Source organism: Diaphorobacter ruginosibacter (genome assembly GCF_014395975.1).
GTDB lineage: Bacteria > Pseudomonadota > Gammaproteobacteria > Burkholderiales > Burkholderiaceae_C > Diaphorobacter_A > Diaphorobacter_A ruginosibacter.
This window is the reverse complement of the sequence record NZ_CP060714.1, coordinates 1,478,582-1,705,081: the sequence shown is the minus strand read 5'-3', so window position 1 is coordinate 1,705,081 and position 226,500 is coordinate 1,478,582. Positions and strand designations below refer to the sequence as shown.

201 protein-coding genes, 1 tRNA gene and 2 pseudogenes (2 of these 204 only partly in view) are annotated in these 226,500 nt (G+C 64.5%); 112 read left to right on the top strand and 92 right to left on the bottom strand.

Translation table 11 applies throughout. From position 1 onward, the window contains the following. A protein-coding gene (locus H9K76_RS07760; RefSeq protein WP_187599301.1) for a lipid-transfer protein crosses the window boundary here: on the top strand, positions 1-1,108 show its 3' portion. Its footprint begins 77 nt before the window's first position; the window shows 1,108 of its 1,185 coding nt (coding positions 78-1,185); the start codon falls outside the window, past its left edge; the stop codon is at positions 1,106-1,108. A gap of 9 nt (positions 1,109-1,117) precedes the next feature. Beyond that, the gene (locus H9K76_RS07755; protein WP_187599300.1) at positions 1,118-2,674 is read left to right on the top strand and encodes an AMP-binding protein; all 1,557 of its coding nucleotides are present in this window, start codon (positions 1,118-1,120) and stop codon (positions 2,672-2,674) included. Positions 2,675-2,913: 239 nt separating this feature from the next. Here the strand turns inward: H9K76_RS07755 and H9K76_RS07750 are convergent, their stop codons facing one another. Then, on the bottom strand, positions 2,914-3,873 hold the full coding sequence (locus H9K76_RS07750; RefSeq protein WP_187599298.1) for a bifunctional helix-turn-helix transcriptional regulator/GNAT family N-acetyltransferase: 960 nt from the start codon (positions 3,871-3,873) through the stop codon (positions 2,914-2,916). 239 nt (positions 3,874-4,112) lie between these two features. Here H9K76_RS07750 and H9K76_RS07745 point away from each other — a divergent pair, with 239 nt between their 5' ends. Beyond that, entirely contained in the window at positions 4,113-5,084 is a 972-nt protein-coding gene (locus tag H9K76_RS07745) for a Bug family tripartite tricarboxylate transporter substrate binding protein (RefSeq protein WP_187599297.1), read from the top strand. Positions 5,085-5,099: 15 nt separating this feature from the next. Further along, positions 5,100-5,861 (top strand): HpcH/HpaI aldolase family protein, encoded by a 762-nt coding sequence (locus tag H9K76_RS07740; protein ID WP_187599295.1) that lies wholly within the window; start codon positions 5,100-5,102, stop codon positions 5,859-5,861. A 37-nt stretch (positions 5,862-5,898) separates the two neighbouring features. Here H9K76_RS07740 and H9K76_RS07735 read toward each other — a convergent pair whose 3' ends face one another. Continuing rightward, positions 5,899-6,810 (bottom strand): LysR family transcriptional regulator, encoded by a 912-nt coding sequence (locus H9K76_RS07735; protein WP_187599294.1) that lies wholly within the window; start codon positions 6,808-6,810, stop codon positions 5,899-5,901. 131 nt (positions 6,811-6,941) lie between these two features. Here H9K76_RS07735 and H9K76_RS07730 point away from each other — a divergent pair, with 131 nt between their 5' ends. Next, positions 6,942-8,528 carry an MFS transporter gene (locus H9K76_RS07730; RefSeq protein WP_187599292.1) on the top strand — a complete coding sequence of 529 codons (1,587 nt, stop codon included), beginning with the start codon at positions 6,942-6,944 and terminating at the stop codon, positions 8,526-8,528. Positions 8,529-8,567: 39 nt separating this feature from the next. Here H9K76_RS07730 and pntB read toward each other — a convergent pair whose 3' ends face one another. From pntB to H9K76_RS07705, 5 genes are all read right to left on the bottom strand, one after another. After that, on the bottom strand, positions 8,568-9,983 hold the full coding sequence (gene pntB, locus H9K76_RS07725; protein WP_187600516.1) for a Re/Si-specific NAD(P)(+) transhydrogenase subunit beta: 1,416 nt from the start codon (positions 9,981-9,983) through the stop codon (positions 8,568-8,570). A gap of 35 nt (positions 9,984-10,018) precedes the next feature. Next, complete coding sequence (locus H9K76_RS07720) at positions 10,019-11,629, bottom strand: Re/Si-specific NAD(P)(+) transhydrogenase subunit alpha (protein ID WP_187599290.1); 1,611 nt, start codon at positions 11,627-11,629, stop codon at positions 10,019-10,021. A 507-nt stretch (positions 11,630-12,136) separates the two neighbouring features. Then, positions 12,137-12,982: a PhzF family phenazine biosynthesis protein gene (locus H9K76_RS07715; protein WP_187599288.1), complete on the bottom strand. Its 846-nt coding sequence runs from the start codon at positions 12,980-12,982 to the stop codon at positions 12,137-12,139. Between the two features lie 59 nt (positions 12,983-13,041). Beyond that, positions 13,042-13,671, bottom strand: coding sequence for a LysE family translocator (locus H9K76_RS07710; RefSeq protein ID WP_187599286.1), 630 nt, complete (start codon positions 13,669-13,671; stop codon positions 13,042-13,044). A gap of 36 nt (positions 13,672-13,707) precedes the next feature. Then, the gene (locus H9K76_RS07705; RefSeq protein ID WP_187599285.1) at positions 13,708-14,112 is read right to left on the bottom strand and encodes a VOC family protein; all 405 of its coding nucleotides are present in this window, start codon (positions 14,110-14,112) and stop codon (positions 13,708-13,710) included. A gap of 141 nt (positions 14,113-14,253) precedes the next feature. On the opposite strand from H9K76_RS07705, the gene H9K76_RS07700 reads away from it, so the two are divergent. Further along, a complete protein-coding gene (locus H9K76_RS07700; protein ID WP_187600515.1) occupies positions 14,254-15,591 on the top strand; it encodes an aminotransferase-like domain-containing protein in 1,338 nt (445 codons plus the stop codon). Between the two features lie 105 nt (positions 15,592-15,696). Here the strand turns inward: H9K76_RS07700 and H9K76_RS07695 are convergent, their stop codons facing one another. Then, positions 15,697-16,149, bottom strand: coding sequence for a nuclear transport factor 2 family protein (locus tag H9K76_RS07695; protein WP_187599283.1), 453 nt, complete (start codon positions 16,147-16,149; stop codon positions 15,697-15,699). A gap of 351 nt (positions 16,150-16,500) precedes the next feature. Between H9K76_RS07695 and H9K76_RS07690 the strand changes: the two genes are divergently transcribed. Continuing rightward, positions 16,501-16,998, top strand: coding sequence for a 2-thiouracil desulfurase family protein (locus H9K76_RS07690; RefSeq protein WP_187599281.1), 498 nt, complete (start codon positions 16,501-16,503; stop codon positions 16,996-16,998). An 824-nt stretch (positions 16,999-17,822) separates the two neighbouring features. On the opposite strand, the gene H9K76_RS07685 is transcribed toward H9K76_RS07690, so the two are convergent. The 9 genes from H9K76_RS07685 to thrS all read right to left on the bottom strand — a co-directional run bounded on the left by H9K76_RS07685 (position 17,823) and on the right by thrS (position 26,043). Next, a tRNA-Pro gene (locus H9K76_RS07685) sits at positions 17,823-17,899 on the bottom strand. Positions 17,900-17,926: 27 nt separating this feature from the next. After that, positions 17,927-18,415, bottom strand: a complete 489-nt coding sequence (locus tag H9K76_RS07680; protein WP_187599279.1) for a MerR family transcriptional regulator — start codon at positions 18,413-18,415, stop codon at positions 17,927-17,929. 146 nt (positions 18,416-18,561) lie between these two features. Continuing rightward, positions 18,562-18,888, bottom strand: coding sequence for an integration host factor subunit alpha (locus tag H9K76_RS07675; protein ID WP_187599277.1), 327 nt, complete (start codon positions 18,886-18,888; stop codon positions 18,562-18,564). A gap of 23 nt (positions 18,889-18,911) precedes the next feature. Next, complete coding sequence (gene pheT, locus H9K76_RS07670; protein WP_187599276.1) at positions 18,912-21,344, bottom strand: phenylalanine--tRNA ligase subunit beta; 2,433 nt, start codon at positions 21,342-21,344, stop codon at positions 18,912-18,914. Positions 21,345-21,429: 85 nt separating this feature from the next. Further along, on the bottom strand, positions 21,430-22,482 hold the full coding sequence (pheS, locus tag H9K76_RS07665) for a phenylalanine--tRNA ligase subunit alpha (RefSeq protein ID WP_187599274.1): 1,053 nt from the start codon (positions 22,480-22,482) through the stop codon (positions 21,430-21,432). 206 nt (positions 22,483-22,688) lie between these two features. After that, the gene (gene rplT, locus H9K76_RS07660; protein WP_166066674.1) at positions 22,689-23,048 is read right to left on the bottom strand and encodes a 50S ribosomal protein L20; all 360 of its coding nucleotides are present in this window, start codon (positions 23,046-23,048) and stop codon (positions 22,689-22,691) included. Between the two features lie 26 nt (positions 23,049-23,074). Beyond that, positions 23,075-23,278, bottom strand: a complete 204-nt coding sequence (rpmI, locus tag H9K76_RS07655) for a 50S ribosomal protein L35 (RefSeq protein WP_187599272.1) — start codon at positions 23,276-23,278, stop codon at positions 23,075-23,077. A gap of 167 nt (positions 23,279-23,445) precedes the next feature. Beyond that, positions 23,446-24,051: a translation initiation factor IF-3 gene (gene infC / locus H9K76_RS07650; protein WP_187600514.1), complete on the bottom strand. Its 606-nt coding sequence runs from the start codon at positions 24,049-24,051 to the stop codon at positions 23,446-23,448. A 72-nt stretch (positions 24,052-24,123) separates the two neighbouring features. Next, positions 24,124-26,043 (bottom strand): threonine--tRNA ligase, encoded by a 1,920-nt coding sequence (thrS, locus tag H9K76_RS07645; RefSeq protein WP_187599270.1) that lies wholly within the window; start codon positions 26,041-26,043, stop codon positions 24,124-24,126. Between the two features lie 501 nt (positions 26,044-26,544). Between thrS and H9K76_RS07640 the strand changes: the two genes are divergently transcribed. Beyond that, positions 26,545-26,925, top strand: a complete 381-nt coding sequence (locus H9K76_RS07640; RefSeq protein ID WP_187599268.1) for a YXWGXW repeat-containing protein — start codon at positions 26,545-26,547, stop codon at positions 26,923-26,925. A 21-nt stretch (positions 26,926-26,946) separates the two neighbouring features. On the opposite strand, the gene H9K76_RS07635 is transcribed toward H9K76_RS07640, so the two are convergent. The 3 genes from H9K76_RS07635 to aceA all read right to left on the bottom strand — a co-directional run bounded on the left by H9K76_RS07635 (position 26,947) and on the right by aceA (position 31,388). After that, entirely contained in the window at positions 26,947-28,236 is a 1,290-nt protein-coding gene (locus tag H9K76_RS07635; protein ID WP_246475377.1) for a cytochrome-c peroxidase, read from the bottom strand. Between the two features lie 50 nt (positions 28,237-28,286). Next, positions 28,287-29,750: a metallophosphoesterase family protein gene (locus tag H9K76_RS07630; RefSeq protein WP_187599264.1), complete on the bottom strand. Its 1,464-nt coding sequence runs from the start codon at positions 29,748-29,750 to the stop codon at positions 28,287-28,289. 309 nt (positions 29,751-30,059) lie between these two features. Then, complete coding sequence (gene aceA / locus H9K76_RS07625) at positions 30,060-31,388, bottom strand: isocitrate lyase (RefSeq protein WP_187599263.1); 1,329 nt, start codon at positions 31,386-31,388, stop codon at positions 30,060-30,062. Between the two features lie 398 nt (positions 31,389-31,786). Here aceA and H9K76_RS07620 point away from each other — a divergent pair, with 398 nt between their 5' ends. Further along, complete coding sequence (locus H9K76_RS07620; protein ID WP_187599261.1) at positions 31,787-32,755, top strand: DMT family transporter; 969 nt, start codon at positions 31,787-31,789, stop codon at positions 32,753-32,755. Between the two features lie 23 nt (positions 32,756-32,778). Here H9K76_RS07620 and rraA read toward each other — a convergent pair whose 3' ends face one another. Beyond that, the gene (gene rraA, locus H9K76_RS07615; protein ID WP_187599259.1) at positions 32,779-33,291 is read right to left on the bottom strand and encodes a ribonuclease E activity regulator RraA; all 513 of its coding nucleotides are present in this window, start codon (positions 33,289-33,291) and stop codon (positions 32,779-32,781) included. Between the two features lie 725 nt (positions 33,292-34,016). On the opposite strand from rraA, the gene H9K76_RS07610 reads away from it, so the two are divergent. From H9K76_RS07610 to hemP, 6 genes and pseudogenes are all read left to right on the top strand, one after another. Continuing rightward, complete coding sequence (locus tag H9K76_RS07610) at positions 34,017-34,313, top strand: SWIB/MDM2 domain-containing protein (RefSeq protein WP_187599257.1); 297 nt, start codon at positions 34,017-34,019, stop codon at positions 34,311-34,313. A gap of 206 nt (positions 34,314-34,519) precedes the next feature. Then, a complete protein-coding gene (locus tag H9K76_RS07605; RefSeq protein WP_187599255.1) occupies positions 34,520-34,792 on the top strand; it encodes a (2Fe-2S)-binding protein in 273 nt (90 codons plus the stop codon). 110 nt (positions 34,793-34,902) lie between these two features. Further along, a pseudogene (locus tag H9K76_RS07600) lies at positions 34,903-35,648 on the top strand (energy transducer TonB). A gap of 20 nt (positions 35,649-35,668) precedes the next feature. Next, positions 35,669-36,385, top strand: coding sequence for a MotA/TolQ/ExbB proton channel family protein (locus tag H9K76_RS07595; RefSeq protein ID WP_187599254.1), 717 nt, complete (start codon positions 35,669-35,671; stop codon positions 36,383-36,385). A gap of 6 nt (positions 36,386-36,391) precedes the next feature. Then, positions 36,392-36,802 carry an ExbD/TolR family protein gene (locus tag H9K76_RS07590; RefSeq protein WP_187599252.1) on the top strand — a complete coding sequence of 137 codons (411 nt, stop codon included), beginning with the start codon at positions 36,392-36,394 and terminating at the stop codon, positions 36,800-36,802. Positions 36,803-37,247: 445 nt separating this feature from the next. Further along, positions 37,248-37,493, top strand: coding sequence for a hemin uptake protein HemP (hemP, locus tag H9K76_RS07585; protein WP_187599250.1), 246 nt, complete (start codon positions 37,248-37,250; stop codon positions 37,491-37,493). 320 nt (positions 37,494-37,813) lie between these two features. Here hemP and H9K76_RS07580 read toward each other — a convergent pair whose 3' ends face one another. Then, a complete protein-coding gene (locus tag H9K76_RS07580; RefSeq protein WP_187599248.1) occupies positions 37,814-38,221 on the bottom strand; it encodes a GlcG/HbpS family heme-binding protein in 408 nt (135 codons plus the stop codon). 229 nt (positions 38,222-38,450) lie between these two features. Here H9K76_RS07580 and H9K76_RS07575 point away from each other — a divergent pair, with 229 nt between their 5' ends. Continuing rightward, complete coding sequence (locus H9K76_RS07575; RefSeq protein ID WP_187599246.1) at positions 38,451-39,143, top strand: Bax inhibitor-1/YccA family protein; 693 nt, start codon at positions 38,451-38,453, stop codon at positions 39,141-39,143. A 270-nt stretch (positions 39,144-39,413) separates the two neighbouring features. On the opposite strand, the gene rlmD is transcribed toward H9K76_RS07575, so the two are convergent. Then, positions 39,414-40,892, bottom strand: a complete 1,479-nt coding sequence (rlmD, locus tag H9K76_RS07570; protein WP_187599244.1) for a 23S rRNA (uracil(1939)-C(5))-methyltransferase RlmD — start codon at positions 40,890-40,892, stop codon at positions 39,414-39,416. Positions 40,893-41,010: 118 nt separating this feature from the next. On the opposite strand from rlmD, the gene H9K76_RS07565 reads away from it, so the two are divergent. The 6 genes from H9K76_RS07565 to H9K76_RS07540 all read left to right on the top strand — a co-directional run bounded on the left by H9K76_RS07565 (position 41,011) and on the right by H9K76_RS07540 (position 49,342). Then, a complete protein-coding gene (locus H9K76_RS07565) occupies positions 41,011-42,828 on the top strand; it encodes a glutamine--tRNA ligase/YqeY domain fusion protein (RefSeq protein ID WP_187599242.1) in 1,818 nt (605 codons plus the stop codon). A gap of 294 nt (positions 42,829-43,122) precedes the next feature. Next, entirely contained in the window at positions 43,123-45,081 is a 1,959-nt protein-coding gene (locus tag H9K76_RS07560; protein WP_187599240.1) for a DUF3300 domain-containing protein, read from the top strand. A gap of 142 nt (positions 45,082-45,223) precedes the next feature. Further along, on the top strand, positions 45,224-46,153 hold the full coding sequence (locus tag H9K76_RS07555) for a M23 family metallopeptidase (RefSeq protein WP_187599238.1): 930 nt from the start codon (positions 45,224-45,226) through the stop codon (positions 46,151-46,153). A gap of 128 nt (positions 46,154-46,281) precedes the next feature. After that, positions 46,282-47,187, top strand: a complete 906-nt coding sequence (locus tag H9K76_RS07550; protein ID WP_187599236.1) for a DUF4377 domain-containing protein — start codon at positions 46,282-46,284, stop codon at positions 47,185-47,187. A gap of 214 nt (positions 47,188-47,401) precedes the next feature. Continuing rightward, positions 47,402-47,878 (top strand): thermonuclease family protein, encoded by a 477-nt coding sequence (locus H9K76_RS07545; protein WP_187599235.1) that lies wholly within the window; start codon positions 47,402-47,404, stop codon positions 47,876-47,878. A 267-nt stretch (positions 47,879-48,145) separates the two neighbouring features. Next, on the top strand, positions 48,146-49,342 hold the full coding sequence (locus tag H9K76_RS07540) for an MFS transporter (protein WP_246475375.1): 1,197 nt from the start codon (positions 48,146-48,148) through the stop codon (positions 49,340-49,342). Positions 49,343-49,402: 60 nt separating this feature from the next. Here H9K76_RS07540 and H9K76_RS07535 read toward each other — a convergent pair whose 3' ends face one another. Then, entirely contained in the window at positions 49,403-50,350 is a 948-nt protein-coding gene (locus H9K76_RS07535) for a DHH family phosphoesterase (RefSeq protein WP_187599231.1), read from the bottom strand. Positions 50,351-50,444: 94 nt separating this feature from the next. Between H9K76_RS07535 and H9K76_RS07530 the strand changes: the two genes are divergently transcribed. Together H9K76_RS07530 and H9K76_RS07525 are read left to right on the top strand one after the other, a co-directional pair. Then, positions 50,445-51,254 (top strand): pseudouridine synthase, encoded by an 810-nt coding sequence (locus H9K76_RS07530; protein WP_187599229.1) that lies wholly within the window; start codon positions 50,445-50,447, stop codon positions 51,252-51,254. Positions 51,255-51,400: 146 nt separating this feature from the next. Continuing rightward, a complete protein-coding gene (locus tag H9K76_RS07525; protein WP_187599227.1) occupies positions 51,401-51,658 on the top strand; it encodes a hypothetical protein in 258 nt (85 codons plus the stop codon). A gap of 48 nt (positions 51,659-51,706) precedes the next feature. Here H9K76_RS07525 and H9K76_RS07520 read toward each other — a convergent pair whose 3' ends face one another. Then, positions 51,707-52,948, bottom strand: coding sequence for a low temperature requirement protein A (locus H9K76_RS07520; protein WP_187599225.1), 1,242 nt, complete (start codon positions 52,946-52,948; stop codon positions 51,707-51,709). 66 nt (positions 52,949-53,014) lie between these two features. After that, complete coding sequence (gene ylqF / locus H9K76_RS07515) at positions 53,015-53,980, bottom strand: ribosome biogenesis GTPase YlqF (protein WP_187599224.1); 966 nt, start codon at positions 53,978-53,980, stop codon at positions 53,015-53,017. Positions 53,981-54,088: 108 nt separating this feature from the next. Here ylqF and H9K76_RS07510 point away from each other — a divergent pair, with 108 nt between their 5' ends. From H9K76_RS07510 to H9K76_RS07500, 3 genes are read left to right on the top strand one after another with little or no spacing between them, the layout of a single operon-like run. Next, positions 54,089-54,397: a DUF308 domain-containing protein gene (locus tag H9K76_RS07510; protein WP_343066320.1), complete on the top strand. Its 309-nt coding sequence runs from the start codon at positions 54,089-54,091 to the stop codon at positions 54,395-54,397. Next, complete coding sequence (locus tag H9K76_RS07505; RefSeq protein WP_343066319.1) at positions 54,394-54,714, top strand: oxidoreductase-like domain-containing protein; 321 nt, start codon at positions 54,394-54,396, stop codon at positions 54,712-54,714. Before H9K76_RS07510 ends, H9K76_RS07505 begins: the two co-directional genes overlap by 4 nt. Before the next feature lie 50 nt (positions 54,715-54,764). Continuing rightward, on the top strand, positions 54,765-56,477 hold the full coding sequence (locus H9K76_RS07500; protein ID WP_187599222.1) for a thiamine pyrophosphate-binding protein: 1,713 nt from the start codon (positions 54,765-54,767) through the stop codon (positions 56,475-56,477). Positions 56,478-56,509: 32 nt separating this feature from the next. On the opposite strand, the gene H9K76_RS07495 is transcribed toward H9K76_RS07500, so the two are convergent. Beyond that, complete coding sequence (locus H9K76_RS07495) at positions 56,510-56,941, bottom strand: VOC family protein (protein WP_246475373.1); 432 nt, start codon at positions 56,939-56,941, stop codon at positions 56,510-56,512. A gap of 239 nt (positions 56,942-57,180) precedes the next feature. On the opposite strand from H9K76_RS07495, the gene H9K76_RS07490 reads away from it, so the two are divergent. Continuing rightward, on the top strand, positions 57,181-58,221 hold the full coding sequence (locus tag H9K76_RS07490) for a patatin-like phospholipase family protein (RefSeq protein WP_187600511.1): 1,041 nt from the start codon (positions 57,181-57,183) through the stop codon (positions 58,219-58,221). Between the two features lie 39 nt (positions 58,222-58,260). Here H9K76_RS07490 and H9K76_RS07485 read toward each other — a convergent pair whose 3' ends face one another. The 3 genes from H9K76_RS07485 to H9K76_RS07475 form a co-directional block, all read right to left on the bottom strand. After that, positions 58,261-60,528, bottom strand: a complete 2,268-nt coding sequence (locus H9K76_RS07485; protein WP_246475372.1) for an FUSC family protein — start codon at positions 60,526-60,528, stop codon at positions 58,261-58,263. Further along, the gene (gshA, locus tag H9K76_RS07480; protein WP_187599220.1) at positions 60,525-62,060 is read right to left on the bottom strand and encodes a glutamate--cysteine ligase; all 1,536 of its coding nucleotides are present in this window, start codon (positions 62,058-62,060) and stop codon (positions 60,525-60,527) included. The genes H9K76_RS07485 and gshA overlap by 4 nt, the downstream gene beginning before the upstream one ends. Positions 62,061-62,319: 259 nt before the next feature. Beyond that, positions 62,320-63,240 (bottom strand): SDR family oxidoreductase, encoded by a 921-nt coding sequence (locus H9K76_RS07475; RefSeq protein WP_187599218.1) that lies wholly within the window; start codon positions 63,238-63,240, stop codon positions 62,320-62,322. Positions 63,241-63,950: 710 nt separating this feature from the next. Between H9K76_RS07475 and H9K76_RS07470 the strand changes: the two genes are divergently transcribed. The 9 genes from H9K76_RS07470 to tolA all read left to right on the top strand — a co-directional run bounded on the left by H9K76_RS07470 (position 63,951) and on the right by tolA (position 70,879). Further along, positions 63,951-64,250 carry a 2Fe-2S iron-sulfur cluster-binding protein gene (locus H9K76_RS07470; RefSeq protein ID WP_187599216.1) on the top strand — a complete coding sequence of 100 codons (300 nt, stop codon included), beginning with the start codon at positions 63,951-63,953 and terminating at the stop codon, positions 64,248-64,250. A 323-nt stretch (positions 64,251-64,573) separates the two neighbouring features. Further along, positions 64,574-65,695, top strand: a complete 1,122-nt coding sequence (gene ribBA, locus H9K76_RS07465; protein ID WP_187599215.1) for a bifunctional 3,4-dihydroxy-2-butanone-4-phosphate synthase/GTP cyclohydrolase II — start codon at positions 64,574-64,576, stop codon at positions 65,693-65,695. Between the two features lie 5 nt (positions 65,696-65,700). Continuing rightward, positions 65,701-66,216 (top strand): 6,7-dimethyl-8-ribityllumazine synthase, encoded by a 516-nt coding sequence (ribH, locus tag H9K76_RS07460; RefSeq protein WP_187599213.1) that lies wholly within the window; start codon positions 65,701-65,703, stop codon positions 66,214-66,216. Next, positions 66,213-66,770 carry a transcription antitermination factor NusB gene (gene nusB / locus H9K76_RS07455; protein ID WP_187599211.1) on the top strand — a complete coding sequence of 186 codons (558 nt, stop codon included), beginning with the start codon at positions 66,213-66,215 and terminating at the stop codon, positions 66,768-66,770. The genes ribH and nusB overlap by 4 nt, the downstream gene beginning before the upstream one ends. Positions 66,771-66,996: 226 nt before the next feature. After that, complete coding sequence (locus H9K76_RS07450; protein WP_187599209.1) at positions 66,997-68,181, top strand: pyridoxal phosphate-dependent aminotransferase; 1,185 nt, start codon at positions 66,997-66,999, stop codon at positions 68,179-68,181. A gap of 45 nt (positions 68,182-68,226) precedes the next feature. Further along, positions 68,227-68,649 carry a tol-pal system-associated acyl-CoA thioesterase gene (ybgC, locus tag H9K76_RS07445; protein ID WP_187599207.1) on the top strand — a complete coding sequence of 141 codons (423 nt, stop codon included), beginning with the start codon at positions 68,227-68,229 and terminating at the stop codon, positions 68,647-68,649. Beyond that, positions 68,643-69,344: a protein TolQ gene (gene tolQ / locus H9K76_RS07440; RefSeq protein WP_187600509.1), complete on the top strand. Its 702-nt coding sequence runs from the start codon at positions 68,643-68,645 to the stop codon at positions 69,342-69,344. Before ybgC ends, tolQ begins: the two co-directional genes overlap by 7 nt. A gap of 18 nt (positions 69,345-69,362) precedes the next feature. Further along, positions 69,363-69,791 (top strand): ExbD/TolR family protein, encoded by a 429-nt coding sequence (locus tag H9K76_RS07435; RefSeq protein ID WP_187599205.1) that lies wholly within the window; start codon positions 69,363-69,365, stop codon positions 69,789-69,791. 32 nt (positions 69,792-69,823) lie between these two features. Further along, positions 69,824-70,879 carry a cell envelope integrity protein TolA gene (gene tolA, locus H9K76_RS07430; RefSeq protein ID WP_187599203.1) on the top strand — a complete coding sequence of 352 codons (1,056 nt, stop codon included), beginning with the start codon at positions 69,824-69,826 and terminating at the stop codon, positions 70,877-70,879. A 255-nt stretch (positions 70,880-71,134) separates the two neighbouring features. On the opposite strand, the gene H9K76_RS07425 is transcribed toward tolA, so the two are convergent. Beyond that, complete coding sequence (locus H9K76_RS07425; protein ID WP_187599201.1) at positions 71,135-72,469, bottom strand: MFS transporter; 1,335 nt, start codon at positions 72,467-72,469, stop codon at positions 71,135-71,137. Positions 72,470-72,809: 340 nt separating this feature from the next. Here H9K76_RS07425 and cyoA point away from each other — a divergent pair, with 340 nt between their 5' ends. The 7 genes from cyoA to H9K76_RS07390 all read left to right on the top strand — a co-directional run bounded on the left by cyoA (position 72,810) and on the right by H9K76_RS07390 (position 79,760). Beyond that, entirely contained in the window at positions 72,810-73,856 is a 1,047-nt protein-coding gene (gene cyoA / locus H9K76_RS07420; protein ID WP_187599199.1) for a ubiquinol oxidase subunit II, read from the top strand. Between the two features lie 97 nt (positions 73,857-73,953). Further along, complete coding sequence (cyoB, locus tag H9K76_RS07415; protein ID WP_425489697.1) at positions 73,954-75,897, top strand: cytochrome o ubiquinol oxidase subunit I; 1,944 nt, start codon at positions 73,954-73,956, stop codon at positions 75,895-75,897. A 16-nt stretch (positions 75,898-75,913) separates the two neighbouring features. Next, on the top strand, positions 75,914-76,549 hold the full coding sequence (gene cyoC, locus H9K76_RS07410) for a cytochrome o ubiquinol oxidase subunit III (protein ID WP_187599197.1): 636 nt from the start codon (positions 75,914-75,916) through the stop codon (positions 76,547-76,549). After that, complete coding sequence (gene cyoD, locus H9K76_RS07405) at positions 76,549-76,977, top strand: cytochrome o ubiquinol oxidase subunit IV (RefSeq protein ID WP_187599195.1); 429 nt, start codon at positions 76,549-76,551, stop codon at positions 76,975-76,977. Before cyoC ends, cyoD begins: the two co-directional genes overlap by 1 nt. After that, positions 76,974-77,810: an SURF1 family protein gene (locus H9K76_RS07400; protein ID WP_246475370.1), complete on the top strand. Its 837-nt coding sequence runs from the start codon at positions 76,974-76,976 to the stop codon at positions 77,808-77,810. Before cyoD ends, H9K76_RS07400 begins: the two co-directional genes overlap by 4 nt. A 20-nt stretch (positions 77,811-77,830) precedes the next feature. Next, complete coding sequence (locus tag H9K76_RS07395) at positions 77,831-79,189, top strand: ATP-binding protein (protein ID WP_187599194.1); 1,359 nt, start codon at positions 77,831-77,833, stop codon at positions 79,187-79,189. Continuing rightward, positions 79,176-79,760 (top strand): response regulator transcription factor, encoded by a 585-nt coding sequence (locus H9K76_RS07390; protein ID WP_187599192.1) that lies wholly within the window; start codon positions 79,176-79,178, stop codon positions 79,758-79,760. The genes H9K76_RS07395 and H9K76_RS07390 overlap by 14 nt, the downstream gene beginning before the upstream one ends. Positions 79,761-79,773: 13 nt before the next feature. On the opposite strand, the gene H9K76_RS07385 is transcribed toward H9K76_RS07390, so the two are convergent. Next, positions 79,774-80,244 (bottom strand): CYTH domain-containing protein, encoded by a 471-nt coding sequence (locus H9K76_RS07385; RefSeq protein ID WP_187599190.1) that lies wholly within the window; start codon positions 80,242-80,244, stop codon positions 79,774-79,776. A gap of 77 nt (positions 80,245-80,321) precedes the next feature. Further along, on the bottom strand, positions 80,322-81,077 hold the full coding sequence (locus H9K76_RS07380) for a sulfite exporter TauE/SafE family protein (RefSeq protein WP_246475369.1): 756 nt from the start codon (positions 81,075-81,077) through the stop codon (positions 80,322-80,324). 151 nt (positions 81,078-81,228) lie between these two features. Between H9K76_RS07380 and trhP the strand changes: the two genes are divergently transcribed. Then, a complete protein-coding gene (trhP, locus tag H9K76_RS07375; RefSeq protein WP_187599188.1) occupies positions 81,229-82,602 on the top strand; it encodes a prephenate-dependent tRNA uridine(34) hydroxylase TrhP in 1,374 nt (457 codons plus the stop codon). Between the two features lie 70 nt (positions 82,603-82,672). Then, complete coding sequence (locus tag H9K76_RS07370) at positions 82,673-83,614, top strand: plasmid replication/partition related protein (RefSeq protein WP_246475368.1); 942 nt, start codon at positions 82,673-82,675, stop codon at positions 83,612-83,614. A gap of 37 nt (positions 83,615-83,651) precedes the next feature. Here the strand turns inward: H9K76_RS07370 and H9K76_RS07365 are convergent, their stop codons facing one another. The 3 genes from H9K76_RS07365 to H9K76_RS07355 all read right to left on the bottom strand — a co-directional run bounded on the left by H9K76_RS07365 (position 83,652) and on the right by H9K76_RS07355 (position 87,629). Then, positions 83,652-84,797 (bottom strand): CaiB/BaiF CoA transferase family protein, encoded by a 1,146-nt coding sequence (locus H9K76_RS07365; RefSeq protein WP_187599186.1) that lies wholly within the window; start codon positions 84,795-84,797, stop codon positions 83,652-83,654. 59 nt (positions 84,798-84,856) lie between these two features. Then, the gene (locus tag H9K76_RS07360) at positions 84,857-85,855 is read right to left on the bottom strand and encodes a Bug family tripartite tricarboxylate transporter substrate binding protein (RefSeq protein ID WP_187599184.1); all 999 of its coding nucleotides are present in this window, start codon (positions 85,853-85,855) and stop codon (positions 84,857-84,859) included. Positions 85,856-85,931: 76 nt separating this feature from the next. Beyond that, positions 85,932-87,629 carry an acyl-CoA dehydrogenase family protein gene (locus tag H9K76_RS07355; protein WP_187600504.1) on the bottom strand — a complete coding sequence of 566 codons (1,698 nt, stop codon included), beginning with the start codon at positions 87,627-87,629 and terminating at the stop codon, positions 85,932-85,934. Positions 87,630-87,793: 164 nt separating this feature from the next. On the opposite strand from H9K76_RS07355, the gene H9K76_RS07350 reads away from it, so the two are divergent. Both H9K76_RS07350 and H9K76_RS07345 read left to right on the top strand, forming a co-directional pair. Further along, a complete protein-coding gene (locus tag H9K76_RS07350) occupies positions 87,794-88,726 on the top strand; it encodes a LysR family transcriptional regulator (RefSeq protein ID WP_187599183.1) in 933 nt (310 codons plus the stop codon). Between the two features lie 382 nt (positions 88,727-89,108). Next, entirely contained in the window at positions 89,109-89,402 is a 294-nt protein-coding gene (locus H9K76_RS07345) for a hypothetical protein (RefSeq protein WP_187599181.1), read from the top strand. A 174-nt stretch (positions 89,403-89,576) separates the two neighbouring features. Here H9K76_RS07345 and acnB read toward each other — a convergent pair whose 3' ends face one another. The 5 genes from acnB to H9K76_RS07320 form a co-directional block, all read right to left on the bottom strand. Further along, positions 89,577-92,162, bottom strand: a complete 2,586-nt coding sequence (gene acnB / locus H9K76_RS07340; protein WP_187599179.1) for a bifunctional aconitate hydratase 2/2-methylisocitrate dehydratase — start codon at positions 92,160-92,162, stop codon at positions 89,577-89,579. 146 nt (positions 92,163-92,308) lie between these two features. Then, positions 92,309-92,926 (bottom strand): hypothetical protein, encoded by a 618-nt coding sequence (locus H9K76_RS07335; RefSeq protein WP_187599178.1) that lies wholly within the window; start codon positions 92,924-92,926, stop codon positions 92,309-92,311. Positions 92,927-92,986: 60 nt separating this feature from the next. Continuing rightward, positions 92,987-94,003, bottom strand: a complete 1,017-nt coding sequence (locus tag H9K76_RS07330; protein WP_187599176.1) for an HpcH/HpaI aldolase/citrate lyase family protein — start codon at positions 94,001-94,003, stop codon at positions 92,987-92,989. Continuing rightward, complete coding sequence (locus H9K76_RS07325; RefSeq protein ID WP_187599174.1) at positions 94,000-94,248, bottom strand: hypothetical protein; 249 nt, start codon at positions 94,246-94,248, stop codon at positions 94,000-94,002. Before H9K76_RS07325 ends, H9K76_RS07330 begins: the two co-directional genes overlap by 4 nt. A gap of 20 nt (positions 94,249-94,268) precedes the next feature. Beyond that, a complete protein-coding gene (locus tag H9K76_RS07320) occupies positions 94,269-95,255 on the bottom strand; it encodes a malate dehydrogenase (protein WP_187599173.1) in 987 nt (328 codons plus the stop codon). A 238-nt stretch (positions 95,256-95,493) separates the two neighbouring features. Between H9K76_RS07320 and H9K76_RS07315 the strand changes: the two genes are divergently transcribed. From H9K76_RS07315 to H9K76_RS07265, 11 genes are all read left to right on the top strand, one after another. Further along, positions 95,494-96,285 carry a GntR family transcriptional regulator gene (locus H9K76_RS07315; protein ID WP_187599171.1) on the top strand — a complete coding sequence of 264 codons (792 nt, stop codon included), beginning with the start codon at positions 95,494-95,496 and terminating at the stop codon, positions 96,283-96,285. 133 nt (positions 96,286-96,418) lie between these two features. Continuing rightward, positions 96,419-96,841: a succinate dehydrogenase, cytochrome b556 subunit gene (sdhC, locus tag H9K76_RS07310; RefSeq protein ID WP_187599169.1), complete on the top strand. Its 423-nt coding sequence runs from the start codon at positions 96,419-96,421 to the stop codon at positions 96,839-96,841. A gap of 50 nt (positions 96,842-96,891) precedes the next feature. Continuing rightward, the gene (gene sdhD, locus H9K76_RS07305; protein WP_187599167.1) at positions 96,892-97,257 is read left to right on the top strand and encodes a succinate dehydrogenase, hydrophobic membrane anchor protein; all 366 of its coding nucleotides are present in this window, start codon (positions 96,892-96,894) and stop codon (positions 97,255-97,257) included. A gap of 33 nt (positions 97,258-97,290) precedes the next feature. Then, positions 97,291-99,096, top strand: a complete 1,806-nt coding sequence (sdhA, locus tag H9K76_RS07300; protein WP_187599165.1) for a succinate dehydrogenase flavoprotein subunit — start codon at positions 97,291-97,293, stop codon at positions 99,094-99,096. 30 nt (positions 99,097-99,126) lie between these two features. Further along, a complete protein-coding gene (locus H9K76_RS07295; RefSeq protein ID WP_187599163.1) occupies positions 99,127-99,831 on the top strand; it encodes a succinate dehydrogenase iron-sulfur subunit in 705 nt (234 codons plus the stop codon). 5 nt (positions 99,832-99,836) lie between these two features. Further along, a complete protein-coding gene (locus tag H9K76_RS07290) occupies positions 99,837-100,112 on the top strand; it encodes a succinate dehydrogenase assembly factor 2 (protein WP_187599161.1) in 276 nt (91 codons plus the stop codon). Between the two features lie 53 nt (positions 100,113-100,165). Then, the gene (locus H9K76_RS07285; protein WP_187599159.1) at positions 100,166-101,467 is read left to right on the top strand and encodes a citrate synthase; all 1,302 of its coding nucleotides are present in this window, start codon (positions 100,166-100,168) and stop codon (positions 101,465-101,467) included. A 286-nt stretch (positions 101,468-101,753) separates the two neighbouring features. Continuing rightward, entirely contained in the window at positions 101,754-102,446 is a 693-nt protein-coding gene (locus H9K76_RS07280; RefSeq protein WP_187600503.1) for a response regulator transcription factor, read from the top strand. Between the two features lie 26 nt (positions 102,447-102,472). After that, complete coding sequence (locus tag H9K76_RS07275; protein WP_246475366.1) at positions 102,473-103,942, top strand: sensor histidine kinase; 1,470 nt, start codon at positions 102,473-102,475, stop codon at positions 103,940-103,942. Between the two features lie 87 nt (positions 103,943-104,029). Then, complete coding sequence (locus H9K76_RS07270; RefSeq protein ID WP_187599156.1) at positions 104,030-104,518, top strand: tripartite tricarboxylate transporter TctB family protein; 489 nt, start codon at positions 104,030-104,032, stop codon at positions 104,516-104,518. Positions 104,519-104,550: 32 nt separating this feature from the next. Continuing rightward, complete coding sequence (locus H9K76_RS07265; RefSeq protein WP_187599154.1) at positions 104,551-106,062, top strand: tripartite tricarboxylate transporter permease; 1,512 nt, start codon at positions 104,551-104,553, stop codon at positions 106,060-106,062. Between the two features lie 93 nt (positions 106,063-106,155). On the opposite strand, the gene H9K76_RS07260 is transcribed toward H9K76_RS07265, so the two are convergent. Beyond that, entirely contained in the window at positions 106,156-107,169 is a 1,014-nt protein-coding gene (locus H9K76_RS07260; protein WP_187599153.1) for a GlxA family transcriptional regulator, read from the bottom strand. Between the two features lie 225 nt (positions 107,170-107,394). Here H9K76_RS07260 and H9K76_RS07255 point away from each other — a divergent pair, with 225 nt between their 5' ends. Both H9K76_RS07255 and fghA read left to right on the top strand, forming a co-directional pair. Then, positions 107,395-108,510 (top strand): S-(hydroxymethyl)glutathione dehydrogenase/class III alcohol dehydrogenase, encoded by a 1,116-nt coding sequence (locus tag H9K76_RS07255; RefSeq protein ID WP_187599151.1) that lies wholly within the window; start codon positions 107,395-107,397, stop codon positions 108,508-108,510. Between the two features lie 7 nt (positions 108,511-108,517). Continuing rightward, positions 108,518-109,384 carry an S-formylglutathione hydrolase gene (gene fghA, locus H9K76_RS07250; RefSeq protein WP_281394168.1) on the top strand — a complete coding sequence of 289 codons (867 nt, stop codon included), beginning with the start codon at positions 108,518-108,520 and terminating at the stop codon, positions 109,382-109,384. Positions 109,385-109,411: 27 nt separating this feature from the next. Here fghA and H9K76_RS07245 read toward each other — a convergent pair whose 3' ends face one another. Next, positions 109,412-110,563 (bottom strand): PA0069 family radical SAM protein, encoded by a 1,152-nt coding sequence (locus tag H9K76_RS07245; RefSeq protein WP_187599149.1) that lies wholly within the window; start codon positions 110,561-110,563, stop codon positions 109,412-109,414. A 265-nt stretch (positions 110,564-110,828) separates the two neighbouring features. Here H9K76_RS07245 and rnk point away from each other — a divergent pair, with 265 nt between their 5' ends. Beyond that, the gene (gene rnk / locus H9K76_RS07240) at positions 110,829-111,245 is read left to right on the top strand and encodes a nucleoside diphosphate kinase regulator (RefSeq protein WP_187599147.1); all 417 of its coding nucleotides are present in this window, start codon (positions 110,829-110,831) and stop codon (positions 111,243-111,245) included. A 126-nt stretch (positions 111,246-111,371) separates the two neighbouring features. Here rnk and H9K76_RS07235 read toward each other — a convergent pair whose 3' ends face one another. The 6 genes from H9K76_RS07235 to cydD form a co-directional block, all read right to left on the bottom strand. Further along, the gene (locus H9K76_RS07235) at positions 111,372-112,541 is read right to left on the bottom strand and encodes an acyltransferase family protein (protein WP_187599146.1); all 1,170 of its coding nucleotides are present in this window, start codon (positions 112,539-112,541) and stop codon (positions 111,372-111,374) included. 226 nt (positions 112,542-112,767) lie between these two features. After that, complete coding sequence (gene cydX, locus H9K76_RS07230) at positions 112,768-112,899, bottom strand: cytochrome bd-I oxidase subunit CydX (RefSeq protein WP_187599144.1); 132 nt, start codon at positions 112,897-112,899, stop codon at positions 112,768-112,770. Positions 112,900-112,914: 15 nt separating this feature from the next. Further along, a complete protein-coding gene (gene cydB, locus H9K76_RS07225; protein ID WP_187599142.1) occupies positions 112,915-114,069 on the bottom strand; it encodes a cytochrome d ubiquinol oxidase subunit II in 1,155 nt (384 codons plus the stop codon). 25 nt (positions 114,070-114,094) lie between these two features. Continuing rightward, positions 114,095-115,681 (bottom strand): cytochrome ubiquinol oxidase subunit I, encoded by a 1,587-nt coding sequence (locus H9K76_RS07220; RefSeq protein ID WP_187599140.1) that lies wholly within the window; start codon positions 115,679-115,681, stop codon positions 114,095-114,097. Between the two features lie 28 nt (positions 115,682-115,709). Beyond that, entirely contained in the window at positions 115,710-117,473 is a 1,764-nt protein-coding gene (locus H9K76_RS07215) for an amino acid ABC transporter ATP-binding/permease protein (RefSeq protein WP_281394167.1), read from the bottom strand. After that, entirely contained in the window at positions 117,470-119,254 is a 1,785-nt protein-coding gene (gene cydD, locus H9K76_RS07210; RefSeq protein WP_187599138.1) for a thiol reductant ABC exporter subunit CydD, read from the bottom strand. The genes H9K76_RS07215 and cydD overlap by 4 nt, the downstream gene beginning before the upstream one ends. Before the next feature lie 394 nt (positions 119,255-119,648). Between cydD and H9K76_RS07205 the strand changes: the two genes are divergently transcribed. Both H9K76_RS07205 and H9K76_RS07200 read left to right on the top strand, forming a co-directional pair. Next, on the top strand, positions 119,649-120,173 hold the full coding sequence (locus tag H9K76_RS07205; RefSeq protein WP_187599136.1) for a GNAT family N-acetyltransferase: 525 nt from the start codon (positions 119,649-119,651) through the stop codon (positions 120,171-120,173). Positions 120,174-120,242: 69 nt separating this feature from the next. Continuing rightward, complete coding sequence (locus tag H9K76_RS07200; RefSeq protein WP_187599135.1) at positions 120,243-120,743, top strand: pyridoxine/pyridoxamine 5'-phosphate oxidase; 501 nt, start codon at positions 120,243-120,245, stop codon at positions 120,741-120,743. Positions 120,744-120,764: 21 nt separating this feature from the next. Here the strand turns inward: H9K76_RS07200 and H9K76_RS07195 are convergent, their stop codons facing one another. Further along, a complete protein-coding gene (locus H9K76_RS07195; RefSeq protein WP_187599133.1) occupies positions 120,765-121,568 on the bottom strand; it encodes an aminoglycoside adenylyltransferase family protein in 804 nt (267 codons plus the stop codon). Between the two features lie 84 nt (positions 121,569-121,652). On the opposite strand from H9K76_RS07195, the gene H9K76_RS07190 reads away from it, so the two are divergent. After that, positions 121,653-122,165, top strand: coding sequence for a YdeI/OmpD-associated family protein (locus tag H9K76_RS07190; RefSeq protein WP_187599131.1), 513 nt, complete (start codon positions 121,653-121,655; stop codon positions 122,163-122,165). A gap of 60 nt (positions 122,166-122,225) precedes the next feature. Here the strand turns inward: H9K76_RS07190 and H9K76_RS07185 are convergent, their stop codons facing one another. After that, complete coding sequence (locus tag H9K76_RS07185; protein ID WP_187599129.1) at positions 122,226-122,819, bottom strand: HD domain-containing protein; 594 nt, start codon at positions 122,817-122,819, stop codon at positions 122,226-122,228. Between the two features lie 148 nt (positions 122,820-122,967). On the opposite strand from H9K76_RS07185, the gene H9K76_RS07180 reads away from it, so the two are divergent. Beyond that, positions 122,968-125,340: a DNA polymerase II gene (locus tag H9K76_RS07180; protein WP_246475365.1), complete on the top strand. Its 2,373-nt coding sequence runs from the start codon at positions 122,968-122,970 to the stop codon at positions 125,338-125,340. A gap of 65 nt (positions 125,341-125,405) precedes the next feature. On the opposite strand, the gene H9K76_RS07175 is transcribed toward H9K76_RS07180, so the two are convergent. Together H9K76_RS07175 and H9K76_RS07170 are read right to left on the bottom strand one after the other, a co-directional pair. Beyond that, entirely contained in the window at positions 125,406-126,632 is a 1,227-nt protein-coding gene (locus H9K76_RS07175; protein WP_187599126.1) for a PQQ-dependent sugar dehydrogenase, read from the bottom strand. A gap of 121 nt (positions 126,633-126,753) precedes the next feature. Then, positions 126,754-127,677: a LysR family transcriptional regulator gene (locus H9K76_RS07170; RefSeq protein WP_223196281.1), complete on the bottom strand. Its 924-nt coding sequence runs from the start codon at positions 127,675-127,677 to the stop codon at positions 126,754-126,756. Between the two features lie 81 nt (positions 127,678-127,758). On the opposite strand from H9K76_RS07170, the gene H9K76_RS07165 reads away from it, so the two are divergent. Then, complete coding sequence (locus tag H9K76_RS07165; protein ID WP_246475364.1) at positions 127,759-129,021, top strand: serine hydrolase domain-containing protein; 1,263 nt, start codon at positions 127,759-127,761, stop codon at positions 129,019-129,021. A gap of 51 nt (positions 129,022-129,072) precedes the next feature. On the opposite strand, the gene H9K76_RS07160 is transcribed toward H9K76_RS07165, so the two are convergent. Further along, positions 129,073-129,306 (bottom strand): hypothetical protein, encoded by a 234-nt coding sequence (locus H9K76_RS07160; RefSeq protein ID WP_187599124.1) that lies wholly within the window; start codon positions 129,304-129,306, stop codon positions 129,073-129,075. A 159-nt stretch (positions 129,307-129,465) separates the two neighbouring features. Between H9K76_RS07160 and H9K76_RS07155 the strand changes: the two genes are divergently transcribed. Further along, positions 129,466-130,881, top strand: coding sequence for an aminotransferase-like domain-containing protein (locus tag H9K76_RS07155; protein ID WP_187599122.1), 1,416 nt, complete (start codon positions 129,466-129,468; stop codon positions 130,879-130,881). 105 nt (positions 130,882-130,986) lie between these two features. On the opposite strand, the gene H9K76_RS07150 is transcribed toward H9K76_RS07155, so the two are convergent. Next, entirely contained in the window at positions 130,987-131,889 is a 903-nt protein-coding gene (locus H9K76_RS07150) for a LysR substrate-binding domain-containing protein (protein WP_187599120.1), read from the bottom strand. A gap of 143 nt (positions 131,890-132,032) precedes the next feature. Between H9K76_RS07150 and H9K76_RS07145 the strand changes: the two genes are divergently transcribed. Continuing rightward, entirely contained in the window at positions 132,033-133,277 is a 1,245-nt protein-coding gene (locus H9K76_RS07145; RefSeq protein WP_187599118.1) for an MFS transporter, read from the top strand. Between the two features lie 289 nt (positions 133,278-133,566). Here H9K76_RS07145 and H9K76_RS07140 read toward each other — a convergent pair whose 3' ends face one another. From H9K76_RS07140 to H9K76_RS07110, 7 genes are all read right to left on the bottom strand, one after another. Further along, positions 133,567-134,523, bottom strand: coding sequence for an NAD(P)H-dependent flavin oxidoreductase (locus H9K76_RS07140; protein ID WP_187599116.1), 957 nt, complete (start codon positions 134,521-134,523; stop codon positions 133,567-133,569). Between the two features lie 105 nt (positions 134,524-134,628). Continuing rightward, positions 134,629-136,419 (bottom strand): acyl-CoA dehydrogenase, encoded by a 1,791-nt coding sequence (locus tag H9K76_RS07135; RefSeq protein WP_187599114.1) that lies wholly within the window; start codon positions 136,417-136,419, stop codon positions 134,629-134,631. 85 nt (positions 136,420-136,504) lie between these two features. Next, positions 136,505-137,437 carry an electron transfer flavoprotein subunit alpha/FixB family protein gene (locus tag H9K76_RS07130; protein WP_187599113.1) on the bottom strand — a complete coding sequence of 311 codons (933 nt, stop codon included), beginning with the start codon at positions 137,435-137,437 and terminating at the stop codon, positions 136,505-136,507. 14 nt (positions 137,438-137,451) lie between these two features. Further along, a complete protein-coding gene (locus H9K76_RS07125; protein ID WP_187599111.1) occupies positions 137,452-138,201 on the bottom strand; it encodes an electron transfer flavoprotein subunit beta/FixA family protein in 750 nt (249 codons plus the stop codon). A 263-nt stretch (positions 138,202-138,464) separates the two neighbouring features. Continuing rightward, on the bottom strand, positions 138,465-139,781 hold the full coding sequence (locus tag H9K76_RS07120) for a mechanosensitive ion channel family protein (protein WP_187599109.1): 1,317 nt from the start codon (positions 139,779-139,781) through the stop codon (positions 138,465-138,467). A gap of 34 nt (positions 139,782-139,815) precedes the next feature. Next, on the bottom strand, positions 139,816-140,619 hold the full coding sequence (locus H9K76_RS07115) for an enoyl-CoA hydratase (RefSeq protein ID WP_187599108.1): 804 nt from the start codon (positions 140,617-140,619) through the stop codon (positions 139,816-139,818). A 51-nt stretch (positions 140,620-140,670) separates the two neighbouring features. Beyond that, the gene (locus tag H9K76_RS07110) at positions 140,671-141,630 is read right to left on the bottom strand and encodes a histone deacetylase family protein (protein WP_187599106.1); all 960 of its coding nucleotides are present in this window, start codon (positions 141,628-141,630) and stop codon (positions 140,671-140,673) included. Between the two features lie 38 nt (positions 141,631-141,668). Between H9K76_RS07110 and H9K76_RS07105 the strand changes: the two genes are divergently transcribed. Genes H9K76_RS07105 through mltB form a run of 4 tightly spaced genes read left to right on the top strand, consistent with a single transcriptional unit; the run spans position 141,669 to position 146,886 of the window. Further along, positions 141,669-142,589, top strand: coding sequence for an AAA family ATPase (locus H9K76_RS07105; RefSeq protein ID WP_187599104.1), 921 nt, complete (start codon positions 141,669-141,671; stop codon positions 142,587-142,589). Positions 142,590-142,619: 30 nt separating this feature from the next. Beyond that, entirely contained in the window at positions 142,620-143,633 is a 1,014-nt protein-coding gene (locus tag H9K76_RS07100; protein ID WP_187599102.1) for a DUF58 domain-containing protein, read from the top strand. Next, positions 143,627-145,735: a transglutaminase TgpA family protein gene (locus tag H9K76_RS07095; RefSeq protein ID WP_187599100.1), complete on the top strand. Its 2,109-nt coding sequence runs from the start codon at positions 143,627-143,629 to the stop codon at positions 145,733-145,735. Before H9K76_RS07100 ends, H9K76_RS07095 begins: the two co-directional genes overlap by 7 nt. 20 nt (positions 145,736-145,755) lie before the next feature. Next, positions 145,756-146,886, top strand: coding sequence for a lytic murein transglycosylase B (mltB, locus tag H9K76_RS07090; RefSeq protein ID WP_246475363.1), 1,131 nt, complete (start codon positions 145,756-145,758; stop codon positions 146,884-146,886). A 42-nt stretch (positions 146,887-146,928) separates the two neighbouring features. On the opposite strand, the gene H9K76_RS07085 is transcribed toward mltB, so the two are convergent. Together H9K76_RS07085 and H9K76_RS07080 are read right to left on the bottom strand one after the other, a co-directional pair. Beyond that, a complete protein-coding gene (locus H9K76_RS07085) occupies positions 146,929-148,209 on the bottom strand; it encodes a branched-chain amino acid ABC transporter substrate-binding protein (RefSeq protein WP_187599098.1) in 1,281 nt (426 codons plus the stop codon). Positions 148,210-148,219: 10 nt separating this feature from the next. Next, positions 148,220-149,137 (bottom strand): DUF2242 domain-containing protein, encoded by a 918-nt coding sequence (locus tag H9K76_RS07080; protein ID WP_246475362.1) that lies wholly within the window; start codon positions 149,135-149,137, stop codon positions 148,220-148,222. 152 nt (positions 149,138-149,289) lie between these two features. On the opposite strand from H9K76_RS07080, the gene H9K76_RS07075 reads away from it, so the two are divergent. Then, positions 149,290-149,670 carry an Hsp20/alpha crystallin family protein gene (locus H9K76_RS07075; protein WP_187599094.1) on the top strand — a complete coding sequence of 127 codons (381 nt, stop codon included), beginning with the start codon at positions 149,290-149,292 and terminating at the stop codon, positions 149,668-149,670. A gap of 123 nt (positions 149,671-149,793) precedes the next feature. On the opposite strand, the gene argE is transcribed toward H9K76_RS07075, so the two are convergent. Next, positions 149,794-150,951: an acetylornithine deacetylase gene (gene argE / locus H9K76_RS07070; protein ID WP_187599092.1), complete on the bottom strand. Its 1,158-nt coding sequence runs from the start codon at positions 150,949-150,951 to the stop codon at positions 149,794-149,796. Between the two features lie 75 nt (positions 150,952-151,026). After that, positions 151,027-152,066, bottom strand: a pseudogene (gene tsaD, locus H9K76_RS07065) (tRNA (adenosine(37)-N6)-threonylcarbamoyltransferase complex transferase subunit TsaD). Positions 152,067-152,348: 282 nt separating this feature from the next. Here tsaD and H9K76_RS07060 point away from each other — a divergent pair. Continuing rightward, the gene (locus H9K76_RS07060; RefSeq protein WP_187599090.1) at positions 152,349-152,795 is read left to right on the top strand and encodes a CBS domain-containing protein; all 447 of its coding nucleotides are present in this window, start codon (positions 152,349-152,351) and stop codon (positions 152,793-152,795) included. Positions 152,796-152,877: 82 nt separating this feature from the next. On the opposite strand, the gene H9K76_RS07055 is transcribed toward H9K76_RS07060, so the two are convergent. Then, the gene (locus H9K76_RS07055) at positions 152,878-153,534 is read right to left on the bottom strand and encodes a DUF937 domain-containing protein (RefSeq protein WP_187599088.1); all 657 of its coding nucleotides are present in this window, start codon (positions 153,532-153,534) and stop codon (positions 152,878-152,880) included. 161 nt (positions 153,535-153,695) lie between these two features. After that, positions 153,696-153,962 carry a metal/formaldehyde-sensitive transcriptional repressor gene (locus H9K76_RS07050; protein WP_187599086.1) on the bottom strand — a complete coding sequence of 89 codons (267 nt, stop codon included), beginning with the start codon at positions 153,960-153,962 and terminating at the stop codon, positions 153,696-153,698. Between the two features lie 68 nt (positions 153,963-154,030). On the opposite strand from H9K76_RS07050, the gene dmeF reads away from it, so the two are divergent. Next, the gene (dmeF, locus tag H9K76_RS07045; protein ID WP_187599084.1) at positions 154,031-154,987 is read left to right on the top strand and encodes a CDF family Co(II)/Ni(II) efflux transporter DmeF; all 957 of its coding nucleotides are present in this window, start codon (positions 154,031-154,033) and stop codon (positions 154,985-154,987) included. Between the two features lie 30 nt (positions 154,988-155,017). On the opposite strand, the gene H9K76_RS07040 is transcribed toward dmeF, so the two are convergent. Together H9K76_RS07040 and H9K76_RS07035 are read right to left on the bottom strand one after the other, a co-directional pair. Next, a complete protein-coding gene (locus H9K76_RS07040; RefSeq protein ID WP_246475360.1) occupies positions 155,018-155,740 on the bottom strand; it encodes a response regulator in 723 nt (240 codons plus the stop codon). Next, positions 155,737-157,281: an ATP-binding protein gene (locus H9K76_RS07035; protein ID WP_246475359.1), complete on the bottom strand. Its 1,545-nt coding sequence runs from the start codon at positions 157,279-157,281 to the stop codon at positions 155,737-155,739. The genes H9K76_RS07040 and H9K76_RS07035 overlap by 4 nt, the downstream gene beginning before the upstream one ends. A 342-nt stretch (positions 157,282-157,623) precedes the next feature. Between H9K76_RS07035 and H9K76_RS07030 the strand changes: the two genes are divergently transcribed. From H9K76_RS07030 to H9K76_RS07015, 4 genes are all read left to right on the top strand, one after another. Beyond that, the gene (locus tag H9K76_RS07030; protein ID WP_246475357.1) at positions 157,624-158,838 is read left to right on the top strand and encodes an efflux RND transporter periplasmic adaptor subunit; all 1,215 of its coding nucleotides are present in this window, start codon (positions 157,624-157,626) and stop codon (positions 158,836-158,838) included. An 18-nt stretch (positions 158,839-158,856) separates the two neighbouring features. After that, complete coding sequence (locus H9K76_RS07025) at positions 158,857-162,060, top strand: efflux RND transporter permease subunit (protein WP_187599082.1); 3,204 nt, start codon at positions 158,857-158,859, stop codon at positions 162,058-162,060. Continuing rightward, positions 162,057-163,691, top strand: a complete 1,635-nt coding sequence (locus H9K76_RS07020) for an efflux transporter outer membrane subunit (RefSeq protein ID WP_425489683.1) — start codon at positions 162,057-162,059, stop codon at positions 163,689-163,691. Before H9K76_RS07025 ends, H9K76_RS07020 begins: the two co-directional genes overlap by 4 nt. Positions 163,692-163,883: 192 nt before the next feature. Beyond that, on the top strand, positions 163,884-164,954 hold the full coding sequence (locus H9K76_RS07015; RefSeq protein ID WP_187599080.1) for a pirin family protein: 1,071 nt from the start codon (positions 163,884-163,886) through the stop codon (positions 164,952-164,954). Between the two features lie 139 nt (positions 164,955-165,093). Here H9K76_RS07015 and H9K76_RS07010 read toward each other — a convergent pair whose 3' ends face one another. Then, complete coding sequence (locus tag H9K76_RS07010; protein ID WP_187599078.1) at positions 165,094-166,011, bottom strand: LysR family transcriptional regulator; 918 nt, start codon at positions 166,009-166,011, stop codon at positions 165,094-165,096. Between the two features lie 50 nt (positions 166,012-166,061). Here H9K76_RS07010 and H9K76_RS07005 point away from each other — a divergent pair, with 50 nt between their 5' ends. After that, positions 166,062-166,997: a DMT family transporter gene (locus H9K76_RS07005; RefSeq protein ID WP_187599076.1), complete on the top strand. Its 936-nt coding sequence runs from the start codon at positions 166,062-166,064 to the stop codon at positions 166,995-166,997. A 20-nt stretch (positions 166,998-167,017) separates the two neighbouring features. On the opposite strand, the gene H9K76_RS07000 is transcribed toward H9K76_RS07005, so the two are convergent. Then, positions 167,018-167,794, bottom strand: a complete 777-nt coding sequence (locus tag H9K76_RS07000; protein ID WP_246475356.1) for an AraC family transcriptional regulator — start codon at positions 167,792-167,794, stop codon at positions 167,018-167,020. A 118-nt stretch (positions 167,795-167,912) separates the two neighbouring features. Between H9K76_RS07000 and H9K76_RS06995 the strand changes: the two genes are divergently transcribed. Then, on the top strand, positions 167,913-169,172 hold the full coding sequence (locus H9K76_RS06995) for an MFS transporter (RefSeq protein WP_223196280.1): 1,260 nt from the start codon (positions 167,913-167,915) through the stop codon (positions 169,170-169,172). Between the two features lie 38 nt (positions 169,173-169,210). On the opposite strand, the gene H9K76_RS06990 is transcribed toward H9K76_RS06995, so the two are convergent. Beyond that, positions 169,211-169,915 carry an SDR family oxidoreductase gene (locus tag H9K76_RS06990; RefSeq protein ID WP_187599074.1) on the bottom strand — a complete coding sequence of 235 codons (705 nt, stop codon included), beginning with the start codon at positions 169,913-169,915 and terminating at the stop codon, positions 169,211-169,213. A 196-nt stretch (positions 169,916-170,111) separates the two neighbouring features. Between H9K76_RS06990 and ybiB the strand changes: the two genes are divergently transcribed. Together ybiB and cobA are read left to right on the top strand one after the other, a co-directional pair. Beyond that, positions 170,112-171,053 (top strand): DNA-binding protein YbiB, encoded by a 942-nt coding sequence (gene ybiB / locus H9K76_RS06985; protein WP_187599072.1) that lies wholly within the window; start codon positions 170,112-170,114, stop codon positions 171,051-171,053. Continuing rightward, a complete protein-coding gene (gene cobA, locus H9K76_RS06980) occupies positions 171,035-171,853 on the top strand; it encodes a uroporphyrinogen-III C-methyltransferase (protein ID WP_187599071.1) in 819 nt (272 codons plus the stop codon). The genes ybiB and cobA overlap by 19 nt, the downstream gene beginning before the upstream one ends. Positions 171,854-171,930: 77 nt before the next feature. Here cobA and H9K76_RS06975 read toward each other — a convergent pair whose 3' ends face one another. The 3 genes from H9K76_RS06975 to H9K76_RS06965 all read right to left on the bottom strand — a co-directional run bounded on the left by H9K76_RS06975 (position 171,931) and on the right by H9K76_RS06965 (position 176,570). Next, a complete protein-coding gene (locus tag H9K76_RS06975; RefSeq protein ID WP_187599070.1) occupies positions 171,931-174,141 on the bottom strand; it encodes an autotransporter outer membrane beta-barrel domain-containing protein in 2,211 nt (736 codons plus the stop codon). 148 nt (positions 174,142-174,289) lie between these two features. After that, positions 174,290-175,966 (bottom strand): alpha/beta hydrolase, encoded by a 1,677-nt coding sequence (locus H9K76_RS06970; protein WP_246475354.1) that lies wholly within the window; start codon positions 175,964-175,966, stop codon positions 174,290-174,292. A 124-nt stretch (positions 175,967-176,090) separates the two neighbouring features. Next, entirely contained in the window at positions 176,091-176,570 is a 480-nt protein-coding gene (locus H9K76_RS06965; protein WP_187599068.1) for an acyl-CoA thioesterase, read from the bottom strand. A 101-nt stretch (positions 176,571-176,671) separates the two neighbouring features. Here H9K76_RS06965 and H9K76_RS06960 point away from each other — a divergent pair, with 101 nt between their 5' ends. From H9K76_RS06960 to H9K76_RS06940, 5 genes are all read left to right on the top strand, one after another. Next, positions 176,672-177,799 (top strand): sterol desaturase family protein, encoded by a 1,128-nt coding sequence (locus H9K76_RS06960; RefSeq protein WP_187599066.1) that lies wholly within the window; start codon positions 176,672-176,674, stop codon positions 177,797-177,799. A 127-nt stretch (positions 177,800-177,926) separates the two neighbouring features. Further along, a complete protein-coding gene (locus H9K76_RS06955; RefSeq protein ID WP_246475353.1) occupies positions 177,927-179,156 on the top strand; it encodes a BaiN/RdsA family NAD(P)/FAD-dependent oxidoreductase in 1,230 nt (409 codons plus the stop codon). A 59-nt stretch (positions 179,157-179,215) separates the two neighbouring features. Then, the gene (locus tag H9K76_RS06950; RefSeq protein WP_187599063.1) at positions 179,216-180,508 is read left to right on the top strand and encodes an MFS transporter; all 1,293 of its coding nucleotides are present in this window, start codon (positions 179,216-179,218) and stop codon (positions 180,506-180,508) included. A 191-nt stretch (positions 180,509-180,699) separates the two neighbouring features. Continuing rightward, entirely contained in the window at positions 180,700-180,912 is a 213-nt protein-coding gene (gene rpsU / locus H9K76_RS06945; RefSeq protein ID WP_007833691.1) for a 30S ribosomal protein S21, read from the top strand. A gap of 177 nt (positions 180,913-181,089) precedes the next feature. After that, the gene (locus tag H9K76_RS06940; RefSeq protein WP_187599061.1) at positions 181,090-181,536 is read left to right on the top strand and encodes a GatB/YqeY domain-containing protein; all 447 of its coding nucleotides are present in this window, start codon (positions 181,090-181,092) and stop codon (positions 181,534-181,536) included. A gap of 45 nt (positions 181,537-181,581) precedes the next feature. Here H9K76_RS06940 and H9K76_RS06935 read toward each other — a convergent pair whose 3' ends face one another. Then, on the bottom strand, positions 181,582-182,073 hold the full coding sequence (locus H9K76_RS06935; RefSeq protein ID WP_246475352.1) for an Lrp/AsnC family transcriptional regulator: 492 nt from the start codon (positions 182,071-182,073) through the stop codon (positions 181,582-181,584). Positions 182,074-182,167: 94 nt separating this feature from the next. On the opposite strand from H9K76_RS06935, the gene H9K76_RS06930 reads away from it, so the two are divergent. Beyond that, positions 182,168-183,076, top strand: coding sequence for an EamA family transporter (locus H9K76_RS06930; RefSeq protein WP_187599059.1), 909 nt, complete (start codon positions 182,168-182,170; stop codon positions 183,074-183,076). A gap of 35 nt (positions 183,077-183,111) precedes the next feature. On the opposite strand, the gene H9K76_RS06925 is transcribed toward H9K76_RS06930, so the two are convergent. Then, complete coding sequence (locus H9K76_RS06925) at positions 183,112-184,023, bottom strand: LysR substrate-binding domain-containing protein (protein ID WP_187599058.1); 912 nt, start codon at positions 184,021-184,023, stop codon at positions 183,112-183,114. A 111-nt stretch (positions 184,024-184,134) separates the two neighbouring features. On the opposite strand from H9K76_RS06925, the gene H9K76_RS06920 reads away from it, so the two are divergent. Next, positions 184,135-185,238 (top strand): tartrate dehydrogenase, encoded by a 1,104-nt coding sequence (locus H9K76_RS06920; protein WP_187599056.1) that lies wholly within the window; start codon positions 184,135-184,137, stop codon positions 185,236-185,238. Positions 185,239-185,269: 31 nt separating this feature from the next. Here the strand turns inward: H9K76_RS06920 and H9K76_RS06915 are convergent, their stop codons facing one another. Then, positions 185,270-186,460: an MFS transporter gene (locus H9K76_RS06915; RefSeq protein ID WP_187599055.1), complete on the bottom strand. Its 1,191-nt coding sequence runs from the start codon at positions 186,458-186,460 to the stop codon at positions 185,270-185,272. 212 nt (positions 186,461-186,672) lie between these two features. Between H9K76_RS06915 and H9K76_RS06910 the strand changes: the two genes are divergently transcribed. Continuing rightward, entirely contained in the window at positions 186,673-187,572 is a 900-nt protein-coding gene (locus H9K76_RS06910) for an AraC family transcriptional regulator (protein ID WP_246475351.1), read from the top strand. Here H9K76_RS06910 and H9K76_RS06905 read toward each other — a convergent pair. Further along, positions 187,569-188,483 (bottom strand): LysR family transcriptional regulator, encoded by a 915-nt coding sequence (locus H9K76_RS06905; protein WP_187599054.1) that lies wholly within the window; start codon positions 188,481-188,483, stop codon positions 187,569-187,571. The genes H9K76_RS06910 and H9K76_RS06905 overlap by 4 nt on opposite strands. A 129-nt stretch (positions 188,484-188,612) precedes the next feature. Here H9K76_RS06905 and H9K76_RS06900 point away from each other — a divergent pair, with 129 nt between their 5' ends. Both H9K76_RS06900 and H9K76_RS06895 read left to right on the top strand, forming a co-directional pair. Further along, positions 188,613-189,998, top strand: a complete 1,386-nt coding sequence (locus tag H9K76_RS06900) for a nucleobase:cation symporter-2 family protein (RefSeq protein WP_187599052.1) — start codon at positions 188,613-188,615, stop codon at positions 189,996-189,998. Between the two features lie 19 nt (positions 189,999-190,017). Further along, positions 190,018-190,518, top strand: a complete 501-nt coding sequence (locus H9K76_RS06895) for a nucleoside deaminase (protein ID WP_187599051.1) — start codon at positions 190,018-190,020, stop codon at positions 190,516-190,518. Between the two features lie 19 nt (positions 190,519-190,537). Here H9K76_RS06895 and H9K76_RS06890 read toward each other — a convergent pair whose 3' ends face one another. Next, positions 190,538-191,830 (bottom strand): FCSD flavin-binding domain-containing protein, encoded by a 1,293-nt coding sequence (locus H9K76_RS06890; protein ID WP_187599049.1) that lies wholly within the window; start codon positions 191,828-191,830, stop codon positions 190,538-190,540. 23 nt (positions 191,831-191,853) lie between these two features. Then, the gene (locus H9K76_RS06885) at positions 191,854-192,198 is read right to left on the bottom strand and encodes a c-type cytochrome (protein WP_187599047.1); all 345 of its coding nucleotides are present in this window, start codon (positions 192,196-192,198) and stop codon (positions 191,854-191,856) included. A 598-nt stretch (positions 192,199-192,796) separates the two neighbouring features. Here H9K76_RS06885 and H9K76_RS06880 point away from each other — a divergent pair. The 3 genes from H9K76_RS06880 (at position 192,797) to H9K76_RS06870 (ending at position 194,572) form a co-directional block, all read left to right on the top strand. Continuing rightward, on the top strand, positions 192,797-193,048 hold the full coding sequence (locus tag H9K76_RS06880) for a hypothetical protein (RefSeq protein ID WP_187599045.1): 252 nt from the start codon (positions 192,797-192,799) through the stop codon (positions 193,046-193,048). A 179-nt stretch (positions 193,049-193,227) separates the two neighbouring features. Then, the gene (locus H9K76_RS06875) at positions 193,228-194,049 is read left to right on the top strand and encodes a helix-turn-helix domain-containing protein (protein ID WP_187599043.1); all 822 of its coding nucleotides are present in this window, start codon (positions 193,228-193,230) and stop codon (positions 194,047-194,049) included. Positions 194,050-194,158: 109 nt separating this feature from the next. Beyond that, positions 194,159-194,572, top strand: a complete 414-nt coding sequence (locus H9K76_RS06870) for a hypothetical protein (protein ID WP_187599041.1) — start codon at positions 194,159-194,161, stop codon at positions 194,570-194,572. A 50-nt stretch (positions 194,573-194,622) separates the two neighbouring features. On the opposite strand, the gene pmbA is transcribed toward H9K76_RS06870, so the two are convergent. Continuing rightward, the gene (gene pmbA, locus H9K76_RS06865) at positions 194,623-196,032 is read right to left on the bottom strand and encodes a metalloprotease PmbA (protein ID WP_187599039.1); all 1,410 of its coding nucleotides are present in this window, start codon (positions 196,030-196,032) and stop codon (positions 194,623-194,625) included. Positions 196,033-196,125: 93 nt separating this feature from the next. Between pmbA and yjgA the strand changes: the two genes are divergently transcribed. After that, positions 196,126-196,782, top strand: a complete 657-nt coding sequence (yjgA, locus tag H9K76_RS06860; RefSeq protein WP_187599038.1) for a ribosome biogenesis factor YjgA — start codon at positions 196,126-196,128, stop codon at positions 196,780-196,782. Positions 196,783-196,786: 4 nt separating this feature from the next. Then, complete coding sequence (gene mog / locus H9K76_RS06855) at positions 196,787-197,422, top strand: molybdopterin adenylyltransferase (protein ID WP_187599036.1); 636 nt, start codon at positions 196,787-196,789, stop codon at positions 197,420-197,422. Between the two features lie 107 nt (positions 197,423-197,529). Here the strand turns inward: mog and H9K76_RS06850 are convergent, their stop codons facing one another. The 3 genes from H9K76_RS06850 to H9K76_RS06840 form a co-directional block, all read right to left on the bottom strand. Then, positions 197,530-200,739 carry a choice-of-anchor U domain-containing protein gene (locus H9K76_RS06850; RefSeq protein WP_187599034.1) on the bottom strand — a complete coding sequence of 1,070 codons (3,210 nt, stop codon included), beginning with the start codon at positions 200,737-200,739 and terminating at the stop codon, positions 197,530-197,532. 152 nt (positions 200,740-200,891) lie between these two features. Next, a complete protein-coding gene (locus tag H9K76_RS06845) occupies positions 200,892-201,560 on the bottom strand; it encodes a nitroreductase (protein WP_187599032.1) in 669 nt (222 codons plus the stop codon). A gap of 226 nt (positions 201,561-201,786) precedes the next feature. Beyond that, the gene (locus tag H9K76_RS06840) at positions 201,787-202,995 is read right to left on the bottom strand and encodes a methanobactin export MATE transporter MbnM (protein WP_187599030.1); all 1,209 of its coding nucleotides are present in this window, start codon (positions 202,993-202,995) and stop codon (positions 201,787-201,789) included. A 75-nt stretch (positions 202,996-203,070) separates the two neighbouring features. Here H9K76_RS06840 and H9K76_RS06835 point away from each other — a divergent pair, with 75 nt between their 5' ends. After that, the gene (locus H9K76_RS06835; protein WP_187599028.1) at positions 203,071-204,021 is read left to right on the top strand and encodes an NHL repeat-containing protein; all 951 of its coding nucleotides are present in this window, start codon (positions 203,071-203,073) and stop codon (positions 204,019-204,021) included. 94 nt (positions 204,022-204,115) lie between these two features. On the opposite strand, the gene cysE is transcribed toward H9K76_RS06835, so the two are convergent. Together cysE and H9K76_RS06825 are read right to left on the bottom strand one after the other, a co-directional pair. Beyond that, on the bottom strand, positions 204,116-204,961 hold the full coding sequence (gene cysE / locus H9K76_RS06830; RefSeq protein WP_187599026.1) for a serine O-acetyltransferase: 846 nt from the start codon (positions 204,959-204,961) through the stop codon (positions 204,116-204,118). Between the two features lie 38 nt (positions 204,962-204,999). Continuing rightward, positions 205,000-205,782, bottom strand: coding sequence for an RNA methyltransferase (locus H9K76_RS06825; RefSeq protein ID WP_187599024.1), 783 nt, complete (start codon positions 205,780-205,782; stop codon positions 205,000-205,002). A 332-nt stretch (positions 205,783-206,114) separates the two neighbouring features. Here H9K76_RS06825 and H9K76_RS06820 point away from each other — a divergent pair, with 332 nt between their 5' ends. Both H9K76_RS06820 and H9K76_RS06815 read left to right on the top strand, forming a co-directional pair. Next, positions 206,115-207,050, top strand: a complete 936-nt coding sequence (locus H9K76_RS06820) for an inositol monophosphatase family protein (RefSeq protein WP_281394165.1) — start codon at positions 206,115-206,117, stop codon at positions 207,048-207,050. A gap of 335 nt (positions 207,051-207,385) precedes the next feature. Continuing rightward, a complete protein-coding gene (locus H9K76_RS06815; RefSeq protein ID WP_187599022.1) occupies positions 207,386-208,288 on the top strand; it encodes an alpha/beta hydrolase in 903 nt (300 codons plus the stop codon). Positions 208,289-208,294: 6 nt separating this feature from the next. Here the strand turns inward: H9K76_RS06815 and H9K76_RS06810 are convergent, their stop codons facing one another. Then, positions 208,295-209,491, bottom strand: a complete 1,197-nt coding sequence (locus tag H9K76_RS06810) for a GAF domain-containing protein (RefSeq protein WP_187599020.1) — start codon at positions 209,489-209,491, stop codon at positions 208,295-208,297. 234 nt (positions 209,492-209,725) lie between these two features. Between H9K76_RS06810 and H9K76_RS06805 the strand changes: the two genes are divergently transcribed. The 10 genes from H9K76_RS06805 to H9K76_RS06760 all read left to right on the top strand — a co-directional run bounded on the left by H9K76_RS06805 (position 209,726) and on the right by H9K76_RS06760 (position 222,622). Next, a complete protein-coding gene (locus H9K76_RS06805; RefSeq protein WP_187599018.1) occupies positions 209,726-210,199 on the top strand; it encodes a (2Fe-2S)-binding protein in 474 nt (157 codons plus the stop codon). A gap of 28 nt (positions 210,200-210,227) precedes the next feature. Continuing rightward, positions 210,228-212,600 carry a xanthine dehydrogenase family protein molybdopterin-binding subunit gene (locus tag H9K76_RS06800; protein ID WP_187599016.1) on the top strand — a complete coding sequence of 791 codons (2,373 nt, stop codon included), beginning with the start codon at positions 210,228-210,230 and terminating at the stop codon, positions 212,598-212,600. Positions 212,601-212,611: 11 nt separating this feature from the next. Then, on the top strand, positions 212,612-213,406 hold the full coding sequence (locus H9K76_RS06795) for an FAD binding domain-containing protein (RefSeq protein WP_187599014.1): 795 nt from the start codon (positions 212,612-212,614) through the stop codon (positions 213,404-213,406). Between the two features lie 26 nt (positions 213,407-213,432). Further along, entirely contained in the window at positions 213,433-214,368 is a 936-nt protein-coding gene (locus H9K76_RS06790; protein WP_187599012.1) for an AAA family ATPase, read from the top strand. Next, on the top strand, positions 214,365-215,678 hold the full coding sequence (locus H9K76_RS06785; RefSeq protein ID WP_187599010.1) for a vWA domain-containing protein: 1,314 nt from the start codon (positions 214,365-214,367) through the stop codon (positions 215,676-215,678). The genes H9K76_RS06790 and H9K76_RS06785 overlap by 4 nt, the downstream gene beginning before the upstream one ends. 42 nt (positions 215,679-215,720) lie before the next feature. Beyond that, a complete protein-coding gene (locus H9K76_RS06780) occupies positions 215,721-216,275 on the top strand; it encodes an SRPBCC family protein (protein WP_187599008.1) in 555 nt (184 codons plus the stop codon). Positions 216,276-216,311: 36 nt separating this feature from the next. Next, positions 216,312-217,409, top strand: a complete 1,098-nt coding sequence (locus H9K76_RS06775; RefSeq protein ID WP_187599006.1) for an XdhC family protein — start codon at positions 216,312-216,314, stop codon at positions 217,407-217,409. Between the two features lie 188 nt (positions 217,410-217,597). Then, positions 217,598-219,451 (top strand): gamma-glutamyltransferase family protein, encoded by a 1,854-nt coding sequence (locus H9K76_RS06770; RefSeq protein ID WP_187599004.1) that lies wholly within the window; start codon positions 217,598-217,600, stop codon positions 219,449-219,451. Between the two features lie 397 nt (positions 219,452-219,848). Further along, on the top strand, positions 219,849-220,916 hold the full coding sequence (locus tag H9K76_RS06765; protein WP_187599002.1) for an Ldh family oxidoreductase: 1,068 nt from the start codon (positions 219,849-219,851) through the stop codon (positions 220,914-220,916). 98 nt (positions 220,917-221,014) lie between these two features. Next, positions 221,015-222,622, top strand: coding sequence for a phospholipase D family protein (locus H9K76_RS06760; RefSeq protein ID WP_187599000.1), 1,608 nt, complete (start codon positions 221,015-221,017; stop codon positions 222,620-222,622). A 24-nt stretch (positions 222,623-222,646) separates the two neighbouring features. On the opposite strand, the gene H9K76_RS06755 is transcribed toward H9K76_RS06760, so the two are convergent. From H9K76_RS06755 to H9K76_RS06745, 3 genes are all read right to left on the bottom strand, one after another. After that, the gene (locus tag H9K76_RS06755; RefSeq protein ID WP_187598998.1) at positions 222,647-223,879 is read right to left on the bottom strand and encodes a multidrug effflux MFS transporter; all 1,233 of its coding nucleotides are present in this window, start codon (positions 223,877-223,879) and stop codon (positions 222,647-222,649) included. Beyond that, positions 223,876-224,331, bottom strand: coding sequence for a MarR family transcriptional regulator (locus H9K76_RS06750; protein ID WP_187598997.1), 456 nt, complete (start codon positions 224,329-224,331; stop codon positions 223,876-223,878). The genes H9K76_RS06755 and H9K76_RS06750 overlap by 4 nt, the downstream gene beginning before the upstream one ends. A gap of 692 nt (positions 224,332-225,023) precedes the next feature. Further along, a protein-coding gene (locus H9K76_RS06745; RefSeq protein WP_246475350.1) for an acyl-CoA synthetase crosses the window boundary here: on the bottom strand, positions 225,024-226,500 show its 3' portion. The gene runs 173 nt beyond the window's last position; the window shows 1,477 of its 1,650 coding nt (coding positions 174-1,650); its start codon lies off the right edge, out of view — the gene reads right to left on this strand; it ends in the stop codon at positions 225,024-225,026.

Here is a 226,500-nt window from a genome sequence, read left to right as displayed (position 1 = left end):
GGCGGCCAAGGCCGTGCGCGATGCCCTGGCAGACGCGGGCCTGGACTACGGCCAGGTACAGGAGGCGTTCGCCGGGCATGTCTACGGCGACTCCACCAGCGGGCAGGCGGCCCTCTACGAAGTGGGCATGACGGGCATTCCCATCGTCAACGTGAACAACAACTGCTCCACCGGATCGACGGCGCTCTACCTGGCGCGCAGGGCGATCCTGTCGGGCGCGGCGGATTGCGTATTGGCCGTCGGCTTCGAGCAAATGGCGCCCGGAGCGCTGGGGTCCCACTGGAACGACCGCGCCTCCCCGCTCGCCAAGTTCGACGATGCCACCACCCGGCTTGCGGGCGATAGCGCGTTGCCGATGGCCATCCGGTACTTCGCCAGTGCCGGCGCCGAGCACATGCAACGCTACGGGACGCCGCTCGATACCTTTGCCAAAGTCCGTGCGAAGGCCAGCCGCCATGCGGCGCGCAACCCGCTGGCGCTTTTCCGCAGGGAAGTCAGCGCCCAGGAGGTGCTCGACAGTCCGGCCATCGCAGACGGCGTCATGACCCGCCTGATGGCCTGCCCTCCGACCTGCGGGGCGGCAGCCGCGGTGCTGGTGAGCGAGGCGTTCGCCAGGCGCCATGGCATCGATACGCGCGTGCGCATCCTCTCGCAGGCGCTGACCACCGATCGCCCCGCAACGTTCGAATCGGGCTCCATGCTGGAGGTCGTCGGTTTCTCGATGTCGCGCGAGGCGGCCCGCAAGGTCTACGAAGACGCGGGCATCGGGCCGCGCGACATCGATGTCTGCGAGCTGCACGACTGCTTTGCACAGAACGAGGTGATCAGCTACGAGGCGCTCGGCTTCTGCGAGGAAGGCGAAGTGCAGCGATTCGTGGACGACGGCGAGAACACCTATGGCGGCATGGTCGTGACCAACCCTTCCGGCGGGCTCCTGTCCAAGGGGCACCCTCTCGGGGCCACGGGGCTGGCGCAGTGCTTCGAGCTGACTCAGCAATTGCGGGGCAATGCGGAGGACCGGCAGGTGGAAGGAGCGCGCCTGGCGCTGCAGCACAACGCCGGCATCGGTGGCGCCATCGTGGTGACACTCTATGGCCGTCATGACTGAGGTGCGACGATGACTCACGCGCACTCCCTCGATCGCGGGCTGCTCATCGACAGGAACGCTGCCTGCCTGGTGCAAGGCGGGCAGCAGTGGACCTACGAGGACGTGGCACGCCACAGCTACCGGCTCGCGCGAAAGCTCCAGCAGGCCGGATATGAGCCCGGAACCAAGGCATCCATCCTCAGCCGCAACAGCGCCGCCGCATTCATGTGCGTCTTTGGCATAGCGCGAGCGGGGCTGACCTGGGTGCCCGCCAATCCCAAGCTCAACGAGGAGGACAACGCCTACCTCCTGGATTTCATGGATTGCGAGCTGCTGATCTTCCACAGCGATCTCGCGGACATGGTTCGATCGCTGCAAAGGCAGTTGCCCAAGCTGACATTGTGGATCTGCCTGGATCGGTCGTTGCCGGGCTTCGTCTCGCTGGAGGATTGGCTTGGCGATGTCGGTGCGGATCCCGTCGATGCATACCATGACCCGGACGCCGTTGCGATCATCGCGCCGACGGGTGGCACGACGGGTCGCTCCAAGGGCGTGCAGCTCACACAGCGCAATGTGAACGCCTTCATGGCGTCCCATCTGATGAGCCTGCACTATCCGCACTCCGAGCGCCCCGTGAACCTGGCCGCAGCACCACTCACGCACGCGGCAGGCTTCGCGGCGCTCCCGACCGTGGCGCGGGGCGGCAAGGTCGTGGTGCTGGAATCGCCCGACCCGGCGTCGCTGCTGGACGCCATTGAAGCGCACCGCGTCACGGAGCTGTTCCTGCCGCCGACCGTCATCTACCGGCTGCTCGCCACGCCCGGAGTGGAGACGCGGGACTATGCAAGCCTGCGGTATTTCATCTATGCGGCAGCGCCCATGGCAGTGGAGAAGCTCAAGCAGGCCATCCAGGTTTTCGGCCCGTGCATGACACAGGTTTTCGGCCAGGCCGAGGCCCCCATGATGTGTACCTACCTCGCACCCGACGAGCATTTGCAGGATGGCGCGATGGCGCCCGACGACGTGCTCTCGAGCTGCGGTCATCCAACCCCTCTCGTGCAGATCCGCATCCTGGACGAAGACAACCAGCGTCTGCCGACGGGCGCACGCGGTGAGATCTGCGTGCGGGGCGACCTCGTGACGCCGGGCTACTACAAGCAGCCCGACGCAACGGCCAAGACCATCGTGGACGGATGGCTCCATACCGGCGACGTAGGCTTCATCGACGAACAGGGACGGGTACATATCTGCGACCGCAAGAAGGACATGGTCATCTCGGGTGGATTCAACATCTATCCGCAGGAGATCGAGCAGGTGCTCTGGTCCCACCCCAGTGTCGAGGATTGCGCGGTCATCGGTGTTCCGGATGACGACTGGGGCGAGGCGGTGAAGGCGGTCGTGGAGCTCAAGCCACAGGCACAGGCCACCGCGGAGGAGCTCATGGCCCTGTGCAAGACGCGCCTCGGCTCCCTCAAGACCCCCAAGTCCGTTGACTTCATCGAGCAGTTGCCTCGAAGCCCCAATGGCAAGGTGCTCAAGCGGGATCTCAGGGACACCTACTGGGTCGGACGCGCCAGGGCCATCTAGCTGCGAATGCCCGCGCCCCTGCAACCAGCACTGTGCCGATGGGTAATTGTGTGGCAGTGTGATGCGACCGGCGCGGCGTGTTCCCCCTGAACGGGGGGGCTTGACCCACCTTGGCAGTTTGGAGTGCAGCGCGTGCTCAACAGAACGCCAGGGTACCGGTCACGGCCGCACAATCGCCATGAAAGCGCCATGAAAGCGCGGCATGGACCGCTGAAACCCCTCGCCCACCACCCCCTCGCTCATGCAGGCCTGCAGACGCGGACAAACTGCTGCTCGGCGACGGAGCCGCCCCACTGCTCGCCCTGCACTTCATGCACCAGCTCGAAGCCGAAGGACTCATAGAGCTTCCGCGCCGCATGCAGGCCCTTGAATGTCCAGAGATGCACTTCCTTGAACCCGCGGATATCGCAAAACGCCATGGCCTCTGCCATCAGGTGCCTGCCCACTCCGCTGCCGCGACAGCCATCGTCCAGGATGAACCAGCGCAGGTGAGCCTTGTTGTCCCCCAGGTCCTGCCCATCAATGGCAAGCGAGCCAACGATGCGGCCGTTGAGCATGGCCAGCCACGCCCTGTTGCAGGCCTCATCCAGCCGCCCGGCAAACTCCGCGACGCCGGTTGCCACCTGGCTTTCAAAGAATTGCCCGAAGCCCCAATGCTCCGAGTAGAACGCCGCGTGCATTTCGGCAATGCGGCCCACCATGCCCGGCCGATACCCCACGCTCACGGTGACAGGGCTGGGCGGCCGCTGCTCCACGGCATTCAAGCGATGGGCCTTGAGCGCGCCGGCATAGGCAGAGAGCCCTTGCGCCACGGCCTGCTGCTGCGAGCGGTTCAAGTGCTCGAACGCACTCTTCACCTGCGATTGACCAAAGGCGTGAATGTGCTCGACCGTCTTGCGCCCCTGCTCGGTCAGCCGCAACCGCTTGACGCGCGCATCGCTGCCGTCGGACTCTTCGTCGAGCTCCCCCGCCGCGATCAGCTTCGCCAGCATCCGGCTGACACTCGATTTCTCCAGACCGAGGAGCTGCACCAGCCGCGCGGAGGTCATGTCCTCGTGCGCATCGATCTCCAGCAAGGCATGGACAGCGGATGCAGAGTAGCTGGTGGCGGCAAGCGTGGGCTGCATGAAGCCAAGCTCCCGGACCAGCACGCGGGAGGCTGCGCGAATCGAATCGACTTCAGAAGTGGCTGCGCTCATGTGCGTCTCCATGCCATGGCTAAAGTTGCATAATACAACTATATTGTTGTTCAATACAACAAATTTTCCAACAAGTACCTCCATACACCGGCCTGCCAACGCACGACAACGCTCACACCTTCCACTCACTTCGGTTTCCGGCGATGCACCCATCACATCAAATTCCGGAAAACGGAATGAAAAATTCCAATTTATTGCGTATAGTTCTCCAAAATTACTATTGAACATTGGAGACACAGATGCGTATTGCAATCAGGCTGGCCTTCCCCGCCCTGGCCGGGCTGCTGGCCCTTTCGGCCCAGGCCCAGAGCACCTACCCGAACCGGCCGATCACCCTCGTCGTGCCTTTCGCAGCGGGAGGCGCCTTCGATGTCGTCGCACGCCTGACCGCCAAGGAGGTCGGCAAGGAGCTGAACCAGTCGGTGGTCGTGGACAACAAGCCGGGCGCCGGCGGTGTGCTCGGCGGCAAGCTGGTCGGCCTGGCCAAGCCCGATGGCTACACGATTCTGCTGTCGGGCGTGGGCCCCATCTCCATCGCCCCGGCGGTATACAGGAAGATGGACTACAGCCCCTCGAAGGTGCTGGCGCCCGTCATCCAGCTGACATCCTCGCCCTTCGTGCTGGCCACTTCCACGCAATTCAAGGGCAACAGCGTCCAGGATTTCGTGGGCTACCTGAAGGCATCGCCCAACGCCTACAACTACGCATCCACCGGCAACGGGACCTTGGTGCATCTGGCCGGGGAGTACTTCAAGACCCGCACGGGCACCGAATTTGTCCACGTGCCCTTCACGGGCGGAGCGCCGGCCACCACATCGATGCTCGCGGGAGAAACGCTGTTTTCGATCACCAATATTCCGAATGTCCGCAGCCAGATCGAGGCAGGCAAGCTCAAGGGCCTCGCCACCACGGGCCTCAAGCGCTCGGCGGCGTTTCCTCAATTGCCGACCGTGAGCGAAGCGGGCATCGCGCAGTTCGACCTCACCGGCTGGATCGGCATCTTCGTTCCGGCCGGCACGCCTGCCCCTGTCATTGCCAGGCTGCAGGCGGCCTACGACAAGGCCATGCGCAATCCGGAGCTCAAGGAACGCCTGAATCAGCAGGGCGACGAGGTGGCCACGGGCTCGACCAGCGAGTTCGCGGAATTCCTCTCGAAGAACGAGCGCCAGTGGCGCGACATTGCCGCAACCGCCAAGATCACGTTGGATTGAGGAGTACGCAACGCCATGGTCTGCAAAATCAATGAACTGCGCACGCGCATGCATGCCGAAGAGCGGCTGACGGGGCTGTGGTGCTCCATGACCTCCGCGACGGCCGTCGAAGCCCTCTCCACGCTGGCCTATGACTGGTTCCTGCTCGACATGGAGCACGCACCGAACGAGCTGCCGGACATCGTCTCGCAACTGCGCGTGCTGGACAGCAGCGCCGTCGCACCCATGGTTCGCCCACCCGCCAATGATCGCGTGCTGATCAAGCGCATGCTGGACGCCGGGGTGAAGAACTTTCTGTTCCCCTACGTGCAAAGCGTGGAAGAAGCCCGCGAGATCGTGAGCGCCACGCGCTACCCGCCTGCCGGCGTGCGCGGCGTGTCCGTCGCCGGGCGTGCCGCCTGGTATGGCGCACGCGCGGGCTATCTGCAGGCCGCCGGAGACGAGATCGCCATCGGCATCCAGATCGAAACCTGCCAGGCCTTCGAGGCCATCGCCGGCATCGCGGCACTGCCCGAAGTGGACATGATCTTCTTTGGACCTGCAGACCTCTCGGCGGACATGGACCTGCTCGGGCAAACCGACCATCCCGATGTGCGAGCGCGAATCCAGGCAGGCATCGCGCAGGTGCGCTCGCACGGCAAGATGGCAGGCGTGCTCGCGCCGAGCATCGATGCGGCAAGGTTCTATGAAAGCGCCGGCGCCCGCTTCATCGGGATCGGCAGTGATCTCGGATGCATGCGCACCCATGCCCAGAAACTGCTGGACGCCATGGCCTGACACAGGGCCTGCCCTCCCGGACATGCGGGGTAGGCAGTCAGGAGGGCTCCAGCAGGGAAGGAATTCTCGCCACCAGCGCATCGATGGCCACCCGGACCTTGCAGCGCAACTGCCGGGCCTGGGGCCAGATCGCGTTGATCTCCAGTGAGCGGGCACGGTAGTGCGGCAGGATGTGCACCAGCTCGCCGCGTTGCACATAGCGGTTGAGCAGCCAGCATGGCACCCATGCGATGCCATAACCCGCGACCGCGGCGGCGGCGATGGCCTGGATGTCGTCCATGCTGATCTGCGAGTGCACGCGCACGGCCTCGCGTCCGCCGCCAGAGGCGGCATTCCAGGGCGCAGGCGTACCTGCCCGGGAATAGCCGATGACGCTGTGTCCCGCAAGGGCGTCCAGGCTTTCGGGCGTCCCGCGCTGCGCGAGATAGGAAGGCGCGGCACCGATGCTGATGTGCTGCGTCCCCAGATAGCGCGCTGCGAGCACGCCGCTGTCCTGCAAATTGCCAATGCGGATGGCGAGGTCGAAACCCTCTTCGATCAGATCCACGGGGCGGTCGCTGAAGGACAGATCGACACGCAGTTGCGGATACAGGCGCGTGAGGTCCATGAGGATCGGCGCCACGCATAGCTGCCCGAAGCCTTCGGGCACGCTCACCCGCAACCGGCCGCTCGGCTCCATGCGGCCGCTGTCCAGGTCGACTTCCGCGGCGTCCAGCTCCTTGAGCGCCCGCACGCAGCGCTCGTAGTACATCTGTCCCTCCGCCGTCAGTGTCTGGCTGCGGGTACTGCGCTGCAGAAGCCGCACTCCCAGGCGCGCCTCCAGCCGCGCCACCGCCTTGCCCACGGCGGAACGCGTCAGTCCCAGCCGCTCGGCCGCGGGAGCGAAACCACCCATTTCCACCACTTGCACAAAGGTGGAAACGCCTTGCAGGGAATCTTGTGCGCTCATACCAATTGGTTCCACAAATTCATCTTCAATGGGATTTTATGGCATCAATTGGAGAATTAATCTCCCATAAACTGATCCGGAGCGTCGATCGATGTGTGGTCGCGCACCAGTTTCATTTCCGGAGCCACCCCATGTCGACGAACCACGTTGAACTCTCCCCGACGCCTCTCCCTGCGGAACGTCCCGACGCCAGGAACAACGTCATCGCACTGCTGGCCGTATGCCTGGCTGCGCTGATGTTCAGCCTGGAGATTTCAAGCGTGCCGGTGATCCTGCCGACCCTGGAGTCCGTGCTGCATAGCGATTTCAAGGACATTCAATGGATCATGAATGCCTACACCATCGCCTGCGTTGCCGTACTGATGGCCACGGGAACGCTCGCGGATCGCTTTGGACGCAAGCGAGTGTTCCTGATCAGCATCGCCCTCTTTGGCGTGGCATCGCTGCTGTGCGGACTGGCCTGGAACACGCCCCTGCTGATCGCCAGCCGTTTCTTCCAGGGGGCGAGCGGCGGTGCCATGCTCATCTGCCTGGTGGCCGTGCTGTCCCATCAATTTCCGTCCGGCGCAGAGCGCAGCCGCGCGTTCAGCACCTGGGGCATCATCCTGGGCATCGGGCTGGGGTTCGGCCCCCTGATCGGCGGGCTGATCGTCGCGCTGGTCGACTGGCGCTGGGTATTCTGGGTGCATGTGTTCATTGCCGTGCTCACGCTGGGCCTTGCAATCGCCGGTGTCAGGGAGTCGCGAGATCCGCACGCGCGCAAGCTCGATCTGGCGGGGATGCTCACGCTGTCTCTCGCCGTGCTCGGACTCGCCTTCTTCGTGACCCAGGGTGCCGACACCGGCTTTGCCAGCCTGCCCGCGCTGAGCGCGATCGTGGTCGCGGGCGTGAGCTTTGCCGTGTTCCTCTGGGTGGAGCTGCACGTCGCGCATCCCATGTTCGACTTCTCCGTTTTCCGCGTGCGCCAGTTCTCCGGTGCGCTGCTGGGTTCGGCGGGCATGAACTTCAGCTTCTGGTCCTTCATCATCTACCTGCCGATCTACTTCCAGAACGCCCTGGGGCAGGACGTGGCGACGGCGGGCATTTCGCTGCTGGCCTACACCCTTCCCACCCTGGTATTTCCGCCCGTAGGCGAGCGCATCGCCATGCGCTTCGGGCCGCGTATCGCCATACCGCTGGGGCTGTTCGTCATCGGGCTCGGATTCGTGCTGATGTTCATCGCCACCAGCCATGCACACACCCACTGGCTGGCCCTTCTGCCCGGATGCATGATCGCCGGCGCGGGGCTGGGCATGACCAACACGCCGGTCACCAATACCACGACGGGTGCCGTCTCGAGTGCCCGCGCGGGCATGGCCTCGGGCATCGACATGAGCGCGCGCATGATCACGCTGTCACTGAACATCGCCCTGATGGGGTATCTGCTGGTGCTTGGCGTGCAGCAGCACCTGAAGACCGCGCTGCCCGGCTCCCTCGACGCTGCGGCTCTGCGCGAGATGGCCGGCAGCGTGGCCTCGGGGAATCTGCATGCGGCCCCCGCGGGCATGGCTGGGGCGCTGCCGCCCGAGGCACTCGCACAGATCGCCCGCGAGGCACTCACGCACAGCTTTGGCTGGGTGATGCTCTATGCCGCCATCAGCGTGTGGGTGATGGCGGCGATCAGCCTCGCGATCTTCTCGAACGCCAACTCGAACGCGCGGGCGCCGGCTCGGCAGTGAGGAACGGACATGCTCACCGCCGCGCCGCGGGGCACAGGACTATGCGCTCCTCAGCCCCGCGAGCACTTCGTCGAGCATCTTCTTGGCATCGCCGAACAGCATGCGGTTGTTCTCCTTGTAGAACAGCGGGTTGTCCACCCCCGCGTAGCCCGATGCCATCGAGCGCTTCATCACGATCGAATGCTTGGCCTTCCAGACCTCCAGCACCGGCATGCCCGCAATCGGGCTGTCCGGATCGTCCAGCGCGCTCGGGTTCACGATGTCGTTGGCGCCGATCACCATCGCCACGTCCGCGTCGGGGAAGTCCTCGTTGATCTCGTCCATCTCCATCACGATGTCGTAGGGCACCTTGGCCTCGGCCAGCAGCACGTTCATGTGGCCCGGCATGCGGCCGGCCACCGGGTGGATGGCGAAGCGCACGTCCACGCCCTTCTCGCGCAGCGTCTTGGTGATCTCGTACACCGTGTGCTGCGCCTGCGCCACCGCCATGCCGTAGCCCGGCACGATGATCACGCTCTTGGCCTCGCGCAGCATCTCCGCCGTCTCGGCCGCGCTCACCGGCGCCACCTCGCCTTGCGGCTCCGCTGCCGCGCCGCCTGCCGCCTTCTTGGGCGCACCCGAGCCGAAGCCGCCCGCGATCACGCTGATGAAGTTGCGGTTCATGGCCTGGCACATGATGTACGAGAGGATCGCACCCGAGGAGCCCACCAGCGCGCCGGTCACGATGAGCAGGTCGTTGTTCAGCATGAAGCCCGTGGCAGCCGCCGCCCAGCCCGAGTAGCTGTTGAGCATGGACACCACCACCGGCATGTCCGCCCCACCGATCGCCATCACCATGTGCACGCCGAACAGCAGCGCGATCGCCGTCATCACGACCAGCGCCGTCATGCCGGCTCCCGCCTCATGGGCGTTCAGGAACTGCCTGCCGAACCAGATCACCACCAGCAGCGCGATGAGGTTGAGCCAGTGGCGCGCGGGCAGCAGCAGCGGCTTGCCACCGATCCTGCCGTTGAGCTTGCCGAAGGCGATCAGCGAGCCACTGAACGTGACGGCGCCGATCAGGATGCCGATGTAGATCTCCACCTCATGGATGATCTTCTCGGCCCCCGTGAACTGCACGGAGGTATCGACATAGCTTGCAAAGCCCACGAGGCAGGCCGCCAGGCCCACCAGGCTGTGCATGAGCGCGACCAGCTCGGGCATCTGCGTCATCTTGACGACCCGGGCCGCATACAGGCCGATGCCGCCGCCGATGACCAGCGCAATGACGATCCAGGCGATGCCCGATGGGCTCACGCGCGGGCCGAACACGGTGGCCAGCACGGCCAGCGCCATGCCGATCATGCCGAACAGGTTGCCGCGGCGCGAGGTTTCCGGGTTGGACAGGCCACCCAGGCTCAGGATGAAGAGAATGGCCGCGCCCAGGTAGGCCACGGTAGCGAGGGATTGAGACAACATGTTGATCGTTTCCTTCTTGTTCTAGTTCTTCTTCACTTGCGGAACATGGCCAGCATGCGGCGCGTGACGGCAAAACCGCCGAACATGTTGACGGCCGTGAGCACCAGCGCGGCAAAGGCCAGCCACATGATGAGTCCGTCGGGTCTCCCGTTCGTGCCCGCCTCGGGCGGAGCGATCTGCACCAGCGCGCCGATGGCGATGATGCTGGAGATGGCATTGGTCACGCTCATCAGCGGCGTGTGCAGCGCGGGCGTCACGTTCCACACCACCATGTAGCCGATGAAGCAGGCCAGCACGAACACCGTGAAGTGGCCGAGGAACGCCGCGGGCGCATAGGCACCGATGAGCCAGAACAGCACGGCCGCGATGGCGAAGACGATGGTCAGGGCCTTGGCCGACATGGGCGCACCCGTGCCATGGCCGTGGCCGCTCTTCTTTTGCTCCACGGGCGCCGCGGCCGCCTTGGGGGCGGGTGCCGGGGCAGCCTTGAGCGGTGGCGCGGGCCAGGTGATCTCCCCGTCCTTGATGACGGTGAGGCCACGGATCGCGTCGTCCTCCATGTTGACCACGGCCACGCCGTCCTTGGCCTTGCACAGCTCCTCCGTCAGGCGCAGCAGGTTGGTTGCGTACAGCGTGGACGACTGCTTGGCCAGGCGCGAGGCCAGGTCCGTGTAGCCGATGATGGTCACGCCATGGCGCACCACGGCCTCGCCTGGCACCGTGAGCTCGCAGTTGCCGCCCTGCTCCGCCGCCATGTCCACGATCACGCTGCCGGGCTTCATGCTCTGCACCATCTCGGCCGTGATGAGTTTGGGTGCCGGCTTGCCGGGGATCAACGCGGTCGTGATGATGATGTCCGCATCCTTGGCCTGCTCCGCGTACATCTTGCGCTGCGCGGCCTGGAAGCCCTCGCTCATGACCTTGGCGTAGCCGCCGCCGCCCGAGCCGTCTTCCTCGTAGTCCACCTTCACGAACTCGCCGCCCAGCGACTTGACCTGATCGGCCACTTCCGCGCGCGTGTCGTTGGCGCGCACGATGGCACCCAGATTGGCCGCCGTGCCAATGGCTGCGAGGCCCGCCACGCCGGCGCCTGCGATGAACACCTTGGCCGGCGGCACCTTGCCAGCGGCCGTGATCTGACCATTGAAATAGCGGCCGAACGCGTTGGCCGCCTCGATGACCGCACGATAGCCGGAGACGCCGGCGGTGGAGGTCAGCGCGTCCATCTTCTGCGCACGGCTCAAGGTACGCGGCAGGCAGTCGATGGCCAGCACCGTGGCCTTCCTCGCCGCCAGTTGCTGCATCAGTTCAGGATTCTGCGCGGGCCAGATGAAATCGATCAGCGTGCCGCCTTCGCGCATCAGCCCCACTTCCTCGGCACTCGGCGGGCGCACCTTGAAGACAATGTCCGATGCCGCCCAGAGCGCCGCAGCCCCCTCGATGATCTCCGCCCCCGCTGCGCGATAGGCATCGTCGCTGAAGTTGGCCGCCTCGCCCGCTCCCGCCTCGACCGCCACCGTGAAGCCCAGCTTGATGAGCTTCTCCACGACATCCGGCACCGTGGCCACGCGCTTTTCCAGCGGGAATACCTCGCGCGGCACGCCTATGCGCTGGGGTGGGGGACTGGAAGTGACTTCCTGCATGCAATGTCTCCTGAAGTTGAGTAATCGTTTTATGACCGTCATGGCGCGGACGTCCGCCCATCAGCGTCCGCTCCGCGTTCCCTGTTCACAGAACCTTGGCAATACCCGTTGCACCCGTGCCGCCGCCTGCCCCCATCCGTCACGCATGTGCGCCCGATGTCGAGGCGCAAGCTTGCGATGAGCACATGGCCGGTCTGTTGCCGGCCTTGCATGCCATGAGGGGTGGCCCGACAGGTTCACAATGCCCTGCCGGGGCTTGAGTGTAACGACAGTGAAGGATGCGGTTCGACATCGAGCCGGTTGCCTGCCCTCGCGGCCGATGGAATCACGCGATGCAGGACGACGCGAACTGGCTGTCCGTCACGGCCAGACCCGATAAAGCGGGATGCGCCCTTTCTACTGCGTTTGTGCTGTCACACGACGTCCAGGAAGCCACCAGACGCAGTGTCCTTTGCAGGCTCGCAACAGTCGATGAAACAGGTCAACGGGCTACTGCCGGTCTCGTTGTCAAAGGCCATGCAGTTCACCTTTGACATGTGTACGCGTTTCTCCGCCAACCCAGACCTGATCGGCCTCGTCGCGGGTCAGGTAAATGCGGCCTTTTCTGCCCAGGCAGGTGCCTTGAGCGGCAATATAGTTGTCGCGGGCTATCCCGGTCTTAAACAGCCATTGCGCAAACGAGGCATTGAGGCTTCCGGTAACGGGGTCTTCGACGATGGCTCCCCGATGGTCTGAGAAAAAGGCCCGAACTTCGAAACCAGGCTCGTCGTCGTTGGTGTGTGGGCCGATCACGCCGACATCAACGCGGGTGTGCCATCGCCTGGCAGGGGCGATTGACAGCACCTTCTCCGCTGAAACCAATCGGATCCCCAACCATCCAGGACCATTGTCGATCCAAGCAGCATCCAGAATGTCACTGGCCGCAATTCCAAGCAACTGCCGCGCTTCGTCCAATTCGACGGCGGTGGGCGGACCAGAGCGAATCAACGGTGGCGCTGCGAAAGCAAGCCGCCCTCGATCACGCCGGATCTGCACCAGCCCTGCACCGCACTCCTGGACGATCGCCGCTTTGTGTTCGAGGCGGTTATGGATGGATAACCAGACGTGACAGCTTCCGAGGGTGGGGTGGCCTGCAAAAGGCATCTCCCTGTCCAAGGTGAATATTCTGAGCCGGTAGTCCGCCTCCGGGTGTCTGGGCGCAAACAGAAATGCCGTTTCTGAAAGGTTGAGCCATCGCGTCAGCCGTTGCATGTCCTGTGTGTCCAGAGCATCGGCACCGATGACGACAGCCAGTGGATTGCCCGAAAGCGCGCCAGCGCCGAAGACATCGACCATGTGAATTGCGAGGGCCATGGGTTTGATTCCGTATCTGGATTCATTGGAGGGCGAGCCGTACTGAGAGGGCTGGATCTTCAACCGCGTAAAGCCAGCAGCTTCAGCCCCGCGACCGCAAACACCACCGAGAGCACGCCTTCGATCCATCGTCTTAACTTCGCATAGAAGGCAATCGTCGAGGCGGTCGAGAAGACAATGGCGTAGCCGCCGAACACCAGAATTCCGAGGAGCACACAGCCACCCACGATCACCGCTACTCCTTCGGCAGGAGCGTCGTGGCGGACTCCCAGTGAAATGATCGCAACCCAGGACAGGATGGCTTTGGGGTTGCTGATGTGCATGAGAACGCCCCTCTGATAGAGCGACCGATAGCGCGGCACCTCGCCTGCCGTACCCACGCCATCTGTGTTGGGGTTCTGTTTCATTGCGGATTGGCTTGCGCGAAAGGCCAGCCATAGCAGATAAAGACCTCCAGCAATTTTGAGGGCCACAAGCGCCTGTGCATAGGCAGTCAGCACGGCAGAAATACCTGTCGCCGCCAGGATCGCCCAGAAGAGCGAGCCAGTAACCACACCAGCTGCCAGCGCGAGTGCGGGACGGCGTCCATCACGCATGGCCGTTCCCATGATGGCCATGTTGCTCGGCCCGGGGCTGGCGGTGGCGATGAGATAGGTGCCGTAGATGAGTGCGAACTGGCCTGCGATCATGATGGCGTGCTCCAGAAGTACGTGGCGCCTGCTGCTCTATGACTGCAGGTCCGCGCGATGGACGATGTGAACCTTGTTGCCGTCTGGATCACGCAGGTAGGCGCCGTAGTAGCCGTTGCCGTAGTGGGGGCGGAACCCGGGAGCACCGTCATCACAGCCACCGTGCGCCAGGCCATCCGCATAAGCCGTATTCACTGCCTCTATCGACGGCGCAAGAAAGGCCACCATGCTGCCGTTGCCAGCGGTTGCTGGTTCGCCGTTGAAAGGGCTGTAGACATAAAAGCGCGGCAAGCTGGCCTGCGCACCGACCCAGCACAGGGCCGCCGGGCCTCCATCGGGCGATACGATTCTGCGCGTCAATCCAAGCGGGGTGAGCACCGCATCGTAGAAGTGACCCGCTCGCCCAAGATGGCGCGCCCCGACAGTAATGTGGCTAAACATTCCGCTATCCATACCTTCCCGGCATCGCAGCCAGGCGCTTCTCACAAGGGAAACCTGCTTTCCAGAAGCATCAGCATGAACATTACACTATTGAATTATTCAAATAGTGTCACGTTACACTTAATTTTTGAGGCCACGAGCGTGCTCATTCAATCTCCCTGGATTCCCCATCTGGCAGAAACGGGCGCGAACGTCGCCGAACGACTGTCGTTAGCCTTGGCCGGTGACATCATCGAAGGCCGGCTGGCGGGAGGCGATCGTCTGCCCGCGCACCGGGATCTTGCCAAGACATTGCAGATCGGTCTGGGCACGGTGACCAAGGCCTATGCCACCCTGGAGCGCAGAGGCCTGACGCGTAGTGTCAAAGGGAGGGGAACCTTCGTTGCGATTCACGAGGCTCATAGCCATCGGCAGATCGATCTTTCAACCAATGCACCTCCGGCTTCACTCGGAGCGCGGCTTCTGGCACGAACGTTGACAGGGATCGCTCGCAAGATCGATGAGGATCACTTCAATCTGTACGCTCCCCCCGGTGGGCATTTTGAACACCGTCGTGTGCTCGCCCGTTGGCTCTATGCGCTTGGCCTGGATGTAGACCCGTCATGCCTGATTCTGACCAGCGGTGCACGCCAGGCACTGGCGTTGGCCTTTGATCTTGTATGCGGTCGGCAAGGATTGATTCTCACTGAACGGATAACCTATCCCGGCGCTATCGCCCTGGCTCGGCGCAAGGGGTACCGGATGCAAGGCGTCGAGATGGATTCCGAAGGGATGGTGCCGCAGGCGCTCGCCGAGGCACTTGCAGGCATCAAGGCACGGGAGAAAAAAGCGGTTTACCTCACCCCAACGCTGCACAATCCGACAACTGCCACGATGGGAGTTGCTCGACGGCAATCCATTGCCGAGATTTGCCGTCGGGCGGGCGCCTGGATCATCGAGGACGGGGTGTACGCGGCGGCGTCTCCAGAGTTGCCCCAGTTGGCAACACTGGCGCCCGACATCGCCCTGCACGTGAATGGACTTTCCAAATCGCTCGGTCCGGGGCTGCAGATTGGCATGCTGACACTGCCCCACAGCCTAGGCGATACCGCGCAAGACCTTCTGCGTGAACTGCCAATGGCTCCGTCCGCCTTGTCCTGCGCCGTGGTGGATGAATGGCTGGTCACCGGCGTGATTGCTTCGATCCAGCAAGATCTGCGCCATGAGGCCCAGCGACGATCCAGACTGGCAGCCTCGCTCCTGAGTACTCGCGGTCTTATCTGGCACCCTGATGCCTATAACGCCTGGCTACCCATGAAACGCGATGCCGCCGATCGCATCGCGTCCGCAGCAATGGAAATGGGGGTGAAGCTGACCTCACCGCACAGCACCATGGTACGACCCCGTGATAGTGCGAGCGGCCTGCGAATCTGCCTGGGCGGCGCCAGCTGGGAGGACCTGAATAGATCTTTGGCCATTCTGGCTACATTGCTCAAGTGACGGGCTTAACGCCATACCCAGTACAGGCTCTCTGCTCCCGCGAAGATGGCCGTAGCCCAATGCCTGCAGGGATATGGCGTTTTCTCGAAATTGCGCCTACTTCCCCTACTGCCTTGGCGTTTCTGTATGCACTGCAGCCTGCCATTTACCGTCGCGTCTGATCCATGTGGTTGTATCGAAGCAGGCCATCTTCTGTTTTTGCCCATTCATTTCAAAAGCTTGGACAACCTCATAGGTCGCCACGGCTACGTCTGGCAATGGGAAAAATACCTTCTCGTTAGAGAATGTGAATGAGGTTAGCTTAGCGGGACCTTCCTGGGCCATTTTTACGTATTCGGCTGGGCTGAAATGGTGAATCCCCAGCGAGAACACGTTTGCCGCGTGTTCAGCGAGCAGCCTGCCAGCCTTCTCAGGTTCTAGATCCACCATTGACTGCCAGAACTCTTCCTCCAACCTCATGATTTCAGCTGCATTGGACATAGTGACTCCTTCTTTGGGGCGATGAAAATTAATGCCGGTCTTCCCAATGTAGGCTTTCACGCCAGAAAGAGTCGTCATCCCAATCCGCGCACTGGCGTGAGGGGGAGCCGACAATGGGAATCGCCCTGAATTGCCCCGGGTTTGACTTAAGCCCCAGCGGACTGTGTCAGTTCAATCAATGGCTGCTTTAAGCGCTAGGGCTGGCAGGTCTAAGGTCTTCGCGCCCTTCTCTCTCACGACCTGCCAGGATTCGATTCGCGCGCCAGTTCTCGGCATGAAAAGCCCGCTGGGCTAGAGCGTGCTTGCATATCACAAGCCCTTCACGGACAGGTTCGCCACTGCTGGGGATTCCTGAAATTGATCCACGAAATCCTTGCTCAACAACGCTAAACTGCAACTGTTTGATATGCACATTTCAAGTCAATTGCGATGGAATTGATTCTTGTCAGCTCCTGCCTACTCGGCAGCCCCGTTCGTTACAACGGCTCCCACAAACTTGTAGACAACGCGATTCTTTCTCGCTGGTTGCGCGAAGGCCGTGTTGTTGCTGTTTGTCCAGAAGTAGCTGGCGGGATGCCCATACCACGCCCAGCCGCAGAAATTGTCGGAGGAGGAGGCACCGCCGTTTTGGCAGGACGGGCCCGCGTAGTTGACTCCGAAGGGAACGATGTGTCTCAAGCTTTCTCGGATGGGGCGAATACCGCTCTTCGTCAAGTCCGTAGCAATGCCATTCGACTTGCGGTACTCAAGGAAGATAGCCCATCTTGTGGCTCCAGTTTCATTTACGACGGCCGGTTCAACGGAAACCGTATTCGCGAGCAAGGTGTCACGGCTGCATTACTTGAGCGCGAAGGGGTTCGAGTTTTCAGTGAGGCTCAATTTAATGAGGCCGAAGTTTACCTACGCAGCCTTGAGACCGATGGTTGATTGATCGCAGCGTTCAGGGCAATGGTGGCTGAGATTCGACCAGCAGTCTAAGCCCCGCACCACACCATGCCTGGGAGCAAGCCCGACGCTTGCACGACCGGCTCCCCTGGCAGCGCCGCGTCGGCCTCCGCCAGTATTCAGCGCTTGCCTGCAACGCTGGCTGGCGCCGGGCATTCACTCCAGGAAGCGTCATACAGGACGTTGAATGCTCGGTTGAGTTATTCACTCGCCCATGCGAACTGCCCCAGTGCAAGCGCACCACGCCGCTTCTTCGTCAGATACACCCTCCTGTGCCTCGCGGATCCGCTTTTCTCGAGCGCACACACTCGGCGCAAGTTCTATCGAGAAGATCCGCCAAGCCTGATTCTTCTCGTTGAACTTCGCGATCGCGGTGCGCGCCTCGGCCATGCACAAAGGAGTCATTCAAGGCACTCTGGGGGATGGTTCGTACCAAACTCGGACTGGAGGCTCGGGGCATCACCTTCCATGAAATACGCGCTAAGACGGCACCTGAGGCAACTGTAGCTGGGTATCGTCCTACTACAGACAGGATGGGACGCTTGTCGCAGGGCACACACGATGCCTAGACCGACCGACCACATACGTGCCCTCATACACCCCAAGCGGTGGTAGTGGAGGCCCTGTAAACGTGCGGGGCTACTACCGCAAGGATGGAACATACGTCAGTCCACACTCGCGAAGCCGCCCGAGTTCTCGCCGCCGATAAAGCTAGTCCTGGTGCCCTACCAACTCAATGTGTTGGGCACAAATCAGGAAAAAGAAAAAGGACTTAGCCCCTTGCGAAGCTAAGTCCTTGATATAAATGGTCGGCGTGGCGGGATTCGAACTCGCGACCCCTTGCACCCCATGCAAGTGCGCTACCAGGCTGCGCTACACGCCGACAAGACTTGAATTATATAGCGTTTTTTCACACCCAAGACAAAAGTGACCGAATTTCTTGAAGTTCTTTTCGCACGGCCGCAATGGTGAGCGTCGGGGCGGCAGCAAGCACCGCGACTGAGGTCGCTGCCGGCGAATTCTCATTCGTTGTCTGCGAGGTGTGCGCATCCTCATGGAGCGCATCGGCATCGATGTGCTCGGCCATCTCGGCGTCCATATCGCCACTCACGGCAAGCTGCTCTGCGCCGGCCTTGCCGAAATGTGCAAGTTCCTGGAGCCGGTTGCGCGCACCGCTAATGGTGAAGCCTTGGTCATAGAGCAGGTCGCGGATGCGGCGCACCATCAGCACTTCATGGTGCTGGTAGTAGCGACGATTGCCGCGGCGCTTCATGGGGCGCAGTTGCGTGAACTCCTGTTCCCAGTAGCGCAGGACGTGCGGCTTGACCCCGCACAGCTCTGCCACCTCGCCGATGGTGAAGTAACGCTTGGCCGGTATGGGGGGCAGCACGGTGCTCATGAATAATTTATATCAGCGGAGGAAAAGCTATCAAGCGTACTCCAGTGAAAACATCCCTATTGTGATTGGGGAGGCATTCTCACTGAACCGCTCGGGCATTTTCCTCGTTCATTGATGCAATCGGTCGGTCTCGTCTCGGTCGATCATCATTCCTTGGCATCGCCCTGGATCTGTTCCTTCAGCTTCGAGCTGGCATGGAACGTCACCACGCGGCGTGCTTCGATCGGAATGGACTCGCCGGTACGCGGGTTGCGGCCCGGGCGAGGCGCTTTTGTACGGATCTGGAAATTGCCAAAGCTCGACAACTTGACGTCGTCACCGTTGACGAGGCTCGTGACGATCAGATCGAAAAAGGCATCGATCATGTCCTTGGACTCGCGCTTGTTCAGGCCGATCTGCTCGAACAGCATGTCGGCCAGCTGCGCCTTGGTCAGCGCCGGGGACTCGAGACTTTCAACAGTGAACTCACCCATCCCGGTATCGTCATTGAGCATCATCATCGCAACCTTGCTCCCGTTGTACCTGCCAGGGTCTGGATGATGGCCTGCACGGCCGACTCGATGTCGGCATCGGCCAGCGCAGCATGGTCCGAACCCAGTGTGAGGCGGATGGCCAGGCTCTTCTCGCCCTCGGCCAACCCGCCCGCGGAACCTGCCTTCGGACGGAACACATCGAACAATACGGCGGAACGCAGCAGGCCCTTGGGGGCACCTGCCTGGATGGCATTCATCACGGCGGCATGGGCCACATTCTCCGCGACCACCACGGCGATGTCACGCTCCACGGCCTGCTGCTTGGACACAGACTGGAAAACGGGGACGTCGCGTACAAGAACGGCGTCAAGATCCAGCTCGAACACGATGGGCGCGTGGGCCAGGTCCCAGCCCTGACGCCACTTGGGGTGCAGTTCGCCGACGAAGCCGATTTCACGGCCATCCAGCAAGACGCGGGTGCATCGGCCCGGGTGCATCGCGGGGTGCTCTGCCGTCTCGAAAACAACCTTCATCGGTGCGAGCAGCGCTTCCACATCGCCCTTCACGTCGAAGAAATCGACCTTGGCATCGCTTGCGCCCCATTGCAGCTGATTTGCCGGACCATAGGCCAGGCCCGCCACACGCATCGGCTGACGGAAGCCCTTGACCGTGGTGTCACTCTCCTCGATGGTTTCGTCGCGCAGGAACACGCGGCCAAGTTCGAACACGCGCACGCGGCTGGCCTTGCGGTCCACGTTGAACTTGAGGACCTGCAAGAGCGAGCCGATGAGCGACGAGCGCATCACGCTCAGATGGCTGGCAATGGGATTCAGCAACTTGATCGGATGGGCGTTGCCGGCCAGCTCGTTCTCCCACTTTTCCTCAACAAAGCTGAAGTTGATGGTTTCCTGATAACCCTGGCCCGCCAGCAGATGGCGCACATCGTATTGGCCTCGGCGGTTTTCGGCACGCAGCTTGGGGCTGATCGGCGCGAGCGGCTTGGTGGTCGGCAGGTTCTCATAGCCGATCATGCGGGCGACCTCTTCGATCAGGTCTTCCTCGATATTGATGTCGAAGCGGAACGACGGCGCCGTGACGGTGAGCACGCCATCGCCCTGCTCGGTCGGCAGTCCGAGTCCGACCAGCGCGTCATGGCATTGTTGCTGCGTGAGCGGCATGCCGATGACCTTGGCCGCACGTGCCACGCGCAGCGAGACCTGCTTGGGTGCAGGCATGTTGGGCTGCTGGTCATCCATGGCACCGCAGATCGTCTCGGGCGTTCCGCAGATTTCCTGCACCAACTGCGTGATGCGCTCGATGTGCTCGACGGTGTGCTCGGGGTCGACACCGCGTTCGAAGCGGTGACCCGCATCGGTCGAGAAATTGAAGTGGCGCGAGCGCCCTGCCACAGCCTTGGGCCACCAGAAGGCGGCCTCGATGTAGATGTTCTTCGTGTCGTCGGACACCGCCGTGGCGTCACCACCCATGATGCCGGCGAGCGATTCGATTTCCTTGTCGTCGGCGATCACGCCAACCTTCAGGAAGTCGTCGATGGTGATGGTGTTGCCGTTCAGCAGCTTGAGCTGTTCGCCCACCTTGCCCCAGCGCACATTCAGGCCACCGTGGATCTTGTCGAGATCGAAGATGTGCGAGGGACGGCCCAGCTCGAACATCACGTAGTTCGAGATGTCGACCAGCGGGGACACGCTGCGCTGACCGCAACGCGCGAGACGGTCAACCATCCACTGCGGCGTTTGCGCCCTGGTGTTCACGTTGCGCACAATGCGGCCCGAGAAGCGGCCGCACAGGTCGCTCGCCTCGATCTTCACAGGCAGCTTGTCCTGCGTGCCGACTGTGGCAGCGGGGAAGTTCAACACCTTGAGTGGTGCACCTGTCAGCGCAGACACCTCGCGCGCAATGCCATAGACCGACAGGTTGTGCGCCAGGTTGGGCGTGAGCTTGAGCGTGAACAGCGTGTCGTCGAGATTCAGGTACTCGCGGATGTTCTGGCCGAGCGGCGCATCGAGCGGCAGCTCGAGCAGGCCGCCGTGGTCATCGGCGATCTTGAGTTCCTTGGCCGAGCACAGCATGCCGTAGCTTTCAACGCCGCGCAGCTTGCCCACCTTGATCTTGAAGGGCTTGCCATCTTCGCCCGGCGGCAGTTCTGCGCCGACCGTCGCGCAGGGCACCTTGATGCCGACGCGTGCATTCGGAGCACCGCAGACGATGTTCAGCAGTTCGGCCCCGCCCACGTCCACCTTGCACACGCGCAGGCGATCAGCATCGGGATGTTGCACCGCTTCCTTGATCTCACCGACGACGATGCCGGTGAATGGAGGCGCCACCGGCTCCAGTTCCTCGACCTCGAGACCGGCCATGGTCAGCGTATCGGCGAGCTGCTGGGTGGTGAGCTGGGGGTTGCAGAACTCGCGCAACCAGGATTCTGGGAATTGCATTTTGGGAAACTCTCTGGCGTTGTCGACCCGTGCTTGTGGTTGTTGCTCTGAACGGGTCTTCTCGGTTGATGGGCTATACGGACGCTTACTGGAACTGCGACAGGAAACGGATGTCGCCGTCGAAGAACAGGCGCAGGTCGTTCACGCCGTAGCGCAGCATCGTCAGGCGGTCAGGCCCCATGCCGAAAGCGAAGCCGATGTACTTTTCGGGATCAAGGCCCATGTTGCGCACCACGTTCGGGTGCACCTGGCCCGCGCCGGACACCTCAAGCCAGCGGCCGGCCAGCGGGCCGTGCTGGAACTGGATGTCGATCTCCGCGCTGGGCTCGGTGAACGGGAAGAAGCTCGGGCGGAACCGCAGCACCAGGTCATCCTGCTCGAAGAAAGTCTTGCAGAAATCGGTGAACACGACCTTCAGGTCCTTGAAGCTCACGTTCTCGCCGATCCACAGGCCTTCGCACTGGTGAAACATGGGCGAGTGCGTGGCGTCGCTGTCCACGCGGTAGGTGCGGCCCGGCGCGATCACGCGGATCTCGGGCATGGTCTGACCGGCATCGATCAGGTTGCGGTACTTCTTGACGTGCTGCACGGCATGGCGCACCTGCATGGGGCTCGTGTGCGTGCGCAGCAGGTTGGGGGCATGGGCCGTGCCGCCTTCGACGTAGAAGGTGTCGTGCATGGAGCGCGCGGGATGGTCTTCCGGCGTGTTGAGCGCGGTAAAGTTGAACCAGTCGGATTCGATTTCTGGGCCTTCGGCCACCTCGAAGCCCATGGAGCCGAAAATACCTTCGATGCGCTCCATGGTGATCGAGACCGGATGCAAACCACCCGTGCCGCGGCGGCGGCCCGGCAGTGTCACATCGAGTACTTCAGCCTTCAGGTGGGCCTCAAGCTCTGCATCTGCCAGGGCCTGGCGGCGCGCGGTGAGTGCCGCCTCGATCGCCTGCTTGGCAAGGTTGATGGCCGCGCCGCGCGATTTCTTCTCTTCGACGGAAAGCTGGGCCATGCCCTTCATGAGCTCGGTCACCTTGCCCGACTTGCCCAGAAACTGCGCCTTGGCGTTTTCCAGATCGTTCGGGGTGTTTGCCTGCGCGAACAACTGCTGCGCGCTTTCGACCAGAGAATCCAACTCGTTCATATCGACTTCTTTTCAATCACCTAGTGTTCTGATCCTTGCACACTCGACAGGATGCCGGATGGAGTGCGCAAGGGTCAGGACGCTACCCGGTGCTCTGCAATTCGATTTTCAAAATGAACAAGGGCTAGTGCCTTTACAAGCCCTAGCCCTTGCTGTTTGTGCGCAGACGGGATGTGCCTTGCAGCACCTCCTGTCTATCGCGGAACTTAAGCAGCCAGCTTGGCCTTGACTTGTTCCACGATGCTGCCAAAGGCAGCCTTGTCGTGCACCGCGATATCGGCCAGCATCTTGCGGTCGATCTCGATGGATGCCTTCTTCAGGCCGTTGGCGAATTGGCTGTATGTCAGACCCAGTTCGCGTGCAGCGGCGTTGATACGGGCGATCCACAGTTGGCGGAACACGCGCTTCTTGGTACGGCGGTCACGGTAGGCATATTGCCCAGCCTTCATCACCGCCTGCTTGGCGACGCGGAAGACGTTACCGCGACGACCGCGGAAGCCCTTGGAGAGGGCCAGAACTTTTTTATGGCGGGCGCGAGCCGTTACACCACGTTTGACGCGAGGCATGTGTTTTCTCCTTGTTCGTCAGTGAATTACAGGCCCATGGAGGGCAACATTTGCGCGATCGAGCCCATGTTGGTCTCGTGCACGGCAGTTGCACCACGCAGATGGCGCTTGTTCTTGGTGGTCTTCTTGGTCAGGATGTGACGCTTGAAGGCTTGACCGCGCTTGACGGTGCCACCTGGACGAACGCGAAAACGCTTCTTCGCGCTGCTCTTGGTTTTCATTTTGGGCATGTGAATGCTCCTGTTAGTTGTGCTCGTGAGGCGTTTGCGCACCATTGCGCAACCTTGTAGGCCCCGAGACACTTCTTGAACGGTCGGGTGTGAGCCCTTCCGCGCGACGGTACTCGCGCACCGCCTTTGAGGCAGGACACCGGTCGCCCGATGCCCAACCGCAAATTTTAAGCTGTTTGTCCGGCTGCCGGGGTGCCTTCGGCACCCTTGCCCACCGGTTTCTTGCGGGCCGGAGCGATCATCATGATCATCTGGCGGCCTTCCAGCTTGGGAAACTGCTCGACCTGGATGATGTCTGCCAGCTCGTCACGCAGACGATTCAGCAACGCCAGACCCAGATCCTGGTGGGTGATTTCACGACCACGGAATCGCAGCGTGACCTTCACCTTGTCGCCATCCGCCAGGAAGCGGCGGATGTTGCGCACCTTGATGTTGTAGTCGCCATCGTCGGTACCGGGGCGGAATTTGACTTCCTTGATCTCGATGACCGTCTGCTTGGCCTTGGCCTCAGCAGCCTTCTTCTGTTCCTGGTACTTGAACTTGCCGTAGTCCATCAGGCGGCAGACCGGCGGGTTGGCCGTGGCTGCAATCTCAACCAGGTCAACATCCAGGTCGCCGGCCATGGCCAACGCTTGCTGAATCGGCACGATGCCGATGGGCTCATTGTCAGGACCAGAAAGACGCACTTCTGGCGCTGTGATTTCACGGTTCAGGCGGTGCTTGCGCTCCTCGCGCTGACGACGATCACGAAATTCGGTAGCGATGGTTCTCACCTTCAAATAAAACGCCACAACAACGTGGCACATACGCACATGGTGCGCGCCAAAGCATTTTCAAGAGAAAGATCAAGCCTTGGAAGCGATGTCCTGCGCGATCAGGTCGACAAACGCATCGACCGACATCACACCGAGGTCTTTGTTACCCCGGGCGCGAACCGCCACAGCTCCCGCCGCCTTCTCCTTGTCGCCCGCGACGAGGATATAAGGCAGCTTCTGCATGGCGTGCTCGCGTATTTTATACGTAATCTTCTCGTTGCGCAGATCCGTCACCACCCTAAGGTCTTGATTCGGCAATGCTTTTTGAAGCTTTGCAGCAATTTCGCGACAATAATCGGCCTGAGAGTCCGTGATATTGAGCACAGCGACCTGTACCGGAGCCAGCCAGACGGGCAGCGCGCCGGCGTGCTGCTCGATCAGGATACCGATGAAACGCTCCAGGCTGCCCACGATCGCGCGGTGCAGCATGATCGGGCGGTGGCGCTCGCCATCCTCACCCACGAACTCGGCGTCCAGGCGCTCGGGCAGGTTCGGATCGACCTGGATGGTGCCGCACTGCCACTCGCGGCCAAGCGCATCCTTGAGGGTGTACTCGATCTTCGGGCCGTAGAACGCGCCCTCGCCCGGCAGATACTCGAACTCGCAGCCTGATGCGCGCAGGCCGTCGGCCAGCGCGGCTTCAGCCTTGTCCCAGCTCTCCTCGGTACCGATGCGCTTTTCAGGGCGGGTGGAGAGGCGGTACAGGATCTCGGTGAAGCCGAAATCCTTGTAGACCTTCTGCAGCAGCGAGGTGAAGGCTGTCACTTCGGCCTGGATCTGGTCGGGCATGCAGAAGATGTGGCCATCGTCCTGCGTGAAGCCGCGCACCCGCATGATGCCGTGGAGGCTGCCGGTAGGCTCGTTGCGGTGGCAATTGCCGAATTCGCCGAAGCGCAGCGGCAGGTCGCGATAGCTCTTGATGCCCTGCTTGAAGATCAGGATGTGGCCCGGGCAGTTCATCGGCTTGAGCGCGTACTCGCGCTTTTCCGACTCGGTCGTGAACATGTTCTCGCGGTACTTGTCCCAGTGGCCGGTCTTCTCCCACAGCGACTTGTCCAGCAGCTGCGGCGCCTTGACCTCCTGGTAGCCGTTGTCGCGATAGACGCGGCGCATGTACTGCTCCACCTCCTGCCACACGGTCCAGCCCTTGGGGTGCCAGAACACGGTGCCGGGTGCATGCTCGTCGATATGGAACAGGTCGAGTTCGCGGCCGAGCTTGCGGTGGTCGCGCTTCTCGGCTTCTTCCAGCATGTGCAGATAGCCGCTCAGCTCATCCTTGGTCGCCCAGGCCGTGCCATAGATGCGCTGCAGCATCTCGTTGCGATGGTCGCCACGCCAGTAGGCGCCCGCCACCTTCATGAGCTTGAAGTGCTTGAGCTTGCCGGTGCTGGGCACGTGGGGGCCGCGGCACAGGTCCTCGAAGCTGCCTTCACGGTACAGGCTCACATCCTCGTTGGTCGGGATGCTGGCAATGATCTCCGCCTTGTAGTTCTCGCCCAGGCTCTTGAAATACGCCACTGCCTCATCGCGCGGCAGCACGCGGCGCGTGACCTGCTCGTCCTTGTTGGCCAGCTCCGTCATCTTCTTCTCGATGGCGGCCAGATCTTCGGGCGTGAAGGGGCGCTTGTAGCTGAAGTCGTAGTAGAAGCCGTTTTCGATCACCGGGCCGATGGTGACCTGCGCGTCCGGAAACAGTTCCTTGACCGCATAAGCCAGCAAGTGCGCGGTGGAGTGGCGGATCAGGTCCAGACCCTCTGCATCCTTGGCCGTGATGATGGCGAGTGCTGCGTCGTGATCGATAGAGAAGCTGGTATCGACCGCCTTGCCATCCACCTTGCCGCCGAGCGCTGCCTTGGCAAGCCCCGAGCCAATCGACTGAGCCACTTCGGCCACCGTCACCGGGCCGGGATACTGGCGCTGCGAACCATCAGGAAGAGTGATTTGAACCATGTCTTTCAATCTCGCGTCGTGGGACGCGTCCGTAGAAAACAAAATGCGCGGACTGGCCGCGCAAACTGGGGGGAATCAGGGATTTTCGAATGTGGCCGCACCCCGAGGGTGCGCGAACCAGCACCTCAGGCGAGCGGGACAACTCCCGTGCAGCGTTGCGTTCGCGGTGTCATAACCTGAAGAGCCTTTCGTCCCTGTATGTCCGATGTTTTTCGCCATTGACCTGCATGCGACAGGCATGCGTTCCACCGACACTTGCCGGTGCCAGCACGCGCTGGCGGCGAGTCTTCCGGCATTTTAACTCGGACGGCAGGATTTGCACGGATTGCATCCGATCTGCCTCTTGAAACCACAAGAAACCACATTGCCGTTTACATCCGGAGGCTTGTGAACCGCAGGTAAAGCTTTGCTAGCAAAGGCAATGGCTGACAACCACCCACCTTCCTTCGCCGTTGAATGGTCACAGACCCGCTCTTTCATGCGGGCTCAGAGGATTCGACCATGCGCCTCATCACCATGCGCCCCAGCTTCCGCCCCTGGCTTGCAGGAGCCGCCCTGTCCGCCCTCGCACTGACAGGCTGCGTGGTCGCGCCCGTGGGCCAGCCCTACTACAGCGACCCTTACAGCAACGTGCCGGATACGCAGGCCTACGCACCCGTATACGCCCCTATCGCGCCACCCGCCCCCTACGTCGAGACCGTCCCGGTGGCACCGTATCCGGGCGCCCTCTGGATCGGCGGCTACTGGAACTGGACCGGGCATCGCCATGCCTGGGTTCCAGGCCGCTACGAGCGCCCACGCCCGGGCTACCACTGGGAGCCCCGGCGCTGGGACCGCGGCCCGCGCGGCTGGCAGCAGCATGGTGGCGGCTGGCGGCGCTGACGCCATCACAACCTTCGCAACCTACCTGCGCCCGTCGGGCGGCATGAGCGCCACATAGCGTTCATCCGTCAACGACCGCAAGAATGCGACGAGATCATCTGTTTCCACGTCCGAGAGCGCCACCGGCATGCCCGGTTTGCGATTGAGCGGCGGCGAATTGACGTTCACATTCTCGTGATAGCTTGGCGCAACATCGTCGAACGCCCCGCTCTTTCCGAACCAGCGCACGGGATCCGTTCCGCGCGTGTTGTAGAACTCGACCACCTCGCGCAGGCTGCCGATGGAGCCGTTGTGCATGAAGCTCTGGCGGATGGCCGTATTGCGCAGCGAGGGCGTGCGTACATAGCCACACCACTGCTCGGGCTCGGGCCATTTCAGTCGCCTTGCGGTAGCGCACAGGCCTTCATCGAAGTGGCGCGGATTGCGATTGGCCGCCAGCAACCTGTTTCGCGGTGCCGCCAGGGCCTCGTAGCCGAAGTCGGTGAACAGCGAACGCTCCGGACGCGCTGCCGTCTCGTTGACCGTATGGCATGAAGCGCAATTGCCCTTGTCCGGATTCCTGAAGATCGCGAGCCCCCGCAGTTCCGCATCGGAGAGGCGAACCTTGCCGCGCAGAAAGCCGTCGAATCGCGAGGAAAACGGCGCCAGCTCATCCGACTGCAGATAGGCTTGCAGCGCATTTCCCAGCGCGGCCAGCAGTACCTCGGGATCGCGCCCCACACGGCTGCCGAACTGCGGTTCGAGCATGCGCACGACACCGCCCTGCTTCAGATGACGCAGCAGGCTGGCCGGCGTACCGTTGTTCATCTCATCGGGATGCAACAACGGCGCACGCACCTGTTCCGCCAGCGTATCGGCACTGGCATCCGCCATCAGCCCGCCGAAGAAAGATGGCTGCAGCGCGTCGTCATCCTCGTAGAAGTAGCGCCTGGGGACATAGCGCACATACAGCAGCGATGGAGCCGCACGCAGGCCGAAATGCCCGGCCCTGCTTCCCCTCGCGGTGCCGGGGCTGGCCTCCCTGCCCCGCAGGCCGCGCCTCAGATCCGGACCGAAGGCGCGCGCCGGATCATGGCAACTGGCGCAGGATGTGCCGCCTGGCTGCGACAGGCGCTCGTCATGGAACAGCTGGCGCCCCAGCTCCACCAGCGCAGGATCAGGCGCAAAGCGAGCGGCGGCGGGGTCGTACCGGCCAGCCAGTTGCGGAGTGGCGGCGATCAACTTGACGACACGCATCTGTGCGCCGGGCGCAATGAAGACCTGTGCCGCAGGAACCGTGTCTGCAAGCGCGCCACCACCCATTGCGCCCATGAAGGCGCCCAATCCCAGAAGAAGGGCACCCGCAGGTGAGCAAACCCAACTCATGGCGTCAGAAAGCCTTCCTTGTCGCACTGCAGCGCATAGCCTTCCTGCAGGCAGGTCGCGAGTACCTTGCCGTCCGCCGTATAGGCCTTGAAGCTCCAGCCGGTGGCAGGTGCGGCGCGGCGCTCCATCAGCAGAAAGCCGAAGCTCGCATGGTGGGAAATATGGTCGATGACCGTGCCCGGAGCCGGAACGCTCTCGGGAGACAGCGGATCGGGCAGCGCCACGTCGAGGTTGTCGCCGGCCGTGCCGCTCACGATGGTGGCGGTCTGCCCCGTCTTGAAACTGATGGCCTGGAAATCGTGCACATGGCCATGCAGCGCGAGATTCACACCGGGCGGGTAGTAGGCCTGCGCATACAGCCCCGTCATGATCGACTGCATGAACGGATTCGCCTGCGCAGGCTTGGCGCCCGCGATCGGCGCGAACGCCAGGATCGGATGATGGTTGATGAAGATGTTGTCCTTCATCCCCGAGCGCGCCGCGAGGTCGGCCACCTGCCGGAACTGCTTCTGGTAGAGCGCCAGTTGCGAGTCCTCGGGCTTGAGCGCCGTCTTGCCGTTCTTGGCCGAATCGAACACGATCACCTGCGAACCGCCACCCAGCTTGACCGCGTACGGGTCGCTGTAGTTCGCGGTCGCATCGTTCGTGGCCAGATCGCAGGATCGAGCCGCACTGAATGGCTGGGGATCGAGGAAACGGAACCAGCCCTGCCCCGCACGTGCGCACTCCTCATGGTTGCCGCGCACCATGACCCAGGGCGCGGCAGCCAGCAGCGTGGCGGCCGGCTTGAACAGGTCGGCCTGCCATGTGTCCCAGCCGTAACCCCACGGGCTGTCCTTGCAGCCGGCCACATCGGACGGGCAGGCGTTCTCGCGATAGTGGTAGTCGCCCACATGCATCACCAGATCGGGCTTGAGCGCCGCCGCAGTACTGGCCACCTTCTCGAATGGCCAGGCGGTCGAATCCGTGCACGCCTGCCATGCGTTGTCGGCCTTCTTCAGGCGGCAGCCGCTGTCGCCCAGCACGATGATGCGCTTGGCTTCCGCCTTCGGCAGCGGCAACGCCAGGTCGGCCACGGAAACCGACTTCGCGCCTGCGGGCAAGGTCTGCTCGCACACCGAGACCGGAAACACCGAGGGCTTGGAGTCTTTGGGATCACTCGCCGTCTGGCGCTGCGCGGGACTGCCGGGCGCCGTGCGCAGCGCCATGCGGCTTGGAGTGCCATCGACGGTAATCAACGGGCAGGCTGCTTGCGCACCGGCCGATGCCTCAGGCACGTAGCTGGTGATGACGCGCGCAATGGCTTCGTTCTTGGTTCCGATCGTGACATAGGCCGACTGGATATGGGCAGATTGGGTGGCGGCATCGCCATCCGAGCCACCGCAGCCGTGGAGTGTTGCCATGGCAGCCATCGACAAAAGTCCGAGACCGCTCAGTTGGATCTTGCGTTGTGTGTTCATTTTTCTTCCGTGGAGCGCCGGGATTCCGGGCGTCGGGCAGCATAGAAATGCTGCGTGACACGGGCATGAACATGGGGTTTTCTTTTGGTCTTTTGCGTTGAGTTCCGACTGTTGGGCGATGGGGGTTTTGCTTTGTTGTTTGAGGGTGGAGGCCGGGAGTGCCCTCCGCCCCAAAAAGCAAAACCACAACGAAAAAACCCACGGCACGCGCCGTGGGCTTCTCTCCTCGAGTTCCTTTTTGAAACCGGCCGGATGGGCAGCCCCGCTCACCCCGGGAACCACCCCGCGGAACCGCCACCCGGTATGGGATCAGTGGAACTGCTCTTCTTCGGTCGAACCGGTCAGCGCCTTCACGCTGGAAGAGCCGCCCTGGATCACCGTGGTCACGTCGTCGAAGTAACCCGCGCCCACTTCCTGCTGGTGCGACACGAAGGTGTAGCCTTGTTCGCGTGCGGCGAATTCCGGTTCCTGCACCATTTCAACGTAGTGCTTCATGCCTTCGCCGCGAGCATAGGCGTGGGCGAACTTGAAGGTGTTGTACCAGTTGCTGTGGATGCCGGCCAGCGTGATGAACTGGAACTTGTAGCCCAGCGCGGACAGCTCGTCCTGGAACTTGGCGATGGTCGCGTCGTCCAGGTTCTTCTTCCAGTTGAAGGAAGGCGAGCAGTTGTACGACAGCAGCTTGCCCGGGCATGCGGCGTGCACGGCCTGTGCGAATTCGCGGGCAAAGCCCAGGTCGGGCGTGCCGGTTTCGCACCACACCAGGTCGGCGTAGGGAGCGTAGGCAACGCCGCGGCTGATGGCTTGCTCCAGGCCGTTGCGAACACGGTAGAAACCTTCCTGTGTACGCTCGCCGGTCAGGAACGGCTTGTCGTTCGCATCGTGGTCGCTGGTGATCAGGTTGGCGGCTTCTGCGTCGGTGCGGGCCAGGACGATGGTGGACACGCCCATCACGTCGGCTGCAAAGCGCGCGGCTGTCAGTTTCTCGCAGGCTTCCTGCGTGGGCACCAGCACCTTACCGCCCATGTGGCCGCACTTCTTCACGGCAGCCAGCTGGTCTTCGAAATGCACGCCGGCAGCGCCTGCGGAGATCATGTTCTTCATCAGTTCGAACGCGTTCAGCACGCCGCCGAAGCCGGCTTCCGCGTCAGCCACGATGGGCAGGAAGTAGTCGATGAATTCCTTGTCGCCGGGATTGATGCCACGGCCCCACTGGATTTCGTCGGCACGCTTGAAGGTGTTGTTGATGCGGCGAACCATGGTCGGCACCGAGTCATACGCATACAGCGACTGGTCGGGGTACATGGTTTCCGACGTGTTGCCATCGGCGGCGACCTGCCAGCCCGACAGGTAGACGGCTTCCAGGCCTGCCTTGGCCTGCTGCATGGCCTGGCCAGCGGAGATTGCACCGAATGCATTCACATAGCCCTTCTTCGCGCCGCCATTGATCTTGTCCCACAGCACTTCCGCGCCACGCTGAGCCAGCGTGTTCTCGGGCTGCAGGCTGCCACGCAGACGCACCACGTCAGCTGCAGAGTAGTTGCGCTTCACACCCTTCCAGCGAGGGTTCTGGGCCCAGTCTTTTTCCAGGGCGGCAATTTGCTGTTCGCGGCTGAGTTGGTTGGTCAGTTTGGACATGTGATTCTCCAGATTCAAGAGGAAAAGTTGGCTGAAACCCTAGGCATTGCATCGTGTGTCTTTTGCTCTGCCGTTGGAGACAACTTTAAGTCTTGTATAAGAGTTGGAATCAATCTTATGTCTTATATAAGACATATTTTTAATCATTTAAAATCAACAACTTACCAACTTCATTCCACAATGAAAAATTACATTTCTTGTATTGAGAAAAAATGCGGCGCCGCAGCAATTCATAATTCCATGATGTGAATTATTGATTTCACACTGCAAAAAACCAGACGAAATGAAGACACCATTGCAGGCCAGCGGACACCCTTCCGCTCCGCGCTTTCAGGCATGATGCGCGGCACGCGTCCGCAGGATCGCCCTCTTCCCCTCCCCCGACCGCTTTTCCCTCCATGATTTCCCGCCCCATCGCCTATGCGTGCCTGGCCTTGAGCATGACGCTCGTGGGCAGCTATGTGGCGCTGTCCAAGCCCCTGGCCGCCACCTTTCCCGTCTTCCTGCTGGCATGGCTGCGCTTCGGCATCGGCGTGGTGGCGATGCCGCACTGGCTGAGGAAAGGCCCCGAGGAGCCGCCGATGACGCGCCAGACACGGGCACTGCTGTTCCTGCAGTCCTTCTTTGGCAATTTTCTGTTCACCATCTGCATGATCTCGGGCGTGAGCCTCACCAGCGCCACCTCGGCCGGTGTGATCATGGCCTCCATTCCGGCCTGTGTCGCTGTGATGAGCTGGGTGTTCCTGCGCGAGCACATCGCGACGCGAACCTGGGTGGCCGTGGTGTGCGCGGTGCTAGGAATAGCACTTTTCTCGATCGCCAAGGTGCAGCACCCGGAGCTCGATGGCGCAGCCGCCGGCTCCTCGGGAGCCCGCGGTGCCGGTCACCTGGAATGGATCGGCTACGCGCTGCTGGTGGCGGCCTCCCTCTGCGAGGCCGCGTATTCGGTGATCGGCAAGAAGCTGACGGGCGCGCTGGGTCCCAAGCGCATCACATCACTCATCAACCTGTGGGGCTTCGCGCTGGCGACGCCATTCGGCCTCCACTACGCTACCCGTTTCGACTTTGCCGCCGTGCCGGGCACCATCTGGCTGCTGCTCCTGTTCTATGCCCTGGCCGCGTGCATGTGGTCCGTATGGCTGTGGATGACGGGGCTGAAAGTGGTTCCAGCAGCCCAGGGTGGCGTCTTCACCGTCTTGCTGCCCGTCAGCGCTGCGCTGTTCGGCGTGCTGGTGCTAGGAGAAAGCTTCACGGGCATGCAGCTTGTGGCCTTTGGCATCGCATTGGCCAGCGTGGTCCTGGCCACCCTGCCCTCGCGCGGCGCCCCCGCTCAACCCAAACGCATCCCGGGCGAGGGTAGCCATTGATGGCTCATCGGCACACGCCGCTCTTACTCTTGTAGGCGGGACGCGCCCACCACCATGCCATCGGCGTCCGCATACAGCCAATCGCCGGGGCGCACCCAGATGCCGGAGATCAGCACGGCGACCTCGCTCTGACCCTCTCCGCGTTTTTCGGTGGGCAATGGAATCAGGGCCAGGGCACGAATGCCCATGGGTGTTTCCCGCAACTCGGCAACATCGCGTACGGCTCCGAACACGACGATGCCGGCCCAACCGTTGCGCGCTGCCGTGGCCGCGACGTTGCCGCCGACCAGCGCGCGGCGCACCGACCCGCCGCCGTCCACCACCAGCACCCTGCCCTGGCCGGGTGTCTCGACCGCAGCCTTCACGGCCGAGTTGTCCTCAAAGCATTTCACCGTGGCCACCGGGCCGGAGAATGCCTCCCGGGCACCGTAACTCTGGAAAATCGGAGGCAACACACGGAACGAGCCCGTTTCATCGCCCTTGTGCTCGTCGCACAGGTCGCAGGTGCTGAACGAAGAGTTGTTGCTGGAAGTCATGTCGCCTTGCCTTTCTTACTTTCTGATCTTGAACAGGGGATGCAACCCGGGGTTGGATGAAGGCTCCGCGAACTACCGCCGCATAGACGCCCTGCGTATCACTTTGCCACGAATTACGTACGGAATCTGCTCTCCTGCTCCTGGCAGAACACATGTCCATACTTGGCAACCACCTGCTTCCTCCCCTCGACTTCGCCCTGGCAGCCCTCGAAAACGAGCTTTGTTGCGCCTTTGCGCCGAAGACGCTTGTAACAAAATGCGAAACCCTCTCAGGGGCAAGACCCCCTCGGCGGTTTCATTTTGCAAAACACTGCTGTCATGAAATTGACTTCCAACTGAAACCCACTCCCCGCGCCTTACCCCCTATCTTTCGTTGATGCGGTACGCGCTTACCTGGGCACATCGCCAGAATCGCCAGCAAATCAGTGTCTTGCGCTGACTATTGCCAGTAAAACATTCACATCACAGCTCTCCGTTGCGAGCCCGGCACAGTGACAGCCGTACCCGATGCCTCGTTACGATGCAGTGCAGCATTGAAGCCCTGCCCGTGAATTCATTGGTTCCATAAGAATTTGACTATCAGAACCTGCGGAAACAAATCAAGGCAAAAAATCGTTTCCTCGCCTTGGAATCAGGTTTTTTTCCCATTAGCATCAATGCAGCCAGTGACGCAGCAGGTGCTCGCTGGCGTCGTCTTTCACTACTCCGAACAAGGGAAATCCAATATGGCAACTGCATCCAAGTCCACCGACAAGGCAGCTCCCGCTAAGAAGCGCACACCCAACGCGGCATTCATGAAGCCCCTGACCCCCAGCCCTGCTCTCGCAGCCGTGGTGGGTGCCGCACCGCTGCCACGTACCGAGATCATCAGCAAGCTGTGGGCCTACATCAAGCAGCACAACCTGCAGGACGCCGCCAACAAGCGCATGATCAATGCGGACGCCAAGCTCAAGGAAGTGTTCGGCAAGCCCCAAGTCTCCATGTTCGAGATGGCCGGCCTGATCGGCAAGCACGTCAAGTAAGCAACCTCTCTCGATGCACCCGGCCCTCCCGGCTGGCACGCACCGGAAAGAAACCGACCGACTCCTGCTCAGTCGGTTTTTTTTCGTCCCAAACGGGCCATCGCAATAGCCCTGCACGATGAAAGCGATAAAGATTGCAAATGCGATGAATTCGCATTTATAATTCGCTTCAGTTCTTCAACCAGCCAGCCAGGCCTCTTTGCATCATGATCGTTTGTGTTTGCCGTCGAGTATCAGACCGCGAAATCGCACGCCATGCGCACGCGGGCATGAGCTTCGACGAAATTCAGTTCGAGCTGGGAGTCGCCACCCAATGCGGCCGCTGCGAGCAGTGCGCACGCGACGTGGTGTCCCAATGCTGTGCGAGCGGCCCCGTTGCTGCGCTTCACAACGAATCTGCGCCGAAGACGATCCAGCTTGCCAACTCCATCACCGAGAGCAAAGCATGGAATTCATCACTTCATTCGCAGGCAGCTTGATTCTTGTCGTAGGCTCGGTTTGGTGGGTTCTGCGCAAATAATCAATTTTCGAATTTCTGGCTGCTGAAGGCGCTTGAAGTTTCAACCAAGCGCCATCGGCGGCCTTTCCTATGTCCCAGATCGATCAAAAAGACCCCCCGGCTCGCGTCGGTCGCAATGCGGTGGTCGCGGGTTCCGTGGTGGTGCTGCATATCGCCGGCCTCTGGGCAGTGCAGGCCGGCATGGCCAACCACACCACACCACCGGAAGTCATCATCCCCGCGCAGTTGATGAGCGAGTTCATCTCGCCACCGGCTCCGGCCCCTGCTCCGCGTCCCACGCCTCCCGCCCCCCGACACCCAAGCCTCCACCGCCCAAACCGGCACCGGCGCCGCCTCCAAAGCCGAAGCCCGTGCAGCCCAAGCCGACCCCGGCACCCATGCCGCTTGCGATCAACGATCCGGCACCCGCGCCCAATGCGCCCGTTGGTGCACTGGAGCCGACGCCGCCCGCGCCACCTGCACCGCCCGCTCCAGTACCTGCACCCCCAAGCCCGGCGCCCGCGCCGCCAGCACCTCCGGCTGCGCCACACATCGAGCTGCCCTCCAGCAATGCTGCCTACCTGAACAACCCCAAGCCTGCCTTCCCGTCGGCCAGCCGGCGCCTGGGTGAGCAAGGCAAGGTGACACTGCGTGTCCTCATCAACGTGCAGGGCCTGCCCGAGCGCGTGGAAATCGCCAAGTCCAGCGGCTTCGATCGTCTCGATCAGGCCGCGCTAGACACCGTCAAACGCTGGAAATTCGTGCCAGGCAAGCGCAATGGCGTTGTCGAAGCCATGGAATATCTGGTGCCCGTCAATTTCGTTCTCCAACAATAAATTTCTTCGCAGGAGTTTTCATGAATTCCCAATTTGGCATCGCCAACGTCTGGATACAAGGTGACTTCGTCACCCGCGCCGTCGCCGTCCTTCTGCTCGCCATGTCGCTCGCATCCTGGATCGTCATCATCATCAAGGCCCTCGACATCCTGCGCCTGAAAAAGAACGCCCGCACGGCGCGCGACTTCTGGCACAGCGAGGACTTCGCCGCCGGCATGACCAAGCTGGGCAGCGACCCCAGCAATCCCTTCCGCATCCTGGCCCTTGAGGGCCGCGAAGCCACCGCCCACCACCGCAATACGCAGGCCCACCTGCACGACTCCCTCGACGTAAGCGACTGGGTCACGCGCTGCCTGCGCAATTGCATCGACGAGTTCACCGCCCGCCTGCAATCGGGCCTTGCCATCCTCGCATCCGTCGGCTCGACCGCGCCGTTCATCGGCCTGTTCGGCACGGTCTGGGGTATCTACCACGCGCTGGTGGCCATCGGCACCTCGGGCCAGTCCACCATCGACAAGGTGGCCGGCCCTATCGGCGAGGCGCTGATCATGACTGCGCTGGGCCTGGCTGTCGCCATCCCTGCCGTCCTCGGCTACAACGCGCTGGTGCGCGGCAACAAGTCGATCCTCAACGGCCTGAACAGCTTCGCGCACGACCTGCATGCCTATTTCGTGACCGGCGCCCGCGTGGCGACGCACAGCGAATCCGGCAAGGTCCTGCCCATCAAGAAGGGTTGATCCACCATGGCATTCGGTACCCAGGACGAATCCGATGAGGTGATGAACGAAATCAACATGACGCCACTGGTGGACGTCATGCTGGTGCTGCTCATCATCTTCATCATCACCGTTCCGGTGATCAAGCACGCCGTGCCCGTGGACCTGCCTCGCGCCTCGAACACGGAAGAGGTGATCAAGCCGGAAACCATCCGGCTGTCAGTCACCGAGGACGGCAAGTACCACTGGAACGAACTCGATATCGGCGACGACGAGCTCGAGCCGCGACTCGCTGCGGAGGCCAAGAAGGATCCACAGCCCGACCTGCACATCCGCGGCGACAAGAACGTGCGCTACGAACGCGTGGCGCAGGCCATGGCAGCCGCACAGCGCGCGGGGGTCAAGAAGATTGGTTTTGTCACGGATCCGACCAAATAGCCTCGACGATCCAGCCCTCCCATAGAGATACCCGGCCTTCAAGCCGGGTTTTCTTTTTGCTCTTCGTGGAATACCGTGGTTGGATGGTGTCGCATGACGAATAGGCGCGGTGCTCGCGGTGAGAGTCTTCGTTTTGGGGTGCTGATATGGCCCCTCATACTTTGTTGCAAAGGCTTGCCGTATGCTTGTACTGTCTGCGCCTTTGCGTCGCGTCTCTTGGGCCATCTCAGCATTGGGGCGAACGGTTCATGCGGGGCGCGCGCTGCACGGGCAGTGGTTCTGAAAACCTCATTGCCATCTTCGGCAATTCGTGACGAACCTTTCTTTCTATGCGCGACGTTTCCGCTGCACATAAAAAAATCTCACATTTTTCTTGCGATTTTGCTTGACGAACAAATGAGAACGGTTATCATTCACACATCAACAACGCACGGAGAACACACCGATGTCCGCAACAATGACTGCTCCAGCCGGCAACGCCCTGTTCGGCGCAACCAATGCCTCCTTTGGTTCGCAGCGTTCGACGCGTGGTGTCGGCAAGCCGGGTGACGCGTTCGACACCGCGGCCGAGATCAATTCGCTCGACAGCCGCAGCCTGCTGCAGGGCCACAAGGTGGTCACCATCGCGCACAACGGCGTGCTGTACCGGCTGCAGGCCACCAAGCTGGGCAAGCTGATCCTGACCAAGTGATCGGCGCTGCCAGCCACCAGAATTTTCGAAGTTTCATCGTGGGGCGACTCCAGGACCTAACTCCGGTCCGAAGGTCGTATTTGCCAGCCACCGAGTCCGCTCCATTAGCCAGGCTTTTTTTTCATCCGAAAACACTGCCCCACGATGCCGGATCAGTCCCCTGATCCTCAACCAGCCCCAATCAACCCCTGTTGCACTCCCAACAAAAAACCGGCGCAGCCCCAAGGACTGCGCCGGTTTTTTATGGGCTGCCAGCATGGCAGGCGGGATCTCGCCCGCTCGCCTTCAACAGCTCAAATCAAATGCTCGAGGGCGTGGGATCACAGACCCAGTGCAGCGATGCCTGCCTTGGCGATCTGTGCGTCCTCGGTGGACTTCACGCCGCTCACGCCGACCGCGCCAAGGCACTGGCCATCCTTCATGATCGGCACGCCGCCTTCGAGCAGGCCGTCGATTTCAGGCGCGCTCAGGAACGAAGTGCGGCCACCGTTGATCATCTCTTCGTACAGTCGGCTTTCACGGCAGCCCAGCGCGGCCGTGCGGGCCTTCGAGTGGCTGATGTGCGAGGAGATGGGAGCCGTGCCGTCCAGGCGCTGCAGCCACAGCAGGTGGCCGCCGTTGTCCACGATGGCGATAGCCACGTTCCAGCTGTTCTTCACGGCTTCGGCTTCTGCAGCGGCTGCGATCTTCTTGATGTCGGAGAGTTCGAGAACGGAGGTTGTCTTCATGATTCGAATGGGTTGGTGAACGAATGTGCAGCCACGCGGGTGCTTATGTTCAGGGTGATGTGGATCCCGCGAGCATACAGGGCTTGCGAGGTTCAGGATACCCGGGTAGGAGCAAAAGATTCCAACCCAAAAAGTACGGGATCGCACGTGGGTATTGCAAACCTTCGTGGTAAGCCCCACCTAGAATTTAGTTTCCTGCGTCGTGCAGGGTCACAGGAGAAAATCACACATGAATCCAGAAGTCACCAACTGGGGTTCCACTACCCAGGTGCTGTCGCAGGAGCAACGCAACAAGGTGTTGCGCAATACCTATTGGCTGCTTGCACTGAGCCTGGTACCCACGGTGCTGGGTGCCTGGATCGGGGTGGCCACTGGCATCACCCAATCGCTGCGTGGCGGCATCGGCATGATCGTGTTCCTCGCGGGCGCGTTCGGCTTCATGTTCGCCATCGAGAAGACCAAGAACTCCGCCGCCGGCGTGCCGGTCCTGCTGGGGTTCACGTTCTTCATGGGCCTGATGCTCTCGCGCCTGATCGCCATGGTGCTGGGCTTCAAGAACGGCTCCGAGCTGATCATGACCGCCTTCGCCGGCACCGCAGGCGTGTTCTTCGTGATGGCGTCGCTCGCCACGGTGATCAAGCGCGACCTGTCGGGCATGGGCAAGTTCCTCTTCGTGGGCGTGCTGGTGCTGTTCATCGGCTCGATCATCAACGTGTTCGTCGGTTCGTCCGCGGGCATGATGGCGATCTCGGTGGCGGCGATCGGCATCTTCAGCGCCTACATGCTGTATGACCTCAAGCAGATCATCGACGGCGGCGAGACCAACTACATCAGCGCCACTCTTGCGCTGTACCTGGACATCTTCAACGTGTTCCAGAGCCTGCTGGCGCTGCTGGGCATCTTCGGCGGCGAAAGAGATTGATTAAGAGCATCCCCCTGAGGCGCTTTGCGCCTTCCCCCTTCTCTCTGCGCGACTGCGTCGCTCCGGGAAGGGGGACGCAGCCAGTGCGGCGGGGCGGCCCTTGCACGGCTGCCCTCGCATAGGGCGCGCCGGTTTTTGAGGGCGCTCGATGTTTTGTCCCCCTGAGGCGCTTCGCGCGGTGGCTCTGGCATGGGCCCTGCCCCTTGCAGCGAGCTCATGAAAAACGGCCTCCGTGGAGGCCGTTTTCTTTTGTCCATCAGACACACGCCATCAGGCCAGCTCGAATACCGCCATGCTTTCCACATGCGCCGTGTGCGGGAACATGTTGACCACGCCGGCCGCCACGCAGCGGTAGCCCGCCTGGTGCACGAGAAGGCCCGCATCGCGCGCCAGCGTGGCGGGATTGCAGCTCACGTAGACGATGCGCCGGGGCGGCTGCCAGTTCTTGCCCGACTCGGGCAGCACGGGGGCATCTTCCGCTCCGATGCGTGCCTGGTGGATGTCCGCCAGCGCCTTGGCCAGGGCAAACGCGCCTTCGCGCGGCGGATCGACCAGCCACTTGTCGGCATTGCCGTCGGCGAACAGCATCTCCGGGGTCATCTCGAACAGGTTGCGGGCGACAAAGCTTGTCGGGGCCAGTTCGCTTCCCTGCGCGCGTGCGGACTGGTTCTTCACCAGATTCTCGCGCGAGCGGGCGACCAGCGCCTCGCTGCCTTCGATGCCAAGCACCTCCCGCGCCTGCGTGGCGATCGGCAGCGTGAAGTTGCCAAGGCCGCAGAACCAGTCGATCACGCGCTCAGTTTTCTGCGCGTCCAGAAGGCGCAGCGCGCGTGTGACGAGCACGCGATTGATGTGCGGATTCACCTGGGTGAAATCGGTGGGCTTGAACGGCATGTCGATGCCGAAATCGGGCAGCGCGTAGGCCAACTGCTTGCCGCCTTCGTCCAGCAGGTGCACGGTGTCGGGGCCCTTGGGCTGCAGCCACCACTGAACGTCGTATTGCGCGGCAAAGTCGCGCAGGCGGGTCTTGTCGGCGTCCGACAGGGGCTGCAGGTGACGCAGCACCAGCGCCGTCACTTCGTCGCCGCAGGCCAGCTCGATCTGCGGGCTGGTATCGCGCGAATCCATCGAGCCGATGAGCGCGCGCAGGGGCATCAGCATCGCATCGACATGCGGCGGCAGGATCTTGCAGGTTTCCATGTCGGCGATGTAGCGGCTCTTGCGCTCGTGAAAGCCGACCAGCACCTTGTCCTTTTTCGGCACGTAGCGCACCGACAGGCGCGCGCGGAAGCGGTAGCCCCAGGCCGGGCCTTCGATCGGGCGGTAGATGGTTTCGGCCTTGACCTTGCCGAGATGCCAGAGGTTGTCCTCCAGCACACGCTGCTTGATCGCCACCTGCGCAGCGACGTGCAGATGCTGCATCTTGCAGCCGCCGCAGGCACCCGAGTGCAGGCCGAAATGGGGGCAGCCGGGGCGCACGCGCTGCGAAGACTCGTGGTGGATCTCCGTGAGGCTTGCAGCCTCCCAGTTGTTCTTCTTGCGGTGCACGTTGGCGGTGACGATCTCGCCGGGGAGCGCGCCATCGATGAACACGACCTTGCCGTCGGGCTTGCGCGCGACGCCCTGCGCATCCATATCCATGGACGTGACTTCCAGCCAGCCGGGCGGCAGATCGGTGCGGCCGGCGGGCAACGACGCGGTCTGCGCGTCGATTTCGCTGATTTCTTGGTTTGTGGTGGGGGCACTCATAACCCTCCATTGTCTCAGAGCGGAAAAACCGTCTGCCGCGACACCCCATATTGATGGCAAGATCACGGGCTTGGCAGATGCAGACCACGGGATTACCCCAAGCCTTAAAATCGGCAACATGAGCACCCCTCACACCAACAAAGACAACACCGCCGCAGCCGAAGTCGTCAAGCCGACCAACTTCCTGCGCAACATCATCGAGTCCGACCTGGACAAGGGCACGTACGCCCAGCGCCACTGGGGCGGCAACCCTGGCGATGCAACGCACCACCAGCAGGGTATCGTGGACCCTGCAAAGATCCGCACCCGCTTTCCGCCCGAGCCGAACGGCTACCTGCACGTAGGCCATGCCAAGTCCATCTGCCTGAACTTCGGCCTCGCGAGGGACTTCGACGGCGTGTGCCACCTGCGCTTTGACGACACCAACCCGGAGAAGGAAGACCAGGAGTACGTCGACAGCATCATCGATGCGGTGAAGTGGCTGGGCTTCGACTGGAAGGACCCGGACGGCCACGAGAACCTGTACTTCGCGAGCAACTACTTCGACTTCATGTACCGCGCCGCGGTGTACCTGATCGAGCAAGGCGTGGCCTATGTGGACGAGCAGTCCGCCGAAGACATGAAAGCCAACCGCGGCGACTTTGGCCGCCCGGGCGTGAACAGCCCCTTCCGCGACCGCAGCGTGGCGGAGAACCTCGCGCGCTTTGCCGAGATGAAGGACGGCAAGCTCCCCGACGGTGCCGCCGTGCTGCGTGCCAAGATCGACATGGCGTCGCCCAACATCAACCTGCGCGATCCGGCGATCTATCGCGTGCGCCATGCCGAACACCACAATACCGGCAACACGTGGTGCATCTACCCGATGTACACCTTTGCGCACCCGATCGAGGATGCGCTTGAGCACATCACGCACTCGATCTGCACGCTTGAATTCGAGGACCAGCGTCCGTTCTACGACTGGCTGCTCGATCACCTGCGCGAAGGCGGCCTGATCGCCGCGCCGCAGCCGCGCCAGTACGAGTTCTCGCGCCTGCACCTCACGTACGTCATCACCAGCAAGCGCAAGCTCAAGCACCTGGTGGACAGCGGCCTGCTCGCCGGCTGGGACGACCCCCGCATGCCCACCATCGTGGGCCTGCGCCGCCGCGGCTACACGCCGGAGTCGATCCGCAACTTCTGCGAGCGCATCGGCGTGACCAAGGACTATGCGTGGATCGACTACTCCACGCTCGAAGGGTGCCTGCGCGAAGACCTGGAGAACAAGGCGCACCGTGCGATGGTGGTGCTCGACCCGCTCAAGCTGGAACTCACCAACTGGGCCGAAGTGTTCGGCTCGGCCGACCACGTGGAGCCCTGCAGCCTGCCCGCCCTGCCCCACGCAGCCGACGGCGAGGCGGTTCCAGAGCGCCATTTCACGATCGGCCGCGAGGTCTGGATCGAGCGCGAGGATTTCGCAGAAGTGCCGCCCAAGGGCTACAAACGCCTGTTCCCCGGCAACAAGGTGCGCCTGAAGGGCGGCTACGTGATCGAGTGCACCGGGGCCGAGAAGGATGCCGAGGGCAACATCACCAAGGTGCTCGCCACCGTCGTGCCCGATACCAAGAGCGGCACGCCCGGAGCGGACAGCGTCAAGGTGAAGGCAGCCATCACCTGGGTGGGTGTGCAGGATGGCATCGAGGCCGAGGTGCGCCTCTATGACCGCCTGTTCACCGATCCGCAGCCCGATGCGGGCGGCAAGGACTATCTGGCGCTGATGAACCCGGACAGCCTCAAGACCGTGACCGCCTATGTGGAGCCCTCGCTCAAGGCCGCCCGGCCGGACGACAAGTTCCAGTTCGAGCGCTTCGGCTACTTCGTGGCCGACCGCAAGGACCACAGCGCCGACAAGCCCGTGTTCAACCGCGCCACGGGGCTGAAGGACAGCTGGGGCAAGTAAGCCCGCCGCTGCCGCAGGACCTGACAGCGCAGCAAGCAGATCGATCCCGGGATCGATCTGCTTTTTTTGCGCCCGCAGCATTGGAAGTGCGCACCCTGCATGCGGCTTTACACGGGCGATACCCCTGCAACATCTGTTCTCACTCCCCGCATCCTTGAAACCATAAACAGCGGTCAGACAGGTCGTTCCCTGCAGGCGGGCGTCAACGGGCCCATGCGTGCGGCGTTGAAGAGTCATGGCAGTCCCAAAGCGGCGGTGCGATCCGCCGCTCCTGTCCCTGACAAGGAATGCATCATGAAGGTGACCGATATCCCGGCAGCGGCATCCGCAAGGCAGGACCGGCATGGAGACCGGCGCCACGGCTTCGCCCTGGGTGCCGCCGCGATCACGGTGGCCGCGCTGCTCGCGGCCTGCAATGACGAGGCCGGCAAGACCCCGCAGACCTCGGGCTCATCTCCCGCAGCCTCCACTCCTGCTACAGCAGCCACGGCAGAGGTTGCCGCGCCGATGCCGGCGGCCTACACCGCGCCGTCTGCCGATGTTCTCTACAAGATGGTCGCGCCCATCGCGCTGTACCCCGACAGGCTCGTGGCGCAGATACTGGCCGGGGCCACCCACCCCGACCAGGTTGCATCCGCGGAGGTGTGGCTGGCTCAGAACCCGGGCCTCAAGAACGATGCCCTGGCCCAGGCGGCCCATGCCCAGCCCTGGGACCCGTCGATCAAATCGCTCACGCTGTTTCCGAACGTGCTCGAACAGATGGCCTCCAACATCCCCTGGACCACGGCATTGGGAAAGGCGTACTACAACGCCCCGGCGGACGTCCTGAACGCCATCCAGGAGATGCGCATTCGGGCCAACAAGGCCGGATCGCTCAAGAACTCCAGGCAGATCAAGGTGACGGTGGCCGAGAATGCTCCCGAGAACGCCTCCTGGGCCGAAAGTGGCAGTTCCGCCGAGAGCGCGCCGATGGCCATGGTGGCCGGCCCCGTCATTCCCGCGCCGCAGGAGTACATCCAGATCTCCGAGCCCGATCCCGGCGTCGTCTATGTGCCGCGATATGACCCAGCCGTGGTCTACGGCACCCCGATGCCGGTCTATGACGGCTACCAATATGCCGCCGCACCCGTGGCTGCGGGGCTCCTCGGCTTTGGCTCCGCCGTGATCATCCAGCAAACCATCGAGCGCCGCCCCTGGGGCTGGAATGCCTGGGACATGCGCTGGGGCCGCCGGCGCGAGCACAGGCATGACAGGGACGCTGCGCCTGCGCCCCGCCCCTTGCCGACCATTGTCTACAACGACCGGCCCTACATGCCACGGCCACCCGGCGCCGATGGCGAACACGGCAACCATCCGCGTCCCCCAAGGCCTGAACGTCCCCCGCTTCCCCAACGACCCGACGCCGAGCAATGGCGACAGCAGCAGGCCGCACTGATCGCCCAGCAGCAGGTGGCCCAGGAACAGCACCAGCGCGCGATCCGCGACCAGGTGCGCGATCAGGCGCGCCAGCAGCAGGATCAGGATCGTGCGCAAGCCGAGCGCCAGCGCCTGCGCGAGCAGCAGGAGCAGCAACAGCGACAATGGCAGGCGCAGCAGCAGGAACGAGTGCAGCGCGACCAGGACATGCAGCACCGGCGAGAAGCTCAAGCCCAGGAACAGGCGCAGCAGCAGGCCGCCTTCGCCAATCAGCAGCGCATGCGCGAGGAGCAGATGCGCCAACAGCAGGATCTGCAACATCGGGAACAACAGGCCCGCCAGCAGGCACAGCAACAGGCAGCACAGGAGCAGCAACAGCGCCAGATGCAGGAGCATGCGCGCCAACAACAGGCGGCCTTTGTGAATCAGCAGCGCATGCAGGAGCAGCAGATGCGCCAGCAGCAGGATCTGCAACGCCAGGAACAGCAGGCCCGCCAGCAGGCACAGCAGCAGGCGGCGCAGGAACAGCAGCAACGACAGATGCAGGAACTGGCGCGCCAGCAGCAGGCCCGAGCCCAGGCCGACCAGCAGCGCATGCTGCAGGAGCAGCAGCGCGCGCAGCAGCAGGCCTTTCAACAACAGCAACAGCAGCAGGCCATGCTTCAGCAGCGCGCCGCCGAAATGCAGCGTCAGCAGCAGGAGCGCCAGCAGCAGCAAATGCAACAACAGCAGCAGCGCATGCAGCAAGCGCAGGCGCAGGCACGAGCGGCTGCCGGGCAAGGCGCCATGCCGCACGGCAATGATCGGCGCGATCGCGGCGAGCGGCGCGAGAACTGATCTCCTTCGGCCCCTGCCGATCCGCGGCGGCCCACGTCCCGTCTGACGTGATGTGACGCGATCGATGCGAACACGTCCTCATGTTCCAATGTGAACGTTTGACCATCGACGCGATCCAACCGCCTCCGAACCACATACCTTCATGACTGCAGACCATCTCATCACGTCCCGCCAACGACGCAACATGCTGCAGGCGCTCTCCGGCGCCGCATTGACGACGCTGGCGTTTCCCGGCGCCTGGGCCGCGCAGCGCAACTCATCCACCGCCTCTTCCGTGCACACGCAGGAAGCTGGAGCCCACCATGACATGGCCGCATGGCCGCGCGACAGCCGCGTTCCGGGAGGCGTTGCGCGCCTCTCGCTCGGGCCGTCGCCGCAACGCCCCCGGGTGATGACGGGCGACTCTGAAGTGCTGGTGCTGGGAGATGTGATCGAATGGACCGCCGTGGTCGGCATTCCGCTGGCCGCACCGCTGGGCGAGCACCAGGTGAGCGTGCAGACGGACAAGGGCACGCGCGCCCTCGAATACCAGGTGCGCGACAAGAAGTACACCGAGCAGCGCCTCAAGGTGTCTCCCAAGACTGTCGATCTTTCACCCGAGGACAACGCCCGGTACGAACGTGAACGCGATCATCTGCAGAATGTGATGACCACCTTCTCGCCGCACACGCCCGACATGAACGCCCTGCTGATGCGCGTGCCCGTTGCGGGGCGCCGCTCGAGCTCGTTCGGTCTGCGCAGGGTCTTCAACGGCCAGCCCCGCAATCCGCACAGCGGCATGGACATCGCGTCACCCACGGGTACCCCGGTGGCCGCACCCATGCCCGGCCGCGTGATCGATGTGGGAGACTATTTCTTCAACGGCGGCACCGTCTGGCTCGACCACGGCGGCGGCCTGCTCACCATGTACTGCCACCTGAGCAAGGTCGACTGCAGGGTGGGTGACGAGCTCAAGACCGGCGCACACTTCTGCAAGGTGGGCGCCACAGGCCGGGTGACGGGCCCTCACCTTCACTGGGGGGTCATGCTCAACCGCACCATGGTGGACCCGGCCTTGTTCATTGCCGCCTGAAATTGACGAATTTTGACAAATCCAACCCCGTATGCGGGAGCTGGTGCCCCAAAAAGACGCCTTCTCCGACATGCAGCCCGCGAAATTGCCGTTAAGGTATTCGCCATCGTTTTTGAACAGGACCCTTCATGAAAACATCCGCCCGCCTGCCCGCACGCTCCATGCCACGCCTTCTGCAACTGGCATCCATTGCAGCCGCGGCTGCCGTGTTGACGGCATGTGCCGCGCCTGACGCGTCCAAAACTCAACAACCTGCCCCCGTGAGCACACCTTCGACCCAGGCCCCCGTTCCTCCCGTGACCGCACAACCTGCCGCGCCCCAGGCCAGCGCCGCCCAGTTGCTCCCGCAGTATCTGTGGTCCGTCGTGAAGGTGACAGGCCCGGACAATCAGATGCTCAATGGCTGGCTCATCGCCGACAAGGAATCCCCGGTACTGCAGTTCCGCAACGGCCAGGTCGGCGTGCAGAACCTGTGCAACCTGGTGAGCGCAGGCTATACGACCAACCTCGACAAGATCGAGATGACCCGCCCTGTCTCCACCATGCGCGCCTGCGTGGACGAGGCCAAGATGGTGCAGGAACGCAAGGTCACGCTGCAGTTGCCGCTGGCGCAGCGCTTCGAGGTATTTCCAGCTGCCAACGGCGAGCCGATCCGCATGCTGCTGACCTTCTCGGACGGCGTCCGCTGGGAGCTCATGGGCTCGCCCACGCCGGAAACCCGCTATGGCTCGGCAGGCGAGCGCATGTTCCTGGAAGTGGCACCCGAGAAGGTGGCATGCAACCATCCCCTGATGCGTGACGCCAAGTGCCTCAAGGTACGCGACATCGCTTTCGACTCCAAGGGCATCAAGCGCGTGACCGGCGAATGGCGCATCATGCAGGGCTCGATCGAGGGCTATAACTTCGAGCCCGGTATTCGCAACGTGCTGCGCGTCAACCGCTACTCGATGGCCAAGAACGGCGTCCTGCCGGCCGACGCGCCATCGCATGCCTATGTGCTCGACATGATCGTCGAGTCGGAGCGCGTTCGCTGATCTCCCACGATCTCCGCAACCGAGGCAAGGCCGGGCATCGCCCCGGCCTTTTTTCTGTGTTTTCATGGAATACCGGGGTGGGTGGAGTCGCGACGCTTGCGGTGAGAGTTTTCGTTTGGAGGTGCAGGCGCATCGGAGCATTTCTTGCTGCACGGCAATCTTGCAGCGGCCCATGTGCATAGAGTGAGCGCACTCCACCTCATCGAAGCACCGCATGCCCCTCATCGCCGCCGCCCTTGTCTGCCTGATTTTCCACGTGAGCGACGGCGACAGCGTACTGGCCCGCTGCGAAGGCCCGGAGGCTTCACGGATTGTCCGGATACGTGTGGCCCACATCGATGCGCCCGAACTGCATCAGACGTATGGGCCTGAGTCGAAAGCCCGGCTGGCGCGGCTGTGCCTGCACCGCCGCGCGCAAATCACGCCTGCCGCGCTCGACATGTACGGGCGCATGGTGGCTTCGCTGCAGTGCGATGGAACGGATGCCTCCGCAGATCAACTGCGCTCGGGCCTCGCATGGCTGAGCACCCGTGATGCCCACGCCAGGCAAGCGCTGCAGCCCTTGCAGTCGATGGCACAGCGCACCCACGCGGGCCTGTGGGTGCAGCAGCGCCCGATGGCTCCCTGGGACTATCGCAAGCGCTACGGAACCCCCTACGAGATCCATCGACCGGCAGCGCACCGCTACTGAACCAATGACCCTGGCTGCACTGATTGCACTGGCCCGGCGCTCTGCACAATGGCGCCTGCAGATGTAGCATTCCACTGCTCGCATCGGGTTGTGTGCGGGCCTGGCGGGCCGGTTTCACCAGCGCCGCGCAGGCCTCGGCGCACTCAAAACAACACATAACTATCCAGTCACCGAATTTTCCAAGTGCCTCCACCCGCTTCACCGTCTTCCGCCACAGGCCCCAGCGAACGATCCAACGTATACCGGCACAAGGGTTTCATCGCCTTCATGGCGTCACGCCTGCTCGCAGTCTTTGCCACGCAGGTGCAGGCCGTGGTCGTCGCCTGGCAGGTCTATGACCTCACCCGCTCACCCATGGCGCTGGCCTATGTGGGACTGGCCCAGTTCCTGCCGATGCTGGTGCTGCTCCTGCCGGCGGGCGACCTGATCGACCGGTTCGCACGCAAGCCGATCCTGGCCGTCAGCTGGGCGCTGGGGGCCTTTTGCAGCGCACTGCTGTGGTGGCTCTCCGGCCATGGCGCAGCCGGTGTTGGTGGCATCTACGCCGTGCTGGTGCTGTTCGGCTGCACCCGCGCGTTCTCGGGCCCGGCCCTCCAGAGCCTGCTGCCGCAGATCGTGCCCCGCGAACAGCTGGCACAGGCCATCGCGGCCAACAGCATGATCATGCGGGCCGCCTCGATCGGCGGCCCTTTCCTCGGCGGGGTCCTGTATGCAATGGGTGGCGGCGAGCTCACCTACGCGGTCTGCTTCGCCTGCCTGCTGCTGGGCACGGTTCTGCTGGTCTGGCAGGTGCCTGTCCAGCAGGCCGGAGCACCCAGCCCCACCAACGGCACCATGCTGGAGCGCTTTGGCGCGGGCATCCGCTTCATCCGCACCCGTCCGATCATCCTGGGCACCATCTCGCTCGACCTGTTCGCCGTTCTTCTGGGGGGCGTGGTCGCGCTGCTGCCGATCTATGCGCATGAAGTGCTGCACGTGGGGCCGCAGGGGCTGGGGGCGTTGCGCAGCGCCATGGCCATCGGGGAGGTCAGCGCGGGCCTGTACCTGAGCGTGCGCCCCTTCAACCAACGCGTGGGTCGGACCATGTTCATCGCCGTGGCCGTCTTCGGCCTGGCCAACCTGGTGTTCTCGCTCTCGAGCATCTTCGCCGTGTCCTTCACCGCCCTGATGATTGCGGGAGCCGCGGACATGGTGAGCGTCTACATCCGCGGCGCGCTGGTGCAGTTCTCCACGCCGGACCATATGCGTGGCCGCGTGAACGCGGTGAACATGCTGTTCATCGGTTCATCCAACGAACTTGGCGAGTTCCGCGCCGGCACCAGTGCCGCGTGGCTGGGCGCCGTGCCCGCTGCCGTGCTGGGCGGCGCCTGCACCCTCGTGGTCGTGGGCCTGTGGTCGAGGATCTTCCCGACGCTGCGCAACGTGGGCAAGTTCGATGAGGCGGCGCGCCCCGAGGATCTGTAGCAGCGCCTCGCGGTACGGGAACGCTCCGCGGGCTCCCGCACAGAAACGACAATCACGCTCTCAGGCCTTGAACGTTCCGCCCAGCAGCTCCGGCAAACGGGAGGCGGCCATGCGAAATCCACATGCCTGCGCATGCCCTCCGCCGCCCATGCTCACGGCCAGCGGAGAGCAGTCATAGCCTCGCTGTGAACGCAGCCCCGCCTTGATCTGTCCTTCGGACCCCACCTGCCACATCAGTGCAAAGGTTCCGCTCTCGCGCGAGAGCAGGTCACCGACCAGGCTGTGGAAGGCACCCGGGGCATTCACCATCACGCCCTGCTCGCCGTTGAAGCAGAGGGGCCGTGCGTCGCGGGCGATATCGGCGGCCAGGTTGCGGAATTTCTCGTCCATCGCGTCGCCGCGCGCAATGAAGGCCGCCAACTGCTCGGGCGTGAAGCTGGCGATCTCCTGCCAACGGGCAAGCTCGAAGGGTTCCATGTCGAGCGCCGACACGAACCCGCGTGTCTGCGGATACTGCCAGCGCCAGAGGTCGCGGTCTTCCACAAAGCGGATCAGGTCGGGCACGGGTGCGTCACCGTGGAAGAATTCCCACGCCAGCCGCGCTCCCGACTTGTTCATGTCGAAATGCACCACGCCGCAGCGGCAGCGATAGTCCCCCAGCTCGCGTTGCGCGCTGATGTGATGATCGAGCAGCACCAGCCTGGCGGCGCGCTCGTCGATCTGGGAAAGGATGTCGGCAGCGAACGAGAAGTCGAGAATGTAGACTGCGCGGCCCTCGAGCGGCGGCAGATCCTGCAGCGATTTCACCTGGCCGTGCGTCAGGCCCACGCACTCCACGTTGCCCCCGTAGAACTGCCAAGCGGCCCAGGCGGCCGAGAAACCGTCGGCACAGCGGCCGTGGTACAGGACGAGCGGTGAAGGATCGTCCCGCTCGGCCTTTACCAGCAGGGACAGCGGAAGGATGGACAGGGAGGCTTGCGACGCAGCACGGGTTGTCGTTGTGTTCATGCGTGCCATTGTCTTTCATTCACAGGCTATGCTCTCCCATTGGACTCAGTGTCCCACTCTATGTGGCACTTCGTGTCGCGCCCCCTGTTCGCCCATGCACTCCCAGCCCCTCGATTCCGCTCCGCCCTTCGGCCACTACCATCCCCCGCTCACGCTGCTCTGGCGGGACGAGCACATGGTGGCCGTCCACAAGCCCGCCGGCTGGCTCGTGCACAGAACCGGGCTGGACGCGGGCGAAACGCGCTTCGTGATGCAGGCGCTGCGCGACCAGCTGGGCCAGCATGTGTATCCGGTGCATCGGCTCGACAAGGGAACCTGCGGCGTGCTGGTGATGGGCCTGCATTCCATTGCGGCCCGCGCGCTGGCACAGTCCTTCCAGCAACATGATGCGCACAAGGAATACCTGGCCCTCGTACGGGGTTGGGCCCCGTGGGAGTGCGAGGTGGACCATGCGCTGCGCCCCGACGATGCCCCGCCCGATGCGCCGGTGCAGGATGCGCGCACGCACCTGCGCTGCGTGGCACGGCTGGAGATCGCCGGCTCGCTCGATCCCCGGTTCGCAACCACCCGCACCTCGCTGGTGCATGCGACGCCGCACACCGGGCGACGCCATCAGATCAGGCGCCACCTCAAGCATGTGGCCCATCCGATCCTGGGCGACGCCACGCATGGCAAGGGGCCGCTCAATCGGTGGTGGGCCGAGCGACTCGGGCTGCAGCGCCTCTGGCTGCACGCCTGGAGACTGTCGATCCCGCACCCGATCAGCGGCGAGCGGCTCGACCTGCGCAGCGGGCTGGCCCTGCAGGGAAGCGAGCCGTCGGCGGGTCTCCATGCGGACCTTCGCGACTGGCACGAGCGCGTGCTGTCCATGCCGTGGGAGTTCGCAGCGCCGGCGCATACGTAACGTTCGCGTTTTGCGGCGTGGTCTGACACGCGAGGGACACGCTCCGCGTTTCCAATGGTTCTCGGGGCAGATCCATGCCCGTTGGCAAATTCCGCGCCCCGGCTCATCCGGTGCCTGATCTTGGCCCCACCACCAGGAGACACACCATGTCCACCGCCTATGCAACCATCCACGGCCTCGTCACCTACCGTGAAGGGGAAGGCGTTCCCATGACCATCCCCGAGGGGCCGGTCGAGCTCAGCTTCTCGCCCGACAGCGTCACCCTCAGCTGGATGGATGACGCAAGGACGGCCGGCCTCACCGCCATTCCGCGCGATGAATACGATCGCTACGTGAAGGAAGGAAAGATCGTCATTCTCTCCAGGTCCGGCAACAGCAACAGCAACAGCGACTCCAGAAAATAGGCAAGGAGCCGAGCAAGGCGCCCATTGCAGCCCGAGCCCAGCGCATCCTCATCCGTGGTGAACCGTTCCGGAGCGCGGATGCCTGCGCACCCGCAGCTCCCAGAAGCTCACCATGAGCAGCACGATGGTGGTCAGCCACCCCATTACCAGCAGGTTGGCCACAAAGCCCACGGGAATCAGTGCCAGCAGCGCGACCGCACCCACGATGTGCGACATCGGCACGCAGCCATAGACCACCTGCTTGTAGACGGCGCTGCCCAGCAGGTACACGGCCGGGCCACCCACCAGGGTCACGACCTGCGCCGTGGTGAGCATGCTGTAGGGGTGTGCCATCACGAGGTCGTTGCCCACGGCACTGCCGATGATGCCGGCTACCAGAATCACATGGATGTAGTGGAAGTACGCGCCGATGCGCCCCGGATCATCCGAGGAGCTGATCACCGAGCTTGCATCCTTGCTCGACGTGCCGAAGTACAGCCACCACATCGCCAGCGTGCCGATGAAAGTGGCGGCCAGCGCCAGCAGCACGCCATTGTCCCAATGCGCTTCCTCGGAGAGTGCTGCACCCGTGGCCACCAGCGTCTCACCCAGCGCGACGATCACGAAGAGCTGGCAGCGCTCGGCGAGATGGCCGCCTTCGATGGTCCACTCGCTTGTCGATGAGTGCCCCATCCCGGGGAAGGCAAAGCCGATCATCGGTGAGAAATACTCGCAGCCAATGGCCAGCAGCCACAGCACGATGCGCAGCTCATGCGACTGCACCATGCCGCCCGCGATCCAGAGCACGCCGGAAATACACAGCCAGACCAGCATGCGCCGGTAGTTCGGCGCCATGGGATGGCCCGGCCCCAGTATCCATACGACGTAGGCCGTGCGTCCCACCTGCATCGCCGCGTAGCTGGCCGCAAAGACCAGTGCTCGCGCCCCGAATCCCTCCGGCACCGCGCAGGCCATCAGCAGTGCAAGCAACCCCGAGGCAAACAGCACGCTGCGAATATGCGGCGTTTCGGGATCGAACCAGTTGGTGAACCAGCAGCTGTACTGCCAGCCCAGCCATACGCCGAACCACAGGATCAGGGTCTCGATCAGCCCGGTGAAGGTAAGGTGATGCAGCAGCAGATGGCTGAGCTGCGTGACGGCGAAAACATAGACCAGATCGAAGAACAGCTCTTCGTAGGTCACGCGGGCATGGTGTCCATCGCGCCGGCGCAGCAGACGGTCGGCCAGGGGAATGCGCCCCTTCGCGGTGGAGGACGAATCTGCGCTTCTGCTACTGTTGTTGTGTTGCATGGTATGACAGTCGGACCAGATCGGAGCCGCCATCCTGACACAAAAATCCGCGCAACGCCTGGGTGCTTACTCCTGCTCGCGGCGGCGCGCGCGGCTCGCATCCTTGCGGACCTTGCGCTTGTCCCACTCGGCCTTCTTGAGCGCGCGGGCCTCTTCCTTCACTGCAGCTTCGGCCAGCCAGCCCTCGAATTCGGCGGGCGTTTCGAGCGAGATCCGGCCCAGCACACCGCCGCGCAGGTCGGTCAGCACGATCTCCGCGGCCTTCTGCATGTTGAGCTTGCCCCCGGACATCACCGCCCCGCGCTTGCGGGCAATCCTCTCGAGCAGTTCGTCGTCGTGCATCGCCGCGATATCGTCCACCGAAAGGCCGAGCTTGTAGCGCGCATCGAGCTGCGCCGCGTACTGCCCCTTGAGGTATTCGAGCAGGTCGAGCGCGACGACTTCCTCGTCGTAGGCATTGCGGCCCACGGCGCCCGTCGCGGCCAGCCGATCGCCGCTCTGGTCAACGATGATGCGCGGCCACAGCATGCCGGGCGTGTCCCACAGGTAGAAATCGTCGGCCAGCACGATGCGCTGCTCCTGCTTGGTGACGCCGGCCTCGTCACCGGTCTTCGCCTGGCGCTTGGCGGACAGCGTGTTGATCAACGTGGACTTGCCCACGTTCGGAATACCGCAGATCAGCACGCGCATCGGACGCGAGAGCCCCTGCCGCGTGGGTGCAAGCTTGCGGCACCCGTCGATCAGCTTGCGTGCGGGAGCCGCGTCCGACGCGTCGAGCGCGATGGCATGGGTCTCCAGCTTGGCGTTGTACCAGTCGAGCCACAACGGGGTACGGCCGGGGTCGGCCAGGTCCTGCTTGTTGAGCACCTTGAGCGTGGGCTTGTGGCCGGTCAGCTCGGCAAGCAGCGGATTGGCGCTCGAGCCCGGAAGGCGCGCGTCCAGCAACTCGATGACGACATCGATGTCCTTGATGCGCTCCTCGATCGCCTTGCGCGTCAGGTGCATATGACCGGGAAACCACTGAATGGCCATGGAACTGTACTTTCACGAATAGAGAGAAATCCGGGAGACAAGGATAATCAGGCTTTGCCTTTCATGCCTATCCTGCCTGTTGCCGCGCGCCGCAGGCACGCCCCGATCATGTCAGCCTCCAGAACACCGTCGCGCAAACTCGACAACGATGTGCTTTTCAAAGGCATCATCTGCGCACTCATTGGCGCCATCATTCTTCTGGCGCCCTATGTTTCCCGCTCGCCCGACGTGCAGGAGCTGATGCGCCAAGCCTATATTGTCGGCTGGTTTGCACTCGCGCTGGGAATCGCCTTCCTCGTGCAATACGCCGTGCGCCTCAAAAAACGCCGCGAGCTCGATGCCGAGACCGCGAGCTATCTCGAGCAGAACGCCGAGCGCAACACCTCGAAGAACAAGCCCTCGCGCCGCAACAAGTGACCCTGCAAGACCCACCCGCATTCCTCGCGAACGCCTCGCTCCCGCAACTGGCCGCGATCCGCATCTCTGGCGAGCTGGCTCAGGCGCGACAGCTCTTCGCGGCCCTGGAACGCCATGCGCAGGCCCTCGGCGTCACGCTGCGGCGCACGCCGCCCGAGCCCGACACCTGCTGCGGGCGCGGCTGCAACGGCTGCGTGTGGGAAGGCTTCTACGCCGCCACCGAATTCTGGCGACAGGATGCCATCGAGGCCTGCGAGCACGCGGCTACGGCACCGTCATCGGGCATCATCTGCCCGACGCCCTCCGCTCGTGCATAGCGATAGCGGCGATTTCCCTTTCCATCCACAAGCAACCCGAGAACAAGGCCATGGAGACAAACAGCACTATCCGCAGTCCACAACCCGGAGCCCGCACCGGCGGGCAGGTACTCGTCGATCAACTCGTGCTGCACGGCGTGAAGCAGCTGTTCTGCGTCCCCGGTGAAAGCTATCTGGCCGCGCTCGACGCGCTGCACGACGCGCATGTCGACGTCACCATCAGCCGCCAGGAAGGCGGAGCAGCGATGATGGCCGAGGCCCAGGGCAAGCTCACCGGCCAGCCCGGCATCTGCTTCGTGACCCGCGGGCCGGGTGCGACCAATGCATCCGCCGGCATCCACATCGCGCACCAGGACTCGACCCCGCTGATCGTCTTCGTCGGCCAGGTCGCGCGCGGCATGATGGAGCGCGAGGCATTCCAGGAGCTCGACTACGGCGCGGTCTTCGGCACCATGACCAAGTGGACCGTGCAGATCGATGATGCGGCGCGCATTCCGGAACTCGTCTCGCGTGCGTTCCACGTCGCCACCTCGGGCCGTCCCGGGCCGGTGGTCATCGCACTGCCCGAGGACATGCTGACGGACGTGGTCACCGTGCCCGATGCGCGCCCTTACGCCGTCACGGAGACCGCCCCTGGCGCCGAGGCGCTGGCCGAGCTGAAGGCGCGGCTCGAGAAGGCCGAGCGCCCCGTGGTCATCGTCGGCGGCACGCGCTGGAACCAGCAGGCGGTCGACCATCTCGTGGCCTTTGCGGAGAACTGGCAGTTGCCCGTGTACTGCTCATTCCGCCGCCAGATGCTGTTCCCCGCCAACCACGCGAGCTACGGCGGCGACCTGGGACTGGGCGTCAACCCCAAGCTGCTCGCCCGCATCCGCGCAAGCGACCTGGTCATCGTGCTGGGCGGACGTCTCTCCGAGATCGCCTCGCAGAGCTACGAATTGTTCGACATTCCCACCCCGCGGCAGGATATGGTGCACATCCATGCCGATGCCAACGAACTGGGCCGCCTCTACCACGCCGCCCAGGCCATCAACGCCACGCCGCAGCCCATGGCTGCCGCGCTGGCCGCCATGGGTAAGCCTGCGTCTGCACCGACGTGGGCCTCGCAAACGGCCGATGCCCATGCCGAGTACCTGGCATGGAGCGACCCCGCCAGCATCAGGATTCCCGGCGAACTGCAGATGGGCGAAATCATGGGCCACCTGCGCGAGGTGCTGCCCGCCGACACCATCTTCTGCAACGGCGCTGGCAACTTCGCCACCTGGGTGCACCGCTTCTGGCCGTTCACCGCCTATGCCAGCCAGCTCGCCCCCACCAGCGGCTCCATGGGCTACGGCCCGCCGGCCGGTGTGGGTGCCAAGCGCCTGTGGCCCGAGCGGGAAGTCGTCATCTTCGCGGGCGACGGCGACTTCCTCATGCATGGCCAGGAATTTGCAACCGCGCTGCAGTACCAACTGCCCATCCTCGTCGTCCTCCTGGATAACGCCATGTACGGCACCATCCGCATGCACCAGGAACGCGAATATCCCGGGCGCGTCAGCGGCACGGAACTCAAGAACCCGGACTTCGCCGCCTACGCGAAGGCCTTCGGCGGCCATGGCGAGACCGTGCGCAGGACCGAGGAGTTCGCCCCGGCTCTGGCACGCGCACGGGCGAGCGGGCTGCCCAGCATTCTTCACTGCTTCATCGACCCGGAGGCCATCACCCCCTCAGGAACCTTGAGCGGAATCCGGAAGGCGGCGCAAGACAGGCAACGAGGCTGAACTTCCCGGGTGGCAGGCTGCCTGTCGGTGGCTCAGCGCGTGTTGACGATCTCGGCCGTCTCACCCCCGGCCCGCGCGTTCCACTGCACCAGGTGCAGCAGCACTCCGCAGGGGTCCCAGGCATAGGTGACCCAAGCGTCATAGGGCGGAGCCTCCAGCCGGGGCTCTGCGACACGGATACCGGGGTAGAGGCCGGACTCGACCAATGCCGCCACGCGCGCGTGGCACGCGGCAGCGTCATCGACGGAGATGAGCATCATGCTGTTCTCGGCCCACTCCTTCACGTAGAAACGCTGCACATAGAATTTCGCGTCCGCCAGCGAGAACAGGGCAAGATCCTCGTCCTCCCACTCCAGGGGGCAGCCCAGTGCGCAGTAGAAGCGCTTGGACACATCGAAATCCCGGGAGGGAAGGAAGGCGCGCACGTCGCGCGCGTGCAGCGGATTGGCTGGAACAGTGTTCACGCAGTTTCCTCGAGCTTTGGTATCGGACCCGCCGACAAAGGAGACTCAATGTAGCCGAGCGCAAGAAGCACTTGCGCCAGAGCAGCTACCGGCCTGCCGATATACTTCCAGCCGCTCGTCCTGGAGCCCTTGTTTCCGCCTCCCCCTGAACTGACCGTCTGCTCCTGCCAGGCCCTGATCTGCGTATGCGCCCCAACGCCCTCTCCTTCCCATCAACCACCTCGTCCGCCCGCCTCCTGATGGCCTGCGCGAGCGCCTTGACGGTGCTCGGCCTGACGGCCTGCGGCAGCAACCCGCCCGCAAAGAGTGGTTCGACGGACACGGCCGGCACAGTGGCAAGCGCTGGCGCAACCGGCGGCAGCACGACCGAGGCGCCTGTCCGCATCGGCCTCGCCCTCGGGGGTGGTGCCGCCAAGGGCTTTGCACATATCGGCGTGATCAAGATGCTCGAGGCCAATGGCTTCACGCCCGCCGTCGTCTCCGGCACCAGCGCGGGCAGCGTCGTCGGCGCGATGTATGCCAGCGGCATGAACGCGTTCGAGCTGCAGGAGAAGGCGGTGGCGCTCGACGAGGCCAAGATACGTGACCTGCAGCTGTCCTCCGGCGGCCTGGTGCTCGGCCAGAAGCTCGAGGACTATGTGAACGAGCAGGTGCGCAACAAGCCGCTCAACAAGCTGGGCAAGCCGTTCGTGTCCGTGGCAACGCGGCTCGAGGACGGCGAGCGCACCGTGTTCTCGGTCGGCAACACGGGCCAGGCCGTGCGCGCCTCCAGCAGCGTGCCGGGCGTGTTCCAGCCGGTGGCCATCGGCAAGTTCCATTTCGTCGATGGCGGCATCACCAGCCCGGTGCCCGTGGATGCCGCGCGGCAATTGGGTGCGGACATCGTGATTGCCGTGGACATCTCCAACAAGGCGCGCGGCACGACTCCCGGCAACATGCTGGGGGCGCTGAACCAGTCGATTGCCATCATGGGACAGAAGCTCGGCCAGGCCGAGCTCGCGCGGGCCGACGTGACCATTCGCCCCAAGGTGCTGGACATCGGCCCCGCCGATTTCAGCCAGCGCGCCAATGCCATCGTGGAAGGCGAGAAAGCCGCCGTTGCCGCCATGCCCGAAATCCGCAGGCGCGTCGCCGAACTGCAGGCCAAGCGCGCGGAGGCGGTTCAGTTCGCACAGCGTCAGGCGGACGAAGCCCGTTATCAGAAATGCCTGAGCGAACGTTCCAGCATGCAGAAGCTCTCCGGCATGGTGGGTCTGGACGGGGCCTGCGCGAAGCCTTGACCTGGGGGCCTTGCTTGTGCGGGCCTTGAGCAGGACGTATCAACGGCCCAGCAGCTGATCCGCATCCTTCCTGATCTGCGCCGCCAGCAGCACGGCCTGCTCAAGGCGCCGCTCCAGCCAGGGCATGAGGTTGGTGTCCCAGGCCTGCGGGACATGTTCCGGCCCGGCGGCAAGCGTGGGTTCGCGCACAGGTTCCGCCGGCTCGTCGGCATTCACCGTGTCCACGATGACCTCCTTGCCGTTCAGCAGGTTGGCAATGCGTTCACTGGCACGCGTGAGGGGTTGCTCCAGCCGCTCGCCAGGCAGGCTGCCGCGCCGGAGCAGCAGCAGGGTCTTCACGGCCGTGAGCTGGGCCAGCATCTGGTAGGCATGGGCCTGCAGCATCTCCAGCGGCTGCAGCGGCGGGCGCACGGCGCGGGGCTCCTTGAGCGAACGCTCTGCGGCCAGCACCAGCGCGGTGAGACTGTCGTACGCGTCCTTGCGCGCGAGGCGCCACTTGAGCTCCGGCGCATTGTCCACGGCATCGAGCTGCACCAGGTCCAGCGCCGTGCGCGCATGGTCGACCTGCGACTTGACGACGCGGCGCACGAGGTTGGGAATCTGGGAACGCTCCCATGAAGGCAGCACATACGAGAACAGCCAGGCGATGCCTGCACCGATCAGGGTATCGACCGTGCGCTCGAACAGCGCGAACACGGTGCTCGACGATGCGCTGATCATGTGGGCCTGGATCAGGCCGAGGATGGTCGCCGCCACCGCCGTGTAGAGGTACTTGCGCAGCGCGAGCCCGTGCGCCACGGACTGCGCGACCGTCAGGCACAGGATCATCGCCAGATAGCCCGGGTGCAGGGACAGGATCGACAGCGCGAGCAGGCACCCCAGCAAGGTGCCGCCCACACGCAGGTTGCGGCGCTCCAGCGTCTGCGCCAGCGAGCCGCGCAGCACCACCACGATGGTCAGAAAGATCCAGTATTCGTGCGTCCCCCAGGGCAGCAGCAGCGCGATCACATAGGCCGTGCCGATGGCCAGCGCCGCGCGCACCGCGTGGCGCAACGCCGGTGCGCCCCAGCTCCACAGCGTGTAGAACGGCTTGATCGACCAGGCGACCGGGCTCACGAACAGATGCCAGCTGGCGCGCACCGCCGCCAGATTGGGCTTGCCCTCGCCGCGCGCCAGCGCGTAGAGGCGCTGGACTTCGTCGTTCAGGTTGGCGATGCGGTCGGCCAGCGAGTGCACGAGCGCATCAGGGCTGGGATTGCGCGAGGTGACGAGCCGGTTGGGATCGCTGTGCATGGCGTCATCGTCCACCGCCCAGCGCAAATTCTCGAGCTGTGCACGGTAGTCCATGGGACGCTCGGGCTTGCGGCCGAACAGCATGGCGTCTGCCAGGTTGTCGGTCTCCCGGGCCAGCAGGATCAGCATGTCGTGCATCTGCACCAGCACGGTGTTGTGGCCGGCGTGCTGCCTGAGCGTGTCCAGGTCCAGCGCGCAGGCGATCATGTGATCGCGCATGTCCAGCACATGCAGCACCATGGCGGCCAGGCGCTGGCGCGGCAGCGAATCGGGCGACTCGAACACCACATCGCGCGTGGACTGGATCTGGTCTGCGAGCGCCGCCTGGCGCGCCAGCAGTCGGCTGATGAGCCCGCCCGATGCCTCGCTGCGCATCTCGGGCGAGTCCTCTCCAAACTGGCGGGCCTGCAGGCGCATCAGGTCGGCCAGCGACAGCAGCGTGTCGACCAGCATCAGCACACGGTAGCGCGGGTTGAGCCAGCGGTGCACGATGCACGAATACAGCACATACAGCAGCGCGCCGAGCGCGAAGTAACCCGTGACATGCAGCGCCGCGGTCAGGCGCTTGACCTCTTCCTGCGGCGGCACCGCCAGCGAGAAGATGATCGCGAACATCAGCGCGATCGCGATCGGCGCTCCGCGCTTGCCCCATGCCATGGCAAGGAATGCGACGAAGGTGCCTGCGACGATGAGGATGCCCAGCTCCAGCGGCGAGCTGTGCAGCATCTGCACCGCGAAGAACAGCGGCACGCCGAGGATCGGCGTGGGAATCATCTGTCGGAACTTGCCCTTGCGCGGCCCCGCCATGTCGGGCGGAATGGTGACCACGACCCCGAGCGCCGCCGCCGCGCCCGCGGTCGTGCCCAGCGCCAAGCCCACGCCGGCGGAAATCAGCAGATAGCCGACGGCCACCGCATAGCCGTTGGTCATGTAGTAGCTGAGCAGCACCCGCAGCAGGGCCAGTGCGTGCTGTTGCATGGCAACGCGGGAGAAGCGCGCTGCCAGGGGGGTCATCCGAGCTGCTCCACAGCCATGTAACGCTCGCGCCATTCCTCGAACGGCATGTCGTCGGCTTCCTCGATCGCGCGCTGGCGGGCCACGGACTCATCGGTCAACGCCACGTAGCGCTGTTGCTGAGCATCAGTCCACGGACGCTGCATGAGTTCTTCGCGAGCTGCCTGCGAACGGGCGCGGGAATAGGCGATGAAATCGCTGTCGAAGGTTTGCGTGAGCTCGCGCAGCACATGCGCCGACGGCGTGCTGTCGGGCGATGCGAACAGTTGCACTGCCGCGCGCAGCGCGTCGGCATGCGCCTGCGAGCCTTCGGCAGCATCGAGCGCTGCGGCGATCGGCTCGCATTCCTTGAGCACCTGCAGGCCCCACTCGCCCAGGGCGACGGGCTGGCCGCCGCGCATCAGCTGCAGGCCGGGTTCACGCCCCCGCTCCGCGGTCAGGTGCTGGTTGTTCTTGAGCTCGGCGATTTCCTGCGGCGTGTCCGGAGGGCTGTCCGAGTACAGGCAGTGCAGCAGGAACACGTCGAGCAGGCGCATCGTGTCGGCGTTGATGCCCACCGCCTCGAACGGATCGAGGTCCATCAGCCGCACCTCGACATACTCCACGCCGCGCTCGCGCAGGGCGTGCAGCGGGCGCTCGCCGCTTCGGGTGGTGCGCTTGGGACGGATCGTGCCGTAGAACTCGTTCTCGATCTGCAGCAGGCTGGTGCCCAGCTGGTTGTACTCGCCGCCCGGGTTGCGGATGCCGATCTGCTCATAGGCCGGATACGGGCGCGTCAACGCCTCGTGCAGCGAGTTCGCATAACCCTCCAGGCCGTTGTAGCTCACCGCCAGCGTGGCTTGCGCGTCGCTCTGGTAACCCAGGCGCCCCATGCGCAGCGACGTGGCATGCGGCAGGTACAGAGCGCGCCGGCCGTCACCCAGCGGCTTGAGCGCATGCTGACGACCTTCGACGAAGCTGGGGCACAGCGCCGGCGACGCACCGAAGAGGTACAGCAGCACGAACGCATGGCGGCGGAAATTGCGGATCAGTCCGAAATACTCTTCGCTCGTCACTCCGGGCAGGGACCAGTTGTAGTGGATGCCCGAGATCGTCTGCATGCGGCGGCCATAGCGATGGCCCAGGCCCATGCGGTAGACACTCTTGGAGCGGCCCGAATTGGACAGCCCGTAGCGGCCCAGCGGAATGGTTTCGTCGGTCGGCAGCACGCAGGGCATGCTCGACGACCAGAGCAGTTCCTTGTCGCACTGCGTAGTCAGCACGCGGTGCACGAACTGGTGGATCTCGCCCAGTTCATCCAGGCACTCCTGCACGCTGGCCCGCGCGCCCGTGATGAGTTCCAGCTGCGACTCGCTGTAGTCGGTGGTGATGTGCGGATGAGTCAGGGCCGACCCCAGCCCGCGGGGATGGGGGGTCAATGCCAGAGCTCCAGTGGGCAAGGCCCGCAACCCCTCTTTTTCAATGCCTCGACGCATGCCCGCGAGCCGCTCTTTCGAGAGGCCGGCGATGTGCTGTTGCAGTTGGTTTGTCATTGTTTGTGCGCTTCCATCACTGGTGTGAGGGGGTGGAACTTAGCACGGAGCGCCCCGGCCTGCCGAAATCCGCCCCAAGCGCCCTTGGGATACGGGGAAACCGTCCCCGGCCTGCAATGATTCCTGAAATTGAGGTAAGAGCAAGTAGGAAAACAGCGAAGCTGCCGCATTGCACCGGGTGAACACCCATCCCCTCCGCAACACGGCGGATTCACGCCATGCAACGAGGGGCGGGACAGGCAACCCGGTCAGGATGCAGTCAAAGCGCCAGGGAGGCAGCGGCAGCCATCGCCTTCTCGAACTCGTGCGTGCCCTGTGCCGATCCTCCCTGGGGCACCTGTTCGCTGCTCCGGTCCGTCACGCTCGCCAGTTGCTCGGCCAGCTGCTCGGGCACCATGGCGCCAGCGCCCAGGTGGATGCCTTCGGTCATGGTGATGTGCGCGGCCTCGAACGATCCGGCTCCTGCCAGCAGAATGGTGCGCGACGGAGCGCTTTCATGCGCCAGCACCAGCATCGCCGGGACCACGGCCTCGGGCGTCAGCGCATCCAGCACGGGTTGCGGCAGCAGCCCTTCGGTCATGCGTGTATGGGCCGTGGGGGCGAGTGCGTTCACATGAATGCCGTACTTCGCGCCTTCGATGGCCAGCGTCTGCATCAGGCCGACCTGCGCGAGTTTGGCAGCACCGTAGTTCGCCTGGCCGAAGTTGCCGTAGAGGCCCGTGGACGACGTGGTCATGACGATGCGCCCGTACTTCTGCTCGATCATGTGCGGCCATACGGCCTTGCAGCAATGGGCTGCGCCCATCAGGTGCACGTCGACGACAAGGCGGAAGTCCGCCATGTCCATCTTGGCGAATGACTTGTCGCGCAGGATGCCGGCATTGTTGACCAGGATGTCCACGCGGCCCCAGGTATCGATAGCCTGCTGCACCATGGCCTGCACGGCCTCGAAATCGGTCACGGACGCCCCGTTCGCAATCGCCTCGCCACCTGCGGCGCGGATTTCGGCCACCACGGCCTCGGCCGCCGTCACCGAACCGCCGCTGCCATCGACAGCCCCGCCCAGATCATTGACCACCACCTTCGCGCCACGCGCCGCCAGCGCCAGCGCGTGCTGCCGGCCAAGACCACCGCCCGCGCCCGTCACGATTGCCACCTTGCCATCGAAGCGAATTGCCATTCCTGTGTTCTCCTGATTGGTTTGAATGCTCATGGCGCTCACTACGGAACGCATCTCATGGGCTGGCGTCGATGTTAGTACGCGGTCGCCATGCGACAGGCCCCGGGCCCGGTTGCCGAGTCACCTTGGGAACATCGGCCGGCCGAAGCTGCGGCCTTCAGGACCCAGATCCCTAGGGTTATCCCTTGTTTTATTGAACAACCATGTGGATAACTGTGGACAAACGCACCAATTGATATGTAAGTCATTGATTTACAACGATTCACATTCCATCGCACATTTTTTAGGCATGGGCACTTCGGACACACGCACGTCATAAAGCGGCCTAGCACGGATTGGCTGCATGCCCTTCAAATAGTCGAAAAATGTTTCGAGGAGTGCGCCATTTTTCGTTTATCTCATTGATTGCAAAGAACTTTCCTAGATCCTTGCTACTCAGGGCGGCTCCGGCAGGTTATCCCTCTCTGCACTGGACAACTGTGTGGATAACTGTGAACAATGGCTGTAAGAGAATGCTAAGTGATTGATTTATAAAAGGCCCCATCAGATTGCCAAAAATTGATGCAACACCGCTATTCGGGCTGGAAACCCTCCTGATCGAGACCTTTTGTAAGTGTCAGCTATTCCCAGCGCTATAACATGTGCGGTTGCCCATGGGCTATGCAAGCGCATGGCCCGACTTCTTCGCCCTCCCGCACGACACGCCATCCATGAGTGATTCCCCCATCGCCCCACCCTTCTTCATTGCCAAAGTGGGGGACGACGGTACTCAGGTCGATGCCTGGCCCGACCAGCCGCTGCTGGTTTCGCTGGAGCAAGGTGGAGTGGACTGGCCCAGTTCCTGCCGCAACGGCACCTGCCGCACCTGCATCGGGTTCCTGCGCAAGGGCAGCGTGCGCTATGACATTGAATGGCCGGGCCTCGCCCCCGAGGAAAAGGTGGAGGGCTGGGTGCTCCCCTGCTGCGCCTATCCGCTGGAAGACCTGGAACTCGAGACCTCGGCCATCTGAGCCTCCTGGCGGGCAAGGCCACCGCCCCGCCACTGCAGGGTCTCCATGGCAAGCCATCACATCACGCCCGGCAGCCTGTATTCCTTCATCTGGATACAAGGTGTGCCGCACTGCACTAAAATTGCGGGCATCGGGACTTTCGCGTCCCTCAACCGAGTGGCCTGCCGGCTGCATCGCATGTTCTTTAGTGGCCACCCTCAACGGGCCTTTCCGCCGCAACTGGTGTCTTTGCGCCAGATCTGCACCCAGGCGGAATGCGCATGGCCAGCCGCTGGGGACACGCGCTGTCCAGCAGGTCGCAGGGCAACCATCGAAAGCACTGCATGAATTCCCCCCTCACGCCCGCACCGGTTTCCTCCGTTGAAGAAATCGTGGCAGAAATGCGCGCCGGCCGCATCGTCATTCTCGTCGACGAAGAAGATCGCGAGAACGAAGGCGATCTGGTGCTGGCCGCCGATCACGTCACGCCCGAGACCATCAACTTCATGGCGAAGTACGGCCGCGGCCTGATCTGCCTGACGCTCACCCGGGAACGCTGCGAACGCCTGAACCTGCCGCCCATGGTGCCGCGCAACGGCACCAAGATGGGCACAGCCTTCACCGCGTCCATCGAGGCCGCCGAAGGGGTGACCACGGGCATCTCGGCCGCCGACCGCGCACGCACCGTGCAGGCCGCCGTCGCGCCGCACGCCAAGGCGTCCGACCTGGTGCAACCGGGCCACATCTTCCCTCTGCAGGCCGTCGATGGTGGCGTGCTGATGCGCGCAGGCCATACCGAGGCCGGCTGCGATCTGGCCGCGATGGCAGGCTGCTCGCCCGCCGCCGTGATCTGCGAGGTGATGAAGGACGACGGCACCATGGCCCGCCTGCCCGACCTGCAGATCTTCGCGGCGGAGCATGGCATCAAGATCGGTACGATCGCCGACCTCATCCAGTACCGCAGCCGCCACGAGTCGCTCGTGGAAAAGGTCAGCTCGCGCGAGTTCGAGACCGCGTTCGGCACCTTCACCGCGCATGCCTTCCACGAAGCCACCAGCAATGCGGTGCACCTGGCGCTGGTCAAGGGCTCATGGGACGAGGATGATTCCGTGCCCGTCCGCGTGCACGAGCCGCTGTCGGTGCTCGATGCCCTCGAAATCAACCGCTCCATGCATTCATGGGGCCTGCAGCCCAGCCTCGAATACATTGCGAAGCAGGGCCGCGGCGTGGCCGTGCTGCTGAACTGCGGCGAAAGCGGCGAGCAACTGCTGGAGCAATTCGACGGCAAGGCACGCGCAGCCCACGCACCCGAGCGCGGCCGCATGGACCTGCGCACCTATGGCGTCGGCGCGCAGATCCTGCGCGAATGCGGCGTCAAGAAGATGCAGCTGCTCGGCCAGCCGCGCCGCATGCCCAGCATGACGGGCTACGACCTCGAAATCACCGGATACATTCCCAAGGACTGAACACCATGCAAGGCGCAGAAAAAGGCACCCACAACACCCTGGACGGCGATGGACTGACCATCGGCATCGTGCAGGCCCGCTTCAACGAAGGCATCACCAACGCATTGTTCGATGCCTGCCGCAACGAACTCATCGCGCTCGGCGTGAACGAGGACAACATCGACCACGTGACGGTTCCCGGCGCGCTCGAAGTGCCGCTCGCGCTGCAGGCCATGGCCCATCGCGGCGAGTACGATGCACTGATCGCCCTCGGCTGCATCATCCGCGGCGAGACCTACCACTTCGAGCTGGTGGCCAACGAATCGGGAGCCGGCGTGACACGCGTGGGCCTCGACTACGACCTGCCGATCGCCAATGCCATCCTGACCACGGAAAACCTCGAGCAGGCGATCGCGCGCCAGACCGAGAAGGGTGCGGACGCCGCACGCGTTGCCGTTGAAATGGCACAACTGATGTCCGATCTTGCCGTCGATGACGGCGACATGGACCTCCTCATGCACGGAGAGCAGGACCCACAATGAGCGAACTGACCGCACCCCGCCCTCCCCGCCAGCCGCGCAAGGGCATGACCAGCACCGGCGCACGCAAGGCCGCATCCAAGTCGGGCCGCAGCCGCGCGCGCGAGTTCGCACTGCAGGCGCTGTACCAGCACATCGTGAGCGGCAACGACGCCACGGCCATCGACCATTTCACGCGCGACCTGGCCGGCTTTCACAAGGCCGACGCCGCGCACTACGACGCACTGCTGCACGGCTGCATCAGCACGGCGCAGGACCTGGATGCGCTGATCGAGCCCAAGCTCGACCGCAAGCTCACGGACATCTCGCCGATCGAACATGCGGTGATGTGGATCGGCGTCTATGAATTCCTGCATTGCATGGACGTGCCCTGGCGCGTCGTGCTCAACGAGTGCATCGAGCTCGCCAAGGAGTTCGGCGGCACCGACGGCCACAAGTATGTGAACGGCGTGCTCAACGGCCTCGCGCCGCAGCTGCGCGCGCTGGAAGTGGCAGCGGACAAGAAGAGGGGACCGGAGTCCGATCTCGATTCCGAGCCGGCGCCCGCGCAGGATTGACCGCCCCGGTCGCTCGATTCCTCTCCCCTTCGGGACAGGACAGGGGTGACGGAGAATGCACCGGGCCCGCGACAGTGCCGGTGCCGACTGCAGAACTCCCGTCTCCCCCGCCCTCTCCCGCAGTCCTGAGAGGGTGACGTCCGGCTTGCCGCTCCGGCACCTTGAAACGAACCACAGCCCATTGAAGCCGAGAAGGCTTCATACCAGGAAGCCACCAGCTACTTCAATGAAATTCTCTTCTCGCGCCGAACGCATCGAACCCTTTTACGTGATGGAAGTGGCCAAGGCCGCGCAGGCCCTCGGCCGCGAAGTCGCCGGCACGGACCATCCGATGATCTTCCTGAACATCGGCGAGCCCGATTTCACCGCACCGCCACTGGTGCAGGAAGCCGCGGACCGCGCCGTGCGATCCGGCATCACGCAGTACACCAACGCACTGGGCCTCGAAGCGCTGCGCGAGAAGATCAGCCAGTGGTACCTGGACCGATTCGGCGTGAACGTTGCGCCGAATCGCATCGTCGTCACCGCCGGTGCCTCCGCCGCACTGCAGCTCGCCTGCCTCGCGCTCATCGAGCATGGCGACGAGATCCTGATGCCCGACCCGAGCTATCCCTGCAACCGCCACTTCGTGAGCGCGGCCGAGGGTACGGCCGTGCTGATTCCCACCACCGCTGAAGAGCGCTATCAGCTGAGCGCCGACAAGGTCGAGGCGGCCTGGGGTGCCAAGACACGCGGCGTGCTGCTCGCGTCGCCCTCCAACCCCACCGGCACGTCGATTGCACCCGATGAGCTGCGCAAGATCCACAAGGTGGTCAAGCAGCGCGGCGGCATCACCATCATCGACGAGATCTACCTCGGCCTGTCCTACGACGAGACCTTCGGCCAGTCGGCGCTGGCGATCGATGACGACATCATCAGCATCAACAGCTTCAGCAAATACTTCAACATGACGGGCTGGCGCCTGGGATGGATGGTCGTTCCCGAGGCCATGGTGCCCGTCGTCGAGCGCCTGGCACAGAACCTGTTCATCTGTGCGAGCACGATCTCCCAGCATGCGGCACTCGCCTGCTTCGAGGAGGACAGCATCGCCGAATACGAGCGCCGCCGCGCGCAGTTCAAGGCGCGCCGCGACTACTTCATCCCGGCCCTCGACGCGCTGGGCCTGTCGGTGCCCGTGATGCCCGATGGTGCGTTCTACGCATGGGCCGACTGCACGCAGGCTGCACAGAAACTGGGCGTGAGCGGCAGCTGGGACTTCGCGTTCGAGCTGATGAAGCGTGCGCACCTGGCCATCACGCCGGGGCGGGACTTCGGCACGGCCGACACCGGCCGCTTCGTCCGTTTCTCGACCGCCAATTCGATGACGCAACTGCAGGAGTCGATCCGGCGACTGCAGCAACTGATCGGCTGAGTCGGGCGAGGCCCGGTCCACCGAATTCATAAACAAGGTCAACACATGGCATTCGAATGGCCCGTCAGGATTTATTGGGAGGACACTGATGCAGGCGGCATCGTGTTCTACGCCAACTACTTGAAGTTCTTCGAACGCGCCCGCACCGAGTGGTTGCGCTCCAAGGGATTCCAGCAGCACACCATGCGGGAACAAACGGGCGGAATGTTTGTCGTAACCGGTGCCGACCTGCGGTACCACCGCCCGGCCCGGCTCGATGATGAACTGATTGTTACTGCCGCTGTCAGCGAAATGGGCAGAGCATCGTTAACAATAGGACAGAAGGCGCTTCTCAAGCCAGCGCAGATGAATCAGGCAACCCCTCCCTCCCTGCTGTGTGAAGCCACCATCCGCATCGGCTGGGTGGATGCAGCCACCATGCGTCCTTCGCGAATTCCTGGCAATCTTTTGGAACAACTCTCATCATGAATCAAGACATGTCCATCGCGAGCCTGGTGCTCAATGCCAGCTGGGTGGTTCAACTCGTCATGCTGCTGCTGCTCGGCGTATCCGTCGCCAGCTGGGCCGCCATCTTCCGCAAGATCACCGCGCTCAAGCGCGTGAAGTCGCTCAACGATGAATTCGAGCGCGATTTCTGGTCCGGCAACTCGCTCAATGATCTCTACGCCAGCGCCGCCCAGAACGCCAAGCAGGCCGGCCCGATGGAACGCATCTTCGCCAGCGGCATGCGCGAATACCAGAAGCTGCGCGAGCGCCGCATCAGCGATCCGGGCACGCTGCTCGACGGCGCCCGCCGCGCCATGCGCGCGAGCTTCCAGCGCGAGATGGACGTGGTCGAGTCGAGTCTTTCGTTCCTGGGCTCGGTGGCCTCGGTGAGCCCGTACGTCGGCCTGTTCGGCACCGTGTGGGGCATCATGCACGCATTCACGGGCTTCGCCGGCATGGAGCAGATCACGCTCGCCACCGTGGCGCCCGGCATTGCCGAGGCACTGGTGGCGACCGCCATCGGCCTGTTCGCGGCCATTCCGGCGGTGATCGCCTACAACCGATTCGCACGCGACATCGACCGCATCGCCACCCACCAGGAGACCTTCATCGAGGAGTTCTCCAACATTCTCCAGCGCAACCTGGGCGGCCAGACCGGCTCCGCCTCGAACCACTGAAACCCGAGGAGTCCGCACATGCCCGCAATGGCCTCCCGCAGCGGATCCCGGCGCCGCTCAATGAACGAGATCAACATGGTTCCGTTCATCGACGTGATGCTGGTGCTGCTCATCATCTTCATGGTGACCGCGCCGATGATGACGCCAAGCGCCGTCAATGTTCCATCCGTCGGGAAGGGCGACAAGACCCCCAAGACGTTTGGTCAGGTGATCATCGAAAAAGACGGATCCATCCAGCTCAAAACTGATGGCAACGAACGCACTGTCTCGCTCCAGACGCTCGGCACTGCCGCCCGCAACTGGCAGAAGGATCAGCCTGAAGACACGCCCGTGATGATCGCCGCCGACAAGACCGTCCCCTATGAGTCGGTCGTCAAGGCCATGGATGCGCTCAACCGTGCCGGTGTGCAGCGTGTCGGCCTCATCGTGAAATCCACAGGCGGCTGACCTCAAGAAGGCCGGAATCCTCCAAGAGCTGAATGCAAGCAACCAACGATCGCGACCAGTTTGCCCCGCCCCGTCCACCCGGACGTCGGCGTGCGATTTCGCTCGCCGTACTCGCGCACGCCGCTTTGGTCGGTGCGCTGTTCTGGGGACTGAACTGGAAGAAGAGTTCCGACGCCCCCGCTGTCGAGGCTGAACTCTGGTCTGCCCTGCCGCAGCAGGCGGCCCCTCGCGCGGCAGCACCGCCCCCTCCACCCCCCACGCCTGAACCCAGGCCGACGCCCGCCCCGCCGCCCGAGCCCGTGAAGGCCCCTCCGCCCCCACCGCCGCCGCCCGCCCCCGCACCGAAGCCGACGGTGCAGGACACGCGCGCCGCCGATATCGCTCTGGAAAAAGAAAAAAAGCGCAAGGAAGCCGAGAAGGCCCTGCAGAAACAGCAGGAAGAGAAAGAGCGCAAGGAGAAGGAACGCAAGGAAAAGGCCGAGGAAGAGCGCAAGGAAAAGCTGGAGCAGCAGAAGAAGGACAAGGCCGAAAAGGAAAAGGCGGAGAAAGCCGAGCGCGAGAAGGAGCGCAAGGAACAGCTCGAGAAGGAAAAGAAGGAAAAGGCGGAGCAGGAAAAGAAGGACAAGGCCGCCAAGGCCGAGGCCGACCGCAAGAAGGCCGCCGAGGACAAGCGCAAGGCCGATGCCGCCAAGGCCTCGGAAGCCGCTGCAGCCAAGGCGGCCGAGGCACAACGCCAGGAGAACCTGCGCCGCATGACCGGCATGGCGGGAGCGACCGGCGGCGCCACCGCAACAGGCACGGCAACGCACAGCTCCGGCCCGTCGGGTGGCTACGCGGGCAAGGTCGCTGCCAAGGTCAAGCCCAACATCACCTTCTCGGAGAACATCCCGGGCAACCCGCGCGCCGAGGTCGAGGTTCGCACGTCTCCCGATGGCACCATCGTGGGCACGCGCATCACCAAGTCGAGCGGCAATGCTGCCTGGGACCAGGCCGTGCTGCGCGCACTCGAGAAGACCGACACTCTGCCCAAGGACGTCGATGGTCGGGTGCCGCCGTCGTTGACGATCGGTTTCAGGCCTAACGACTGATGGGCTGGCTGATCGCGGTGTGAAGCCGAACCCTATCGGGACGGGATTGCGGGGGCTCTTATCTTGTTGAGTTCCTGTTTTCTTGTTTCAGGGCGGAGGCCGGGAGTGCCCCCGGCGGGGCAGTCCCGGCCTCCGCCCTAAAAACCAGAAAGCAGAAACCCGATAAGCCCCGAACTCCAAGAAGAAAGAAAAAGCCGGGACCAGCCCGGCTTCCGTAAATGAGAAGGAACCGCCCAAGGCAGCCCCCTTCACCCTTCAATTGTCACGCTGCTCCAGCACCCGATTGATACGCAACGCCAGCAACGTGCACACCACAGCGGACAGCAGGTAGAGCGAGACCGCCCCCAGCCCCCACTTGGCCGAGAGACCCAGGGCAACCAGCGGTGCGAAGGCAGCGCCGATCAACCATGCCAGATCGGTGGACAGCGCAGCACCCGTATAGCGGAAGTCACTGGTGAAGTTGTTGGTCACCGTACCCGAGGATTGGCCATAGGACAGGCCCAGCAGGATGAAGCCGATCAGGATGAACGCGTTGTTGCCCACTGCGCCGCCCTTGAGCATCCACGGTGCAATCAGCGCATACAGGCCGATCATCACCGCCATGGTGCCCAGCAGGTTGCGGCGGCCCATCTTGTCGGCAATCACGCCCGAGATCACGATCGCGCCAGCGGCAAGGATCGCGCCCATGATCTGCACCTCCAGCACGTCCACCACGGATTGCTGGGAGTACATCGAGATCCACGACAGCGGGAACACGGTCACCAGATGGAACAGCGCCAGGCTGGACAGGGCGGCGAAGGCGCCCAGCAGCACGTTGCGGCCCTGGCCGCTCATCACCTCGGTCACGCTGACGGGCTCCAGCTCGCTGGCCTGCAGTGCATCGGCATAGGACTGCCCCACCACCAGTCGCAGGCGGGCAAACAGGGCCACGACGTTGATCGCAAAGGCGACGAAGAAAGGATAGCGCCAGCCCCAATCCAGGAACTCGCTCACCGGCAGGCTGCTGTACAGATAGGCGAACAGCGCGGCGGCGATGATGAAGCCCAGCGGCGCGCCGAGCTGGCCGATCATCGCGTACCAGCCGCGCTTGTCCCGGGGCACACCCATCGCGAGCAGCGAAGGCAGTCCGTCCCATGATCCGCCCAGCGCCAGCCCCTGGCCGATGCGCAGTGCGATCAGCACGACGATTGCGGAGGAGCCCACCGAGTGGTAGGTCGGCAGGAAGGCCATGCCCACCGTGCACACGCCCAGCGTGAACATGGCAAGCGTGAGCTTGGTGCCGCGCCCCCAGCGCCGCTGCACCGCCATGCCGATGGCCGTGCCCACAGGCCGCGCCACGAAGGCCAGCGCGAAGATGGCGAAGGCCATCAGCGTGCCGTCCAGGCGCGACATGAAGGGGAACAGGGTGAACGGAAAGACCAGTACGCAGGCGATACCGAATACGAAAAAATCGAAATACTCGGACGACCGGCCAATGATCACGCCGACGGCGATTTCATTAGGGGTGACGTCCTCATCCGTGTGGGCACGCGAAAGAGAGTTGGCGTCTTCATTGCGAGGCACGGGAAATGCTACGGAACCGCTGCTCATCTAAATGCTCCTTCTCCAAAGGCCTGACTTTCGGTGAAGGTCCACGGGGGTCGGCGCTCGTGCCCGCCGACTTTTCGTGAACCTGTTCGACGTTCTACACCTGGGTTTTGGTCGCCACAAGTACGCAAACACCGACATTTTTGAAGGGAAAACCCTAGATGTTTGTCAGCCTTTGTCTATTTTGAGGTGACAAAACGCATGTAAGTCCTTGTCCCACTTGATGTTGGACAAAATGCCCCATCGATATATTTGGTAACCGGTTTACAGTCACGGATGTCCAGTAATCCGCGTTAACACTCAGGGGACTAACCCTGATGGCGCGCTTTTGTCCATTCCAAGCATGTCTAAAACCAAGGAAACCCGCATCCCGGCATGGCTGGGTGCGGCAGCTTTGACAGCCCTTCTCACGGGCTGCAGCAAGGCTGTCGTGCTCAATCCTGCTGGCGATATCGCAGCGCAACAGGGGCAACTGGTGATCACAGCAACCCTGCTGATGCTCATCATCATCGTCCCTGTGATCTTTCTGACTCTGTTGTTCGCCTGGAAATACCGCCAGTCCAACACGGAAGCCCGCTATGAACCCGAATGGCACCATTCGACCAGCCTCGAACTGGTGATCTGGACCGTTCCGCTGCTCATCATCATCGCGCTGGGTGCGCTGACCTGGATCAGCACCCATAAGCTCGATCCGTATCGTCCGCTGGATCGCATCTCCGAGACCAAGGCACTCGACCCGAACGTCAAGCCGCTCGAGATCCAGGTGGTTTCCCTGGACTGGAAGTGGCTGTTCTTCTATCCCGAGCAAGGCATTGCGACGGTGAACGAAGTGGCTGCGCCGGTGGATCGCCCGATCCTCTTCAAGCTGACCTCCTCCAACACCATGAACGCGTTCTACGTTCCCGATCTGGCCGGCATGATCTACACGATGCCCGGCATGCAGACCGAGCTGAACGCCGTGATCAACAAGGAAGGCGAATTCAAGGGCATGTCCTCGCACTACAGCGGCGCGGGCTTTGCCGGCATGACATTCAAGTTCAAGGGCCTCTCCGACGAGGACTTCGGCAAGTGGATCGCGAAGGCGAAGACCGAAGGCAAGCCGCTGGACTCCGCGACCTACCTGAACCTGGCCAAGCCCAGCGAACGCAACCCCGTCGAGCGCTTCTCGGCCGTGGATGAGGGCCTGTACAACAAGGTGCTCAATCGCTGCGTCGAAGAAGGCAAGATGTGCATGCACCACATGATGGCCATCGACGCCGCAGGTGGCGAAGCCTACCTCAAGGCTGCCGGCCTGAACCTGCCACAGGACGTGTGCACGGTTCAGAACGCCGACAGCGTCGTTGCACTGCTGGATTCGCAGCGCACCCAAGCTGCTGCTGCCGTGCAGTAACGAAGAGAAGTTAGAGAGAAGACTCAACATGGTGTCTGAACAATCAACCACCCCCGCGCACTGGCTGCTCGGTCGCATCACATGGGACCAGATTCCCATGACGCACGAGCCCATCGTGCTCTACACCTTCATCGCCGTGGTGCTCGGCGGCCTCGTCGTGCTGGCCGGCCTCACCAAATTCCGCCTCTGGGGTCCGCTCTGGAAGGACTGGATCTGCTCCATCGACCACAAGAAGATCGGCATCATGTACATGATCCTCGGTCTGGTCATGCTCCTGCGCGGTTTCGCCGATGCGGTGATGATGCGCCTGCAGCAGTCCATGGCCTTCGGCGAGAACATGGGCTACCTCCCTCCGCACCACTACGACCAGATCTTCACTGCCCACGGCGTGATCATGATCTTCTTCGTGGCGATGCCTTTCGTGACGGGCCTGATGAACTATCTGGTGCCGCTGCAGATCGGTGCGCGCGACGTGTCGTTCCCGTTCCTCAACAACTTCAGCTTCTGGATGACCACCGGCGGCGCGGTGCTGGTGATGATCTCGCTGTTCCTTGGCGAGTTCTCCACCTCCGGCTGGCTGGCGCTGTCCAACCTGGGGCACCAGAACCCCGGGACGGGTCTTGACTACTACATCTGGGGCCTGCAGGTCGCCGGTGTCGGTACGACGCTATCCGGTATCAACCTGATCGTCACCATCATCAAGATGCGCGCACCCGGCATGAACCTGATGAAGATGCCCGTCTTCACCTGGACCGCCCTGTGCACCAACGCGCTGATCGTCGCCTCGTTCCCGGTTCTGACCGCAGCCCTCGTCCTGATGTCCCTGGACCGCTATGTCGGTACGCACTTCTTCTCGAACGACTTCGGCGGCAACCCGATGCTGTACGTGAACCTGATCTGGATCTGGGGCCACCCCGAGGTCTACATCCTGATCCTGCCCTGCTTCGGCGTGTTCTCGGAAATCGTGGCCACGTTCTCGCGCAAGCGCCTGTTCGGCTACACCTCGATGGTGTACGCGACGGTCTGTATCACGATCCTGTCCTACCTCGTGTGGCTGCACCACTTCTTCACGATGGGCTCCGGCGCCTCGGTGAATACGTTCTTCGGCATCACGACGATGATCATCTCGATCCCGACGGGCGCGAAGATCTTCAACTGGCTGTTCACCATGTACCGCGGCCGCATCCGCTTCACGGTGCCCATGCTGTGGACCATCGGCTTCATGGTCACGTTCGCCATCGGCGGCATGACCGGCGTGCTGCTGGCCGTTCCGCCTGCCGACTTCGTGCTGCACAACTCGCTGTTCCTGATCGCCCACTTCCACAACGTGATCATCGGCGGCGTGGTGTTCGCCGTGTTCGCCGGCATCAACTACTGGTACCCCAAGGCGTTCGGCTACCGTCTCAACGAGTTCTGGGGCAAGGCATCGTTCTGGTTCTGGCTGGTCGGCTTCTGGGTTGCGTTCACGCCGCTGTACATCCTCGGCCTGATGGGCGTGACGCGTCGTGCCAACCACTTCGAGGATCCTTCCCTGCAGATCTGGTTCATCATCGCCGCCTGCGGCGCCGCACTGATTGCCGCCGGTATCGGCTGCTTCTTCATCCAGCTGTTCGTGAGCTTCCTGCAACGCGACAAGCTGCGTGACGTGACGGGCGACCCATGGGATGGCCGCACGCTGGAATGGGCCACTTCGTCGCCCCCTCCCCAGTACAACTTCGCGTTCACGCCCGTGGTGTATGAAATCGACGCCTGGACCGACATGAAGAAGCATGGCTACAAGCGTCCGCTCTCGGGCTTCCAGTCGATCCACATGCCGTCCAACACGGCTGCGGGTATCGTGATCGCCGCGCTGTCCACAATCTTCGGCTTCGCGATGATCTGGCACATGTGGCCGCTGGCGATAGCCTCGTTCGCCGCGACCGTGCTGGCCTCGATCATCCATACGTTCAACTACAAGCGTGACTACTACATCCCCGCATCCGAAGTGATCGCGACGGAAGAACTTCGCACGCAACAGCTTGCCCGTGCAAGCCATGCATAAGGCGGAGACCAACGCAATGTCATCCACATCGATCCATCACCACAGCAGCGCCGCTGCGAACGCCGCCCGCGAGTACCACCTCGCGGAGGAACCCCACCCAGAGAACGGCACCGCGCTGGGCTTCTGGCTCTACCTGATGAGCGACTGCCTGATCTTCGCAGCGCTGTTCGCCACCTGGGGCGTACTCGGCACCAGCTATGCCGCGGGCCCCACGGGCAAGGAACTGTTCGATCTGCCGCTGGTCGCCATCAACACGGCCTTCCTGCTGCTGTCGTCCATCACCTTCGGCTTCGCCATGCTGCAAAAGCAGCAGAACAAGCTGGGCGGCACGCTGTTCTGGCTGGCCATCACCGGCCTGTTCGGCCTGGCGTTCCTGGGCGTGGAACTGTATGAGTTCTCCCACTTCATCCACGAAGGCGCGGGCCCCACACGCAGCGCGTTCACCTCGGCGTTCTTCACGCTGGTGGGCACCCACGGCCTGCACGTGACCTTCGGCCTGATCTGGCTCGTGGTGCTGATGATCCAGCTCTCCAAGCACGGCATCAACCCCGCCAACAACCGCCGCCTGATGTGCCTGTCCATGTTCTGGCACTTTCTGGACGTGGTCTGGATTGGCGTCTTCACGTTCGTTTATCTGATGGGAGCACTTTGATGAGCGCAGCTGCACACAACCACGCTGGTCATCATCATGACGACCACAGCCACGACCACCACGATGACGGCCCGCACAGCACGTTCTCGGGCTACATGACGGGCTTCATCCTGTCGATCATCCTCACGGCGATCCCGTTCTGGCTGGTCATGGCCGACGTCATCACCAACAAGAAGACGGCCGTGCTCGTGCTGGGCGCCTTCGCGGTGGTGCAGATCGTCGTCCACATGATCTGCTTCCTGCACATGAACGGCAAGATCGAGGGCGGCTGGACGCTCCTGTCCACCATCTTCACGATCATCTTCGTGGCCATCGGCATTGCCGGTACGCTCTGGGTGATGTTCCACATGAACACCAACATGATGCCGCAGCACGTCTCGCCGGAAGCACCGCCGGCGCAGAGTGCCCCGGCCACTCATACACCTTGACGAACCACGTCACCCCGCAGGGCGCCGGCAGGCGCCCTGCCCTCTCCAAGGCGATTCTCACGGTGGTGGGCATCGCCTTGTTTTTTGGCTTCGTCACGCTCGGCACATGGCAGGTGCAACGCCGGGCATGGAAGCTCGATCTGATGGAGCGCGTGGAAACGCGTCTGCATCAACCACCGATTTCCGTCTCACAGTTTGCAGGTACGGGTCCGTCCGGCGACATCGCGGAGCAGCATGCCTACCAGCCCGTGTTCGCACAGGGCCGCTGGCTGGCGGACAAGACCGTGTTCACACAGGCCCTCACCGAACTCGGTGCGGGCTTCTGGACCATCACGCCGCTGGCCCTGAATGATGGCCGCATCGTGCTGGTCAACCGCGGCTTCGTGCCGGAAGGCCAGCGCGCGGCCGTCGTGCAGCCTGCGGGCGGCGCGGACAACCTGCCCGGCGAGGTACGCGTCGAAGGGCTGCTGCGTGCGAGCGAGCCCGATGGCGGCTTCCTGCGCAGAAACGATGCCGCAAGCGGCAAATGGTACTCGCGCGACGTGGTGGCCATCGGCCATGCCATGGGCCTTGCCGACGTGCAGCCCTGGTTCATCGACCTGGGTATTCCGGCCAACGCGCACGTGAATGCGGATACGCCCCTGCCCGCTTCGGCGATGCAGGGGCCATGGCCGCGCCCGGGCATGACCGTGGTGAAGTTCCACAACAGCCACGCCGTCTACATCTTCACGTGGTACAGCCTCGCGCTCATGGTGCTGCTGGCCGCCTGGCTGGTGGTGCGCCACGAGCGCAGGAAGGCTGCAGGCAGCCTCGGCGCGACACACGACGACTGATTTGGCGACAATCCAGTCCCATGAACAGCGCCATTGACACCACCGGCATTCCCGCGCGCGCGATGCGCTCGCCGCGCACGCATGCGGGCCTGAAGAACCTGCACCAGCTCATCCAGCTGCGCTGGATCGCCGTGGTCGGTCAGATCTTCACGATCGAGGTCGCGCACTACTCGCTGAACCTGCGCCTGCCCGTGCAGGAGATGCTGATGGTCGTGGGCTGCCTCGCCGTCTTCAACGTGGTGAGCATGCTGCGCTGGCGCACGGGCCGCGGCGTACGCAACGTGGAGCTGTTCCTGGCGCTGCTCGTGGACGTGGCGGTGCTCACCGTGCAGCTCTACCTGAGCGGGGGCACGACCAACCCGTTCGTGTTCCTGTACCTGCTGCAGATCGCACTCGGGGCCATGCTGCTGCGTGGCGGCTACATCTGGACCATTGTCCTGGTCACGACCGCGTGCTTCTTCATCCTCTCCACCCATCATGTGAACCTGCCGCTCGCGCATGACCTGATCCGCGGGCTGGCCAGTCCCTACGTCCTCGGCCTGCTGGTGTGCTTTGTGCTCAACGCGATACTCATCGTGGTATTCATCACGCGCATCGCTCGCAACCTGCGCCAGCGTGACGCGCGCCTGGCTGCGGCGCGCCAGCGGGCGAGCGAGGAAGAACATGTGGTGCGCATGGGCCTGCTGGCCTCGGGTGCCGCGCACGAGCTCGGGACTCCCCTGTCCACGATGGCCGTGATTCTGGGCGACTGGAAGCGCGACCCGTCGGTCGCGAAGAACACGGTGCTCCTCGAGGAGATCGCCGAAATGCAGGTGCAGGTACAGCGCTGCAAGACCATCGTGAGCGGCATCCTGCTGTCCGCCGGTGAGGCGCGCGGCGAGGCTTCCGCCGAAACGACGGTGTGCGAGTTCCTCGACACGCTCGCGGAGGAATGGCGCCGCACCCGCTACGTGCAGACCTTCATCTATGAAAATCATTTCGGCGCGGACAGCCCCATGGTCTCCGATGCCACATTGCAGCAGATGGTTTTCAATGTGCTGGACAATGCACGCGACGCCTCGCCGCACTGGGTGGCGCTGGCTGCGGAGCGCACACAGACGGCCCTGATGATCACCGTGTCCGACGATGGGCCTGGTTTTTCAGCAGACATCCTGGCCCAGTTCGGCAAGCCCTACCAATCGAGCAAGGGCCGCCCCGGCGGAGGCCTGGGCCTGTTCCTCGCGATGAACGTGGCTCGCACGCTCGGCGGCAGCGTGCAGGCGCACAATCGCAAGGATGGCGGTGCAGTGGTCAGCATCTCGCTGCCGCTGGCAGCCATCATCCTGCCCGAGACAGAAGACGACCCCGCCGAAGAAGACGATCCCCATGCAAAACCCTGACGTTCACACTCCCGACACCGCAGGCGACCTGGAAGGTGAAGAACGTCTGCTGCTCATCGTCGAGGACGACGAGGCCTTTGGCCGCACGCTGGCGCGCTCGTTCGAGCGCCGCGGCTACACCGTGCTGCATGCCGACAGCCTGGAGCAGATGGAGGTGCTGTTGCAGGCGCAGACCCGCGCACCGGGCTATGCCGTCGTCGACCTCAAGCTCAAGGGCGAGGCCACGGGCCTCACCTGCGTGCGCAGGCTGCATGCGCTCGATGAGGACATGCTGATCGTGGTGCTCACGGGCTATGCCAGCATCACCACAGCGGTCGAGGCGGTGAAGCTCGGTGCCTGCCACTACCTGGCAAAGCCCTCGAACACCGACGACATCGAGGCCGCCTTCGGCCTCACCGAAGGCAACGAGGACATCGAGCTCACCAACCGCTCCAGTTCCATCAAGACGCTGGAATGGGAGCGCATCCACGAAGTGCTCGCCGAGACCGGATTCAACATCTCGGAAGCGGCGCGCAGGCTGGGCATGCACAGGCGGACGCTGACACGCAAGCTGGAGAAGCGGCGGGTGTAGGAGCGCTCGCGCATCAAAGCGCGTCTTCGGGAATGGTGCGGCTGACCGCCAGTTCGGAATTGCGGTAGCGGGGATCGTGGCTCACCTCAGTGCCCAGCCATGGCAGCGCCGGCACGGGATGATCCTCCGAGGGCAACTCGACCTCCGCCACCACAAGCCCCTGCAGCTCCTTCTCGAACACGTCCACCTCGAACGTCAGCCCGCCGACGGGAACGAGGAATCGCATCTTCTCGATCCGCCCGAGGCTCGCAAAATCGGCCAGCAGCGACTGTGCGTGGTCCAGCGGAATCTCGTATTCGAATTCCGCACGCGAGAGGCCCCTGGTCTTACCCTTGAGCGTCAGGAATCCCTTGTCGCCCGCCACGCGCACCCGCACGATCATGCCGTTGTCCGCCAGGTATCCCTGCGCCATCCTCGTACCCCGCAGCCCCTGCAGGATGGACATGTCGCGGACGAGGAACTTGCGTTCGATTTCGGTAGGCATGGCGTGTCGATCTCCGGTTGAACCACGGCACCACAACACAGGTGGGCCGGCGCGCCACTCTACACAGAAATCAGTGCTCAGCGCGCGATCATCGATGCACCCAGCAGCATCAGCCCCACCATCAGGCATCGCCTGAACCATACGGGAGACAGGCGCGAGCGCAGCCAGGTGCCTGCCTGCATGCCGCACAGCGCCGGGATGAGCAGTGCGGCGGACCACCCCACGTCGCCCGCACTGAAGCTGCCGTTCCAGGCGAGCCCCGCCGCAAGCGCCAGCGTCGAGACGGTAAAGCACAGGCCCATGGTCTGGATCAGCGCATCCCGCTGCATGCCCAGTGCCTGCAAATAGGGCACGGCCGGCACGACGAACACCCCCGTACCCGCCGTGACGCCCCCGGTCACCGCGCCCATCAGGGGGCCCATCCAGCGCTCGGTGCCGGGGGAGACATGCCACTGCGCACCCGACAGCGCCCAGCCCGCATAGACCACCAGGGCGACGCCCAGGGCCACATGGGCCCAGGCGCCGGCCGGTGCGCCGATCAGGAACGCGCCCAGGGCCGTCCCCGCGCAGATTCCCGCCTGCATGGGCCACATGCGGTCAAATACCCCGCCCAGCATGCTCCAGGGCCGCATCTGCCAGAGATTCGTGACCAATGACGGAATGATCAGCAGCGCAGCGGCCTCGGCCGGCGGCATGCGCAGCGCCAGCAATCCCATGGCGACCGTCGGCAGGCCCAGGCCCACGACGCCCTTGACCATGCCGGCCAGCAGGAAGACGCCCACAGCCATCATCCACCACGGGGGCAACGTGGCGAGGTTGTCGAAGAAATGCATGCCGGCGATTGTGCTGTGACGCCTGCCGAGGGCCAATGCGGAAATTCCGAAGCCTGCCATGGGGCCATCCGAAGCCTTGCAGGCCTTCTGTCCATGGCCGAAAAAACATCACGCAACGAACCTGCGCCCAGTTCTGGGAAAATAGCGGCCTATGACTCTCAAAGCCCCCGAACTGCTGCTGCCTGCCGGCTCGCTCGACAAGATGCGCGCCGCCTACGATTTCGGCGCCGACGCGATCTACGCCGGCCAGCCGCGCTACAGCCTGCGCGCGCGCAACAACGAATTCCGCCTGGAGCAGATCGCCCAGGGCATCCAGGAAGCACACGCCCGGGGCAAGAAATTCTTCGTCACGAGCAACCTGATTGCGCACAACGACAAGGTGCGTACCTACATCCGCGACATCACGCCCGTGATGGAGCTGAAGCCCGACGCGTTCATCATGGCCGACCCGGGCCTGATGATGATGGTGAAGGAAAAATGGCCCGAGGCCGAGATCCATCTCTCGGTGCAGGCCAACACCACCAACTGGGCCACGGTGAAGTTCTGGCAGAAGGCCGGCGTCTCGCGCATCATCCTCTCGCGCGAGCTGAGCCTCGACGAGATCGAGAAGATCCGCCAGGAATGCCCCGACATGGAAATCGAGGTCTTCGTGCATGGCGCGCTGTGCATCGCCTACTCGGGCCGCTGCCTGCTCTCGGGCTACTTCAACCGCCGCGACCCGAACCAGGGCACCTGCACCAATGCCTGCCGCTGGGAGTACAAGACCCACGACGCGGCCGTTGACGCCAACACCGGCGAGGCCCTGGCCCAGACCATGGAGAACGGCTTCAACTTCGAGAAGGCACGCGAGGAAGCCGACTCGATGTTCACCTCCACCTGCGGCAATGGGGAGCGCCATCCCAAGGCCGAGCAGGTCTACCTGATCGAGGAAATGGGCCGCCCCGGTGAACTCATGCCGATCATGGAAGACGAGCATGGCACCTACATCATGAACTCCAAGGACCTGCGTGCCGTGGAGCACGTGGAGCGCCTCGTGAAGATCGGCGTCGACTCGCTCAAGATCGAAGGCCGCACCAAGAGCCTGTACTACGTGGCGCGCACGGCGCAGGTCTATCGCCGCGCGATCGACGACGCGGTGGCCGGCCGGCCGTTCAACCCGAACCTCATCACCGAGCTCGAAGGCCTGGCCAACCGTGGCTATACCGGCGGCCTGCTGGAGCGCCGTCCGTCCCAGGACTACCAGAACTACGAAACCGGCCACAGCGTGCTGCAGCGCAGCCATTTTGTCGGCGAGGTGCGTGGCTACGAGAACGGCCTGGCCGAAGTCGAGACCAAGAACCGCTTCCAGGTGGGCGACACGCTCGAGATCATCCACCCCCAGGGCAACCGCCAGGTCAAGCTGGAGAAGATGTTCAACCTCGAGGGCGAGCCCGTGCAGGTCGCGCAAGGCAACCCGGTGCGCGTGCGCATTCCACTCGAGGGCCCCGTCGAGGGTGCGCTGATCTCGCGCCTGCTGACCGCCTGATTCCGCTTTTTTCTTCCGAATCCGCAAAGGCCCTGCATCAGGGCCTTTGTCCTTTGCCCTTTGTTTTTCAATGCCCTACGAACTGCCCGCCAACGCCAACCCCGAGAACAAGCTGGAAAACCCGACGGCCGATGACATCGTCGTGCTGCCGGAACTCAAGGCCTACATCGATCCCCTGACGCCCGACGAACACGAATCGCTCGAGCGCAGCCTTCTCGACGAGGGCTGCCGCGATTCGCTGGTGCTGTGGGGCAACATCCTGATCGATGGACACAACCGCTTCGGCATCTGCCAGAAGCATGACCTGCCCTTCCACACCGTGCAGAACACGCGCTTCCAGAACATGGAGGATGTGCATCTCTGGATGATCAACCAGCACCTGGGTCGCCGCAGCGTGAGCGAGTTCCAGCGTGGTGTGCTGGCACTGCGCAAGCGCGAGATCATCGCGGAGCGCCGTGCCGCGGCGGCCGCTGCCGTCGTCGCCGCCAGGGCCGAGGCCAAGGAAGCCAATGGCGGTGAACAGGCCCCGTGGGAAGGCGACACCGACCCGGTGGTCTCCAAGGCGCTCGCCAGCGTGCCCAAGGTGCCCGATGACGCGCTCGACACGCGCGAAGCCCTTGCCCGCGCGGCCCGCCTGACCGCCACGCAGGTGAAGATGATCGAGGCCATTCAGGAAAATGCCGCACCGGAAGTGGTCGCCGCAGTGAAGGCCGGTGAACTCTCGCTGAATGCCGCGGCCGTGGTCGCGACGCTTTCCCAGGAAGAGCAGGCTTCCGCTGCTCAGGGCGGCGCCCAGGAGCTCAAGGCAGCGGCCAAGCGCGTGCGCGACTCGAAGAAGAAGCCCAAGGCCGAAGCGACCGCAGCAGAAGACGAGGCAGGCACCGACAGCGAAGCAGCGCCCGCAAAATCCGCCGAGGAACTCGCCCGGCGCGTGGCCGAGCTCGAAGCAGAAAACGAACGCCTGCGCCAGCAGGTCAAGGCATTGCAGGATTTGCTGGCCGAGCAGGTGTAAAAAGCGGCGGCCAACCCCGACCTCTCGTCGCGCGGCTTCAGCCGCCGTCGCTGTCCAGGAAATCCGTCCCCTGCGACAGCGGCGCGTACCGATAGGTCGCCGGTGTCCGGCTGAGCTTCACCGGCGCGCCCAATCCACGGTATTCACCCATCCTGACCACCATCTCGCTGTGTTGCGTGTGCGGCGCCTCCAGCGCCTGCTCCACGTCCAGCACCGGCGCGGCGGGCACGCCGATCGCCATGAGCTCATCGGCAAGCTTCACGCCATCGCGGCTTGCCAGCAACCCCTCGAGCAGTGCCTTGAGCGCAACACGGTTGACCGAGCGCTGGCCCGCGGTGGCGAAACGCTCATCGCCGCCGAGTTCCGGCGCGCCCAGGTGTTCGCACATCAGCCTGAACTGCCGGTCGTTACCCACCGCCAGGAAGATCGGTGACGTGCCCGTGCTGACCACATCGTAGGGATAGATGTTGGGATGCGCATTGCCGGTGCGTCTGGGAATCTGGCCGTTCATGAACCAGTTCGCCGCATGCGGGTGCAGCAGCGACAGGCCCGAATCGTAGAGCGAGGCGTTGATGAGTTGTCCCTGGCCGCTTCGCGCTCGCTCGTGCAGCGCCAGCAGCACGCCGATCACCGCGTTCATCCCCGTGACCATGTCGACCACCGGAAGCCCCACGCGCAGCGGATCCCCACCGGCCTCGCCGTTCACGCTCATGATGCCTGCCATCGCCTGGATCGCCGCATCGTAGCCCGGCAGCGCGCCGAGCGGTCCGTCCTCGCCGAAGCCGGAGACGCGGCACCAGATCAGATGCGGAAACTCATGCTGCATCTGCTGCCAGCCGATGCCCCACTTCTCCATCGTTCCGATCTTGAAGTTCTCGACCACCACGTCGGCCTCCGCCATGAGCTCGCGCACGCGCTGCTGACCTTCGCCCCCGGAGAGATCGAGGAACTGGATGCGCTTGTTGCGATTGAGCCCGTAGTAGTACGAGGCCACGCCATCACGGTACGGAGGCCCCCAGGTGCGGGTGTCGTCGCCTTGGGGGGGTTCCACCTTCAGCACGTCGGCACCATGGTCGCCCAGGATCTGCCCGCAGAGCGGGCCGCCGAGTATGCGTGAGAGATCCAGCACCCTGATGCCCTTGAGCGCTCCCCTGTTGACCTGTTGTTCGTCGCTTGTCTGCATGGGCCGGATCCTGCTGGGTTCGTTGGCTTATTGGGATGGTGCGGATGAATACGCGTGGATCAATCCAACTGTACGCCAGAGGTCTTCACGACGGAAGACCAGCGCGTGACCTCGCTTTGAATGAAGCTGCCCAGGTAGGCCGGCTTCCGGTCAGACGAGGCCTCGAGCCCCTGGTCGGCAAACATCCTCTTCACCTTGTCGGAATCCAGCACCCGCGTGAACGCCTGGTTGAGCGCCTGCACCCGATCCTCGGGCGTGCCTTTCGGCGCGACGACGCCGAAGAAGACGCTCACGTCATAGCCCTTGAGACCCTGCTCCGCGATCGTGGGAATCTCGGGCATCGCGCTCGATCGCCTGGCAGTCGCCATGCCGAGGGCCTTCACCTTGCCAGCCTTGATGTAGGGCATCGCGGTAAGGATGTCGGTGAAGGTCATGTCCACCTGTCCGGCCAGAAGATCGTTGAGCGCGGGCCCCGTGCCCTTGTAGGGCACGTGCATCAGGTGCGTGCCGGCCAGCTCGTTGAACATCACACCCGCCAGATGCGACGACGCGCCATTGCCCGACGATGCGAAGCTCAGCTTGTTCGGCTGGGCCTTGTCGAGCGCGATGAGTTCCTGCACGTTCTTCACGGCAAGGCTCTCGCGCACGATCAGCACGTTGGGCAGGTAGCCAACGTACACGACCGGTGCGAAGCTGGTCCGCGGGTCGTAGTTCATCTTCTTGTACAGGCTCTGGTTGATGGCCAGGGGACCCGACGTGCCGAAGAGGATCGTGTAGCCATCGGGCTTGGCGTGCGAGACGTATTCGGCGCCGATGTTGCCTCCTGCGCCGGCACGGTTCTCGATCACCACGCTCTGCCCGAGCACCTTGGTGAGTTCCGCGCCCAGTACGCGTGCCATGGCATCGGTCGGGCCACCCGGCGGGAATGGAACGACGAACATGACCGGGCGGTCCGGGAATTTTTCAGCGGCCGCTGCAGAGTTCGCCATCGGCAGGATGGCGGTAGCAGCACAGCAGAGCGCCAGAAGAAAGGTGTGGAATGGGCGTTTTTCGAGCATGTCTTGTCTCCTTTTTCCTGAATTTCTGGATATCGCCTGTTGATGCATGGAAGCGCGCAGGCAGGTTGCGCCGCGCCTACACCCACTCGGCCGGAATGGCGGCCTGCGGCTCCATCGGGTCGCGCGGCAGAATGCGATGGATGAGCACCAGTTGAGACAGGCGCAGGCGCTCTGTCGACGACGTCCGGCTGGACTCCCAGGCCATCGCGATGGCAGTGGTGCAGTGGTAGAGCACGGAGGCCGCCTGGCGTGCCAGCGCATCATCGCGACGCTCGGCCACCTGCCTTGCGAAGGCGCATGCGCGCTCCAGTGCATCACGCAGGGCCCGGTCGTATGCGGGCTTGAGCCCGGTGTCGGCCAGCAGCCCCTGCAGATGCTCCTGCAGCACCGGCAACGATCCCTCGCGCTGGATGGCGCGCATCACGTCGAGTGCAACGATGTTGCTCGTGCCTTCCCAGATCGAGCCGAGGTGCGCGTCGCGCACAAGACGCGGATCGCTCCACTCCTCGATGTAGCCGCAGCCGCCACGTACCTCCATCGCATCGCCCGTCACCTTGCGTGCATCGCGGCAGGCGCGGAACTTGATCATCGGGGTGAGGATGCGCAGCAAGGCATACGCCTGCCTGTCTCCGGCATCCGAGCGCATCAGCGCGCTGGCCGTCTGGAACACCATGGTGCGCGCCTGCTCGGCCGGAACACGCAGCTTGTCGAGCTGGCGCTGCATCAGCGGCATGTCCTCGAGCCGCTGGCGGAAAGCCACGCGCTCATGCGCCACGTACTCGGCTTCGGCCACGGCGCGGCGCATCATGCCCGCCGAGCGCACGCCATTGGACAGGCGGGAGTTGTTCACCATGTCGGCCATCTGCACGAAGCCGCGACCGCGCTCGCCCACCAGGTAGGCACGCGCGCCGCTCATGCGGATCTCGCCGCTCGCCATGGAGCGCGTGCCGAGTTTTTCCTTCAGGCGGATGATGTGGAATGCGTTGGCGCTGCCGTCGTCGAGCACGCGCGGCAGCAGGAACAGCGAGATGCCCTTCATGCCCGCGGGATCGCCCTCGACGCGCGCCAGCACCATCGCGAACTCCGCATCGGGATTCGAGCAGAACCACTTGTCGCCGACCAGGCTCCACGAGCCATCGGCATTCGCACGGGCCAGGGTCTGCGTGTTGGAAATGTCGGAGCCCGCGGCCTGCTCGGTCATGAACATCGCACCCTGCGCCTGCGTGTCCCAGTCCAGCGACAGCAACTGAGGCAGGTACTTCTCGACCAGCTCCGGCGTGCCGAATTTCCTGAGCGTGCGCGTCAGCGAATCGGTCATCGAGAGCGGGCAGCACAGCCCGAACTCGGCCTGCACGAAAAGATAGGTCAGCGCGTACTTCACGATCGGCGGCATCCGGCCCTGCCAGCCCAGCATGTCGTCGCGATGGGACATCGCCTGCAGGCCGAATTCGCCGTAGGCGATGCGCTCCATCTCCTCATAGGCGGGATGCTTGATGATGCGCTGGCGGTCCTCGCCCGAGCGGCTGCGATGCTCCAGCACGGGCGGGTTGCGGTCCGCTGTCATCGCCAGTTCATCGAGGCGTCCTCCGGCAAGCCCGCCCATGCGGCGGAAATGCGGCTCAAGATGCCGGAACAGCGCTTCAGGCAGATACAGCCGAAGCAGCGATTGCAGCTCGGGATCGGTATCGTAGAAGTTTGCACCGTGGCGGTCGGGAACGGGGTGCTGCGCGGCCGCGGCGGTTCGAGCCCCCGCCGTGGCGGCCAGCTCAACCATTTCTGCCACGGCGGGCCTGTCAAAAGCGGACATGTCGGTCTCCTCTGAATGCACCCGCGTGCAGCCGGTGTCTGGAACCTATTTCATCTCCGTCAATGATTCGCGTCAAATATTATTAAAATCTTGAACCATAGGTTTTACGAATTCTGTTAGCGAGGCTTGCCATGGTCGAACTGCGCCTTCTCCGTTACTTTGTCGCGCTTGCCGAAGAGCTTCATTTCGGACGTGCAGCCGCGCGGCTGTCCATTTCCCAGCCACCGCTGAGCGTAGCCATCAAGCAACTGGAAGACACGGTGCAGGCACAGCTGTTCGAGCGAAGCAGCAAGGAAGTGCGGCTCACCACCGCGGGTGAGCACCTGCTTCCCAAGGCCCGGCAGGTGATCGCCCTCACCCGGCAGGCCGTCCAGGAGACACGCGACGTGGGCCACGGCGTGCGCGGGCATCTGCGGGTCGGCTTCGTCGGCTCCAGCCTGTACAGGGGCGTGCCGCAAGCCCTTGCGTCGTTTCAGGCACGGCATCCGAACGTGCGGGTGGACATGCTGGAGCTCAACAGCGCCGAGCAATTGCAGGAGTTGCAGCAGGCCCGCCTGGACCTCGGCCTGGTGCACTCGGTCATGCTGCCCGATGGCCTCAGCAGCCAGTTGCTGATGAAGGAGCCCTTCATGGCCTGCCTGCCCGAGGACCATGCGCTCGCAAGGCACGATCAGATCGATCTCGCCGATCTGCAAGGCGAGCGGCTGATTCTTTTTCTCAGCCAGGTCTCACCGCTCTACCACCAGCGCATCTACCAGATGTGCCAGGCGCACGGTTTCTCGCCCGAGATCCGGCACGAGGTGCGGCATTGGTTGTCGGTGCTGTCGCTGGTGTCGCTGGGGCAAGGAGTGGCCATCGTACCCGCAGCCCTTGAGCGCGTGGGCATGCCCCGTATCGCCTTCCGGCCAATTGCCGGAGAGCAGACCGTATCGGAGCTATTGGCCGTATGGCGCAGAACGCCGGACAACCCGTTAGTGGCGTCGCTCGTGGCCTGCCTCGGCGAGGCCATCGATCAGTTGTCGACGGGCACGGATGCGGGTGATGTCGTCACGGAAAAAATCTGAAGCCGTGGGCTCCATGAAGGATCGGAAGCAGCCGAGGAGACTGCCTTCCGAAAGCCCTCAGTTCAAAGCCACTGCACGAAGTGGTCCCAGACGGAAACCAGCAGCGCCTTGCATTTGTTCAACCGGATCATGTGGATTCTCTGCGCTTGATCGCAGACTCAATGAATGAAACATCGATTGTATCAATAAGCAACTTAATTGATAACAAATGTTGAAAAATCCAAACCGCCATGGACACTGAATAGCTATCTGTTATTAGCAGCAGGCGTGCACCCTACGACTCCCTCATGCAAGCCCTTGCGTCAAGATTCACACAATTTACTGTACAAAACAACAGTAACAAAGGATACTGATAACTGTCTATTTATACAGTTATCAAACCATGGAAGTAGCCATCGTCATTGAAGTCACCCTGCAGGATTGCGACGGAATCGACGTCGTCTTGAAAGAACGCGCCGAGGCCCGGTTCATCCGCGAGATCGAGCGTTGCTTTCCCGAAGAGCAAGGCATGCTCGACGCATGGCGCGCGTTCATGGATGCCTCGGAAGGCGGGGAGATCACGCCGGAACAGGAACGGCTCGCGCGCTCCTGGCTGAAGGCTTTCGACAAGGCCAGGCAAGCCGGTTTTCAGGGCATTTCCGTGGAGGAGGCTTATTTCGATGTGAGCATGGGCTGATTGGTTGCGCGGTCTGCGATGGGGTGTTCTGCTCCCTAAAACCAGACCCCATGGCAACAAAAAACCCGCCGAGGCGGGTTTCTTGCTTCGCCAGAGATGGCCTGGCAGGGGCGCTAGAGCAGTTTGACGATCTCAGCGCGGAGTGGAGCGGAGAGATCGTCAACACACCCCACATTACACCTTGGCAGCCACTTCCGCGTACTCTTCGATCTGGTCGAAGTTCATGTAGCGGTAGACGCTGGCCTTGTCGGCATCGATCACGCCCATTTCCTTGAGGTACTCTTCCTTCGAAGGCAGCTTGCCCAGACGCGATGCGATCGCGGCCAGTTCGGCCGAGCCCAGGAACACGTTGGTGTTCTTGCCCAGGCGGTTCGGGAAGTTACGCGTGGACGTGGAGATCACGGTCGCGCCTTCACGCACCTGCGCCTGGTTGCCCATGCACAGCGAGCAGCCCGGCATTTCGGTACGCGCACCGGCGGTGCCGAACGCGGCGTAGTGGCCTTCCTTGATCAGCTCGTTCTGGTCCATCTTGGTGGGCGGGGCCACCCACAGCTTGACCGGAATGTCGCGCTGGCCGCCGAGCAGCTTGGCCGCTGCGCGGAAGTGGCCGATGTTGGTCATGCACGAGCCGATGAAGGCTTCATCGATCTTGGTGCCAGCCACTTCGGACAGGAACTTGGCGTCGTCCGGATCGTTCGGGCAGCAGACGATAGGCTCCTTGATGTCGGCCAGATCGATCTCGATCACGGCGGCGTACTCGGCATCCTTGTCGGCTTCGAGCAGATCGGGCTTGGCCAGCCAGGCTTCGACCTTCTCGATGCGGCGCTCCAGCGTCTTCGCGTCTTCGTAGCCGTCGGCGATCATGTTCTTCATCAGAACGATGTTCGACTTCAGGTACTCGGCGATCGGCTCCTTGTTGAGCTTGATCGTGCAGCCTGCAGCGGAGCGTTCTGCCGATGCATCGGAGAGTTCGAACGCCTGCTCCACCTTCAGGTCCGGCAGGCCTTCGATTTCGAGGACCTTGCCCGAGAAGATGTTCTTCTTGCCGGCCTTGGCAACCGTCAGCAGGCCTGCCTTGATCGCGTACAGCGGGATCGCGTGCACCAGGTCGCGCAGGGTCACGCCGGGCTGCATTTCGCCCTTGAAGCGCACCAGCACGGACTCAGGCATGTCGAGGGGCATCACGCCGGTCGCGGCACCGAATGCCACGAGGCCGGAGCCAGCAGGGAACGAGATACCGATCGGGAAGCGGGTGTGCGAATCGCCGCCGGTACCGACGGTGTCAGGCAGCAGCAGGCGGTTGAGCCAGCTGTGGATCACGCCGTCACCGGGACGCAGTGCCACGCCGCCGCGGTTGGAGATGAACGCAGGCAGTTCGCGGTGCGTCTTCACGTCCACGGGCTTCGGATAGGCCGCGGTGTGGCAGAACGACTGCATGACCATGTCGGCGGAGAAGCCCAGGCATGCCAGGTCCTTCAGCTCGTCGCGGGTCATCGGGCCTGTGGTGTCCTGCGAACCCACGGTGGTCATGCGCGGCTCGCAGTACGTGCCGGGACGCACGCCCTGGCCTTCGGGCAGGCCGACGGCACGGCCGACCATCTTCTGCGCGAGCGTGAAGCCGGCCTTGGATTCGGCAGGCGCCTGCGGCAGGCGGAAGGCGGTCGATGCGGGCAGGCCCAGCGCCTCGCGGGCCTTGGCGGTCAGCGAACGGCCGATGATCAGGTTGATGCGGCCGCCAGCGCGCACTTCGTCGAGCAGGACGTCGGACTTGAGTGCGAAGTCGGCGATCTTCGTGCCGCTCTTCTCGATCTTGCCGTCGTACGGGAAGATGTCGAGCACGTCGCCCATTTCCATCTTCGAGACGTCCACTTCGATCGGCAGCGAGCCGGAGTCTTCCTGGGTATTGAAGAAGATCGGAGCGATCTTGCCGCCCAGGGTCACGCCGCCGAAGCGCTTGTTCGGCACGAAGGGAATGTCTGCGCCCGTGGCCCAGATCACGCTGTTGGTCGCGGACTTGCGCGAGGAGCCGGTGCCCACCACGTCGCCCACGTAGGCCACCAGGTGGCCCTTCTTCTTCAGGTCGTCGATGAACTGCATCGGGCCGCGCTTGCCGTCTTCCTCAGGCTTGAACGCCGCGTCGGGACGGGTGTTCTTGAGCATGGCAAGGTAGTGCAGCGGGATGTCGGGACGGCTCCATGCATCAGGCGCCGGCGACAGGTCGTCGGTGTTGGTCTCGCCCGGCACCTTGAACACGGTGACGGTGATCTTCTTCTCGACTTCGGGGCGCGAAGTGAACCACTCGGCATCGGCCCAGCTCTGCATCACTTCCTTGGCCTTGGCGTTGCCGCCCTTGGCCTTGGCAGCCACGTCGTTGAAGTAGTCGAACATCAGCAGCGTCTTCTTCAGCGCCTCGGCTGCCACGCTGGCGACTTCCGCATCGTCCAGCAGTTCGATCAGCGGATGCACGTTGTAGCCGCCCACCATCGTGCCCAGCAGCTCTGTGGCCTTGGCCTTGGAGATCAGGCCGACCTTGATGTCGCCGTGGGCCACGGCAGCCAGGAACGAGGCCTTGACCTTGGCAGCATCGTCCACGCCCGGCGGAACGCGGTGCGTGATCAGGTCCAGCAGGAACGCATCTTCACCAGCAGGCGGGTTCTTGATCAGCTCGATCAGTTCGGCGGTCTGCTTGGCGTCCAGCGGCAGGGGTGGAATGCCCAGTGCGGCGCGTTCGGCCACATGGTCACGGTAGGCTTTCAACATGTCTACTTCTCCGGAAGGTTTTGGTTTTTGATGAATGGGGCGGCTCGACAGGCAAGGCTCACGCCCGCCACCCGGTCGGTGGCAACGCAAACCCGCCATCCAATGGCTAGGAAGGAGCGCCGGACTTGGCCAGGGCGCTCCCGTACTTACTTCAGGCCTTCCAGCAGGTTGGGCTGAGGATTGATCTTCATGTTCTCGGCAAAGGCGACCTGGGAAGGTGTCCTGCACTCGTCGGCCATGCGCTGGCCCTGCTTCTGGTTCAGCAGCATGGACTTGTTGGCAATCTGCACCCAGACCGCACCCGCCTTCTGGTCTTCGAGGCGGATCGCGCCGGTCGAGGTCAGCACGGGCTGCATGTGGTACTTGAAGCCCTTGCCCTCGACGTTGAAGCGGCCCGGATTGCGCTCATCCTTCTCGATGGACACAAAGGCGCCCAGCTCGCACGGAATGCGGCCGGTCTCTACGCGTTCGGAAACAGCCAGCTCGTCGGGAGTCAGCGCCGCCTCGGCAGCCATGAAGCCGGATGCCACCTGGCTTGCAGCGCTCTTGAGCTGCGTGCGGCTGCTGGCGGGCTTGGCGGGTGCCTTGGCCGTGGTTGTCTTCTTGGCAGGGGCGGCCTTGGCGGTCGTGGTGGCCTTTTTCGTGGCGGCGGGCTTGGCAGCGGCCTTGGCGGCTGGCTTGGCCGCAGCCTTCGCTGTGTCGCCCTGAGCGAATGCAACGGCGGGCGCCAACAGAATCAATGCGGTGGTAATGAGGGTCTTCATTGCGACTCCTGCTATGGAAAAACGAGTGAATGGGGAGGTAAACGCATAAAAATAACCGATTTATGCGACAGCACTGCCACCATCCGTTACAAACCATCCCCGTGCCTGCTCCGGAAGCACGCGGCCGGTCTGGTGGGCACGATCGAGCACCTGCCAGAAATAGCGGTAACTCGCACGGTCGTGCAGAACGCCGTCTTCGCTGATCGGAGCCCAATCGGCGGCGACGGCGGCGGTAATGATGCGCGCGGCGCGTGCGATCTCCGCATCGTCGGGCGCAAGCGCAGCCAGGATCGGCCTGATCTGCGCGGGGTGGATGCTCCACATCCGCGTGTAGCCGAATTCACGGCTCGCCCTGCGCGCGGCGGCCTGCATGGCATCCGCGTTGCTGAACTCGGTGACCACGCAGTGCGACGGCACCTTGCCATGGGCATGGCAGGCCGAGGCGATCTCGAGCTTGGCACGCACCACCAGCGGATGCTCGAACTGTCCGGCAGAGGTCATGCCCGACGCAGGGATCGCACCCCCATGGGCCGACACGAAGTCCATCAGGCCGAAGCTCAGGCTCTGGATGCGCGGGTGCGATGCAATGTCGAACGCGCGGTGCACGGCGGCCGGGGACTCGATCAACGCGTGCAGCGGCAGCTCGCGCGCACCGGCGGCATCGAGGGCACGCACAGCGGTCTCCACATCATCCAGCGACTCCACCTTGGGAATCATGATGTGGCAGAGGCGGTCCCAGGCCTCTCCCGCGATCGTCGCCACATCGTTGGCGAACGCGGGATGGTCTACGGTGTGCACGCGGGCGGCGACACGGGCGCCTGGCGCCGCCTCGCGAGCCAGCCGCGCCACGAGCGCCGCATGTTCGCGCTCGAGACCGACGGGAGCGCCGTCCTCGCAGTCGAGCGTGACGTCGAACACGCAGTGGCCGAACTCCTCGCGCATCTCCTGCTGCAGCTGCAGGCTCTTGCGCATGCGCACTTCCACGCCGCTGTAATGGTCGCAGACGGGAATGGCCTGCCGGCCCGCCTGGGCTCCCAGCAGGACGGTGGCAGGATGAACGTGCGCAGCAGTGCTCATGACGCTTTCAAGGCGAGGCCAAAAATAAGATCGGGTGTCGCGGAGGACACCCAATCGGAGGAATGCAGGGTTTGGAGCCCCATGCCGGACAGGTGCCGCACGGCACCGGCCGACAGGGGCTCCCTCGAGTCCAGAACCAGATCCTCTCCCGGACCGGAACCCGCGCCAAGCCCCACGCCGTAGGGCACGGCACATGCCGGTGCGCGCATAGTGCGGCGGTCGCTGGAGTGGGTGGGCTGGTTCATGAACTCGATGGACAGCCGGATTACAGCAGGTGCTTCACGCCGTCCTGCTCGCCTTGCAGCTCGGCCAGCGTCTTGTCGATGCACTCTTGCGAGAATGCGTCGATTTCCAGGCCTTCGATGATCTTGTACTCGCCGTTCTCGGTGGTGACCGGGAAGCCGAACACGATGCCGGCGGGAATGCCGTACTCGCCGTTGGAAGGCACGCCCATGGTGACCCACTCGCCCTTGGTGCCCAGGGCCCAGTCACGCATGTGGTCGATGGCGGCATTGGCAGCCGAGGCAGCCGAGGACAGGCCGCGCGCAGCAATGATGGCGGCGCCGCGCTTGCCCACGGTCGGCAGGAACACGTCCTTGTTCCAGACCTGGTCGTTGATCATGTCCTTGACGGACTTGCCGTCGACCGTCGCGAAGCGGTAGTCGGCGTACATCGTGGGCGAGTGGTTGCCCCAGACGGTCAGGTGCTTGAGATCGCCCACCTTGAAGCCGGCCTTGGCAGCCAGTTGCGATGCAGCGCGGTTGTGGTCGAGGCGCAGCATGGCGGTGAAGTTCTTGGACGGCAGGTCCGGGGCCGACTTCATGGCGATGTAGGCATTGGTGTTGGCGGGGTTGCCGACCACCAGCACCTTCACATTGCGCGAAGCCACTGCGTTCAGGGCCTTGCCCTGGGCAGTGAAGATCTGTGCGTTGGCGGCCAGCAGGTCGGCGCGCTCCATGCCCGGGCCACGTGGACGTGCACCCACGAGCAGGGCGTAGTCGGTGTCCTTGAATGCGGTCATCGGGTCGCTGTGTGCCTCGATGCCGGCCAGCAGCGGGAATGCGCAGTCTTCGAGCTCCATGATCACGCCCTTCAGCGCATTCTGAGCCTTTTCGTCAGGAATTTCGAGCAACTGCAGAATGACCGGCTGGTCCTTGCCCAGCATTTCGCCGGAAGCGATGCGGAACAGCAGTGCGTAACCGATTTGACCAGCGGCGCCAGTGACGGCAACGCGAACGGGCTTCTTGCTCATGAATAGAACTCCAAAAAAGTGAGGACAGTCTGTGTTGGTGCCAGGGTGCACCAGCTCTGAGGAAATCCAGCCCGTGCCCCGCAATAACAATCACCGAGTTTACCGCTGATTGATTGAGAGGGTCAATTTGTCTTATGTCTTATATAAGATATGATGACGACCAACGATTTCAACCCCGGCTCACGCCGGCACGTCACCCCGGCGTCTTTCTCCGGACCAACGACTTCAGCCCAACGGAATGGCATCCAGCTCCACACCCTCTGCCCTGTCATCCACCGCCAATGCGGCGGGCAGCGGTGTGTCCACCCCCGCATTCAGCCCGCTGTACCAGCAGATCAAGGGACTGATCCTGCACAGCCTGCAGCACGGAGAATGGAAACCCGGAGAAGTCATCCCCAGCGAGATGGACCTCGCGGCACGGTTTCGCGTGAGCCAGGGCACCGTCCGCAAGGCGATCGACGAACTGGCCGCCGAAAACCTCCTGATGCGCCGCCAGGGCAAGGGCACGTTCGTCGCCACCCATGCCGAGCGCCAGGTGCAATACCGCTTCCTCAAGCTGACGCCGGACACCGGCGACGCGGGCGAGGAAGGCCCGGCCCAGCGCACCATCCTCGAATGCAAGCGCAGCCGCGCATCGGCGGACGTGGCGCGGGCACTGCAGGTGCGTACCGGCGATCCGGTCATCCAGGCGCGGCGCATCCTGTCGTTTGCGGGCGTACCCACCATCCTGGAGGACATCTGGCTGCCGGGCCAGGCTTTCAAAGGGCTGACGGCAGAACAGATGGCCGAGTACCAGGGCCCCACCTACGCCATGTTCGAGCTCGACTACGGCGTGCGCATGGTGCGCGCCGATGAGAAGATTCGCGCGGTTCTCCCCGACGAGGACCAGGCGGCCCTGCTGCTCGTCTCGCAGCAGACCCCCCTGCTGTCCGTCGAGAGACTCGCTTTTACCTACAACGATGTTCCAATGGAGTTACGCAAGGCGCTCTATCGAACTGACACACACCACTATCACAATGCACTGAGCTGACACCGGGGTTCTCCTCAACGCAGGAGTGTGGAATAAGCAATCACCACACCCCAGTGACATTGCGTTGCAATAGAATTTTGGGTTGTCCGCATCAGCGATTACAAAGCAGTTACATCCACGAAAGCACTCTGACATGACTGAGCAAGCCAAAAAGCGGCCTGAGTTCCGCAATATCAACGTATTCAAGGACCTGCCGACCTACCGCCTGCCTCCGGCCGGCGTGCTGTCGATCATGCACCGTGTCAGCGGCATGATCATGTTCTTCCTGCTGCCGTTCATCATCTGGATGTTCGACAAGTCGCTTTCCTCGGAAATCTCCTACGGCGATTTCACGTCCGTCTTCCACGGCTCCTGGGGCTGGCTCGCCAAGCTGGTGTGCCTGGCCCTGATCTGGTCCTACCTGCACCACTTCTGCGCCGGCGTGCGCCACCTGCTGATGGATGTGAACCACCACATGGTCACCAAGGAATTCGGCAAGTCTTCCGCCCTCGCCTGCTTCGCGATCAGCCTGGTGCTGACCGTGATCCTCGGCGCCAAGTTGTTCGGCCTGTTCTGATCGGCCACTTCTTTCTTCTTTTAATTCCCTCACGATAAGGAAAAAGAACCATGTCCGTGAATTACGGCTCCAAGCGCACCGTGGTTGGTGCGCACTACGGCATCCGCGACTGGCTGGTCCAGCGCGGCACCGCCGTGCTGATGGCACTGTTCACCATCGCCCTGCTGGCACGCGTGCTGATGATCTCCGGCCCCATCGGCTACGACGGCTGGGCTGGCGTGTTCGCGCCCCAATGGATGAAGTTCCTGACTTTCGCCCTGATCGTCTCGCTGGCGTGGCACGCCTGGGTGGGTGTGCGTGACGTCTGGATGGACTACGTTCCCGCCACCGGCCTGCGTCTGGTGCTGAACGTTTTCACCATTGTCTGGCTGGTTGGCTGCGCAGGCTGGGCGTTCCAGGTCCTGTGGCGTCTGTAATCGAGACACGGTCTCCACGATTGAAGGTTAAGAATGAGCTATACAAAAGCAAATATCACCAAGCGCAAGTTTGACGTCGTGATCGTCGGCGCTGGCGGTTCCGGCCTGCGCGCTGCGCTGGAACTGTCTCGTGCAGGTCTGTCCGTGGCCTCGCTGTCCAAGGTGTTCCCCACCCGGTCGCACACGGTGGCGGCGCAGGGCGGCGTGTCCGCGTCGCTGGGCAACATGTCCGAAGACAACTGGCACTATCACTTCTACGACACCATCAAGGGCTCCGACTGGCTCGGCGACCAGGATGCCATCGAGTTCATGTGCCGCGAAGCCCCGAACGTCGTGATCGAGCTCGAACACTTCGGCATGCCGTTCGACCGCAACCCCGACGGCACGATCTACCAGCGTCCCTTCGGCGGCCATACCGCCAACTACGGCGAGAAGCCCGTGCAGCGTGCCTGCGCGGCTGCCGACCGTACCGGCCACGCCATGCTGCACACGCTGTACCAGCAGAACGTCAAGTCCAAGACCAACTTCTTCGTGGAGTGGATGGCACTGGACCTGCTGCGCAACACCCAGGGCGACGTGGTCGGCGTGACCGCCATCGAACTCGAGACCGGCGACCTGTATGAGCTGCACGCCAAGGCCGTGCTGCTGGCCACCGGCGGTGCGGGCCGCATCTTCCAGGCGTCCACCAACGCCTTCATCAACACCGGCGACGGCCTGGGCATGGCCGCTCGCGCGGGCATCCCGCTGCAGGATATGGAGTTCTGGCAGTTCCACCCCACCGGCGTGGCCGGCGCTGGCGTGCTGCTGACCGAAGGCTGCCGCGGCGAAGGCGCGATCCTGCTGAACAGCGAAGGCGAGCGCTTCATGGAGCGTTACGCTCCAACCCTGAAGGACCTGGCACCGCGTGACTTCGTCTCGCGCTCGATGGACCAGGAAATCAAGGAAGGTCGCGGCTGCGGTCCGAACAAGGACTACATCCTGATGAAGCTCGACCACCTGGGCGCGGAAACCATCCGCAAGCGCCTGCCTTCCGTGGAAGAGATCGGCCACAACTTCGCCAACGTCGACATCACCAAGGAACCCATTCCCGTCGTGCCGACCATCCACTACCAGATGGGCGGCGTGCCGACCAACATCCACGGCCAGGTCGTGGTGTGGGACGGCCAGCAGAACCAGGTGGTCAACGGCCTCTACGCCGTGGGCGAATGCTCCTGCGTCTCGGTGCACGGCGCCAACCGCCTGGGCACCAACTCGCTGCTCGACCTGCTGGTGTTCGGCAAGTCCGCGGGCAAGCACATCGTGCAGTTCGTCAACGGTTTCGGCGACCACCACGAAGTGCCTGCCGACGCGTCGGAGCGCACCCTGGCCCGCCTCAACCAGCTCGATGACTCCAAGGAAGGCACCTACGCCCAGGACATCGCGGGCGACATCCGCGCCACCATGCAGCAGCACGCCGGCGTGTTCCGTACGCAGGCCAGCATGGACGAAGGCGTCACGAAGATCAACGCCATCCGCGAGCGCGTCGGCAACGTCACGCTCAAGGACAAGTCCAAGGTGTGGAACACCGCGCGCATGGAAGCCCTGGAAGTGGACAACCTGATCGAAGTCGCCCAGGCCACCATGACCTCCGCTGCCGCCCGCCACGAATGCCGCGGCGCGCATACGGTGTATGACTACGAGCACCCCGCCGACGACCCGAACTTCCCGCTGGGCCGCAACGACAAGGAATGGCTCAAGCACACCCTGTGGAACAGCTCCGACAACAGCCTGTACTACAAGCCTGTGAACCTGAAGCCCCTGACAGTGGAGAGCGTGCCTCCCAAGGTCCGCACGTTCTAATCCAGCAGCCCACGACAAGAGATTCAAAACATGAAGCGTACTTTCAAAATCTACCGCTACGATCCGGACAAGGATTCCAAGCCCTACATGCAGACCGTGGAGCTGGAGCTCGACGGCCATGAGCGCATGCTGCTGGACGCACTGGTCAAGCTCAAGGCCATGGATCCGTCCATCTCGTTCCGCCGTTCCTGCCGCGAAGGCGTGTGCGGCTCGGACGCGATGAACATCAACGGCAAGAACGGCCTGGCCTGCCTCACGAACATGAAGACGCTCAAGGGCGACATCGTCCTGAAGCCGCTGCCCGGCCTGCCGGTGATCCGCGACCTGATCGTGGACATGACGCAGTTCTTCAAGCAGTACCACTCGATCAAGCCGTACCTGCAAAGCGACGTCTACGCATCGCCAAGCAAGGAACGCCTGCAGTCGCCCGAAGAGCGCGAAGAGCTCAACGGACTGTACGAGTGCATTCTGTGCGCAAGCTGCTCCACGAGCTGCCCGTCGTTCTGGTGGAATCCTGACAAGTTCGTGGGTCCTGCCGGCCTGCTGCAAGCCTATCGCTTCATCGCCGACAGCCGTGACACCGCCACCGAATCGCGCCTCGATAACCTGGAAGATCCGTACCGCCTCTTCCGCTGCCACACCATCATGAACTGCGTGGACGTGTGCCCCAAGCACCTGAACCCGACGGTCGCGATCGGCAAAATCAAGGAACTGATGGTCCGCCGGGCCATCTGATAGCAATGGCACAAGAAGAATCCCTGCTCGACGAACGCGATGTTTCGCTGCTGCGCTGGCGCTCGCGCCGTGGTCTGGTGGAAAACGACCTGTTCATCGAGCGCTTCTTTGCCACCTATGGGTCGCGCCTGACACACGCTCAGGCGCGAGGACTTTCAGTACTGATGGACTTGTCCGACAACGACCTGCTGGACCTGCTGCTCCGCCGCAAGGAACCCGAGGCAGAACTCGACACCGAAGAAGTCCGCAACGTACTGGAACAGCTACGCCCTCGCGCCTGAAGCAGGGTGCAAATCCTGCACTCTGAGGCAGGCTAAACATTGAAGGAAATGAAATGAAACTGGCAGACAACAAAGCTACGCTATCGTTCAGCAACGGTAGCCCAAGCATCGAACTCCCCGTTTACCAAGGCACGATCGGCCCGGACGTCATCGACATCCGCAAGCTGTACGCGCAGACGGACAAGTTCACCTATGACCCGGGCTTCCTGTCCACCGCGTCCTGCCAGTCGGCCATTACCTATATCGATGGCGACAAGGGCGAACTGCTGTACCGCGGCTACCCCATCGAGCAGCTGGCCACCAACTGCAACTACCTCGACACCTGCTACCTGCTGCTGAATGGCGAGCTGCCCAACGCACAGCAGAAGGCCGACTTCGAGAACCTGGTGACCAAGCACACCATGGTCAACGAGCAGATGCAGTTCTTCCTGCGCGGCTTCCGTCGTGACGCCCACCCGATGGCCGTGCTGACCGGCCTGGTTGGCGGCCTGTCGGCGTTCTACCACGACAGCACCGACATCAACAATCCCGAGCACCGCCAGATCTCGGCCATCCGCCTGATCGCCAAGATGCCGACGCTGGTTGCCATGGCATACAAGTACGGTGTGGGCCAGCCTTACCAGTACCCGCAGAACAACCTCTCGTACGCAGGCAACTTCCTGCGCATGATGTTCGGCAACCCCTGCGAAGAGTATCAGGTGAACCCGGTCATCGAACGTGCGATGGATCGCATCTTCATCCTGCACGCAGACCACGAGCAGAACGCATCCACCTCCACCGTGCGCCTGTGCGGCTCTTCCGGCACCAACCCGTTTGCGGCGATTGCTGCCGGCGTGGCCTGCCTCTGGGGTCCTGCCCACGGCGGTGCGAACGAAGCCTGCCTGAACATGCTGGAAGACATCCAGCGCATGGGCGGCGTGGCCAAGGTCGGCGAGTTCATGGAAAAGGTGAAGGACAAGTCCTCCGGCGTGAAGCTGATGGGCTTTGGTCATCGCGTGTACAAGAACTACGACCCGCGCGCCAAGCTGATGCAGGAAACCTGTAATGAAGTGCTGGCAGCCCTGGGCCTGGAAAAGGATCCGCTGTTCGCGCTGGCCAAGCAGCTCGAGAAGATCGCCCTGGAAGACGACTACTTCGTGTCGCGCAAGCTGTACCCGAACGTCGACTTCTACTCCGGCATCGTGCAGCGCGCCATCGGCATTCCAGTGAACCTGTTCACCGGCATCTTCGCACTGGCCCGTACCGTGGGCTGGATCGCCCAGCTGAACGAAATGATCAGCGACCCAGAGTACAAGATCGGCCGTCCGCGCCAGCTGTACACCGGCTCGCCACGCCGCGACATCGTCAAGGGCTGATCGATCCCCGCGGGCATTGCAGGGCCCCTGCAAATACCCTGGTACCCCGAAAGCCCCGTGGATTCGTCCACGGGGCTTTTTTCATGCCCCACGGCGGCGATCATGCACTCGCCAGCCTACGTAGTTGCCACAGAATTGCCGCGAAAAAGCCCCTATGGCACCACGATGGGCGCTCCAAGCGTCTACCATCGTTCGATGCACATCGCCTCCTCCCGCCTTCATGCAGGCCCCGGCACCGCTCATGCATGAGCGTGCCCACCCATCGACAGCCGGTCTTCCCACCCCCATCTGGCGCTGCCTCCTCATAGAGGACGACAGGGACAACGCGCGCTTCATTGCCGAGGGCCTGCAGGCGCAGGGCCACATCGCCGCGCTATCGCACGATGGGGCAAACGCGCTGCAGCGCGCCACGTCCGAAGCGTGGGACGTGGTGATCCTCGACCGCATGCTGCCCGCGAACGTCGATGGGCTGAACATCCTTCACACCATGCGCGGGCTCGGGCTGCGCACGCCGGTGCTGGTGTTGTCCGCCCTGAGCGGCCTGGATGAACGCGTCAAGGGCCTGAAGGCCGGCGGCGACGACTACCTGACCAAGCCGTTCGCGTTCTCCGAGCTGTTCGCGCGCCTCGAGGCACTGGTGCGACGCTCGCGCACCGATGCCGAAGTAACCACGCTGCAGCTCGCCGACCTGACCCTCGACCTCGCCCGCCGGCAGGCGCGGCGCAACGGCCGCAGCATCGCGCTCAAGCCCCGCGAGTTCCGCCTGCTTGCCTATCTCATGATGCACCCGGGCCAGGTGCTCACCCGCACCATGCTGCTCGAGGCCGTCTGGGACTTCCGCTTCGACCCGCAGACCAACCTGATTGACGTGCAGATCAGCCGCCTGCGCCGGCAACTGCATGCCGAGGGAGAGGCCCCGCTTCTGCACACGGTGCGCGGGGCAGGCTATCGGCTCGGATTGGCAACGCCATCCGCATGACCCGGCCGGTGCACCGGGGACACGGCATGCTCTGGAGATCCACCGGGCTGCGGCTTGCCGCGCTGTTCGGGTTCCTGGTGCTGCTGGGCATGCTGGCCGCGCTCGCACTGGTCTACCTGCAGGTCTCGGTGGTCCTGCATGCGAATGTCGAGCGCCAGTTGCAGCAGAACCAGAAACGCCTGGTCGCCAGCTACGAGCAGCTGGGCCCACAGCGCACGGCACAGGCCATCTCGCAGGGCCTGTCCGATGGCAGGGACACCGATGCCGAGCTCATGCTGCTGGTCGATGCACAAGGGCATCGCCTGGCAGGCAACCTGCAGAGCGATGCGCTCGCCCATCCTGCAAGCGGTTTCCAGGGCCTGCAACGCCTGCAGCATGGAGGCGCGTGGATCAACGCGCAGATCATGGTGCATCGCTTCGAAGACGGCGCACTGCTGATACTCGGCCACGACCTGCGCGAGCTGCGCGACATCGAATCCACCGTGGGAACGGCCAGCGTGGTGGCGGGCCTGTTCGCCCTGCTGCTGGCGGGCGCCGGCACCTGGTTCTTCCGCAGGGAGCTCGCACGCAGCGTGGGCGCCCTGCACGCCACCATCATGCACATCACGGGCGGACGGCTGCAGTCGCGCATCCCGACCCTGGCCGCCGTCGATGACGAATTCACGCAGCTCGAGCACGATTTCAACCAGATGCTCGATCGCATCGAGCATCTGATGAGCGGCGTACAGCACGTCAGCGACACGATCGCACACAATGTACGCACGCCGCTCACCCGCATCCAGCTGCGCATGCAGTCGGTACTCTCGGATCCCGCGGCCGATATTGAACGACTGCGCGACAGCATGGCGACCGCCACGCAAGAGATCGACAGCCTGAGCCTGATGCTGGAGAAACTGCTGTCCATCGCCCAGGCCGAGGCCGGCATGCGCCGCAGTCCCTTCACCGAACTGAACTGGGCCGACATCGCGCGGGACGTGATCGAACTCTACGAAGACCTCGCGGACGAGGAGCGGGTGACGATCGAATGGCGATGCGAGGATCCGGCACCCCTGCTGGGCGACCGCGCGGTGCTGGCCGGCGTGGTGGTGAACGTGCTGGACAACGCCATCAAGTATGCGGGAGCGGGGAGCCGCGTCATCATCACCTCGCGCACAACGCGCGCTGCGCACGCGGTGGTCACGAGCGACACGATGGGCGACAGCTCCGGCAGCATTGCATCCTTCAGCGAACTCGTCATCCGCGACAACGGTGCCGCGCTCGACGAGGCCGCCATCGCGTCGCTCGGCCAGCGCTTCGTGCGGCTGCGCCCTGATCGCGAAGGACACGGCCTCGGCCTGGCAAGCGTGCGCGCGATGATGCATCTGCATGGCGGAGAGGTGCATATCGCGAGCGCCTTCCCGGGGCTCGCAGTGACGCTGCGCCTGCCATCGATCATCGCCACGCACCATACGCGAAAACCACATAAACAGGCCAGCGACATTACCGTTCCGCAATGATGCCGTCACGCCCCGCCGGCGTCTGCGCACATACGATTTTGGTTCCGTTTAACCGGCCCGCAAAGGGCCTTGAAGGAGACCAGAGTTGTGAAAGTAAAAAGCCAGAGAGACTTCGCTGCGGGGCTGCTGTTCAGCACCTTCGGCGTGGCCTATGCCTGGGGGGCAACCACCTATAACGTAGGTTCGGGAGCGCGCATGGGGCCGGGGTACTTCCCCTTGATCGTCGGCCTGCTGATTGCCCTGCTGGGCGCGATCATCACCGTCAAGGCCATGGTCAGCGACGAAGGGAACGATGAGCCCATCGGCACCATCGCCTGGCGCCCGCTGGTCTTCATCATCGGCGCCAATCTGGTGTTCGGCATCCTGCTCGGCGGCCTGCCGAGCATCGGACTGCCACCGATGGGTCTGATCGTCGCTGTCTACGCGCTCACCGTCATCGCCAGCCTTGCAGGAGACCAATTCCAGTGGAAGCCCGTGGTCATTCTCGCCACGGTGCTTGCGATCGGCAGCTATCTCGCATTCGTCGTTGCGCTGAACCTGCAATTCCAGGTCTGGCCCACCTTCATCGCGGGCTGATGTCCTCCACAAGCACATAACAACGACTCATCATGGACCTGATAACCAACCTCTCGACAGGTTTCGAGGTCGCCTTCACGGCGCAAAACCTGCTCTATGCATTCATGGGCTGCCTGCTCGGAACGCTGATCGGCGTGCTGCCGGGCCTGGGCCCCGTGGCGACGATCGCGATGCTGCTGCCCACCACCTACGCGCTGCCGCCGACGGCCGCGCTCATCATGCTCGCGGGCATCTACTACGGCGCCCAGTACGGCGGCTCGACCACCGCCATCCTGGTGAACCTGCCGGGCGAATCCTCATCGGTCGTCACCGTGATCGACGGTTACCAGATGGCACGCAAGGGCCGAGCTGGGCCGGCACTTGCCGCCGCGGGACTGGGATCGTTCTTCGCGGGCTGCGTCGGCACGCTGATCATCGCCGCATTCGCGCCTCCGCTCACCGAGATCGCATTCAAGTTCGGTCCGGCCGAATACTTCTCGCTGATGGTGCTCGGCCTCATCGGTGCCGTGGTGATGGCCTCGGGATCCCTGCTCAAGGCCATCACGATGATCCTCGTGGGCCTCGCATTCGGCCTGGTGGGAACCGACGTGAACTCCGGCGTTGCGCGCTACAGCTTCGACATTCCCGAGCTCACCGACGGCATCAGCTTCATCGCCATCGCAATGGGCGTGTTCGGTTATGGCGAGATCATCGCCAACCTGGCCGTTCCGGAAGAAAAGCGCGAAGTGTTCACCGACAAGGTAAGCGGCCTCATGCCCACCAAGGAAGACTTCAAGCACATGACCCCTGCCGTGCTGCGCGGCACGGCGCTTGGATCCGCGCTTGGAATCCTGCCCGGCGGCGGCGCGCTGCTCTCCGCCTTCGCGGCGTACACGCTGGAGAAGAAGTCCCGGCTGCGCCCGGGCGAGGTGCCGTTCGGCCAAGGCAACATCCGCGGCGTTGCGGGCCCGGAGGCCGCGAACAATGCCGGTGCCCAGACCTCGTTCATTCCGCTGCTGACGCTCGGCATCCCGCCCAACGCCGTGATGGCGCTGATGGTGGGTGCGATGACCATCCACAACATCCAGCCGGGCCCGCAGGTGATGACCAGCAATCCCGAGCTGTTCTGGGGACTGATCGCATCGATGTGGATCGGCAACCTCATGCTGGTCATCCTGAACCTGCCGATGATCGGCCTGTGGATCAAGCTGCTGTCGATTCCGTACAAGTGGCTGTTTCCCGCCATCGTGCTGTTCTGCGCGATCGGGGTCTACTCGGAGAACAACAACACCTTCGAGATCTGGATGGTGGCGATCTTCGGCGTCATCGGCTATCTGTTCCACAAGCTCAGCTGCGAGCCCGCACCGCTGCTGCTCGGCCTGATCCTGGGGCCCATGATGGAGGAGAACCTGCGACGCGCCCTGCTGCTCTCGCGCGGTGACTGGGGTGTTCTCGTCACGCGACCTCTGTCGGCATCGCTGCTCGCCGTGGCAGCCCTGCTGCTGGTGATCGTGCTGCTGCCTGCGGTGAGCAAGACGCGCGAGAAGGCATTCGTCGAGGACTGATGCACCGGCGGCCTCCAGGGACCAGGTCGCCGGTACCTTCCAAGCCCCGCGGCAAGGATTTGCAGCGGGGCTTTGTACGTTCCCGCCAAGGGCCTATGAGCTGCCTGCCCGGCTTCCAAAGCGCTCGCGGTAGGTCTGCGGCGTGATGCCCAGGTGGCGCGAGAACAGATGGCGCAGCGCCTGCTCCGAGCCCAACCCCACGCGCGCGGCGATCGTCTTGAGCGGAAGCGCGGACTGCTCCTCCAGCCATTGCCTCGCGCGCTCAAGCCGTGCCGACTCGATGAACGCCGTCGGAGTCTGCGCGCACTCCTGAAGGAACAGTCGGCTCAGATGCCGCTCGCTCATCGAAGCCTGCTCCGCCAGCTCGGCCATCGACAGGGGGCGGTCGAGATGCTGCAGGATCCACTGCTGGATGTTCCTGACGCTGCGGTGCGTGGTGGCCTGGCTCGCCAGGCGCACGCTGAACTGTGATTGCCCGCCCGGCCGCTTGAGGTACATGACAAGGTCGCGCGCCACATCAAGTGCCAGTGCATGGCCGAAGTCCTCCTCCACCACGGCGAGCGCAAGGTCGATGCCCGCCGTCACGCCGGCCGAAGTCCACAGCGCGCCATCCCGCACGTAGATCGCGTCCGCATCCACATCAACGCGTGGGTATTTCTGCTGCAGTGCGCCCGCCACGCTCCAGTGGGTTGCCGCCCGGCGGCCATCGAGCAGGCCTGCCTGCGCCAGGAAGAAGCTGCCCGAGCACAGGGAGATCAGCCGCTGCACCTGCGGCCCCACCTGCTGCAGCCAATCGACCAGCGCAGCGGATTCCTCCAGCACGCGCTCGATATGGCGCGACCCCACGACGACGACCGTACAGCCCAGGCCATCCGTCGCGATGTCGGCAATGGCCTGCGTCGCGTCCAGCGACATGAGGGTGTCCGAACGTACCGGCCCCCGGCGCTCGGACACGATGCGTACCGCGTAGCCGTCAGGCTGCCCGCGCTCGCGCAGATGCACGTTGGCATAGTCGAACACCGACATCGGCCCGATCGCCTCGAGCGCCTTGAAACCGGGATAGACGACCAGATCGACGCGATGCGCGCCTGCGTGACGATGTTCCATGCCTTCACTCATGACGAAACAGGCAATATAGCGAGCACCAGGCCCGCGTGCCTGCGCGGGGTTGTCCTGGAGTCGGCCACACGATCAAATCCGGACATCATGCTGCGGCATATGGACATGCAGCGCCAGCCCGCGCGCATGATGCCCTACAGTAGCCGCTTCAAATAGGTATCGCACCTGTCGGTATCGCCCCCACCCGTTCAAGACCTCCCGGAGAGACACCCCATGAAATCACGCGCCGCAGTTGCCTTCAAAGCCGGAGAGCCCCTGAAGATCGTCGAGATCGACGTTGCACCGCCCAGGAAGGGCGAGGTGCTGGTGAGGATCACCCACACCGGCGTCTGCCACACCGATGCCTTCACGCTGAGCGGGGACGATCCCGAAGGCGTGTTCCCTGCCGTGCTGGGCCACGAAGGCGCGGGCATCGTCGTGGAAGTCGGCGAAGGCGTGACCAGCGTGAAGCCTGGCGACCATGTGATCCCGCTCTACACCGCGGAATGCGGCGAGTGCCTGTTCTGCAAGAGCGGCAAGACCAATCTCTGCGTTGCCGTGCGCGCCACGCAGGGCAAGGGCCTGATGCCCGACGGCACGACGCGTTTCTCGTACAACGGCGAGCCCATCTACCACTACATGGGATGCTCCACGTTCAGCGAATACACCGTGGTCGCCGAAGTCTCGCTGGCCAAGATCAGCCCCGACGCCAACCCCGAGCAGGTCTGCCTGCTGGGCTGCGGCGTCACGACGGGCCTCGGCGCCGTGAAGAATACCGCCAAGGTGCAGGAAGGCGATACGGTGGCCGTGTTCGGCCTCGGCGGCATCGGCCTGGCCGTCATCCAGGGCGCCAAGCTCGCGAAGGCCGGCCGCATCATTGCCGTCGACACCAACCCCTCCAAGTTCGATCTGGCCAGGACCTTCGGCGCGACGGACTGCATCAACCCCAAGGACTTCGACAAGCCGATCCAGCAGGTCATCGTGGAGATGACCACCTGGGGCGTGGATCACAGCTTCGAGTGCATCGGCAACGTGAACGTGATGCGCGCGGCACTGGAATGCGCGCACCGCGGCTGGGGCCAGTCGGTGATCATCGGCGTGGCCGGTGCAGGACAGGAGATCTCCACGCGCCCATTCCAGCTGGTGACGGGCCGCAAATGGCTGGGTACGGCCTTTGGCGGCGTGAAGGGCCGCAGCCAGCTGCCGGGCATGGTGGAAGACGCCATGCAAGGCAAGATCCAGCTCGCACCGTTCGTCACGCACACCATGCCGCTCACCGGAATCAACGACGCGTTCGACCTGATGCACGAGGGCAAGTCGATCCGCTCCGTGGTGAACTTTGCAGGCTGATCGCAGCATGTCCGCATTGACCCTGGAACTCAAGAACGCGCACGCCTGCTTCGGCGGCGCCCAGCGCTTCTACGAGCACAGCTCGCGCGAGATCGGCCTGCCGATGAAATTCTCCGTCTATCTGCCGCCCCAGGCGCTGATGGGCGAGAAGGTGCCTGCCGTGCTGTACCTGGCCGGGCTGACCTGCACTGAAGAGACCTTCATGACCAAGGCCAACGCGCAGCGCGTGGCTGCCGCGCTGGGCATCGCGCTGATCGCGCCCGACACCAGCCCGCGTGGCGCGCATGTGCCCGGTGAAGCCGACGCATGGGACTTTGGCGTCGGCGCGGGCTTCTACCTGGATGCCACGCGCGAGCCATGGGCCCGGCACTGGCGCATGGAGAGCTATCTGCTCGGCGAACTGCTGCCCCTGGTGTGCGACAAGCTGCCCATCGCGGCCGACCGCATCGGTATCTTCGGCCACTCCATGGGCGGCCACGGCGCGCTCACGCTGGCTCTGCGCCACCCGGGCGTGTTCAGGAGCCTGTCGGCCTTTGCGCCGATTGCCAATCCGGTGAACTGCCCATGGGGCCGCAAGGCATTCACAGGCTACCTGGGTGAGGACACGTCCGCCTGGGCCGCACACGACGCCACATTGCTGATGGGTGAACAGAAAAACGCGCCCTACCCCGGCGGCATCCTCGTCGACCAGGGCATGGCCGACAAGTTCCTGATGGAAAAGCAGTTGCTGCCCGAAGCCCTGGAAGCCGCCTGCGCGAAGGTGGGGCAGCCGCTCAACCTGCGCATGCAGCCGGGCTACGACCATGGCTACTACTTCATTCAGACCTTCATCGAAGACCATCTGAAACACCACGCAGCGCAGTTGAGCGCCTAACCCCGGAGTGCATTGCGACGCGCCAGCTCAGAACAGCACGCCCTGGCCTTTTGCCAGGGCGGGCCTGTACTGCGTGAGATCCAGTTCGCTCCGCTCGCGATGGAACCCCAGTCTTTCACACGCCTTGTGAAAGCGCTGCCGCAGCATGTCCGCCCATACGCCCGATCCCTTCATGCGGGCGACATAGCTGCTGTCATAGCTGACTCCGGCCAGCCGCTTGGCGGCATCCACCCCATGCAGGTCCTGGATGCGCGCCAGCACCCGGGCCGCACGATCCGGGTAATGCTGCTCGAGCCATTCGCGCATGATGCCGTTGAGCTCCCACGGCAGCCTGATCACCGTATAGAACGCCGACGTTGCCCCCGCATCGCGCGCGGCGGCAAGCACCTGCTCCATGTCTTCCGTGATGAACGGAATCTGCGGCGCCACGCTCACCCCGACCCTCACGCCAGCGTCCGCCAGTGCGCGGATGGTGCGCAGCCTGCGATGGGGCGCAGCGGCCCGCGGCTCCAGTATGCGGGCCAGTTGCGCATCGAGCGTGGTGACCGTGACATAGGCGGCCACGAGGCGGTGGCCCGCAAGCTCGGACAGCAGGTCCAGGTCGCGCTCCACTCCGCTCGACTTGGTGATGAGCGAGAACGGGTGCCGCGCATCGCGCATCACCTCGATCACGGATCGCGTGAGGCCCAGCTCGCGCTCCACGGGCTGGTAACAGTCCGTCGCGGAGCCGATGTTGACGATGGACGGCCGATGGGAGGGAGAGGACAGTTCCTCGCGCAACACCTCCGCAATGTTGCGCTTGGCGATGATGCGGGTCTCGAAGTCCAGGCCGGGCGAGAGATTGAGATAGCTGTGCGTGGGCCGTGCATAGCAGTAGACACAGCCATGCTCGCAGCCACGGTAGGGGTTGACCGACTGCTCGAAGAAGATGTCGGGCGAATCATTGCCGCAGAGCGCCGACCGGGCCTGCTCGAACGTGACCTGCGTGCGCACGGGAGCGGGAAGCCCCTCCTCGTCCACGGCGCTCCACCAGATGTCCTCATCCTGGGAAAACCCGTCGCGCCGCTGCGGGCTGAAGCGGTGCACCACCTGCGTGGCAATGCCGCGGCCTTTCACGGGCGGCCGGGGGGTGTTGGTGCCGGGGCCGATACTGGAGCCGGGATTGCGACCTGAGTTCATGGCATGAATTACTGTTTATTTATACAGTAATTTATTCAACCAGTGACGTCAAGCAGGGGCCCTCGCGCCAGCATGGCTTCTTCGGGCGGCGGCTGGAAAAAGCTGCAGAAAATCGGCAACGCGCGGGAAAAGGCAAGCTTTGCCAGTGGTGTCCATGCGCCTGCGTGCGACATTGGCCGCGATATTGGCTCATGGGAACCGAAGCCTATACAGTGATCAGCTTTTCGCGATCCCAGCGTTAGTTAGAAAGAAAGGAATTCCCTCCATGGCCCAAGCCAAGCCGCCCATCACGCTCTCATCGCTCGACGTCGATCGCATCGAAGCGCTGCTGGCCGCGATCCCGGCCAGCGCGTTTCCGGGCAAGGCGGAACTTCAGGCAGAACTCGACCGCGCCGACATCGTCGCGCCGGAGGAGATGCCTCCCACCGTCGTCACCATGAATTCCACGGTCAAGTTCGCCATCGTGGAAACCGGGAAGGAGTTTGTCCTCAATCTCGTCTACCCGCGCGACATGGACGGCAGCGCCGACAAGATCTCGATCTTCGCCCCCGTGGGCAGCGCACTGCTGGGCCTGTCGGTAGGCGACGAGCTGGCATGGCCCGGCCTCGGCGGCAAGCCGATGACCGTGCGCGTGGAGCAGATCGTGTACCAGCCGGAAAGCGCAGGAGAACTGCACCGCTGACCCGGAGCTCCACGCCCGCAAAAAAACCGCAGGAGCTTCACGCTCGCTGCGGTTTTTTTGTCAAAAGCCAGATGTCGTCATTCCGGTATTCAGCAAGCCATAGGCCCTGCCCCCACGCGGAAGAAATCAATGGATGAACTGGCCTGCAAGCAGCACGCCGCCGCCCGCTCCGATGAGGCTGAGCTGCCAGCGCAATGCCGTCAGCCAGGTCGGCACGTGCTGCTCCACCCTGAGGTAGAGAACGCGGCCGGCCAGCACGGACAGCACGAAGGCCACGCACATGCCCAGCAGATGCAGCACCGGAACCTCGGGCACCCAGGCCGACACGACGGCATTGACCAGCAGGCAGATCGAGAAGTGGATCAGGAATACCGAGTAGGACATCTGGCCGAGCTTCTGCAGGCGCGAGGTGAGCGGTTCAAGGATCGGCTCGATGGGTCTGGCCAACCGCCCCAGCAGCAGTTGTGCATGCGTGGTGCCGTCCTCGCGCGCGGGACGCATCACCAGCATGAGCACCAGGGCGGAGGTCATGGCCAGCGCGATGCGGCCGCGGAACTCCACCCAGAGCGCGGCGCAACCGATCACACCGATCAGCACGAACCACGTCGCCCAATGCCTTGAGCGCGACCCCCAGTAGGCCAGCATGCCGAGGCCGTAGGCGCCGAAGAAATAGATGCCCCACATATCCCAGTCCGCATGGAGGTTGGCATACAGCAGCGAGCCGCACACCCCCGCGGCCACCAGCACCTGCGTGACGCGGGCGCGGACCCGGTCGGAGAAGCGGAAGCTGCGCATCGCTCCAAACAGGAGCACCGCCATCACGAAGAGCTGGAAATCGATGGCCACGTACCAGACGCCGGCGGAAAGCGCCTCCTCGCCTACGATGTCCTGGATCAGGAAGGCATTGGCGATCAGTTGAGGGATGCTGGGCTCCCCCGGAACGGAGGGATGGTCCATGAGCGACCGCACCAGGTCGGACAGCAGCACCGCAACGATCAGCGCCACCGCATAGGGGACCACCAGCCGCACGAAGCGTTTGCCCACTTGCTGGGACGCACTGTCAAACCGCGCAAGCGCCTTGGGAGCCAGGCTTGCCGCGGCAAGATAACCGCCCAGCACCAGGAAGATCTGCACGGCCATGCGCGCGTACTCGCTCAGCCATTCGATGGTGTCGGGAAGAAGGGGTTGGGCGACATCAGACATCGGGCCGTAGAAGGCCAGGTGGTGCCAGACGATGGCCGCGCAGGCCAGACCCTTGATGCAGTCAATGCTTGCATTGCGCTTTGCGGAAGACATTCTTATGTGTTGTATGTGCTCGATTCCGGCCGGACGAATGCTCTGCTCGTTCGGGAAAGGCGAAATTGTGCGCTCTTTGCTCGAAGCTTGCAGGCGGCGAAAGAAAGTTCGTTTGTCTCTCTTGCCCCATGCATGCGGTGCCACCCGAAACGGGAGCTGGCCAACACATGGGTACCGGCGCTTCCAACGCCGGCACCCTGTTCAACGCGCGTGTGCGCAATTTGGTTTACTTTGATTCGGTGCGCCTCAGGATTTCACGGCGCATCACCTCATCCTCGGTCAGTTCGTACCACATCGCATTGAGTACGGCAAAGGCGGCCGCAAGAGGCAGGCCCAGAAGCCAGGAGAAATACCACATGATGAATTTTCCTTCTCAGTATGAATGGGTCTCGCCCTTGATGATCGCAACAGGATCGACCTTGCCGCGGAGCACGCGGTACACCCAGGTGGTGTAGGCAAGGATGATCGGCAGGAAGATGATCGTGCACACCAGCATGATGAACAGCGTGACATGGCTCGACGACGAATCCCACACCGTGAGGCTGAAGCGCGGATCGACGGACGAAGGCAGGATCATCGGGAACATGGCGGCGCCGACGGTCAGGATGATGCAGGCAATGGCCAGTCCGCTGGCAAGCAGCGTCAGCCACTCGCGGCGTGCACGCATGCCCATCGCGGCGATCCATGGCAGTACCGCGCCCAGCACCGGCAGCAGCCACAGCGCGGGAGCGGCCTTGAAGTTGGCCATCCATGCGCCCTGCACCACCGCAGCCGTCTTGGCCAGCGGGTTGGAGGGACCGACCGGGTTGACGGGGCTCGTGATCTGGTAGCCACTGATGCCCATGGCGATCCACACACCCGCGAGAGCGAACAGCACCGATGCCAGCAACGCTGCAATGGAGCCGAAGCGCGCAGCGCGGGCGGCCACGTCGCCTTCCGCCTTGAATACCAGCCATGCTGCCCCGTGCATCACCAGCATGGTGAGCGAGACCAGCCCGCACAGCAGCGCAAACGGTGTAAGCAGGCCGAAGAAAGTGCCGTCATAGTAGATGCGCAGGTCATCGGCAAACCGGAACGGCACGCCGAGCAGGACATTGCCCACAGCCACGCCGAAGATCAGCGCAGGAACAATACCGCTGATGCACAGCACCCAGTCCCACTTGTTGCGCCACGATGCCTCCTCGCGCTTGCTGCGGAACTTGAACGCCACGGGGCGCAGGATGAGCGCCACGAGGATGGCGAACATCGCCAGGTAGAACCCGGAGAAGGACACGGCATAGAGCTGCGGCCATGCGGCGAAGATGGCGCCGCCGCCCAGGATCAGCCACACCTGGTTGCCTTCCCAGACCGGGCCGACCGTGTTGATGACGACGCGGCGTTCGACGTCGGTCCTTGCCGTGGCACGCAGCAGCGCCATCGCCCCGAGGTCGAAGCCGTCGGTGACGGCAAAGCCGACCAGCAGGATGCCAAGCAACAGCCACCAGATGACGCGCAACACGTCGTATGAGATCAGTTCATGCAAGATCATTTTTCAAACTCCTGATGTGGCTCGCTCAGCGCGCACGCGCCAGCTTTTCGATCATCGGTTCATAGAAGCGCAGGTGCGGCTCGCTCTCATGTTCCGGTCCCTTGCGGATGGCCTTCAGCATGAGCTTCATCTCGATGACGAACAGCACCGTGTAGATCAGGATGAAGCCGCAGATCGTCAGCAGCAGCGTGGTCGCGCCGAGGTTGGACACCGCCATCGCCGTGGGCAGCACGCCTTCGATGATCCAGGGCTGCCGACCCAGCTCGGCCACGATCCAGCCGCACTCCGCAGCGATCCACGGCAGCGGAATTGCGAGCACCGCCACCTTCAGCAGCCACGGGTAGGCATCGAGGCGGTGGCGCGCAGAAAGGTAGAAGAAGGTTCCCGTGAGCACGATGAAGAACATGCCCAGGGCCACCATCACGCGGAAGGTCCAGAACAGCGGACCCACCGGCGGCACGGTGTCCATCGCGGCCTGCCTGATCTGCTCGTCGGTGGCCTTGCGTGGGTCATCCACATAGCGCATGAGCAGCAGCGCATAGCCGAGCGATGCGCCCTTGTCCTCGAAGGTCGTCTTGGCCGCCGGCGGGATTTCCGCATCGCTCCTGGCTGCGCGGATGGACTGCAGTGCGTCATAGGCCTCGATGCCGTTGCGGATGTAGCCCTCGGTGTTCTTCACCAGGTCGTTGATGCCGGGGATCTCGGTGGTCAGCGAGCGCGTGCCGATCAGGCCCATCACCCATGGAATATGCACGGCATAGTGGGTCTCACGCGCTGCGCGATCAGGGATGCCGATCGCCGTGAACGCCGCCGGCGCGGGCTCTGTGTCCCACATGGCCTCGATCGATGCGAGCTTCATCTTCTGGTGTTCGGACGAGAGGTAGCCGCTTTCGTCGCCAAGCACCACCACCGACAGCGATGCCGCAAGGCCGAACGAGGCCGCCACCGTCATCGAGCGCTTGGCGAGATGCACGTGGCGTCCCTTGAGCAGGTACCACGCCGACACACCCAACACGAAGATCGCGGCCGTCACATAGCCCGCGGAGACCGTGTGCACGAACTTGGCCTGTGCCACCGGATTGGTGAGCACGGCGAAGAAATCATTCACCTCCATGCGCATGGTCTGCGGATTGAAGACCGCACCCACGGGGTTCTGCATCCAGCCGTTGGCGATCAGGATCCACAGCGCGGAGAAGTTCGACCCCAGCGCCACGAGCCAGGTGGCGATCAGGTGGCCGCGCTTGCTCATGCGGTCCCAGCCGAAGAAGAACAGGCCGACGAAGGTGGCCTCCAGAAAGAACGCCATCAGCCCCTCGATGGCGAGCGGCGCACCGAAGATGTCGCCCACGTAGTGGCTGTAGTAGCTCCAGTTCATGCCGAACTGGAACTCCATGACCACGCCCGTGGCCACGCCCATCGCGAAGTTGATGCCGAAGAGCACGCCCCAGAACTTGGTCATGTCGCGCCAGATCGTGCGGCCGGTCATCACATACACCGTCTCCATGATGGCGACGATGATGGACAGTCCGATCGTGAGCGGCACGAAGAGAAAGTGGTAGAGGGCCGTTATCGCAAACTGCAGCCGCGATAAGTCGACGATGTCGAGGTCCATGACGAGATCCTTTCTTCCTGTCGATGAATCAAATGTTGTTGCTCGTCTCGCGCCAAGCGTCTTCGGTGGCGTCGCCAGAGGCATCGTCGGCCCGGAGGTGCGCCAGCGCTTGTTCAAATGCGTGTGAGCCGCGATGCGCCTGTCCCGCGATGCGGCCTGCGTCCATCCATATCACGCGATCAGCCATGGCCGCCTCGCGCCGCCAGTGCGTTGCAAGCACCAGCGTCCGGCCTTTCGATGCGCTCCAGAGCCGTTCGAGCACATCGCCCGCCACGCCCGCATCAAGGCCTTCGGTCGCTTCGTCGAGCAGCCAGCATTCGGCCGGGCTGAGCAGCAGCCGCGCCAGCGCCATGCGCCGTGCCTGCCCTCCTGACAATCCCATCCCTCCTTCGCCGAGTTGCGTGTCGAGCCCTTGCGGCAACGCACGCATGTCGGCACCCAGGCCTGCTGCATCGAGTACATGCCATAAATTCTGATCGTCAGCGCGAGGCGATGCAAGGCGCAAATTGTCTCGCACGCTGTCACGAAAAAGCTCGGTGCGCTGCGTCATCCAGCTGCTGCGCAGCGCCGCGACGTGCCCGCTACCTTGCTCCATCTCGCCCGCGATGAGCGACAGCAGCGTGGTCTTGCCCGACCCGCTCGGGCCGATCAATGCAACGCGTTCGCCACGCCGGATCTGCAGGCTGAGCGGACCGACCGAGTGCCCGGCGTCATGCACCGCACAGGCCTCCACAAGCTCTACCGCAAGGCCATCCGCTGGCACATGCGCTGCGTGCGCCTTGCCGCCGTCCGCAGCATCCTGCGCCAGCACCGCGCCCAGCCGCCTCACGGCGAGCAACGTACGGCCGGCTTCCGTCGCGCCGCGCCGCAACGCGGCAAAGGGCTCCATCGCCGATAGCGCCAACAGCACGCCGAAGGCGGCCACGGCCGCGCCAATGCTCTGCCGGTCAACCAGCCATGCCATCGCGAGCAGCACGCCACAGAGCAACAGTGCGCTTGCGACGCCATAGGCCGTGGTGGCATGGGCCTCCAGGCGAAAGAGCGCGGCGTCGGCCCGCGCGGCACGCGTGTCGCCGGCCGCGATGGCTTCGCACTGGGCAGCCATGCGTCCGGCCATCAGCAGCTCCGCCTTGCCGGCCACAAGATCCACGGTACGGGCACGCACGCTCTCGGTGCTCAGCGACCGCTGCATCGCCGCCCTGCGGCTTGCCGCCGCCTGCCACAGCGCGATGCCGATCCCTGCGCAAAGCAGCCATGCGGCGGCCAGCAGGCCGATCCACCAACGCATGAGCCCGAGTGCCACGCCAAGCATCGCCGATGCGCCCAGGGCGGCCAGGGCGGGAACGACAAGACGCAGGTAGATGTTGTCCAGCGCATCGACATCCGCCGTGAGGCGCTGCAGCAGGCGTGCCGGACGCTGCAGCAGCCAGCGCGCGGCGGTTGGCCGAGCCCAGGCCCTGAACAGGCGCTCACGCAATGCCGCCAAGGCTGCCAGCGTCGCGTCGTGCGTGAGCAGCCGCTCCGCATAGCGCGCACCGGTGCGACCGATGGCCAGCAGGCGAATGCCCGCGGACGGCATGAACACATCGAACACCAGCGCAACAGCGGGAACGAGGCCGGCAATCGCCGTTGCCGTGATGAACCAGCCCGACAGCCCCAGCAGCGCCATGCCCATCAGCACGGTCAGCATGGCGACCGCCGCGCCTCCCAGCCACAGCTTGCGCGTGCCGGTGTCCTGCATTGCGCGCAGCACGGTTCGCCATTCGCTGCAGATCGACTTGCCGTGCTTCATGCGAACTCCTCGTTGCGCTCGGCATTCGCAGCCACGGCACCGAGCCGGACCACGCGATCCATGCACTGCGCAAGCCGTGCGTCATGCGTGGCAACGATCAGCGTGCGGCCCTTGGCGATCTCGAGCAGCGATGCGATCACCTGCTCCGCCGTCTGCGGATCAAGGTGCGCCGTGGGTTCATCCACCAGCAGCAACCCCGCATGCCGGTTCACCGCCAGGCGCGCAAGCGCCAGACGTACGGCCTCGCCACCCGACAGGCCGCTGCCGCCCTCCCCCAGGCTGATCGCCGGGCGATGGGCCAATGCCTGCGACAGCTCCGCCGCTTCAACCGCGCGGCGCACGTCCCGGGCGCTGACGTCACTGCGCCCCAATCCCACGTTGCGCAGCACCGATCCCGCAAACACATGCGAATGCTGTCCCATCCAGCCGATGCGCGCGCGCAGGCGCTCGGCATGCTCGTCATCCATCGGCACACCGCCGATGCGAATGCTGCCATGCTCTAGCGGGATCAGGCCCGCCAATTGCGCCAGCAGCAACGACTTGCCCGCGCCGCTCTTCGCCCACAGCGCAATGTGCTCGCCCGCGGCGATGCACTCGCTCATTTCGGAAATCACGGCGGCATGCCCCGGCACGCCCACCTGCAGTGCATCGATGCGCACATCGACCGCGCGCGCAGCGGCTGGCTCATCGGGTTCCATGACGGCACCGTCCGCAACGCCGCGCGTGCCATGAGAAGTCTCCCCTGCTCCCGGCAGCGGCATGGCCTGGCGCTGGAGCTCGCCAAGCGTCTTCATCGCAGCCTCGCCGGCTGCCTTGTCATGCCATACGGCGGACAGTTCACGCAGCGGGTCGAAGAAGGCCGGCGCCAGCATCAGGACGAACAGGGCCTGCGCGAGTTCCAGCTTGCCGCCCCATGCGCCAAACGCAAGCGTGCCCAGCAGATGGAAGCCGACATAGACGGCGACCATCGCCACGCCGAGTGCCGAGAACAGCTCCAGCACGGCGGACGACAGGAACGCGATGCGCAGCACGCGCGTCGTGCGTGTTCGCAGCGATTCTGCGTGCGAGCGCAGGCGCTCCGCCGTGGCATCGACGGCCCCGAGCGCGCGCAGTGTGCTGAGTCCCCGCAGCCGGTCGAGCAGAAAGCCGTTCATGCCACCGATCTCCACCATCTGTTCCTCGCTGGCCGCGCGCGCCCGCCAGCCCACGATCGCCATGAACAGCGGAATCAGCGGAGCGGCCAGCAAGAGGATCAAGGCAGCCACCCATGAGAAGTACGCCACCGCGCATGCAATCGCAAGCGGCACGCAGCGCACCTTGAACATCGCCGGCTGATACCGAGAGAGCCACGGCACGATGGCCTCGGCCTGCTCCGCCATCGCACTCGCGGCCTGCCCTGAGGGTGCCTGGGTACTGTCCATCGGCGACGTCCTGGCGAGCGCGTGGACCACCTCTTCGCGCAGTCTGCTCAACTGCCGCCGTGCCGCTTTCTGCGCGCGCTGCATGCCTGCGCCATCGAACAGGGCTCGCAGCACGCCGATCACCAGTACGCCGAGCGCCAGGGGCGCGACCTGAGCCATGGCACTGCCCGCATCGGAAGACGCAACGGATGTGGATCCGGATGCGGACACCGCCATCACCTGCACCGCCTGCGCGATCAGCCAGGCCTGCGGCAACCACAGCAAGGCCGCCAGCACTTGCAGCACGGCACCCGCACGAGCGGCCCCTGGGGATGCCGCTGTCTGGCTGAATGGCGATGAAACCCTGGTGTGACTGGACATGAACCCTTCGTCTTGCGAGCCAAAGCTCATAAGCATTAATTGATACTAGGGTTAACACTATCTCTCAAATACTCACAGCACGGGGGAAGAAATACGGCATGACTTGATTCAAGTTAAGACGGAAATGATGGCAAATTCTCGATTGATTGACTTTTACGAAATTCAGTGCCGTCTCAACTGACAACTGTTTAATTCGGCGCAAGACGCTGGATAGAAATATGAGCTTGGCTTTTTGGAGCCCTGCCCTGTGATGACCACCTGCCGCAACGGTGCCATGAGCGATCACTCATTCGACAATGAACATCAATCACGAGATAGTGATGTGGCACCGGAATGCGCCTGACGGCACAGGCCCGTCGCATACCAGGAACCGAGTCATCAAGGGATTTTTCACATGGCAAGCGCAGAACCGGATGGGCTCATCATCCGCCGAGCAACCGACACCGATGCCGTAGCGGTACTGGGCCTTTTTGATGAAGTCATCGCCTGGTTTGTCGAGATCGGCAATGCCGGGCAATGGGGAACCCAGCCATGGTCCAGCCAGCCGCAGCGGGTGGAGCGAGTCAACGAGGCCTGCGCACTGCCCGGAGCATGGATCGCACAAGCGCAGGATGGCTCCATCCTGGCCGCCTTGGTGCTGGGCGATGCCATGCCCTATGTCCCGCCTGCAACAGAGCCCGAAATCTACGTGCGCCTGCTGGTCGCCTCGCGCCGCCCGGCTGCGCGGGGCATCGGCCGTCGCCTGATGGCTTTCGCGGAGGATCAGGCCAGGACCGCAGGAGTGGGTGGCTTGCGCGTCGACTGCTACGGAGGAGGCTCCGGCGCCTTGGTGCGCTTCTACGAGTCCTGCGGCTACGAGCGCCTCTCGACATTCCTGGTGGAAGGCTGGCCCGGTCAGCTCCTCGGGCGCAGCCTGTGATCAATGTCTCGCGTCGAACATGTCGCGCCCCACCTTCCGCCATGCATTGCAAACCGCCTCAAGGAAACCATGAGCGTCGATACCCTGAAGAACAGACTGCGCAGCCTTCCGTCGTTGAAAGGCCCGTTTGCCGAAGTCGGCATGACCTGCCTGCCCGGCACGCCCCAGCAGGCCTTCGGGCTCTGGTTGCATGAGGCGATCCAGGAAGGAGTGAAAGAGCACCATGCCATGACCTTGTCCACGGTGGATACGGATGGCTTTCCCGATGCCCGGGTCCTGATCCTGAAGAATGTTGATGACCGTGGCTGGCACTTTGCCATCAAGGCCTCCAGCTCCAAGGGCCGGCAGCTCGAAGGCAATCCGCGGGCGGCGCTCACGTTCTACTGGCCGGCATTGGGACGCCAGATTCGACTGCGAGGCCATGCAATCGCCCTGCCCGAAGCCGAGTGTGCAGATGATTTTTCGACGCGGCCGCAAGGCTCGAAGATCAGCGCCATCGCCTCGCTGCAAAGCGAGGTGCTGGCCACGCCGGATGATCTGTCCAGGCGCCTGAAGGAGGCTCGGCTCTGATTCCCGGTGAGGGGAAATCCCTCAATCTGCCAGTTGCCGCTCGATCTCCCGGCGCGCATCCCGCACGAATGCGCTGACGGCCTCGGGACTGGACGGCAGTTCGTCCCGCGCCACTCCCAGGTAGGCCTCCCGGGCGTTGGCGACAACCGGCCTGTGCCGTTCATCCACCTGCCCGAGCACCCATGTGGCGGCCTCCTGCTTTGAGCAGATGCGGCCCGTGCATGCGGTGAACCAGCACCGCGCCAGCGCAAGGACGATATTGCGCTCGTCACCAGCCCAATCGTCCGGCTGATTCCACTGCCGGACCGTGTCCAGCAGCGCCCTGGCCAGGTCGGCCGGCGGCACGTCCTGAAAAAGGACGGACGCTTCAGGCCCGCGCAACGTGACGCTGCTCAACCGGACCTTGGTGATCAGGATGGCCAGATCATGGTCCGCCATCGGAGGCTCGAAGACACCCGAGAGCAGACCCTCGCGCAGCCACTCGCCGAACTGCAGTTCACGGCGCGCCGGATAGCGCCAGGGAGTGACCTGTGCATGGTCCAGGACCGTTACCTCCAGGGGACGAAAGATCGTCGATGCACCGGGCGGAGCCGAAACATCCAGAAGCCGCATCAATACCGCCTGGCGCTGCTCCTCTGCCGGCGGCTCGCTCACGGTGACCAGCAGGTCCAGATCGCTGAACGGCTGAAGCCCGCCATCCACCACGGAGCCGAAAACATGCATGCCGATGATCGACGTTCCGAGTTCGGCATCGAGGACGGAGCAGGCCAGCGAAAGCTGCTCGGAGACGACCTGCGGAAAGAGGGGCGGGGATGCAACAGGCATGGGCATTGAGGCATTCTAGAGTGCCCGCTTCTGCGGCAATGGTCTGCATAATCCATCCCACCACAGATCAATACCGCCGCAGCCATGACACATACTCCTGTTGCAGGGCAGAAATTTTCCTTCCGGGCCACCCTGGAAAACTGGGCCGAGGGAATGGACTACTGTGCCGTTCCGGTACCCGCCGAAATCACCGAGGCGCTGGGAACGAAGGGACCGGTTCTGGTGATGGCCCGGGTCAACGACTCCGAGCCGTTCCAGGTCAGTCTCTTTCCCATTGGAGGCGGCCAGCACTACATCCGCATCAAGGCGAAGGTTCGCCAGGAGACCCGCACCGGAACCGGCGACAGCATTCAGGTGCGGTTCACGGTGCTGGATCGGTCGGAAGTCATGATTCCCGACGACCTGATGAGCGCACTTCAAAGCGAAGGGGTTGCCGAAGCCTTTGCATCGCTGCCGCCAGGCAAGCAGAACTTCATCATCCGACGAATCGACGAAGCGGCCAAGCCGGAGACCCGGCAGCGGAGAATTCAGGAAAGCGTTGCCGCCGCGCACGAGAGAAGAGAAGCGCTGATCGCCAAACGGCCTCTGGCCCGATGACTGAACACGGGCGAAGCGGCGCCCGCAAGCGGCAAGTGCATCAAAGCGCTGGAAGGCTCCCTACACCGGCCTGCCCGGGTGGTCTGCACCTTCGGCCATTCTCTGTCGCGTGCCTTCATCGAGGATGCTGCGCATCAGCGCGAACAGCGGATCGGCGCTGGTGTGTTCCTGGCCGTAGGTCAGGTTGAAACCGTAGTCGAAGTCAGGCGGATTGATGCCCTGGTTGTGCTGAAGAATCGTCTCCAGCTTGTCGAGCGCCTTGACCGCCCTGGCCTCGGGGGACGATGCATCCTCGTACTCTTGCCAAAGCGCCATGATGCCGGCCCGGTAGGGCTCATCCAGCGAGCGCGTGAGGTGCAGGAGATCGGTCTTCTCCTGCTCGCTCTTGTCGGGATGCTGGCTTTTCTCGACGGCCGGAATGTCCCCGTGAATGGCCTCGCCCAGGTCATGGACCAGGCACATCTTCAGGATCTTGAGCATGTCCATGCCCGCCAGTTCATCCTCGAACGCCATGGCCATCAGGCATAGCCGCCAGGTATGTTCTGCCGTGCTTTCCGTCCTGCCTGTCGACGTGTGTGCGCTTCGCAGCACGCTCTTGAGCTTTTCCGCTTCCTGGAGAAAGACCAGACGGCCCTTGATGTTGTCGAGATCCATGGCCCATTCTATAAGGGGAGCGTTGAGCCGTTCCTTCGCTGTATCATTTCGCGATCGCGGCCCAGCCTGCGCTGCAAGACAGCAAGCCAGCACAACCGGGCAACCGGGAAGGGCTCCCATTTCCGATTTCCGCCTTGCTTCATCCGCCGTGCCATCCTTCCCACGCCAAGGATTCATCCTTACCCGCAATTGGCGAGACACACCGGCGGGCGCCGAGATCGAATACTGGCTGGCGACGGACACCGGACCCTTCAAGATACTCCTGACCGCCCGGACTTCGGTGGCTTTCGTCGAGGCCCGGCACAGGGGTGCGGTGGAGGCGCTGCTCTCCCTCACGCCGGATGTGGAGCTGCGTGAACTGGATCTGAAGAGCTTCCGGCAAGAACCCGTACTGGGTGTCTACGCCAGGCGTTTTCGCCAGTTGGGGCAACTTGCACGCACCCTCCAGCCGCTGGGCATTCCCCTTCTCGAGGCCGATGTTCGTCCGCACGAGCGTTACCTGATGGAGCGGTTCATCACCGCCGGCGTCGTGCTTGCGGGCGGCCGCACCGAGAACTCGGCGCTCGTGGATTGCAGGCTCCTGCCCTCGCCCGACTTCAGACCGACCCTGAAGGTGGTGTCGCTGGACATCGAGACGAGCCAGCACCAGCACCTGTATTCGATTGCCCTTGACGGCATGGCGGAGCGCGTGGTGTACATGCTGGGCGAGCCTCCGCCCGAGCCCGTGCAGCCCGAGGATTTTGCGCTGGTCTACTGCGCGACCCGCAAGGCCATGATCGACAGCCTCAACGAGTGGTTCGCGCGCAATGACCCGGATGTCATCGTCGGCTGGAACGTCATTCAATTCGACCTGCACGTGCTGCAGAAGACGGCGGACGACTGCGGCACCCCTCTTCTTCTGGGCCGCGAACGCAGGCCCATCGCATGGCGCACCCATCCCGGCAAGCAGGGCTATCTTTTCGCGCCCATGCCCGGCCGCGCGGTCATCGACGGCATCGAGGCCCTTCGGGCCGCCGTCTGGAGCTTTCCCTCCTTCAGCCTCGAGAACGTCTCGCAGGAACTGCTGGGCGAGGGGAAGGACATCGGCGACGAGTACGACAAGATGGCGGAGATCGAGCGGCGCTACCAGGAAGACAAGCCCGCGCTCGCCACCTACAACATCCGGGACTGCGAGCTGGTCCTGCGCATCTTCGAGAAGGCCAAGCTGCTGCAGTTTGCGATGGAACGCGCCCATACGACGGGCCTGCAGCTCGATCACTTCGGCGGCTCCATCGCTGCATTCAGCCACCACTACCTGCCACGCATGCATCGCCTGGGCTACGTGGCGCCCAACGTGGGCGAGATCCAGGGCAAGTCCTCTCCCGGCGGCTACGTGATGGACTCCCAACCCGGCTTCTATGACTCCGTGGTGGTCCTCGACTACAAGAGCCTCTACCCCTCGATCATCCGCACCTTCCTTGTCGACCCCGTGGGACTGGCGGAAGGCCAGCACGCCGCCAGCCCCGAACGACTGATCAAGGGGCCGAAGGGCACCCTCTTCTCGCGTGAGAAACACTGCCTGCCGGAAATCGTGACCACCCTCTGGCGAGCCCGTGACGAGGCCAAGCGCGCAAGGAACGAACCGTTGTCGCAAGCCCTCAAGCTGGTGATGAATTCGTTTGCCGGGGTGCTGGGTGCGTCGGAGTGCCGGTTCTTCAATCCGGATCTGATTTCCTCCATCACCCTGCGCGGCCATGAAATGGTGAAGGCCACCCGGGATTTCGTGGAGAGGCGCGGATACCAGGTCATCTACGGGGACACCGACTCGATTTTCATCTGGCTCAAACGCAGGCATACCAACGAAGAGGCGCACGCCGTGGCTGCAGAGCTCGCCAGGGACATCAACCGCTGGTGGACGCACACCTTGCGGGAGGAGCAGGACCTGGAGAGCTTTCTCGAAATCGAGTTCGACACGCACTACAGGAAGTTCTTCATGCCCACGATCCGGGGATCGGATGTCGGCAGCAAGAAGCGATACGCAGGCCTGAGTGTCGATGCGGCAGGCAAGGAGGCCATGGTCTACCGCGGCCTCGAGATGGCGCGCAGCGACTGGACACCTCTTGCACGCCAGTTCCAGGAAGGCCTGCTCTCGCGCGTCTTCCAGGGCGCGCCTTATCGGGACTTCGTGACCGAGTACGCCCAGTCCACGCTCGCAGGCCGCAAGGACGACCTGCTCGTCTACCGCAAGCGCCTGCGGCACCGCCTGGATGCCTATATCGCGAACGTGCCGCCGCAGGTACGCGCGGCGCGCATCGCCGATGAATACAACGTGCACATGGAGCGGCCGAGGCAATACCAGAACGGTGGATGGATCCGCTACGTCATGACCCGCAACGGCCCCGAACCATTGGAAGCACGTCGCTCGCCGATCGACTATGAGCACTACCTGACAAGGCAGATTCAACCCATTGCCGACGCGATCCTGCTGCCCCTGGGGGAAGACTTCGCCAGTCTGACTTCAGCCCAGCAGGAGTTGTTCTAGCGAACCGTGTAGAGGCCACCAGCATCGATCAGATAGATAGACATTCGAATGGAACCCTCACCCCATCACTTCGGTGTGAGCCGATACACCCCGCCCTCGTGGCTGTCCTCGATCAACCACAGCGCACCATCCGGCGCCTGCGCCACATCGCGGACACGAAAGCCGACTGTCCAGTGCTCGGCAGGTGTGGCGGTGGCGCCTTGCACCTCGATCCGATGCAGCGCGCGGCTGACCAGGCCGGCGGCGAATGCCGAGCCCTTCCATTGCGGAAACATTGCGCCCGAGTAGAACATCAGCCCGCCGGGTGCGAAGACCGGTGTCCAGTAGATCACGGGCTTGGCAAGGTCCGGGCGCGTGTCGGGGCTTGCGATGGGCACGCCGTTGTAGTTCACCGCATAGGAGACCAGCGACCAGCCATAGTTCTTGCCCGGCTCGATCAGATTGAGTTCGTCCCCGCCGCGCGGCCCATGCTCGAGTTCCCACAAGCGGCCATCAGGGGCGAACGCAAGGCCGTAGGGTGTGCGATGTCCGGTGGTCCATGTCTCGGCTGGCGTCAGATTCGGGCCGTCGAAGACAAAAGTGCGCACGACCGGCGCGGTCTCAGCAGCCTCCGTGTCCCTGGGCGGATCGATCACCGGAACCGAGCGCGCTCCGGTCTTGCCCTCCATGGGGTTGCCGGGTGCGGGCTTGCCGTCCAGGGTCAAACGCAGGATCTTGCCTGCCGGTTGGTTGGGATCCTGGGCGGGTGTGAAGCGCTGTCGATCGCCCGCCGTGAGAAACAGGAACTTCTTGTCTGGAGAAAAGGCCACGGCGGCGCCGACCTGCCCGCCCTTGCCCTTGATCGGGTCGCGCCAGACGACCTGCAGGGCCTCCAGCGCGGCAGTGCCGGTGCCGATCTTGAGCGTCGCACGGGCAAGGGCCAGACTCGAGGTGCCCGCGATGGGGCCGGGCTCCGAATAGGTCAGGTAGATTCCCCCATCGCTCGCATAGGACGGCGCCAGGTAGACGCCGAGCAGACCGTTCTGCTGCTCGTAAAACACCGGCGGGACACCGGTGACTTCCAGCTTCTGACCGGAGGGTGCGAGGAGCAAGAGCTTGCCGGCCTTCTCGGTGATCAGCATGCGACCATCCGGCAGGAAGGCAATGCGCCAGGGCAGATCGAGCTGCGCGACTTTCGTCATCTTGAATGGAGGCGAAGGGGTTGGACGCTGCCCTCCCGCGTTGATCTGCGCGGCAACGGGCATTGCACCTGCGAGCAACCAGGGGATGAGTCCGAGCTTCGGGAATGGCATGCTTTGCTCCTCAGTGAGTGGTTCGAATAGTGTTCAGCAACGGCAGGAGAGGGATCAGCCCTCGGCTGTCGTTGCAACAAACCATGGGCCCCGTCCGGGCACCCTGGGTGGCATGATGGGCCTATGGTGCCCCAATCAACGGCTCACGCAAAAAATCAATGAACGCGCGCAACTTGGGTGGCATGTGCTGGCGCGCCGCGAAGTAGAGGTGGAAGGTGACAGGCGGCGGCGCATAGCGCTGCAGCACCGGCACGAGTTCCCCGCGTTCAAGCTCGCCGGGGATGCTGCGCAGAAAGCGCTGAACAAGACCATAGCCCTTGCATGCGGCGCGGGTGATGTAGCGGTCGTCGGAGAAGATGAGCCGGCCGCTGACATCCACTTCGGTGGTTTGTCCGTCGATCTGGAAGTGCCAGCTTTCCAGGCGCTTGCTGCCCGCGAAGCGATAACGGATGCAGTCGTGATCTACGAGATCCCGGGGTGTTTGCGGCGTTCCCATGCGCTTGAGGTAGGCCGGGCTCGCGACGACGCCCACGGGCTGGCCATCGTCCAGCGGCACCGACACCATGTCGTTCGCAAGATAGGGTCCCAGGCGGATGCCTGCGTCAAAGCCTTCGCGCACGATGTCGGCAAAGGTGTCGTCGGTGAACAGCTCCAGCTTCAGGTCGGGATAGCGCGCGAGGAACTCATCGATGCGCGGCTCGATCAGCAATCCGGCCGCGAGGCGCGAGGTGTTGATGCGCAGCAGCCCGCTGGGCCCTTGCTGCTGCGCGCGCACACGCTGCAACGCAAGGTCGAGCATGTCGAGCGCGGGCGTCACCTCGGCCAGAAGCTGTTGCCCGGCTTCGGTCAGCGCAATCTGGCGACTTGTGCGATTGAACAGGCGCGTGCCCACCTGGGCTTCCAGGCGGCGGATCTGCTGCGACACGGCCGATGCGCTGATGCCCAGTTGGTCGCCCGTGCGTGTGAAGCTACCCAACCCGGCCAGCAGGACAAACGTGCTGTACGCAGGAATGGGTTCGCGCTCCATTGTGAAGTTTTTCTTCATGATTCATGAAGTCTCGCACGCTTGTGACTTCATGTGAAGCGTCTCAGACTGGCATGGTCATTCACAGGAATTCTTTTGCGCATGTCTGCATTCACTTCTATCCGCATGTTCTCATTTGTCGCCGGCGTGGCACTGCTGGCAGCAGGCGCCATGCTCGTTGCGGGAGGCCGCCCGGGCTGGGCGGCGGTGCGGACCCACACGAAGCTCGCCACACATCTCCTGCCTGTGCTGCAAAAGGCCGTGAACGAGCAACGCATCGTGGGTGCCGTGGCCGTGGTGGCAGTGGACGGGAAGATTGTGTTCCGGCAGGCGGTGGGGCTGGCAGACCGGGAGTCCGGCAAGGTGATGCGGCCCGAAACCGAATTCCGGCTGGCGTCGATGACCAAGCCGCTTGTCACTGTCGTGGCAATGCGCTTGATCGAGTCCGGACAGCTTCATCTGGACGACGCCGTGACCCGCTACCTGCCTGATTTCAGGCCGCGCCTGCCCGATGGCACAGAGCCCGTGATTCGCATTCGTGACCTGATGGCGCACACCTCGGGGCTGGGCTACCGGCTCCTGGAGCAGGAAGATGGCGCCTACGCGAGGCTGGGGATATCCGATGGTCTCGACGATGCCGGCATTTCACTCCAAGAAAACCTGCGCAGGCTGGCCGAGGCGCCGCTCTACTTTGAACCAGGCAAGGGCTGGCGCTACTCGCTGAGCACCGACGTGCTCGGTGCAGTGATTGAAGAGATCACGAGGATGAGCTTGCCCGAGGCCGTTGCCCGGTACGTAACGCAGCCGCTTTCCATGACACATACGCGCTTCGTCGCGCGCCCGGGCGAAGAACTGGCAACGCCCTATGCCGATGGCCATCCGACACCCGTGCGCATGACCCACAACATGACCGTGCCGCTGCCGGAGGGCCAGGGGCATGCTGTGCGCTTCGAGCCGGCGCGCGCATTCAACGCCCGGGCCTTTGCCTCCGGAGGCGCGGGAGCACTGGGAAATGCGGACGACTTCGTTCAATTCGTGGAGTCCATCCGCACTGGCGGTGCACCCCTGCTCCAACCACAGAGCCGCGAACTGATGATGACGGATCAGGTAGGCGAGCAAGCCGCGACACAGGGGCCGGGCTGGGGGTTCGGCTTTGGCTGGGCCGTTCTCGTCAACCCTTCGCTGGCGCAGACACCTCAAGGCAAGGGAACACTGCAGTGGGGCGGCGCCTATGGCCACAACTGGTTTGTCGACCCGCAGCGCAAGCTGACCGTCGTGCTGCTGACCAACACCGCATTTGAAGGCATGGCCGGTGCGCTGGTGACTCAGGTGCGTGATGCCGTGTATGCGGGGATCGCCCCCTGACTCGCACGTGCTGGAATCACATCGCTGGATACCCGCCTACCATCTTTGCCATCACGGGAGGCGCAAGTCCATGCCGAGCTTCGTGGCCAGGGTGAAGGTGAAGAACAATACCCCCAGGAGCAACAGCACAAAGATGGCTGCCACCTTGCCGCCCGCGCGCAGCAGCGCGCGCCTGTCTGCACCCCGCTTCCCTTGGTCGTAGTGCCACTTGATGGCAAAGAACATGCACGCGCCGAAGATGAGGACCTTGAACGTAACAAAGACTACAGGGATCCAATCGATCATTTTTTGAAAATTTCCAGCCTATGGCTTGACACTATCTATCCTGAGAAACACTACCTCCGTGATGACGGAAGCAAACGCCAGCGATTGCCCATACAAGGATGTGTTGCTATGCGTTCTGAGGCATATTACTTAAAAGCAATTTCCATACATCGAGACAAAATGTCCTCGTTGATAGCCCTACAAGATGACAGCTCGCCCGTTTGGCTGCCGCGATTGGCCGCGCACGGTGGACCACGTTTCTTGCAGATTGCCGATGCGTTGCAGGCGGCTGTATCAGCGGGCTCGCTGAAACCCGGTGACCGCCTCCCCCCGCAGCGCCGCTTGGCGGCGCTGCTGGATGTGGACCTGACGACGATCACGCGCGCATACGACGAGGCCAGGCGCCGTCATCTGCTGGAGGGACGCGGGGCGCGGGGTACCTATGTCGCGGCGCCGAAAGTCGAACTGACCTCGATTCTCGATCTGAGCATGAATACCCCGCCACCTCCGGAGGGTGTGGACTTCGACGACCTGTTGAAACAAGGCCTGTCTCAAGTATTGATGAGGGCCGATTCCGAACTGCTGATGACCTACCACCTGGGCGGGGGCAGCGACTCCGACCGCAAGGCCGGAGCCCGATGGCTCGAGCCGATGTTTGGGCGTCTGGATTCAGGGCACGTTGTCGTCTGTCCGGGCGCGCAAGCGGCGATCGCGGCATTGATCCTTGCCCTGTCGGAGCCTGGCGACGTGATCCTGGCGGAGCCGACCAGCTATCCCGGCCTGCGTGCCGCAGCGACCCAGTTCGGCAGGCGCATCATCGCGGTGGAAGCAGACAGGCACGGGATGATGCCTGAGATGCTGGAGCAAGCATGCCGCCAGCACCAGCCTGCGCTGGTCTACCTCAACCCGACCTTGCAGAACCCGACCGCCATCACCATGGGCGAGCAGCGGCGCAAGGAACTCGCCGCCATTGCGAAGCGCTGCAATGCACGCATCATCGAGGACGATCCCTACTGGCTCCTGGCCGATGCCCCGCCGCCACCGATTGCCACGTTGGCCCCGGATCGGGCGTACTACATCTCCACCCTGTCGAAGTGCCTGACGCCCGGGCTGCGTGTCGCCTTCGTGCTCATACGTGACCCGCATGAGCGCGAACGTTTCCTGGTCGCGCTGAGATCCTTTGCCCTGATGGTCGCTCCACTGACGGCCGCACTGGCCACGCAATGGATTCTTGACGGCTCGGCTGATGGATTGATGGAAGGCGTACGCAAGGAAGCGTGCCTGCGCCACCGGATGGCCGGAGACATTCTGGCGGGGCGGTACAACGGCGCCGGCGATGGCCTGCATGTATGGCTCGATCTGCCCGGTTATTGGAGCCCCTCGCAGTTTGCGCGCGCAGCCGACAGCGAGGGCATAGCAGTCACGCCCGCGGAGGCGTTCGCAACCGGTGCAACCAACTCCAACAGCAGCGGATCCGTGAATGCCATCCGAATATCCTTGGGCAGCATCAAGGACCGTGGGCGCTTGCAGGCGGGCCTGCAACGGTTGTCCCATCTGCTTGCGCGGCGGCCCGAATCCCTCAGCGCTGTGGTGTAGTTGTTCAGACAACAGGGCGCATCGTCTGGCAAGCCTCCCGATGCCGTCGCGCTAATTTGACGGCCTCCGCCTCAGTGATTGACTCTACTCCTCGGCCATCATTCATCACCCCAGCCCTCTTTCCCTCTCCGCCACACCCAGCAACCACTCCCTCAGTGCCCGCGCAGCGGGACGCAGGTTGGCCTGTCTGTGATGCACCAGGTAGTAGGCCTTCTCCACAGGCAGCCGCATCTGTGCGAAGGGCTCGATCAGGGTGCCGCCGCGCAGCTCGGCCTCAGTGAGGATGGCGCTGCTGAGCACCACGCCCTGGCCATGGCGGGCACTTTCGATGGCGAGCGCCGACTGATCGAAGTGCTGCCGGGTGATGCGCGCGACCTGCGGCCTGGACAGTCCGCTGAAGCGTTCAAGCCACTCGTCCCAATAGGGCAGGATGGTGGTATTGAGCAGGGTGGCGCGCACCAGGTCATCGGGTGTTTTGAGCTGGATGGAGCCGGCGTATGCGGGCGTGCAGTACAGGCGGGCTTCGTCGGGATAGAGCAGATCGACCTGGAGCTGCGGGTCGTTGCCGTCGAAATGGCGGATGGCCAGGTCTGCGCGGTCGCGATCGAAGTTGGTGAGGTCGGTGGTGGCCCCCAGGTGCAGGGAGACCTCCGGGTGCAGCGTAAGAAATGCTGCCATGCGCGGAGCAAACCATTTGGCAGCCAGCGTGGGCGGCATGGAGAGCCAGACCTCGTTCGACTGGCTGAGCCGCAACTGGTCACTCGCCTGCCGGATGCGGGCCAACGCGGGCTGGATCGTCGCCCAGTAGGTCTGCGCGTCTGCCGTGGGCACCACCTGGCGGATGCTGCGCACGAACAGCGGGGCGCCCAACCATTCCTCCAGCTTCTGGATCTGCTGGCCTACCGCGCCTGGCGTGACATGCAGCTCCTGCGCGGCCTGCGTGAAGCTCTTGTGGCGCATAGCGGCGTCGAAGACGATGAGCGACTTGAGAGGAAGCGGGGCGGTCATGAAATAGAAATTCTATTTCATGGCGCAAATTTAATCGTTTGTCAGCCGGGGGCCTGTTTCTGAACAATCAGGCTTTCCATCACATGTTCTCGCCAGGAACCTCTGCCTGCCATGTCTTTCATGCCGATCCGGAGGACCACTCCATGAAGAAGTCCTCCTCTACCTCCCCCGCTACCTCCTGGGCCCTGGTGATGGTGGCCGCGCTGGTGCTCATGATCACCATGGGCTCGCGGCAATCACTGGGGCTGTTTCTCTCGCCCATCAATTCGCATACGGGCCTGGGCATTGCCAAGATCAGCTTCGCGATGGCCATTGCGCAACTGGTCTGGGGAGCGATCCAGCCGGTCTTCGGCGCGGTGGCCGACCGCTGGGGCCCGGGTCGCGTCATCGTGCTGGGCGCCTTTCTGCTGGCGGCCGGCAGCGTTCTCACGACGCAGGTCACGAGCAAATGGGGGCTGATCTTCGCGGTCGGCCTGCTGAGCGCGGCAGGCGCCGGTGCGGGCAGCTTCTCCATCCTGATCGGCGCGACCGCGCAGCGCATCGCGCCCGAGCAGCGCTCATTTGCCGGTGGGGTGATCAATGCGGGCGGGAGCGTGGGCCAATTCATCTTCGCACCGCTGAACCAGGCAGTGATGTCGGCATTCGGCTGGATGCAGGCGATGTGGATGATGGCGGTGTTCGCGCTCACCACGGCACCAATGGCATGGTGGCTGCGCGGCAGGCCGCATGCAGCGGGCTCCACCAATGCCTCGGGCGCGGGGTCAGGCTCCAGCGCGCTCACGCTGCGCCAGCAACTCGCCATCGCCCTGCGGGATCGCAGCTACTGGTGCCTGCATGCGGGGTTCTTCACCTGCGGGTTCCACATTGCGTTTCTTGTCACGCACATGCCCGGCGAGGTGGATCTGTGCGGGCTCAGCGCCAACGTGGCATCGACCTCCCTCGCGCTGATCGGGCTGGCCAATGTGGCCGGAAGCCTCGTCGCTGGCGCGCTGGGCTCGCGTGTGCGCATGAAGATGATCCTGTTCTGGATGTACGCATCGCGTGCGGTGGCCATTCTCATCTTCATGGCAGCCCCGAAGGAGCCGGTGACGTTCTATGTGTTTGCGGTGGTGCTCGGTGCCACCTGGCTTGCCACCGTACCGCCCACCGCCGGTCTCACGGCGAAGCTGTTCGGTCCGCGCTATCTGGCGACACTGTTCGGCCTGACCCTGCTCACACACCAGATCGGCGGATTCCTTGGCGCCTGGCTCGGCGGCCTGGCCGTGGTGGCGACGGGCAACTACGACTGGATCTGGTGGGCCGACGCGGTACTCGCGTTGCTGGCCGCGCTGGTGAATCTGCCGATCAAGGAAGACCGCCCCAAGCCGCTTGCCATGCAGGCGGCCTGAGGCGGGTCAGAAGATGCCCCCCAATGAAAGGCTCATCACAGGTTGTCGGGATTAGTGAGAAGCCTCCCGACGACAGCCTGCGCAGCGCGCGCCCGCCATAAACTGGTCACCCCAATGCTGAGATGGCCCCTCAGACGCGACGCAAAGGCGAAGACAGTACTTTGGTACGGCAAGCCTTTGCAACAAAGTATGAGGGGCCATATCAGCACCCCAAAACGAAGACTCTCAACCCAAGAGCCGCAAGTCAATTCGTCACGAAACCCCACCCACCCCGGTATTCCGCAAAAAATCAGAGCGCAAGGCGCGCACGCGCTGCGGCGTATTCGCGCTTCAGGCGGGCGACCAGCTCACCGGCCTTGACCACCTCATTGATGGTGCCAATCCCCTGGCCACTGCCCCAGATGTCCTTCCAGGCCTTGGCCGCCGCATTGCCGCCAAAGTTCATCTTGCTGGGATCGGACTCGGGCAGGTTCTCGGGATCGAGCCCCGCCGCACGGATGCTGGCCGCAAGATAGTTGCCATGCACGCCGGTGAACAGGTTGCTGTAGATGATGTCATCCGACGTGCCTTCCACGATGGCCTGCTTGTAGGCATCCGTGGCGCGCGCCTCCTCGGTCGCGATGAAGGCCGAGCCTACGTAGGCGAAGTCCGCGCCCATGGCCAGGGCCGCGAGCACGGCGTCGCCCGAGGCGATCGAGCCCGACAGCGCGAGCGGGCCGTCGAACCACTGGCGGATTTCCTGGATCAGTGCGAACGGGCTCTTCACGCCCGCATGGCCGCCCGCGCCGGCGGCAACGGCGATCAGGCCGTCGGCACCCTTCTCGATCGCCTTGTGTGCGAACTTGTTGTTGATGATGTCGTGCAGCACCACGCCGCCCCAGCTGTGCACGGCCTGGTTCAGGTCTTCGCGCGCGCCGAGGCTGGTGATCACCAGCGGCACCTTGTACTTGGCGCAGACCTGCAGGTCGTGCTCCAGGCGGTCATTGCTCTTGTGCACGATCTGGTTGATCGCGAACGGTGCGGACGGAGCATCCGGATTCGCCCTGTCCCAGGCGGCCAGGGTCTCCGTGATCTCGGCCAGCCAGTCATCGAGCTGCTCGGCCGGGCGGGCGTTGAGCGAGGGCATCGAGCCGACGATCCCTGCCTTGCACTGCTCGATCACCAGCTTGGGCGTGCTGACGATGAACATGGGCGAAGCGATCACGGGCAACGCGAGCTTTTGCAGCGCGGGTGGCAGCTTGGACATGGCGAGAGTCTCCTGGGAATGAATGGGGGTTGAATGTAGGTAGGCCATGCCACCGGCAGCGCCGGCGGCAACGGTGAATGACAAAGAGTCAGCGGCGCGCGGCGATCAGAAGGCGTCCTGCGGCAGCGCCATCACGGTGGATGCACCGTCGACGATGCTGTCGCGCAGCGAGGCGGCCTTCACCAGAATGTGGTCCGCATAGAAGCGCGCGGTGGCCACCTTGGCGTCCATGAATACCTTGTCCTCGCCCTTGGCCGACAGTTCCTGCGCCACGAGCAGCGCACGGCCCAGTTGCCAGCCAGCGACCAGGTTGCCCGCAAGCATCAGGTACGGGACGCTTCCCGCGTACACGTCGTTGGGCGATGTCTTCGCGGCACCGGCCATGAAGTCCACCACGTCGAGGAAGGCCTTGCGCGCTGCGGCCAGGCGCGCGGCAACCGCCTTCGCGTCGGCACTGCCGCTGGCGTTGAGCTCGCCCTCGGTCTTCTCGATCTGGGCTGCGATCGCCTTGGCCGAGGCACCGCCGTCGCGCGTGGTCTTGCGGCCAACCAGGTCATTGGCCTGGATGGCGGTCGTGCCTTCGTAGATGGTCAGGATCTTCGCGTCGCGGTAGTACTGCGCCGCGCCGGTTTCCTCGATGAAGCCCATGCCGCCGTGCACCTGCACGCCCAGGCTGGTGACCTCCAGGCTCATCTCGGTGCTGTAGCCCTTGATCAGCGGCACGAGGAATTCGTAGAACGTGGCGTTGTCGGCGCGCACCTGCGCATCGGGATGGCTGTGCGCGGCGTCGTAGGCGGCCGCACCGGTCAGAGCCATCGCGCGGCAGCCCTCGGTGTAGGCACGCATGGTCATCAGCATGCGACGCACATCGGGATGATGGATGATGGTGGCGCTGGCCTTCACGCTGCCATCCACGGGACGGCTCTGCACGCGCTCCTTGGCATAGGCCACCGCCTTCTGGTAGGCGCGCTCCGCAACGGCAATGCCCTGCACGCCCACGGCATAGCGCGCGGCGTTCATCATAATGAACATGTACTCGAGGCCGCGGTTCTCCTCGCCCACCAGGTAACCGACGGCGCCGCCATGGTCGCCGAACTGCAGCACCGCCGTGGGCGATGCCTTGATGCCCATCTTGTGTTCGATGGAAACGCAATGCACATCGTTGCGTGCGCCGAGCGAGCCATCCTTGTTCACGAGGAACTTGGGCACGACGAACAGGCTGATGCCCTTCACGCCCTCGGGTGCTCCCGCCACGCGCGCCAGCACGAGGTGGACGATGTTGTCCACCATGTCATGTTCGCCGTAGGTGATGAAGATCTTGGTGCCGAACACCTTGTAGCTGCCGTCGGGCTGCGGCTCGGCCTTGGTGCGCACGAGCGCCAGGTCGGAGCCGGCCTGCGGCTCGGTCAGGTTCATCGTGCCGGTCCATTCGCCGGTCACGAGCTTTTCGAGATAGGTGGCCTTGAGTTCGTCGCTGCCCGCCGTGAGCAGCGCCTCGATCGCGCCATCGGTGAGCAGCGGGCACAGCGCAAAGCTCAGGTTGGCGCTGTTGAGCATTTCGATGCAGGCCGCGCCGATGGTCTTGGGCAAGCCCTGGCCGCCGAAATCCACCGGATGCTGCAGGCCCTGCCAGCCGCCTTCCGCGTATTGCTTGAAGGCGTCCTTGAAACCGGGCGTGGTCGTGACCACGCCGTCTTTCCACGACGAAGGGTTCAGGTCGCCCGCCACGTTCAGCGGCGCCACCACACCTTCGCTGAGCTTCGCGCATTCTTCGAGAACCGCTTGCGCGGTTTCGAGACCTGCGTCTTCGAAACCGGGAATGCTGGCCACCTGTTCGATGTTGGCGAGGTGCTCGATGTCAAACAGCATGTCCTTGATGGGGGCGACGTAGCTCATGATCGTGATCTTCGTGTGAAAAGTTGAAAAACTGGCGAAAAAAAGGGCATCACGCAGGATGCCCCGTTTTGTGGCTTGGACCGGCTTACAGTGCCTTGGTCAGTTCCGGCACAGCCGTGAACAGGTCGGCCACCAGGCCGTAGTCGGCGACCGAGAAGATCGGCGCTTCCTCGTCCTTGTTGATCGCAACGATCACCTTGGAGTCCTTCATGCCGGCCAGATGCTGGATCGCGCCGGAAATGCCTGCGGCGATGTACAGCTGAGGCGCGACGATCTTGCCGGTCTGGCCGACCTGCAGGTCGTTCGGCGCGTAGCCCGCATCCACTGCGGCGCGCGATGCGCCAATGGCGGCACCCAGCTTGTCGGCCAGGGGCGTCATCACTTCGGTGAACTTCTCGGAGGAACCCAGGGCGCGGCCACCGGAGACGATGATCTTGGCTGCGGTCAGTTCTGGACGATCGTTCTTGGTGACTTCGCGGCCGATGAAGGCGCTCTTGCCGGAATCGGCCACGGCAGCCACGGTGTCGACGGCGGCCGAGCCACCAGCAGCCGGGGCTGCGTCGAAGCCGGTGCCGCGCACGGTGATCACCTTGACCTTGTCGCCCGACTGCACGGTGGCAATCGCATTGCCTGCGTAGATCGGACGCTCGAACGTGTCGGCCGAGACCACCTTGGTGATGTCGCTGATCTGCGCCACATCCAGCTTGGCGGCCACGCGCGGAGCGACGTTCTTACCCGAAGCGGTTGCGGGGAACAGGATGTGGCTGTAGTTGCCAGCAATGGCCAGCACCTGCGCTGCCACGTTCTCTGCCAGGCCGTCCTTCAGGCTGGGGGCTTCCGCCAGGAGAACCTTGGAGACACCGGAAATCTGCGCTGCAGCCTGGGCCGCAGCGGCTGCACCTTCACCGGCCACCAGCACATGCACGTCGGCATCGCAGGCCTTGGCTGCGGTGACGGCGTTCAGCGTGGCGCTCTTGATCGAAGCGTTGTCGTGTTCTGCAATAACGAGTACGGTCATTTCTTGTCTTCTCCTCAGATCACTTTGGCTTCGTTCTTCAGCTTGTCGACCAGCGTGGCGACGTCCGGCACCTTCACGCCGGCACCGCGCTTGGCAGGCTCGGACACCTTCAGGGTCTTCAGGCGCGGAGCGACATCGACGCCGAGGTCTGCGGGCGTGACGGTGTCGAGCTGCTTCTTCTTGGCCTTCATGATGTTGGGCAGCGTGACGTAGCGCGGCTCGTTCAGGCGCAGGTCGGTCGTGATGACTGCAGGCGTGTTCAGAGCCAGGGTCTCGAGGCCGCCATCCACTTCACGGGTGACGGTGACCTTGTCGCCGGCCACTTCCACCTTGGAGGCGTAGGTGGCCTGGGGCAGGTCGGCCAGCGCAGCCAGCATCTGGCCGGTCTGGTTGGAGTCGTCGTCGATGGCCTGCTTGCCGAGGATGATGAGGCCGGGCTGCTCCTTGGCGACCAGGGCGTTCAGCAGCTTGGCAACGGCCAGCGGCTGGAGTTCTTCGTCAGTCTGCACCAGGATGCCGCGATCCGCGCCGATGGCCATGGCCGTGCGCAGGGTCTCCTGGCATTGCGCCACGCCGCAGGACACTGCGATCACTTCCGTGACCACGCCCTTTTCCTTGAGGCGGACAGCCTCTTCGACGGCGATCTCGTCAAACGGGTTCATCGACATCTTCACGTTGGCGATGTCCACACCCGTGCCATCCGACTTCACTCGGACCTTCACGTTGTAGTCCACCACGCGCTTGACAGGGACCAAAACCTTCATTGCTGCGGCTCCTTAAGTTATTGACTGGTTTAGTTGACGTGTACGTAAACCAAATCATTCTATCCCGCACCGCAGCATATGCGGCAATTGGCGTTGGAATGATCGGTCTTTTCATAAAAAAGAACGGTCGTGCTTTTCTTGGCTTCAATCGTAGCAGAATTCAATCAAATTGCGCTCCCGCAAATATGCGAGCCAGTCACGAAAGCGACGCAGGTCCGTAGTTCCACGGTGTCCTGTGCCCCTTCATGCGCCTTCATGTGCGCTTACGCGCCTTCCCGGGGCGCCGCCGCTTCGCCGCCTTGCGGCATGGCGGACAGTATCGTGCCGGCCGCCGCAGCAGCAGCATCGGCCAGATGGAGTACGCGTTGCGGATAGGGAATCGAGATGCCCGCGGCACGCAGGCCTTCGAGCAGCGCGATGTTCACGTCCGACTTCAGGTTGGCCACGCCCGCCGCCGGATCACTGATCCAGAAGTTCAGGCTGAATTCGATCGCGTCCGCACCGAAATTCACCAGATAGGCCACGGGTTCGGGCGAGGACAGCACACGCGGCTGCGCCTTCGCCGCATCGGCAAGGATCCTGCGTACCTGCGCCACGTCGCTGTCGTAGCCCACGCCGATGTTGGTGGTGACGTTGAAGCGCATGTCGGCAGCGGAGAGGTTCTCGACGCGCTGCGTGATGATGCTTTCATTGGGCACGATGGACTCGCGGCCATTGCCCGCACGGATCAGCGTGTAGCGGGTCTTGATGTCGGTGATGCGGCCCTCGAATCCATCCACGCGCACGTTGTCGCCGATGCGCAGCGAACGCTCGAGCAGGATCACGAAGCCGCTGACATAGTTGGCCGCGAGCTTCTGCATGCCGAAGCCGAGGCCCACGCCCATCGCGCCGCCCAGGACGGAAAGCGCCGTCAGGTCGACACCGACGGCCGACAGCGCGAACAGCAGGCCCACGAGCACCAGCAGGGCACGCGTCACGTTGATCAGTACCTTGCGCATGGACAGATCGTTGACCGTCTGGTCCAGCACGCGGCGCTCAAAGGTGGCGGAGATCCACAGCGTGGCCACGAGCATCAGGCCTGCCGTGAGGCTGCCGCGAATCAGTGTGAGCAGGCTGACATTGGTCTTGCCGAACGCGAGGTTGATGCCGTCAAGCTCCTTGAGCACCACCGGCAGCAGGCCGGCGATCCACAGGACGGCAACCAGCACCACGCACCACGAGAACACGCGCTCCACCAGCCGTGCCAGTCCCGAGCTTGGAAACGCCGCGGCCAGCACCTTGGCCGTCCAGCGGATGAGCACGATCGACGTCAGCACGGACACCGCAGCGGGCAGGAAGAACACCGGCTCGATATGCCCGACGATCACATTCGCGATGTAGACCAGGACCAGCGAGAGCAGCGGAAACATCACGCCGCGCAAGGCGGTAGGGCCGAACCAGAGCGACTCTGGCCGATTCACCCGCCGTGCCAGCATGCTGCTCAGCATGTAGGCCAGCACCACCCCGGCAACGATGACGCCCAGCTCCACCCAGGTGCTGGCCTCGCGGAATTCCCTGCTCAGCGTATCAAACCATTCCATCCGTCATTCCTGCCGTTACTCTCATCCCGCTCATTCAGCCCTTGCTCCAGACCGGCTTGCGCTTCTCGGCGAATGCGCGTGCGCCCTCCTGCGCGTCGGCATCCATCATGTTCGCGGCCATGGTCTGGCCGGCCAGCTGGTAGGCCGCCTCGACCCCCATCTCGCGCTGGCGGCGCACCAGTTCCTTGCCCATGGCAACGGCGGTGCGCGGCTTCGAGAGAATAGCCTGGACGAGCCGGTCCACTTCGGCATCGAGCTGATCGGGCGATGCCACGCGATTGACCAGCCCCTGCTGCCTTGCAGTCTCGGCGTCGATGAACTCGCCGGTGAGCAGCATCTCCATCGCCACCTTGGCGGGCACGTTGCGCACCAGAGGCACGCTCGGTGTCGAGCAGAACAGGCCGTACTGGATGCCGCTGGTCGCAAAACTGGCCTCGCTGCTGGCCACCGCCAGGTCGCATTGCGCAACCAGCTGGCAGCCCGCCGCGGTCGCCATGCCCTGCACGCGCGCGATCACCGGAACAGGCAATTGGTGGATGCCCAGCATCACGCGGCTGCACCGCGCGAACAGATCCTGGTAGAACGCCAGCTCGGGGTGCGCGGCCATGTCCTTGAGGTTATGCCCGGCGCAGAACGCCCGGCCGTTCGCGGCCAGCACGACCACGCGCACGGACTCGTCCGCGGCAATGCCCTTGAGGGCCTTCTGCAACGCGGCCAGCATCTCGTCGCCCAGCGCATTGAAGCGCTTCGCATCATCCAGCGTGAGCGTGACCACGCCCTGCCCGTCGCGCGCGGCGCGCAGCGGGCCCTCGGCAAATTCGGTGATATCAAACGTCATAGGAAGAAACTCGCATCTTTCATACAGCCACCGCGGGCCAGGCTACGCGGTTCAGAGGTCGGCAAGCACCCGGATATGGGCTTCGACGCTGCGCGCGAGGGGATCCATCATGTACCCCCCCTCCAGGCACGACACGATGCGGTTCTTGCTGAACCGCCGCGCCACGTCCTTGATGCGCTGCGTGATCCACGCATAGTCCTGCTCGTTCAGGCCCAGTTGCCCCATGTCGTCCTCGCGGTGGGCATCGAAGCCCGCGCTCACGAAGATCATCTCGGGCTTGAATGCCTCCAGGCGCGGCATCCACACCATTTCCACTATTTCACGGACGTCCATACCCTTGGTATAGGCAGGCACCGGAACGTTCACCATGTTCGAGGCAGGATTCTGGTCGCCGCTGTAGGGGTAAAACGGGTGCTGGAAGATGCTGACCATGAGGGTGCGGTCATCGCCAGCCAGAATATCTTCGGTGCCATTTCCGTGATGTACATCAAAATCCACGATCGCCACGCGCTTCAGCCGATAGCGGTCGAGCACATATTTGGCGGCAATCGCCACGTTATTGAAGAAACAGAAGCCCATGGCCTTGCTGCGCGTGGCATGGTGGCCGGGCGGGCGCACGCTGCAGAAGGCGTTTTCTATCTCGCCCGACATCACCGCGTCCGTGGCTGCAATGGCCGCCCCGGCGGAGCGCAGCGCGGCGTTCCATGTATGGGCGTTCATCGAGGTGTCGGTGTCGATCTGCTGGTAGGCCGAACCGCCGGCCAGTTGCTCCTCGACGATGCGGTCCGACATTCCACGCACCGAGGCCACATACATGCGATCATGCGCAAGCTCTATGTCTGAGAGGGATGCCAGAGGGGCCTCATATCGCTCCAGGGCGTCGGCCACCCCGGAAACAAGCAGCCGGTCTTCGATCGCGTCGAGCCGTGCAGGGCATTCGGGGTGACCCGGGCCCATTTCATGCTTCCAACAATCCCGGTGGGTGAATAGTCCCGTCTTGCTCAAAGTCATTTGCCAAGTCTCTTGTATTTATCGAATAACGTCAGGCCATGCACGCACAGCAAAAGATCAAATCTCTTCTGGATCAGCTTAACACGGTGATCGTCGGCAAGGAATCCCAGGTACAGGACTGCGTCGCATGCCTGCTCGCCGGCGGCCACCTGCTCATCGAGGATGTTCCTGGGGTGGGCAAGACCACGCTGGCGCATGCGCTGGCAACCACCTTCGGCCTGCGCTTTTCGCGGGTGCAGTTCACCGCCGACCTGATGCCCAGCGACCTGACCGGAGTCTCCGTGTACGAGCGCGGCAAGGAATCCTTCATCTTCCACCAGGGGCCCGTGTTCACGCAGGTGCTGCTGGCGGACGAAATCAACCGGGCCAGCCCCAAGACCCAGAGCGCGCTGCTCGAAGCCATGGAGGAGCGCCAGGTTTCCGTCGAAGGAGAGACGCGCTCCCTGCCGCACCCGTTCTTCGTGATCGCCACGCAGAATCCGCACGACCAGCTCGGCACCTTTGCGCTGCCCGAATCGCAGCTCGACCGTTTTCTGATGCGCATCTCGCTCGGCTATCCGGATCGCCATGCCGAGCGCATGCTGCTCGCCGGCAGCGACCGGCGCGACATGCTCGACCACCTGCTGCCCCAGCTGTCGCTGGCCGAGCTGGAGCAGTTGCAGAAACTGGTGCTCGCGGTGCATGCGTCCGATGCGCTGTTGAACTATGTGCAGGACCTGATCACGGCCACGCGTTCCGGCCGCTGGTTCCTGCAGGGCCTGTCGCCGCGCGCCGGCATTGCGCTGATGCGCGCAGCCAAGGCGCAGGCGCTCATCAGCGGCCGCGACTACGTGGCGCCCGACGACGTGCAGGCGATTCTTCCGCAGACCGTGGCCCATCGCCTGATTCCCGTCGGCGACGCCGGCCGGGGGGCGGTCGAGCAGGTCCGCGCGATGGTGGAAGCCATCCCGCTTCCCTGATCCCCGAGACCTGACGAAAGCCCGTCCTCCATGCAGTCCATCGGCTCCACTGCAGCGCAGCAGCCTCCAGGGCATGCAGCTTCCCCACTGTCCCTGCGCGCCCGCTGGCGGCAATGGTGGTGGTCGCGCATCGCCCCCACCAACACGCTGACGCTCACCCAGCGCAACGTCTACATCCTGCCGACAGGCGCGGGCTGGATGCTGGCGCTCACGCTGCTGCTCCTGCTGGTGGCGTCGATCAACTTCCAGCTCAACCTGGGCTACCTGCTCACCTTTCTTCTGGTGGGGTGCGTGGCGGTGAGCATCTACGTCTGCCATTCGACCCTGCGCGGCCTGAGCCTGCACCTGTCCGACCCCGCACCGCAGTTCATGGGTAGCGCGAGCCCGCTCGAAATCACCCTGACCAGCGCGCGCAGGCAGCCGCGCCATGCCATCGGCCTGGCGCTGCACGGCAGCAGGAACTGGGTGTTCACCGACGTGCCCGGCGCGGGCTCGTCGATCGTCCAGGTCTCGTTCGAGCCGACGCACCGCGGACTACACGGCGTACCCACTCTCAAGGCCGAGACACGCTATCCGCTGGGCACATTCCGTGTCTGGACCATCTGGCGTCCCGCCGCACAGGTGCTGATCTATCCCCAGCCCGAGAACAACCCGCCGCCGCTGCCGCCGGGCGAGGCACGCGCCCAGGGCGCGGGCCATGCCACGTCGCGCGGCGTAGGTGAGTTCGACGGCGTGCGCGCCTACCGCCGCGGCGACCCGCTCAAGCTCGTGGTCTGGAAGAAGGCCGCCAAGTCCTTTGCGTCGGGCTCCGACGAACTCGTGAGCCGCGATGCGCAGCAATTGCAGCAGCAGGAGCTCTGGCTCGATCTCGCCGCCACGGGCCTGCTCGATCGCGAGGCACGCATCTCGCGCCTGACCGCCTGGGTCATCCAGGCCGACCGGCTGGGAGTCGACTTCGGGCTGCGCCTGCCGGGCCAGGAAATCGAACAGGGCAACGGGGCCGCCCACCGGCACCGCTGTCTGGAGGCATTGGCGCTATGCTGAAATCCAGTGCGGCCACGCCGCCCTCCTCCACACAGCGACCACGCTTCGTGGAACACCTGTCCAACCTGCCCCGCGAAACGCGCGACACGCTGTGGCTGCTGCTCGTGGTGGGCTGGGTGATCTCCCCGCTCACGCCCCATGTGCCTGTCTGGACCATGCCATTCGCCTATGGGCTGCTGCTCTGGCGCGCCTGGCTGGCCTTAACACACCGCACACTGCCCGGCCGCTGGGTCAAGGCGGGCCTGCTGCTCGCGGCCATCGGGCTCACGGTGCTCTCGCACCGCACCATCGTCGGGCGCGACGCAGGCGTCACGCTGATCATCATGCTGCTGGTGCTCAAGACGCTCGAGCTGCGCGCGCGCCGCGATGCCATGGTGATTTTCTTTCTCGGCTTCTTCACGCTGCTGGCCAATTTCTTCTTCTCGCAGTCGCTGCTCGTGGCCGCGGTGATGCTGCTGGGCCTGCTCGGGCTGCTGACCGGGCTGATCAACTCCAACATGCCCGTGGGACGGCCGCCGCTCATGCAGAGCATGCGCACGGCAGCGGGCATGGCCGCGCTGGGCGCCCCCGTCATGCTGGTGCTGTTCATGCTGTTTCCGCGCATGGCGCCGCTGTGGGGCATGCCGGGCAACGACATGTCCGGGCGCAGCGGACTGTCGGACGAGATGAAGATCGGCGCGATGGCCTCGCTGGTGCTCGACGAGACCGTGGCCATGCGCATCCGCTTCGACACGCCGGACGGGCGCCCTCCCGAGCAGCGCCACCTGTATTTCCGCGGCCCCGTCATGTCGTACTTCAATGGCATGGAGTGGTTTGCCCTGAACGGCCAGGAGGCACGCTACGGCAGCGCCGGGGCCGGCGGACCGGCATCGGCCATGCTCGAGGTGCGTGGAGAGCCCATCCGCTACGAGGTGACCATCGAGCCCAGCCGCCGCCACTGGCTGCTGCTGCTCGACGCCGCGAAACAGGCACCCGAACTGCCCGAAGGCATGCGTGCACGCATGACGCCTTCCTTGCAGTGGGTGGTGAACCGGCCCATCCAGAATGTGCTGCGCTACAACGCCGAGAGCTACATCGACTTCCAGAGCGGCCCGCTCGAGCGCACGCGCGAGCTGCAGCCCTACGTGCAACTGCCGCACGGCTTCAACCCCCGCACGCTGGAGCTGGCCGAGCAGATGCTCGCCGACCCGCAACTGCGGGGCAAGGGCTCGATGGCCTATGTCGATGCGGCGCTCAGGCGGCTACGCACCGGGGGCTACAACTACACGCTCGACCCCGGCGTCTACGGCACGCATTCCGCCGACGAATTCTGGTTCGATCGCAAGGAAGGCTTCTGCGAACACATCGCATCGGCCTTTGTGATCCTCATGCGCGCACTCGACATTCCGGCGCGCATCGTCACCGGCTACCAGGGCGGCGAGATCAACGGCTTCGACAACTACTGGACCGTGCGCCAGGCCGATGCGCACGCATGGTCCGAGGTGTGGATCGAAGGCCGTGGCTGGATCCGAATCGATCCCACCGGTGCCGTCATGCCCTCGCGCGTGGGCCAGTACATGCGGCTGCAGACCCCGCGCGGCGCGTTCGGTTCGGCGATGGATACCGTCATCAGCCCCACGCTGGTCTCGCAGATGCGCGCGGCATGGGAGGCCGTCAACAACCGCTGGAACCAGTGGGTACTCAACTACACGCAGGAGCGCCAGATGGACCTGCTGCGTGCGATGGGCATGCGCTCGCCCTCCTGGCAGGACCTGGCGCGCATGCTGGGGGCGATTGCCGGACTCGCAGCCCTGGCCGGCATCGCTTGGTCGCTGTGGGAGAAGAACCATCAGGATCCCTGGCAACGCATGCTGTCCGGTACGCGCCAGCGGCTTGCCCGCGCCGGACTGGATCTGGCGCCCCACCTGCCGCCGCGCACCATGGCCCTGCAGATCCGTGCTCATTTCGGTGCCGAATGCGATCCTGTCGCGACCTGGCTGCTCCATGTGGAGCAGGCGCGCTATGCCAGGGAGCCCGAAACGGCGCTGCCCGCGCTGCAGCGGGAGTTCCGCCAGCTCCAGTGGCCCACCCCATCCGCCAACAAGCCCCTGCGTACCGCGTGAAGATCCGGGATGAAGCGTCCATGAAACGACGGCCCGCCCCCACGACGATCACCATGATCGCCACGGTGGCCGCCGCCGTCCTGGCCGCGCTGTCGCTTTCGCTCGGGATGGTGCTGCAGCGGCACCTGGCACCCTCGGTGCCTGACTCCGCCCCTGCCGTCTCCCACGGCGGTGCGCCGGCAACGCGGGCACTGGCCGATCGGCCCGAAGTGCGGCGCTTTGCCGAGGACATGGCACGCCGCAACGGCATGGACGAGACGGCCGTGCGCCAGATGCTCGCCTCCGCACGCATCATCCGGTCCGTGCGCACCCTGGTGCTTCCGCAGGCACTCACGCCGGGCGCCCGAAAGAACTGGACGGCCTACCGCACCCGCTTCGTGGAGCCGGTGCGCGTGCGCGCGGGCGTGCAGTTCTGGCAGGAGCACGCCGATGCCCTGCAGCGCGCCCAGGAGCGGTTCGGCGTGCCCGCCAGCATCATCGCCGGGGTCATCGGCATGGAGACGCTCTACGGCCAGCAGCTCGGGCAGTTCCGTGTGCTCGACGCGCTGGCCACCCTGGCCTTCGACTTCCCAAGGGAACATCCGCGCGCCGAACAGCGCCAGCAGTATTTCGCCCGTGAACTCGAGGAGTACCTGCTGACGGCGCGCGAGCAGCGGATCGCACCCGGCAGCCTGCGCGGCAGCCACTCGGGCGACATGGGACTGCCGCAGTTCATGCCGTCCAGCTGGGCACGCTACGGGGTGGACTTCGATGGCGACGGACATATCGATCTCTGGTCGCCGAGCGACGCGATCGGCTCCGTTGCCAACTACCTGCAGGGGCATGGCTGGATCGCAGGATTGCCCGCGCACTACGAGATCACGCATCGCGGCAGCGCCCATGAACTGCAACGCCTGCTGGATGCCGGAATCCGCCCCTCATTCACGCAGGCAGAGTTGCGCGATGCGGGAGTCGATCTGGACCAGCAGGACGACATTCCCGATGGCATCCTGCTCTCGCTCATCGCACTTGAAAACGGTGCTTCCGAGCCAATCCATATCGCGGGAACCCAGAATTTCCTGGCCCTGACGAAGTACAACCCCTCGCGGTACTACGCGCTCGCGGTCATCCAGCTGGGGCAGGCCATCGAGCGCGTGCGCCTTGCAAGGTAGACCTGGGCCACACGCACTGGAGCTGCACGCCTGCGATGGTGCTCAGGGACGGACCATCCTGCAGGTCGTGGGCTGCTGCGCCCGGTCTGCCGGGATGATGCGGATGACACGGAAGCCGTAGCCCGAGCCCTCGACATCGAACTTCACGCCCGGCGAACCCACGCGCTCCATCACGCCGACGGCCAGGTTCTGCTGGAACTGATGATCCGCCGCGCGCATCACGCCGCGCTGGCCGTAGAGCGTGACATCGGCCTGCTCCAGCGCCCGCGCGATGGCAACCACGTCGGTGGTGCTGCCCGCCTTCTGCGCGGCCTGCGCAAGCGCTTCAATCATCAGTTGCATGCGCATGTGAACGTAGTCGTCCTGCGGCTTGGGAAAGCGCGCGCGGAAAGACTGGTAGAAGGCCTCGCTCTGCGCGGTCTGCACGTTGGGCAGCCAGTCCGCCACGGCGATCACCTTGCCCACGCCAGCATCGCCCAGCGCCGCGGGAGCACCCAGCGCATTGCCGTAGAAGGTATAGAAGGTACCGTCGTATCCCACATCGCGCGCAGCCTTCACCAGCAGCGTGAGATCGTTGCCCCAGTTGCCGGTGATGACCGCCTGTGCACCGCTGGCCTTGATCTTCACCGCATAGGGGGCAAAGTCCTTCACGCGGCCGATGGGGTGCAGCTCGCGCCCGACGATCTTCACGTCGGGGCGCTGCGCCGCCAGTTGTTGCTCCGCCTCGCGCAGCACCGCCTGGCCGAAGCTGTAGTCCTGGCCGATCAGGTACACGCCCTTGAGCGCCTGGTCACCACGGATCACATCCATCAACGCGGCCATGCGCATGTTGGCGTGTGCATCGAAGCGGAAGTGCCAGAAACTGCACTTCTCGTTCGTCAGCGATGGCTCGACAGCGGAATAGTTGAGGAACAGCACGCGCTTGTCGGGCTCGCGCTCGTTGTGCTTGTTGATGGCGTCGATCAGCGCACTCGCGGTCGCCGAGGAATTGCCCTGCAGGATCACCCGCGCGCCGTCGTCGATGGCCGCACGCAGGGCCGAAAGCGCCTCCTCGTTCTGGCCCTTGCTGTCATAGCGCTGCAACTGCAGTTTCACGCCCGCATCACGCTGGTTCACACGTTCAGCCGCCCAGGCGATGTTGCGCAGCACGGCCTCGCCCGTGTTGGCAAACGGGCCTGACATGCTCTCCACCAGTGCCATCTTGAGCACGCCTGGGGATCCAGTGCCCGCCGCGATGGCGGGAAGCGCAGCCATGGAAGCCAGGCCGGCGCCCAGCAAGGAGGAAGCCCCGGCCCTCAGGGCCAGGCGTCGAGAGGATTGCATAGGGATCTCTTCAGTTGAATCGCTGGGTCGGCCTGACCGCATCGTCGCTTGGGGTTACCAAGCTCGCACCGGAGGGATGCTCCGCCATGAGTTGCTCAATGACCGAGTCCATGGACGATGGAGCCATGCCCGATGGTTCGCCCTTGGAGTCTGCCTCGCTCGCAGGGGCCACCGCGTCGTCCGGAGTGGATTTCGGAGGCCTGATTTCCACCGGAGCGGGAATCGGAGGCTTCACCTCGTAGGCCTGCACACGCGGCGGTGCGATGGGATAGGCCTGAGCCGCCTTCACCTCGGGCACGTACTCGGCCGGGGGAGCCGCGCTTGAAGGAGTACCCACAGGAAGAGCCGACGGAGCCGTCTGCTCGGCCGACGTCGGAACGTAGCGATCGAACAGCTGGAAGAACAGCTCATAGAACTTCGGGTCGGACACGGTCTCGCTACCCACCTTGACCAGCGTGTCGTCGGTGGCGCTCACGGGCAACGACACCGAACCGATTGCACCCACGCCCAGCGACGCGGAGTTGTTGATCTTCTTGATCACATAGCGATCCTGCAGGGCGCTCGCATAGGCCGCGGTCTTGTCGTCGTTGCGGCCCTCGGTTGCGCAGACCACGCGCATCTCCACCTGGTAGTGGATGTCGTTCGTCGGCTGGAAGTACTTGCGCCCCGTCACCAGTTCGGCGGTGGCGGTGTTCACCAGATAGCCCTGGCTGAGCAAAGCGCGACGGGCCGCCTCGCAGGTCCTGGACTGCGAGGCCAACACATGCCGCGTGTACATGCTGGTGTTATCGAAGTCGGCCGGGCTGAACGGGACGGACTTGTCCAGTCCCGGCATGGAATTGGGAATCGAGCCGCATCCCGCCAGCAACGCAGCGCAGGCGACGGTGCAGGCGGTGAGCAGCAATGAGGAACGGGATTGTTGAAGCATACGAAGGTGAACCATGAACCGCTCTGGAAGGCTGTACAGCCCATCGAAAAAAACTTGCAGACAAGGCTCTTGAAATGCCTGGAACGTCTCCCATTTTCTCAACAAGCGCGCGATATGTTTAAAAAAATTCCTTTATCCACAGGAGCTTTGAGATGATTTTCGCACCCGTCATTGGCCGTCATGCAGCATTTGGTATCCCCCGTGCATCCGATGCGGCCCTGCAGCGTTTCATGCAGACCACCCTGCAATCCACCGCGGCAGACGACTTCAAGGTGAGCAAGAGCGACAACGGCATCACGCTGGAACTCGACGTGCCCGGACTCTCCCGCGAGCAATTGCAGATCCGCATCGAAGGCAGGCAGGTCCACCTGTCGAGCATCGAAGGCGCGCCACGCAGTGTTCGCCGCAGCTGGGAACTGGCCGATGAAATCGATGCGTCCGGCAGCTCCGCGCAACTGCAGAACGGTGTACTGACGCTGCACCTGGCCAGACTGGCCCCGGTGGACAAGAGCGTACAGCTCACCATCAACTGACGAAACTGATGGCCTGATCTCCGAACCCCGGAGCCAGGCCCCAGGCCTGTTACCAGCCCTTTCAACAAGGGTGTCATGTTCAGCATCAAGGCGGCTTTCGAGCCGCCTTTGTCATTGCCCCGCTCACTGCTCCAGCGATTGCCCCACGCGGCGCAGGAAGCGTTCGCATGCATCGAGCTGCGACACCTCGATGTATTCGTCGGGCTTGTGGGCCTGCTCGATCGATCCCGGGCCGCACACCACCGTAGGAATGCCCACCTTGTGGAACAGCCCCGCCTCGGTGCCGTAGGCCACCTTGCGCTTGCCCTGGTCATCCGTCAGCGCCCGTACCAATTGCGTGATGGCCGCGGTCTCCGAGGCCTCGAGCGCAGGTGCGCCAGCACCCGTCTCGATGTCGATGCGCGCATCGGCAAACTCGCGCCGCATGCGCGGTAGCAGCTCGCCCTGCACATAGGCATCCACCTGGGCCTGGATGCCCTGCACCGACATGCCGGGCAGGTTGCGGAATTCGTAGGCGAACTCGCAGAACTCGGGAATCGTGTTGACCGCGATGCCGCCCTGGATCTGGTTGGTCGTCATGGTGGTGAACGGCACGTCGAAGAACTCGTCGTAGGGCCCCTTCTCGCGGTAGTGGTCGGCGATGTCACGGATATGGCAGATCAGCCGGGCCGCATACTCGATCGCGTTGGAGCCCCTGGGCGTCAGCGAGGAATGCGCCGCCTTGCCATGCACACGGCAGCGAAACAGGTTGATGCCCTTGTGAGCCACCACCACCTGCATGCTGGTCGGCTCGCCCACCACGCACCCGTCGAACTTCGCACCGCGCAGTTTGAGTTCGTCCAGCATCACCGGCGCGCCCACGCAGCCAACCTCCTCGTCGTAGGACAGCGCAAGATGCAGCGGCCTCGCACGCGGCATCGCCAGGAATTCCGGCACCAGTGCGAGGGATGCGGCAATGAAGCCCTTCATGTCGCAGCTGCCGCGTCCATAGAGCCGCCCTTCGCGCTCGATCAGGGCAAATGGGTCGCTGCTCCATGGCTGTCCATCGACGGGCACCACGTCCGTGTGGCCCGAAAGCACGATGCCGCCCTGTGCACTGCCATCACGCGCGGGCAAGGTCGCGAACAGGTTCGCCTTCCCGCCTGCGGGAGAGTGGATCAGTTCGGCCTTCACGCCTTGCGTGGCCAGCGCATCGCGCACGTACTCAATGAGCTGCAGGTTGGAGTTGCGGCTGGTGGTGTCGAAGGACACCAGCTTCTGCAGCCATTCACGGGTATTCATCCAGGTCATCGGGAGAGTGTAGCCCGGGTGTCGCCGGCCCAACGCCACAACCGGCCAACCGCGCAACCCTGCGCCTCAGCGCAGAGAATCCAGCGGCCAGCGCGGCTTCACGTCGAACGCATATTCCTCGCCGGCCTTTTCACGGCCTGCCTGCAGCCGCATCGCCGCCGCCATCGCGATCATCGCGCCGTTGTCGGTGCACAGGTGCAGCTCCGGATAGTGCACGCGGATTCCGCGCTTGCCGCAGGCCGCGTTGAGCTGCTCCCGCAGGAGCTTGTTGGCCCCCACGCCGCCGGCCACCACGACGCGCTTCATGCCCGCCTGGTCCAGCGCAGCCAGTGTCTTCTTCACCAGCACCTCGACGATGGCCGCCTGGGTGCTGGCGGCCAGATCGGCCTTGCGCGCCTCCAGATCATCCCCGAGCTTCTTCGCCTGGGTGAGCACGGCGGTCTTCAGGCCCGCGAAGGAAAAATCCAGGTCGCCCGAGTGCAGCAGCGGGCGCGGCAGCTTGAAGGCCTTGGCATCGCCGCCCTCCGCGAGCTTCGAGAGCACCGGCCCCCCGGATACGGCAGACCCATCAGCTTGGCCGACTTGTCGAATGCCTCACCGGCAGCGTCGTCGATGGTTTCGCCCAGCATGCTGTACTCGCCCACGCCATCGACACGCATCAGCTGCGTGTGCCCGCCCGACACCAGCAAGGCGATGAACGGGAACTCCGGCGGATCGGCGCTCAGGAACGGCGAGAGCAGGTGTCCTTCGAGATGGTGCACACCCAGCACCGGCTTGTTCAGCGCCGCGGCCATCGCGCAGGCCACTCCCGCTCCCACGAGCAGCGCTCCGGCAAGCCCCGGCCCGCGCGTGAAGGCCACCACGTCCACCTCGGACAGGCTGGCGCCCGCGTCCTGCAGCACCTTCTCCGTCAGGGGCAGGACACGGCGAATATGGTCGCGGCTTGCCAGCTCGGGCACGACGCCGCCGTAGGCGCGATGCATCTCGATCTGGCTGTGCAACGCATGGGAAAGAAGTGTGGGCACGCCCCCATCGTCCGGCGTGCGCACCAGGGCGACACCGGTTTCATCACAGGAGGATTCGAACCCTAGAATCAACGAACTCATGGGACGCAAGTGTAGTTCGCGGCGGGATTTCGAGCGGGGAAAGGGGAATGGAGTGGGGGAGAAAGAAGAAGCGGGACTGATGCCGGCTCCACGGGATGAAATGACCGTTGCAAACCGTTGCCATCGCAAACCCTAATCAGGACAGCGCCCAGTTGCACAACGGCGCAGCTTGGTCAACACTGTGTATGCAGAAAGAATCTCGATTCCTTGCCCGCGGAGGGCGCGCAAGGTGCAGGGCACGGAATTGACGACCACTTGTTTGACCCGACAGAGGAGCTCCATATGACGACGGTTGCCGAAGTTCTCAAATCCAAGCCGCAAGCCCAGGTATTCGCCGTAGCCCCCGGCGACACGATTCTGACCGCGCTGAAGCTCATGGCCGACAAGGGCATCGGCGCGTTGATGGTGCTGGATACCCAGGGCAACATCGAAGGGATCTTCTCCGAGCGCGATTACGCACGCAAGGTGGTTCTGCTCGGAAGGTCCTCCGGCGACACCCCCGTGAGCGAGGTGATGACGCGGGCCGTGCGGTTCGTGCGGCCGGACAACACCACCGAGGAGTGCATGGGCGTGATGACGAACAACCGGATCCGCCACCTGCCGGTGGTGCAGGACGGAAAGGTGATCGGACTGATCTCCATCGGCGACCTGGTGAAGAACATCATGTCCCACCAGAAATTCCTGATCGAGCAGATGGAGCAGTACATCACGGGCAACGCAATGTCCTGACGTGCCCGGAAACTCCAAGCCCCGCCCTGGCCGTCATGCGAACAGCTGGGTCAGGGCAAGGGGAAGGGGTGCACGTGCCTGATCAGCGGCGTCCGCCCAGCAGGCTCGTGCCCATCTTGAGCAGGTCGCCCAGCCCCACCTGTCCGTCACCGTCCTGGTCGAGCACGCTGCCCAGCAGCCCCCCGCCCATGCCGCCCGGTTGCTGTGCACGGGCCTTTTCCTGGCCCAGCATGTTACCCAGGCTCCCGGTATCCATGCCGCCCGCGTTCACGCGATTGGCCAGGAACGCCATCACGATGGGCGCCAGGATCTGCAGCAACTGACCGCCACTCGCGCCCAGGCCCGAAGCCTGTCCGAGGCTGTTGCCGGCCTTCTGCTCATTGCCGCCGAAGATATGGCCCAGGATATCCGCGCCCATGGAGGAGCCGCCACCGGACGCCCCGCCGCCGAGCACCGAGCCGAGCAGACCGCCCAGATCGAGTCCGCCCATGCCGCCCAGAGCCGCCTGAGGCTGTTGGCCGGGCATATGGCCCTGCAGCGCATTCATCAGCGAATCCGCGCCGCCGGGTTGCTGCGCGTTGTGCCCCAGGGCGCCCAGCAGCATCGGCAACGCCATGCTCACCGCATCGCCCGCGGCCTGCTGGTTGGTCCCAAGCTGTTGCGCGATCTGCTGCATGGGCGCGCCCTGCAGTTGGGACATCAGTTCTTCTGCCAGAGAAGCGTTGTCATTGGTGTTCATGGACCGATCCTTCAAGTTGGGAATGGATGCATTCTGCCGTTTGGCGAGTGCGGATGGGCGATGTTATTCGTCGAACATGAATCTATACAGCCGCAAACCCCTACTGCAAAGAGTAGGACACGAAAGAAGGACGTTAGTTAACAAAGGCCCGGGGGCGTGCCTCATTTCAGATAGCCGCGCAGGATCTCCAGCACCGGCTCCAGCTCCGCCGCCGCCTCCCTGCTGTGAACCGCCACATGGTCGCGCACATGCCCTTCCACCAGCCTGGCCATCAGCCCCTGCGTTGCCCCGCGAATCGACGCCACCTGCTGCAGGATGGCCTCGCAGTCGTCCTCGGATTCCAGCGCGCGCTCCAGCGCGGACACCTGACCGGCAATGCGCCGCACACGGGCGAGCAGCGCTTTCTTGTCTGCGATGGTATGGGACACGACAGCTCCTTTCGATCACTTTCCGGATCGGTAGTAGTATAGGGGGGTACCCTATATTTCAATACAACATGAACACGCAGACCCCGCTCCCGGTGCACTCCCATCAGTTTGGCTCGGCCAACCCGATGGCCGAACGCAATACGCTTCGCGCCACCGTCATCACGCTGATCATGATGGTGGTGGAAGTCACTGGCGGCTACTGGCTCAACTCGATGGCCTTGCTGGCCGATGGCTGGCACATGAGCTCCCATGCGCTCGCGCTCGGAATGGCGGTGATGGCCTATGCGATGGCACGGCGCCTGGCAGGCGACAAACGCTTCACCTTCGGCACCTGGAAGATAGAGATCCTTGGTTCGTTCAGCAGCGCATTATTGCTGTGCGTGGTGGCGATCCTGATGTTCGTGCAATCGGTCGAGCGGCTTTTCTCCCCCGCACCCATCCACTACAACGAGGCAATCGCCATCGCCGCCCTGGGGCTGGCCGTGAACCTGCTCTGCGCCTGGCTGCTGAGGGACGCGCACGACCACCACGGGCACGAGCATGGACATCACCATGGACATGGGCACGAACACGGGCATGCCGACATGAACCTGCGCGCCGCCTATATCCATGTGATCGCCGATGCCGCCACGTCCGTGCTCGCGATCTTCGCGTTGCTGGGCGGCAAGCTCTATGGCGCGCAATGGCTCGACCCCTTGATGGGCATCGCAGGCGCCGTGCTGGTGGGCGTCTGGGCCGTAGGGCTGATCCGCCAGTCGGCACGCATCCTCCTGGACGCTGAAATGGATGCCCCGGTGGTGGAGGAAGTCCGCGATGTCATCCGCGAGGACTTCCCCGAAGCCCGCATCACCGATCTGCATGTATGGCGTGTGGGCAAGGATGCCTACGCCTGCATCGTGGCGCTTGCCAGCAAGGTGCCCCTGTCGCCCGCGGCCGTGCGCAGTGCCCTGGGCATCCACGAGGAACTCGTGCACATCACCGTGGAGGTGCAAGAACCCGACGGCAGCATGGCGCTGGCGTCCTAGGGTCCCAGGGTCCCTTGCAGGGATGCTGCCCTACAGCTCCAACCTGAATCCCACGCCATACACGGAACGGATCAGGTCCGCCCGGGAATCCACCGCCTCCAGCTTGCGCCTCAGATTCTTGATGTGGCTGTCCACGGCACGGTCATTCACCGAGCGGGGATCGTCATGCAGCCGGGCCAGCAACTGGTCACGGGTGAACGCATGGCCCGGGGCGGACAGCATGATCCGCAGCAGCCTGAACTCCACCGGCGTGAGCGGCAGCAGCACGCCCTTGTAGTAGGCGCGATAGGCCTCCACATCCATGCGCAGTGGCGATTGCCCGCCTTCCCGTGCACCCTGCTGCTGCACGCGCCGCAGGATGGCCTTCACCCGCGCCACCACTTCGCGCGGACTGAACGGGGTCTTGCAGATGTAGTCGTCCGCCCCCGCCTCGAGGCCGTCCAGCCGGTCGGCCTCCTCCACTCGCGCCGTCAGCATCACGATCGGCACATCGCTGAAGCCGCGCAGTTCCCTGCACAGGCCGATGCCATCACGGCCCGGAAGCATCACGTCGAGCAGCACGAGATCCGGGCGGCTGGCACGCACATGGTCAATGACCTGCGCACCATCGGCAATCCAGCTTGCGCCGTAGCCTGCGGCACGCAGGTAGTCCATCATCAGCGCAGCCAGCTTGGGCTCGTCCTCGACAACCAGCACATGGGCCGCGGGCATCACCGCCGCCGCCTGCTGATTTGGAATGCGGGACTCCGTCATGTCTTCCATCCTTGCGTACCATCCTGTTCCACATCCTCGCCCAGCAGCGGCAGCCGCACGGTCATGAGCAGCCCGCCAAGCGGCGAATGCGCGGCCTGCATGTCGCCTCCGTGCGCCTCGATGATGCGGCGGCAGATCGCAAGGCCCAGCCCCGCCCCGCCGCTGGCCCGGCTGCGCGAGCCTTCGACGCGGTAGAACCTGTCGAAAATGCGCGCCAGGTGCTCCGGCTCGATACCGGGTGCCGAGTCGCTGAAACTCAACTCCGCAACCTCGCCGTGCCTGCGAGCGATGATGACCACCCTGCCGCCGCGATCGGTGTAGCGCAATGAATTTTCGAGCAGGTTGCCGAACAGCTGGCGCAGCCTCCGCGCGTCCCCCGACACTACCAGCTCCCAACCGCCGCCATGCGTTTCACCCTGCATTTGGCCCTGCGTCTTTCCATCCGTTTCGTCGCCTGCCTCGCAGCGCAGTGTGAGATCGATGCCGGCGGCCGCCAGACGCGGCGCATGCACCGAGGCCGCCGCGCGCAGCAGCTCGACCAGATCGACAGGCGTATGCTGGAACGTCATGGCGCCAGCCTCGGCAAGCGACAGGTCGTACAGGTCACTCACCAGCTTGTTCAGTGTGGCCACCTCCGCCTGCAGCGATTTCACGGCATCCCGTGTGAGTGGCCGCACACCATCCTCCATCGCCTCCAGTTCGCCATTGAGCACCCCGAGCGGCGTGCGCAGCTCGTGGGAAAGATCGGCCATGAAGTCCCGCCGCATGCCCTCGTTGCGCTCCAGGACCCGCGCCATGTGGTTGAAGTCGGCCGCCAGCTGCCCGACTTCGTCGCGCGACTCGTGCGCATCGACGCGGATCGAATAGTCGCCATCGGCCAGCCGGCGCGTGGCCTTGGCCATTTCCCGCAACGGCTTGAGCAGCGCCCGCGCCGCCCAGAGCGCCACCAGCGCCGCCATGAGCACCGACACCGCCCCCATGGTCCAGCTCGCACGAAACTGGTTCTGCTCGAACCGGACATCCCCCGCCGCCGTCACGCTCTGGAAGCGCGCCGTGACGACGTAGCCGACGGTCCGGCCATCCACCTCGAGCGGCCGGCGCGTTCCCTTGCCGCGCGTGTCGGTGAAGCCCACCACGAACTGGCCATCGGCATCGAGCAGCGTGGTGCGCAGCAGCGCTCCCGTGAGTTCGGAGAGCGGCGGAGACGGTTGAACTTCCTGCCCGTCGAAGGTATCAGAGACGGGGTCCACGCCGGGCAGCGGGCGCAGTAGGTGGAACCAGCGGCGCCGTTCGCCGCGCAGGAACTCCCAGTTGCTCCCGTTCTCGAGATAGGCCTCGATGATGCGCGGGCGCGCCAGCTCAAGCCGGCGCTCCTCCTGCTCGTTGAGATAGCCGAGAAAGCCCCTGTTGAAGCTCCATTGCGCAGCCAGCGCCATGGCCACGACGACACAGGCCGCCGTGAACAGCACCGCCAGGAACAGCTTGGCGGTGATGCCAGGCGCCAGCCGTCCCCAGGAAAACTTCGATTTCGACTCCGACACGCTGAGAATGAATCCTATGAATGCCAATGACCAACAAAGGCCCATGACGGCCAACGACTGCCGGCAAGCACCCGCAGCCAGCGGCATGAACAGGGCCGATTAAACATCAGCACCCAGATTTTGCATGCCAGTAACGGGTTTTCCGGTACACAAAGCGACCTTTTGTGATACCAGAATCGCGGGCTGCTCCCATGTTTCTCCCAAATTGGCGTTCACAATGATCGCCTACATCGCGATCCGCGCCTTTCCATGAATCCAGCCGCTCCCGACATCTCCATGCCGCACGTCCGCCGCACGTCCAACACCCGCCCAATTTCGTGGATTGGATACCCAACATCCAGCATGTCACGTCTTCTTGTCATTTCCGGCTGCGTTCTGGCATTGGCTGCATGTTCCGACAAGCAGACCGGGGCACCCAAGCCCTCGGGACCACCCGAGGTAGGAGTGGTCAGGATCGAGCCCGAGCGCCAGGTCGTCACCAACGAATTGCCCGGCCGCACGAGCGCATTCCTCACTGCGGAAATCCGCCCCCAGGTGGGCGGCATCCTGCAAAAGCGCCTGTTCACGGAAGGTGCCGCGGTCAAGGCAGGCCAGGTGCTCTATCAGATCGATCCGGCGACGTACTCCGTGGCGCTGCAAAGCGCCGAGGCCGCGCTGTCCAAGGCGCGCGCCACGCTCGGCACGGCGCAGACCAACGCCAAACGCAATGCGGAACTGGTCAAGATCGACGCCGTGAGCCGCCAGGTCTACGATGACAGCCAGGCCGCCGTGGTGCAGGCGCAGTCGGACGTGGCCGTGGCAACCGCCGCCGTCGACACCGCACGCATCAACCTCGGCTACACCCAGATCAAGTCGCCCATCGCGGGTCGCACGACCACCTCCTCCGTCACGCCGGGGGCTCTCGTCACGGCCAACCAGACCAACGTCCTCACCACCGTCTCGCAGATCGATCCGCTGTACGTGGACTTCGCGCAGTCGAGCTCCGACGTCCTGCAGATGAAGAACGCCATGGCTTCGGGCCGCATCCAGAGCGCGGGCAAGGGCGAGGCGCGCATCACCATCAAGCTCGACGACGGCAGCGACTACGCACACGAGGGACGCCTGCAGTTCAGCGGCGTGAACGTCAACCCCAACACCGGCTCGATCACGCTGCGCGCCGTGGTGCCCAACCCCGACGGGCTGCTGATGCCCGGCATGTATGTGCGTGCACTGCTCGAGGGCGGCGTGCAGGAAAAGACACTGCTGGCACCGCAGCAGGCCGTGACGCGCGATCCGGCGGGCAATGCCAGCGTGATGCTGCTCGGCCCCGAGAACAAGCTGGAGCGCCGCCGCATCGTTACCGGCGCCGCCATCGGCAACCGCTGGGAAGTGGTGTCCGGCCTCAAGAGCGGCGACCAGATCCTGGTGGACGGGTCGCTGCGGGTGAAGGACGGAGACAAGGTCAAGCCGGTGCCCTGGAAGCCGCGTGACGCCAACAAGGCCGTGACCGGCGACGACGACAGCACCACGGTGCCGGAAGCCGCCGCGCAGCCGGCCAGCGCCGCCGCGTCCCGCTGATCGGGGGACTGACTCGCCATGGCTCAGTTCTTCATCAACCGCCCCGTTTTCGCGTGGGTGCTGTCCATCGTCATCATGCTTGCGGGCGCGATGTCCATCTGGACGCTGCCGCTCGAGCAATACCCTGACATCGCGCCGCCGCGCGTGACCATCAACACCACCTATACCGGTGCGAGCGCCGAAACCGTCGAGAACTCGGTCACCCAGGTGATCGAGCAGCAGCTCAAGGGACTGGACAACCTGCTCTACATGAGCTCCACCAGCGACTCGGCCGGCCGCTCGCGCTCGACGCTCACCTTCGCGCCCGGTGCCAACATCGACGTGGCGCAGGTGCAGGTGCAGAACAAGCTGCAGGGCGCGCTCAACCGCCTGCCCGAATCGGTGAAGAGCCGCGGCGTGTTCGTGAACAAGGGCGGCCAGGACTTTCTGGTCACCTACGTCTTCACCTCGCCCGATCCCAGCGTCACGCAGGTGCGCATCGGCGACTACCTGACCAGCAACGTGGTCGACGTGGTCGCCCGCGTGGACGGCGTGGGCGACGTGACCGTGTTCGGCACCAACTACGCGATGCGCATCTGGATGGACCCGGCGCTGATGGAGAAGTACGCGCTGATGCCCTCCGACCTGGTGACCGCGCTCAACAACCAGAACGTGCAGGTTTCCGCCGGCCAGCTCGGCCAGCTCCCCGCCGTGAAGGGACAGATGCTGAACGCCACGATCACCGCGCGCACCAAGCTGCAGACGGTCCAGGAGTTCAAGGACATCGTGCTGAAATCCGCGCCGGACGGCTCGGTCGTGACGATTGCCGACGTGGCCCGCGTCTCGCTCGAAGGCGACAACCTGACGGTGAAGTCCATCCTGAACGGCCAGCCCGGCGCAGGCATGGGCATCGTGCTGGCCGATGGCGCCAATGCCATGAAGGTCGCTGAAGACGTGCAGAAGAAGCTCGACGAGCTCTCGCACTACTTCCCGGACGGTATCCGCGGCGTGGTCAGCTCGGACAGCACGCCATTCGTGCGCGCCTCCATCGAGGAAGTGGTCAAGACCCTGGCCGAGGCCATGGTGCTGGTGACGCTGGTGATGTTCGTGTTCCTGCAGAACTTCCGCGCCACGTTGATCCCGGCCATCGCCGTTCCCGTCGTGCTGCTCGGCACCTTCGGCGTGCTCTCCGTGATGGGCTACTCGATCAACATGCTGACCATGTTCGCCATGGTGCTGGCGATCGGCCTGCTGGTGGATGATGCCATCGTGGTCGTGGAGAACGTCGAGCGGGTGATGAGCGAGGAAGGCCTGGGCCCGAAGGAGGCCACGCAGAAGTCCATGGCGGAAATCACGCCCGCGCTGATCGGCATCGGCCTCACCCTGTCGGCCGTGTTCATTCCGATGGCGTTCTTCGCGGGCTCGGTGGGCGTGATCTACCGGCAGTTCTCCGTCACCATCGTGGCCGCGATGGCCCTGTCGGTGTTCGTGGCGCTGACGCTGACGCCGGCCCTCTGCGCGACACTGCTCAAGCCCATGGCGCATGGCCACCACGACCGGCCGATCCGCCGCGGGCCGCTCGGCTGGGTCGACCGCTTCTTCCGCGGCTTCAACCACCAGTTCGACAGCAAGGCCAACCTGTACCAGGGCTCGGTGGGCAAGCTGCTGGGCCGCACCAAGCGGGTGATGGTGATCTTCCTCGCGCTGCTGCTGGTCGTGGCCTGGCTGTTCCACCGCCTGCCCACCTCCTTCCTGCCCGACGAGGACCAGGGCTTCGTCTCCGCCAGCATCACACTGCCCTCTGGCGCCACTGATGCACGGCTGCAGGACGTGATGGACGAGATGACGACCTATTTCCGCGCGATCCCCGAGGTCGACCGCGTGAACGCCATCTCGGGCCTGAACGGCAACCAGAACTCCGGCAACATGTTCATCCGGCTCAAGCCCTGGGACCAGCGGCCGCTGGCAAGCCAATCGGCGGCGGCCATCGCCGACAAGGCCACACGCGAGCTGCGCCGCATCCGCGATGCGCGCATCTACGTGATGCTGCCCCCCGCCGTGCGCGGGCTGGGTTCGAGCGCCGGCATCAACTTCATGCTCAAGGACCTGAATGGCCTCGGCCACGACGCGCTGATGCATGCCAAGGACACCATGATCGACGAGGCGCGCAACATGCCGTCGCTCTTGAACATGCGGACCTCGAACTTCGACGACACCTCCGAGCTGAAGGTGGACATCGACGACCGCAAGGCGGCCGCGCTGGGCCTCTCGATGACCGACATCAACAGCGTGCTCGCGAGCGCGCTGGGTGGCAACTACGTCAACGACTTCATCCACTTCGGCCGCGTCAAGCGGGTCTACATCCAGGGTGATGCGCCCTACCGCATGCTGCCGCAGGACATCGGCCAATGGTCGGTGCGCAACAAGAACGGCGAGATGGTGCGTTTCTCCGCATTCTCGAGCACCTCGTGGTCGTCGGGCTCTCCGCAGCTCATGCGCTACAACGGCAGCCCCGCGCTCGAAATGCTGGCGAGCACGCCCGCCGGCGTGAGCTCGGGCGACGCGATGAAGGCCGTCGAGACCATCATGCAGAAGATGCCGCCCGGCATCGGCATCGAATGGACCGGCGCCTCTCTGCAGGAGCGCCAGTCGGGCTCGCAGGCACCGCTGCTGTACGCCGTCTCGATCCTCTTCGTGTTCCTGTGCCTTGCGGCGCTGTACGAAAGCTGGAGCGTACCGTTCTCGGTGATGCTGGCCGTGCCGCTCGGGGTGATCGGCGCGCTGGTGGCCACCTATACGCGCGGCATGTCCAACGACGTGTACTTCCAGGTGGGCCTGCTCACCACCGTCGGCCTGGCATCGAAGAACGCCATCCTGATCGTGGAGTTCGCGGTGCAGCTGCAGGAGCGCGGCATGAAGATCCTGGACGCCACGCTGCAGGCCGTCCGCATGCGCCTGCGCCCGATCCTGATGACCTCGCTGGCCTTCGGCTTCGGCGTGCTGCCCCTGGCCATCGGCACCGGTGCCGGCGCCGGCGGGCGCCGCGCCATCGGCACGGCCGTGCTGGGCGGCATGGTCTTCTCCACGCTGCTGGGCGTCTTCTTCGTTCCGGTGTTCTTCCTCGTCATCCGCAAGCTGTTCACGCGTGAGAAGGCCAGCCCTTCCACGTCTGCCTCTGCTTCAGCTTCCGCGTCCGCTCCCACCGCCCCCGGCGCGCACGACACACCGCATACCGCACCATGATGGAAACGCATTCCCGACCGGCCCCTCGCCAGTCTCCTCTCTTCGCCCGCACGCGCCTTGCGGCGCTGCTCGCTGCGCCGATGATGCTGTCGGCCTGCATGTCCCTCGCCCCGGACTACCAACAACCACCTCTTCCCGTGCAGGACACGATGGAGCACGCCAAGTCCAGCGCCGCGCTCTCGCCCGACCAGCAGGCCGCGGTGCGCGTGGACGAGAACAATGGCCCGATGAACTGGCAGGAGTTCGTGGCCGAGCCGCGCCTGCGCGAGCTGATTCGCCAGGCTCTCGACAACAACCGCGACCTGCGCGTTGCGACGCTCGCCATCGAGAAGGCGCGCGCGCAATACGGCGTGGAACGCTCGGCGCTGTTCCCGTCGGTGGCCGCCACGGGGGTGGGCAACCGCAGCCGCACCGCCGACGACCTGACCAGCGCCGGCCGCAGCAACACCTCCGGCCAATACACCGCCCAGCTCGGCTTCAGCAGCTACGAGATCGACTTCTTCGGCCGCGTCCGCAACCTGAACGAAGCCGCTCTGCAGGAGTTCCTGCGCACCGGCGAGAGCCGGCGCAGCGTGCAGCTCAGCCTGATCGCGGAAGTGGCCAACGCCTGGCTCACCACCGACGCCGATGCCCGCCGACTCATGCTGGCGCGCGAGACGCTGCGCACCCGCAAGGAGGCGCTCATGCTGACCGAGCGCAGCCACGAGCTCGGGGCATCGAACGGCCTCACGCTTGCGCAGACCCGCACCACGGTCGATTCCGCGCGCGTGGATGTCGCCACCTTCGTCTCGCAGTTGGCACGCGACCGCAATGCGCTGGCCCTGCTGGTGGGCGACTCGGTGCACGAGTCGCTGCTTCCGCCAAGCATCGCCCAGGCCGCAGCGACACGGACGGAGCCCGCGCCGCTCGGCGAGGGCCAGCGCAGCGCCGAACGCCTCGCCTCGGTGCAGACCACCCTGCCGGAGCCCGCGACCTCTCTGCTCTCGGTGCCGCAGGACCTGCCGTCCTCGGTGCTGCTGCATCGCCCCGACGTGCAGGCCGCGGAGCACACGCTGCGCGGCACCTACGCGAGCATCGGTGCGGCGCGTGCCGCGTTCTTTCCGTCGATCACGCTGACCTCGTCCATCGGCGTGGGCAGCAGTTCGCTGTCGAACCTGTTCGACTCGGGCAACGGCACCTGGTCCTTCATCCCGCAGATCCGCCTGCCGATCTTCGATGCGGGCCGCAATCGCGCCAACCTGCGCATCTCCGAGGTCGCGCGCGACACGGCGGTCGCGCAGTACGAGAAAACGGTGCAGGTTGCGTTCCGCGAAGTCTCCGATGCCCTGGCAGACCGCGCCACGCTGGACGAGCGGCTGGATGCGCAGCGCTCGCTGGTGGATGCAACGCGCAAGGCCCTTGAGCTCTCGGATGCCCGCTACCGCCTGGGCGCCGACAACTACCTCACGGTGCTCGACGCACAACGCTCGCTCTACACCGCGCAGCAGACGCAGATCACCCTGCAACTGGCCGAACAGGCCAATCGCATCACGCTCTACAAGGTGCTCGGCGGACAATGGACCGACGGCGAACTCGAGCGCGAGGATGTGGCGGCCTCCGCACGCCCACCAGCGGACACGGCCACCGATTGACGCAGCCGCCCGCGGCGCGTGGCGGGTGTCTGGCAAACGCGCCACTGTTCCCCCAATGGAACGGTGTGGTGCACTTTTGTCCCCTACCGATCGGGTTGTTCGACACCAGATGAGTACAAGCGCCTGGCCATCTCCGCATGGCCCCGGCGTCCAGGCATCCAGTACCATCGATCAACCCCTCGGGAGACCCGCATGTCCACCAACGACCAGCCCAGCATCATCATCGGAGCACAGGCACTGGGAAGCCAGTTGCCAGGCATCGATCCGTTCATCTTCGGCGCCTACCACCAGGATCACTACCCTCGGGGCAACGGCCGCCTGGGCCCCGACTCCGAGCTGCTCAAGGGTCGCGAGATCGGCATGGACTTCAGCGGCAAGGACGGCTTCAGCATGTACCACGGCGACACCGTGCCGGGCTTTCCCGCCCATCCGCACCGGGGGTTCGAGACCGTGACCATCGTGCGCAAGGGCCTGGTGGACCATGCCGACTCACTGGGTGCCACGGCGCGCTATGGCGAAGGCGATGTGCAATGGCTGACCACGGGCAGCGGCGTGCAGCATGGCGAGATGTTCCCCATGGTGCACGAGAACAAGGACAACACGCTCGATCTGTTCCAGATCTGGCTGAACCTTCCCGCCAAAAGGAAGATGGCCAAGCCCGACTTCACGATGTTCTGGGCCCATGACATCCCGCACGTCGTGCTGACCGACGCGCAGGGCCGCAGGAGCGAGGTGGAAGTCGTCGCCGGCGACTACGCGCCCGCCGATGCGGCTGCCGCAGGCGGGCAGCGGCTGGTGAAGGCGCTGCCGCCGCCGCCCGACTCCTGGGCCAGCGAGCCCGGTGCCGACGTGGCGATCTGGATCATCCGCATCGAGCCGGGTGCGAGCCTCGTGCTTCCCGGCGCGGGCAGCCACGCTCGCCGCGCGTTGTACCTGACGACCGGCAGCACGCTGACCGTGGACGGCCACCGCTTCGATCAGCGCGTGATGGTGGAAGTGCGGCCCGACCTTCCCGCCCCGCTGCGCAATGAAGGCGACGAGGTGGTCGAGGTGCTGCTGCTGCAGGGCAAGCCCATTGCCGAGCCCGTGGCCGCGCATGGACCGATCGTGATGAACACGCAGCAGGAGGTGGCGCAGGCCTTCCGCGACTACCAGCGCACCGAATTCGGCGGCTGGCCATGGCCCAGCCATGCGCACACGCATGGCAAGGAAAAGCGTTTTGCCCGGCATCCGGACGGCAGGGTCGAAAAGCCGAGGGATTGAAACAGGTATGACGCCAGGAGAAGGCGGGGCTGCACGCAAGCGGCCCCGCCTTTTCCATCGCCGGGCCGCCCCAAGATGAAAGCGCCCCTCTCGGAGGGGCAGCGGCCACACGCAGCGGGCAAGCGTGGGGAGTCATTTTTCATTTCGTCCCGCGTCTTGGGCGCGAGGTTCCCTGCGCCATCCCAAGAGGCTTGCGGCGCTTGCCGGCCAGATCGACAAATGCCCTGGCTGCGAGCGAGAGCCTGTCGAAATTCAGCGCGGCCAGGCCGATCTCGCGCGGCATGCGCGGCTGCAGGCGCCGGTAGACCACATCGGGCGGAGGCTCCTCGGGCAATGCCAGGCGCGCCGCAATCGTCAGGGCTTCCCCTTGCGCGACGAAGCCCATCATCGACGAAAGCTGCTCGAAGCGGAATTGCGTTTGCGGCACCGCGCCCTCGGCTGCCAGGAAACGGTCGATGTAGGGGCCGGATCCTGCCGAAGTCCTGATGAACGGCAGGCCATGAAAATCCCGTGCGCCGAGCGCCTGCTTCGCGGCCAGGGCATGTGCCGCAGGCAGCACGGCAACCAGCTCGTCGGTGGCAAGCGGCACGGTGTCGAAACGTTCGTCGGGCAGCACCACGAAGCCCAGCTCCACCCGCCGCTCCAGCAGCCACTTCACGACCACGGCATCGACGACCTCGTCGATCTGCACTTCGACGAGAGGGTGCGCACGCCGATAGGCCGACAACAGCGCTGGCAGCAGGTGCAGTGACGAACTGGCCCCGAAGGAAGCGATGCGCAATGTTCCGCGCGCGATGCCGCGCTCGTGCAGGGCCTCCTGCTGGAGCGCCTCCTTCTGCTGCAGGATGTCATTTGCCCGAGCCAGCAGTTTCGAGCCCGCATCGGTCAGTGCGCAGGCACCTCCCTCCCGCGTCATCAGGCTGACGCCCAGCTCGTTTTCCAGTTGTTTGATGGCGTGGCTGACACCGCTCTGCGTGATTCCGAGCGCTCCCGCCGCACGCGAAAAGCTGCCTACGCTGGCGAGCACCGAGAAGATTTCAAGTTGCGTGAAGGTCATGAGTGTTTACTCATTCGACAATGAATTTGAATTAGTAGATAGTACATCTCATGATCCCCTCCCGATACTCCACCCATCTAGGCCTGGTGGGCATGGCCGCCCTGTGGGGCGCCTCCTGGCCCTGGGGCCGCGTCGTCGCGCAGGCCATGCCACCGCTCGCGGCCGCCTGCCTGCGTTTTCTTCTGGCAAGCGCAGCCCTGCTCCTGTGGCTGCATCAAAGCGGACGCATGGGCACACTGCGTACCCTGCGACCCCGCCAGTGGGGGGGGCTGGCCTGCGCGTCCGCCGTCGGCGTGCTGGGCTACTCGATCTTCTTCCTGCTTGCGCTCCAGCATGTTCCGGCCGGCCGGGCGGCGATGGTCGTGGCACTCAATCCCGTGCTCACGCTGGCCTTCGCCGCCTTGCTGTTCAAGGAAAAAGCCAACTGGGCGATGGCTGCCGGCGTGGTGCTCGCCGTGACCGGGGCACTGTATGCCTTGAGCGGCGGCTCGCTCGCCGCCCTGCGCCCCGGTGCCTCCGGTGCCGGCGAGCTCCTGCTGCTGGGATGCGCAGCCTGCTGGGTGGGCTACACCCTGGTGGGCCGCATGGTGCTCACCACCGTCGATTCGCTCACCACCACCACCGTCACCGCCGTGATGGGAGCCGCCATGCTGCTGCTGGCCAGCCTGGTGATCGAAGGGCCGGCGGCATGGGCTCCGCTGCCCGCCGTGCCTCGAACAGTCTGGTACAGCCTGGCCGCGCTGGCCCTGGGCTCCACCACCCTGGCCTACGCCTGGTATCTGCATGGTGTGAAGGTGCTGGGCGCAGGCCCCGCGGCGGCCTACATGTCGCTGGTCCCGCTGTTTGGCATGGTGTTCTCGGGCCTCTGGCTGGGTGAGCCCTTTACGCCTTCGCTGCTGCTTGGCGGAGCCATGGCGATCATCGGCATGTCGCTGATGAACGCGGGGCGCTGGAAGCTCGAGCGCACCCCTACGCCGAAACGGTGACGCCGCTCCCAGCCCGGTCGTCACCCAAAGAACGCTGACGGCGGCACCCCGAAACGCCGCCGGAACATCGCCGTGAAGGCGCTCTGGCTCGCGTACCCGCAGTCGAATGCGATGTCGATGATGCGCTCGCCGCTCGCCAGTTTGCGCAGCGCCAGCAGCAGGCGGGCCTGTTCGCGCCACTGCGCGAAGCCCATGCCGGTTTCCTTCTGGAACAACCGGTGCACGGTCTTGGGGGCCACGCCCACGCGGTGCGCCCATTGCAGCGCCGTGTCGGCATTGGCGGTGTCCTCGATCAAGGCCTTGCAGATGCGCTGGATGCGCTCGTCCTCCGGCACCGGCAGGTGCAGCGGCAGCACGTGGGACTGGCGCAGCTCCTGCACCAACAGGCGCAGGATGAGGTCGCCCCGGCTCCCCTCCGCATAGTCGAGTTGCGCCGACGTTGCGGCGACGATCAGTTCGCGCATCAGCGCAGACACCCGAAGCACACACGCCGTGGCGGGCACACCCTCCACGCGCGCCTCGTCGATGTAGGCCGTGCGCATGTGCACCTCGCCCGACATGCGCACCTCATGCTCCAGCCCCGCTGGAAACCACAGCGCACGATTGGGCGGAACCACCCAGGAGCCCGCGCGGGAATTCACGATCATCACGCCTTTCGAGGCGTACAGGAGCTGTCCCCGCGGATGCGAGTGCCATCCGGTGACCCAGCCGTCGCTGTACCGGATTTCACCGGCCACCACCGCGCTTTCCGCGGTGTTCAGATCGGGCATGGGACGCATGGCGGTACGCTGGGACATGTCCCAAATTCTACAGAATGGGTCTGATTGGAGTGATACGGACTGATCCCAATTACGTAACCTGAGAGGCATCTCCCCAAAGCACGACAACATTCCATTCGTTTCGCACCGGTATTCCATGAACAGCGCTCACCAACACCCGCCCATGCGTGCGGAAGCCACGGCGGCCAGCTCCGGCGGCATCCCGGCGCAGGCTCCCACGGCCCAGGCACCAGAGGGCTTCGTCACCCGCATCGTCGGCGCGGTGGCCTTTGCCCATCTGCTCAATGACCTGATCCAGTCGATTCTTCCGTCGATCTTCCCACTGCTCAAGAGCCAGTACGCGTTGAGCTTCGGCCAGATCGGCTGGATCGCGCTGGTCTACCAGGTCACGGCCTCGCTGCTGCAGCCCTGGATCGGGCTGTACACCGACAAGCACCCCAAGCCGCTGCTGCTGCCCATGGGGATGGTCGTCACCCTGGTCGGGGTCGGCATGCTGTCGATGGCCAACACCTATCCGATGCTGCTGGTGGCGGCCGCACTGGTGGGCGTGGGGTCGTCCACCTTCCATCCCGAGGCTTCGCGCGTGGCACGCATGGCCTCGGGCGGCAGGTTCGGCACGGCACAGTCCACGTTCCAGGTCGGGGGCAACACGGGATCGGCCATCGGCCCGCTGCTGGCTGCAGCCATCATCGCGCCACTCGGGCAGTCGGCCGTGGCATGGTTCATGGCGTTCGCGCTGCTGGCCATCTTTGTGCTGGCACGCGTCACGGGCTGGCGGCTGCGCCATGCACCGGCCCGTGCCATGGCAGGCGCACAGCAGCGCGGCAACGGCCTGCAGGGCAGCGACATCGTGCGCGCCGTGGTGGTGGTGTCGATCCTGATGTTCGCGAAATTCGTGTACATCGCCGCCATCACCAACTACTTCACCTTCTACCTGATGCAGCGCTTCGGATTGCAACTGGCGGACGCACAGCTCTACCTGTTCATCTTCCTGGCCGCCGTCGCGGCGGGTACGTTCGCGGGAGGCCCCGTGGGCGACCGCATCGGCCGCAAGGCGGTGATCTGGGTGTCGTTCCTGGGCGTTGCGCCGTTCGCGCTGATGCTGCCGTACGCCAACCTGTTCTGGACCGCGGTGCTGGCCATCGCGATCGGCCTCGTGATGTCGTCGGCGTTCGCCGCGCTGGTGGTCTATGCGCAGGAGGCGGTGCCGGGCCGCGTGGGCATGGTCTCCGGCGTCATGTTCGGGTTGATGTTCGGCATTGGCGGCGTGGCCGCCGCGGGCATCGGCCATCTGGCGGACACCCACGGCATCGTCTGGGTCTACAGGCTGTGCTCGTTCCTGCCACTGCTCGGCTTGGCAACCGCCTTTTTGCCGGCCACGCGCAGGGGTGGGTGAGCTCGGAGCGTCTTCTCTTCAGACGCACGTTGACGCGCTCAAACGCTGCGCATCAGCCCCCCGTCCACACGCAGGCTCTGGCCCGTGATGTAGCCTGCGTCGTCGGACGCGAGGAAGGCCACGGTCGCGGCGATCTCCTCTGCCGTGCCGTAGCGCTGCATGGGCACCGCCGTACGGCGCTCGTCCTTCTGCGGCAGGCTGTCGATCCAGCCGGGCAGGACGTTGTTCATGCGCACGTTGTCCCTGGCGTACTCGTCGCAGAACAGCTTCGTGAACGCCGCCAGCCCTGACCGCGCAACGGCCGAGGTCGGGAACATGTCCGAGGGTTCCGCCACCCACGCCGTCGAAATGTTGACGATGGAGCCCTTGCCCTGCTTCTGCATGATCGGGGCAACGATGCGGGTGGCGCGCACCACGTTCAGGAAATAGATGCCGAAACCCTTCACCCAGTCGTCGTCGCTGATGCCCAGCAACGGCCCCTTGGGACCGTGGCCCGCGCCATTGACCAGCACGTCGATGCGGCCCCAGCGCTGCATGACCAGATCGACCAGCTTTTGGATATCCGCGGACTCCTGATTGGATCCCGTCACACCCACTCCACCCAGTTCGGCGGCGAGTGCCTCGCCCTTGCCCGATGACGACAGGATGCCGACCCGGTAGCCGTCGGCACTCAGGCGGCGCGCAGCTGCCGCCCCCATGCCGCTGCCGCCCGCGATCACCACTGCCACACGCTCGTTCGCCATGTCCTTAGCTCCTTGATGTTGGTTTCCACAATGGATGGAAGCAATGCTAATGCCTGAGGGAGACCCCAATCCGCATCTTCGGACGGCCCTTCAGGTCGCCAGCGATCTTCATTCGCAGATGCATATAACCCAAAGTCATCAAATATGAGCAACAATATACCCAAAAGAACCACCAGCCCCACCATCGAGCTCTCCCATGGCCATCAGCCACTATCTCAAGGAAATCGGACGCGGCGCGCGCGGCGCCAAGGCTCTCGATCGCGAGCAGGCCACCGATCTGTTCGGGCAGATACTGGACGGCGGTGTCAGCGACCTGGAAACGGGCGCGTTCTGCATCGCGATGCGTATCAAGGGCGAAACCCTCGATGAGATGAGCGGTTTCATCGATGCCACGCACGCGCGCATCCCGCGCTTTCAGTCAGCCGGCCGCCCCATCGTCGTTCTGCCCAGCTACAACGGTGCGCGCAAGCTGCCGGTGCTCACGCCGCTGCTGGCCCTGCTGCTGGCCCGCGAAGGCCTGCCCGTGCTGCTGCACGGCATGCGCACCGAAGCGCGGCGCGTGCTGGCGTCGGACGTGCTGGCGGCGCTGGGCATTGCGCCCGGCACGGCGGCCCGCACCCTGGACGACGGCGAAGTGACCCACATGGACACCCGCCACCTGCATCCGGGACTGGCACGGCTGCTTGCGGCACGCGAATTGATCGGCCTGCGCAATCCCGCGCACAGCGTGGTCAAGCTCATCAACCCTGCAGATGCCAACGCACTGGTGATCAGCAGCTACACGCACCCCGAGTACTTCGACACACTGGGCGCCACATACCACGCGCTCGGCATGAACGGCCTGCTCTCGCGCGGACTCGAAGGCGAAGTGGCCGCCGACCCGCGCCGCACGCCGCGCTATGACGGCTTCGTGCGCGGCAGGCACCAGCTGCTGCAGAGCCAAGGCCAGGGAACGGCCAGCGAGGTGCCGGGCCTGCCCACCGAGATCGATGTCGCCACCACCGCACGCTACACGGAGCAGGTGCTGGGCGGCCGCCTGCCCGTGCCCGAAGCGCTGGCAGCCCAAGTCCAATTCATCGTGCGGATCGCACAACAGGTCACCCAGGAACCCCTCCCATCATGTCCAGTCACACACTGAAGAACACGCCGAATGGCCATGCGGGTAGCTGCACCCTGGTGGGTGCGGGCCCCGGCGATCCGGAATTGCTCACACTCAAGGCGGTCAAGGCCATTGGCCGGGCCACGGTGCTGCTGGTCGACGACCTTGTCAACCCGGCCATCCTCGATCATGCGTCTCCCGATGCGCGCGTCGTCCATGTGGGCAAGCGCGGCGGGTGCAAGAGCACGCCACAGGCTTTCATTGAAAAACTCATGGTCACGGAAACGTTGGCAGGGGAACACGTGGTGCGCCTCAAGGGGGGAGACCCATTCATCTTCGGCCGCGGTGGCGAGGAAATCGAAGCGCTGCGCCGTGCCGGCGTGGAAGCCACGGTGGTCAACGGCATCACCTCCGGGCTGGCCGGCCTGACGGCGCTGAACACCTCCCTCACCCACCGCGATCATGCGCACGGCGTGGTCTTCATCACCGGCCATGCCAAGCCCGGCGACGCGGGCACCGACTGGCGGCAGCTCGCGCGCACGGCGCACGACGCCAAGCTCACGCTGGTGATCTACATGGGCATCAGCGGCTCGGAACATATCCAGCAGGAATTGCTGCACGGCCTGCCCGCGCACACGCCCTCGGTGGTGATCCAGAACGCGAGCCTGCCCCACCAGCGCCATGCGGTGACCACGCTCGGCGAGCTGCGCCGCACGATCGATGAACACCATCTGGCCAGCCCCTCCATCATCGTGATCGGCGATGTGGTGCGCGGGGTCCAGGCGCTGAGCTCGGACACCCATCTCAGCGCCCAGGGCGGCGCGGTGCTGCAAGCATAGTGGATAGTCAGCATGGGGCCCGCAGGGTGCGCCGCCATGCAGGCAGCGCACCTGGGTCCTGTGGAGTCGACGATTTCTTAGCGGCGGGGCTCCCGGCGTCGCAAGGCACCCATGCCGAACACCGCGGCCAGCGCGCCCAGCAGGGCCAGCGCGGCGGGATGCAGCACCGGCACCGGTGTGGCAGCCCCGGGGTTTGGCGCTCCTTTCACCTCGAAGGATTGCAGCACCTGGCTTGCCGGCAGGTAGGTGTTGTCGCCCGGCTGGTTGGCCGCCAGGGTGCATGTGCCGATGCCGACAAAGGTCACGGTGCCGCCTGCGATGGTGCAGACCGCGGGCGTCGTGCTGGTCAGCGTTACAGGCAGGCCTGACGTGGCTGTGGCCGAGGCCGCATAGGTGCCCGCGCCCACACCCGGCGCCGCAGGAGGCGTGCTGGTGAACGAGATGGTCTGCGGCAGCAGATCAACCTTGGTCGACTTGAGATACCAGTTGGGGCCCACCTGCTCCAGTGCATAGACATAGCCATTCACGGTCGCGGGACCGCCCAGCACGAACGCCCCAGCGGGAGAAGCCCCATTGACGGTGACCAGCAGAATGCCGCCCGGCGCCTCTGCGCCCGCCCCGTTCGCATTGGTCACTTCGATGACCGTGGGGCCGCCGCTGCCGATGCGGACATCGCCGTTGACCACGAGCCGGTCCGATGCCGAGCCATCGCCGGCGAGTACCGTATCGATCGCCAGGTGTCCGCCACCCGTCAGATACGTACCGACGGTGACCACGTCACCCGCCGCACCGTTGCCGAGTGCGATGTTGCCCTGATGGTCGAGCTGTGCGCTCACGAGATACTGGCCCGCGCCTGCACCATTGCCGATGAACAAGCCGCCAGGGTGCACGCTGGCATTGCCGGTCAACGCCAGGGCGGCACCGGCCGTCAGCGTGCTGCGCGGGTCGATGAACAGCCCCAGCGCGGACTCGGAGCCGGTAGTGAGGGCACTGTCGCTCAGCGCGACACGGGCATTTTCGAGACGGATGATTTCCCAGTTCACCAGGTTCGCGCCGGCCAGCGTCACGGGCGCCCCCAGGTCCTTGAGCGTCAGCGTGTCGACCATGCCATCCGCGGCCGACACATCGTCTCCGCCATCGAACGTGACGCTCGCACCGCCGATATTGCCGGTGCTCACGGTGAGCTGGTCGCTGCCATTGCCCAGAGCAATGGTGCCCGCGTACGTGCCACCGGTCCATTTCACGACATCGTCGCCGTTGTAGAGTTGGATGTTGCCGGCAAGCGAACCCGCACGCAGCGTTACTTCGTCCGCGATGGTGTTGTCCTGATTGGCCGGTACGGCAGAACGGACCGGACCCGTGATGCTGCCGTCATTGGTCAGCGTGAGGCCCGCATTGGCGGTAGATACCGCGAATGCGGCACCGCCCTTGCGCTCGATGGTGCCCGTGTTGTTCACCACCAATCGCTCGGAAGCGGCTCCCGCGTACGTGGTATTGCCCTGCAGGTTGACGACGGCCGTGGAGCCGGTGGAGCCCGAAGTGAGCCTGCCGCGGTTGTTCACCACCACATTGGACGCGCTGTAGACATTGGCGAAAACAGCGTTGGTGACGGCATCCACGGTCACGCCGGTGCCCACGTTCACCACCACCTCACCCGCGTTGGAGGTGAACCCCGAATCGGTGGTGTTGCCAATGAACACGCCGTTGAGGCCGCTGCTGATGAGCGTGGAACCCCCAGACGCCGCATTCAGGTTGATTTCCGACGTACCCGTGCCGACGTGATACGAGCCGATGGCCCGCTGCGCAGCCGTGACGCCCGCATTGACGCGGATGACGATGTTTCCGGAGCCGGCATGCGTCACCGCAAGTGCACCGCCGCCGGGGGTGGATACCGCTGCATTCGTCGTCAGGCTGGCATTGAATTCGTTCTTCCAGTGGCGCATGTGGATGCCGCCACCGGACCCCGTCACCGTGCCATTGGAGACGACGCTGCTGGCACCGCCCGCGGACTGATCGGTGAAGATCCCCAGCCCGATCGGGCTGACCGAGCCGGGCAGCGAGCCGATGGCCCCGTCATTGACGACAGTGATGTCGCTACCGCTCGCGGGGGTGAATGGCCCGTTGACAAAGGCAGAAGCGTTGTAGACGCCTACCGAGTCGGATGACGAGTGGTTGATGACCACCGGTGCCGAACCATCGCAGTGGTAATCGGAAGTGGGTCCAGTGCATGCGGCCTGGGCCTGCAACGGCAGGAACAGCGTGACGGCCGCTGCGCAGGCCGAAGCCATGAAAGAAAGCGTATGACCCTTCGACAATCGAGTCTCCCTTGAATCAGCGCACATGCGCAATTTGAAACAGGTTGCTTTATTTCATATATTGATTAAATCAATCTAATAGATTTTATTAAACATTTGGTTTTTTGACGTTTGTTTTGATTTATGGATGAGCATGCTGCTTCAGCGCATCAATGCGGCTGTCGGTCCACCAGGCGGATGGGCCGGTCAATGCCGCCCAGGCATCAACGTAATGGGCGAACGCATAGGTGTGGCCGTAGCCCTTGGGCGGCGATACGGCCACCATCAGGTCGACCGCCAGTTGCAGAAAGCTCACCACCGGAATCCACACGATGTCAGGTGAAACATCGGGACCCAGCGGCGGCTGCATCCAGTCGGGCCTGTGCCAGAGCGATCCGGGCTCGAAAAATGTCACCGCGTCGCTCGCATACTGCAGGAACACGATGCGGTAGCGGCCCCATCGGGCGTCCCGCTCATGCCCGTCGTTCAGATGGTTCCGTTGCGAGGTGAAGCGCATCACCTCGCCATTGCGCACGCGGGGCAGCCAGGCGGGAGTGCCGGCATCGCGCATGCGCGTGGCGGCGCGCCACGTGGGCGTATTGAAGGGCGGTCCCGCCCACAGAGCGCCGTCGTAGGGATCGCCGATCACCTGGGCGAGGTCGTGGCTGCGATCGGAGTGAAAGGCACCGAGGCTCAGCCCATGCAGGTAGAGCCGTGGCCTGCGCTCGCGCGGCAGGCGCCGCCAATGCTCATAGATGGTCGCAAACACGGCGCGCGCGGTCTCGACGCCATACTCGGGTTGCGACAGCAGGGCCAGCCAGCTGGCGAAGTACGAGTACTGCACAGCCACGGTGGCCACGTCGCCGTGCAGCAGATACTCCAGTGCGCGCTGGCTTTCCCCGTCCACCCAGCCCGTGCCCGTGGGCGTGGCGATCACCAGCACCGAGCGCTCGAAGGCCCCCACGCGCACCAGTTCCTCGAGCGCGAGCGACGCCCGGGCCTGCGGCGTCTCGGCGCTGCCCAGGCCCACGTAGACGCGCAACGGCTCGAGGGCGGGATGGCCCGTGACGACCTCGATCCCGGCACGGTCCGGGCCGTCGGCGATCATGCGCCGCCCCTGGCGGCCCTGCGTCTTCCACTGCAGGAGTGATCCCGGGCCGCCGCTCTTGAGGGCATCGAGCGGCTGCGGCAGGTCTTCCTCGATACGGGCATCGCGTTCGCTGTACAGGCGGTCCAGCATGCGCATGCCCACATTCACCAGTACCCCGTTGGCCAGCGTCCAGAAGATCAGCACGGTGGCAATCGATGCCAGCACGGCGGCGGTCGGTGCGGGAATACGGCGCTTCAGCCGCCGGGACAGTACCCGGCGCACCCACCCGAACCCGCGCACCGCGATCAGCAGCATGGCAAACACCACCATGGCCAGCGTCGCGGTGGTGAGCATGCCCACGCCATCCATCTCGGGCATGTGCATCCGTGCGCGCAGGCGGTTCTGCCAGGTGGTGGCCCACCACAACGCGGCCAGCATCGCCACGACGCAGGCGGTGAGCATCAGGCCCAGCCATCGCGCGCGCCACGGCCCCTTCGTCTCGGGCCAGCCGAGCCTGCGCCAGAGCCAGCGCAGCCATGCACCCAGCGCGTAGCCCGCGGCAAAGCACAGGCCGCTGAGCACGCCTTGTGTCAGCGATGAGCGTGGAACGAGTGATGGCGTCAGCGACGCCGCGACGAACAGGGCGCCCAGTATCAACCCGGCCCCACAGAGCGTGGCATAGAAGGACGCCAGCGCCTTCCTGCCAGCAGCAATCAAAGATTCCATCATCGCGCCATGCTAGGCGCGGCCCGGCATGCGCGGATGTCGGCCATTGCCTGAACCGCGCACACGCCCTTGCATGGGCAGGCACGCCCCCTCAAATGGCCTCACGCGGTGGCGCGAAGAGGATCCATCAGCCCTTGCTGGCCTGCTCGAAGCGCGCAGCAAACTCGCCGCGCAACTGCTTTCGGATCTGCGCAGCGGACCAGCGGCGCTTTTCATCGGAGGTGGAAGGCGTCAGCAGCGGCACCTTGGTGGGCTTGCGCGCCTCGTCAACCGCCACCATCGTGAAGAAGCAGCTGTTGACGTGGCGAACCACCTTCGAGCGGATCTCCTCCGCGACCACCTTCACGCCGATTTCCATCGACGAGTTGCCGGTGTAGTTCACGCTCGCGAGGAAGGTGACCAGCTCGCCCACATGGATGGGCTGCAGGAACATCACCTGGTCCACGCTCAGGGTGACCACATAGGACGACGAATAGCGCGCCGCGCAGGCGTAGGCCACCTGGTCGAGCAGCTTGAGAATCGCGCCGCCGTGCACATTGCCGGAGAAATTGGCCATGTCGGGCGACATGAGCACGGTCATCGAGAGTTGGTGTGATGGGAGGTCCATGGCGGCACTGTAGTGAAGCGTCAGCCTGCAAGTATGCAGCGGGTTTCGTTAAACTCCCGCAAAATCGACTCCCAACGCGGAACTCCGTTCCCATTGTCAGCATGCTCGAAAAACTCAACGATTTCACCGAGAGCCACGGCCAGCTCAAGACCGGACGCGGCCTGATCACCGGCGTGATTGCGCTCACCCTCGGCTGCCTGTGCTTCCTGGGCGTGCTGGCCTTCCACTTTCCGCAATACCTGACGACACCCGAGCTGCGCAAGAGCTACGACGTGGCCGTGCTGCGCAACGTGATGTTCGCGGCGATGGTGATCGCGGGCGGCCTCTCCCTGGTCAACATCGTCTTCAACCGCTCGCGCTGGCTCTCCAGCTTCGCATTCGGGCTGGTGGCGCTCACCGCCATCCTGGGAGGCCACAAGGTGGAGGTGGACCCGAACTTCCCGAACAACACGCCTTACATCGGCCTCGACTGGTTCATTCTCGACCTGCTCGGCTCCTCGCTGATCTTCATCTTCATCGAGAAGCTATTCGCCCTGCGCAAGGACCAGCCGATCTTCCGCGAGGAATGGCAGACCGACTTCCACCACTTCATCGTCAACCACATGGTGGTGGGCTTCGTGCTGCTGGCCACCAACCTCATGGTGCACAGGTTCTTCGGCTGGGCTGCCAACGACGGCATCCGCGGCTGGGTGGCGGGCCTGAACTTCTGGGTGGCGCTGTTCCTGATCATCCTGGTGGCCGACATGGTGCAGTACTGGACGCACCGCGCCTACCACGAGATCCCGCTGCTCTGGCGCCTGCACGCGGTGCACCACAGCGTGAAGAGCATGGACTGGATGGCCGGCTCGCGCCAGCACATCCTCGAGCTGCTGATCACCCGCACGCTGGTGCTGGCCCCCATCTACGTGCTGGGGTTCAGCAAGGATGTGATCGACGCCTACATCATCATCGTGGGCTTCCAGGCGGTGTTCAACCACGCGAATGTCAGCGTGCGGCTGGGGCCCTTGCGCTACGTGATCGTGACGCCCAACTTCCACCACTGGCACCACAGCCAGGACCAGGAGGCGCTCGACAAGAATTACGCCGCGCACTTTGCCTTCATCGACTACCTGTTCGGCACGGCGGTGAAGAGCGACAAGGTCTGGCCCGAGAAGTACGGCGTGCTGGGAGACTACGTTCCCAACGGCTTCTTCAAGCAGCTCAAGTTTCCGTTCGTCTGGAAGGGATGAACGGTGCCGGGAGCCGGCCAGTGCTCCTTGCTGAGACAATCACGGGTTCGCCGTCATGCGGCGAGCCCGTTTTTTCATCGCCGGGCCGCCCCGCTTCCGCCATCCCTACCCACAGATTCCAGATCCCGTGCCCACGCCCTTCTACGACGCCATCATCATCGGAGCCGGTGCCGCCGGCCTGCTTTGCGCCGCCCAGGCGGGCCAGCGCGGGCTCAAGGTGCTGCTCATCGACCATGCGGACAAGGTCGCCGAGAAGATCCGCATCTCGGGCGGCGGGCGCTGCAACTTCACCAACCGCGACCTCGATGTGCGCGCGCCGCACAAGCACTTCGTCGGTCAGAACCCGCAGTTCTGCCGCTCGGCGCTCTCCCGGTTCACGCCGGACGATTTCATCGCGCTGATCGAACGGCACGGCATCGCCTACCACGAGAAGCACAAGGGCCAGTTGTTCGCCGACCGCTCCGCGGAAGACATCATCCAGATGCTGCTGGCCGAATGCGCCGACGGCGGCGTGACGCACTGGCAGCCCTGCGCGGTGCAGTCCGTTACCGCCATCCCGGATGAAGCCGGGGCCCGCTACCGGCTCGAGACCGGCCGCGGAACGGTACATGCTCACAGCCTGGTGATCGCCACCGGCGGCCTGTCCATTCCCAAGATTGGTGCCACGGATTTCGGCTACCGCGTCGCCACCCAATTCGGACTGCCGCTCGTCGAGCGTCGCCCGGGGCTGGTTCCCCTCACCTTCGACGGTGCCGGCTGGGAGCCCTACGCGCAGCTGGCCGGCCTGGCGCTGCCGGTGGAGATCAGCACCGGCAGCAAGAAGGAACGCATGGCGTTTCTCGAAGACCTGCTGTTCACGCACCGCGGGCTTTCGGGGCCGGCCGTGCTTCAGATATCGAGCTACTGGCAGCCCGGAACGCCGCTGGCCATCAACCTGGCGCCCTCGCAGAACATGGCCGCGCTGCTGCAGGACGCCAAGGCCCGCTCGCGCAAACTGATCGCCAACGAGCTCTCAGGCCACGTCCCCTCGCGCCTGGCCGATGCCTGGTCGCAGCAGAGCGCGGACTGGCAGCGGCCGATCAACGAGGCTTCCGACAAGGCCCTGCTCAGGCTGGCCGAACAGCTCTCGCGCTGGGAACTGATTCCCACGGGCACCGAAGGCTACAAGAAGGCAGAAGTGACGCTCGGCGGCATCGACACCAAGGCGCTTGCGCAACAGACCATGGAATCCAGGACGCAGCCGGGCCTGTACTTCATCGGCGAAGTGGTCGACATCACCGGCTGGCTGGGCGGCTACAACTTCCAATGGGCCTGGGCAAGCGCCCATGCCTGCGCCGAGGCGCTGGCACCCTGCTGACGGCACATATCGCCTGACGGAACCCCCTTCGCGGCGCGCAGTGGCAAGATAGCCGCTCCATGCCAGAACAGCACCACGACACAGACAGGGCCGGGCCCAGGCGGCCGGCTGCGCCGTTCCACGGTGATGCGGTGGTGCGCGCGGCCTTCCTCTCGGGTGTGCTGGGCTGGGGGCTGGGCTTCTACGGCCCGCCGATCTTCCTCTATGCGGTCACGTCGTCGATGCACTGGTCGAACGCGCTGGTCTCCGCCGCCATCACGCTGCACTTCCTGTTCGGAGCGATCGTCGTCTCCTGGCTGCCGCGCATCCACGCACGCCACGGCGTACCACGCACCACACTGGCGGGCGCCTGCGCCCTGGCGATCGGGGTGGTCGGCTGGGCCGCCGCGCGTGCGCACTGGCAGTTGTTCGCTGCGGCGCTGTTCACGGGCGCGGGCTGGGTGACCATGAGCGCCGCCGGCATCAATGCGATGGTATCGCCGTGGTTCGACCGGCGCCGCCCCATGGCGCTGTCCAAGGCCTACAACGGCGCCAGCGTGGGCGGCATAGTGTTCTCGCCGCTCTGGAGCGTGCTGATTGCCCAGTTCGGGTTTCTCGCGGCAGCCGTCATCATCAGCACCGGCATGCTGGGGATCATGTTCTGGCTGACACGGCGCGTGCTGCGGTTCACGCCCGCGATGCTCGGCCAGTTGCCGGATGGCGACGCCGGACCCGGCATGTCCTCCGCCCCGGCCCCGGGCCGACCGGTTGCCGCCAACGTCACCTGGCAACCCCTGCCGGGCCGCAGCCTGTGGAGCAATCGCCGCTTCGTCACGCTGGCGGCCGCGATGACCCTGTCGCTTGCCGCGCAGAGCGGACTGCTCTCGCACCTGTATGCCTCGCTGCTTGCGCCGCAACTGGGGGCTCGGGGAGCCGGCTGGAGCATGACGCTGGTGGCCGCCTGCGCCATGCTGGGCCGCATGCTCTATGCCAAGGCACTCTCCACGGTGCGCGAGCGCCGGCTTCTGGCCTGCGCGAGCTATGGCATGCAGGTCGTCGGATCGCTGCTGCTCATGACCTCGGAGGCTCCGGGACTGCAGCTCTGGTGCGGGCTGATCCTGTTCGGCGCGGGCATCGGGAACACGATTTCGCTGCCGCCGCTGATCGCCCAGGCCGATTTTGCGGCCAGCGACGTGGCGCGCGTGGTGGCGCTCATCGTGGCGATCTCCCAGGGGCTGTATGCATTCGCCCCGCTCGGTTTCTCGCTGCTGCTGGCCATCGGACCGGGCCATGCCTGGCTGTTCGCGGGAGCGATGGCCCTGCAGATCCTGGCTGTGCTGATGCTCTGGGCGGGCCGGGCCCGCCAGCGCTGAAGAGGCAGCCCCTGCTTCTCAAAAAGATAGCAACTTGCCAAGCTTCGATGGGTGGCTATAATATCGGGCTTTGCTGGCAATAGCCCTGCCGGCCAATACTAGTTTCGAGGCGGGGCAAAACCGCTGCACATGGCTTTGGGGCCCGATCTTCCCGAAAACCCGCTGTCAGCACCATTGGAAAACATTAGCTAATGACCACCATCCGTGTAAAAGAAAACGAACCCTTTGACGTTGCCCTGCGCCGCTTCAAGCGCACCATCGAAAAGCTGGGCCTGCTGACCGACCTGCGCGCTCGCGAGTTCTACGAGAAGCCGACTGCCGAGCGCAAGCGCAAGAAGGCAGCCGCCGTGAAGCGTCACTACAAGCGCGTTCGCAGCATGCAACTGCCCAAGAAGCTGTACTGATCCGTCAGTCAGTTTCGGCGAGTAATCACTACACGCCAAAGCCGCGCTAGGGACGCCAAGCGCGGCTTTTTTATTGGCCCTGGGCATCATCGCCCCGCGTCGTCCGGCGGCTTCCAGGCATGGGAGTCATGCATGAGGAGCCGCAGTACATACGCAAGGAAAACAAGGAGTGGAAACATGAGTCTCAAGGAAAGAATCACTGAGGATATGAAGACGGCGATGCGCGCCAAGGACTCGGAGCGCCTGGGCACCATCCGCCTGCTGCAGGCCGCCATGAAGCAGAAGGAAGTCGACGAACGCATCGAGCTCGATGACACCGCCGTCATCGCCATCGTCGACAAGCTCATCAAGCAGCGCAAGGACAGCATCACCCAGTTCGAGGCCGGTGGCCGCCAGGACCTGGCCGACAAGGAAAAGTCGGAGCTGGCCGTGCTCGAGGTCTACCTGCCCGCACGCATGTCCGCCGAAGAAGTGACTGCCGCCGTCAAGGCCATCGTGGCCGAGCTGGGCGCATCCGGCCCCGGCGACATGGGCAAGGTCATGGGCGCCGTCAAGTCCCGCCTCGCGGGCAAGGCAGATATGGGACAGGTCTCCGCCGCCGTGAAGGCTGCGCTCGCGGGCTGATCGCCCTCGCGCCGGCATCCGCCGCCGGGCGGCCTGGGTGCAAGCTCAGGCCCCACCGGTGGATGCCGCCCCCGGCAGCGGCAGGCTCAGGCTGCGCTTGAGGGTGCCGAGCGCAATCGAGGTATTGAAGCGCCGGATGTTCTGGTCACCGTCGAACAGACGCCGCGTGATCGCCTGGTATTCCTGCATGTCGGCGGCTGCCACGATCAGCAGATAATCCGTGTCACCCGTCACGTTGTAGCACTGCTGCACCGCCACCTCCGCCGCGACGCGCGCACGGAATTGCGCGGTGAGGGCATCGAGCTCGTTCACCAGTTGCACGCTGATGAAGATGGTCAGCGGCAGGCCGACCGCCTCCGGGTCCAAGACGGCCGCATTGGCCGCAATCACGCCACTGTCCTGCAGCCTGCGGATGCGCCGCTGCACGGCGGCAGGAGACAGGTGCACCCGCTCCGCAATCTCGCGCTGCGGCGTGAGATTGTCGGCCTGCAGGATGGCCAGAATGGCCAGGTCAAACGAATCCAGGGCTGTATTCACGTGCGGTGCATCCGTCGTTCGATAGAGTGAAAATTGCGTCAGGCCGGTCAAAAACAGGCAAATTACCACCGGCTGTCGAAATAATATCCCGTCCATGTCAAACACACTGTGGCAGCGGCTGCTGCCTTCGCTGGCCGTGCTCGGCTCGGTCACCTCGCTGTGCGTGGGGACGAGCTTTGCCAAACACCTCTTTCCCGTGATCGGCGCCCAGGGGACGACCGCGCTGCGCGTGGGTTTCTCGGCCCTGCTGCTGCTTGCCATCTGGCGGCCCTGGCGCTTCGGCCCCACACGCGCCAATCTTGCGCAGATCGCGGTCTTCGGTGCCGTGCTGGGCCTGATGAACCTGTTGTTCTACATGGCGATCAAGCGCCTGCCGTTCGGCATCACGGTGGCCATCGAGTTCATCGGCCCGTTGTCGGTGGCGGTCTGGACATCGCGCCGCATGCTCGACCTGGTGTGGCTTGCCCTTGCCGTGCTCGGCCTGTTCCTGCTGCTGATCCTGCCGCTGTTCGGCGTGCAGGTGGGGGCGCTGGATCCGGTCGGCTTGCTGCTGGCGATTGCGGCCTCTGCCTGCTGGGCAGGCTACATCGTGCTCGGCAAGCGCGCCGGCAGGATGCATGGCGGCATGGTGGTGTCGCTGGGCCTGCTCTCGGCAGCCGTCGTCGTGGTGCCGTTCGGCATCGCCGAGGCGGGCGCAAAGCTGCTCACACCCTCCTTGCTGATCTACGGGCTCGCGGTAGCGGCCGTCTCGAGCGCCATTCCATACTCCCTCGAGATGTTCGCCCTCAAGCGGATGTCGCACAGCGGCTTCTCGACCATGCTGGCCACCGAACCCGCCGTGGCCGCATTGGCCGGCATGCTGCTGCTGAACGAGCAGCTCACCGTGATCCAGTGGACCGCCATCGGCGTCATCATGATCGCCGCCATGGGTAGTGCACTCACCGCGCGCCCGCAGGAGACCCAGCCCCAGGTTGCCGAAGGAAAGCTGGCCGCCCCCGCCTGAGCCGCTGAAAGACGGAAGGGAAGGCCGCCCAACCGTCACTCGGAGGCCGGCAGATGGCTTGCAAAGTACTCCTGCAGGAACTCCACGCAGACCCGCACCTTCGCCGACACCTGCAGCCGGGTGGGGTAGACGGCCCACACGTTCGCCTCCTGGCGCCACGCGGGCAGCACCTGCATGAGCCGTCCGGTGCGCAGATGCTCGCCCACGTCCCACATCGAGCGCAACGCAATACCGCGCCCGTCGAGCGCCCATTGCACCACCACCTCGCCGTGATTGGATGACAGCGGCCCGGTCACCTTCACACTTTGCTCGGCCGCACCGGACTTGAGCCGCCACACGCCGAACGGATGGTCACGCTCCTTGATGACAAGGCAGTCATGCGCCGCCAGGTCGCTCAACTGCCTGGGAGCGGGTCGCCTGGCCAGATAGGCCGGTGCGGCGCACAGCACACGGTGGTTGCTTCCCAGCCGCCGCGCGATCAGATGCGGGGCGATCTCGTCACCCACGCGCACGTCCAGATCGAAGCCCTCCGCCGCCACGTCGATGAGCCGGTCGACCAGTTCCAGCCGGACCTGCAGCAGGGGGTATTTCTCCACCAGGCTGGACAGCGCGGGCGCCACGATCAGCCGACCAAAGCCGAAGCTGCAGCTCACACGCAACGTGCCGCGCGGTTCACGTCGCGTGACCGCGACCTCCTGCATCAGCTGGTCCATGTCGTCGAGCACGCGCTGCGCCCAGTGAAACACGCGCTCCCCCTCCTCCGTGACCGCAACACGCCGCGTCGTGCGGTGCAGGAGCCGGGTCGCCAGCGTCTCCTCCAGCACGCGGATGCGCTTGCTCACGTAGGCAGGCGATGCGCCCAGTTCCTCGGCAGCGGCGGAGAACCCCGCCTTGCGCACCACGGTGGCAAAGACGCGCAGGTCATGAGGGTCTGGAAAATTATTCACGAACTGGAAAATATAAGACGCCGATCCGTCTATTTTATTCATTGCGTTTTTAGTGGAAACTCAAGGGCATTCGCCATTCATCCCTTTCAAGTCACACGAGGCATACCGTCCATGAACACCCCCGTCGCACAGAAAACCCATCGCATCGCCGTCCTGCCGGGTGACGGCATCGGCCGCGAAGTCATGCCCGAGGGGCTGCGCGCCGTCGAGGCGGCGGCGAAGAAGTTCGGCCTGCACCTCGAATTCGCGCATTTCGACTGGGCACACTGCGACTACTATGCCCGGCACGGCCAGATGATGCCCGACGACTGGAAGGCGCAGCTGCAGGGCTTCGACGCACTGTTCTTCGGCGCGGTGGGCTGGCCTGCCACCGTGCCCGACCACGTCTCGCTGTGGGGCTCGCTGCTCAAGTTCCGCCGCGAGTTCGACCAGTACATCAACCTGCGCCCGGTACGCCTGTTCGAAGGCGTGCCCTGCCCGCTCGCCGGTCGCAAGCCCGGCGACATCGACTATTACGTGGTGCGCGAGAACACCGAGGGCGAGTACACCTCGCTCGGCGGCGTGATGTTCGAAGGCACCGACCGCGAGATCGTCATCCAGGAGTCGGTCTACTCGCGCAAGGGAGCGGACCGGCTGCTCCGGTACGCCTTCGATCTGGCGCAAAGCCGCACGAAGAAGCACGTCACGCTCGCCACCAAGAGCAACGGCATCGCCATCAGCATGCCGTGGTGGGACAAGCGTGCGGAAGACGTGGCAAAGGACTATCCGGAGATCACGCTCGACAAGCAGCACATCGACATCCTGACCGCCCGCTTCGTGCTGCAGCCGGGCCGCTTCGACGTGGTGGCCGCCACCAACCTGTTCGGCGACATCCTCTCCGACCTCGGCCCCGCCACCACCGGCACCATCGGCCTCGCACCGTCGGCCAACCTGAACCCGGACCGCACCTTCCCGTCGCTGTTCGAGCCCGTGCATGGGTCCGCGCCCGACATCTACGGCAGGAACATCGCCAACCCCATCGCGATGATCTGGTCGGGCGCCCTGATGCTGGATTTCCTCACCCACGGCGAAGGCGCCGGCCGCGCCGCACATGACGCGATCCTGAAGGCCATCGAGGACGTGATCAAGACCGGACCGCACACGCCGGACCTGGGCGGCACGGCGAACACCACGCAGATCGGCGAGGCGGTTGCGGCGCGGATCGCCGCGCTCTGAAGCGGGCCGCGCCACTCCGCGCGGCGGCTCCTCAACTCCTGGCCGGAGCGGCCCCGGCCTCCGCCAGGGGCATCTCCCGCTCCCTGTTGCGCAGGCACCAGGCCAGCACGGTCGCGACGCAGAACAGCACCAGCACCGTGCAGAGCGTGAACCGCAGGCCGCGCGCATCGGAGAGCATGCCGAAGAGCGGCGCGACCATGCCGCCGATCGACATCGCCAGTCCCAGGGTCAGCCCGCTGGCCGTTGCCTGGTTGCGCGGCAGGTAGTCCTGGGCGAGTGTGACCTGTGCCGCAAAGGGCAGGAACAGCATCACCCCCAGGGCCAGCGTGCACAGCCATGCAAGTGCGGGCGTTCCGGCCAGCGCGAGGCCGGCCAGTGCGGGAATCGCCAGCAGATAGCCCGCACGGATGGAGCGCATGCGTCCCCACCGGTCGCCCACCCAGCCGCCCAGCAGCGTGCCCGCGGCGCCGGCGGCGGTGAACGTGGTGAGCGTTGCGGCGCCCTGAAACGATGTGCCGCCCAGCTCGCGCGTGACATACAGCGCAATCATCGAGATCACCGTGACATAGGGAATCGACCAGCCGACGATGACCGCGCACAGCAGCCAGAACGCGCGCCAGTCGTTGCGCGCCTGCGGCGCAACCCTGCGTGCGGCGGTGTTGCCGGCGGCGGACGCCGCCCGCGCGTCATGGCGCGTGCAGCCCCACCAGACCAGCAGCATGACAAGTGCCGGCGCAGCCAGCAACCAGCTGCGGCCGAGCATGCCGCCTCCGACGATCAGGGCCGCCAGCACCGGAGCGAAGGAGGCCCCCATCGTGCCCCCCACCGAAAACACGCTCATCGCCTTCTGCGACGTCCCGCCGGCCATCCGCGCGGCAACGGTCGCGGGCGGATGGAATGCGGCGATGCCGAGCCCGCAGAGCGCAGCGGCAAGCCAGCTCATCCAGTAGCTGCCGCTCATGCCCATCAGCATGAGTCCGAGCGCGGCCACACAGAAGCCAAGCGGCACCATCCAGGGCCTCGGCTCGCGGTCGGCGTACAGGCCGAACAGCGGCTGGATCACGCTGGACAGACCCGACGCCGCGAGCATCAGACCGCTCACCGCCGTATAGCTGTAGCCGCGTTCGAGCACCATGAACGGCAGCAGCGCGGGAACCAGCCCCTGGTAGAGATCGTTGACCGCGTGGGTCGAGGTGAGCAGTGCAAGGCGTGAGCGATTCATGGGCGCGCTCCTTTGGCGCAAGCGGATGCCGAGGGACTCGAAGGCATGGAAATTCCTTGTGACGGACGGATGGATGAATGAAAAGGTTGAACGGATGAACTTGAACGAACGCGTTCGATCGTAGAAATCACCCGGCCTGCATTCACACGAGGAAATCACATCAATCGTCGAGAAACTGACAAAATGCCCGTAACCCCTCCATCCACCCCGCCATGCCCGCCCGACAACGCCCATCCAGGCACACCGCCCTGCCCGGTGCCGCCATGCCACGCTCCGAGCCCGACCCGCTCGCGCACCCGCTGCACGGCGAACACACCTCCCATCCGGTGGTCGCCTACGCGTCGGACAACGAAGCGGACTCCTACATCGAGCCGCACAACCACAGGCGAGGCCAATTGCTCCATGCCACCACTGGCGTGATGCTGGTGCGCGCCGCGGAGGGCAGCTGGGTCGTTCCACCGGGCTGCGCCGTCTGGGTTCCTCCCGGTGTGGTGCACGACATCCGCATGGCATCGGGGCCCGTGGCCATGCGCACCGTGTTCGTCGAGCCCGACCTGCGCGCGGGCCAGCTGTGGGCGCACTGCCAGGTCATCCAGGTAACGCCACTGCTGCGCGAACTGGTGATTGCCGCGGTGGACCTGGATCTGGACTTTGCCCCGGGCGGCCGCGAGGAACGCCTGCTCACGCTGATCCTGGACGAAATCGAACGCGCCAGGCCGCTTGCGCTGCACGTGCCCATGCCGCAGCATCCGGCCCTGCTGCGCACATGCCGCAAATTCATCGAGGAACCGTCACAACCCGTCAGCGTCGAGGCCTGGGCCGAGGGACTGCACATGCATCCGCGCACGCTGGCGCGCCTGTTCGCGCGCGAGACCGGGCTGAACCTCGGCGCCTGGTGCAGGCAGGCGCGGCTGTTGCTCTCGGTGCCCATGCTTGCCGCCGGCGCCAGCGTGCTGCAGGCAGCGCTGGCACATGGCTACGACAGTCCGAGCGCATTCACCGCCGCGTTTCGCCACAGCTTCGGCCAAACCCCGAGCGCCCTGCAGCGCAGCGCGCGAGGAAGTGCGGTGGCACAGGATGCCATGCAGGGCCGTGATGGCGATCCGGCCTAGAACGCCGTCCACAGCCCCGCGCTGTCCTTCTCCCGCACCTTGAAGTTCGCCAGTTCGTTCTTCAGCCACAGGGCACCGGCCGACAGCCGCTGGCCCTTGTTCCACAACAGGTCCACGGCCACCAGCCAGTCGGTGTTGGGATAGGCCTCGAGGCGCAGTTCCACAAGCTGCCCCTCCTCCAGTTCGCGCAGGATCATGGTGCGCGGCAGCGTGGCCCAGCCGATGCCCGCCTTCACCATCTCCAGCATGGCCGTGTAGCTCACGGCACGCCAGCAGCGCGGGGCGGCCAGGTACTCGGAGCTCGGCAGGCGTTCGCCCAACGCGCTGAACGCCAGTCTCCGGTGCTTGCGCAGCTGCGCGAAGCTCACGCGCTGCGGAGCGGCCAGAGGGTGTTCGCGCGCCACCACATGCGACATCACCAACTTGCCCATCTGCACGAAACCGATGGAGCGCTCGTACTGCGGCTGCGAGAACGCCACGCCCAGTTGGACGCCGCCGTCATGCACCTGCGCACTCACGTCACCGTCGAGCGAGTTGCGGATGTCCAGGTCCACGAAGGGAAACTGCTGCGCAAATGCGAGCAGCAGCGGCATCAGCACGTTGTAGGGCACCTCGATGGCAAGCGTGATGCGCGCTTCGTTGGCCTCGCCCAGGCTCTGCGCATGGCCGTCCAGCAGCAGGCAGCTCTCCATCACATCGTGCGCCTCGCGCAGCAGGCGCCTGCCGCTCTCCGTCATCACGGGAACCTTGGTGCTGCGATCGAACAGCAGCACGTTCCAGTCCGCCTCCAGATTGGCGATCGCGGTGCTTACCGACGACTGCGTCCGCCCCATCTGCCGCGCGGCCTCCGAGAACGATCCGGCCTTGGCGATGGCCGCGAATATCTGCAACTGCTCCAGCGAATACGCCATTCACTTCCCCTTTGGTCGCCTGATCAATCCATCCAATTTATAGATGGATACCAATTTTGACAATAGATCCATCAGATCGATCATCCGCTCCGGGAAACAAGAACGAAGCCCAAGCACAGGAGACATCGCATGAACTCACCCACATCACCCACGCATCCGGTGGATGCCATACTCCCCTTGCAGCAGATGGCGAGCTTCGGCCTGCAGCACGTTCTGGTGCTCTATGCCGGCGCCGTGGCGGTGCCGCTGATCCTCGGCGCCGCATTGGGACTGAACCCCGAACAGGTGGTCCTGCTCATCAACGCCAACCTGCTCACCTCGGGCGTCGCCACGCTGATCCAGACGATCGGATTCTGGAAGTTCGGTGCGCGGCTGCCGCTGGTGCAGGCGTGTTCATTCATCGCGCTTGCCCCGATGATCATGATCGGCAAGGAATACGGCCTGCCCTATGTCTTCGGCGCCGTGATCGCGGGTGGAGCCATCACCATCGCCGTGGCGCCGCTCATCAGCCGCATGCTGCGCTACTTCCCGCCCGTGGTGATCGGCAGCCTGATTGCGGTGATCGGCATATCGCTGATGCCCGCCGCCGCGATCTGGCTTGGTGGCGGCAACCCGGATGCCCCGGACTTCGGGAGCGTCCCGAACCTGCTGCTCGGGCTCGTCACCATCGCCGTCACGCTGTTCATCTATGCCCGTTTCAAGGGCTTCGTCGGCAACGTCGCCGTGCTGCTCGGACTCATCGCCGGCACCGTGATCGCGGCGATCTTCGGCTACACCAACTTCAGCCAGATCTCGCAGGTGCCCTGGTTCGACCTGAGCCCGCCACTCGCCTTCGGCATGCCGCAATTCGGTGCCATGCCGGTGCTGATCATGACGCTCGCCATGATGGTCATCATGGCCGAGACCACCGGCAACTGCCTGGCCATCGGCCAGATCGTCGGCCGGCCCACCACCCAGCTCACGCTGGCCAATGCGTTCCGCGCCGACGGGCTGTCGACGATCCTTGGGGGCATCTTCAACAGCTTCCCCTACAACGCGTTCACGCAGAACACCGGGCTGATCGCGCTCTCCGGGATCAAGAGCCGGTACGTGGTCGCGGCCGCAGGCGCCATCATGATCCTGATGGGACTGTTCCCCAAGCTCGGAGCACTGATCGCCTCCGTGCCTCGGCCCGTGCTGGGCGGCTGCGCGATCGTGATGTTCGGAATGACCACCGTGGCCGGAATCCAGGAACTCTCGCGCGTGAAGTTCGACGGCACGAAGAACGCGATCGTCGTCGCCGTGTCGATCAGCGTGGGCGTCCTGCCGATGTCGTTTCCGTCGCTGTTTGCGCATTTCGCCGGACCGCTCAAGCTGATACTCGAAAGCGGGATCTTCCTGGCCGCCTTCACGGCCGTGGTGCTCAACCTCCTGCTCAACGGTGCGCACTCCGCCGATTCCATGCAGGCGGATGAAGCCCACGCGCATGACACCGCTCCCACCACCCATCCGAGCCTTCCAGGCTCGGCCCCATGATCCCGGAAAGGACACACCGATGAACGACAACAACACTGCGCTGAACACGCAGGAGCTGGATCTGCTGCGCAACGCCATTGCACTCTCCGCCGCATCGCGCGCGCATGGCCGCCACCCGTTCGCGGCCCTGGTGGCCAGAGCGAATGGAGAGATCGTCAGCACCGCCGAGAACAACTCGATGCCGCCCGAGGGCGACCCGACGCAACATGCCGAACTGGTGGCCGCCGCCCGCGCGGCCCGGCTGTTGCCGCCCGAGGAGCTGGCCGACTGCACGCTCTACACCAGCGCGGAGCCCTGCGCAATGTGCGCGGGAGCGGTCTACTGGACGGGCATCGGGCGCGTGGTCTACGCGCTGTCCGAACACAAGTTGCTGGGCCTGACGGGCGACCACCCCGAGAACCCGACGTTCTCGCTGCCCTGCCGCGAGGTGTTCGCCCGCGGGCAGCGCGATGTGCAGGTGATCGGCCCCCTGCTGGAAGATGAGGCGGCCGAGCCCCACCGGGGCTTCTGGTCGAAGTGACCCGGCCCGGCCGCGCCTGTCACATCAGGCTGTCGGCCCAGATGTTCTGCGCCCAGTTCCAGGCGTAGACGCCTTCGATATCGGACGGAGCGGCGGACACGCCGCCCGACCCGGGGACCGTCTTGTAGGTCTTGTCCTTGGCGTCGTAGAGATGGACCGATGCGACGTGGATCACCTGCTTGTCGCTGACGTAGCTGTAGCAGGTGTTGGTGAGCAGCGGCGTCTCGGCCACGGACAGGCCCGTGAGCTGCGCCACGACAGCGGCGGCAGCCACCTTCGCATGCGCATTGGCCATGTGCCCCGACTTTGGCATGCCGGGCGCGATCTGGATCGAATCGCCGATCACATGCACGTCCTTGGCCACGGTCGATTCAAAGGTCTGGTAGTCCACCAGGCACCAGCGCGCGTTCGCCGTGGCAAGGCCCGACTGCACCGCGATCGCACCCGCGCGCATCGGCGGCAGCACGTTGAGCACGTCGGCGCGCACGTCGTTCTGCACGTCGAACTTGACCGTATTGGCCTTGGCATCCACCGCCACGGCCTTGTGCTCCGGGCGGTACTCGATGATGCCCTTGTACTGCTCGGCCCAGTACTTCTTGAACAGCGGTCCCTTGGACGTGACATCCTGGTTCGCGTCGAGAATCAGCACCTTGGACTTGGGCTTGTGCTGCTTGAAGTAATGCGCCACCTGGCTTGCACGCTCGTAGGGGCCGGGTGGGCAGCGGTAGGGAGCCTCCGGGATGGCGATGGCATAGACGCCGCCATCGCGCATGGATTCGAGCTGCCGGCGCAGTGCCACCGTCTCGGGGCCGGCCTTCCATGCCTGCAGGATCGCGCCGCTGCGATTGGCGGCCTCGAGGCCCTCCACGCCGCTCCACATCAGGTCGATGCCCGGCGAGAGGATGAGCTTGTCATAGGGCAGCGACTGGCCGCCAGCGAGCTGGACCGTCTTCTTCTGCGGATCGATGGACTTCACCCAGTCCTTCACGCGGCGCACGCCGTGGCGCGACTCCAGCGCCGCGTAGCTCGTGGTCACGTCGGCGATCGACTTGCTGCCTCCCAGCACCAGGTTGGAGAGCGGGCAGGACACGAAACTGTCCTGTGGCTCCACCAGCGTCACATCGACGCGCTGGCTGGAAAGCAGCCGCACATACTTGGCCGCCGTGGCTCCGCCGAAACCACCGCCTACCACGACCACACGGGCCTTGGCACCGCCGACCGCCGCGGACTGGCCCGCGCATCCGCTCAGGGCACCCAGGGTTCCCAGGGCGCCCACCGAAGCCGACGCCTTCAAGAGATCACGTCTTTGCATGATGATGTCCTCCAGTTGTTCCTTCAGGGTTTCTGGGCGGCGAAGTAATCCGCCAGCGTCTTGATCTGTTCATCGCTCAGCCCCTTGGCCAGCTGATGCATCACCGTGGAATCGGGGCGCTTGCCCGCCTTGGCCTCGGTGAGTGCGGCGATCATCCGGTCGGCGGGCATGCCTGCCAGCACGGCCAGCGCCGAGCCGGAGACCGCCTTCCCGTCGGTGCCGTGGCAGGCAGCGCAATTGGCCGCCAGTTGCCGCACATGCAGTGCGCGCGACGCATCGGCATTGCCGGCCTGCGCCATCGACGCTCCAGCGCCAAACAGCACGGTCAGGCCGACCGCACCGAGCGAGAGGGTTCGGATCAGTTTCATGGTGGGGCTCCCTTGTCGTCATCGGAGGACTGGCGCACATGCGCTCGATGCCACCGAAGAGCTTTCAATGTAGGAAGCGCCGCACGCGCATGATTAGGGGTTAACCCCTGTTTTCAGCTTCGAGCGATCAGGAACGCGCCCCATCCCGCACCCAGCGCCGGACATCCACCCCCACCCGCCGTGCCATGCACTGGATCCATCGCCTGGCTGTCTCCTTTTTGCTACTTAATCCCCTGATTTCGATCGTACTTCGCTCATTTTTTCAGGCCCTCGCTTGCACCTTTGCGCCAGCACGATCCACAATCGCGCCTTGCCCTGTAGTGCCAGTCCATCGTTCGGCCGGCACGCAGTCGCAGCACAGCCTCCGGCCCGCCATTGCGGAAGATCCCGCTGCTGCACCAGCACCCGACGTTCCTGTTCCGGGAGATGCCCATGACCTTGTTCCTGATCCACACCACTCAACCCTGACGCGCCTCCATCCGCACCGGCTGGCCCCGCGCGTCGCATGAACTTTCATTCATCGGTCGCGTAACTGCCTGCTCGGGAGCACAAGGCCCGCAGCCGTGCGTTCGCACCTGCCGGTTTTCACGGAGCGCACATGAGTGCAAAAACCTTCTCGCGCGATTTCGCGCTGGGACAAACCAAGAAACTTCGCCGCATGCGCCAGCCCCTGGTCATGCAGCTTCCACCACCCACGCCGCGCAACCACGTGGCGCATGCACTGACCCTGCGTGCGTCCTCGGGCGCCGCGGGCAAGCACATCCGCAGCCAGGGCGCGCAGCGCCGTGCGGACAAGGTGGCACTGCGAAAGCAGACGGCGGACATTCGCAGCCTGAAGAACCAGGACTGAGGCAACAACAGGAATACATGGAAACCATGACAACAACTTTCGGCCATCCCGTGCAGGAAGCTGCGGACGACGCAGCCTCTCCACACCCGTTGAGCATGCGGCCTGGGAGCAGTTCGCCCGTGCGCAGTTGCCAGACAGTTGCCAGGCCCGGGCGGCGAAGCTGCGATAGAGTCGGACGCATGAACGCCCTTCACACGGATACCGCGCACGCCGCGCCATCGGTTGGCCACCTCGTGCGCGACTGGCGCCAGCGGCGACGCCTGAGCCAGATGGAGCTCGCGCTCGATGCCGGGCTGTCCACCCGGCACCTGAGCTTCATCGAGACCGGCCGGTCGCGGCCCAGCGCCGAGTTGCTGATGGCGGTGGCGCACCGGCTTGACGTGCCGCTTCGCGAGCGCAACACCATGCTGCTGGCCGCGGGCTACGCACCGCGCTATGCGCAGCGCAATCTCCAGTCGCCCGACATGCGCCCCGTGCACGAGGCGCTCACGCGCCTGCTCGATGCGCACCAGCCCTATCCCGCGCTGGTGCTCGACAGGCACTGGAACGTGGTGCTAGCCAATCGTGCGGCGATGGCGCTGGCGGCGATGCTGCCCGCTGCGCTGCGCGAGCCCACGCTCAACATCTATCGCGCCTCGCTGCATCCGGATGGCCTCGCCCGCTACACCCGCAACCTGCAGGACTGGGCGCAGCACCTGCTGGCGAACCTGCGCCGCTCCATCGACAGCAGCGGCGACCCCGCGCTGCTGGCGCTGGAGGCCGAGGTGCTGGCCTACCCGTGCCTGAAGGACGCGCCGCGCCAGATTTCCGCCCCTGCGGAGCCGCAGCCGCTGCTCGTGCCCTGCCTGCTGGATCTGCCGGAAGTCAGCCTCTCGCTGTTCACCACGGTCACGAGCTTCGGCACGCCCCGGGACGTGACCCTGCAGGAGCTCTGCGTGGAAATGTTCTATCCGGCCGATGCGGCCAGCGAGCGCGCGCTGCGGGCGATGGCGGACCAGTAGCCGTCTCATCGAGCGCCGTCGCATGACCTCCGAGGTAATCGACGGAAAGCGCCGCCATTCCTAAAGTGACTCCTGACCCGGGCATGTTGCCCGCTTTCAAGGAGATCCCATGTCGAACATTGCCAATCATCCGGGCCTCAAGACCATCCTGCGGCTCGACGCCGTCACCTGCGCGGCCGTCGCTGCTCTGCAACTCGCGCTGCCGGGGCAGCTCCATGCCTGGCTCGGCATCGCCCCCGCCCTGCTGATCGGCAGCGCGGTATTCCTCCTGGCCTATGTAGCGCTGCTGCTCGTGATGGCCCGCGCCGGGAGCCTCTGGAACTGGCTGCTGCAATGCGTCGTGATCGGCAACGTGGGCTGGGGCATCGGCTGCCTGGTCCTCGCGCTGGCACTGCCCGGCACCACGGCGCTGGGCAAGGGCTATCTGGCCGTTCAGGCCCTCTGCGTGTTCGTGATCGCTGCCTGGCAGTGGCGCGCCGGTCTTCAGGGCCGCCCGTCCTTTCCAGCGGCCCGGCACGCCTGAGAAGCCCGGGAATCCAGCAGGGCCGGCGCGCAGCCGGCCCGGGCATGCCGTCAGCTTCCGGCGACCTTCATCCTGTCGATGAGTACCGATCCCACGGTCTTCGCCCCGTAGTTGTAGGCATCCGCGCCGACCGCAACGATGCCGGCAAACATGTCCTTGAGGTTGCCCGCGATGGTGATTTCCTGCACCGGGAAGGCAATCTTGCCGTTCTCCACCCAGAAGCCGCTGGCGCCGCGCGAGTAGTCGCCGGTCACGTAGTTCACGCCCTGACCCATCAGTTCGATCACGAACAAGCCGGTTCCCAGCTTCTTCAGCATGGCGTCGAGATCGTCTCCCGCATGCGTGAGGCGCGACGTGAGTGCCAGATTGTGCGACCCGCCGGCATTGCCGGTGGTCTTCATGCCCAGCTTGCGGGCCGAGTAGCTGGAGAGGAAATAGCCCTCCACGCGGCCTGCATCGACGACCTTGCGGGCCTGTACGCGCACGCCCTCGTCGTCATACGGCGAGCTGCCCTTGCCACCCCGGATGAACGGGTCCTCGGCAATGTCGATGTGGGCAGGGAAGATGTCCTTGCCCAGCGAATCGACCAGGAAGCTGCTCTTGCGGTACAGCGCACCGCCGCTCACGGCCTGCACGAAGCCTCCCAGCAAGCCGGCGGCCGCGGGCGACTCGAACAGCACCGGGCACTCGGTGGTGCGGACCTTGCGGCTGCCCAGGCGGCTCAGGGCGCGCTCGGCGGCGTAGCGGCCAATGACGGCGGGCGCCGCCAGGTCGCCCGCGCTGCGCATGGAGCTGTACCACGCATCCCGCTGCATTTCGGCATTCCGCCCCGGCAGCGCTGCGATCGGCGCAACCGACACGCTGTGGCGCGAACTGGCGTAGCCGCCCCGGAAACCGCGCGTGTGGGCACTGAAGAACTGGCTCTGCTGGGCCGAGACCCCCGCGCCCTCGCTGTTGGTGATGCGCCGGCTGGTGGCGAACGCAGCCGCCTCGCACTCCAGCGCCAGGCGCGCAGCCTCCTCGCTGCTCACGTCCCAGGGGTGGAACAAGTCCAGGTCGCGGTGGCTGCCCTCGGGGGCAATATCCTCTGCATCCGGAAGGCCGGCCACCGGGTCTTCTGCAGTGAAGCGGGCAATGTCGTAAGCTGCCTGCACCGTGCGCTCCACCGCCTGTGCGGAGAAATCCGACGTGCTGGCGTTGCCGCGCCGATGGCCGATGTAGACGGTCACGCCCAGCGACTTGTCGCGATTGCGCTCCACCGTCTCCAGTTCACCTTTTCGCACGCTCACGCTCAATCCGCAGGCTTCCGAGGCATCGGCACCGGCGTCCGTTGCGCCCAGCTTCTTGGCATGGGCCAGCGCCTGGTCAACCAGGTCCGCAAAGAAATCTCGGGTGTAGCTGAAGCCGCTTTCGGGTTGAGACCCTGCGGCGCTCTTGGCGTTGGAAGGTGATTTTTTCATATCGGCGGCTATGATACTTGCCACTTTGAGCCCCTGCCGGGCGCATGTCCGAATCCATGCGCGACGCTTCGGGGCCCGCTACAGACCACTTTCATGTCACGCAAACCCAAAAAAGGCTATTTTGTTCGCGGTCAGTTCGTTGCCGAAGGCAGCGAGCTCGACCTGCAGCTGAAAGCCGAACTCAAGGGAACCGAAGGTTCCACCAAGACCGATCTCAAGCGCGAGAGCGATGAGCTCCAGGACCTGGGCGCCGAGCTGCTCACCCTGCGCACCGACCTTTTCAACCGACTGAGCCTGCCGGAGAAGCTGCAGGAGGCGCTGGCCGAGGCCAAGCGCATCACCAACTTCGAAGGCAAGCGCCGCCAGATGCAGTACGTCGGCAAGCTCATGCGCAAGCTCGAGGATGCCGAGGTGCAGGCCGTGCGCGCCGCACTCGACGAACAGCGCAACGGCTCCGCCGCCGAGAAGCTCCAGCTGCACCTGGCCGAGCAGTGGCGCGACCGCCTGATAGCGCACGAGGAATCCCTTGCCATCTGGCTCGACCAGTTCCCGCGCACCGACATCCAGCAGATCCGCGCGCTGATCCGCCAGGCCCGCAAGGACGCCCCCGCCCAGGACAAGGCCGCCGAATCGCAAGGCCTTGCGCCACGCAAGGGCCGCGCCTACCGCGAGCTGTTCCAGCTGGTGCGCGAGCAACTGGACAACGCGGCAGAAGAAGCCAACACCGAATCACGCGAAGACGACGCCTGACCTCATGACGACCACATCCTCCACCGACACGTCCGCTCTGCCCGCCCTGCCAGCCACGCCCGAGCGCGTGAAGATCGGCGTGGTGTCGATCAGCGACCGCGCGAGCTCCGGGGTCTATGTCGACAAGGGACTGCCTGCGCTGAAGGAATGGCTTGGGGCCGCGCTGCACAACCCGATCGACTTCGTGGAGCGCCTGATTCCCGACGAACAGGACGGCATCAGCGCCGCGTTGATCGACCTGGTGGATGCCGGCTGTTCGCTGGTGCTCACCACCGGCGGCACCGGCCCGGCCCCGCGCGACGTGACGCCCGAGGCGACGCTCGCCGTGGCCGACAAGGAGATGCCGGGCTTCGGCGAGCAGATGCGCCAGATCAGCCTCGCCTTCGTGCCCACCGCGATCCTGTCGCGCCAGGTCGCCGTCATCCGCGGCAAGAGCCTGATCATCAACCTGCCCGGCCAGCCCAAGGCCATCGCCGAGACGCTGCAGGGCCTGAAGGCCGCCGACGGCACGCAGAAGGTCAACGGCATCTTTGCCGCCGTGCCGTATTGCATCGACCTGATCGGCGGCCCCTACCTCGAGACCCGGGACGAGGTCTGCAAGGGGTTCCGCCCGAAAACAGCGATTCGCACACGCGCCTGAACTGCTTTCTGGAAGTGCCCCTCCCCCAAAAGCCGCTGCAGCCCCCTGCAGCGGCTTTTCTGTTCACGGCTCATGGCACGGAGGAAAGTGCCCTAAGGCCAGGCGGATCAGCCTCGCAACACTCCCTTGCGGCGGCGCGAGCGCATCCAGGCCAGCGCACCCACGGCCCATGACAGGCCCACGACGGCGCCCGCCCCCAGCGACGGGACCGGCGTCGCGGTGCCCACGGGCGGAGCCGCCTTCGTCACGCCCACGCCGCCCGGATCGACGATGGAGCCATTGGCCTGCAGGTCGTTGTCGCCATCCTCGCCATCGGTCAGCGTGAGCACCACCTTGTTGCCGCTGATCGTGGCATTCGGATACTCGTACCAGTGCGGCTGGGCATGGCTCCGGGTCTTGCCGAACTTGTAGTACCTGGCATTCGCCGGCAGTGCCTCGGGATAGGTCAGCTCGACCACGGCCTGCCGGCCCGCCTCGCCACCGCGCACCGTGAAGCTGGTCACGCCGAACGGGAAGCTCACGTTATCGGGCGCGCCCGTCGCAGCGGCCACCGACAGGGCAGCACCCGCATCGAATGCCCACAGCCCCGAGCCGCCGCCGCTCACCGTCGCCTGCAGGACGCCGCTCTTGCCGACGGCGGCCAGCGAGGCCTCGGCGGGCAGCGGCACGAAGGTGAAGTTCACCGTGCAGCGGCCGCTGATGATGCCCGTGGTGTAGACCGTGCGGTCGTCATTCCACGTGCCCGCCGGGCAATCGCCCGCAGGCAGTGCGCCGGTCACGGCATAGCCCGGCTGCGCCGTGACGGTGCAGGCGCTGGCCTGTCCGGGCACCGCGCTGCCGCATGCCACCTTGCCGCCGCTGGCCGAGTTGGCGTTGCCCAGCACGTTGCCCTCGCCGTCGCCCACCACCAGTGTGACGGGCCTGGAGACGATCACATAGCTGTGGGTGCCGTCGCCCATCTTGTAGCGGTAGCCGGGCAGCACGATGGCCGTTCCCGCGCTGGTGAAGCGGATCGCGCCATCGCTCGGAGCCTCGGCCTGGGCCGTGCCGCCCAGCAGCACAAGCTCGTTGGCGCGGGCCTGGATCGTCTCACCGACCTGCGTGGTCAGGTTCACGCTCAGCGACGTCGGTTCGTTCAGCGCAATCTTCCCGGGCAGCGCCGCAGGGGATATCTCCACCGGAAAGTCCGATGCCCACTTGGCATAGTCCGTGGTGAGGCCGTTCGTACCCCAGCTGTAGAACTTGTAGAAGTCGTTCGAATTGTTGAGCGTCCATGGCCAGAACGTGGTGCCGCGGTGCTTGGCCGCCTCCATCGTGGCGCGCGCAAGGCCGCCGTACGAAGGGTTGAACGTGGAGTTGTTGGCCTGCGTGTCGTTGAGGATCGTGCGCACGTCGTTGAGCACGTTGCCCGACCCGGCGGCACCGCCGAGAAAGCCGAGCGCGAGCTCCGGGATCTCCGAGGTGCTGAGCTTCATCTGCGCGGGCAGGAACGAGATCGCGATCGACTGGTCGGCCACGTCCTCCTCGGCCATCTCCTTCTTCAGCTGCGTCACCACGGCGGGCGTCGCGCTCTTGATCTCGATGAAATGGGTGATCGGCTTGTCCTTGAATGCCCGGAAGTACTCGCGCATCGTCGGCACCTGCCAGCCCTTGGTCTTGGACCTCAGTTCCTTCACCTGTGCAAGCGTCATGGCCTCGATACGGCCCGTGCCGCCCGTCATCGTGCGGTCGACCGTTTCGTCATGCATGATGACGAGATGGCCGTCGGTGGTGATGTAGATGTCGTTTTCCACGGCATCGGCGCCTGCGGCCACGGCGGCCTTGGCTCCCTCGAGCGTGTTCTCGTCGTTTTCGCCGCCTGCCGGCATGCCGCGATGGCCGACGACCAGCGGCTTGCGCAGCAGGGTATTGGCCGGCAACCGGCGCATGACGTCCGCAAACACCGTGCTGTCGCTGGCCACCACGCCGTTCACGCCCGTGGTCAGCACCTGTGCCGCCTGCTCTGCGGTCGTCGCATCGGACTGCGCCCACACGGTGACCAGCAGGCGCTGCAGATGCGCGACGAATTCGCGCTGAACCAGATGCGCCGGCAGCAGTGCGATCTTCGCGCCCGCGCGGTTCGTGTCTCCACTGATCTTGAGCAGCGACTCGTTGCCGCCCGAGAGCCCCGCCGCGGAGAAATCGACGGCGGTGCGAATGCCGGGCAGTTGCCTGCGCGCATAGCTCAGCACCTGCACGTCGCTGGACAGGAAGGTGATGTCGGAGAGCGCATGCACGTCATTGGAGAACGCGAGCAAGGCGTCGACGGTCGCCTTGTCCTGGATGCGCACGACGGGAACGGTCACGCGCCTGGCCTGCGCGAACAGGTCCCTGAGCGTGCCGAGGCTGCGGCCATCGGCGCTGGCGAGGTTGAGCGCGCTGTCCAGGGTGAACAGCGAGTTGCTCGAGCCGTCGCCCTCGCTGGACGCAAGCGTCGACATCGACCGCACCAGGGTCGGAGCCATCGAGGCGGCGGTTCCCGTTTCCTGCACCGCCACCGGCATGTCGAGCTCGGGCAGCGGTGTGAGCTGCTCGGTCACCTTGTAGCTCTTCACGCGCATCCTGGTACCTGCGGTCTGCATGCCGACGCCGCCCTTCTCCAGGCCGGCATGGATGGTGGTGTCCTGCTGAAGGACACCATTGAGATACTGGCGGACGCGGTCGCCATGCACGATCACCGTGGCGGTATAGGTTCTGGTGCTGTCGATCTTCTCGGTGAATGCCTTCTTGTCCGGTACCTGCCACCCGCCGCTGCGGCGCACGGCGAATTCGGTCCCGTTGGCCAGCATCGCGTTCTGGCGGATCGCGAACTGGTGATAGGGCTCATAGTTGGGCGTGTTCGCCTGTGGCGAGGTACGGTACATGATGCTCGCCCAGCGGCCGTCGTTGTTGACGGCATCCATCGTGAAATCCATGTCCACGCGGTAGTTCGACAGGCTTTCGAGCTCCGCCGGCAGGATCACCGCCGTCATGTTGGTGGAATCCTTGGTACCGTCGATGATCAGGTTGCCGGTGGCGGGGTCGATGCCGACCGTACCCTTGTTCCAGGCGGGAGTGCGCCAGCCCGCCGGAAGCGCTGTCGCCAACTTGTCGCTGAATACTTCGTTGGCATATACCTTGCCATTCGCATCGGCCTTCAGCAGCCTGGCGTCCAGCGCCATCCGTGCCTTGGCGGGGCTGCCCGCCTTCAGTGGCACCATCTCGGTTGCCGCCTGGGTGCTTGCCATCGAACAGGCGAGCAGCGTTGCCATCGCTGCCGCCAGAGTAGTCTGTCGCATTTCTATGCCCTCGTTGAAAACGGGCGAGTCTTTCAACCGGGTGTGACAACGTTGTTATCAATTCATGAATACGGCTGTCACAGGTCCGCTTTCCACGGATCGGAATACCGGCCGCACCTCCAACATGGCTTCCAACAGGGCTTCACGCAGCCTCAGCCGAAGCCGCGCAGGTCGGCCCATTCCTCGAAGGGCGCACGGTCGGCGCGCAGCGTGTTGATCGGAGCCTCCGTGTCCTCGTAACCCAGCGCAACGCCGTAGGCCACGCGATAGGGTTGCGGCACCTGCAGCACCTGCTCCACCGTGTCGCGGAAGCGGCGCCAGTAGCCTTGCGGGCAGGTCGCCATGCCGCGCTCCGTCGCCAGCAGCATGAACGACTGCAGGTAGATACCCAGGTCGAGCCACTGCGCATAGCCCATGCGTTCGTCCACCTGCACGATCACGCCCACCGGGGCGCCGAAGAACAGGCCGTTCCTTGCCAGTTGCTCCAGGCGAGCGGCTTTGTTGTCGCGTGGAATGTCGATGGTCCTGTACAGGTCCTCACCGTTCTTGAAACGGCGCGAGCGGTAGGGATCCCACAGGCTCGGCGGATACGACATGTGCGGCACTTCGCTGTCGTCGGCGGGCTGCGCCGTGGCGACGGCGTCGGTCAGTTCCCGAAGCGGCTCCCCCGCCAGCGCCGTCACGCGCCAGGGCTGCAGGTTGCCGCCGGACGCGGACAGCGCCGCGTCGGCGATGAGCTTCTGGACATCCTCCGCGGAGGGTATACGGGACTGGAAGGCGCGCACCGAGCGGCGCTCCTTCATGGCCTGACTGACGTTCATGGACTGCTTCCTTATGCAATGGATACGGACACGCGCCGGAAAATAGCGGTGTCGCCTGATTTCTGTCGGCACCGAATTTCGTTGCATCCGCGCATTTGGGATGTCTCTATGGCGACAACTCCCACGCCTACCCATCGCCTGCCCTTGCTCCAGTGCAGAAGAGCCCAGGCCGACACATCAGGGTTCTATACGCCGCCAATGGCGTGCAGCATGGGGTGCGGACGAGTCAACGGCTTGCCGGCGCGGAGAAGGCCGGATTCGTCACGAAGGCGGTATCTGTCAGCGTCTTGAGAAAGGCGACGAGATCGGCCTTGTCGGTGGCATCGAGGCGGATCTGCGAGATACGTTCGTCCTTGTAGGGATTGAGCCTGCCGTCACCGGCATACAGGCCGTTGCCCACCTCCCGCCCGCCCGCGGCATAGAAATCGAGCACGGCCTCGAGCGTGCCTATGCTCCCGTCGTGCATGTAGGGTGCCGTGAGTTCGATGTTGCGCAGGCTCGCGGCGCGGAATCGGCCCATGTCCTGCGCCTGCCCCGTGATCTCGAACACGCCCCGATTCGGTTCGGGATACGCACCAGTGCCCCCGATGTTGAACAGGCCCGTGTTGTGGAACGACGGATCGGCCTGCAGGCTGGCGGCCGTGCTGAACTGGTCGTTGAAGTTCGGGCTGCCGTGGCATTGCGAGCACCTGGCCTGGTCACCGAAGAACAGTTTCATGCCGCGCGTCTCCTGCGCGGTCAGCGAGGCCTTGCCCGCCACAGATCGGTCGTAACGGCTGTCTGCGGAAACCAGGCTGCGCTCGAAAGCGGCAATGGCCTTGACGATGTTGTCCCAGTTCACCGGGTCGGCCTCGCCCGCAAACGCCGCCTTGAAGCGCTGCGCATAGCCGGCGTCCGACTGGAAGCGGGCGAGCACGCTGGCACGGTTGCCTTCGTTCACGCCCAGCTCGACAGGGTTGGTGCCGAAGATCGGCGTGAGCATCTGGTGTTCCAGCGTGCGCTCGTTCGGATTGGCCCAGGTGAGCGTCGTGTTCCACGCCACGTTCGCGAGGGGCTGCGCGTTGCGTGGGTGCACCTCCCCGGTCGAGCCGCGCGAGAGCGAGCGATTGTCGGTGAAGGCACTTTCCTGCGTGTGGCAGCTTGCGCACGATTGCGTGGCGTTGCCCGACAGGCGCACGTCATGGAACAGCGCGCGGCCCAACTCGACCTTGGCCACGCTCATCGGGTTGTCCTTGGGCACCGGCGGCGGAGTGAAGCCGGCTGGCAGGTTCCACTGCCATGCGACGCCCCCGGGCGGCGTCTCCCCGGAAGGGGCCTTGGACGCGGAAGATCCGCTGCCCCCGCCACAGGCCTGCAGCGCCAGGGCCGCGCACAGGAAGGCCAGCGGTCGGTGGAAGAGGCGGCCTTTTGTCTTGGGTTGTTCGTTTTCCGTCATGTGGGTCGATCAATCGTTATTCCAAAATATAATAGCGCTTTCATCCATCATTCACATTCGGGATTCGAGGAGACCATGAAATTCATTTCTGCCGCCCTGAGCGGCTCGCGCTGGACATCGGGATTACGCCGTGCGCTGTTGATCGGCATGGTGTCGACGGCGGTGACCCTGTCGGCCTGCGGAGGCGGCAGTGGCGACGACGTGGACCGCGGCCCGACCACGCTGTCCGTCGCAGCCGGCCTCAACGGCCTGTACTGGGACCGCACCGAGAATCGCCTGTTCCTGACCGACGACACCGCCAACAGCATCCGCATGTGGGACGGCGGAACACAGTTCTCGACCTATGCTGCCCTGCCCAAGGCCCCTGCCAGCGGCGCAACGCTCGGCCAGCTCACACGCACCTCCGACGGTACCCTCTACGTCACACGCTTCGGTTTCGGCACGGACGGCGCAGTGGTGGCGGTGCCCAGGACCGGCAACGCCTACAACCTGGGCGGCACCGACGCCCTGCGTCGTCGCATCGGCATCACCACCACGCCGGACGGCTCCCTGCTGGATGGCTGGTTCATCAAGGGCGGCTCGGGCGCAGTGAGCGAGCTCAGGACGAGCGGCACGTCGGCCAGCGAGCGCGAGTTGATCACGGGCCTGGGCAAGCCCGTCGGCCTCGCCGTGGTGGGCGATGCCATCTACGTGAGCGATCAGAACACGGGCAACGTGCTGTCGTTCTCTCTGGCCAAGGCCCGCGCCCAGGCACTGACGCTGGCCGATGGCAAGCAGATCGCGACATTCACCACGCTGGACGGCATCGACCTGATGACGGCCGCATCCGATGGCACGCTGTTCTTCGGCGGCTCGGGCGGCAAGCTGTTCCGCATCAGCCCCAAGGGAGAGACCAGCGTGGTCGCCAGCGGCTGGCCCAAGATCAAGGGCGTGGCCTATGACGAGAACCACCGCCGCCTGTTCGTCGCCGTGGCCGCGGCGGATGCCAACAGCCAGGCCAGCGTGCGCATCGTGCCGATCGACTGATCGCCACATGCGCTCCTGCGCTGCGGCACAGGTAAAAAAAGAGCGGGCCCGGAGCCCGCTCTTTTCATTTGCCTTCCTGACAGGGCCCGCCCCTTTACTTGCCCACGAGGTCGTTGAGCTTCTCGGCCGCGAAATTCTCGCGCTTGGCCGCGTCGCATGGCACGCAGTCGCCCACTTCCTTGGGCGCCGCCGTGCTCAATTTCTCGATGCTCTGCCACAGCAGCGCGATCTGGCGCTCCTGGGCGGCCGTGTGCTCGATGAGGCTGCGCATGGCCTGGGACAGCGGATCGTCCTGCTGCTGCTCGATGCCGTAGGCCGAGAACGGTGCCGGACTGGCCGGAGTCGCAGGCGCGGCGCCCGCACCAGGCCTTGGCGCCAGTGGCTCGGGCATGGGGGCATCGGTCACGTCCGCGCTCTGCCCGGCCTTGGACGGGATGATCCGCGCCGGAATGCCCACCGCGGTCGCACCGGCGGGCACGGGCTTGATGACCACCGCATTGCTGCCGATCTTCGCGCCGTCGCCCACCTCGAAGCCGCCGAGCACCTTGGCACCCGCACTCACCACTACGTCACGGCCCAGCGTCGGGTGGCGCTTCTCGCCCTTGTACAGCGACGTTCCGCCCAGCGTCACGCCCTGGTAGATCGTGCAGCCATCGCCGATCTCCGCCGTCTCGCCCACGACGACGCCCATCGCATGATCGAAGAAAACCCGGTTGCCGATCTTGGCGCCGGGATGGATCTCGATGCCCGTGAGCCAGCGCGAGAAGTTGGAAATGAAGCGACCAAGCCACTTGAAGCCATGGTTCCAACACCAGTGCCCTGGACGATGCAGCCAGATGGCATGCAGGCCGGGGTAGCACGTGATCACTTCCCAGGTGCTGCGGGCAGCCGGGTCGCGCTCAAGAATGCACTGGATATCGGATCGCAGGCGGTCGAACATGAAAAAGAATATCTTTGGAAGAAAAAGGAATTTGCAGTCTAGCGGTTTGTCTTCGCCGACTGGATCATCGCCTTGGCAACACCGCGGAGGATGTGGATTTCCTCCTGCGTCAGTTGCGCGCGGTTGAACATCTGGTTAAGGCGGGGCATGAGCTTCTTGGGCGCCGCCGGATCGAGAAAGCCGATGTCAGCAAGCGCCTGCTCCCAGTGCTGCAACATGCCGGCGACCTGCGCGGCATCCGCACGGTCGATGGGCGGCGTCGCCTCCTGCACGTCGAAGCCGCCAAGCGCCTGCCGCCAGTCATAGGCCACCACCTGGATGGCCGACGCCAGGTTGAGCGAACCGAATTTCGGATTGGTGGGAATCGACAACGCCACGTTGCAGCGGTAGACGTCCTCGTTGGACATGCCGAAGCGCTCGCAGCCAAACAGGAAGCCCACCCCGCTCTCGTTGGGGCCACCGGCGCTCGCGTCCGCCGCAGCACCTGCCGCCTCCACCGCGTCAAGCCGTCCGGTCATCAGCAGCTCGAAATGCTCACGTGGCGTGCGCGTTGGCGGACCGAAGTCCCGCGGCGTCATGGCGGTGGCACAGAGATGGCTCATGCCCTCAAGCGCTTCGTCGAGCGTTTCGACGATGCGGCATTTCTCCAGCACGTCGAGCGCTCCACTCGCGCGCTGGATGGTCTCCTCCTTGCGCAGCACATTGGGCCAGCGTGGAGCCACCAGTACCATGTCGTCGAAACCCATCGTCTTGAGCGCGCGCGCTGCCGCGCCTACATTGCCTGCGTGGCTGGTGTTGATCAGGATGAAACGGGTCTTCATGGCATTCGCTCGGGCGTTTTGGGGCATTCCTTCGGGCGCTCTTTCCAACATTCATTCAAAAAGCCGGAGCAAGCGGTCCGCAATGCGGAACCCTCCATTGTCGCCGCTTTACCGCATCGCAGCAAAACCGGCCCACGCCAGGTTCCCTCATGCTCCCCCTACCTCCGCAGGCCGCCTCGAAGCGACAGCCAATAACCAAGCTCGCGGCGTGCCCACTTGCCCCTCCCCTTGCACATCCTCGGCCGACCCGCTGTAGAATGGCTCCTTTCGCGCGTCCGCATCGCCGGGCGCTACACGGCCGCAACAGGCCGGACCGCTCCTCATCACAATCCATGTCGTCCTCCAACCTGCACCCCATGCTTAACGTGGCCATCAAGGCTGCGCGCGCCGCTGGCGCCATCATCAACCGAGCCGCCCTCGACGTCGAGGCAGTGCGTGTATCGCAGAAGCAGCTCAATGATTTTGTGACCGAGGTCGACGTGGCGAGCGAGCGCGCCATCATCGAAACCCTTCTCACCGCCTACCCTCAGCACGGCATCCTGGCCGAGGAATCGGGCAATGAGTATGGCTCCAAGACTTCCGAGTTCGTCTGGATCATCGATCCGCTCGACGGCACCACCAACTTCATCCATGGTTTCCCGGTCTACTGCGTGAGCATCGCCCTTGCCGTGCGCGGCAAGATCGAGCAGGCCGTGGTCTACGATCCCACGCGCAACGACCTGTTCACCGCCACCAAGGGCCGCGGAGCGTTCCTCAACGAGCGCCGCATCCGCGTGAGCAAGCGCACCCGCATGCCGGAATGCCTGATCTCCACCGGCTTCCCCTTCCGTCCGGGCGACAACTTCCAGAACTACCTGAGCCTGATGGGCGACGTGATGCAGCGCTGTGCAGGCCTGCGCCGCCCCGGCGCCGCCGCACTGGATCTGGCCTACGTGGCTGCGGGCTACACCGACGCGTTCTTCGAGACCGGCCTGTCGATCTGGGACGTGGCTGCAGGCTCGCTGCTGGTGACCGAGGCCGGCGGCCTGGTCGGCAACTTCACGGGCGAAGCCGACTTCCTCGAGCAGCGCGAGTGCCTCGCCGGCAACCCGCGCATCTATGGCCAGATGGTCTCCATCATCAGCAAGTACAGCAAGTTCGCACCCGCCGGCGAGAAGGCTGCGCTGCGCCAGGCCGGCATCGATGCCGACAATGCCGACGCACCGGTGGAAGATGCCGACGCGCAGGCACCGGAAGGCTCTGCAGAAGGCCAGGACAGCAAGGACTGAGCAATCGACCATCGACCATGCTGGCTCCTGCTCCTGTGCCAGAGCCAGCGAAATAAACAAAAGCAGTTCGGCAACGGGCTGCTTTTTTTTGTTGCCGAGGTCTTTTTTAGGACAGAGGCCGGGAGTGCCCCCGGCCTCCGACCTAAAACATAGTAAGCAGAAGTCGAACCAGCCACCCCCATCGCAGACCACATAACCAGAATACGCCAACTGCCAAACGCCCTTTTGCGGTTTCCGTGGAATACGGGAATCCAGACACCTTGCAAACGCTTTTCGAGCCAACCATTCCCTAGAATGCTGCTCGCACATTCCATTCAACACCAGGAGACAACAGCATGCACAATGGCCCATGGCGCGCAATCCAAACCATCGCCCCGCTCGCCGCATTCACCCTGATCGGCCTGGGAGCGGCCCTGCCGGCCCACGCCAGCGAGGTGCGCGCAGTCGAGTTCAACAGCCCGTCGCTTGGTCGCAACCTCAGCTACAACGTCTACCTTCCCACGGGCTACGAGGCCAACCAGAACACCCGCTATCCGGTGATGTACCTGCTGCACGGCAATGCAGGCAACCGCAATGACTGGGTCGTCAAGGGCAAGATGCAGGGCACCGTCGACAGGCTGGTGGCGCAGGGTGACATTCCGCCCGCCATCTACGTCATGCCGGATGCCAACACCAACTGGTATGTGGACCTGAAGGAGAAGATGGAAAGTGCCTTCTTCAACGACCTGATGCCGCATGTCGAGAAGACCTACCGCACCATCAACACGCGCGACGGCCGCGTCATCGGCGGGCTGTCGATGGGGGGCTATGGCGCGCTGCGCTACGTGCTCAAGTACCCGGAGAAGTTCCAGGCCGCGGCCCTGCTCTCGCCCGCCATCTACAGTCCCGAGCCCCCGACGGATTCATCCGCCCGCTCCGTCAAGGTGTTTGCCGAGCCGAACACGGACGGTGCCTACAGCAAGGCGGTCTGGACCCAGTACAACTACCCGCCGCTGATGGATGCCTTCCTCAAGAAGGGCGTGCAGGTTCCCATGTACATCAACTCGGGTGACGACGACGAATTCATGATCGAAGCGGAGGCGACCAACCTCTACTCCCAGCTGCGCCGCGCCAAGCAGCCCGCCGAGCTTCGCATCGTGAACGGCAAGCACGAGTGGATGGTGTGGGAGAGCACGCTGGGCGACAGCCTCAAGTACGTTTTCAGCACGGTGAGCCGCCCGCAGCTGCAGGGCAAGTGACGCGCCTCAGCGCTCAGGCTGCCTGCGCCCCAGCTTGCGATAGACCGTCGCGCGGCTGATGCCCAGGGCCCGTGCAGCCTGGGCCACGTTGCCGCGCGCATTGGCCACGGCCTGGTGCACGAGCGTCAGCTCCAGGTCCTTGAGCGGCAGCGCGACCTGGGGCGCATCCAATGCCGGGTCGGCATGCGCCACCGCGTCAGGCGAGGGATCCTCCCCCGCCCACTGCGCGCGCTTTTGTTCACGTATCTGTGCACGTATTTGTACGCGCAACCCGGACCACAGAGGTATCTCCACGCTCGCATCGGCATGCGTGCTGCGGCGCGCCGCATCGAACAGCACATGCACCGGTGCGGCGAACAGTTCCTCGACATGCAATGCCCCGGCCGCGTGCGCCAGCCCGGAGACAATCTGGCGCGCCACCTGGTTGGCGCCCGTCACCCAGCCCTCTGCGTCGAGCGCCAGCAAACCATCACCATCGCCTCCGTCCCACTGCCCGGGCCAGTTCAGGCGCAGCAGCAAACGGTGCGGCACTCCAGCGACCAGCGCGTTTTCAATATGTCGCGCGGCGCGCGCAACCAGATGTCGCAGCTCCGGGCGCTCCACCGCATCGACGCCCGTGAGGTCCAGCATGCCCGTGCATCGACCGTTCGCGTCGAACACCGGCGCACCCGCGCAGCTGTACACCGAGGTGTCGTGAAAGAAGTGCTCCCCACGATGCAGCCAGACAGGATGGCGTTCGGAGAGCGCGGCGCTGATGGCCGAGGTGCCGATACTGCGCTCGGACAGGTCCACCCCCACGCGCGCAATGCTGTGCACCCTTGCATCCGAATGGTCGATGGCTCCAGCCGTGTCCACCACCACACCGTCGGCGTCCGTGAGAATCGCAAAATACCGGGTGCTGGCCGTTGCACGGCCCAGGCCCTGCAGCACGGGCCGCGCGGCCTCGACGAGCGGGCGATGCACCTCGCGTACCCGGCGCATCTGCTGCGCAGAAACCAGGTCGAAGCCGACATGCTGCTCCGGCCGCAGGCCCTGTGCCATGCAGCGCCTCCATGAGCGCTCGATCCAGTCGAAATCCGACCCCATGCCCAGCGGATAGGACTCGCCCGTCCCCACGGCATCGCCGTCGGCAAGAACCGACTGGCGTGCACGGCTGATCTGGGCAAGACGCTGTGCGGCAAGGGAATCGTGCTGGCTGTGCATGGAATGTGGCTTGCAACGACAAATTGAAACAACGCATTCAACACCGGCACATCGGAAGTGCACGGTCGCGAAGTGTTCCATTTTGAGAATATTCGATGTCCGTCCGCCCGCCTTCAGGGTTTTGCCTGATCCGGGCGCATTCCGGGCTCATCACGATAGGCGCTGTGATCCACCCGTCGAATTCCAGGGCCCACCCACTGACAGCAGAGGCCACGCACACAGGAGACAAACCCGATGAAAGTGCAATTCACGGTCAACGGCCAAGCCGCGAGCGTTGACGTTCCATCCAACACCCTGCTCGTCCAGGCGATCCGCGAGCATCTCAACCTCACCGGCACGCACGTGGGCTGCGACACCGCGCAATGCGGCGCCTGCACGGTGCACGTGAACGGCCGGGCAATCAAGTCGTGCAACACGCTCGCGGTGATGCACGACGGGGCGAACATCACCACCATCGAAGGCATGGCCGCCGCCGACGGCACCATGCACCCGATGCAGGATGCCTTCCGGCAGTGTCACGGGCTGCAATGCGGCTTCTGCACGCCGGGCATGGTGATGAGCGCGGTCGACATCTGCAGGAACCATCCCGATGCGGGCGAGGCCGAGATCCGCGAGTTGCTCGAGGGCAACCTGTGCCGGTGCACGGGCTACCAGAACATCGTCAAGGCCGTTGTCCAAGGCAAGGCGGCCATGGCCGCCGGCTCCTGAGACTGTCCATACCTGAAGGAGAAGACTCATGGGGGCTACCGACATTTCCAAGCTGCCGCACATCGGCGAGGCCGTGCTCCGCAAGGAGGACTACCGGTTCCTGACGGGCGCAGGCCAATATACCGATGACATCACCATGGCGCGCCAGGCGCATGCCGTGTTCGTGCGCTCGCCGCATGCGCACGCCGCCATCAGGAACGTGGACGTGAGCGCAGCCAAGGCCATGCCCGGCGTGATCGGCGTGTTTTCCGGCAAGGACATCGAAGGCAAGATGGGCGGCCTGCCGTGCGGCTGGCTCATCACCAGCAGCAACGGCGAACCGATGAAGGAGCCGCCGCATCCCATTCTGGCGATCGGCAAGGCACGCTACGTGGGCGACCACGTGGCGATGGTCGTTGCAGAGACACTCCAGCAGGCGCGCGATGCGGCCGAGGCGGTGCAGGTCGACTATGACGTGCTCGATGCCGTCGTCAACGTCACCGATGCGAAGAAAGGCCCTGCCCTGCACGACGTGGCGCCCGACAACCGCTGCTACCACTGGGAGCTGGGCGATGCAGGCGCGGTCGATGCCGCCTTCAAGAACGCAGCGCACGTCACGAAGCTCGACCTGGTGAACAACCGGCTGGTTCCGAATGCGATGGAACCACGCTCGGCCATCGGTTCGTACAACCGCGCCAACGACGAATACACGCTCTACGTGGCCAACCAGAACCCGCATGTGGAGCGTCTGCTGCTGACCGCATTCGTGCTCAGCCTTCCCGAGAGCAAGGTGCGCGTGATCGCCCCCGACGTGGGCGGTGGATTCGGCTCCAAGATCTACCTGTATGCCGAGGACGTGGCGCTGACCTGGGCCGCCAGGCAGCTCAACCGCAACATCAAGTGGACAGCCGACCGCAGCGAGGCCTTCCTGTCGGATGCGCACGGCCGCGACCATGTGAGCCATGCCGAGATGGCGATGGACAAGGACGGCAAGTTCCTGGCGATGCGCGTGCACACCGATGCGAACCTGGGGGCCTACCTCTCGACGTTCTCCACCGCCATCCCGACGATTCTCTATGCCACGCTGCTGGCGGGCCAGTACACCTGCCCGCAGATCCACATCGCCGTCGATGCATGGTTCACCAACACCGCGCCGGTCGATGCCTATCGTGGTGCGGGCCGCCCCGAGGCCACCTATCTTCTGGAGCGCCTCGTGAGCCGCTGCGGCTGGGAACTAGGCCTGCCGCAGGCCGAGATCCGGCGCCGCAACTTCATCACGCAGTTCCCCTACCAGACGCCGGTTGCCCTGCAGTACGACGTGGGCGACTACAACGCCTGCATGGACAAGGCAGAGAAGCTCGCCGACGTGGCAGGCTTCGATGCACGCCGCAAGGCCAGCGAGGCCAGGGGGCTGAAGCGCGGCATCGGCTATTCGAGCTATATCGAGGCCTGCGGCCTGGCCCCCTCGAACATCGCCGGAGCGCTCGGCGCACGGGCCGGCCTGTTCGAATGCGGCGAGGTGCGCGTGCACCCCACCGGCAGCGTGACGGTGTTCACCGGATCGCACAGCCACGGCCAGGGCCATGAGACCACGTTCGCTCAGGTGGTGGCGGGACGCCTCGGCATTCCCGTCGAGAACGTGGAGGTGGTGCACGGCGACACCGGACGCGTACCCTTCGGCATGGGAACCTACGGATCGCGCTCCATCAGCGTGGGCGGTGCGGCCATCATGAAGGCGCTCGACAAGATCGAGGCCAAGGCAAAGAAGATCGCAGCGCACCTCATGGAGGCGAGCGATGCCGACATCGACTTCACGGGGGGAGAGTTCGTGGTGAAGGGGACCGACAAGAAGATCCCCTTCGCCCAGATCGCACTCACGGCCTACGTGCCGCACAACTACCCGCTCGCCACGCTGGAGCCGGGGCTGAACGAGACTGCGTTCTACGACCCGACCAACTTCACCTACCCCGCAGGCACGTACATCTGCGAGGTGGAGGTCGATCCGCAGACGGGCGTGGTGCGCGTGGATCGCTTCAGCGCCGTCGATGATTTCGGCACCATCATCAACCCGATGATCGTCGAGGGTCAGGTGCACGGGGGCATCGTGCAGGGCATCGGCCAGGCACTGATGGAGAACTGCGTATATGACCGCGAGACGGGCCAGCTCATCACGGGCAGCTTCATGGACTACACCATGCCGCGCGCCGACGACTTCCCCGAGTTCAAGCTCGACACCGTCTGCACGCCCTGCACGCACAACCCGCTGGGCACCAAGGGCTGCGGCGAGGCTGGCGCCATCGGTTCGCCACCGGCCGTCATCAATGCCGTGCTCGATGCCCTTCACCCGCTGGGCGTGAACGACTTCGACATGCCCGCATCGCCATCGCGCGTGTGGGAAGCCATCCAAGCTGCCAAGGCCTGAGGAGTCCCGTCATGTACACATTCGACTACCAACGCCCCGCCACGCTCGCCGCCGCGGCCCAGATGGCGGGCTCGGGAGCCAGGCTGCTGGCCGGCGGGCAGACGCTGCTCGCATCGATGAAGCTGCGCCTTTCCAGCCCCGAGACCCTGGCCGACCTGGGCGCCATCAGGGAACTTGCAGGCATCCGGCGCGACGGCAACCACATCGTGATCGGCGCAATGACACGCCATGCCGACGTGGCCTCGAGCAAGGACGTGCAGGACGCCATCCCCGCCCTGGCCGACCTGGCTGCGCACATCGGCGACCGCCAGGTACGCGCCATGGGCACGATGGGCGGCTCGGTGGCCAACAACGATCCTTCCGCATGCTATCCCAGCGCCGTGCTCGGCCTCGGCGCAACGGTCGTCACCACGCGGCGCGAGATCGCGGCGGATGACTTCTTTCTGGGCATGTTCTCGACGGCGCTCGAGGATGGCGAGGTGATCACCGCCATCCGCTTTCCCATCGCACGGCGCGCGGCCTACATGAAGTTCAAGCAACCCGCATCGCGCTTTGCATTGATCGGCGTGTTCGTCGCGCAGACCGATGACGGTGTGCGCGTCGCGGTCACGGGCGGCGGCAATGGGGTGTTCCGCCACCAGGGGCTCGAGGCGGCGCTGCAGCAGAGCTTCACCCCCGAAGCGGCGGCTGGCGTACCGATCGATGCGGCAGAGCTCTCCAGCGACCTGCATGGCTCCGCCGCCTACCGCGCCAACCTGATCAGCGTGCAGACGCAGCGCGCGGTCGCCAGGGCGCTGGGACACTGAGCTTCGATAACGACACAGCGTTCGCCATGAGTTCCGGCATCACGACATCTTCCTCCCTTGAATCCATCGATGGCGTGATGCAGGCTCTGGCGGGGGCCGGCTACTTCGCCGACCGGCCGCTGGCCACGGCGGTATTCCTGTCCCTGCGCCTGCAGCGCCCGCTGCTGCTGGAAGGCGAGCCCGGCGTGGGCAAGACCGAGCTGGCCAAGGCGCTATCGAGGGTGCTGCAGCGCGATCTCATCCGGCTGCAGTGCTACGACGGCATGGAACTGCGCGATGCGCTCTACGAATGGAACTACTCCGCGCAGATGCTGCACATGCGCGCCGCCGAGCATGTCCATGCGGGCAGCGAGGGCGTGCAGGAGCTCGAGCGCGAGATCTACCAGCAGCGTTACCTGATCAAGCGCCCGCTGCTGCAGGCGCTGCAGGCTCCCCTGCCCGGCGCCGTGCTGCTGATCGATGAAGTCGATCGCGCGGACGAGCCGTTCGAGGCCTTTTTACTCGAGTATCTGGGCGAGTACCAGGTCAGCATTCCCGAACTGGGGACGATCCGCGCCGCAAGCACGCCCGTCACCATCCTGACGAGCAATCGCACGCGCGATCTCAACGACGCGGTCAAGCGCCGCTGCCTCTACCACTGGCTCGACCATCCCGGCCGCGAGCGCGAGCTGGAGATCCTGCGCACGCTGGTTCCGCAAGCAGGTGCAGCACTGACGGAACAGGTGGCCCAGTTCGTGAACCGGCTGCGCAGCCAGCCCTTCGCCGGCGCGTTCCAGCGCACACCGGCCATCGCGGAAAGCGTGGAATGGGCCAGGGCACTGGTGGCGCTCGACACGCTGGACCTCGACCCCGAGGTGGTCACCAGCACCGCGGGCATCCTGTTCAAGCAGCGCGACGACGTGGCCGCGCTCACGCAGGATCTGGCCAGGGAGCTGCTCGCCCCCGCGCAGGCACCATCATGAACACCCCGAGGTCCTCGCTTGGCGACGCACGCAGCGGCAAGCTGCCCGAGCAGATCCTGGCGCTCGCGCGTGCGCTGCGCCGGGCAGGCGTGCCGCTGGACAGCTCGCGCATCGCCCTCGCGTGCGAGGCGGCGCGGCTGGTCGGCCTGGCACGCCGGGATGACCTGCGCTGCGCGCTGCAGGCATCGCTGGTGAGCCGCGAGCAGGATCGCGCCGTGTTTGCCGAGCTGTTCGACGCCATGTTCCGCAACCCCGACATCGCGAACAAGCTGCTCGCACAGATGCTGCCCCGCACCGAGACACGGCCCACCCCGCCCCAACGCAAGCCGCGCACCAGCGAGGCGCTGTCGCCACCGCGCGAAAGCGACAAGGGCCGCACGCCGCAGTCCGCAAAGGAAGACCTGCTCGACCTCGACGCGGCGATGACCGCGAGCGAGCGCCAGCGACTGCACCATGCCGACTTCAACGCCCTGAGCGCGAGCGAGTTCCGGCTGGTCGAGCGCCTGGCGCGCGAGATCGCCCTGCCCATTCCGGAATACGCCACGCGCCGCATGCAGCCCGGCTCGCGTGGGGAGCGGCCGCATTGGCCCGGCATGCTGCGCGAGGCCGCCCGGCACTCGGGTGAGCCACTGCGCATCCCCAGGCTGCGGCGAACGCGTCAAGCGCTGCCGCTGCTCGTCCTGGTCGATGTCTCCGGCTCGATGGAGCGCTATGCGCGCCTGCTGCTCGCCTTCCTGCATTCGGCGACCCGTGGCGGCGCAGGCACCCAGGGCCGCCGTCCCAGGCGCCACCTCCGGCGCGACGTGTTCGCCTTCGGCACCCGGCTCACCGACCTGACCCCGGCCTTCGCCCTGCGCGATCCCGACGACATGCTGGAAGCCTGCAATGCCGCCATCGACGATTTTGCGGGAGGCACACGGCTGGGAGAGTCGCTTGCCACCCTGCGTCGCGAGCACGCGCGCAGGCTGACCGGGCAGCGCACCCTGGTGCTGATGATCAGCGACGGACTCGATACCGGCGAGCCCGGGCTGCTGGCCAACGAGCTTGACTGGCTCTGCCGCAACAGCCGCGCGCTTCTCTGGCTCAACCCGCTGCTTCGCTTTGACGGCTATGCACCACTTGCGCGTGGCGCCGCCCAGTTGCACTCGCATGCGGACGGCATGCTGGCAGTGCACAACCTGCAGAGCCTGGACGAGCTGGCCGCTCGCATCGCGCAGTTGCTGGCCGGGGCGCCTTCACGCTCCAATTCCGGCTCCAGCCCTCGCCCACGGCCACATCCCCAGCAGGTCGGGCGTTTCCAGGACACCTGAACCAGCCGACACCACAGACACAACAGACCGAAGGAGTTCCCCATGGACATGCAATCCAGCCGCCAGCTCGGCGTCTCGCAGCAACAGGCGTGGGACGCGCTCAACGATCCCGAGGTGCTCAAGGTCTGCATCCCCGGATGCGATCGCGTCGAGGCCAACGGCGACAACCGGTATGCCATCGGCATGGCGCTCAAGATCGGTCCGGTGTCGGCCAAGTTCTCGGGGCAGATCACGCTCTCCGACATCGTTCCGCCGCAAAGCTACACCATCGCCTTCGATGGCCAGGGCGGCGCCGCCGGTTTCGGCAAGGGCAGCGCCAAGGTCACGCTGCTGCCCAACGACGCAGGCTGCGAACTGGCGTACACCGTCAACGCGCAGGTCGGAGGAAAGGTCGCGCAACTGGGGCAGCGCCTGATCGACGGCGCGGCCAAGTCGCTTGCGGAAGACTTCTTCAAGCGCTTCGACAAGGAGATGCAGCGCCGCTACGGCCCGCCCGAGGATGAGGAGGCTGCCGGCAAGACCGGAATGATGAGCGGGTTGATGAAGAAGATGGGCCTCGGGAAGAAGGAGGCCGGCGAAGGCCCAGAAACCACCTGAGAGCAGGAATCCTCCAGCCATTGCAGAATCACCGACATGGAAAATCTCGATGTCATGGTATTGCGCCAGTTGCACGACTGGCGGGCGGCAGGCAAGCGCGCGCTGCTTGCCACCGTGGTGCGCACCTGGGGATCGTCACCGCGCCCCATAGGCTCGATCATGGCGTTGTGCGAGGACGGTGCGGTGGTCGGTTCGGTCTCTGGCGGCTGCATCGAGGACGATCTGATCTACCGCTACACACAGGCCTATGCGAACGCCGCACCGGCCGGCACCCGGAACGCCGACGCCCAGGTCATTCCCCTTGGAGCGCCCGGCTTTGTGAAATACGGCGTCACGGCAGACGAGGCTCACCGCTTCGGACTGCCCTGCGGCGGCACGCTGGAGCTGCTGCTCGAGTACGACCCCGATGCGCTGAAGCTGGCCGAACTGGTCACGGCGTTGGAGTCAGGCCAGCTGGTGGACCGGATCGTGCAATTGTCCGATGGGACCGTCACCCTCGCCGAAGCCGCTGCCCCGACCGAGCTCCAGCTGTCGCCGACGCAGCTCAAAAGCACTTTCGGACCCGAGTACCGCATGCTGCTGATCGGGGCAGGCCAGCTCACCGAATACCTTGCGACGATGGCGCTTTTCAGCGGATTTGCGGTCACCGTGTGTGACCCGCGCGACGAGTATCGCGGGGCGTGGAGCGTGCCTGCGGCCAAGGTGGTGAGCGACATGCCTGACGACGTGGTGCTGGCCTTCAGGCCCGATCGCCGCAGCTGCGTGGTGGCCCTCACGCACGACCCCAAGCTGGACGACCTGGCGTTGCTGGAGGCCTTGAAGACCGATGCGTTCTATGTGGGCGCCATTGGTTCGCGCCGCAACAACCAGGCCCGGCACGAGCGCATGATCGAGTACTTCGACGAAACCGAGGAAAGCCTTGCGCGCCTGCGCGGCCCGATCGGCATCTACATCGGCAGCAAGACGCCGGCGGAGATCGCGGTGAGCGTGATGGCCGAGATCCTGGCCGTGAAGAACGGGGTGGCGCTGCCGCGCGACGTGGAAGTGGCCAACGCCAAGAACGAATTGCGCGTGGCGGGCAACGAGGCACCTGGCGTATCGGACTCGCTGGTCTGCGGCCTCAAGCGCCTCTGAGATCCTGTTGGCGATCTGTGCAGGGGGGGTGGGTGCGCCCCTGCGGGGATGCAGCGGCGTCCTTGCGTGTTTTCCGCAGGCCCACGTGTAGGCCAACGCCGCATTGCGTGGCCGTGCCCCTGATGGGATGCAATGCCAATCCCTTAGGATGTACCCCATCGTTTTGCCGAACAGAAGGAGACATCGTCATGGCCCCCACCACCCTGCCCCCTCGCAATCGATTGCCACTGCTGTCCACTGCCGCCCTCGCGGCCCTCTTGCTGGGCGGCTGTTCCAGCACGCCGTCGCTCAAGGTGGATGCGGCGGCTCAACCCGAAGGCGCATCCGGCTACACGGAGAAGCCGGGCTGGGCCACCTCGCAGTTCGCCGTCGCAGCCGCCAATCCTCTGGCGACCGAGGCCGGATACAAGGTGCTCAAGGCCGGCGGCAGCGCCGTCGATGCCGCGATCGCGGTGCAGATGGTGCTGGCGCTAGTCGAGCCGCAATCCAGCGGCGTTGCGGGCGGGGCCTTCCTGCTGCACGCGACCGGCAGCAAGGTCGAGGCCTATGACGGCCGTGAGGTCGCACCGGCTGCCGCCGACGAGAACCTGTTCATTGGCAAGGACGGCAAGCCCATGCCCTTCATCGAAGGCGTGGTCGGCGGGCGCTCTGTCGGTGTCCCGGGTGCCGTGCGCATGCTGGAGCTCGCGCACAAGGAACACGGAAAGCTTCCCTGGGCCAGGTTGTTCGAGCCGGCCATCGGGCTGGCCGAGGACGGCTTCAAGGTCAGTGCCCGCCTGAACACGCTGCTGTCGAACGAGAAATACCTTGCGAACGATCCCACCGCACGGGCCTACTTCTTCGATGCCGACGGCAAGCCCTGGCCCGTGGGCCACGTGCTGAAGAACCCCGAGCTCGCCAAGGTGCTGCGCGGCATCGCAAAGAACGGCTCGAAGGCGCTGCTGGAGGGCGAGGTGGCGCAGGCCATCGTCGACAAGGTGAACAAGCACCCCACCAATCCCGGCAGGATGACGCTGGCCGACCTGGCCAGCTACCAGCCGAAGAAGCGCGAGGCGCTGTGCACGGACTACCAGCTGTCGGCGCGCACCTATCGCATGTGCGGCTTTCCGCCGCCGAGCTCCGGCGCCATTGCCGTGGCGCAGATCCTGGGCATCCTGAAGAACACCGATGCCACCGCGATGGCGCTGCAGGACGGCTTGACAGGCCCCAACGATCCCAAGGGCCAGTTGCCCGGTGCCGATTGGCTGTACCTGTACAACGAGGCCTCGCGGCTCGCGTTTGCGGACCGCAACCTGTATGTTGCCGATCCGGACTTCGTGAAGCCGCCCGCCGGCAGCTGGAGCAGCCTGGTCGACCCGGCCTATCTCGCGGGCCGCGCCCAGCTGATCGGGCCGAAAAGCATGAACATCGCCAAGCCCGGAACACCCGGCATGGTGAAGACCAGCTACGCCCCCATGCCTGACCAGATCGAGCACGGAACCAGCCACATCAGCGTGGTCGACAGCATGGGCAACGCGGTGGCCATGACGACCACCATCGAGGACCAGTTCGGCTCGCGCCAGATGGTCAAGGGCTTCCTGCTCAACAACGAGCTGACCGATTTCAGCTTTGCGCCCCGGGACGCCGATGGCAAGCCCATCGCCAACCGCGTCGAGCCCGGCAAGCGTCCGCGCTCGTCGATGGCGCCCACACTGGTCTTCGATAAGAACAACGGCCAACTGCTGATGAGCGGCGGAAGCCCCGGCGGCGCACTCATCATCCACTACACCAGCAAGCTGCTCTACGGCATCTTCAACTGGGGACTCACACCGCAGCAGGCCATCAACCTGCCCAACTTCGGTTCGCTCAACGGGCCGACGATGCTCGAGGAGAAACGCTTCCCCGAATCCACCGTGTCCGCTCTGCGCGAACGCGGCGCCGAGGTACGCGAGATGAACATGACCAGCGGCCTGCAGGCCATCACGCGCGCGGAAATCCACGGCAAGCCGATGTGGCTGGGCGGCGCCGACCCGCGGCGCGAAGGGGTCGTGATGGGGGACTGAGCCCATCGCCGCACAACATACCGACCCTGGCCGGAGCCAGCATGAACGCAGCGAACAAAAGTCGCTGCGTTTTTTGTTCATCACGCTGCCGAGATAAAACGCAAGGCTCTTTTGAACGACAGCCTGAGCAGCGCGCGCCCGCTATGAACTGGTCACAACAATGCTGAGATGGCCCCTCAGACGCGACGCAAAGGCGCAGACAGTACTTTGGTACGGCAAGCCTTTGCAACAAAGTATGAGGGGCCATATCAGCACCCCCAAACGAAGACTCTCACCGCGAACACAGCGCACCCATTCTTCACGCGGCTCCATCCACCCCGATATCCCGCGAAGCACCATTTTCTTCCGGTATTCTCATCCACTACCAGAACAACCCATCCAGGAGATCCAGCGCACCATGCAGAACCCGTCCCCGGTAGAGTCAGTCCACATTCCATTCCCGCGCATGCGCAGCGTGCTGGAGCGCATCTTCGAGCGCAACGGCACCAGTCCCGGGGTTGCGGCCATCCTGGCGGACAACTGCGCCTCGGCCCAGCGCGATGGCGCCATGAGCCACGGGCTGTTCCGTATTCCCGGCTACGTGTCCACCTTGAAGAGCGGCTGGGTCGACGGCAAGGCCGTGCCGGTGGTGGAAGACAAGGCACCCGGCTTCATCGCAGTGGATGCCGCCAACGGCTTTGCGCAGCCCGCCTTCTTCGCGGCACGCGATGCGTTCCTCGCCAAGGTGCGGGCCAACGGCATCGCGCTGATGGCGATTCGCCGTTCGCACCACTTCGCCGCGCTCTGGCCCGATGTGGAGCCGCTGGCCCGCGAAGGGCTGGTGGCGCTCACCGTGGTCAACAGCATGGCCTGCGTCGTACCCAGCGGAGGGCACACCGCCCTGTTCGGCACCAACCCCATCGCCTTTGCCGCGCCGCGCGAGAACGGCGAACCTGTGGTGTTCGACCTCGCGACCAGCGCCATTGCCCACGGGGACATCCAGATCGCGGCGCGCGCGGGCCATGACGTGCCCCAGGGCTACGGCGTGGATCGCCATGGCGAGCACACAACCAAGCCCCGCGAGATCCTGGAGGGCGGCGCACTGCTGCCATTCGGTGGCGAACATGGCATGCACAAAGGCTCGGCGCTGTCGATGATGGTGGAGCTGCTGGCCGCGGCCCTCACCGGCGGCAACTTCTCGTTCGAGTTCGACTGGAGCGGGCACCCCGGAGCGCAGACACCGTATACAGGCCAGCTCATCATCGCGATCGATCCGCGTCTCACGAGCGGACAGGGCTTCGCGCAGCGATGCGAGACCCTGGTGGCCGCCATGGCCGGCGCCGGCCAGAAAAGGCAGCCCGGATCGCGTCGCCACGAGGCACGCGCCCGCTCGCTGGAGCATGGCGTTCCGGTGGAGGCCGAGCGCTGGCGCGAGCTGCTCGCCATGGCCGGCCTCGATCATGAGGAGAGCGGCACCACGGCATAGGCCATGGCACCCGGGCTGGTATGCTGGGGCGATCCCGGCTTTCTCCCCCTCCCGGCCCGGCACACGCCCAGGCGCACTTCTTTTCCATGGACCGCAGCATGAACAGCACTCCGACCACGGCAGACATTCCGGGCAGCCGCCCCAGGCGCGGTGCGCGCAGGGCCGCCCTGACGTCGCTGGGCGTTGCCTGCCTGCTCTCGCTGTTCGGCTGCAGCCTGCCGCCGCTCGCGGGACGCAGCGTGTCGCATGCACTCCCTGCCGAGGAGGCAGAGCAGACAGCGCTAGGACGCGGCATCGCGCCCGACCTCGCGCAGCATCCCGGGCTCTCCGGCATCCACCCCCTGCATGATCCGCATGATGCCTTTGCGGCACGCGCACTGCTGGCGCGCGCCGCCGAACGCACGCTCGACGTGCAGTACTACATCTGGCGCAACGACATCACCGGCACGCTGCTGTTCGGCGAGCTGCTGGGCGCCGCGGATCGCGGCGTGCGCGTTCGCCTGCTCATCGACGACGTGGGCACGGCGGGCCTCGATATGGAACTGGCGGCACTCACGCGCCACCCGAACATCGAGGTGCGGCTCTTCAATCCGTTCATGCTGCGCAAGCCCAAGGTGCTGGGCTACGTCGCCGACCTGAAGCGGGCCAACCGGCGCATGCACAACAAGTCGTTCACCGCCGACAACCGCGCCACCATCGTCGGCGGCCGCAACGTGGGGGATGAGTATTTCGGCGCCACCGAAGGCGTGCTCTTTGCCGATCTCGATGTGATGGCCATCGGCCCCGTGGCCAAGGATGTGTCTGCCGAATTCGACCTCTACTGGGCGAGCGCCAGTTCCTATCCGGCACACGCCATCCTGCCCCGGGCGGAGCAGGCCGATCTCGACGCACTTGCCACGCGCGCCAGGACGCTGCTCGCCTCCCCGCGTGCAACGGAGTACACGCAGAGCATCCAGCAGAGCCCCTTCGTGCGCCAGCTCATGGACCACACGCTGCCCCTGCACTGGGTGACGGTCACCATGATCAGCGACGATCCGGCCAAGGGCCTGGGCCTCGCCGAGCCCAGCGACCTGCTGCTGCCGCAGCTCGAGAGGGCATTGGGCACGATCCATTCCAGCGTCGACCTGGTCTCCGCCTACTTCGTGCCCCGCGCGAGCGGTGTCGACGCCTTCGGCAAGCTGGTGGACTCGGGCGTGAAGGTCCGCGTGCTCACCAACTCCATCGAGGCCACCGACGTGCCGGCCGTGCATGCCGGCTACGGCAAGCGCCGCAAGGCCATGCTGGAGCGCGGCATCCAGCTGTTCGAGATGCGCAGCCTGGTGCCGGCCTACGCGGAAACCAGCGACAAGAAGTTCTTCCAGCGTTTCGGCAGTTCGGGCGCCAGCCTGCATGCCAAGACCTTCGCGGTCGACGGCCAGCGCCTGTTCGTGGGCTCGTTCAACTTCGACCCGCGCTCAGCGCACCTCAATACGGAGATGGGCTTTCTGATCGACAGCCCCGAGATGGCGCAGCAGATCGTGGGCGTCTTCGACAACCAGCTGCCGCGCATCGCCTACCGTGTCGAGCTCGGCGAGAACGGCAAGCTGCGCTGGATTGGCGGCACGGGGCCGAACGCGCCGGTGTACGACGTCGAGCCGCACACCACCTGGTACAGCCGCGCCTTGGTGACTTTCCTCGGCTGGCTGCCGATCGAATGGCTGTTGTAGCGCAGCCCGCGCGATTCGCACAGGCTATCTTGAGCCACCCTCGCTGTGTGCCTCCTGACGCTCCTGGCGTATGGCGAACTGCACACCGACCTGCCCTGCCACTGCCGCGCCGATGAGCACGATGGCCGCCGAAAGCGCGGGATTGGAGCCCCAGCCCACCATCAGCGTGAACAACGCACCCAATGCCATTTGCGAGAAACCGTACATTCCCGCAGCCGAGCCTACATGGTGCGCGTCCACCATCAAGGTCTTGGACAGCGCCGCCGGGCTGGCCGTGCCCGAACCCATGGCGAAGAACAGCATCAGCACGACAACGGCCGGCAGATTGAGCCAGCCCGCCAGCTCCAATCCCAGGAAGATGACCGCACTCGCAATGCTCAGGCCGTTGCCGAACACGAGCAGCCGCTCCACGGGGACGTTGAGCACCAGCCGACGTGTGATCGCATTGCCCACCCCCATGCCGATCATGATGATTCCGAGCGCAATGCCCACGTCACGCACCGGGTGCTGCAACTGCTCGGTGATGACAAACGGCGCGGCCGCGATGAAGGCATAGATCGACGTGGTCGCGCAGGCCCCTCCGAACGCATAGCCCAGATACTTGGGTGAGCGCAGCAGCGAGGTGTAGTCCTGCGCCAGCACCGAGACGCTGACCACCCCGGTCGGGCTGCCGGTCTCGGGCACGAGCCGCCATGTCAGGAACAGGGTCAGCGCACCCAGCACGGAGAGGAACACGAACACCATGCGCCAGCCGCCCAACTCCACCATGGAGGAGCCGATCAGCGGCGCCAGTCCCGGCCCGACCATCATGATCAGATTGAGCAGCGCGAGCGCGCGCACGGCCTCATCGGCAGACGTCGTGTCGCGCACCATCGCCCGGCCCAGCGCCAGCCCGGCGCATCCCCCCAGAGCCTGGAACAGTCTGGCCAGCACCAGTGTCTCCACATTGGGCGCAAGCGCCGCGACCAGGCCCGCGCCGAAGTACAGCGACAGCCCCACCATCAGCAGCGGACGCCGTCCCAGCGCATCCGACAGCGGCCCATAGAACAACTGCCCGAACGCCAGCCCGAGGATGTAGATCCCGATCGTGGCCTGCACGGCCGCGCTGCTCACCTGCAGCGAGCGCGCGGCATCCGGCAACGCCGGCACGAACATGTGCATGGCGAGCGTGCCGCTCAGCGTGATCATCACCAGCAGCCACAGCGGTGCATGCCGGCGCACGCTGGTGTGATCGGGGGAAGCGGTGTCGTCGCTCATGCAACCTCCCCTGCCCCTGCCGCATCTTCGTTTCCGGCCCCCAACTCGAGGCGTTGCAGTTGCCCGCCCATGCGATGCATCACCGCGAAGGCCGCCAGCACCTCATCATCGCCAACGCCGGAGAACAGCACGCTGCGATCCTGCTCCAGCAGCTGTTTCACATGCTGGATGGTCTCCTGCCCCCTGGGCGTAACGTCGATGGTCTTGGCACGGCGATCGGCATGTCCACCCCGGGTGATCAGCCCACCCTCCTCCAGGCCGTCGAGCAGACGGACCACCGAGGAACTGTCGAGGCCGAGGGAGGCGGCCAGATCCTTCTGGCGCATGGGGGCGGCGGCCCTCTCGAGGTGCATCAGGGGCAGCCAGGTGGCCTCGGTCAGGCCCAGCGGCCTGAGGCGCCGGTCGACTACGCGGCGCCATTGCCGGTTCAGTTGCCCCATCATGAACATCATGTTCTGGTGAGCCTGGGACAGGGGGTGCTCTTCTTGGAGCTGGGGGGGCATAAATAATTGATATGCAAATAGATGACATATCAATTATGTCAGAAATCAATTGTTTGTGAGAGCGACTACGTGGGAATCCATGGAGTGCTCATGGTTTGAAGGTAGTTTGCAAACCTGAAGCGGGGTGTGTTGTTTGAGGGTGGAGGCCGGGACTGCCCCCGGCGGGGCAGTAACTTTTTGGTCTTGCCCAAAAAGTCACCAAAAATGCGCTTTGAATGCGGGGGCACGCGGTAAAACTCACTTCGCGCTGCGCGCTCCGCTCAGACAGCCACCGCGAGACAGTTTGGAATAGGAATTTTCGGCACATCGCTGCGCTCGTGCCGGGCTCGCCCGACTTCGGGCGAGCAGACTGCGTCCATCTTGAACCGCGCAGGGTGAATTGGGGCAGGGTACATCTCGCGAAGTCGCGAGATGCCCAGGCACGAGCGCAGCGACGTGCCGAATGCCCCTCCCCTTAATCTGACTCACGGCGGCTGTCTGAGCGGCGCGCCGCAGGCGCAAAGCGAGTTTTGCCGTGGGTATTAAAACGCCTTTTTGGTGACTTTTTGCGCGCGCAAAAAGTTACTGCCCCGCCGGGGGCACTCCCGGCCTCTGTCCTAAAAAAAGAACCGAGCCCCAAGCAGGCTACCCCGCATCAAACATCAAGCATCAATCGCCAAAACCGACCCCGCCTGCTTGCGCAACTCAAACTTCTGAATCTTCCCAGTACTCGTCTTGGGCAGTTCACCAAAGACCACAGCCCGCGGCACCTTGAAGCCGGCCAGGTGCTTCTTGCAATGCGCCACGATATCCTCGGCCGTGGTCTGCGCCCCGGCCTTCAGTTCGACAAAGGCACATGGCGTCTCTCCCCACTTGGGATCGGGCTTGGCCACCACGGCGGCGGCCAGGACGTCGGGATGGCGGTACAGCACGTCCTCGACCTCGATGGAGGAGATGTTCTCGCCCCCGGAGATGATGATGTCCTTGCTGCGGTCCTTGATCTTGATGTAGCCGTCCGGATACTGCACCGCCAGATCACCCGAGTGGAACCAGCCGCCGCGGAATGCTTCGTCCGTGGCCTTGGCGTTCTTCAGGTAGCCCTTCATCGCGATATTGCCCTGGAACATGATCTCGCCCATGGTCTCGCCGTCGTGCGGTACGGGATCCATGGTTTCGGGATCGAGCACTGCGGCGGAGCGCTGCAGGTGGTAGCGCACGCCCTGGCGGGCATTGAGCCGGGCGCGCTCGCCGATGTCGAGCTGGTCCCATTCGGCATGCTTGGCGCAGACCGTGGCAGGGCCATAGACCTCGGTCAGTCCATAGACATGCGTGATGTCGAAGCCCATCGCCTCCATGCCTTCGATCATCGCAGCCGGGGGCGCGGCGCCCGCCACCATGGCCTTCACGCCCGTTGGCACGCCCTCCTTCATCGCCGCCGGCGCATTGACCAGCAGGCCCTGCACGATGGGGGCGCCGCAGTAGTGCGTCACGCCGTGGTTGCGGATCGCATCGAAGATGGCCTGCGTCTCGACGCGGCGCAGGCACACGTTCACGCCGGCGCGGGCCGCGATCGTCCATGGGAAGCACCAGCCATTGCAATGGAACATGGGCAGCGTCCACAGGTAGACCGCGAACTTGGGCATGTCCCATTCGAGCACGTTGCTGATGGCATTCGTCGCCGCGCCGCGGTGGTGGTAGACCACCCCCTTGGGGTTGCCGGTCGTGCCGCTGGTGTAGTTCAGCGCGATCGCATCCCACTCGTCACCGGGCAGCGACCACACGAAGCCGGGATCACCGGCGGACACGAACTCGTCATAGGTGATCGAGCCCACACGCTGCGCAGCCGGGCCGTAGGCATCGTCGACCACATCGATGACGAGCAACGGCCGGTCCAGCGTGCGCAGCGGCAGCGCCTTGGCAACCACGGGGGCGAATTCGGGATCGACGATCAGCACCTTGGCCTCGCCATGGTCGAGCATGAAGGCAATGGTTTCGGGATCCAGCCGCGTGTTGAGCGTGTTCAGCACCGCGCCGGCCATCGGCACGCCGAAGTGCGACTCCACCATCGGCGGCGTATTCGGCAGCATCACGGCCACGGTATCGTTCTTTGCAACGCCTGCCCTGGCCAGGCTGCTCGCA

Excerpts from the sequence above, each read along its gene's own strand:
- H9K76_RS07635 (WP_246475377.1), bottom strand. The coding sequence starts at position 28,236 with ATGGGCGCAATGGGTGGTGGCGCGCTTGCAGACACGGTTCCTGCGGCA.
- rnk (WP_187599147.1), top strand. The coding sequence starts at position 110,829 with ATGGCCCAAGCCAAGCCGCCCATCACGCTCTCATCGCTCGACGTCGAT.
- H9K76_RS07315 (WP_187599171.1), top strand. The coding sequence starts at position 95,494 with ATGGCATCCAGCTCCACACCCTCTGCCCTGTCATCCACCGCCAATGCG.
- cydX (WP_187599144.1), bottom strand. The coding sequence starts at position 112,899 with ATGTGGTATTTCTCCTGGCTTCTGGGCCTGCCTCTTGCGGCCGCCTTT.
- cyoC (WP_187599197.1), top strand. The coding sequence starts at position 75,914 with ATGTCATCCACATCGATCCATCACCACAGCAGCGCCGCTGCGAACGCC.
- rpmI (WP_187599272.1), bottom strand. The coding sequence starts at position 23,278 with ATGCCCAAAATGAAAACCAAGAGCAGCGCGAAGAAGCGTTTTCGCGTT.
- H9K76_RS07245 (WP_187599149.1), bottom strand. The coding sequence starts at position 110,563 with ATGAACTCAGGTCGCAATCCCGGCTCCAGTATCGGCCCCGGCACCAAC.
- H9K76_RS07740 (WP_187599295.1), top strand. The coding sequence starts at position 5,100 with ATGGTCTGCAAAATCAATGAACTGCGCACGCGCATGCATGCCGAAGAG.
- H9K76_RS06820 (WP_281394165.1), top strand. The coding sequence starts at position 206,115 with ATGTCGTCCTCCAACCTGCACCCCATGCTTAACGTGGCCATCAAGGCT.
- H9K76_RS07165 (WP_246475364.1), top strand. The coding sequence starts at position 127,759 with ATGTCTGCATTCACTTCTATCCGCATGTTCTCATTTGTCGCCGGCGTG.
- H9K76_RS07235 (WP_187599146.1), bottom strand. The coding sequence starts at position 112,541 with ATGTCTTCCGCAAAGCGCAATGCAAGCATTGACTGCATCAAGGGTCTG.
- H9K76_RS07120 (WP_187599109.1), bottom strand. The coding sequence starts at position 139,781 with ATGGAATGGTTTGATACGCTGAGCAGGGAATTCCGCGAGGCCAGCACC.
- H9K76_RS06900 (WP_187599052.1), top strand. The coding sequence starts at position 188,613 with ATGAACTCACCCACATCACCCACGCATCCGGTGGATGCCATACTCCCC.
- H9K76_RS07130 (WP_187599113.1), bottom strand. The coding sequence starts at position 137,437 with ATGACCGTACTCGTTATTGCAGAACACGACAACGCTTCGATCAAGAGC.
- H9K76_RS07500 (WP_187599222.1), top strand. The coding sequence starts at position 54,765 with ATGGAGACAAACAGCACTATCCGCAGTCCACAACCCGGAGCCCGCACC.
- rpsU (WP_007833691.1), top strand. The coding sequence starts at position 180,700 with ATGACCACCATCCGTGTAAAAGAAAACGAACCCTTTGACGTTGCCCTG.
- H9K76_RS07115 (WP_187599108.1), bottom strand. The coding sequence starts at position 140,619 with ATGACGTTTGATATCACCGAATTTGCCGAGGGCCCGCTGCGCGCCGCG.
- H9K76_RS07285 (WP_187599159.1), top strand. The coding sequence starts at position 100,166 with ATGAAACTGGCAGACAACAAAGCTACGCTATCGTTCAGCAACGGTAGC.
- H9K76_RS06975 (WP_187599070.1), bottom strand. The coding sequence starts at position 174,141 with ATGGCTTCGGCCTGCGCAGCGGCCGTCACGCTGTTCCTGCCGTTGCAG.
- sdhD (WP_187599167.1), top strand. The coding sequence starts at position 96,892 with ATGTCCGTGAATTACGGCTCCAAGCGCACCGTGGTTGGTGCGCACTAC.
- H9K76_RS06825 (WP_187599024.1), bottom strand. The coding sequence starts at position 205,782 with ATGAAGACCCGTTTCATCCTGATCAACACCAGCCACGCAGGCAATGTA.
- H9K76_RS07010 (WP_187599078.1), bottom strand. The coding sequence starts at position 166,011 with ATGACCTTCACGCAACTTGAAATCTTCTCGGTGCTCGCCAGCGTAGGC.
- H9K76_RS06800 (WP_187599016.1), top strand. The coding sequence starts at position 210,228 with ATGGGGGCTACCGACATTTCCAAGCTGCCGCACATCGGCGAGGCCGTG.
- H9K76_RS07620 (WP_187599261.1), top strand. The coding sequence starts at position 31,787 with ATGATTTCCCGCCCCATCGCCTATGCGTGCCTGGCCTTGAGCATGACG.
- mltB (WP_246475363.1), top strand. The coding sequence starts at position 145,756 with ATGAAACGACGGCCCGCCCCCACGACGATCACCATGATCGCCACGGTG.
- rplT (WP_166066674.1), bottom strand. The coding sequence starts at position 23,048 with ATGCCTCGCGTCAAACGTGGTGTAACGGCTCGCGCCCGCCATAAAAAA.
- H9K76_RS07040 (WP_246475360.1), bottom strand. The coding sequence starts at position 155,740 with ATGACGGAGTCCCGCATTCCAAATCAGCAGGCGGCGGCGGTGATGCCC.
- H9K76_RS06940 (WP_187599061.1), top strand. The coding sequence starts at position 181,090 with ATGAGTCTCAAGGAAAGAATCACTGAGGATATGAAGACGGCGATGCGC.
- H9K76_RS07095 (WP_187599100.1), top strand. The coding sequence starts at position 143,627 with ATGCTGAAATCCAGTGCGGCCACGCCGCCCTCCTCCACACAGCGACCA.
- H9K76_RS07490 (WP_187600511.1), top strand. The coding sequence starts at position 57,181 with ATGGCCTGCGCGAGCGCCTTGACGGTGCTCGGCCTGACGGCCTGCGGC.
- H9K76_RS07710 (WP_187599286.1), bottom strand. The coding sequence starts at position 13,671 with ATGATCGCAGGCCAGTTCGCACTCATCTACGGCACCTATCTCATCGCC.
- H9K76_RS07385 (WP_187599190.1), bottom strand. The coding sequence starts at position 80,244 with ATGCCTACCGAAATCGAACGCAAGTTCCTCGTCCGCGACATGTCCATC.
- H9K76_RS06950 (WP_187599063.1), top strand. The coding sequence starts at position 179,216 with ATGCCAGAACAGCACCACGACACAGACAGGGCCGGGCCCAGGCGGCCG.
- H9K76_RS07020 (WP_425489683.1), top strand. The coding sequence starts at position 162,057 with ATGATGGAAACGCATTCCCGACCGGCCCCTCGCCAGTCTCCTCTCTTC.
- H9K76_RS07335 (WP_187599178.1), bottom strand. The coding sequence starts at position 92,926 with ATGAAGACCCTCATTACCACCGCATTGATTCTGTTGGCGCCCGCCGTT.
- H9K76_RS07325 (WP_187599174.1), bottom strand. The coding sequence starts at position 94,248 with ATGAACCAGCCCACCCACTCCAGCGACCGCCGCACTATGCGCGCACCG.
- H9K76_RS07145 (WP_187599118.1), top strand. The coding sequence starts at position 132,033 with ATGAAGAAGTCCTCCTCTACCTCCCCCGCTACCTCCTGGGCCCTGGTG.
- H9K76_RS07215 (WP_281394167.1), bottom strand. The coding sequence starts at position 117,473 with ATGAAGCACGGCAAGTCGATCTGCAGCGAATGGCGAACCGTGCTGCGC.
- H9K76_RS06920 (WP_187599056.1), top strand. The coding sequence starts at position 184,135 with ATGAACACCCCCGTCGCACAGAAAACCCATCGCATCGCCGTCCTGCCG.
- H9K76_RS06880 (WP_187599045.1), top strand. The coding sequence starts at position 192,797 with ATGAGTGCAAAAACCTTCTCGCGCGATTTCGCGCTGGGACAAACCAAG.
- trhP (WP_187599188.1), top strand. The coding sequence starts at position 81,229 with ATGACTCTCAAAGCCCCCGAACTGCTGCTGCCTGCCGGCTCGCTCGAC.
- H9K76_RS06990 (WP_187599074.1), bottom strand. The coding sequence starts at position 169,915 with ATGGCGAACGAGCGTGTGGCAGTGGTGATCGCGGGCGGCAGCGGCATG.
- H9K76_RS06835 (WP_187599028.1), top strand. The coding sequence starts at position 203,071 with ATGAAATTCATTTCTGCCGCCCTGAGCGGCTCGCGCTGGACATCGGGA.
- H9K76_RS07350 (WP_187599183.1), top strand. The coding sequence starts at position 87,794 with ATGGTCGAACTGCGCCTTCTCCGTTACTTTGTCGCGCTTGCCGAAGAG.
- cobA (WP_187599071.1), top strand. The coding sequence starts at position 171,035 with ATGTCCAGTCACACACTGAAGAACACGCCGAATGGCCATGCGGGTAGC.
- H9K76_RS07140 (WP_187599116.1), bottom strand. The coding sequence starts at position 134,523 with ATGTCCAAGCTGCCACCCGCGCTGCAAAAGCTCGCGTTGCCCGTGATC.
- fghA (WP_281394168.1), top strand. The coding sequence starts at position 108,518 with ATGTCCGCATTGACCCTGGAACTCAAGAACGCGCACGCCTGCTTCGGC.
- H9K76_RS07170 (WP_223196281.1), bottom strand. The coding sequence starts at position 127,677 with ATGAAGAAAAACTTCACAATGGAGCGCGAACCCATTCCTGCGTACAGC.
- H9K76_RS07475 (WP_187599218.1), bottom strand. The coding sequence starts at position 63,240 with ATGGCAATTCGCTTCGATGGCAAGGTGGCAATCGTGACGGGCGCGGGC.
- H9K76_RS06960 (WP_187599066.1), top strand. The coding sequence starts at position 176,672 with ATGCTCGAAAAACTCAACGATTTCACCGAGAGCCACGGCCAGCTCAAG.
- pmbA (WP_187599039.1), bottom strand. The coding sequence starts at position 196,032 with ATGAAAAAATCACCTTCCAACGCCAAGAGCGCCGCAGGGTCTCAACCC.
- H9K76_RS06885 (WP_187599047.1), bottom strand. The coding sequence starts at position 192,198 with ATGAAACTGATCCGAACCCTCTCGCTCGGTGCGGTCGGCCTGACCGTG.
- H9K76_RS07630 (WP_187599264.1), bottom strand. The coding sequence starts at position 29,750 with ATGAACACACAACGCAAGATCCAACTGAGCGGTCTCGGACTTTTGTCG.
- H9K76_RS07535 (WP_187599231.1), bottom strand. The coding sequence starts at position 50,350 with ATGAACACAACGACAACCCGTGCTGCGTCGCAAGCCTCCCTGTCCATC.
- ribH (WP_187599213.1), top strand. The coding sequence starts at position 65,701 with ATGCAAGGCGCAGAAAAAGGCACCCACAACACCCTGGACGGCGATGGA.
- H9K76_RS07560 (WP_187599240.1), top strand. The coding sequence starts at position 43,123 with ATGAAGGTGACCGATATCCCGGCAGCGGCATCCGCAAGGCAGGACCGG.
- H9K76_RS07345 (WP_187599181.1), top strand. The coding sequence starts at position 89,109 with ATGGAAGTAGCCATCGTCATTGAAGTCACCCTGCAGGATTGCGACGGA.
- H9K76_RS07110 (WP_187599106.1), bottom strand. The coding sequence starts at position 141,630 with ATGACTTTGAGCAAGACGGGACTATTCACCCACCGGGATTGTTGGAAG.
- H9K76_RS06760 (WP_187599000.1), top strand. The coding sequence starts at position 221,015 with ATGAACAGCACTCCGACCACGGCAGACATTCCGGGCAGCCGCCCCAGG.
- H9K76_RS06895 (WP_187599051.1), top strand. The coding sequence starts at position 190,018 with ATGAACGACAACAACACTGCGCTGAACACGCAGGAGCTGGATCTGCTG.
- H9K76_RS06875 (WP_187599043.1), top strand. The coding sequence starts at position 193,228 with ATGAACGCCCTTCACACGGATACCGCGCACGCCGCGCCATCGGTTGGC.
- ybgC (WP_187599207.1), top strand. The coding sequence starts at position 68,227 with ATGGCATTCGAATGGCCCGTCAGGATTTATTGGGAGGACACTGATGCA.
- H9K76_RS06890 (WP_187599049.1), bottom strand. The coding sequence starts at position 191,830 with ATGCAAAGACGTGATCTCTTGAAGGCGTCGGCTTCGGTGGGCGCCCTG.
- H9K76_RS07205 (WP_187599136.1), top strand. The coding sequence starts at position 119,649 with ATGGCAAGCGCAGAACCGGATGGGCTCATCATCCGCCGAGCAACCGAC.
- H9K76_RS07525 (WP_187599227.1), top strand. The coding sequence starts at position 51,401 with ATGTCCACCGCCTATGCAACCATCCACGGCCTCGTCACCTACCGTGAA.
- pheT (WP_187599276.1), bottom strand. The coding sequence starts at position 21,344 with ATGCAATTCCCAGAATCCTGGTTGCGCGAGTTCTGCAACCCCCAGCTC.
- cydB (WP_187599142.1), bottom strand. The coding sequence starts at position 114,069 with ATGATCTTGCATGAACTGATCTCATACGACGTGTTGCGCGTCATCTGG.
- H9K76_RS07105 (WP_187599104.1), top strand. The coding sequence starts at position 141,669 with ATGCACGCACAGCAAAAGATCAAATCTCTTCTGGATCAGCTTAACACG.
- gshA (WP_187599220.1), bottom strand. The coding sequence starts at position 62,060 with ATGACAAACCAACTGCAACAGCACATCGCCGGCCTCTCGAAAGAGCGG.
- H9K76_RS07030 (WP_246475357.1), top strand. The coding sequence starts at position 157,624 with ATGTCACGTCTTCTTGTCATTTCCGGCTGCGTTCTGGCATTGGCTGCA.
- H9K76_RS07715 (WP_187599288.1), bottom strand. The coding sequence starts at position 12,982 with ATGGCCCTCGCAATTCACATGGTCGATGTCTTCGGCGCTGGCGCGCTT.
- H9K76_RS07730 (WP_187599292.1), top strand. The coding sequence starts at position 6,942 with ATGTCGACGAACCACGTTGAACTCTCCCCGACGCCTCTCCCTGCGGAA.
- H9K76_RS07150 (WP_187599120.1), bottom strand. The coding sequence starts at position 131,889 with ATGACCGCCCCGCTTCCTCTCAAGTCGCTCATCGTCTTCGACGCCGCT.
- H9K76_RS07595 (WP_187599254.1), top strand. The coding sequence starts at position 35,669 with ATGAATTCCCAATTTGGCATCGCCAACGTCTGGATACAAGGTGACTTC.
- H9K76_RS07100 (WP_187599102.1), top strand. The coding sequence starts at position 142,620 with ATGCAGTCCATCGGCTCCACTGCAGCGCAGCAGCCTCCAGGGCATGCA.
- cyoD (WP_187599195.1), top strand. The coding sequence starts at position 76,549 with ATGAGCGCAGCTGCACACAACCACGCTGGTCATCATCATGACGACCAC.
- H9K76_RS07380 (WP_246475369.1), bottom strand. The coding sequence starts at position 81,077 with ATGCATTTCTTCGACAACCTCGCCACGTTGCCCCCGTGGTGGATGATG.
- H9K76_RS07185 (WP_187599129.1), bottom strand. The coding sequence starts at position 122,819 with ATGGATCTCGACAACATCAAGGGCCGTCTGGTCTTTCTCCAGGAAGCG.
- H9K76_RS07080 (WP_246475362.1), bottom strand. The coding sequence starts at position 149,137 with ATGCTTCAACAATCCCGTTCCTCATTGCTGCTCACCGCCTGCACCGTC.
- H9K76_RS06870 (WP_187599041.1), top strand. The coding sequence starts at position 194,159 with ATGTCGAACATTGCCAATCATCCGGGCCTCAAGACCATCCTGCGGCTC.
- H9K76_RS07135 (WP_187599114.1), bottom strand. The coding sequence starts at position 136,419 with ATGAGCTACGTCGCCCCCATCAAGGACATGCTGTTTGACATCGAGCAC.
- H9K76_RS07695 (WP_187599283.1), bottom strand. The coding sequence starts at position 16,149 with ATGACGACTCTTTCTGGCGTGAAAGCCTACATTGGGAAGACCGGCATT.
- H9K76_RS07510 (WP_343066320.1), top strand. The coding sequence starts at position 54,089 with ATGTCAGCCTCCAGAACACCGTCGCGCAAACTCGACAACGATGTGCTT.
- H9K76_RS07195 (WP_187599133.1), bottom strand. The coding sequence starts at position 121,568 with ATGCCTGTTGCATCCCCGCCCCTCTTTCCGCAGGTCGTCTCCGAGCAG.
- H9K76_RS07565 (WP_187599242.1), top strand. The coding sequence starts at position 41,011 with ATGAGCACCCCTCACACCAACAAAGACAACACCGCCGCAGCCGAAGTC.
- H9K76_RS07055 (WP_187599088.1), bottom strand. The coding sequence starts at position 153,534 with ATGAACACCAATGACAACGCTTCTCTGGCAGAAGAACTGATGTCCCAA.
- H9K76_RS07450 (WP_187599209.1), top strand. The coding sequence starts at position 66,997 with ATGAAATTCTCTTCTCGCGCCGAACGCATCGAACCCTTTTACGTGATG.
- H9K76_RS07330 (WP_187599176.1), bottom strand. The coding sequence starts at position 94,003 with ATGAGCACTGCTGCGCACGTTCATCCTGCCACCGTCCTGCTGGGAGCC.
- H9K76_RS07220 (WP_187599140.1), bottom strand. The coding sequence starts at position 115,681 with ATGGACCTCGACATCGTCGACTTATCGCGGCTGCAGTTTGCGATAACG.
- H9K76_RS07320 (WP_187599173.1), bottom strand. The coding sequence starts at position 95,255 with ATGAGCAAGAAGCCCGTTCGCGTTGCCGTCACTGGCGCCGCTGGTCAA.
- H9K76_RS06970 (WP_246475354.1), bottom strand. The coding sequence starts at position 175,966 with ATGATGGAATCTTTGATTGCTGCTGGCAGGAAGGCGCTGGCGTCCTTC.
- H9K76_RS06815 (WP_187599022.1), top strand. The coding sequence starts at position 207,386 with ATGCACAATGGCCCATGGCGCGCAATCCAAACCATCGCCCCGCTCGCC.
- hemP (WP_187599250.1), top strand. The coding sequence starts at position 37,248 with ATGTCCGCAACAATGACTGCTCCAGCCGGCAACGCCCTGTTCGGCGCA.
- H9K76_RS07640 (WP_187599268.1), top strand. The coding sequence starts at position 26,545 with ATGCGCCTCATCACCATGCGCCCCAGCTTCCGCCCCTGGCTTGCAGGA.
- H9K76_RS07550 (WP_187599236.1), top strand. The coding sequence starts at position 46,282 with ATGAAAACATCCGCCCGCCTGCCCGCACGCTCCATGCCACGCCTTCTG.
- H9K76_RS06785 (WP_187599010.1), top strand. The coding sequence starts at position 214,365 with ATGAACACCCCGAGGTCCTCGCTTGGCGACGCACGCAGCGGCAAGCTG.
- H9K76_RS06750 (WP_187598997.1), bottom strand. The coding sequence starts at position 224,331 with ATGATGTTCATGATGGGGCAACTGAACCGGCAATGGCGCCGCGTAGTC.
- H9K76_RS07545 (WP_187599235.1), top strand. The coding sequence starts at position 47,402 with ATGCCCCTCATCGCCGCCGCCCTTGTCTGCCTGATTTTCCACGTGAGC.
- mog (WP_187599036.1), top strand. The coding sequence starts at position 196,787 with ATGACGACCACATCCTCCACCGACACGTCCGCTCTGCCCGCCCTGCCA.
- H9K76_RS06770 (WP_187599004.1), top strand. The coding sequence starts at position 217,598 with ATGGCCCCCACCACCCTGCCCCCTCGCAATCGATTGCCACTGCTGTCC.
- H9K76_RS07025 (WP_187599082.1), top strand. The coding sequence starts at position 158,857 with ATGGCTCAGTTCTTCATCAACCGCCCCGTTTTCGCGTGGGTGCTGTCC.
- H9K76_RS07590 (WP_187599252.1), top strand. The coding sequence starts at position 36,392 with ATGGCATTCGGTACCCAGGACGAATCCGATGAGGTGATGAACGAAATC.
- cysE (WP_187599026.1), bottom strand. The coding sequence starts at position 204,961 with ATGTTCGACCGCCTGCGATCCGATATCCAGTGCATTCTTGAGCGCGAC.
- H9K76_RS06805 (WP_187599018.1), top strand. The coding sequence starts at position 209,726 with ATGAAAGTGCAATTCACGGTCAACGGCCAAGCCGCGAGCGTTGACGTT.
- H9K76_RS07015 (WP_187599080.1), top strand. The coding sequence starts at position 163,884 with ATGTCCACCAACGACCAGCCCAGCATCATCATCGGAGCACAGGCACTG.
- H9K76_RS07075 (WP_187599094.1), top strand. The coding sequence starts at position 149,290 with ATGATTTTCGCACCCGTCATTGGCCGTCATGCAGCATTTGGTATCCCC.
- ylqF (WP_187599224.1), bottom strand. The coding sequence starts at position 53,980 with ATGGCCATTCAGTGGTTTCCCGGTCATATGCACCTGACGCGCAAGGCG.
- H9K76_RS07005 (WP_187599076.1), top strand. The coding sequence starts at position 166,062 with ATGATCCCCTCCCGATACTCCACCCATCTAGGCCTGGTGGGCATGGCC.
- H9K76_RS06930 (WP_187599059.1), top strand. The coding sequence starts at position 182,168 with ATGTCAAACACACTGTGGCAGCGGCTGCTGCCTTCGCTGGCCGTGCTC.
- H9K76_RS07395 (WP_187599194.1), top strand. The coding sequence starts at position 77,831 with ATGAACAGCGCCATTGACACCACCGGCATTCCCGCGCGCGCGATGCGC.
- sdhA (WP_187599165.1), top strand. The coding sequence starts at position 97,291 with ATGAGCTATACAAAAGCAAATATCACCAAGCGCAAGTTTGACGTCGTG.
- tolA (WP_187599203.1), top strand. The coding sequence starts at position 69,824 with ATGCAAGCAACCAACGATCGCGACCAGTTTGCCCCGCCCCGTCCACCC.
- H9K76_RS07435 (WP_187599205.1), top strand. The coding sequence starts at position 69,363 with ATGCCCGCAATGGCCTCCCGCAGCGGATCCCGGCGCCGCTCAATGAAC.
- H9K76_RS07485 (WP_246475372.1), bottom strand. The coding sequence starts at position 60,528 with ATGACCCCCCTGGCAGCGCGCTTCTCCCGCGTTGCCATGCAACAGCAC.
- H9K76_RS07575 (WP_187599246.1), top strand. The coding sequence starts at position 38,451 with ATGAATCCAGAAGTCACCAACTGGGGTTCCACTACCCAGGTGCTGTCG.
- H9K76_RS07360 (WP_187599184.1), bottom strand. The coding sequence starts at position 85,855 with ATGCTCGAAAAACGCCCATTCCACACCTTTCTTCTGGCGCTCTGCTGT.
- H9K76_RS07680 (WP_187599279.1), bottom strand. The coding sequence starts at position 18,415 with ATGAGCACCGTGCTGCCCCCCATACCGGCCAAGCGTTACTTCACCATC.
- H9K76_RS07160 (WP_187599124.1), bottom strand. The coding sequence starts at position 129,306 with ATGATCGATTGGATCCCTGTAGTCTTTGTTACGTTCAAGGTCCTCATC.
- H9K76_RS07530 (WP_187599229.1), top strand. The coding sequence starts at position 50,445 with ATGCACTCCCAGCCCCTCGATTCCGCTCCGCCCTTCGGCCACTACCAT.
- H9K76_RS06905 (WP_187599054.1), bottom strand. The coding sequence starts at position 188,483 with ATGGCGTATTCGCTGGAGCAGTTGCAGATATTCGCGGCCATCGCCAAG.
- H9K76_RS07705 (WP_187599285.1), bottom strand. The coding sequence starts at position 14,112 with ATGTTTAGCCACATTACTGTCGGGGCGCGCCATCTTGGGCGAGCGGGT.
- nusB (WP_187599211.1), top strand. The coding sequence starts at position 66,213 with ATGAGCGAACTGACCGCACCCCGCCCTCCCCGCCAGCCGCGCAAGGGC.
- H9K76_RS07295 (WP_187599163.1), top strand. The coding sequence starts at position 99,127 with ATGAAGCGTACTTTCAAAATCTACCGCTACGATCCGGACAAGGATTCC.
- H9K76_RS06850 (WP_187599034.1), bottom strand. The coding sequence starts at position 200,739 with ATGCGACAGACTACTCTGGCGGCAGCGATGGCAACGCTGCTCGCCTGT.
- sdhC (WP_187599169.1), top strand. The coding sequence starts at position 96,419 with ATGACTGAGCAAGCCAAAAAGCGGCCTGAGTTCCGCAATATCAACGTA.
- H9K76_RS07735 (WP_187599294.1), bottom strand. The coding sequence starts at position 6,810 with ATGAGCGCACAAGATTCCCTGCAAGGCGTTTCCACCTTTGTGCAAGTG.
- H9K76_RS07690 (WP_187599281.1), top strand. The coding sequence starts at position 16,501 with ATGGAATTGATTCTTGTCAGCTCCTGCCTACTCGGCAGCCCCGTTCGT.
- H9K76_RS06780 (WP_187599008.1), top strand. The coding sequence starts at position 215,721 with ATGGACATGCAATCCAGCCGCCAGCTCGGCGTCTCGCAGCAACAGGCG.
- H9K76_RS07745 (WP_187599297.1), top strand. The coding sequence starts at position 4,113 with ATGCGTATTGCAATCAGGCTGGCCTTCCCCGCCCTGGCCGGGCTGCTG.
- H9K76_RS07580 (WP_187599248.1), bottom strand. The coding sequence starts at position 38,221 with ATGAAGACAACCTCCGTTCTCGAACTCTCCGACATCAAGAAGATCGCA.
- H9K76_RS07470 (WP_187599216.1), top strand. The coding sequence starts at position 63,951 with ATGAGTGATTCCCCCATCGCCCCACCCTTCTTCATTGCCAAAGTGGGG.
- H9K76_RS07085 (WP_187599098.1), bottom strand. The coding sequence starts at position 148,209 with ATGCAATCCTCTCGACGCCTGGCCCTGAGGGCCGGGGCTTCCTCCTTG.
- H9K76_RS07610 (WP_187599257.1), top strand. The coding sequence starts at position 34,017 with ATGGCAACTGCATCCAAGTCCACCGACAAGGCAGCTCCCGCTAAGAAG.
- H9K76_RS07260 (WP_187599153.1), bottom strand. The coding sequence starts at position 107,169 with ATGGAACATCGTCACGCAGGCGCGCATCGCGTCGATCTGGTCGTCTAT.
- H9K76_RS07000 (WP_246475356.1), bottom strand. The coding sequence starts at position 167,794 with ATGTCCCAGCGTACCGCCATGCGTCCCATGCCCGATCTGAACACCGCG.
- H9K76_RS07555 (WP_187599238.1), top strand. The coding sequence starts at position 45,224 with ATGACTGCAGACCATCTCATCACGTCCCGCCAACGACGCAACATGCTG.
- acnB (WP_187599179.1), bottom strand. The coding sequence starts at position 92,162 with ATGTTGAAAGCCTACCGTGACCATGTGGCCGAACGCGCCGCACTGGGC.
- H9K76_RS07390 (WP_187599192.1), top strand. The coding sequence starts at position 79,176 with ATGCAAAACCCTGACGTTCACACTCCCGACACCGCAGGCGACCTGGAA.
- H9K76_RS07175 (WP_187599126.1), bottom strand. The coding sequence starts at position 126,632 with ATGCCATTCCCGAAGCTCGGACTCATCCCCTGGTTGCTCGCAGGTGCA.
- cyoB (WP_425489697.1), top strand. The coding sequence starts at position 73,954 with ATGACGCACGAGCCCATCGTGCTCTACACCTTCATCGCCGTGGTGCTC.
- H9K76_RS07155 (WP_187599122.1), top strand. The coding sequence starts at position 129,466 with ATGTCCTCGTTGATAGCCCTACAAGATGACAGCTCGCCCGTTTGGCTG.
- dmeF (WP_187599084.1), top strand. The coding sequence starts at position 154,031 with ATGAACACGCAGACCCCGCTCCCGGTGCACTCCCATCAGTTTGGCTCG.
- H9K76_RS07720 (WP_187599290.1), bottom strand. The coding sequence starts at position 11,629 with ATGCAGGAAGTCACTTCCAGTCCCCCACCCCAGCGCATAGGCGTGCCG.
- H9K76_RS06910 (WP_246475351.1), top strand. The coding sequence starts at position 186,673 with ATGCCCGCCCGACAACGCCCATCCAGGCACACCGCCCTGCCCGGTGCC.
- H9K76_RS06840 (WP_187599030.1), bottom strand. The coding sequence starts at position 202,995 with ATGACGGAAAACGAACAACCCAAGACAAAAGGCCGCCTCTTCCACCGA.
- H9K76_RS07255 (WP_187599151.1), top strand. The coding sequence starts at position 107,395 with ATGAAATCACGCGCCGCAGTTGCCTTCAAAGCCGGAGAGCCCCTGAAG.
- H9K76_RS06775 (WP_187599006.1), top strand. The coding sequence starts at position 216,312 with ATGGAAAATCTCGATGTCATGGTATTGCGCCAGTTGCACGACTGGCGG.
- H9K76_RS06915 (WP_187599055.1), bottom strand. The coding sequence starts at position 186,460 with ATGAATCGCTCACGCCTTGCACTGCTCACCTCGACCCACGCGGTCAAC.
- argE (WP_187599092.1), bottom strand. The coding sequence starts at position 150,951 with ATGAATACCCGTGAATGGCTGCAGAAGCTGGTGTCCTTCGACACCACC.
- H9K76_RS07750 (WP_187599298.1), bottom strand. The coding sequence starts at position 3,873 with ATGAGCGCAGCCACTTCTGAAGTCGATTCGATTCGCGCAGCCTCCCGC.
- ribBA (WP_187599215.1), top strand. The coding sequence starts at position 64,574 with ATGAATTCCCCCCTCACGCCCGCACCGGTTTCCTCCGTTGAAGAAATC.
- ybiB (WP_187599072.1), top strand. The coding sequence starts at position 170,112 with ATGGCCATCAGCCACTATCTCAAGGAAATCGGACGCGGCGCGCGCGGC.
- H9K76_RS07540 (WP_246475375.1), top strand. The coding sequence starts at position 48,146 with ATGGCGTCACGCCTGCTCGCAGTCTTTGCCACGCAGGTGCAGGCCGTG.
- H9K76_RS06755 (WP_187598998.1), bottom strand. The coding sequence starts at position 223,879 with ATGAGCGACGACACCGCTTCCCCCGATCACACCAGCGTGCGCCGGCAT.
- rlmD (WP_187599244.1), bottom strand. The coding sequence starts at position 40,892 with ATGAGTGCCCCCACCACAAACCAAGAAATCAGCGAAATCGACGCGCAG.
- thrS (WP_187599270.1), bottom strand. The coding sequence starts at position 26,043 with ATGGTTCAAATCACTCTTCCTGATGGTTCGCAGCGCCAGTATCCCGGC.
- H9K76_RS07290 (WP_187599161.1), top strand. The coding sequence starts at position 99,837 with ATGGCACAAGAAGAATCCCTGCTCGACGAACGCGATGTTTCGCTGCTG.
- H9K76_RS07355 (WP_187600504.1), bottom strand. The coding sequence starts at position 87,629 with ATGGTTGAGCTGGCCGCCACGGCGGGGGCTCGAACCGCCGCGGCCGCG.
- H9K76_RS06790 (WP_187599012.1), top strand. The coding sequence starts at position 213,433 with ATGAGTTCCGGCATCACGACATCTTCCTCCCTTGAATCCATCGATGGC.
- cydD (WP_187599138.1), bottom strand. The coding sequence starts at position 119,254 with ATGTCCAGTCACACCAGGGTTTCATCGCCATTCAGCCAGACAGCGGCA.
- H9K76_RS07265 (WP_187599154.1), top strand. The coding sequence starts at position 104,551 with ATGGACCTGATAACCAACCTCTCGACAGGTTTCGAGGTCGCCTTCACG.
- H9K76_RS07200 (WP_187599135.1), top strand. The coding sequence starts at position 120,243 with ATGAGCGTCGATACCCTGAAGAACAGACTGCGCAGCCTTCCGTCGTTG.
- H9K76_RS07370 (WP_246475368.1), top strand. The coding sequence starts at position 82,673 with ATGCCCTACGAACTGCCCGCCAACGCCAACCCCGAGAACAAGCTGGAA.
- H9K76_RS07060 (WP_187599090.1), top strand. The coding sequence starts at position 152,349 with ATGACGACGGTTGCCGAAGTTCTCAAATCCAAGCCGCAAGCCCAGGTA.
- H9K76_RS07605 (WP_187599255.1), top strand. The coding sequence starts at position 34,520 with ATGATCGTTTGTGTTTGCCGTCGAGTATCAGACCGCGAAATCGCACGC.
- H9K76_RS06995 (WP_223196280.1), top strand. The coding sequence starts at position 167,913 with ATGAACAGCGCTCACCAACACCCGCCCATGCGTGCGGAAGCCACGGCG.
- H9K76_RS07425 (WP_187599201.1), bottom strand. The coding sequence starts at position 72,469 with ATGAGCAGCGGTTCCGTAGCATTTCCCGTGCCTCGCAATGAAGACGCC.
- yjgA (WP_187599038.1), top strand. The coding sequence starts at position 196,126 with ATGTCACGCAAACCCAAAAAAGGCTATTTTGTTCGCGGTCAGTTCGTT.
- H9K76_RS06845 (WP_187599032.1), bottom strand. The coding sequence starts at position 201,560 with ATGAACGTCAGTCAGGCCATGAAGGAGCGCCGCTCGGTGCGCGCCTTC.
- aceA (WP_187599263.1), bottom strand. The coding sequence starts at position 31,388 with ATGTCCAAACTGACCAACCAACTCAGCCGCGAACAGCAAATTGCCGCC.
- H9K76_RS06795 (WP_187599014.1), top strand. The coding sequence starts at position 212,612 with ATGTACACATTCGACTACCAACGCCCCGCCACGCTCGCCGCCGCGGCC.
- H9K76_RS06810 (WP_187599020.1), bottom strand. The coding sequence starts at position 209,491 with ATGCACAGCCAGCACGATTCCCTTGCCGCACAGCGTCTTGCCCAGATC.
- H9K76_RS07755 (WP_187599300.1), top strand. The coding sequence starts at position 1,118 with ATGACTCACGCGCACTCCCTCGATCGCGGGCTGCTCATCGACAGGAAC.
- H9K76_RS07365 (WP_187599186.1), bottom strand. The coding sequence starts at position 84,797 with ATGCAGACAAGCGACGAACAACAGGTCAACAGGGGAGCGCTCAAGGGC.
- H9K76_RS07125 (WP_187599111.1), bottom strand. The coding sequence starts at position 138,201 with ATGAAGGTTTTGGTCCCTGTCAAGCGCGTGGTGGACTACAACGTGAAG.
- H9K76_RS07520 (WP_187599225.1), bottom strand. The coding sequence starts at position 52,948 with ATGCAACACAACAACAGTAGCAGAAGCGCAGATTCGTCCTCCACCGCG.
- rraA (WP_187599259.1), bottom strand. The coding sequence starts at position 33,291 with ATGACTTCCAGCAACAACTCTTCGTTCAGCACCTGCGACCTGTGCGAC.
- H9K76_RS07190 (WP_187599131.1), top strand. The coding sequence starts at position 121,653 with ATGACACATACTCCTGTTGCAGGGCAGAAATTTTCCTTCCGGGCCACC.
- H9K76_RS06765 (WP_187599002.1), top strand. The coding sequence starts at position 219,849 with ATGCAGAACCCGTCCCCGGTAGAGTCAGTCCACATTCCATTCCCGCGC.
- H9K76_RS07275 (WP_246475366.1), top strand. The coding sequence starts at position 102,473 with ATGCTCTGGAGATCCACCGGGCTGCGGCTTGCCGCGCTGTTCGGGTTC.
- H9K76_RS06965 (WP_187599068.1), bottom strand. The coding sequence starts at position 176,570 with ATGGACCTCCCATCACACCAACTCTCGATGACCGTGCTCATGTCGCCC.
- H9K76_RS07675 (WP_187599277.1), bottom strand. The coding sequence starts at position 18,888 with ATGGGTGAGTTCACTGTTGAAAGTCTCGAGTCCCCGGCGCTGACCAAG.
- cyoA (WP_187599199.1), top strand. The coding sequence starts at position 72,810 with ATGTCTAAAACCAAGGAAACCCGCATCCCGGCATGGCTGGGTGCGGCA.
- pheS (WP_187599274.1), bottom strand. The coding sequence starts at position 22,482 with ATGAACGAGTTGGATTCTCTGGTCGAAAGCGCGCAGCAGTTGTTCGCG.